General features: G+C 57.4%; 218 protein-coding genes, 2 tRNA genes and 1 pseudogene (2 of these 221 cut by a window edge). 141 read left to right on the forward strand and 80 right to left on the reverse strand.

Annotated elements, in window-relative coordinates; genetic code table 11:
* Positions 1-2,092 carry the 5' portion of a DNA topoisomerase (ATP-hydrolyzing) subunit B gene (gene gyrB, locus AZE99_RS02245; protein WP_067197731.1) on the reverse strand. Its footprint begins 425 nt before the window's first position, so 2,092 of the gene's 2,517 nt are visible here — the first part of the coding sequence; the start codon lies at positions 2,090-2,092; its stop codon lies off the left edge, out of view.
* Positions 2,093-2,240: 148 nt separating this feature from the next.
* On the opposite strand from gyrB, the gene AZE99_RS02250 reads away from it, so the two are divergent.
* The 3 genes from AZE99_RS02250 to AZE99_RS02260 all read left to right on the forward strand — a co-directional run bounded on the left by AZE99_RS02250 (position 2,241) and on the right by AZE99_RS02260 (position 3,857).
* Entirely contained in the window at positions 2,241-2,681 is a 441-nt protein-coding gene (locus AZE99_RS02250; RefSeq protein ID WP_231862672.1) for a GxxExxY protein, read from the forward strand.
* On the forward strand, positions 2,678-3,079 hold the full coding sequence (locus AZE99_RS02255) for a PaaI family thioesterase (RefSeq protein WP_067197736.1): 402 nt from the start codon (positions 2,678-2,680) through the stop codon (positions 3,077-3,079). Before AZE99_RS02250 ends, AZE99_RS02255 begins: the two co-directional genes overlap by 4 nt.
* 286 nt (positions 3,080-3,365) lie before the next feature.
* The gene (locus AZE99_RS02260) at positions 3,366-3,857 is read left to right on the forward strand and encodes a hypothetical protein (RefSeq protein WP_067197737.1); all 492 of its coding nucleotides are present in this window, start codon (positions 3,366-3,368) and stop codon (positions 3,855-3,857) included.
* A 127-nt stretch (positions 3,858-3,984) separates the two neighbouring features.
* On the opposite strand, the gene AZE99_RS02265 is transcribed toward AZE99_RS02260, so the two are convergent.
* Positions 3,985-4,365, reverse strand: coding sequence for a winged helix-turn-helix transcriptional regulator (locus tag AZE99_RS02265; RefSeq protein ID WP_067197741.1), 381 nt, complete (start codon positions 4,363-4,365; stop codon positions 3,985-3,987).
* A 102-nt stretch (positions 4,366-4,467) separates the two neighbouring features.
* Between AZE99_RS02265 and AZE99_RS02270 the strand changes: the two genes are divergently transcribed.
* From AZE99_RS02270 to AZE99_RS02290, 5 genes are all read left to right on the forward strand, one after another.
* On the forward strand, positions 4,468-5,529 hold the full coding sequence (locus AZE99_RS02270; RefSeq protein ID WP_067197743.1) for an SDR family oxidoreductase: 1,062 nt from the start codon (positions 4,468-4,470) through the stop codon (positions 5,527-5,529).
* Between the two features lie 432 nt (positions 5,530-5,961).
* Positions 5,962-7,527 (forward strand): class I adenylate-forming enzyme family protein, encoded by a 1,566-nt coding sequence (locus AZE99_RS02275; RefSeq protein WP_067197747.1) that lies wholly within the window; start codon positions 5,962-5,964, stop codon positions 7,525-7,527.
* 24 nt (positions 7,528-7,551) lie between these two features.
* Positions 7,552-8,256: a ZIP family metal transporter gene (locus tag AZE99_RS02280; RefSeq protein ID WP_067197749.1), complete on the forward strand. Its 705-nt coding sequence runs from the start codon at positions 7,552-7,554 to the stop codon at positions 8,254-8,256.
* A gap of 75 nt (positions 8,257-8,331) precedes the next feature.
* Entirely contained in the window at positions 8,332-9,903 is a 1,572-nt protein-coding gene (gene guaA / locus AZE99_RS02285) for a glutamine-hydrolyzing GMP synthase (protein WP_067197751.1), read from the forward strand.
* A 264-nt stretch (positions 9,904-10,167) separates the two neighbouring features.
* On the forward strand, positions 10,168-10,455 hold the full coding sequence (locus AZE99_RS02290; protein ID WP_067197753.1) for a GIY-YIG nuclease family protein: 288 nt from the start codon (positions 10,168-10,170) through the stop codon (positions 10,453-10,455).
* Between the two features lie 365 nt (positions 10,456-10,820).
* Here AZE99_RS02290 and AZE99_RS16045 read toward each other — a convergent pair whose 3' ends face one another.
* Positions 10,821-10,982 carry a hypothetical protein gene (locus tag AZE99_RS16045; protein ID WP_156472062.1) on the reverse strand — a complete coding sequence of 54 codons (162 nt, stop codon included), beginning with the start codon at positions 10,980-10,982 and terminating at the stop codon, positions 10,821-10,823.
* 143 nt (positions 10,983-11,125) lie between these two features.
* On the opposite strand from AZE99_RS16045, the gene AZE99_RS02295 reads away from it, so the two are divergent.
* The 8 genes from AZE99_RS02295 to AZE99_RS02330 all read left to right on the forward strand — a co-directional run bounded on the left by AZE99_RS02295 (position 11,126) and on the right by AZE99_RS02330 (position 16,367).
* Positions 11,126-12,133 (forward strand): zinc-dependent alcohol dehydrogenase family protein, encoded by a 1,008-nt coding sequence (locus tag AZE99_RS02295; protein WP_067197754.1) that lies wholly within the window; start codon positions 11,126-11,128, stop codon positions 12,131-12,133.
* Between the two features lie 29 nt (positions 12,134-12,162).
* Positions 12,163-12,564 (forward strand): GFA family protein, encoded by a 402-nt coding sequence (locus AZE99_RS02300; RefSeq protein ID WP_067197756.1) that lies wholly within the window; start codon positions 12,163-12,165, stop codon positions 12,562-12,564.
* Entirely contained in the window at positions 12,551-12,982 is a 432-nt protein-coding gene (locus tag AZE99_RS02305) for a GNAT family acetyltransferase (protein WP_067197758.1), read from the forward strand. The genes AZE99_RS02300 and AZE99_RS02305 overlap by 14 nt, the downstream gene beginning before the upstream one ends.
* Positions 12,983-13,072: 90 nt before the next feature.
* Complete coding sequence (locus tag AZE99_RS02310; protein WP_067197760.1) at positions 13,073-13,774, forward strand: endonuclease III domain-containing protein; 702 nt, start codon at positions 13,073-13,075, stop codon at positions 13,772-13,774.
* Complete coding sequence (locus tag AZE99_RS02315) at positions 13,771-14,439, forward strand: endonuclease III domain-containing protein (protein WP_067197761.1); 669 nt, start codon at positions 13,771-13,773, stop codon at positions 14,437-14,439. The genes AZE99_RS02310 and AZE99_RS02315 overlap by 4 nt, the downstream gene beginning before the upstream one ends.
* Positions 14,432-14,800: an ArsC family reductase gene (locus AZE99_RS02320; RefSeq protein ID WP_067197762.1), complete on the forward strand. Its 369-nt coding sequence runs from the start codon at positions 14,432-14,434 to the stop codon at positions 14,798-14,800. The genes AZE99_RS02315 and AZE99_RS02320 overlap by 8 nt, the downstream gene beginning before the upstream one ends.
* A 194-nt stretch (positions 14,801-14,994) precedes the next feature.
* A complete protein-coding gene (locus tag AZE99_RS02325) occupies positions 14,995-15,276 on the forward strand; it encodes a DUF427 domain-containing protein (RefSeq protein WP_067197763.1) in 282 nt (93 codons plus the stop codon).
* An 89-nt stretch (positions 15,277-15,365) separates the two neighbouring features.
* Complete coding sequence (locus AZE99_RS02330) at positions 15,366-16,367, forward strand: glycerophosphodiester phosphodiesterase (RefSeq protein WP_082788198.1); 1,002 nt, start codon at positions 15,366-15,368, stop codon at positions 16,365-16,367.
* Here AZE99_RS02330 and AZE99_RS02335 read toward each other — a convergent pair.
* Complete coding sequence (locus AZE99_RS02335; RefSeq protein ID WP_067197765.1) at positions 16,343-17,575, reverse strand: TCR/Tet family MFS transporter; 1,233 nt, start codon at positions 17,573-17,575, stop codon at positions 16,343-16,345. The two genes, AZE99_RS02330 and AZE99_RS02335, sit on opposite strands and share 25 nt — an antisense overlap.
* 140 nt (positions 17,576-17,715) lie before the next feature.
* Here AZE99_RS02335 and panB point away from each other — a divergent pair, with 140 nt between their 5' ends.
* The 5 genes from panB (at position 17,716) to AZE99_RS02360 (ending at position 22,817) form a co-directional block, all read left to right on the forward strand.
* Positions 17,716-18,588: a 3-methyl-2-oxobutanoate hydroxymethyltransferase gene (gene panB, locus AZE99_RS02340; RefSeq protein WP_067197767.1), complete on the forward strand. Its 873-nt coding sequence runs from the start codon at positions 17,716-17,718 to the stop codon at positions 18,586-18,588.
* A 156-nt stretch (positions 18,589-18,744) separates the two neighbouring features.
* Complete coding sequence (locus AZE99_RS02345; RefSeq protein WP_067203193.1) at positions 18,745-19,515, forward strand: tetratricopeptide repeat protein; 771 nt, start codon at positions 18,745-18,747, stop codon at positions 19,513-19,515.
* Positions 19,512-20,846 (forward strand): outer membrane protein assembly factor BamB family protein, encoded by a 1,335-nt coding sequence (locus AZE99_RS02350; protein WP_067197769.1) that lies wholly within the window; start codon positions 19,512-19,514, stop codon positions 20,844-20,846. Before AZE99_RS02345 ends, AZE99_RS02350 begins: the two co-directional genes overlap by 4 nt.
* Before the next feature lie 31 nt (positions 20,847-20,877).
* Positions 20,878-22,269 (forward strand): ribosome biogenesis GTPase Der, encoded by a 1,392-nt coding sequence (gene der / locus AZE99_RS02355; RefSeq protein WP_067197770.1) that lies wholly within the window; start codon positions 20,878-20,880, stop codon positions 22,267-22,269.
* Positions 22,270-22,403: 134 nt separating this feature from the next.
* Entirely contained in the window at positions 22,404-22,817 is a 414-nt protein-coding gene (locus AZE99_RS02360) for an Hpt domain-containing protein (protein WP_067197772.1), read from the forward strand.
* A gap of 16 nt (positions 22,818-22,833) precedes the next feature.
* Here the strand turns inward: AZE99_RS02360 and bfr are convergent, their stop codons facing one another.
* Both bfr and AZE99_RS15880 read right to left on the reverse strand, forming a co-directional pair.
* Positions 22,834-23,310, reverse strand: coding sequence for a bacterioferritin (gene bfr, locus AZE99_RS02365; RefSeq protein WP_067197774.1), 477 nt, complete (start codon positions 23,308-23,310; stop codon positions 22,834-22,836).
* A 122-nt stretch (positions 23,311-23,432) separates the two neighbouring features.
* The gene (locus AZE99_RS15880) at positions 23,433-23,603 is read right to left on the reverse strand and encodes a (2Fe-2S)-binding protein (protein ID WP_082788199.1); all 171 of its coding nucleotides are present in this window, start codon (positions 23,601-23,603) and stop codon (positions 23,433-23,435) included.
* Between the two features lie 130 nt (positions 23,604-23,733).
* Between AZE99_RS15880 and AZE99_RS02375 the strand changes: the two genes are divergently transcribed.
* The gene (locus AZE99_RS02375; RefSeq protein WP_156472066.1) at positions 23,734-24,633 is read left to right on the forward strand and encodes a hypothetical protein; all 900 of its coding nucleotides are present in this window, start codon (positions 23,734-23,736) and stop codon (positions 24,631-24,633) included.
* Here AZE99_RS02375 and AZE99_RS02380 read toward each other — a convergent pair.
* Both AZE99_RS02380 and AZE99_RS02385 read right to left on the reverse strand, forming a co-directional pair.
* Positions 24,628-25,863, reverse strand: coding sequence for a DUF418 domain-containing protein (locus tag AZE99_RS02380; RefSeq protein ID WP_067197779.1), 1,236 nt, complete (start codon positions 25,861-25,863; stop codon positions 24,628-24,630). The two genes, AZE99_RS02375 and AZE99_RS02380, sit on opposite strands and share 6 nt — an antisense overlap.
* 29 nt (positions 25,864-25,892) lie before the next feature.
* Positions 25,893-26,567, reverse strand: coding sequence for a nitroreductase family protein (locus AZE99_RS02385; protein WP_067203195.1), 675 nt, complete (start codon positions 26,565-26,567; stop codon positions 25,893-25,895).
* Between the two features lie 148 nt (positions 26,568-26,715).
* Between AZE99_RS02385 and AZE99_RS02390 the strand changes: the two genes are divergently transcribed.
* Positions 26,716-27,519 (forward strand): Coq4 family protein, encoded by an 804-nt coding sequence (locus AZE99_RS02390; RefSeq protein ID WP_067197781.1) that lies wholly within the window; start codon positions 26,716-26,718, stop codon positions 27,517-27,519.
* 132 nt (positions 27,520-27,651) lie between these two features.
* Here the strand turns inward: AZE99_RS02390 and AZE99_RS02395 are convergent, their stop codons facing one another.
* From AZE99_RS02395 to purL, 3 genes are all read right to left on the reverse strand, one after another.
* Entirely contained in the window at positions 27,652-28,062 is a 411-nt protein-coding gene (locus AZE99_RS02395; protein WP_067203197.1) for a DUF3052 family protein, read from the reverse strand.
* Between the two features lie 263 nt (positions 28,063-28,325).
* Positions 28,326-28,682, reverse strand: a complete 357-nt coding sequence (locus tag AZE99_RS02400) for an endonuclease domain-containing protein (RefSeq protein WP_067197784.1) — start codon at positions 28,680-28,682, stop codon at positions 28,326-28,328.
* Between the two features lie 173 nt (positions 28,683-28,855).
* Positions 28,856-31,063, reverse strand: coding sequence for a phosphoribosylformylglycinamidine synthase subunit PurL (purL, locus tag AZE99_RS02405; protein WP_082788200.1), 2,208 nt, complete (start codon positions 31,061-31,063; stop codon positions 28,856-28,858).
* Positions 31,064-31,153: 90 nt separating this feature from the next.
* Between purL and AZE99_RS02410 the strand changes: the two genes are divergently transcribed.
* Both AZE99_RS02410 and AZE99_RS15885 read left to right on the forward strand, forming a co-directional pair.
* Positions 31,154-31,753, forward strand: a complete 600-nt coding sequence (locus AZE99_RS02410) for a 2-hydroxychromene-2-carboxylate isomerase (RefSeq protein WP_067197787.1) — start codon at positions 31,154-31,156, stop codon at positions 31,751-31,753.
* Positions 31,750-31,929: a DUF1289 domain-containing protein gene (locus tag AZE99_RS15885; RefSeq protein WP_082788201.1), complete on the forward strand. Its 180-nt coding sequence runs from the start codon at positions 31,750-31,752 to the stop codon at positions 31,927-31,929. The genes AZE99_RS02410 and AZE99_RS15885 overlap by 4 nt, the downstream gene beginning before the upstream one ends.
* Positions 31,930-31,942: 13 nt before the next feature.
* Here the strand turns inward: AZE99_RS15885 and AZE99_RS02415 are convergent, their stop codons facing one another.
* Together AZE99_RS02415 and AZE99_RS02420 are read right to left on the reverse strand one after the other, a co-directional pair.
* Complete coding sequence (locus AZE99_RS02415; protein WP_067197789.1) at positions 31,943-32,350, reverse strand: DUF2177 family protein; 408 nt, start codon at positions 32,348-32,350, stop codon at positions 31,943-31,945.
* A 37-nt stretch (positions 32,351-32,387) separates the two neighbouring features.
* Complete coding sequence (locus tag AZE99_RS02420; protein ID WP_067197792.1) at positions 32,388-33,047, reverse strand: hypothetical protein; 660 nt, start codon at positions 33,045-33,047, stop codon at positions 32,388-32,390.
* A gap of 101 nt (positions 33,048-33,148) precedes the next feature.
* Between AZE99_RS02420 and AZE99_RS02425 the strand changes: the two genes are divergently transcribed.
* The 6 genes from AZE99_RS02425 (at position 33,149) to AZE99_RS02450 (ending at position 38,116) form a co-directional block, all read left to right on the forward strand.
* Positions 33,149-33,397: an exodeoxyribonuclease VII small subunit gene (locus AZE99_RS02425; protein WP_067197793.1), complete on the forward strand. Its 249-nt coding sequence runs from the start codon at positions 33,149-33,151 to the stop codon at positions 33,395-33,397.
* A 40-nt stretch (positions 33,398-33,437) separates the two neighbouring features.
* Complete coding sequence (locus tag AZE99_RS02430; protein ID WP_231862748.1) at positions 33,438-34,304, forward strand: polyprenyl synthetase family protein; 867 nt, start codon at positions 33,438-33,440, stop codon at positions 34,302-34,304.
* Between the two features lie 16 nt (positions 34,305-34,320).
* On the forward strand, positions 34,321-34,824 hold the full coding sequence (gene coaD / locus AZE99_RS02435; protein ID WP_067197794.1) for a pantetheine-phosphate adenylyltransferase: 504 nt from the start codon (positions 34,321-34,323) through the stop codon (positions 34,822-34,824).
* A gap of 87 nt (positions 34,825-34,911) precedes the next feature.
* Positions 34,912-35,562 carry a peptidylprolyl isomerase gene (locus tag AZE99_RS02440; protein WP_067197795.1) on the forward strand — a complete coding sequence of 217 codons (651 nt, stop codon included), beginning with the start codon at positions 34,912-34,914 and terminating at the stop codon, positions 35,560-35,562.
* An 8-nt stretch (positions 35,563-35,570) separates the two neighbouring features.
* Positions 35,571-36,602, forward strand: a complete 1,032-nt coding sequence (gene queA / locus AZE99_RS02445) for a tRNA preQ1(34) S-adenosylmethionine ribosyltransferase-isomerase QueA (RefSeq protein WP_067197797.1) — start codon at positions 35,571-35,573, stop codon at positions 36,600-36,602.
* Between the two features lie 89 nt (positions 36,603-36,691).
* The gene (locus tag AZE99_RS02450) at positions 36,692-38,116 is read left to right on the forward strand and encodes an aldehyde dehydrogenase family protein (protein ID WP_067197799.1); all 1,425 of its coding nucleotides are present in this window, start codon (positions 36,692-36,694) and stop codon (positions 38,114-38,116) included.
* A gap of 73 nt (positions 38,117-38,189) precedes the next feature.
* On the opposite strand, the gene AZE99_RS02455 is transcribed toward AZE99_RS02450, so the two are convergent.
* Entirely contained in the window at positions 38,190-38,549 is a 360-nt protein-coding gene (locus tag AZE99_RS02455) for a BufA1 family periplasmic bufferin-type metallophore (protein ID WP_067197801.1), read from the reverse strand.
* Between the two features lie 154 nt (positions 38,550-38,703).
* Between AZE99_RS02455 and tgt the strand changes: the two genes are divergently transcribed.
* From tgt to xth, 7 genes are all read left to right on the forward strand, one after another.
* A complete protein-coding gene (tgt, locus tag AZE99_RS02460) occupies positions 38,704-39,831 on the forward strand; it encodes a tRNA guanosine(34) transglycosylase Tgt (protein ID WP_067197803.1) in 1,128 nt (375 codons plus the stop codon).
* Positions 39,828-42,554 (forward strand): bifunctional [glutamine synthetase] adenylyltransferase/[glutamine synthetase]-adenylyl-L-tyrosine phosphorylase, encoded by a 2,727-nt coding sequence (locus AZE99_RS02465; RefSeq protein WP_067197805.1) that lies wholly within the window; start codon positions 39,828-39,830, stop codon positions 42,552-42,554. Before tgt ends, AZE99_RS02465 begins: the two co-directional genes overlap by 4 nt.
* Complete coding sequence (locus AZE99_RS02470; protein WP_067197807.1) at positions 42,551-43,012, forward strand: peroxiredoxin; 462 nt, start codon at positions 42,551-42,553, stop codon at positions 43,010-43,012. Before AZE99_RS02465 ends, AZE99_RS02470 begins: the two co-directional genes overlap by 4 nt.
* 10 nt (positions 43,013-43,022) lie before the next feature.
* Positions 43,023-43,820, forward strand: coding sequence for a ferritin-like domain-containing protein (locus tag AZE99_RS02475; protein WP_067197809.1), 798 nt, complete (start codon positions 43,023-43,025; stop codon positions 43,818-43,820).
* A 143-nt stretch (positions 43,821-43,963) separates the two neighbouring features.
* Entirely contained in the window at positions 43,964-44,623 is a 660-nt protein-coding gene (locus tag AZE99_RS02480; RefSeq protein ID WP_231862674.1) for a M23 family metallopeptidase, read from the forward strand.
* A 91-nt stretch (positions 44,624-44,714) separates the two neighbouring features.
* Positions 44,715-45,065: an iron-sulfur cluster insertion protein ErpA gene (gene erpA / locus AZE99_RS02485; RefSeq protein WP_067197810.1), complete on the forward strand. Its 351-nt coding sequence runs from the start codon at positions 44,715-44,717 to the stop codon at positions 45,063-45,065.
* Positions 45,066-45,854, forward strand: a complete 789-nt coding sequence (gene xth, locus AZE99_RS02490) for an exodeoxyribonuclease III (RefSeq protein ID WP_067197813.1) — start codon at positions 45,066-45,068, stop codon at positions 45,852-45,854.
* A gap of 31 nt (positions 45,855-45,885) precedes the next feature.
* On the opposite strand, the gene AZE99_RS02495 is transcribed toward xth, so the two are convergent.
* Positions 45,886-47,049 carry an N-acetyltransferase gene (locus tag AZE99_RS02495; RefSeq protein ID WP_443027791.1) on the reverse strand — a complete coding sequence of 388 codons (1,164 nt, stop codon included), beginning with the start codon at positions 47,047-47,049 and terminating at the stop codon, positions 45,886-45,888.
* 143 nt (positions 47,050-47,192) lie between these two features.
* On the opposite strand from AZE99_RS02495, the gene AZE99_RS02500 reads away from it, so the two are divergent.
* The gene (locus AZE99_RS02500) at positions 47,193-48,293 is read left to right on the forward strand and encodes a fatty acid desaturase family protein (RefSeq protein WP_067203205.1); all 1,101 of its coding nucleotides are present in this window, start codon (positions 47,193-47,195) and stop codon (positions 48,291-48,293) included.
* 5 nt (positions 48,294-48,298) lie between these two features.
* Here the strand turns inward: AZE99_RS02500 and lptG are convergent, their stop codons facing one another.
* Together lptG and lptF are read right to left on the reverse strand one after the other, a co-directional pair.
* On the reverse strand, positions 48,299-49,387 hold the full coding sequence (gene lptG, locus AZE99_RS02505; RefSeq protein ID WP_067197815.1) for an LPS export ABC transporter permease LptG: 1,089 nt from the start codon (positions 49,385-49,387) through the stop codon (positions 48,299-48,301).
* Between the two features lie 6 nt (positions 49,388-49,393).
* Positions 49,394-50,599, reverse strand: a complete 1,206-nt coding sequence (lptF, locus tag AZE99_RS02510) for an LPS export ABC transporter permease LptF (RefSeq protein ID WP_067203207.1) — start codon at positions 50,597-50,599, stop codon at positions 49,394-49,396.
* A 131-nt stretch (positions 50,600-50,730) separates the two neighbouring features.
* Here lptF and AZE99_RS02515 point away from each other — a divergent pair, with 131 nt between their 5' ends.
* Genes AZE99_RS02515 through AZE99_RS02525 form a run of 3 tightly spaced genes read left to right on the forward strand, consistent with a single transcriptional unit; the run spans position 50,731 to position 53,156 of the window.
* Entirely contained in the window at positions 50,731-51,213 is a 483-nt protein-coding gene (locus tag AZE99_RS02515; RefSeq protein ID WP_067197818.1) for a DUF2141 domain-containing protein, read from the forward strand.
* 35 nt (positions 51,214-51,248) lie between these two features.
* Positions 51,249-52,223, forward strand: a complete 975-nt coding sequence (locus tag AZE99_RS02520) for a diacylglycerol/lipid kinase family protein (protein WP_067197819.1) — start codon at positions 51,249-51,251, stop codon at positions 52,221-52,223.
* Between the two features lie 15 nt (positions 52,224-52,238).
* On the forward strand, positions 52,239-53,156 hold the full coding sequence (locus tag AZE99_RS02525) for a hypothetical protein (protein ID WP_067197821.1): 918 nt from the start codon (positions 52,239-52,241) through the stop codon (positions 53,154-53,156).
* A 24-nt stretch (positions 53,157-53,180) separates the two neighbouring features.
* On the opposite strand, the gene AZE99_RS02530 is transcribed toward AZE99_RS02525, so the two are convergent.
* From AZE99_RS02530 to AZE99_RS02545, 3 genes are all read right to left on the reverse strand, one after another.
* Positions 53,181-53,975: an enoyl-CoA hydratase/isomerase family protein gene (locus AZE99_RS02530; RefSeq protein WP_067197823.1), complete on the reverse strand. Its 795-nt coding sequence runs from the start codon at positions 53,973-53,975 to the stop codon at positions 53,181-53,183.
* Positions 53,976-54,254: 279 nt separating this feature from the next.
* The gene (gene spt, locus AZE99_RS02540) at positions 54,255-55,454 is read right to left on the reverse strand and encodes a serine palmitoyltransferase (protein WP_067197830.1); all 1,200 of its coding nucleotides are present in this window, start codon (positions 55,452-55,454) and stop codon (positions 54,255-54,257) included.
* Between the two features lie 91 nt (positions 55,455-55,545).
* On the reverse strand, positions 55,546-55,791 hold the full coding sequence (locus tag AZE99_RS02545; protein WP_067197832.1) for an acyl carrier protein: 246 nt from the start codon (positions 55,789-55,791) through the stop codon (positions 55,546-55,548).
* Positions 55,792-55,955: 164 nt separating this feature from the next.
* On the opposite strand from AZE99_RS02545, the gene AZE99_RS02550 reads away from it, so the two are divergent.
* Entirely contained in the window at positions 55,956-56,480 is a 525-nt protein-coding gene (locus tag AZE99_RS02550; protein ID WP_082788203.1) for a Pycsar system effector family protein, read from the forward strand.
* Here the strand turns inward: AZE99_RS02550 and AZE99_RS02555 are convergent, their stop codons facing one another.
* The 7 genes from AZE99_RS02555 to ppc all read right to left on the reverse strand — a co-directional run bounded on the left by AZE99_RS02555 (position 56,481) and on the right by ppc (position 66,749).
* Complete coding sequence (locus AZE99_RS02555; RefSeq protein ID WP_067197834.1) at positions 56,481-57,413, reverse strand: NAD-dependent epimerase/dehydratase family protein; 933 nt, start codon at positions 57,411-57,413, stop codon at positions 56,481-56,483.
* 5 nt (positions 57,414-57,418) lie between these two features.
* Positions 57,419-58,528, reverse strand: a complete 1,110-nt coding sequence (gene proB / locus AZE99_RS02560) for a glutamate 5-kinase (protein WP_197460229.1) — start codon at positions 58,526-58,528, stop codon at positions 57,419-57,421.
* A complete protein-coding gene (gene obgE / locus AZE99_RS02565) occupies positions 58,525-59,589 on the reverse strand; it encodes a GTPase ObgE (protein WP_067197837.1) in 1,065 nt (354 codons plus the stop codon). The genes proB (AZE99_RS02560) and obgE overlap by 4 nt, the downstream gene beginning before the upstream one ends.
* An 89-nt stretch (positions 59,590-59,678) precedes the next feature.
* Complete coding sequence (locus AZE99_RS02570; protein WP_067197839.1) at positions 59,679-60,434, reverse strand: glucose 1-dehydrogenase; 756 nt, start codon at positions 60,432-60,434, stop codon at positions 59,679-59,681.
* A 46-nt stretch (positions 60,435-60,480) separates the two neighbouring features.
* Positions 60,481-61,782: an aromatic ring-hydroxylating oxygenase subunit alpha gene (locus tag AZE99_RS02575; RefSeq protein ID WP_231862675.1), complete on the reverse strand. Its 1,302-nt coding sequence runs from the start codon at positions 61,780-61,782 to the stop codon at positions 60,481-60,483.
* Between the two features lie 11 nt (positions 61,783-61,793).
* On the reverse strand, positions 61,794-63,932 hold the full coding sequence (locus tag AZE99_RS02580; protein ID WP_082788204.1) for a molybdopterin-containing oxidoreductase family protein: 2,139 nt from the start codon (positions 63,930-63,932) through the stop codon (positions 61,794-61,796).
* Positions 63,933-64,061: 129 nt separating this feature from the next.
* A complete protein-coding gene (gene ppc, locus AZE99_RS02585) occupies positions 64,062-66,749 on the reverse strand; it encodes a phosphoenolpyruvate carboxylase (RefSeq protein WP_067203210.1) in 2,688 nt (895 codons plus the stop codon).
* 141 nt (positions 66,750-66,890) lie between these two features.
* Here ppc and AZE99_RS02590 point away from each other — a divergent pair, with 141 nt between their 5' ends.
* The 3 genes from AZE99_RS02590 (at position 66,891) to AZE99_RS02600 (ending at position 70,617) form a co-directional block, all read left to right on the forward strand.
* Entirely contained in the window at positions 66,891-67,577 is a 687-nt protein-coding gene (locus AZE99_RS02590; protein WP_197460231.1) for a CPBP family intramembrane glutamic endopeptidase, read from the forward strand.
* Between the two features lie 224 nt (positions 67,578-67,801).
* Positions 67,802-70,135, forward strand: coding sequence for an MASE1 domain-containing protein (locus AZE99_RS02595; RefSeq protein WP_443027826.1), 2,334 nt, complete (start codon positions 67,802-67,804; stop codon positions 70,133-70,135).
* 71 nt (positions 70,136-70,206) lie between these two features.
* Positions 70,207-70,617 (forward strand): response regulator, encoded by a 411-nt coding sequence (locus AZE99_RS02600; RefSeq protein WP_067197852.1) that lies wholly within the window; start codon positions 70,207-70,209, stop codon positions 70,615-70,617.
* A gap of 177 nt (positions 70,618-70,794) precedes the next feature.
* Here AZE99_RS02600 and AZE99_RS02605 read toward each other — a convergent pair whose 3' ends face one another.
* Entirely contained in the window at positions 70,795-71,361 is a 567-nt protein-coding gene (locus AZE99_RS02605; RefSeq protein WP_067197854.1) for an HNH endonuclease, read from the reverse strand.
* Positions 71,362-71,466: 105 nt separating this feature from the next.
* Between AZE99_RS02605 and gluQRS the strand changes: the two genes are divergently transcribed.
* From gluQRS to egtD, 5 genes are all read left to right on the forward strand, one after another.
* Complete coding sequence (gluQRS, locus tag AZE99_RS02610; RefSeq protein ID WP_082788205.1) at positions 71,467-72,333, forward strand: tRNA glutamyl-Q(34) synthetase GluQRS; 867 nt, start codon at positions 71,467-71,469, stop codon at positions 72,331-72,333.
* A gap of 15 nt (positions 72,334-72,348) precedes the next feature.
* On the forward strand, positions 72,349-72,579 hold the full coding sequence (locus AZE99_RS02615; protein ID WP_067197858.1) for an HIG1 domain-containing protein: 231 nt from the start codon (positions 72,349-72,351) through the stop codon (positions 72,577-72,579).
* Positions 72,580-72,590: 11 nt separating this feature from the next.
* Positions 72,591-73,169 carry a cob(I)yrinic acid a,c-diamide adenosyltransferase gene (locus AZE99_RS02620; RefSeq protein WP_067197859.1) on the forward strand — a complete coding sequence of 193 codons (579 nt, stop codon included), beginning with the start codon at positions 72,591-72,593 and terminating at the stop codon, positions 73,167-73,169.
* 187 nt (positions 73,170-73,356) lie between these two features.
* Positions 73,357-74,511 carry an ergothioneine biosynthesis protein EgtB gene (gene egtB / locus AZE99_RS02625; RefSeq protein WP_067203212.1) on the forward strand — a complete coding sequence of 385 codons (1,155 nt, stop codon included), beginning with the start codon at positions 73,357-73,359 and terminating at the stop codon, positions 74,509-74,511.
* 18 nt (positions 74,512-74,529) lie between these two features.
* On the forward strand, positions 74,530-75,489 hold the full coding sequence (egtD, locus tag AZE99_RS02630; protein WP_067197861.1) for an L-histidine N(alpha)-methyltransferase: 960 nt from the start codon (positions 74,530-74,532) through the stop codon (positions 75,487-75,489).
* A gap of 3 nt (positions 75,490-75,492) precedes the next feature.
* Here egtD and AZE99_RS02635 read toward each other — a convergent pair whose 3' ends face one another.
* Complete coding sequence (locus tag AZE99_RS02635; protein ID WP_067197862.1) at positions 75,493-76,584, reverse strand: DUF1176 domain-containing protein; 1,092 nt, start codon at positions 76,582-76,584, stop codon at positions 75,493-75,495.
* A gap of 109 nt (positions 76,585-76,693) precedes the next feature.
* Here AZE99_RS02635 and AZE99_RS16520 point away from each other — a divergent pair.
* The 6 genes and pseudogenes from AZE99_RS16520 to AZE99_RS02660 all read left to right on the forward strand — a co-directional run.
* Positions 76,694-77,142: pseudogene (locus tag AZE99_RS16520) on the forward strand (3-hydroxyacyl-CoA dehydrogenase family protein); the annotation flags it as partial.
* 6 nt (positions 77,143-77,148) lie between these two features.
* On the forward strand, positions 77,149-77,529 hold the full coding sequence (locus AZE99_RS16525; RefSeq protein ID WP_443027827.1) for a 3-hydroxyacyl-CoA dehydrogenase family protein: 381 nt from the start codon (positions 77,149-77,151) through the stop codon (positions 77,527-77,529).
* A 98-nt stretch (positions 77,530-77,627) separates the two neighbouring features.
* Positions 77,628-78,773: an epoxide hydrolase family protein gene (locus AZE99_RS02645; RefSeq protein ID WP_067197865.1), complete on the forward strand. Its 1,146-nt coding sequence runs from the start codon at positions 77,628-77,630 to the stop codon at positions 78,771-78,773.
* 6 nt (positions 78,774-78,779) lie between these two features.
* Positions 78,780-79,700: an ABC transporter permease gene (locus tag AZE99_RS02650; RefSeq protein ID WP_067197866.1), complete on the forward strand. Its 921-nt coding sequence runs from the start codon at positions 78,780-78,782 to the stop codon at positions 79,698-79,700.
* Positions 79,701-79,704: 4 nt separating this feature from the next.
* Positions 79,705-80,493 (forward strand): ABC transporter permease, encoded by a 789-nt coding sequence (locus tag AZE99_RS02655; protein WP_197460232.1) that lies wholly within the window; start codon positions 79,705-79,707, stop codon positions 80,491-80,493.
* Positions 80,490-82,037, forward strand: coding sequence for an ATP-binding cassette domain-containing protein (locus tag AZE99_RS02660; protein WP_067197868.1), 1,548 nt, complete (start codon positions 80,490-80,492; stop codon positions 82,035-82,037). The genes AZE99_RS02655 and AZE99_RS02660 overlap by 4 nt, the downstream gene beginning before the upstream one ends.
* 57 nt (positions 82,038-82,094) lie before the next feature.
* Here AZE99_RS02660 and AZE99_RS02665 read toward each other — a convergent pair whose 3' ends face one another.
* The 5 genes from AZE99_RS02665 to AZE99_RS02685 all read right to left on the reverse strand — a co-directional run bounded on the left by AZE99_RS02665 (position 82,095) and on the right by AZE99_RS02685 (position 88,040).
* Complete coding sequence (locus tag AZE99_RS02665; protein ID WP_067197870.1) at positions 82,095-82,874, reverse strand: TorF family putative porin; 780 nt, start codon at positions 82,872-82,874, stop codon at positions 82,095-82,097.
* 303 nt (positions 82,875-83,177) lie between these two features.
* On the reverse strand, positions 83,178-84,515 hold the full coding sequence (locus AZE99_RS02670) for a mechanosensitive ion channel family protein (protein WP_082788206.1): 1,338 nt from the start codon (positions 84,513-84,515) through the stop codon (positions 83,178-83,180).
* Entirely contained in the window at positions 84,512-85,711 is a 1,200-nt protein-coding gene (gene metC, locus AZE99_RS02675; protein ID WP_067197872.1) for a cystathionine beta-lyase, read from the reverse strand. Before metC ends, AZE99_RS02670 begins: the two co-directional genes overlap by 4 nt.
* A gap of 26 nt (positions 85,712-85,737) precedes the next feature.
* Positions 85,738-86,574 (reverse strand): 3-mercaptopyruvate sulfurtransferase, encoded by an 837-nt coding sequence (gene sseA / locus AZE99_RS02680; RefSeq protein ID WP_067197874.1) that lies wholly within the window; start codon positions 86,572-86,574, stop codon positions 85,738-85,740.
* 194 nt (positions 86,575-86,768) lie between these two features.
* On the reverse strand, positions 86,769-88,040 hold the full coding sequence (locus tag AZE99_RS02685) for an LPXTG cell wall anchor domain-containing protein (protein WP_067197875.1): 1,272 nt from the start codon (positions 88,038-88,040) through the stop codon (positions 86,769-86,771).
* Between the two features lie 28 nt (positions 88,041-88,068).
* Here AZE99_RS02685 and queF point away from each other — a divergent pair, with 28 nt between their 5' ends.
* From queF to AZE99_RS02700, 3 genes are all read left to right on the forward strand, one after another.
* A complete protein-coding gene (queF, locus tag AZE99_RS02690; RefSeq protein ID WP_067197877.1) occupies positions 88,069-88,539 on the forward strand; it encodes a preQ(1) synthase in 471 nt (156 codons plus the stop codon).
* Positions 88,539-89,627 (forward strand): glutathione S-transferase family protein, encoded by a 1,089-nt coding sequence (locus AZE99_RS02695; RefSeq protein WP_067197879.1) that lies wholly within the window; start codon positions 88,539-88,541, stop codon positions 89,625-89,627. The genes queF and AZE99_RS02695 overlap by 1 nt, the downstream gene beginning before the upstream one ends.
* A gap of 83 nt (positions 89,628-89,710) precedes the next feature.
* Positions 89,711-90,103 carry an acyl-CoA thioesterase gene (locus tag AZE99_RS02700; protein ID WP_067197881.1) on the forward strand — a complete coding sequence of 131 codons (393 nt, stop codon included), beginning with the start codon at positions 89,711-89,713 and terminating at the stop codon, positions 90,101-90,103.
* Positions 90,104-90,159: 56 nt separating this feature from the next.
* Here AZE99_RS02700 and AZE99_RS02705 read toward each other — a convergent pair whose 3' ends face one another.
* From AZE99_RS02705 to hflK, 4 genes are all read right to left on the reverse strand, one after another.
* The gene (locus tag AZE99_RS02705) at positions 90,160-91,740 is read right to left on the reverse strand and encodes a helicase HerA-like domain-containing protein (RefSeq protein ID WP_067197883.1); all 1,581 of its coding nucleotides are present in this window, start codon (positions 91,738-91,740) and stop codon (positions 90,160-90,162) included.
* Between the two features lie 105 nt (positions 91,741-91,845).
* On the reverse strand, positions 91,846-93,387 hold the full coding sequence (locus tag AZE99_RS02710; RefSeq protein WP_197460233.1) for a Do family serine endopeptidase: 1,542 nt from the start codon (positions 93,385-93,387) through the stop codon (positions 91,846-91,848).
* Between the two features lie 276 nt (positions 93,388-93,663).
* Complete coding sequence (gene hflC / locus AZE99_RS02715) at positions 93,664-94,515, reverse strand: protease modulator HflC (RefSeq protein ID WP_067197884.1); 852 nt, start codon at positions 94,513-94,515, stop codon at positions 93,664-93,666.
* Complete coding sequence (gene hflK / locus AZE99_RS02720) at positions 94,515-95,552, reverse strand: FtsH protease activity modulator HflK (protein ID WP_067203221.1); 1,038 nt, start codon at positions 95,550-95,552, stop codon at positions 94,515-94,517. Before hflK ends, hflC begins: the two co-directional genes overlap by 1 nt.
* A 131-nt stretch (positions 95,553-95,683) precedes the next feature.
* Here hflK and AZE99_RS02725 point away from each other — a divergent pair, with 131 nt between their 5' ends.
* The 12 genes from AZE99_RS02725 to AZE99_RS02780 all read left to right on the forward strand — a co-directional run bounded on the left by AZE99_RS02725 (position 95,684) and on the right by AZE99_RS02780 (position 106,112).
* Positions 95,684-96,646 (forward strand): Mrp/NBP35 family ATP-binding protein, encoded by a 963-nt coding sequence (locus AZE99_RS02725; RefSeq protein WP_067197886.1) that lies wholly within the window; start codon positions 95,684-95,686, stop codon positions 96,644-96,646.
* A 17-nt stretch (positions 96,647-96,663) separates the two neighbouring features.
* The gene (locus AZE99_RS02730; protein ID WP_067197888.1) at positions 96,664-97,086 is read left to right on the forward strand and encodes a CoA-binding protein; all 423 of its coding nucleotides are present in this window, start codon (positions 96,664-96,666) and stop codon (positions 97,084-97,086) included.
* Positions 97,087-97,090: 4 nt separating this feature from the next.
* A complete protein-coding gene (locus tag AZE99_RS02735) occupies positions 97,091-99,379 on the forward strand; it encodes a xanthine dehydrogenase family protein molybdopterin-binding subunit (protein ID WP_197460234.1) in 2,289 nt (762 codons plus the stop codon).
* A gap of 3 nt (positions 99,380-99,382) precedes the next feature.
* Positions 99,383-100,390 (forward strand): ferrochelatase, encoded by a 1,008-nt coding sequence (gene hemH / locus AZE99_RS02740; RefSeq protein WP_067197890.1) that lies wholly within the window; start codon positions 99,383-99,385, stop codon positions 100,388-100,390.
* On the forward strand, positions 100,381-100,644 hold the full coding sequence (locus tag AZE99_RS02745) for a ribbon-helix-helix domain-containing protein (protein ID WP_082788208.1): 264 nt from the start codon (positions 100,381-100,383) through the stop codon (positions 100,642-100,644). The genes hemH and AZE99_RS02745 overlap by 10 nt, the downstream gene beginning before the upstream one ends.
* 9 nt (positions 100,645-100,653) lie before the next feature.
* Positions 100,654-101,031, forward strand: coding sequence for a fluoride efflux transporter CrcB (gene crcB / locus AZE99_RS02750; protein WP_067197892.1), 378 nt, complete (start codon positions 100,654-100,656; stop codon positions 101,029-101,031).
* Positions 101,032-101,099: 68 nt separating this feature from the next.
* Entirely contained in the window at positions 101,100-102,317 is a 1,218-nt protein-coding gene (locus tag AZE99_RS02755; RefSeq protein ID WP_082788437.1) for an RluA family pseudouridine synthase, read from the forward strand.
* Positions 102,317-102,952: an FMN-binding negative transcriptional regulator gene (locus AZE99_RS02760; RefSeq protein WP_067197893.1), complete on the forward strand. Its 636-nt coding sequence runs from the start codon at positions 102,317-102,319 to the stop codon at positions 102,950-102,952. The genes AZE99_RS02755 and AZE99_RS02760 overlap by 1 nt, the downstream gene beginning before the upstream one ends.
* A complete protein-coding gene (locus AZE99_RS02765) occupies positions 102,949-103,605 on the forward strand; it encodes an HAD-IA family hydrolase (protein WP_067197895.1) in 657 nt (218 codons plus the stop codon). The genes AZE99_RS02760 and AZE99_RS02765 overlap by 4 nt, the downstream gene beginning before the upstream one ends.
* Positions 103,602-103,919 (forward strand): hypothetical protein, encoded by a 318-nt coding sequence (locus AZE99_RS02770; RefSeq protein ID WP_067197897.1) that lies wholly within the window; start codon positions 103,602-103,604, stop codon positions 103,917-103,919. Before AZE99_RS02765 ends, AZE99_RS02770 begins: the two co-directional genes overlap by 4 nt.
* Positions 103,916-104,614: an ATP12 family chaperone protein gene (locus tag AZE99_RS02775; RefSeq protein ID WP_067197899.1), complete on the forward strand. Its 699-nt coding sequence runs from the start codon at positions 103,916-103,918 to the stop codon at positions 104,612-104,614. Before AZE99_RS02770 ends, AZE99_RS02775 begins: the two co-directional genes overlap by 4 nt.
* A gap of 55 nt (positions 104,615-104,669) precedes the next feature.
* Positions 104,670-106,112, forward strand: coding sequence for an AMP nucleosidase (locus tag AZE99_RS02780; RefSeq protein ID WP_067197901.1), 1,443 nt, complete (start codon positions 104,670-104,672; stop codon positions 106,110-106,112).
* Positions 106,113-106,155: 43 nt separating this feature from the next.
* Here the strand turns inward: AZE99_RS02780 and AZE99_RS02785 are convergent, their stop codons facing one another.
* Positions 106,156-107,070, reverse strand: coding sequence for a LysR family transcriptional regulator (locus AZE99_RS02785; protein ID WP_067197903.1), 915 nt, complete (start codon positions 107,068-107,070; stop codon positions 106,156-106,158).
* A 120-nt stretch (positions 107,071-107,190) separates the two neighbouring features.
* On the opposite strand from AZE99_RS02785, the gene AZE99_RS02790 reads away from it, so the two are divergent.
* The gene (locus tag AZE99_RS02790; RefSeq protein ID WP_067197905.1) at positions 107,191-107,979 is read left to right on the forward strand and encodes an SDR family NAD(P)-dependent oxidoreductase; all 789 of its coding nucleotides are present in this window, start codon (positions 107,191-107,193) and stop codon (positions 107,977-107,979) included.
* 116 nt (positions 107,980-108,095) lie between these two features.
* On the opposite strand, the gene AZE99_RS02795 is transcribed toward AZE99_RS02790, so the two are convergent.
* On the reverse strand, positions 108,096-109,031 hold the full coding sequence (locus AZE99_RS02795) for a tetratricopeptide repeat protein (RefSeq protein ID WP_231862677.1): 936 nt from the start codon (positions 109,029-109,031) through the stop codon (positions 108,096-108,098).
* Positions 109,032-109,293: 262 nt separating this feature from the next.
* On the opposite strand from AZE99_RS02795, the gene AZE99_RS02800 reads away from it, so the two are divergent.
* The 5 genes from AZE99_RS02800 to AZE99_RS02820 all read left to right on the forward strand — a co-directional run bounded on the left by AZE99_RS02800 (position 109,294) and on the right by AZE99_RS02820 (position 117,827).
* Positions 109,294-111,744, forward strand: coding sequence for a cyclic nucleotide-binding domain-containing protein (locus tag AZE99_RS02800; RefSeq protein ID WP_082788209.1), 2,451 nt, complete (start codon positions 109,294-109,296; stop codon positions 111,742-111,744).
* 127 nt (positions 111,745-111,871) lie between these two features.
* The gene (locus AZE99_RS02805) at positions 111,872-112,744 is read left to right on the forward strand and encodes a hypothetical protein (protein WP_067197910.1); all 873 of its coding nucleotides are present in this window, start codon (positions 111,872-111,874) and stop codon (positions 112,742-112,744) included.
* Between the two features lie 15 nt (positions 112,745-112,759).
* Complete coding sequence (locus AZE99_RS02810) at positions 112,760-114,565, forward strand: cytochrome c3 family protein (RefSeq protein ID WP_067197912.1); 1,806 nt, start codon at positions 112,760-112,762, stop codon at positions 114,563-114,565.
* Between the two features lie 27 nt (positions 114,566-114,592).
* Positions 114,593-115,441: a phosphodiesterase gene (locus AZE99_RS02815; protein ID WP_067197914.1), complete on the forward strand. Its 849-nt coding sequence runs from the start codon at positions 114,593-114,595 to the stop codon at positions 115,439-115,441.
* 169 nt (positions 115,442-115,610) lie between these two features.
* The gene (locus AZE99_RS02820; RefSeq protein WP_067197916.1) at positions 115,611-117,827 is read left to right on the forward strand and encodes a M3 family metallopeptidase; all 2,217 of its coding nucleotides are present in this window, start codon (positions 115,611-115,613) and stop codon (positions 117,825-117,827) included.
* Between the two features lie 80 nt (positions 117,828-117,907).
* Here the strand turns inward: AZE99_RS02820 and AZE99_RS02825 are convergent, their stop codons facing one another.
* Entirely contained in the window at positions 117,908-119,362 is a 1,455-nt protein-coding gene (locus tag AZE99_RS02825; RefSeq protein WP_197460235.1) for an MFS transporter, read from the reverse strand.
* Positions 119,363-119,977: 615 nt separating this feature from the next.
* Between AZE99_RS02825 and AZE99_RS02835 the strand changes: the two genes are divergently transcribed.
* Positions 119,978-122,029, forward strand: a complete 2,052-nt coding sequence (locus tag AZE99_RS02835) for a S46 family peptidase (RefSeq protein WP_067197921.1) — start codon at positions 119,978-119,980, stop codon at positions 122,027-122,029.
* A gap of 629 nt (positions 122,030-122,658) precedes the next feature.
* On the opposite strand, the gene AZE99_RS16055 is transcribed toward AZE99_RS02835, so the two are convergent.
* The 3 genes from AZE99_RS16055 to AZE99_RS02850 form a co-directional block, all read right to left on the reverse strand.
* A complete protein-coding gene (locus AZE99_RS16055; RefSeq protein ID WP_156472072.1) occupies positions 122,659-123,315 on the reverse strand; it encodes a hypothetical protein in 657 nt (218 codons plus the stop codon).
* Between the two features lie 63 nt (positions 123,316-123,378).
* The gene (locus AZE99_RS16225; protein WP_197460236.1) at positions 123,379-123,636 is read right to left on the reverse strand and encodes a hypothetical protein; all 258 of its coding nucleotides are present in this window, start codon (positions 123,634-123,636) and stop codon (positions 123,379-123,381) included.
* A 38-nt stretch (positions 123,637-123,674) separates the two neighbouring features.
* Complete coding sequence (locus tag AZE99_RS02850) at positions 123,675-124,397, reverse strand: outer membrane protein (RefSeq protein WP_067197926.1); 723 nt, start codon at positions 124,395-124,397, stop codon at positions 123,675-123,677.
* 548 nt (positions 124,398-124,945) lie between these two features.
* Here AZE99_RS02850 and AZE99_RS02855 point away from each other — a divergent pair.
* Positions 124,946-125,854, forward strand: coding sequence for a haloalkane dehalogenase (locus AZE99_RS02855; RefSeq protein WP_067197927.1), 909 nt, complete (start codon positions 124,946-124,948; stop codon positions 125,852-125,854).
* 33 nt (positions 125,855-125,887) lie between these two features.
* Here the strand turns inward: AZE99_RS02855 and AZE99_RS02860 are convergent, their stop codons facing one another.
* The 3 genes from AZE99_RS02860 to AZE99_RS02865 form a co-directional block, all read right to left on the reverse strand.
* Positions 125,888-127,432 (reverse strand): M20/M25/M40 family metallo-hydrolase, encoded by a 1,545-nt coding sequence (locus AZE99_RS02860; RefSeq protein ID WP_067197929.1) that lies wholly within the window; start codon positions 127,430-127,432, stop codon positions 125,888-125,890.
* A gap of 75 nt (positions 127,433-127,507) precedes the next feature.
* A complete protein-coding gene (locus AZE99_RS15890; RefSeq protein WP_156472073.1) occupies positions 127,508-127,768 on the reverse strand; it encodes a hypothetical protein in 261 nt (86 codons plus the stop codon).
* 349 nt (positions 127,769-128,117) lie between these two features.
* Positions 128,118-129,641: an acyl-CoA carboxylase subunit beta gene (locus AZE99_RS02865; RefSeq protein ID WP_067197930.1), complete on the reverse strand. Its 1,524-nt coding sequence runs from the start codon at positions 129,639-129,641 to the stop codon at positions 128,118-128,120.
* Between the two features lie 1,309 nt (positions 129,642-130,950).
* On the opposite strand from AZE99_RS02865, the gene AZE99_RS02875 reads away from it, so the two are divergent.
* Complete coding sequence (locus tag AZE99_RS02875; RefSeq protein WP_156472075.1) at positions 130,951-132,039, forward strand: helix-turn-helix transcriptional regulator; 1,089 nt, start codon at positions 130,951-130,953, stop codon at positions 132,037-132,039.
* A gap of 325 nt (positions 132,040-132,364) precedes the next feature.
* Here the strand turns inward: AZE99_RS02875 and AZE99_RS02880 are convergent, their stop codons facing one another.
* Together AZE99_RS02880 and AZE99_RS02885 are read right to left on the reverse strand one after the other, a co-directional pair.
* Positions 132,365-133,462, reverse strand: a complete 1,098-nt coding sequence (locus AZE99_RS02880; protein WP_231862678.1) for an isoaspartyl peptidase/L-asparaginase family protein — start codon at positions 133,460-133,462, stop codon at positions 132,365-132,367.
* A gap of 59 nt (positions 133,463-133,521) precedes the next feature.
* Complete coding sequence (locus tag AZE99_RS02885; RefSeq protein WP_067197937.1) at positions 133,522-134,187, reverse strand: SDR family oxidoreductase; 666 nt, start codon at positions 134,185-134,187, stop codon at positions 133,522-133,524.
* 117 nt (positions 134,188-134,304) lie between these two features.
* Here AZE99_RS02885 and ispG point away from each other — a divergent pair, with 117 nt between their 5' ends.
* The 15 genes from ispG (at position 134,305) to AZE99_RS02960 (ending at position 150,106) form a co-directional block, all read left to right on the forward strand.
* Positions 134,305-135,432 carry a flavodoxin-dependent (E)-4-hydroxy-3-methylbut-2-enyl-diphosphate synthase gene (gene ispG, locus AZE99_RS02890; protein WP_067197938.1) on the forward strand — a complete coding sequence of 376 codons (1,128 nt, stop codon included), beginning with the start codon at positions 134,305-134,307 and terminating at the stop codon, positions 135,430-135,432.
* A 9-nt stretch (positions 135,433-135,441) separates the two neighbouring features.
* Positions 135,442-136,323 carry a trypsin-like peptidase domain-containing protein gene (locus AZE99_RS02895; RefSeq protein ID WP_082788210.1) on the forward strand — a complete coding sequence of 294 codons (882 nt, stop codon included), beginning with the start codon at positions 135,442-135,444 and terminating at the stop codon, positions 136,321-136,323.
* Between the two features lie 56 nt (positions 136,324-136,379).
* Positions 136,380-137,270, forward strand: a complete 891-nt coding sequence (gene yghX, locus AZE99_RS02900; protein WP_067197942.1) for a YghX family hydrolase — start codon at positions 136,380-136,382, stop codon at positions 137,268-137,270.
* The gene (locus AZE99_RS02905; protein ID WP_231862679.1) at positions 137,248-137,769 is read left to right on the forward strand and encodes a thioredoxin family protein; all 522 of its coding nucleotides are present in this window, start codon (positions 137,248-137,250) and stop codon (positions 137,767-137,769) included. The genes yghX and AZE99_RS02905 overlap by 23 nt, the downstream gene beginning before the upstream one ends.
* A 15-nt stretch (positions 137,770-137,784) precedes the next feature.
* Complete coding sequence (gene gspN, locus AZE99_RS02910) at positions 137,785-138,516, forward strand: type II secretion system protein N (protein ID WP_067197944.1); 732 nt, start codon at positions 137,785-137,787, stop codon at positions 138,514-138,516.
* A complete protein-coding gene (locus tag AZE99_RS02915) occupies positions 138,513-139,526 on the forward strand; it encodes an LLM class flavin-dependent oxidoreductase (RefSeq protein ID WP_067197946.1) in 1,014 nt (337 codons plus the stop codon). The genes gspN and AZE99_RS02915 overlap by 4 nt, the downstream gene beginning before the upstream one ends.
* Before the next feature lie 23 nt (positions 139,527-139,549).
* Entirely contained in the window at positions 139,550-140,905 is a 1,356-nt protein-coding gene (gene nhaA / locus AZE99_RS02920; RefSeq protein ID WP_443027792.1) for a Na+/H+ antiporter NhaA, read from the forward strand.
* Positions 140,902-142,242 (forward strand): hypothetical protein, encoded by a 1,341-nt coding sequence (locus tag AZE99_RS02925; protein WP_197460237.1) that lies wholly within the window; start codon positions 140,902-140,904, stop codon positions 142,240-142,242. Before nhaA ends, AZE99_RS02925 begins: the two co-directional genes overlap by 4 nt.
* The gene (locus AZE99_RS02930; protein ID WP_231862680.1) at positions 142,239-142,604 is read left to right on the forward strand and encodes a YkvA family protein; all 366 of its coding nucleotides are present in this window, start codon (positions 142,239-142,241) and stop codon (positions 142,602-142,604) included. Before AZE99_RS02925 ends, AZE99_RS02930 begins: the two co-directional genes overlap by 4 nt.
* Before the next feature lie 163 nt (positions 142,605-142,767).
* Positions 142,768-144,333, forward strand: a complete 1,566-nt coding sequence (locus AZE99_RS02935) for an amino acid permease (RefSeq protein WP_067197949.1) — start codon at positions 142,768-142,770, stop codon at positions 144,331-144,333.
* A 125-nt stretch (positions 144,334-144,458) separates the two neighbouring features.
* Positions 144,459-146,045, forward strand: a complete 1,587-nt coding sequence (locus AZE99_RS02940) for an NAD(P)/FAD-dependent oxidoreductase (RefSeq protein WP_067197951.1) — start codon at positions 144,459-144,461, stop codon at positions 146,043-146,045.
* Between the two features lie 5 nt (positions 146,046-146,050).
* The gene (locus AZE99_RS02945) at positions 146,051-146,503 is read left to right on the forward strand and encodes a GtrA family protein (RefSeq protein ID WP_082788212.1); all 453 of its coding nucleotides are present in this window, start codon (positions 146,051-146,053) and stop codon (positions 146,501-146,503) included.
* A 5-nt stretch (positions 146,504-146,508) separates the two neighbouring features.
* A complete protein-coding gene (locus tag AZE99_RS02950) occupies positions 146,509-147,879 on the forward strand; it encodes a sulfatase-like hydrolase/transferase (RefSeq protein ID WP_156472076.1) in 1,371 nt (456 codons plus the stop codon).
* A gap of 4 nt (positions 147,880-147,883) precedes the next feature.
* The gene (locus AZE99_RS02955) at positions 147,884-149,656 is read left to right on the forward strand and encodes a hypothetical protein (protein ID WP_067197955.1); all 1,773 of its coding nucleotides are present in this window, start codon (positions 147,884-147,886) and stop codon (positions 149,654-149,656) included.
* Between the two features lie 72 nt (positions 149,657-149,728).
* Positions 149,729-150,106 carry a VOC family protein gene (locus AZE99_RS02960; protein ID WP_067197957.1) on the forward strand — a complete coding sequence of 126 codons (378 nt, stop codon included), beginning with the start codon at positions 149,729-149,731 and terminating at the stop codon, positions 150,104-150,106.
* A 10-nt stretch (positions 150,107-150,116) separates the two neighbouring features.
* Here AZE99_RS02960 and msrB read toward each other — a convergent pair whose 3' ends face one another.
* The 4 genes from msrB to AZE99_RS02980 all read right to left on the reverse strand — a co-directional run bounded on the left by msrB (position 150,117) and on the right by AZE99_RS02980 (position 154,291).
* Positions 150,117-150,623, reverse strand: a complete 507-nt coding sequence (gene msrB, locus AZE99_RS02965) for a peptide-methionine (R)-S-oxide reductase MsrB (RefSeq protein ID WP_067197959.1) — start codon at positions 150,621-150,623, stop codon at positions 150,117-150,119.
* Between the two features lie 80 nt (positions 150,624-150,703).
* A complete protein-coding gene (locus tag AZE99_RS02970; protein ID WP_067197961.1) occupies positions 150,704-152,017 on the reverse strand; it encodes a cytochrome P450 in 1,314 nt (437 codons plus the stop codon).
* 115 nt (positions 152,018-152,132) lie between these two features.
* On the reverse strand, positions 152,133-153,332 hold the full coding sequence (locus tag AZE99_RS02975) for an ABC transporter permease (protein WP_067197962.1): 1,200 nt from the start codon (positions 153,330-153,332) through the stop codon (positions 152,133-152,135).
* Positions 153,329-154,291: an ABC transporter ATP-binding protein gene (locus AZE99_RS02980; protein ID WP_067197964.1), complete on the reverse strand. Its 963-nt coding sequence runs from the start codon at positions 154,289-154,291 to the stop codon at positions 153,329-153,331. Before AZE99_RS02980 ends, AZE99_RS02975 begins: the two co-directional genes overlap by 4 nt.
* A gap of 44 nt (positions 154,292-154,335) precedes the next feature.
* Here AZE99_RS02980 and queG point away from each other — a divergent pair, with 44 nt between their 5' ends.
* Complete coding sequence (gene queG, locus AZE99_RS02985; RefSeq protein WP_067197965.1) at positions 154,336-155,391, forward strand: tRNA epoxyqueuosine(34) reductase QueG; 1,056 nt, start codon at positions 154,336-154,338, stop codon at positions 155,389-155,391.
* Here the strand turns inward: queG and AZE99_RS02990 are convergent.
* Complete coding sequence (locus AZE99_RS02990; protein WP_082788439.1) at positions 155,377-155,745, reverse strand: hypothetical protein; 369 nt, start codon at positions 155,743-155,745, stop codon at positions 155,377-155,379. The genes queG and AZE99_RS02990 overlap by 15 nt on opposite strands.
* A 5-nt stretch (positions 155,746-155,750) precedes the next feature.
* On the reverse strand, positions 155,751-156,431 hold the full coding sequence (locus AZE99_RS02995) for an EI24 domain-containing protein (RefSeq protein WP_067197968.1): 681 nt from the start codon (positions 156,429-156,431) through the stop codon (positions 155,751-155,753).
* 107 nt (positions 156,432-156,538) lie between these two features.
* On the opposite strand from AZE99_RS02995, the gene AZE99_RS03000 reads away from it, so the two are divergent.
* On the forward strand, positions 156,539-157,537 hold the full coding sequence (locus tag AZE99_RS03000; protein WP_067197970.1) for an adenosine kinase: 999 nt from the start codon (positions 156,539-156,541) through the stop codon (positions 157,535-157,537).
* Here the strand turns inward: AZE99_RS03000 and AZE99_RS03005 are convergent, their stop codons facing one another.
* The 3 genes from AZE99_RS03005 to tsaD form a co-directional block, all read right to left on the reverse strand.
* Positions 157,538-159,061, reverse strand: a complete 1,524-nt coding sequence (locus AZE99_RS03005) for a lipopolysaccharide biosynthesis protein (RefSeq protein ID WP_443027795.1) — start codon at positions 159,059-159,061, stop codon at positions 157,538-157,540.
* A gap of 79 nt (positions 159,062-159,140) precedes the next feature.
* Entirely contained in the window at positions 159,141-160,136 is a 996-nt protein-coding gene (locus AZE99_RS03010) for an NAD(P)H-dependent glycerol-3-phosphate dehydrogenase (protein WP_067197972.1), read from the reverse strand.
* Positions 160,133-161,167 carry a tRNA (adenosine(37)-N6)-threonylcarbamoyltransferase complex transferase subunit TsaD gene (tsaD, locus tag AZE99_RS03015; protein WP_067197974.1) on the reverse strand — a complete coding sequence of 345 codons (1,035 nt, stop codon included), beginning with the start codon at positions 161,165-161,167 and terminating at the stop codon, positions 160,133-160,135. The genes AZE99_RS03010 and tsaD overlap by 4 nt, the downstream gene beginning before the upstream one ends.
* A gap of 44 nt (positions 161,168-161,211) precedes the next feature.
* Here tsaD and hemC point away from each other — a divergent pair, with 44 nt between their 5' ends.
* The 3 genes from hemC to AZE99_RS03030 are packed head-to-tail and all read left to right on the forward strand — an operon-like array spanning position 161,212 to position 163,862.
* Positions 161,212-162,165 (forward strand): hydroxymethylbilane synthase, encoded by a 954-nt coding sequence (hemC, locus tag AZE99_RS03020; protein WP_067197975.1) that lies wholly within the window; start codon positions 161,212-161,214, stop codon positions 162,163-162,165.
* Positions 162,162-162,848, forward strand: a complete 687-nt coding sequence (locus tag AZE99_RS03025; RefSeq protein ID WP_067197977.1) for a uroporphyrinogen-III synthase — start codon at positions 162,162-162,164, stop codon at positions 162,846-162,848. The genes hemC and AZE99_RS03025 overlap by 4 nt, the downstream gene beginning before the upstream one ends.
* Positions 162,849-162,893: 45 nt before the next feature.
* The gene (locus AZE99_RS03030) at positions 162,894-163,862 is read left to right on the forward strand and encodes a hypothetical protein (protein WP_067197979.1); all 969 of its coding nucleotides are present in this window, start codon (positions 162,894-162,896) and stop codon (positions 163,860-163,862) included.
* Here AZE99_RS03030 and AZE99_RS03035 read toward each other — a convergent pair.
* Together AZE99_RS03035 and AZE99_RS03040 are read right to left on the reverse strand one after the other, a co-directional pair.
* A complete protein-coding gene (locus AZE99_RS03035) occupies positions 163,859-164,266 on the reverse strand; it encodes an acyl-CoA thioesterase (protein WP_067197980.1) in 408 nt (135 codons plus the stop codon). The two genes, AZE99_RS03030 and AZE99_RS03035, sit on opposite strands and share 4 nt — an antisense overlap.
* Complete coding sequence (locus AZE99_RS03040) at positions 164,263-166,329, reverse strand: S9 family peptidase (RefSeq protein ID WP_067197982.1); 2,067 nt, start codon at positions 166,327-166,329, stop codon at positions 164,263-164,265. Before AZE99_RS03040 ends, AZE99_RS03035 begins: the two co-directional genes overlap by 4 nt.
* A 101-nt stretch (positions 166,330-166,430) precedes the next feature.
* Between AZE99_RS03040 and AZE99_RS03045 the strand changes: the two genes are divergently transcribed.
* Positions 166,431-168,212, forward strand: coding sequence for an aminopeptidase P family protein (locus tag AZE99_RS03045; protein WP_067203236.1), 1,782 nt, complete (start codon positions 166,431-166,433; stop codon positions 168,210-168,212).
* Positions 168,213-168,269: 57 nt separating this feature from the next.
* On the forward strand, positions 168,270-168,761 hold the full coding sequence (locus AZE99_RS03050; RefSeq protein ID WP_067197984.1) for an acyl-CoA thioesterase: 492 nt from the start codon (positions 168,270-168,272) through the stop codon (positions 168,759-168,761).
* A gap of 9 nt (positions 168,762-168,770) precedes the next feature.
* On the opposite strand, the gene AZE99_RS16230 is transcribed toward AZE99_RS03050, so the two are convergent.
* Complete coding sequence (locus AZE99_RS16230; RefSeq protein WP_197460238.1) at positions 168,771-168,923, reverse strand: hypothetical protein; 153 nt, start codon at positions 168,921-168,923, stop codon at positions 168,771-168,773.
* 131 nt (positions 168,924-169,054) lie between these two features.
* Between AZE99_RS16230 and AZE99_RS03055 the strand changes: the two genes are divergently transcribed.
* Together AZE99_RS03055 and AZE99_RS03065 are read left to right on the forward strand one after the other, a co-directional pair.
* Positions 169,055-169,129, forward strand: a tRNA-Thr gene (locus AZE99_RS03055).
* A 495-nt stretch (positions 169,130-169,624) separates the two neighbouring features.
* On the forward strand, positions 169,625-170,056 hold the full coding sequence (locus tag AZE99_RS03065) for a hypothetical protein (protein WP_067197987.1): 432 nt from the start codon (positions 169,625-169,627) through the stop codon (positions 170,054-170,056).
* A 3-nt stretch (positions 170,057-170,059) separates the two neighbouring features.
* On the opposite strand, the gene AZE99_RS03070 is transcribed toward AZE99_RS03065, so the two are convergent.
* The 4 genes from AZE99_RS03070 to AZE99_RS03085 all read right to left on the reverse strand — a co-directional run bounded on the left by AZE99_RS03070 (position 170,060) and on the right by AZE99_RS03085 (position 174,885).
* A complete protein-coding gene (locus tag AZE99_RS03070) occupies positions 170,060-170,941 on the reverse strand; it encodes a hypothetical protein (protein ID WP_156472078.1) in 882 nt (293 codons plus the stop codon).
* A 9-nt stretch (positions 170,942-170,950) separates the two neighbouring features.
* Positions 170,951-173,383, reverse strand: coding sequence for a fimbria/pilus outer membrane usher protein (locus AZE99_RS03075; RefSeq protein WP_067197990.1), 2,433 nt, complete (start codon positions 173,381-173,383; stop codon positions 170,951-170,953).
* A gap of 63 nt (positions 173,384-173,446) precedes the next feature.
* A complete protein-coding gene (locus AZE99_RS03080) occupies positions 173,447-174,181 on the reverse strand; it encodes a fimbrial biogenesis chaperone (RefSeq protein ID WP_067197991.1) in 735 nt (244 codons plus the stop codon).
* Between the two features lie 149 nt (positions 174,182-174,330).
* Complete coding sequence (locus AZE99_RS03085; protein WP_156472080.1) at positions 174,331-174,885, reverse strand: spore coat protein U domain-containing protein; 555 nt, start codon at positions 174,883-174,885, stop codon at positions 174,331-174,333.
* Between the two features lie 1,113 nt (positions 174,886-175,998).
* Between AZE99_RS03085 and AZE99_RS03090 the strand changes: the two genes are divergently transcribed.
* The 13 genes from AZE99_RS03090 (at position 175,999) to AZE99_RS03150 (ending at position 188,583) form a co-directional block, all read left to right on the forward strand.
* The gene (locus tag AZE99_RS03090) at positions 175,999-176,391 is read left to right on the forward strand and encodes a response regulator transcription factor (protein ID WP_067197994.1); all 393 of its coding nucleotides are present in this window, start codon (positions 175,999-176,001) and stop codon (positions 176,389-176,391) included.
* Complete coding sequence (locus tag AZE99_RS03095; protein ID WP_067197996.1) at positions 176,384-177,496, forward strand: YaiO family outer membrane beta-barrel protein; 1,113 nt, start codon at positions 176,384-176,386, stop codon at positions 177,494-177,496. The genes AZE99_RS03090 and AZE99_RS03095 overlap by 8 nt, the downstream gene beginning before the upstream one ends.
* A complete protein-coding gene (locus AZE99_RS03100; protein ID WP_067197998.1) occupies positions 177,493-178,482 on the forward strand; it encodes a HEAT repeat domain-containing protein in 990 nt (329 codons plus the stop codon). Before AZE99_RS03095 ends, AZE99_RS03100 begins: the two co-directional genes overlap by 4 nt.
* Positions 178,479-179,912, forward strand: a complete 1,434-nt coding sequence (locus tag AZE99_RS03105; protein WP_067198000.1) for a glycosyltransferase family 2 protein — start codon at positions 178,479-178,481, stop codon at positions 179,910-179,912. The genes AZE99_RS03100 and AZE99_RS03105 overlap by 4 nt, the downstream gene beginning before the upstream one ends.
* A 305-nt stretch (positions 179,913-180,217) precedes the next feature.
* The gene (exbB, locus tag AZE99_RS03110) at positions 180,218-180,991 is read left to right on the forward strand and encodes a tonB-system energizer ExbB (RefSeq protein WP_197460239.1); all 774 of its coding nucleotides are present in this window, start codon (positions 180,218-180,220) and stop codon (positions 180,989-180,991) included.
* A 4-nt stretch (positions 180,992-180,995) separates the two neighbouring features.
* A complete protein-coding gene (gene exbD / locus AZE99_RS03115; RefSeq protein WP_067198002.1) occupies positions 180,996-181,421 on the forward strand; it encodes a TonB system transport protein ExbD in 426 nt (141 codons plus the stop codon).
* A gap of 8 nt (positions 181,422-181,429) precedes the next feature.
* Entirely contained in the window at positions 181,430-182,164 is a 735-nt protein-coding gene (locus AZE99_RS03120) for an energy transducer TonB (RefSeq protein ID WP_197460240.1), read from the forward strand.
* Positions 182,165-182,183: 19 nt separating this feature from the next.
* On the forward strand, positions 182,184-184,547 hold the full coding sequence (locus tag AZE99_RS03125) for a TonB-dependent receptor (protein WP_067198006.1): 2,364 nt from the start codon (positions 182,184-182,186) through the stop codon (positions 184,545-184,547).
* A 62-nt stretch (positions 184,548-184,609) separates the two neighbouring features.
* Positions 184,610-185,293: a Fe2+-dependent dioxygenase gene (locus AZE99_RS03130; protein ID WP_067198008.1), complete on the forward strand. Its 684-nt coding sequence runs from the start codon at positions 184,610-184,612 to the stop codon at positions 185,291-185,293.
* Positions 185,290-185,880 (forward strand): sulfite oxidase heme-binding subunit YedZ, encoded by a 591-nt coding sequence (locus AZE99_RS03135; RefSeq protein ID WP_067198010.1) that lies wholly within the window; start codon positions 185,290-185,292, stop codon positions 185,878-185,880. Before AZE99_RS03130 ends, AZE99_RS03135 begins: the two co-directional genes overlap by 4 nt.
* Positions 185,877-186,206: a PepSY domain-containing protein gene (locus AZE99_RS03140; protein WP_067198011.1), complete on the forward strand. Its 330-nt coding sequence runs from the start codon at positions 185,877-185,879 to the stop codon at positions 186,204-186,206. The genes AZE99_RS03135 and AZE99_RS03140 overlap by 4 nt, the downstream gene beginning before the upstream one ends.
* 225 nt (positions 186,207-186,431) lie before the next feature.
* Entirely contained in the window at positions 186,432-187,604 is a 1,173-nt protein-coding gene (locus tag AZE99_RS03145; RefSeq protein WP_067198013.1) for a thiolase family protein, read from the forward strand.
* A gap of 49 nt (positions 187,605-187,653) precedes the next feature.
* Entirely contained in the window at positions 187,654-188,583 is a 930-nt protein-coding gene (locus AZE99_RS03150) for an acyl-CoA thioesterase (RefSeq protein WP_067198014.1), read from the forward strand.
* Here AZE99_RS03150 and AZE99_RS03155 read toward each other — a convergent pair whose 3' ends face one another.
* The 3 genes from AZE99_RS03155 to AZE99_RS03165 form a co-directional block, all read right to left on the reverse strand.
* Complete coding sequence (locus AZE99_RS03155) at positions 188,584-190,329, reverse strand: class I adenylate-forming enzyme family protein (RefSeq protein ID WP_443027798.1); 1,746 nt, start codon at positions 190,327-190,329, stop codon at positions 188,584-188,586.
* Positions 190,330-190,358: 29 nt separating this feature from the next.
* Positions 190,359-192,395: a 3-hydroxyacyl-CoA dehydrogenase NAD-binding domain-containing protein gene (locus tag AZE99_RS03160; RefSeq protein ID WP_067198018.1), complete on the reverse strand. Its 2,037-nt coding sequence runs from the start codon at positions 192,393-192,395 to the stop codon at positions 190,359-190,361.
* A gap of 229 nt (positions 192,396-192,624) precedes the next feature.
* Positions 192,625-193,407, reverse strand: coding sequence for a pyrroline-5-carboxylate reductase family protein (locus tag AZE99_RS03165; protein WP_231862681.1), 783 nt, complete (start codon positions 193,405-193,407; stop codon positions 192,625-192,627).
* Positions 193,408-193,591: 184 nt separating this feature from the next.
* Between AZE99_RS03165 and proB (AZE99_RS03170) the strand changes: the two genes are divergently transcribed.
* A complete protein-coding gene (gene proB / locus AZE99_RS03170) occupies positions 193,592-194,758 on the forward strand; it encodes a glutamate 5-kinase (protein ID WP_067198021.1) in 1,167 nt (388 codons plus the stop codon).
* Here proB (AZE99_RS03170) and AZE99_RS03175 read toward each other — a convergent pair.
* From AZE99_RS03175 to AZE99_RS03190, 4 genes are all read right to left on the reverse strand, one after another.
* Positions 194,755-195,219 carry a MarR family winged helix-turn-helix transcriptional regulator gene (locus tag AZE99_RS03175; RefSeq protein ID WP_067198023.1) on the reverse strand — a complete coding sequence of 155 codons (465 nt, stop codon included), beginning with the start codon at positions 195,217-195,219 and terminating at the stop codon, positions 194,755-194,757. The genes proB (AZE99_RS03170) and AZE99_RS03175 overlap by 4 nt on opposite strands.
* Positions 195,220-195,435: 216 nt before the next feature.
* On the reverse strand, positions 195,436-198,672 hold the full coding sequence (locus AZE99_RS03180; protein ID WP_067198025.1) for an efflux RND transporter permease subunit: 3,237 nt from the start codon (positions 198,670-198,672) through the stop codon (positions 195,436-195,438).
* Positions 198,669-200,048, reverse strand: a complete 1,380-nt coding sequence (locus AZE99_RS03185; protein ID WP_067198027.1) for an efflux RND transporter periplasmic adaptor subunit — start codon at positions 200,046-200,048, stop codon at positions 198,669-198,671. Before AZE99_RS03185 ends, AZE99_RS03180 begins: the two co-directional genes overlap by 4 nt.
* Complete coding sequence (locus AZE99_RS03190; protein ID WP_231862682.1) at positions 200,049-201,530, reverse strand: efflux transporter outer membrane subunit; 1,482 nt, start codon at positions 201,528-201,530, stop codon at positions 200,049-200,051.
* Positions 201,531-201,667: 137 nt separating this feature from the next.
* On the opposite strand from AZE99_RS03190, the gene AZE99_RS03195 reads away from it, so the two are divergent.
* Positions 201,668-202,303 (forward strand): TetR/AcrR family transcriptional regulator, encoded by a 636-nt coding sequence (locus AZE99_RS03195; RefSeq protein ID WP_067198030.1) that lies wholly within the window; start codon positions 201,668-201,670, stop codon positions 202,301-202,303.
* 21 nt (positions 202,304-202,324) lie between these two features.
* Here the strand turns inward: AZE99_RS03195 and AZE99_RS03200 are convergent, their stop codons facing one another.
* Positions 202,325-202,972 (reverse strand): heme exporter protein CcmB, encoded by a 648-nt coding sequence (locus tag AZE99_RS03200; protein WP_156472320.1) that lies wholly within the window; start codon positions 202,970-202,972, stop codon positions 202,325-202,327.
* Positions 202,972-203,598, reverse strand: coding sequence for a heme ABC exporter ATP-binding protein CcmA (ccmA, locus tag AZE99_RS03205; protein ID WP_067198034.1), 627 nt, complete (start codon positions 203,596-203,598; stop codon positions 202,972-202,974). The genes AZE99_RS03200 and ccmA overlap by 1 nt, the downstream gene beginning before the upstream one ends.
* A gap of 53 nt (positions 203,599-203,651) precedes the next feature.
* Here ccmA and AZE99_RS03210 point away from each other — a divergent pair, with 53 nt between their 5' ends.
* Positions 203,652-203,948 (forward strand): 4a-hydroxytetrahydrobiopterin dehydratase, encoded by a 297-nt coding sequence (locus AZE99_RS03210; protein ID WP_067198036.1) that lies wholly within the window; start codon positions 203,652-203,654, stop codon positions 203,946-203,948.
* Between the two features lie 3 nt (positions 203,949-203,951).
* Here the strand turns inward: AZE99_RS03210 and AZE99_RS03215 are convergent, their stop codons facing one another.
* Positions 203,952-204,785: an SDR family oxidoreductase gene (locus AZE99_RS03215; protein WP_067198037.1), complete on the reverse strand. Its 834-nt coding sequence runs from the start codon at positions 204,783-204,785 to the stop codon at positions 203,952-203,954.
* Between the two features lie 109 nt (positions 204,786-204,894).
* Here AZE99_RS03215 and AZE99_RS03220 point away from each other — a divergent pair, with 109 nt between their 5' ends.
* Genes AZE99_RS03220 through AZE99_RS03235 form a run of 4 tightly spaced genes read left to right on the forward strand, consistent with a single transcriptional unit; the run spans position 204,895 to position 208,518 of the window.
* The gene (locus AZE99_RS03220) at positions 204,895-205,668 is read left to right on the forward strand and encodes an ATP-binding cassette domain-containing protein (RefSeq protein WP_067198039.1); all 774 of its coding nucleotides are present in this window, start codon (positions 204,895-204,897) and stop codon (positions 205,666-205,668) included.
* A complete protein-coding gene (locus AZE99_RS03225; RefSeq protein WP_067198041.1) occupies positions 205,665-207,200 on the forward strand; it encodes an ABC transporter permease/substrate-binding protein in 1,536 nt (511 codons plus the stop codon). The genes AZE99_RS03220 and AZE99_RS03225 overlap by 4 nt, the downstream gene beginning before the upstream one ends.
* Before the next feature lie 2 nt (positions 207,201-207,202).
* Complete coding sequence (locus AZE99_RS03230; RefSeq protein WP_067198043.1) at positions 207,203-207,727, forward strand: hypothetical protein; 525 nt, start codon at positions 207,203-207,205, stop codon at positions 207,725-207,727.
* A gap of 14 nt (positions 207,728-207,741) precedes the next feature.
* On the forward strand, positions 207,742-208,518 hold the full coding sequence (locus tag AZE99_RS03235) for an SDR family NAD(P)-dependent oxidoreductase (RefSeq protein ID WP_067198044.1): 777 nt from the start codon (positions 207,742-207,744) through the stop codon (positions 208,516-208,518).
* 3 nt (positions 208,519-208,521) lie between these two features.
* Here AZE99_RS03235 and AZE99_RS03240 read toward each other — a convergent pair whose 3' ends face one another.
* Positions 208,522-209,139, reverse strand: a complete 618-nt coding sequence (locus tag AZE99_RS03240) for a DNA-3-methyladenine glycosylase family protein (protein WP_067198046.1) — start codon at positions 209,137-209,139, stop codon at positions 208,522-208,524.
* A 92-nt stretch (positions 209,140-209,231) separates the two neighbouring features.
* On the opposite strand from AZE99_RS03240, the gene AZE99_RS03245 reads away from it, so the two are divergent.
* Positions 209,232-209,549, forward strand: coding sequence for a 2Fe-2S iron-sulfur cluster-binding protein (locus AZE99_RS03245; RefSeq protein WP_067198048.1), 318 nt, complete (start codon positions 209,232-209,234; stop codon positions 209,547-209,549).
* A gap of 71 nt (positions 209,550-209,620) precedes the next feature.
* Here AZE99_RS03245 and AZE99_RS03250 read toward each other — a convergent pair whose 3' ends face one another.
* Positions 209,621-210,265, reverse strand: coding sequence for a hypothetical protein (locus AZE99_RS03250; RefSeq protein WP_156472082.1), 645 nt, complete (start codon positions 210,263-210,265; stop codon positions 209,621-209,623).
* A 101-nt stretch (positions 210,266-210,366) separates the two neighbouring features.
* Entirely contained in the window at positions 210,367-211,113 is a 747-nt protein-coding gene (gene rlmB / locus AZE99_RS03255; RefSeq protein WP_067198051.1) for a 23S rRNA (guanosine(2251)-2'-O)-methyltransferase RlmB, read from the reverse strand.
* 135 nt (positions 211,114-211,248) lie between these two features.
* Here rlmB and AZE99_RS03260 point away from each other — a divergent pair.
* The 8 genes from AZE99_RS03260 to AZE99_RS03295 all read left to right on the forward strand — a co-directional run bounded on the left by AZE99_RS03260 (position 211,249) and on the right by AZE99_RS03295 (position 219,826).
* Positions 211,249-211,334: transfer RNA gene (locus AZE99_RS03260), tRNA-Tyr, on the forward strand.
* Between the two features lie 605 nt (positions 211,335-211,939).
* Positions 211,940-212,773: a sterol desaturase family protein gene (locus AZE99_RS03265; protein WP_067198053.1), complete on the forward strand. Its 834-nt coding sequence runs from the start codon at positions 211,940-211,942 to the stop codon at positions 212,771-212,773.
* Positions 212,774-212,876: 103 nt separating this feature from the next.
* The gene (locus tag AZE99_RS03270) at positions 212,877-215,027 is read left to right on the forward strand and encodes an FAD-dependent oxidoreductase (protein WP_067198055.1); all 2,151 of its coding nucleotides are present in this window, start codon (positions 212,877-212,879) and stop codon (positions 215,025-215,027) included.
* Complete coding sequence (locus AZE99_RS03275) at positions 215,024-216,295, forward strand: NupC/NupG family nucleoside CNT transporter (RefSeq protein WP_156472083.1); 1,272 nt, start codon at positions 215,024-215,026, stop codon at positions 216,293-216,295. The genes AZE99_RS03270 and AZE99_RS03275 overlap by 4 nt, the downstream gene beginning before the upstream one ends.
* Before the next feature lie 9 nt (positions 216,296-216,304).
* Positions 216,305-216,907 (forward strand): CDP-alcohol phosphatidyltransferase family protein, encoded by a 603-nt coding sequence (locus tag AZE99_RS03280; protein WP_067198059.1) that lies wholly within the window; start codon positions 216,305-216,307, stop codon positions 216,905-216,907.
* 82 nt (positions 216,908-216,989) lie between these two features.
* Positions 216,990-217,730: a DUF1499 domain-containing protein gene (locus AZE99_RS03285; protein WP_082788440.1), complete on the forward strand. Its 741-nt coding sequence runs from the start codon at positions 216,990-216,992 to the stop codon at positions 217,728-217,730.
* Between the two features lie 159 nt (positions 217,731-217,889).
* Positions 217,890-218,891, forward strand: coding sequence for a threonine aldolase family protein (locus AZE99_RS03290; protein ID WP_067198062.1), 1,002 nt, complete (start codon positions 217,890-217,892; stop codon positions 218,889-218,891).
* Positions 218,888-219,826 carry a DMT family transporter gene (locus AZE99_RS03295; protein ID WP_067198064.1) on the forward strand — a complete coding sequence of 313 codons (939 nt, stop codon included), beginning with the start codon at positions 218,888-218,890 and terminating at the stop codon, positions 219,824-219,826. The genes AZE99_RS03290 and AZE99_RS03295 overlap by 4 nt, the downstream gene beginning before the upstream one ends.
* A 3-nt stretch (positions 219,827-219,829) precedes the next feature.
* Here the strand turns inward: AZE99_RS03295 and AZE99_RS03300 are convergent, their stop codons facing one another.
* A complete protein-coding gene (locus AZE99_RS03300; protein ID WP_067198066.1) occupies positions 219,830-220,630 on the reverse strand; it encodes an SDR family oxidoreductase in 801 nt (266 codons plus the stop codon).
* A 136-nt stretch (positions 220,631-220,766) separates the two neighbouring features.
* On the opposite strand from AZE99_RS03300, the gene pepN reads away from it, so the two are divergent.
* The 7 genes from pepN to AZE99_RS03335 all read left to right on the forward strand — a co-directional run bounded on the left by pepN (position 220,767) and on the right by AZE99_RS03335 (position 230,088).
* Positions 220,767-223,364, forward strand: a complete 2,598-nt coding sequence (pepN, locus tag AZE99_RS03305; protein WP_156472321.1) for an aminopeptidase N — start codon at positions 220,767-220,769, stop codon at positions 223,362-223,364.
* Complete coding sequence (pgeF, locus tag AZE99_RS03310) at positions 223,330-224,118, forward strand: peptidoglycan editing factor PgeF (protein ID WP_082788217.1); 789 nt, start codon at positions 223,330-223,332, stop codon at positions 224,116-224,118. Before pepN ends, pgeF begins: the two co-directional genes overlap by 35 nt.
* Before the next feature lie 117 nt (positions 224,119-224,235).
* Complete coding sequence (locus tag AZE99_RS03315) at positions 224,236-225,642, forward strand: SLC13 family permease (RefSeq protein ID WP_067198069.1); 1,407 nt, start codon at positions 224,236-224,238, stop codon at positions 225,640-225,642.
* A 48-nt stretch (positions 225,643-225,690) separates the two neighbouring features.
* Complete coding sequence (locus tag AZE99_RS03320; RefSeq protein ID WP_067198071.1) at positions 225,691-227,016, forward strand: cystathionine gamma-synthase family protein; 1,326 nt, start codon at positions 225,691-225,693, stop codon at positions 227,014-227,016.
* A 117-nt stretch (positions 227,017-227,133) separates the two neighbouring features.
* On the forward strand, positions 227,134-228,798 hold the full coding sequence (locus AZE99_RS03325; RefSeq protein ID WP_067198073.1) for a hypothetical protein: 1,665 nt from the start codon (positions 227,134-227,136) through the stop codon (positions 228,796-228,798).
* Between the two features lie 116 nt (positions 228,799-228,914).
* Positions 228,915-229,739 carry a hypothetical protein gene (locus AZE99_RS03330; RefSeq protein ID WP_067198077.1) on the forward strand — a complete coding sequence of 275 codons (825 nt, stop codon included), beginning with the start codon at positions 228,915-228,917 and terminating at the stop codon, positions 229,737-229,739.
* Positions 229,740-229,785: 46 nt separating this feature from the next.
* Positions 229,786-230,088: a hypothetical protein gene (locus AZE99_RS03335; RefSeq protein WP_067198079.1), complete on the forward strand. Its 303-nt coding sequence runs from the start codon at positions 229,786-229,788 to the stop codon at positions 230,086-230,088.
* Positions 230,089-230,436: 348 nt separating this feature from the next.
* Here the strand turns inward: AZE99_RS03335 and AZE99_RS03340 are convergent, their stop codons facing one another.
* Positions 230,437-230,686, reverse strand: the 3' portion of a protein-coding gene (locus tag AZE99_RS03340) for a GreA/GreB family elongation factor (protein WP_067198080.1). It continues 221 nt past the right edge of the window; the window shows 250 of its 471 coding nt (coding positions 222-471); its start codon lies off the right edge, out of view; it ends in the stop codon at positions 230,437-230,439.

Raw genomic sequence — 230,686 nt, forward strand, 5'->3', positions numbered from 1 at the left:
CGATGATATGGTGATCGGTGACGCCGCGCCAGAAACGCTGGAACAGATAGCCGCCTTCTTCGGAAACCTGACCGGACCAGCGGCCTTCCTCGTCGACCTTGTCCATCCAGGCCGCGGTTGCATCGACGGCGGCTTGCCGTTCCGCATTGCCGTGATCGGGATTGAGAGCGCCTGTGAGGGCCATTCCCTCGACAATGGTGCTGTCGTAGCGCCGCGGCACATAAGCCATCAGGCTGCGCATTCTCCGGGCATGTTCGATCAGGCCGCGCAGATCGTCGCCGCTGCGCGCGCCTTCGCCGGTTTGCAGGATCATGCCGTTCAGGCCGGCCTCGACCAGATATTGGTCGAGCGCATTGTCATCCTTGAGGTAGACTTCGCTCTTGCCCTTGCCGACCTTGTAGAGCGGTGGCTGGGCGATGTAGAGATGACCGTTGAGAATGATCTCCGGCATCTGGCGGTAGAAGAAGGTGAGAAGCAAGGTGCGGATATGTGCGCCGTCGACGTCAGCATCGGTCATGATGACGATCTTGTGATAGCGCAGTTTTTCCAGATTAAAATCGTCACGGCCAATGCCGGTGCCCATTGCCTGGATCAGCGTGCCGACTTCCTTGGACGAGAGCATCCGGTCGAAACGGGCTCGTTCGACATTGAGGATCTTGCCCTTGAGCGGCAGGATCGCCTGATACATGCTGTCGCGGCCCTGTTTGGCCGAGCCGCCAGCGGAGTCCCCTTCCACCAGGAAGAGTTCGCATTTGCTTGCGTCTTTTTCGCGGCAATCGGCGAGCTTGCCGGGCAGGGAAGCAATGTCCATCGCGCCCTTGCGGCGAGTCAGTTCGCGGGCTTTTTTCGCCGCTTCCCGGGCAGCAGCAGCGTCGATCACCTTCTGGATGACCATCGCGGCGTTTTGCGGGTTTTCCTCAAGCCATTCGGCGAGCTTGTCGGCCATCAGGCTTTCCAGCGGCTGACGCACTTCGGAGGAGACCAGCTTGTCCTTGGTCTGTGAACCGAATTTGGGATCGGGCAGCTTGACCGATACGATAGCGGACAGGCCTTCGCGCATGTCGTCGCCGGTCAGCTTGACCTTTTCTTTCTTCAGCGCGCCGGAACTTTCGGCATAATTGTTGAGCGTCCGGGTCAGCGCCGAGCGGAAGGCGGCCAGATGGGTGCCGCCGTCGCGCTGCGGGATATTGTTGGTGAAGCAGAGGACATTTTCATAATAGCTGTCGTTCCACTCGAGCGCGACGTCGATGATGACATCGTCGCGGTCGCCGTGGATGGCGATCGGCTCGGGCACCAGAGGCGTCTTGTTGCGGTCGAGATATTGCACGAAGGCGGCGATTCCGCCTTCGTAGAACAGATCGATTTCCTTCGCCTCTTCGTGCCGCGCGTCGCGCAGGATGATGTGCACGCCGCTGTTGAGGAAGGCGAGTTCGCGGTAGCGGTGCTCGAGCTTCTCGAAATCGAATTCGGTAATCTTGAAGGTTGCGGGAGACGGGAAGAAGGTGACTTTCGTGCCCTTCTTGAAGCCGGTCTTGTTGTCCGCTGGCGGAGCATCGCCGACGATCTTTAGCGGCCGTACGGCATCGCCGAATTCAAAGCGCATATTATGCTCTTTGCCGTCGCGCCAGATATCGAGTTCCAGCCATTCGGACAGCGCATTGACCACCGATACGCCGACGCCGTGGAGACCGCCGGAGACCTTGTAGGCATTGTCGTCGGAGGTATTCTCGAACTTGCCGCCGGCGTGGAGCTGGGTCATGATGACCTCGGCTGCCGAGACGCCTTCCTCGCTGTGCATGCCGGTCGGGATACCGCGGCCATTGTCCTCGACCGAAACGCTGCCATCGGCGTTGAGCGTGATCAGGATCAAGTCGCAATGGCCGGCGAGGGCCTCGTCGATCGCGTTGTCCGATACCTCGAACACCATGTGATGCAGGCCGCTGCCGTCATCGGTGTCGCCGATATACATGCCGGGGCGTTTGCGAACCGCATCGAGGCCCTTGAGAACCTTGATCGAATCCGCGCCATATTCGTTTTGATTGGAAGAATTGGAAGCATCTTCCGGCTTATCGTCATTGCTAATGTCACTCATGCTCCGACCATAGCCGCTGGAGCCGGTAAACCCAAGGAAAATGTCGGATTTTGCGATAATATTATATCAATATATCAACTGCTTAACATATTAGGACAAGCGAGAAAATTTTCTCGCGCGACGACGCGAAGAATGCGAAGAATATGGTGTGAAAATTCCGCTTGAAGAGTTGTCGGCAATGGCCGTGGGATGCGGCTACAAGCTGCATGTCGGTCTCGGTCCGGGACTGCTGGAGAGCGTGTATGAAGCGCTTCTAGCGAAGTCGCTTGCCGATCTGGGCTTGAAAGTTGATCGGCAGAAGCCGATCAGGATCAAATATCAGGATATCTCGCTGGAAGAAGGGTTTCGCGTTGATTTGCTTGTCGAAGACAGATTGCTGATTGAATTGAAATCGACCGAACGGCATATGCCGGTGCATGCCAAGCAGGTGCTTACCTATCTTCGTCTGATGGATTTGCCGCTCGGCCTGTTGATGAACTTCGGTGCACCGACGTTCAAGGCGGGATGCCGGCGCATCGTCAATAAACATACCGACTTCGCTGCTTCGCGCCTTCGCGTGAACCAGCCAAGAAAAGGACACGATTTATGACCAATCCAGCCGATATGGTCCCCTTTGCCAAGACCATGGGCATCACCATCACCGCGATGGACAAGGACAAGGTGCGCGGCGAAATGCTGGTGCGGCCGGAGATCTGCACCGCCGGCAACGGGCGCGGCAGCCCCAGCATCCACGGTGGTGCGGTGATGACCTTTGCCGATGTGCTCGGTGCGTTCGGCGGTTTCGCCAATTTGCCCGAAGGGTCGAACGGCACCACGACATCGGAGAGCAAGACCAATTTCCTGAACGCTGCCCCCGAAGGCTCTATCGTCTATGGCGAGGCCACGCCGTTCAAGGTTGGCCGGCGTCAGTCGGTCTGGCAGACGAAGATCACGCTGGAGGATGGCACGCTGGTGGCGGTGGTGACGCAGACCCAGATTGTGCTGTGAAGGATTGCTATACAATCCGTTCGTCCTGAGCTTGTCGAAGGACGCTGGGGACCGCGCAGGTGCTTCGACAGGCTCAGCACGAACGGCAAGTCGGGGGTTCCGATCGGGTTCAGGGCGAACGGCGGTGGGCCTTAAAGAAATCATTGCGAGCGGGGATGCAGGTCCTTCGACAAGCTCAGGACGAACGGTATGCAGATAAGCTGCGACCGGCGCGGCCTCGAGACTATCCTTGCCCCAATTTATTCGCAGCTTCCCAAAGGCCCCGCTTTTGCGCTAAACCATTGTCATGAACAGAACCCTGCTCGCCGTTTCCCTTCTATGCCTGGCAACCACCGCCTGCTCCGAATCCACCAAGGTCAGCGACGATCTGGCGGAAAGCAGTTCCTATATTGACAACCCGACCGGCCGGACCGAGCGGGTCGAGGGTGATCCGTCGGCCAAGCCGGTGCGCATTGGCGAGGGCGGTCCCCGTTTCGATGCCTGCCAGTCGGTCGGCCAGGTCGGCCGCCATGTCAGCGGCTCGCTACCGGTGCTGAGCGCGCCCTTTGACGCCGCCGAAAAAATCGACAGCCTCTCTGCCGGCCAGACCGTCCATATCTGCACCCGCAGCATCGACCAGCAATGGTTCGGCATCGTCTATGACAAGCCATCCGATCCAGAAGCGAGCACGCCCGTTGATTGTGGCGTATCCTCCCCGGTGCGCGCCAAGCGCAATTATGACGGTCCGTGCAAGAGTGGCTGGGTTGAGAGCATTTATGTGGTGCTGGTGGCTGGATAGCCGCTCGCCGGGATATTATAGCGGTCCATGGCGATATTTCCCGATCGCCCGATGGTCTTGGCCAGCTTTGGTAAATGGTTTGAAAAGGCCGCGAATTGTGACTCGCTTATTATAAATGCTGCGTGGGTCACACGCGCCTTGCTGTGGCTCGGCTGCCCAGCTGATCCAGCGCATCCTCGTTTTTGCGCGCCCAATCGTAGAGCAGCTCGACCGGCTCGACCAGGCGAAGTCCCAGCGGCGTCAACCGATATTCCACCGCTGGTGGAACGACATTCTGGACATGCCGCGTGATCAGGCCAATCGCCTCCATGTCTCGCAGCGTCTGCGTCAGCATTTTCTTGGAGATGCCAGGCAGGCTCCGCTGGAGGACGCCCGGTCTTGCTGCATCCTGGTGCCGCACGTGCAGGCAATGCAGCACCATGCTGGTCCATTTTGTTGCAAAGAGTGCCAGTACGCGCCTCGGCGCACAATCCTCGCGCCACTCTTCTTCCTGTGATCCTGGTTGCATTCGTGGTTACCTTTTGGTGCCTATGATCCTGTTTGGTACCGTCTAGAAGTTCAGGGCCACATTTCCTAGCTGGTAGATTGACAGTAATTTACGGAGAAGAACATGACCAAAACAGCTTTGATAGCGGGCGCCAGTGGAATCAACGGGAGCGCTGTAGCCGCGCTGTTGGTCAAACAGGGCTGGACCGTCCACGGCCTGTCGCGATCGCCGACCGGTCAAGCCGGCGTGCTGCCGGTATCGGCAGACCTTCAGGATGCCAAGGCTACCGCTGCCGCCTTGAAGGATATCCAGCCCGACGCGGTGTTCATCAGCACCTGGGCGCGGCAGGACAGCGAAGCGGAAAATATCCGGGTCAATGCGGCGATGGTGCGCAATCTGCTCGATGGGCTGCCAAAGCCGACGGGTCCCCGGCACGTGGCGCTGGTCACCGGGCTGAAACATTATCTTGGGCCGTTTGATGCCTATGGCAAGGGTGTGCTGCCGCAGACGCCGTTTCGCGAAGAGCAGGGCCGTCTGGATGTCGAGAATTTCTATTATGCACAGGAGGACGAACTGTTTGCCGCCGCTCAACGGGATGGTTTCAGCTGGAGCGTCCATCGTCCGCATACGGTGATTGGCAAAGCGGTCGGCAATGCGATGAACATGGGCACCACGCTGGCCGCCTATGCAACTTTGTGCCGCGAGACCGGCCGTGACTTTCTGTTTCCCGGATCGGCGGCGCAATGGACCAGCCTGACCGACATGACCGACGCCGGGCTGCTCGCCGAGCATCTGCTGTGGGCAACCGAAACCGAAGCGGCGCACAACGAGGATTTCAACGTCGTCAATGGCGATATTTTCCGCTGGCAGTGGATGTGGGATCGGATCGCCGACTGGTTCGGGATCGAGGCGGTGCCGTTCGACGGCACCGAGCGCCCGCTGGAGCAGCAGATGGCGGAGGATGCACCGCTCTGGCGCAAGCTGGCCGAACGCGAAGGTCTGGCCGAAAGCGACCTCGGCCGCCTGGCCTCGCCCTGGCACACAGATGCGGATCTGGGCCGGCCGATCGAAGTGGTGACCGATATGAGCAAAAGCCGGCGGCTTGGGTTCACGGGCTACAAGCCTACCGACGATGCCTTTTTCGAGCTGTTCGAACAATTGCGGGCGGACAGGCTGATTCCTTAGGACACGGCGGCTTTTCGGGGGCTGGGCTGAACAGCTAATATTCTGTTATGGACAAGCGGGAGTGATTTTCACGCGAAGACGCAAAGACGCGAAGGGTGATGGTTATCGACGACGCGGTGGAGGCCTATCGTGAATGCTGGCGCGCATAAATTCAACTGTGTGGACAGATCATCGTCATTGCGAAGATCGCAGCGACGCGGCAAATCCAGAGCGTCTCGCCGCGATCGTCAGCGCGTGCCGCCCGGTATTGCCACGCTGCGCTCGCAATGACGTTATTGGCGCTGGGGTGCAAAATCCTCGACTTCACTGCCCCGATCACCGACCCCTTCGCGCCTTTGCGTCTTCGCGTGAAAATTGTCTCCACCTGTTCAAAAGAACAAACCGCGCCGAAAGCGATTGCATCTCAAGCCGATATGCGGAATTAATCGCTTGATGAAACATATAGAACCCGCCCGCTATCTCGAGCAGCCGTTCGGCCATCTCGCTGATCTGATCAACGCCCATGCGGTCAACCAGCCCGACCGGATCGCGCTGGATGACAGTGTGGAAAAGCTGAGCTGGGCCGAGACCGCGGCGCAGGTCAACCGGATTGCGGCGCAGTTGCAGGCGGATGGATTGCAAAAGGGGCAGGCGGTTGCGATCCTCGGGACCACCACGGTTCGCTATGCGCTCGCCTATCTCGGGGCGATTGTTGCGGGCGGTTGCGCGGCGCCGCTGACGACTTCGGCGACGCCGAAGCAGCTGGCGAACATGATGCGCGACAGCGGCGCGATGCATCTGTTTATCGATAGCGCCAAGCGCGCGGAGCTGCTGGAGAGCGGAGAGAAATTGCCCGCGCTCAAACATGTCATGCTGGATCGGGCAGCGGACGACGCACCAATGATCCTGGACTGGATGGCGGCAAAAGGTGCGACGCCAGAGGATTTGGGCGTCGGTCCAAAAGACCCTTATAATATCATCTATTCCAGCGGCACCACCGGCACGCCCAAGGGCATTGTCCACAGCCGCCAGATGCGCTGGTATCATGCGGCGGTCGGAGAGGCGACCGGATACGGCAAGCCCGGTCAGGTCACATTGCTGTCGACGCCGCTCTATTCGAACACGACGCTGGCGCTGTTTACGCCGACCATTGCCTATGGCGGGACGATTGTTTTGATGGGCAAGTTTGATTGCCAGCGCTGGCTCGAACTGGCGCAGGAGCATCGCGCCAGCCATACGATGCTGGTGCCTGTCCAATATCAGCGGCTGATGGATTTTGAAGGCTTTGACGATTATGATCTGGGCAGCCTGACCCATAAATATTGCACCAGCGCGCCTTTCTCGGCGGAGCTGAAGGCGGAAGTGCTCAAACGCATGCCCGGTGGCCTGATCGAGATCTATTCGATGACCGAGGGCGGTGTGGTCTGCCTGTTGCTGTGCCACGAGCATCCTGACAAGCTGCACACGGTCGGCATCGCCTGGGGCGGCAGCGAGGTGATTACGATCGACGAGCAGCTTAACCGGCTTCCGGCGGGCGAAATGGGCGAGCTGGTCGGACGGTCGCAGACGATGATGTCAGGCTACAAGAACCAGCCTGAAAAAACCGAGGAAGCTAGCTGGTATGACGAAAAGGGCGACCGCTGGCAGCGGATGGGCGATATCGGCAAGGTCGACGAGGATGGTTTCATCACATTGATGGGCCGGACCAAGGACATGATCATTTCCGGCGGTTTCAATATCTATCCGCGCGATCTGGAAGAAGCGCTGATGGCGCAGCCCGGCGTGGCCGACGCTGCGGTCATCGGTGTGGCCTCACGGCTATGGGGTGAGACGCCGGTTGGTTTTGTTGTCGCTGATGCCGGTGTGACGCTGGACCTGGAGGCACTGAAGGCAGCGACCAATGCCAATCTCGGCAAGACGCAGCGGGTGTCGGAGCTGCGGCTGATCGACGAACTGCCGCGCAGCCATATCGGCAAGATATTGAAAACCGAGCTGCGGGATATGGTCGAGGCAACCTAGTTTGCGAAGAGGTGTTATCAATCCATGTTGATAACCTTTCTTGTCGTGGCGGTGGTTTCGGCGGCGCTTATAGCGGGCGCTCTCTGGGGGATTTACGGCAAATTATCGAGCCAGACCGAAGGTTTCGTCATTGCGCTGGCTGGCGGTGCGCTGATCGTCTCGCTGGTCAGCGAGATGATCGAACCTGCCATTGCGCAAAGCAATCTGTGGGTCGGGCTGGGCGCGGTCGCCGCCGGGGCGGCGGTATTCTCCGGGGTCGATTACTGGATCGACGAAAAATGGGGAGCGGATGGCGGTGGCGGTTTGCTGGCTGCGATCACGCTGGACGGCGTGCCGGAAAATCTGGCGCTCGGGGTGGCGCTGATCGGCGCGGCGCCGATCGAAGTAGCGGCGCTGGCTGGATCGATCCTGCTCTCCAACCTGCCGGAAGCGGCTGGCGGGGCCAAGCAGATGGTCGGTAACGGGCTGTCCAAGGGCAAGACGCTGGGGCTTTGGGCATTGACTGCATTGTTATTGTCCGCCGCAGCGATCATCGGATATTTTGCTCTGGAAGGTGTTTCTCCGCACGTGCTGGCGGCGACCCGCTGTTTCGCCGCCGGCGCGGTGGTCGCCTCGCTAGCGACCGAGGTTTTCCCCAAGGCCTATAAGGAGGATCATCATATGGCCGGTGTCGCGACCGCGATCGGGGTGATCCTGGCGGTCTTTCTGGGCGAGCTTGCCACGGCCTGAGATGGGCCGGATTTTGCGCCGACAGGCGACAAAGGCACTGGACTCGAATGGGGCGGCCCACTAAGCGCCTAAGCCATGTCCATAGCTCATGAAGAAACCATCCTGATCGTCGATTTCGGCTCTCAGGTCACGCAGCTTATCGCCCGCCGGGTGCGCGAGGCGGGAGTCTATTCGGAGATTGCTCCGTTCCATATGGCGGAAGAGGCCTTCCACCGGCTGAAACCCAAGGGGATCATCCTGTCTGGATCGCCCGCTGGGGTGCCCGACGAAGGCAGCCCGCGCGCGCCGGATGTGATTTTCGAAAGCGGCCTGCCGATCCTCGGCATCTGCTATGGCCAGCAGGTGATGACGCACCAGCTGGGCGGCACGGTGGAATCGGGTTCGGGCGGCGACTTTGGTGGAGAATTTGGCCGCGCCTTTATCGAAATCAGCGAAGAATGCGTGTTGTTCGACGGCCTGTGGCAGGTTGGCGAGAAACATCAGGTGTGGATGAGCCACGGCGACAAGGTCACCGAATTCGCGCCGGGCTTCCGGATCGTCGCGACCACCGAAGGCGCGCCCTTCGCGCTGATCGCTGACGACGAGCGGCGCTATTATGGCACGCAATTCCACCCCGAGGTCGTGCACACGCCAGACGGCGGCAAGATGATCGCCAATTTCGTCCGCCATGTCTGCGGCTGTGCCGGCGACTGGACGATGGCGGAATATAAAGACGCCAAGATCGCCGAAATCCGGGAGCAGGTCGGCGACAAGAAAGTCATTTGCGGCTTGTCCGGTGGCGTCGACAGTTCGGTCGCGGCGATCCTGATCCACGAAGCAATTGGCGACCAGCTGACCTGCGTCTTTGTCGACCATGGCCTGCTGCGGATGAACGAGCGCGAGCAGGTCGAGACCCTGTTCCGCGACCATTATAATATACCGCTGGTGGTGGTTGATGCCGAGGACCGTTTCATGGCCGGCCTTGCCGGTGTCACCGACCCGGAGAAGAAACGCAAATTCATTGGCGGCGAATTTATCGAAGTGTTTGACGAGGAATCGGCGCGGGTTGGTGGTGCCGATTTTCTGGCACAGGGAACGCTCTATCCCGATGTGATCGAGAGCGTCTCGTTCACCGGCGGGCCGAGCGTGACGATCAAGTCGCACCATAATGTCGGCGGACTTCCGGAACGCATGAACATGAAGCTGGTCGAGCCGTTGCGCGAATTGTTCAAGGACGAAGTCCGCGATCTCGGGCGCGAACTGGGCCTGAACGACCAGTTTGTCGGACGCCACCCGTTCCCCGGCCCGGGGCTGGCGATCCGCATTCCCGGCGAAGTGACCAAGGAACGCTGCGATATCCTGCGCAAGGCTGACGCGATCTATCTCGAGGAAATCCGCAATGCCGGCCTGTACGACGCGATCTGGCAGGCCTTCGCCGTATTGCTCCCGGTCAAAACCGTCGGCGTGATGGGCGACCAGCGCACCTACGATAACGTTTGCGGCCTGCGCGCCGTCACCAGCACCGACGGCATGACCGCCGACGTCTACCCCTTCGACGCCAGCTTCCTGACTCGCGTATCGACGCGGATCGTCAACGAGGTCAAGGGGATCAACCGGGTGGTCTATGATTATACCAGCAAGCCGCCTGGGACTATTGAGTGGGAGTGACGCGGTTAACAGCAAATGCGCGGGGCGCATTTGCCCGCGTCGCTCGGCATCGCAAGATGCCGCATGGTGGAGAGCGATAGTCCGAATTATTCGGCGACGTGAGGAGCTGCTGAGCCGGTCACCGACTTTGTGACTACCTCGGTCCTTCGACAAGCTCAGGACGAACGGGGTTTTTCGGCGCTGGTTTTTTAACACTTTAGGCCAATCACCCTCTTCCGTTCGTCCTGAGCTTGTCGAAGGACGGGTGCGTGCTATCGTGGGGCCATGGCATTCTGGACTTATATGCTGAAATGCGCGGACGGGCATTATTATGTCGGGCACAGCGATAATCTTGAGGCCCGCATCGCCGCCCATCAGTCCGGAGTCATTGGCGGCTATACCCACAGCCGGCGGCCGGTGGAACTGGTCTGGTGCGAAACATTCGGAACTCGCGAAGAAGCCATTGCGGCGGAGCGCCAGATCAAGGGCTGGTCGCGCGCGAAAAAGCGGGCGTTGATTGTCGGGGACTGGGATTTGATGTCGGTATTGGCCCGGTGTCGGGCGGGCGGGTAGATTGTGTGAATTCGTACTTCGACAAGCTCAGCACGAACGGAATATTGCACCGTTACGCCTTTGCTCTTGGGGCCGATCACCCCTCTACCGTTCGTCCTGAGCCTGTCGAAGGGCGGGTGCGCGCTATGCTAACTCTGTGAGATCGGGCCAGGCCTCTGAATCAAGTGTCAGGCGACAATGGTGAATGCCTCGGTCCTTCGACAGGCTCAGGACGAACGGGTCTTTTTGCGATTTTGCTTTTTTTGGCTCAGCTGTAACGGATAAAGCCGGTCGACCGCCACCCGTCGCAATCAATCGTCAAGACCGCTTTCCCACACAATCTTTTCGTTGTGCAGTCCCACGCCGAGCTCCTCTGCCTTGCGCCCTCAAAAGCGCTTGCGCTGTTCAGCCGTGCCGGATCGGGCGGCGTCAAACAGATGGTCGATAGAGGTTTCCTGTTCTCCGGCGCCTAGCGATCGAGTCGTCAGCTCGGCCTCTCGGTTGATGGATTTCACGCGTTCATCTTCAACCGTGACCATCTTTTTCATGGTATCAAAATGGTGTCAAGATTACCAATTTGCAAGATAGGCAGCAAGGTCTCCGGGTTTATGACACGGGCATATGTTGACCATCTGCTGCGCTCATACTAAGCCCAGTTTAATCAAACAATTAAATTCAGGAGAGACCCGTCATGAAAGCCATCCAACTGCACGCTCCCGCATCGCTCGACAATCTGAAGCTGGTCGATCTGACCGATCCGGCGGCGCCCGGACCCGGCGAGATCGCGGTGCGGCTGCGCGCTTCCAGCCTCAATTTTCATGATTATGCGGTGGTCAAGGGGATGATCCCGACCGCCGAAAACCGCATTCCGATGTCCGATGGGGCGGGCGAGGTCACCGCGGTGGGCGAGGGCGTCAGCGAATTTGCAGTGGGCGATATGGTGGTTTCGACTTTTTTCCCGGAATGGATCGATGGGGCGCCGCCCGAAGGCGGCTTTGTGCGGGTACCCGGCGACGGGATTGACGGCTATGCGGTCGAGCAGGCGGTTGGCGCGGCCACGTCCTGGACCAAGGCACCAAAGGGCTTCAGCGCTGCCGAGGCTGCGACCCTGACTTGTGCCGGGCTTACCGCCTGGCGCGCGCTGTTTGTCGATGGCTGCGTGAAGCCGGGCGACACGGTGCTGGTGCAGGGTACTGGCGGCGTCTCGATCTTCGCGCTGCAATTTGCCAAGGCGGCTGGCGCGACGGTGATCGCGACGTCTTCGTCCAACGACAAGCTGAAGCGGCTGAAGGAACTCGGCGCTGACCATCTGATCAATTACAAGGAAGTCGAAGCCTGGGGGCCGAAGGTGCTTGAACTGACCGGCGGCAAGGGCGTTGATTGCGTTGTGGAAATCGGCGGACCGGGCACGCTCGACCAGTCGATGATGGCAACGCGGATCGGCGGCCATATTGCCCTGATCGGCGTGCTCACCGGCTTTGCCGGACCCGTGCAGACCGGGCTGCTGATGGCGAAGAACCTGCGCGTGCAGGGGCTGACCGTGGGCAGCCGGGCCCAGCAGCTCGACATGATCGCGGCGATCGAGGCCAATGGTCTCAAGCCTGTGCTCGACAAGCATTTCCCGCTCGCGGATCTGGCCGATGCCTTCCGCCACCAGGAATCGGGCAAGCATTTCGGCAAGATTGTCGTCGATATCTGAAGCAGCCTGGCGTGCGAAAGGAAACATGAATGATCAAGGGAAGCTGTCTTTGCGGATCGGTCACATATGAAGCGGATTGCGACAATGGCCCGATCATCCATTGTCATTGTCAGACCTGCCGAAAAGCCCATAGCGCCGCCTTTTCCAGCGTCATGCCGATCGCGCATGACGCTTTCAGGTGGACCAGCGGAGAGGAGCTTCTGAACAGTTTCGAATCGTCGCCGGGGAAGATCCGCTATTTCTGCACACGCTGTGGATCGCAGCTGATTGCGGAACGGCGGGAAGCGAATATGGTGATGCTCAGAATGGGCTGTGTCGATACGGAGATAAGCCAAAGGCCCGACGCCCATATCTGGCGTTCGGATGGCGCGCCATGGTATGATCCGGACCATGACATCCGCCAATTGGCGGAAGGCTATGCTAGGGCTTAGCACCGCGATGCAGATTTCTACCGCCAAAGAGTCCGATAGGGATGGCGTTATCGCGCTCTGGGAAGCCTGTGAACTCACGCGTCCGTGGAATGATCCGGCGGCGGATTATCGTCTGGCCATGGCGAACGAGACATCGGCGATATTGCTTGCCCATATAGAAGGTGAGCTGGTTGCCAGCGTCATGACGGGATTTGATGGCCATCGCGGCTGGGTCTATTATCTTGCGGTCGCTCCGGCTTCCCGGAAACGGGGCCTTGGCAGGACGATGATGGAAGCCGCCGAGCAATGGTTGCGCGAACGCAAGGCACCGAAAATCCAGCTGATGGTGCGGGATGATAACGACACCGCTATCGGTTTCTACAAGGCGCTCGGATATGATGTGCAGCCGGTGGTGACCATTGGTCGCAGGCTGGACTGATCGATCAGAGCGGGCGGGGACCATCAACCGTCACCGGACAGCCGGGATCGGAGCCTTGCTCCCGGCAAGCGGCTCGGCCATATTTCAGTGATGCCACCAGACTCAGGTCCCGATCATCGCACGGCCATATTGCGCCGGATGCAGAATAAGCTGGTCGAGCAATTTGGCCGGGTGGTTGAGGCTGATGATACGCGTCGTGATCCCATGTGGACTCTGGTGCAAGGTGTTATCGGGGCGCGCGCAAAAACCGCCGTATCCAATGACAATACCGATCGATTGATCGCTGCCTACGGGTCGTGGGAGCGCGTCGCAGAGGCACCGATTGAGGAATTGAGGGACCAGCTGCAAACCGCCACATTTCCGGCGATGGCGGCAGAGCGGCTAAAGGCCTGCCTGAATGCAATTATCGCCCAGTGTGGCAAGGCCAGTCTGGATCATCTTGAATCCATGGACACGGCGGATGCCATGGACTGGCTGGAAACATTGCCGGGGATTGCGCGAAAGATCAGCGCCGGGATCATGAACACCAGCCATTTCAATCGCAAGGCGCTGGTGCTGGATTCCGGCCATCGCCGGGTGGTGCAGCGCATGGGGCTGGTCCGGCCGAAGGCTGATGCGAGGCGGGCCTATGATGAACTGATGCCGGTGATACCGCCAGAATGGACGGCGGAAGATCTGGATGAGCACCATATGTTGGGAAAACGCCTCGCCCAGACTTTTTGTCGGCCGAAACGGCCAAATTGCTCATCCTGTCCGGTGCGGGTCGATTGCGAGACGGGGTCGGCCTCATGATAAGTGATCATCAGGTCGAAACCGTATATCGGCGCCTGTCGGAGGCCATGCCGGGCCGCACGAAAGACGCCAAGGGACCCAAAGGCCAGCCCGACGCCTTCCGGTCCTGCATATCTTGTATGCTCTCGGCCCAGTCGCTGGACCGCAATACCGCCGAGGCCGCGCGCGCTTTGTTCGAACTCGCGCAAACCCCGGAAGACATGCTGGAGCTGGACGATCGCGATATTGCCGCAGCGATCAAACCGTGCGGGCTTTATAATATGAAAACCCGCAATATCCGGAATTTCTGCGAGCATTTGCTGGCCGAACATGGCGGTGTCGTCCCGAACAGCCGGGAAGGTCTATTGTCGATGCCGGGCATCGGCCGCAAATGCGCGGATATCGTTATGAGCTTTACCTTTGGTGCCGATGTGATCGCCGTGGACACGCATGTACACCGTGTTTGCAACCGCATTGGCCTGACCGATGCGAAGACCGCCGACAAGACTGCCCAGCAGCTGGAAGCGCGCAGCCCCGATTGGGCCTTGCGCGACGGTCATTTCTGGCTAATTCAGTTCGGGAAGCGAATCTGCACTTCCCGGAACCCGAAATGTGACCGATGTCCGGTAAATGACATCTGTCTCTGGCTCGAAGCGCAGCAGAAACAGGACCAGACGCATGAGTAACGAAACCAAAATGTACGGCATCTCCAATTGCGACACCGTCAAGAAGGCGCGCAACTGGATGGAGCGTAACGGCATCAACTATGTCTTTCACGACTATAAGAAGTCCGGAATCACCAGGGAAAAGCTTGAAATGTGGGTAATGATGGTTGGCTGGGAAGCGCTGGTCAACAAGCGCGGCACCACTTTTCGCAAGCTGCCCGACATGGTGAAGGAAAATATCGGCGATGATACAGCGGTTATGGTGATGGCAGAAAACCCCAGCATGATCAAACGGCCGGTACTGGAACATGGCGACGAACTGGTCGTCGGATTCAAGGCATCGGAATATGAAGCCGTGGGGCTGACTGCGCGCAATAGCTGATAATATCGGGTGGGTGGACTGGCGGTGATTGTCCCGCATATCCGCCTCTTCAGCCACCCCAATGGCCGTATCGCTTCTCGAACCCGCATATTCTATCTCGTCATATCAAATCCGGTTACGGGCGGTTGTAATGTAGGGATTTTGTCAGGGATTCCTGCTAGAATCGCTCGATTGAAATATGAGGTGATAAGATCATGGTTCAGGCGAAATGGAACGGCGCGGTAATCGCGGAAAGCGATGATACGGTGGTCGTGGAAGGCAATCATTATTTCCCGCGCGAAGCGGTCTGGTCGAAATATCTGATGCACAGCGATACCACCAGCCATTGTCCCTGGAAGGGCGATGCATCCTATCATTCGCTGATCGTCGAGGGTGAGATCAACGAAGACGCCGCCTGGTATTATCCGTCGCCAAAAACGGCGGCTGCTGAAATCGCAGGACGGATCGCGTTCTGGAACGGCGTCGAGGTCAGCTGATCATGAGCGTCCGGATGGCCCTACATTCGCTATTCATAATGATATTGGCTGGTTGCAGCGTACAGGCGGCACGGGGCGGAAATTCGGAGATGCGCGTGGCTACACTGAGCGGAGGTCCGCCGATCATCATCGCTCATCGCGGCGCCAGTGGTGAGCGGCCGGAACATACGCTGGCTGCCTATCAACTGGCGATCGAGCAGGGCGCGGATTTCATCGAACCCGATCTGGTGCTGACCAAGGACGGCATTTTGGTGGTGCGGCACGAAAATGAGATCAGCGAAACCACCGATGTCGCCGACAAGCCGGAATTTGCCGGTCGCAAGACGATCAAGATGATCGACGGCACCCGCCAGGAGGGCTGGTTCACCGAAGATTTTACGCTCGCTGAGATAAAGACACTCAGGGCAAAGGAGCGCCTGCCCGAACTGCGCGAAGCAAACAGCCGCTATGATGGTCAATTCGAAGTCCCGACTTTTGAAGAGGTCCTGCAATTGCTCGAAGCGCATGCTGCTGAAAGTGGCAAACGGGTCGGCGTCTATCCGGAGACCAAGCATCCGAGCTATTTCAAGGGCCTGGGGCTGGGCCATGACGAGCCTTTGCTCGGGCTGCTGAACCAATATGGCTACAGCGGCAAGGATGATCCGGTCTTCATCCAGTCGTTCGAGGTTGGCAATCTGAAGGCGCTGAACAAGGAAACGGACGTTCGGCTGGTGCAGCTGGTTGCCAGCGAAGGTGGGCCAGTGGATCAGCAGGCGCTGACCTACGCCATGATGGTTACAGCTGGGGGCTTGAAGGAAATTGCCGGCTATGCCGATGGGTTGGGGCCGTCAAAAGATCTGGTGATCAGCCGCAATGCCATCGGTCAGCTGAGCGCTCCTACCGGACTGGTTGCGGCGGCGCATCAGGTGGGTCTGGTCGTCCACCCATGGACATTCCGCCGCGAGAATTATTTCCAGCCGACCGATTTCAAGAGCGGCATCGATCCGCGCGACCCGGGCGATCTGCAAGGTGAAATCCGGGCGTTCATCGCTGCGGGCGTCGATGGTTTGTTCAGCGATAATCCGGCTCAGGCGGTATCCGCAGCTAAATAGTGGCGGCGGGTGGTGACGGCGTAAATCAATATTGAGACGACCATCAAGGCGGCACCCAGAATGAAGGGCGCGCCGGGGAAATAGAGGCCTTCTTTATCGGCATAAGCCCCGAATACGCCGGTCATCACCACCGGCCCGATGATCGAGGTCAGGCTGATCGTGCTGGCAATCGACCCCTGCAATTCACCCTGGGCATCCTCGCTGATCCGGCTGCTCATCATCTGTTGCATTGCCGGAAAGGCGAAGCCGCTGGCGGCACCGACGATGATCCCCAGAAACACGAACCAGTCATTCGGCGCGAATGCGAAGATCAGATAGGCGGGTATTCCGAACAGCAAGCCGAACTGGCCAGCGCGCCTTTCGCCCAGCTTCCTGATCAATGGCCCGGTCAATATGCCCTGGACCAGCGCCAGCAATATGCCGAACAGGGCGACGCTCAGCCCGATTTTCAAGATGGTCCAGTCGAACCGTTCGATCAGCCAATAGGCCCAAATCGCAATCTGCGCCTGTGCCGCCAGCTGGAGCACGAATATGGTCGACAGAAAGCCGAGGACGAGCGGCGTTTTGCTCATCTGGAAGATGCTGCCCATCGGATTTGCCCGGGTGATTGAAAAGGGCCGGCGCTTCTGCTTCGGCAGCGTTTCCTGCAAGATCACGAAGCCGACGGCCGTCCCGACCAGCGCAAGAATCGAGGCGGCGATAAACGGCAGCCGTTCGCCATATTCGCCGAGCACGCCGCCGATGCCGGGGCCGAGGACAAAGCCCATCGCGCCGGCGCCGCCCAATATACCGAAATATTTGCCGCGCTCGGCCGGTGATGTCACATCGGCAACGCAGCTATTGGCCGCAGCCCAGCTCGCACCCATGATCCCCGACAATATCCGGCCGATGAACAGCCAGACCAATGTCGGCGCCCAGGCCATGATTGCATAGTCGAGTCCGAGCAGAAACAGCGTGACCAGCAACACCGGCCGGCGCCCGAACCGGTCGCTCAGGCCGCCAATGACCGGGGCGAACAGGAATTGCATCATCGCATAGGCGAATAACAGCCAGCCGCCGATTTCGGCGGCGCGATCGATTGTCGTGCCGGTGATTCCCTCGATGAGGGCAGGCATGACGGGCAGGATCAGACCGATGCCCATCATGTCGATAAACACGATGAAGGCGACAAACAGCAAAATGGACTCTGGCTTGCGGGCCACAGGCATGAATATTTCCAATAGATGGAGATCAGATTTTGGTGAGTCGCGAGACGGAAGAAGTGTGCCGCAATGTTATTTGCAAGGCAATGGACAATCGCGGCAACAGGATACTGGTCTTATCCGCCAAGTGGGGCTAAACATCTTTCATGTCCACAACCTTCAAACTCGATACCTCCACCAGTCGCGCCAATCCCCGGCCACAGCCGATGCGGCGCCTGTCTGTTCCGAAAATCCAGACCCGCAAGGTCGACGGTGTGACGGCGGAGCCGGTGGTCATGCTGACCGCCTATACTGCGCGGACGGCGCAATTGCTCGACGCGCATTGCGATATGCTGCTGGTCGGCGATTCGCTGGCGCAGGTGATCTACGGTCTCGATTCGACGATTCCGGTCACACTCGACATGATGTGCAACCATGGTGCAGCGGTGGTCCGGGGCAGCTATCACAGCGTTGTCGTCGTCGACATGCCGTTCGGATCCTATGAAGCGTCGCCGGAAAAAGCTTATGAAAGCGCCGCCCATATCCTGAAGGAAACCGGAGCGGCTGCAGTCAAGCTCGAGGGCGGTGAAGTGATGGCGGAGACCGTCGCTTTTCTGGTCCAGCGGGGCATTCCTGTAGTCGGCCATGTCGGCCTGACCCCGCAAGCTATCAACGTGCTGGGAGGCTATGCCGCGCGCGGTCGCAGTGACGCGGAAGCAAAGAAGATTGTCGGCGATGCGGTTGCTCTGGACAAGGCTGGCGCCTTTGCGATTGTGCTGGAAGGTGTGCTCGAACCAATTGCGATCGAAGCGACCAAGGCGGTGGATGCCATCACCATCGGCATTGGCGCATCGGCGCAATGCGACGGTCAGGTGCTGGTCACCGAGGATATGCTTGGCATGTTTGACCGCACCGCTCGCTTCGTAAAACGCTATCACAATATTGCCGAGCAGATCGATCAGGCCGCGCAGCAATATGCCGGAGAGGTCAGAGAGCGCAGCTTTCCGGGACCGGACCAGCTCTATCAGCCGAAAAAATAGCGAGATTTCCACATTTGGCCGATCGGCCGTTCAGCCTGTGGAAATGGTCAATAGACTTTTACATTTGCTATTGTGGACGCTAAAGGACAGCCGATTGCAATGCGCCTTCGTCTGACCGGCGGATGCGGCACGCGAAACAGATTTGAGGAAGCCACATTGGCCAAAGACAAAGATAAAGCACCAGAAGAGCAGACGGATCGTTCGGAACAGGTGTTCCTGCGCGAAGTTGACGAAGCCGTGCGTGAAGATCAGCTGAAAAATTTCGCTGCCCGTTACGGGCTATGGATTTTTGCGGCGGTTGTCATTGGTCTGGGCTCGCTGGCTGGTTGGATATTTTATCAAAACAGCCAGAATGAAGATTCGGGCCTCCGCAGCGAGGAATATGTCGCTGCTATCGACAGCATCCGCCAGAATAATCTTGATGGTGCAGCGACAGCGCTCGAGCCCCTGATGGAAGCGAAGCAGGACGGGTATCGCGCCGCAGCACAATTGCTGCAGGCCAATATCGCGCTTGAGAAAAATGATCCGAAAAAAGCGATCGAAGGTTATGGCAAGGTTGCTGCCGACGACAGTCTGCCAAAGCCTTTTCGCGATCTGGCGCTGATCCGCCAGACCGCCGCGGAATTTGATGCGCTCAAGCCCCAGCAAGTGATCGACCGGCTGAAGCCGCTCGCAGTACCGGGCAACCCCTGGTTCGGCAGCGCTGGTGAAATGGTCGCAATTTCTTATCTGAATTTGAAAAAGTCCAATCTGGCTGGCCCGCTTTTTGCCCAGCTTGCGAAAGATGAAAGTGTCCCGGCCACAATCCGGTCGCGTGCCTTGCAGATGGCGGGTGTCGAAGGCATTGACGCTGTCGTTTTGGACAGTGATGATAAAAAAGTAACACCGCTTGATACGGATGTGGCTGAGGGAGAATCCAAGGAATGATTTCCGGTAAGAAACTGATCGCCAGCGTGCTGGCCCTTTCCTTGTTGTCTGGCTGCGGCATTTTGGGTGGCGGCGATGGCGAAGACAAGAAGAACACACCGACGCTCGGCAAGCGTACTCCGATTTTGAGCGGGGAAAGCGGTGCGGAAGTTGATCCGGCCCTTGCCTCGATTGCTGTGATTCTGCCCGCACCGGTTGCCAATAGCGAATGGGCGCAATCTGGCGGCAACGCGAGCAAATCAATCGGCAACGTTGCCCTTGAAGGCAATCTTGCAAGAGTCTGGACTGCAAATATCAGCGGTACCAACAAGCGTGAACGGCTGGCAGCAGCTCCTGTGGTATCCGGTGGACGGCTCTTTGTCACAGACACGCAAGCAATGGTCCATGCCTTTGACGCAGCGACCGGCGCAAAAATCTGGTCGACCCAGATCGAAGTCGAGGGCGATGGCGAATCGTCGCGTTTTGGCGGCGGAGCCAGCGTGTTTGATAAAATCGTCTATGCGACCAATGGCGTCGGCGATGTCGTCGCGCTCAACGTGGCGGACGGTAGCCAGATCTGGAAAGTTCGTCCGGCGGGTCCCCTGCGCGGCTCGCCAACGATTTCCAACGGCAATGTCTATGTGATGACGCAGGACAATCAAATCTACGCGCTCAACATGCTCGATGGATCGGTGCAGTGGAACGAAGCGGGCACAGTTGGTCTGGCGGGTATTTTCGGCGTAGCCGCTCCTGCGGCCGGGCAAGGCACGATTGTGGCCGGCTATTCCTCGGGCGAATTGACAGCCTATCGCTATGAAAATGGCCGCAATTTGTGGAATGATGCGCTTGCACGAACGAGCATTTCGACCTCGGTGGCGACGCTTTCCGATATCGATGCGGACCCGGTGATCGATCGCGGCCGCGTCTTCGCGCTGGGCCAAGGCGGCCGTATGGCAGCCTATGAACTGGTTACCGGCCAGCGGATCTGGGAATTGAATATTGCCGGGATCACGACGCCGGTTGTGGCGGGCGAATGGGTGTTCGTGCTGACCGATGATGCGAAGCTGCTGTGTATCGCCCGGCCGAATGGCAAGGTTCGCTGGATCAGCCAGCTTGCTTCCTTCAAGAATGAAGAGAAGAAGAAGAATCCGATCAACTGGACGGGGCCGATATTGGCTGGCAATCGTCTGATTGTGGCCAGCACCGAAGGCGATGTCGTTTCGATTTCTCCCGGTGAGGGATCGAGCCAGACGCTGTTCGAACTGGACGATGGCGTTTCGCTGCCGCCGATAGTTGCAGGCGGCATGTTATATATTCTCGACGACAGTGGCCGGATTTCCGCGTTCCGCTGAGACTCAGAAGCAAAGGACAGGGACCGGCTTTATGCTGCCCAATATCGCAATCATCGGTCGACCGAATGTCGGCAAATCAACGCTGTTCAACCGTCTGGTTGGCAAGAAGCTGGCGCTCGTCGACGACACGCCCGGGGTCACGCGTGACCGGCGCGAAGGGGCGGCCAATCTGCTTGGGCTCGAGTTCAACGTCGTCGACACCGCGGGCTATGAAAACGAGGATGCCAAGAGTCTGCCGGGACGGATGCGCAAGCAGACCGAACTGGCTGTCAGCGGCGCGGAACTGGCGATATTCGTGATCGATGGCCGTGCTGGCCTCACTCCGCTTGATGAAGAAATTGCCCGTTGGCTGAGAAGCTCGAAAACGCCGGTTGTCCTGCTGGTCAACAAGGCCGAGGGCAAAGCGGCGGAATCCGGAATATTGGAAAGCTATGCGCTTGGTTTTGGTGATCCCATTCCATTCAGCGCGGAACATGGCGACGGCATGGCTGACCTGTTTCAGGCGATCCAGCCTTATGTCGAGAATTTCAAGGCTGCCGCATCCGAAGACCCTACCGACGAATCCGCGCCGCTCAAGTTGGCTATCGTTGGCCGCCCCAATGCGGGCAAGTCGACCCTGATCAACAAGATGCTGGATGAAGACCGGCTGATTACCGGTCCGGAAGCGGGTATCACGCGCGACAGTATCACGGTGGACTGGGTCTGGCATGATGATGCGCTGACCGAGGACGAGAAGCTCGACGGTATAGAGCCTGATCGCCAGGTTCGTCTGATCGACACTGCCGGGATGCGCAAGCGGGCCAAGGTCAATGACAAGCTGGAAAAGCTGGCCGTTGCCGACGCCCGGCACGCGGTCGATTTTGCCGAAGTGGTGGTGCTGTTGCTCGATGCGACCAAGGGTCTTGAGGCGCAGGATCTGCGCATCGCCGACCATGTCATTCAGGAAGGCCGTTGCCTGGTCATCGCGATCAACAAATGGGATGTTGCAGAAGGCCCAAGCAAATTGTTCAACGGCATCCGTGCGGCGCTGAATGACGGACTGGCGCAGGTGCGTGACGTACCTCTGATCGCCGTGTCGGCTTTTACCGGCAAGGGCATTGATCAGATGATGAAAGCCGCGTTCGAGGTTCGCCGGATATGGTCGCAGCGGGTTTCTACCGGCAAGCTCAACCGCTGGTTCGAAGATGCGATTACCGAAAATCCTCCCCCAGCGCCAGGCGGCAAGCGGATCAAGTTGCGCTATATCACGCAGGCCAAGACGCGACCGCCCTCTTTCGTCATTTTCGGGACTCGAGTCGATGATCTGCCGGAAAGCTATCGCCGCTATCTGATCAACGGTATCCGCCGGGAACTTGGCTTTGGCGGTGTGCCGGTGCGTCTTATCATCCGGGCTCCCAAAAACCCTTATCACGAAAAAGAGTGATGTTTCCGTCGCTTGGTGACGCCTGCCGCGGATAGCGGCTATTGATGTCACGCATGGTAACTAAGTTTTTACGGATTTTACCCTAGGCTCTGCAAGAATAGCGGATTTTCGTTATTATTTTCCGGGAGCGTTCGATGGCGACATTGGATAGCGAATTGATTGATTGGACGGTTTGGGCCGAAACGCGATCCGCGCTTGGCCCGAATTATGTGCGCATACTCGGCTATTTCCGCGAAGATGGCACCCGATCGGTTAAGGAAATTGAAGAAGCCATGCGCGCGAGCGATCCGGCAGCGATGGTTCTCGCCGCGCACAGGCTCAAGGGAGAGGCGCTGCAACTCGGCGCTTTGCAGCTAAGCCTTACTGCTGAAACGATCGAAATGACCGCCCGCGCCTGCCTCGAACATCACGAGACACCGGAGGAAATACTCGAAATGGTGGTGGCTCTGCGGCCGATGTTCCGGGAAACTCTGGCAATATTGGAGCAGGACGCCAGCCCCTTGGTCCAGCAACGTCAGCCCTTAGGCTTTGGTCGCCGGTTCGGCTGATTCCGCTGTTACCGGCCTATTCGACCGATTTTGACTGCAACTGGATGTAATTCTCGATCCCCATCCGTTCGATCATGTCAAATTGCTGTTCGAGGGAATCGACATGATCTTCTTCGCTTTCCAGGATTTCGGCGAACAGATCGCGGCTGACATAGTCGCGCACGCTCTCGCAATGTTCGATGGCATCCTTGAGCATCGGTAGCGCCTCATATTCCAGTTCCAGATCGGCCTTGAGGATTTCCTCGACCGTTTCGCCGATTTTCAACCGGCCCAGCAACTGGAAATTGGGTAATCCGTCGAGGAAAAAAATCCGCTCGGCCAATTTGTCGGCGTGCTTCATCTCATCAATCGATTCGTGCCGTTCGAATTCGGCCAATTTGGTCACGCCCCAATTGTCGAGCATGCGATAGTGCAGCCAATATTGGTTGATTGCGGTGAGTTCGTTTTTCAGAGCTTCATTGAGAAACTCGATGACTTTTGTATCGCCCTTCATGGCAGCGTCCTTCCCGACGTTCAGTAAATCTGTTGGGAAAGTCTATACAGCAACGTCGCGTGAAGCGAAAGGGCGTCGTTTATAGAAAACGCAATTATTTCAATGATTTGCTAACGAGAATGCTAAGCGGTCGCAAGTTGGGATTTGATTATCGTCTGGGCAAAAGCAAGGCATTGTCCGCATTTCGGCTTGCGGCCGAGCTGGGCATAGACCTGAGACGGGCGATCCGCACCGCTGCGCACGGCGGCTCTCAGGTCTTTTTCCTTAATCGCATTGCAAACGCAAACAACCATTTCGGTTCCTCTCTGCGACTCGTATATCGCTAATGAGAATAGATCGCAATAGCAAAATAACAATATACAGACTGTCCCCATCTTTAAAATATTAGTTACACCGGCTCATGGTTTGAGCACGAGGTTGGTGATGCGTAGAATATTTGGTTCCCTTGTCCCAGTGGCGCTGATCCTGGCGTCGATGCCGGCCACTGCTGCGAATGTGCCTGAAGCCACGCAGCCAATGGTTGAAAGTGAAGAGACGGGAAAGGCGACTGCTCCGAAACTTTCGCCGATCGTGGAATTTTGGCAGTTTGTGCAATCGGAAATAGCGGAGGAACTGCAAGAGTTTCGAGAGCCTGTTGAAACCGAATTTCGCGCTGGATTGGTTCCGACGGGTGAAGCGGAAGCAGACTGGAAAACCAAGGGTGTGGACCTGCGCGGACATATCGAGTCCTTGCCTGGGGGCATCGCCAATAACGCTCTGTTGACCCTTGGAGAGGTGCCCTCGCTAGAGTTTTACGGCAAAATCCCTGCCGATATTCTTGCCGGTTGGGAGTTGATTCTAGCGGGACCGAAAGCTGTGAGCCCGTCCGAAGCTAAGGGCGGCATTTTTGTTGCCATCAGTCCGAACCATGTTGTTTTCCAGGCGGATGATGAAATACAGACGGGCAATGCCCGTTGCATGAAATCTGCTGTTGAAAGGGCATCGGATTATGTGACCGTATATCGATATTCCGCTACCCCGTTTGATCCGGACAGCGATGCCTCTCTGGAAGCAGAGGCGGAGGCGATCGTCATGTACAATATGGTTGGCGGTCTCAGCTCGCCGGTACTCTGTTCGATAATCCAGCGCGAGAAGGACGGCCATTTGCTGAGCTTGATATATACGCCCGACGGACGACCGCTAGGGCAGATGAACGATGAGAAGGATCAATTGCAGATTGTCTCGCGGTTCGATCTGTACGAGCAGTTAAACGCCAATTACATCAGCGTGCTCACCGATGATGAACCATCGAGTCCGGCAGAAGCGGCCAGCGATTCCTCATGACAGGCGCATCGGTTGCGGCTGACCCTTTGCCAGGCTTCTCCACAGCCACTCGAGCGGCCCATAGCGAAAGCGCGTCAGCCATGGTTTGGCCCAGAACAGCATAAGGGCCCACGCGCCGAGTACGAACAGTTGCAATTCGAACCGGCCAAACCGTTCGAAATATCCCAGACCCCAGCCATAGAAGATGAATGTCATGACGATGCTGGTGCCCAGATAATTGGAAAAGGCGGCACGGCCTGCCGCCGCGACGCGCTGCAACATCGGACTGTTTTGGAAGCGCTGGATGATCAGGATCAGCAGCGCGACATAGCCGATGATCATCAGCAGGCGAGGCAAGGTTGACCATGCCTGCGTGATGTTCATCATCCAGATCGTGTTGAAATCCTGTAGGTAGGCGATCCCGGCGAGGATGGTGAAACAAGGAATGGCAATCGCCATCATCTGCCATCCGATTTTCCAGTAGGTTTCGCGGTCTGCCTGTCCGAGAATGAAGCCGTTTTTGTATAGCCCCATACCGATCATCATCAGCGGAATCGTCTCGATTGGGCCAAGCATGAGATTCTGCAATGGCGTAGTCCATTGCTCGACTAGCTTGTAGTTCAGGATCTCTGAGAAGCCGCCCTGGAGCCGTGCTGTTTCCGCTGCGACATCGGCCGGCAATGTACCCATTTCTGCATATATTTTGGCAATCTCGTCCAGCACGTCTTGCGGCGGATTGGCTTGGCCTGCCTGCTGCAGGAGAAGCAGCATTGATGCGAGGCTTGTGATCAGCAAGATCGCGCCAATTGCATAAACGATGACACCCCATTTGATCAGCCGTTCTCCGCTCCAGTTGCGAAACAGAAACAATATGCAGCCGGAGCCTGCGTAGAGAAACAATATGTCGCCCATCCAGAGAAAGAAAAAATGGGAGAGACCGAACAAGGCAAGCCAGAACATCCGTGAGAAATGAACTTTTGCAGCCGATTGGCCGCTGGCGATGGCGCGTTCGATTACCAGCGCGGTGCTGGCACCGAACAGCAGCGAGAACAGCCCGCGCATCTTGCCGTCAAACAGGATGAAATTCGCAGCCCAGCTGCCGATATCGAGATCAGACACATGGCTCGAGACCAGCGGATTGACAAAGGCCATTTCCGGCTGGGCAAAAGCGGCAATATTGATCGCCAAAATGCCCATCACGGCGAAGCCGCGCAGCGCGTCCATTTCCAGATAGCGTTGTGACGCGCTCATTCTATTACTCCCACTGTATTAGTAAGGCACTACAGCCAAGAGGAAATGGCGTCCAGCGGTTTCTTGATCGTTGCGTGGACCGGAATTGTGGCGTTGGGGGCCGGTTTGCCGACGACCAATACCATCATCGGTTTTTCGTTGGCCGGACGATCGCAGACTTGGTTCAGGAACTTCATCGGATTGGGCGTGTGAGTGAGGGTAGCGAGCCCGGCGTCGTGAAGGGCGGTGATCAGCATGCCGGTGGCGATGCCGACGCTCTCGTTGACATAGTAATTCTGCTTCATCTCGCCGGGGTTCATGCCGCCCTTGCGCTGACCGAAAATGACGATCAGATAGGGCGCGGTTTCGAGAAACGGTTTGTCGGCATCGGTACCGAGCGGTGCCAGCGCCTCCAGCCATTCGTCGCTGCCCTTGTTATCGTAAAAGGCGCGCTCCTCTTCCTCGGCGGCTGCGCGCAGGGCTTTCTTCTTCTCCGCTGTTTCGATCACGGCGAAATGCCAGGGTTGGTGATTGGCGCCATTGGGGGCGGTGCCGGCGGCCAGGATCGCATTTTCGATCACCGCACGGGGAATTGCCTCATCGGTAAAATAGCGGCAGGTCCGGCGGGTTTTCAGCGCCCGATAAAAAGCCTCTGACCGGGCGATGCGCTCTGCATCGGAATAGTCGGGCAGTGTAGTATAGGGCAGGGTGTCGTGCGGTTTCAAATTCTGGTCTCCCGCGTCAAAGGTTGCAGCCTTGCAAAGCATTTTTACAGGCTGAGATGGCAGGGCAATCCGGATAGCGCAGCCAACCATCGCAGGAAAGCTTCTATCCTCTATTGACATAGATGTTAATAGTTGTCAGATATAGCCCATGAAAATTAGCCATGACTTCTCCGCGCCAAGTGATTCGGAAATGCCGTTTGTTCATCCCGATCGTCCGGCAGCCCGCTTTCGTCCCCTGAAAGCGCTTCATCATTTTCGCGAACTGATCAAGGACAAGGAAGACACCTCGCAGGTGTTTCATATCTTTGAATCCCTGCCGCGCCCCGGATTCCGCCAAGATGCCAAGGCGTTTGTCGAAAGCGACAAGGGCAAGGCGTTGCTGGAAAGCGAGCCGGAACTCGCGGCCTTGCTCGACGATCATGATCGTCTGCGGCAAATGCCGGCGGGCAGTCTGGCCCATGCCTATTGCGACTTCATGGAAAAGGAAGGCCTGAGCGCTGCAGGACTGATCGCCGAATATGATGAGTTCAGCCCGCGCAAATATGGCGATCTGGTCGAATGGTATGGTTTCCGTCAGCGCGACACCCATGATCTGCTCCACGTGCTGACCGGCTATGGCCGTGATGCGCTGGGCGAAGCCTGCGTGCTGGCCTTTACCTATGGTCAGAACCCGTCATTGGGTAATGTCTTTATCGCTTATGCGGCCGGTCTGAACATGAAGAAACAGGTCAAGAGCGACGCACCGATATTCAGCGCGATCCGCGAAGGCCAGAAAATGGGCAAGGCTTGTCCCAAGATCAATGAGGAATCGATCACCGATCTGCTCGCCCAGCCGCTGGACGAATTGCGCGAGCGCCTGCACATCAAGCCACCGCATTTCTATCATGAAGCGCATGCGAAATTCCGGGCCGGAAATGTCGACCCCTATGATATGCTGGTGCAGACGGCCTGAATAGATTTTCTCCCTGTACCGCAGCTATGGGGAGGTGGGCCGCGAAGCGGCTCGGAAGGGGCAAGGCGCGCCAGTAACCCTCCACCATCCTCCGGATGGTCCCCCTCCCCGAAGCTCCGCTTCAGGGAGGATTTAGCAGCGCAATTGCTTGCGGATCACCAGCTTCAGTCCCGACCAGATCTCGTCCACGGCACAGACCTTGATATCGACAAAGCCAATCGGCAGCGCGACTTCGCGGATCGTGTCTTCGGTGATGTCGGTTTCCACTTTCGAGACCTTTTTTGGCCAGCTCACCCAGACCTGTCCCGCGGGATCGATCATCTCGCGCAGGGTGGCGAGATGCCGTTTCATTTCTTCCCGATTCGTCACGAAAATATGGGCTGCGTGCAAGCCGGGGGTCGGGACTTTTTCTTCAGACAGAGTGACGCCGCTTTCGTCTATCTGGGTCTGAGCGCTGTCCGGCATATCCAGAAACCAGACGCGCATGCCGTCCTTGAGGGAAAGTTTTTTTGCCAGCGGGGTCCCGGAATATCCTGAGGTCATGATGCTCATCCTTTCGCGTTTTCATCAATAACGCGCGCCGGGATGATTGGTTACAAGGTCTGGGTGAGACAATCATCGCCTTCTGAAGGGCAAGAGTGAGGAACAGCGCGAGCCATCGCCCCTCCGTCATCTGCCTTCGCCAAGGCTTCGGCAGATGCCACCTCCCCATGCCTGCGGCACAGGGAGGATGATATTCCCGCACCATTTTCCTCCCTGTTGCGCAGCAATGGGGAGGTGTCAGCCTGAAAGGCTGACGGAGGGGCTTAGCGCAAGCTCTGAATATATCGCAATATGCGATCGGCGACATCTGCCGGATCATCCAGGACTTCCTGCGCTGATATCCTGATGGTTTCGACACCCTTTTGAGACAGGGCCCAGTCGCGCCGCTCGTCGCGCTCGGGGCGACATCCCATATCGTGGGTCATACCGTCGACTTCGATGCCCAGTTTTGCCGATGGACAGTAGAAATCCAGTATATAGCAGCCGATAGGGTGCTGACGACGGAATTTGATGCCGGTGGGCCTCTGCCGCAAGATTTGCCAAAGCATGACCTCGGGTTTGCTCATGGTCTTGCGCAATTGCCTCGCCTTCAGGATAGTTGCTCTGGTTGTTCGTGCCATAACCCCTCCGACCTGCTGCGCAGGCCACCTCCCCATTGCTTTGCAACAGGGAGGAAAGATGTATCACGAATGGCGCTATTTGGGGACGCTCAGGCCAGAACTGTCAAACTGAACTTTTCCTCCCTGTGCCCCAGGCACGGGGAGGGGGACCGCGCGGAGCGTGGTGGAGGGGCCTAGTCTTCCATCCAGTCGCGGAAGAAGCTTTCATGCGCTTCCCGCAGATCGCTCACCGCAACGGGCTTGCCGTTCAGCACCAGCTTGTCGCCCTTCACCTGACCGATTTTTTCAAACGGCACTTTCTCGCGATCCAGATCATCTTCGTTGCGATAGGTGATGACATAGCGGCCCTGCGCTTCGCTGAAGGCAAAGGCGCTGGTCATCTTGTCGATTTCGGCGCCGAGATTGCCGGCCAGGGCCATTTCGGCGAGGGTGACAGCAAGGCCGCCGTCGCTGATATCGTGAACGGCGGTGACCTTGCCTTCGGCAATCAGTTCGCGGATGATCTCGCCAGCCCAAAGTTCGTCCTTGAGGTCGACCTTGGGTGGCGGACCGACTTCAAGCCCGTGAATTTCGCGCAGCCAGACAGACTGGCCGAGCTCTTCATAGTGAAATCCGATGGTGGCGATATGGTCGCCTTCATTCTTGAACCCTATGGTCATCATCGTGTCGAGATCGTCGATCAGGCCGACTGCACCAATCGCCGGAGTCGGCAGGATCGCATGGCTGACGCCGTCGGCACCGGAGGTTTCATTGTAGAGGCTGACATTGCCCGAGACGATCGGCATGTCGAGCGCCTTGCAGGCTTCGCCCATGCCTTCGATACAGCCGACAAATTGCGCCATGATATGCGGCTTTTCGGGATTGCCGAAATTCATGCAGTCGGTGGTCGCCAGCGGCTTGGCACCGACGGCGCAAAGATTACGATAGGCTTCGGCAATCGCCTGCTTGCCGCCTTCATAGGGGTCGGCCTTGCAGTAGCGCGGGGTGCAATCGGTGGTGATCGCGAGGCCCTTGTTGGTACCATGGACGCGGACCACTGCGGCGTCGCCGCCGGAGCGTTGCGCGGTGTCCGCGCCGACTTGGCTGTCATATTGTTCCCAGATCCAGCGGCGCGAGGCAAGCGCGGGGCTGGCCATCATCTTCAAGAGATCCGCGCCGATATCCGTGCTCTCGGCTATGTCGCCCAGTGGCTGGACATTGATATGCGCGGCATATTCCTCGCGGGTCAGATGCGGGCGGTCATAAAGCGGCGCATCGTCGGCGAGCGGGCCGAGCGGAATATCGCAGACGGTTTCGCCCTTGTGGGTCAGAACCATGCGGCGGGTGTCGGTGACTTCGCCGATGACCGCGAAATCCAGTTCCCATTTGGTGAAGATCGCCTCGGCCATTTCTTCGCGGCCGGGTTTCAGCACCATCAGCATGCGTTCCTGCGACTCGCTGAGCATCATTTCATAAGCGGTCATTTCGGTTTCGCGGCAGGGCACCTTGTCCATGTCGAGAATGATACCGACTTCGCCATTGGTCGCCATTTCGACGCTGGAGCTGGTCAGTCCGGCGGCGCCCATATCCTGGATCGCCACAATCGCGTCGCTGGCCATCAGTTCGAGGCAGGCTTCGATCAGCAGTTTTTCGACAAAGGGATCGCCAACCTGCACGGTCGGGCGCTTTTCCTCGATATCGTCGCCGAAATCGGCACTCGCCATGGTCGCGCCATGAATGCCGTCGCGGCCGGTCTTGGAGCCGACATAGACGATCGGGTTGCCGACGCCGGAGGCGGCCGAATAGAAAATCTTGTCTGCGTCCGCCACGCCGACGGTCATTGCATTGACAATGATATTGCCGTCATAGGCCGGATCGAAATTGGTCTCGCCGCCAACGGTCGGCACGCCGACGCAATTGCCGTAGCCACCGATGCCCGCGACCACGCCCTTCACCAGATGCTTCATCTTCGGATGATCGGGCCGTCCGAAGCGCAGCGCGTTGAGATTGGCCACTGGCCGCGCGCCCATGGTGAAGACGTCGCGGAGGATGCCGCCGACGCCGGTTGCCGCGCCCTGATAGGGTTCGATGTAGCTCGGGTGGTTGTGACTCTCCATCTTGAAGATCGCCGCCTGACCGTCGCCAATGTCGATGACGCCGGCATTCTCGCCGGGACCGCAAATCACCTGCGGGCCGGTGGTCGGCAGTTTCTTCAGATGCAGGCGCGACGACTTGTAGGAACAATGTTCGGACCACATGACCGAGAAGATGCCGAGTTCTGTGATATTCGGCTCGCGGCCGAGCGCGTTCAATATGCGCTGATATTCCTCCGCGTTGAGGCCATGCTCGCGCACGGTTTCGGTGGAGATCCGGGGCTCTGCAATCATCGTGTCTGTGGTCATGAAGACCCTTTAACGGGGCGGGGCAATTTCGCCTAGAGGGAATTGATGTTTCGTGGCGCTGCTTTATGGTTCCGGCAAAAGGAGCAACCTATGTCCAAGACCATCGAGCTGATTTTCGATTTTGTCAGCCCCAATGCCTATCTGATCTGGCAGCCGCTCAAGGCGCTGGCCGAAAAACATGGCGCGACCATCGCAATCACGCCAGCCTTTCTTGGCGGCATGCACAAGCTGACCGGCAATGCGCCGCCATTCATTCGTGACGCGGAAGTGAAGGGCAAGAATGAATATGCGATGCTGGAACTGGGTCGCTTTGTCAAAAAACACGGCCTTTCCAAGTTCAAGATGAACCCCAAATTCCCGTTCAACACCATCGCGCTGCAACGGATGCTGGTCGCGCTCGAACCCGAAAAACGCGTGGAATTTATTGGACTGCTCCTGCCGCCAATCTGGGAAGACGGTTTGGACATCACCGATGCCGACGCGCTCGGCAAGATATTGCAGGATGGCGGCTTTGATGCGGCAGAGCTCCTGGCGCAGACTCAGGATCCGATGGTCAAGCAGACGTTGATCGACAATAGCGAAGCTGCGGTGGCACGCGGGGCCTTTGGTATCCCGACCATGTACGTCGATGGCGAGATGTATTTCGGCAAGGAACGCCTAGGCCAGATCGACGAGCAGCTTTCCGCTTGAAATCGCCCTGCACCGATATTTGCACCATAGATCGTTCGAGCCGGCTCTGTGTCGGCTGTGGGCGCAGCCTGTCGGAAATTGGCGAATGGGGATCTGCCTCGCCCAGTCGGCAGCGGGAGATATTGTCCTTGCTGCCGCAACGAATGAAGCAGCTGGCCGTGAAGGGAAAACCCTGACGGTCCGGTCGCGTCAGGCCTTCACGAATTTCAGCACCAGATAAGCGGTCAGCGCCGCGGTCACGCCGGTGGCAAAGGCACCCCAGGCGATGTCGTAAAGGCTGATTTTGGTCGACCAGACCTTGAGCACGGCCTGGCTGGTCAGGTCATAGGTCGCATAGGCGATCCCGCCAAACAGAGCGCCATTGAGCAGGGCGGTGCTCCACTGACCGCTGGCCAGCGCCGGCTTGATGCCGAACCAGACGATGCCGAACAGGTAGATTGCGTAGAATATCATCGCCGGTGCCTTGCGGAACTCGTCCGCCATGATTTCGCCGATCACCGGCCGGTACAAGGTCTGTGCCATATTGCTGAGCCAGAGAAAATCGAGAATGCCGAAGATGATGGCAGCGATGAAATAGGCGGCGATATATTGGGTCATATTGTGTTTCTGCTTTCTTGACGTTGCGCCTTGCCGTTCAGACCTGTTTCAGCATTCGTGTCTTGCCAACCAGAAATGCGGCAACGGACGCGACTGAAAAGGCGATCAGAGCGGTGATCATCATGCCCGTAGTCGCGGCTTCGGGTTCTGGTGCAAACCAGTTAACAGCCTGAAAAACGGCCAGCAATATGGCCAAAAGCACTAAGACAAATTTTGAGCTTGGTGCAATTGAACGCGTCCGAGACACAAAAAAGGCCAGCGCGCCAAAGGTGATCGCCAGTTCCAGCGGCATTTCGATCATCGGATGATTCCACAAAGCAAAGCCCATTTTCGGCGGCGAACCGGCCAATGTCAGGTCGGGCGCATGGACCAGCAGGTCGAGAAACCAGTGCGAGAGCACCACCCCGCCACCAATCAGCGCGCCGGTCCGGTTGCGGGTGAACAGCCAGATCAGCAGGGCAAAGGCCGCAGCCCAGATCGCGCTTCCGAGCAGGCTGTGGGTATAGGGCATGTCATAGAGGTCCAGCGGCACCATCTCGGTAATCCCCGGTGTAATGCGAAATTTCTCGATACCCGCCAGCGCGAGCCCGAAAAAGCCGAAATCCAGAAGCTGCCCTGCAACAAACAGCGTGCCGAGTCCCGGTGCCCTGGGATGGGTTGCCGCGACCATCGCGGGCGCAAAATGACCGATGAACATGTTTCTTCTCCCAGCTTTTCCTCTGAGAGCTACACCGGAAGTCGACGATAGTGAAGTCCAGCCCTTGACCGCGGCTCAAAGCGCCGTCATTGAATTTCGCCATGAGCGAAACCAAAGAAGATTTTTCTGCCCTGAATTTCGAGGACGCGCTGAAGCGTCTCGAAGATATTGTCCGCAAGCTTGAAAGCGGCGATGTGCCGCTCGACCAGTCGATTGCGCTCTACAGCGAAGGCGAGAAACTGCGTGGCCTGTGCCAGAAACGACTGGAAGATGCGCAGGCCAAGATCGAGAAAATCACACTCGATCGCGATGGCAAGCCGCAAGCTACTGCACCTTTTGACGCGGACTGAGCCGGTGGCGGCCAATAATAATTCTGATCTTTTGCGGGAAATGGGGCGGGTTGCCACTGCTGTCGATCAACAGTTCAATGCATTATTGCAAGTTCCGGACGATGCTCGCCGCAATTTATATGAGGCGATGCGCCATGCTGCGATTGGCGGCGGAAAACGGTTAAGGCCGGTGCTGGTGATGGCGACGGCCAGGCTCTTCAACGTCGACGAGTCCTGCGCTATCCGCGCAGCCACGGCGGTCGAGGCCCTGCATGTCTATTCGCTGATCCACGATGATCTGCCCTGCATGGATGATGATGACCTGCGCCGGGGCAAGCCGACCACCCATATCGTCTTTGGCGAAGCCACGGCCGTTCTCGCTGGCGATGCGCTGCATGCGCTGGCCTTTGGATTGCTGGCCGATGATCGTACCCATCATGATCCTTTCATCCGCGCCGAGATGACAGCATGTTTGGCCAAAGCTGCCGGACCCGCTGGCATGGCAGGTGGCCAGATGATGGATCTGGTTGCAGAGAAATCCACTTTCGACCTGCCGACCGTCACCAGATTGCAGCAATTGAAAACCGGGGCGCTGATCGGCGCCTGCGTTGAAATCGGTGCGATCCTCGGTCGGGTGACGGCTGAAGGGCGCACCAGCCTGCGCGGTTATGCGCATGATCTGGGTCTCGCGTTCCAGATTGCCGACGACATATTGGATGTCGAGGGCGACGAGGAAAAGGCTGGCAAGGCGCTCAACAAGGATGCAGCGGCCGGCAAGGAGACATTTTTGAGCCTGATGGGACTGGATCGGGCAAAAGAACAGTCCCAGATGCTGGTGGATCAGGCCAAATCGCACCTGAACGGCTATGGCGAAGAAGCGGATCTGCTTCGTGCGATCGCCGAATATACAATCACAAGAGACCGCTAGGCGGGAAGGACGGGATATGAGAATCGGCGTTTATCCGGGAACTTTTGATCCCATCACATTGGGGCATATGGACATCATCCGGCGCGGCATGCGTCTGGTCGACAAGCTGGTGATCGGGGTCACCACCAATCCATCGAAATCGCCGATGTTCACCGACGAAGAGCGGCTGGATATGGTGCGCCGGGAAACCGCCGAACTGGGCGATGGTGTCGAGGTTGTCGGATTCAACATGCTGCTGATGAAATTTGCAGAGAAGCAAGGCGCCGGCGTGATTGTTCGTGGCCTGCGGGCTGTCGCCGACTTTGAATATGAATATCAAATGGCGGGCATGAACCAGCAACTCAACGGCAATATCGAGACGGTGTTTCTGATGGCAGACGTCTCGCTGCAGCCTATCGCTTCGCGCCTGGTCAAGGAAATTGCCATGTTCGGCGGCGAGATCCACAAGTTCGTGACTCCGATGGTGGCTGATGAAATTACCGCACGGGTGCAACGGATTGGCCTGAAGGGCGATCAATAGCCCTCACCAGCAATTCATTGCAGTGAAAGGTATAATCGTTCAAAGGCTAGTTCCATATCCACCCTGCAATACTGAATTGAGTATGCCATGCTGCGCAAATATTTTCTGATCCTGTCGGCCCTGTTCCTGGTTTCGTTTCCTGCGCATGCGCAGGAAACCGAAGAGCAGGCACCGGCACCCTCCTCGGTCCCCGCCGAGGAGAATATCCTGCATCTTGATCTGTCCACCGGTGGCCGGGTGACGATACAGCTGTTCGCGACCCTTGCCCCCAATCATGTTGAGCGGATCAAGACTCTGGCGCGCCAGGGCTTTTACGATGGCGTTATTTTTCACCGGGTGATCGAGGGGTTCATGGCACAGACCGGCGATCCCACCGGAACCGGAACCGGCGGATCAAGCCTCCCCGATCTGAAAGCCGAATTTGGTCAGTTTCCGCATATGCGGGGAGTCGTTTCGATGGCGCGGGCTCAGGGCGAAGACAGTGCCAATAGCCAGTTTTTCATCGTCTTCTATCCCCGCTTTGCTCTCGATGGCAAATATACGGCTTTCGGCCGTGTTACCGCGGGAATGGAATATGTCGATGCGATCCAGCGCGGCGAACCGCCGTTGAATCCCAGCCGTATATTGCAGGCTTCAATAGCTGCGGACAATAAGCCGCCGGTCTTGCCGGGTGCGCAGGCGAGTGCTTTTGAGGCGCCGATTTCGGTGGATGACCTGAACGCGCCGATCAACCCCTAGTCCGTTCCGTGCGCGTTGATCTTTTCGACTTTGCGCTGCCGCAGGAGCTGATCGCGCTGCGTCCCGCGGTTCCGCGTGACAGCGCAAAAATGCTGAAGGTCGACGGCAACCGGATATCGGACCATATTGTCAGCGATCTGCCGCAACTGCTGGGTCCGAAGGATATATTGGTCTTCAACGATACCAAGGTGATACCCGCGCAGCTGCAAGGCACGCGGGGGGATGCCAAGATCGGTGCGACGCTGCACAAGCGGGTGGATCTTCGCCGCTGGCAGGCGTTCATTCGCAACGCCAAACGCCTGCGCGTCGGCGAGGTCGTCGATTTCGGCATGGACGTGTCGGCAGAAGCGGAAGCGAAGCTGGATGACGGCAGTTTCATATTGCGCTTTCTGGGCGAGGAGCCGGTTGAATTGCTGCTCGAGCGCGCTGGCACCATGCCTTTGCCGCCCTATATTGCCAGCAAGCGGGCAATCGACGAGCGCGATGCCGAAGATTATCAGACCATGTTCGCCCGGGAAAAGGGCGCCGTAGCGGCGCCGACGGCGGCGCTGCATTTCACCGACGGATTATTGGCCGCGCTGGCCGCAGCGGGTGTCGGCAGTGAAACACTGACCCTGCATGTCGGAGCGGGAACCTTCCTGCCGGTAAAGGTCGACGAAACCGACGACCACCGCATGCACAGTGAGTGGGGGCGGATTGACGCCGCAACCGCCGACCGCCTGAACGCCGCGCGCAAAGCGGGAGGCCGGGTGATCGCGGTTGGCACCACCAGCCTGCGTCTGCTCGAAAGCGCGACAGGCGATGATGGCATCATCCAGCCGTTCGAGGGCGATACCGACATTTTCATCACGCCAGGATACAAGTTCCGCGCGATCGATGGTCTGATGACCAATTTTCACCTGCCCAAATCCACCCTGTTCATGCTGGTCAGCGCGCTGATGGACATGGAGACGATGCAAGAGGTTTACGCGCATGCGGTCGCCGAGAAGTACCGGTTCTACAGCTATGGCGATTCCAGCCTGCTGCTGCCGCAGCGATAGACCTGGCTGGCCTTGTTGCTAGTGGATTCACGAGCCGAATCAGCGCATGATCGCGCAGAATATAAAAGTTTCGAAACGGAGAGATGACAATGGATAGCTACGAGCAAAATTACATCAACGGCCAATGGGTCGATTCGATCGGAGGCACGCCGCATCAGGTCATCAATCCTGCGACCGAAGAGCCGGGCACGAAAATCGTTCTGGGCACCAAGGCCGATGTCGATGCCGCCGTTGCCGCAGCGAAAGCGGCTTTCAAGACCTTTAGCCAGACTTCGCGGGAAGAGCGGCTGGCCCTGCTCGAGCGGATCATTGAAGAATATAAAAAGCGCATGCCGGATATCGCCGCCTCGCTGGCGGTCGAGATGGGGGCGCCGGTCAGCCTGGGTAATGCCGCGCAAGCGCCAGCCGGTCTCGGCGGGTTCATGGGCACGCTGGAAGCATTGAAGAATTTCGAATTTTCCGAAAAAGTCGGCGCCAACATGATCGTATATGAACCGATTGGTGTGGTTGGCATGATCACTCCGTGGAACTGGCCCTTGAACCAGATCACATTGAAAGTGGCTCCGGCTCTGGCGGGCGGCAATACGATGGTCTTGAAACCATCGGAAGAATGTCCGGGCAGCGCCGCTATACTCGCCGAGGTCATGGATGCGGCAGGCGTTCCCCCGGGCGTATTCAATCTGGTGCAGGGTGACGGCCCGACCGTAGGAGCGGCGATCTCTTCGCATCCCGATGTCGATATGGTTAGCTTCACCGGATCGACCCGTGCCGGCATCCTGGTCGCAAAAGCGGCAGCCGATACGGTCAAGCGCGTGCATCAGGAACTGGGTGGCAAGTCACCCAATCTGGTTTTGCCCGGCGCCAAGCTGGAAGAAGTCCTGCCGCCGACTATTGCCGGGGTGATGGTCAACAGCGGGCAAAGCTGCATCGCGCCCACTCGCGTATTGGTGCACAAGGATCAGAATAGCGACGCCATCGCGGTGGTAAAGAATATCGTCGAGAGTCAGGAAGTTGGCGACCCGACGGTCGAAGGTGGCCATATGGGGCCTGTTGTGAACAAGGCGCAATATGGCAAGATCCAGGACCTGATCCAGTCGGCAATTGACGAAGGTGCTACGCTGGAAACCGGTGGCACCGATCTGCCGTCCAATGTGAACCGCGGCTATTATATCAAGCCGACACTGTTCAGCGGCGTGACGCCCGATATGCGGATCGCCAAGGAAGAGATATTCGGACCGGTGGTGACGCTGATGAGTTATGACAATCTCGACGAGGCGATCGAGATTGCCAATGATACGGAATATGGTCTCTCTGCCGTCATTTCCGGCGATCCGGCGGCAGCCGCTGCCGTGGCTCCGCAATTGAAAGCGGGCATGGTTATCGTCAATAATTGGGGGCCGGCTCCCGGTCTGCCATTCGGCGGCTATAAACAGTCCGGCAACGGCCGCGAGGGCGGTGTCTATGGCCTGCGAGATTTCATGGAAGTGAAATCGATCAGCGGCCTGCCGAGCTAAGCGCGGATTTTTGCAGATATGAAAAAGGGCGGCTCAACCGAGCCGCCCTTTTTTGTTTCATTTTCGGCAAGGCTTAGCCTTCGGCAGGTGCCGCTGCCGGTGCAACCGGCGGATCGTTGTCAGCGACTTCGGTGAGCGAGCCGCCCATGGCTTCACATTCGCCAGCGTCGGTATTTTTCCAGGCATTGCCCTGATAATCGAGAACAGACGTGCCGGCACAGCTTGTGCCTTCGCCCGCCTTGCAATCATTCTCGCCAGCCAAAGCTATGCCGTAACATTTTTCTTTTTCCGCTGCTGCGACTTCGGTCACTTCGCTGCTTGTGGTCTCAGCGCCTTCGCTGGTCGCTTCGTTGGTGCCGCCCGAACAGGCCGACAGCGCTGCTGCTGCGATCAATGCGGTTGCTGCGGAACCAAGTTTCGTTGCTTTTGTCATAAATTACTCCCGATTTAGCTCTTTGAGAATCTGCGCCCATCCTGCACAGATGTTGAAATTTTCGAACAGGACGAACCATTGGTTACACCATCAACAGAAAAACACAAAATCGCGGCCGTAAAATCTGGTCTCGAAGCAGCAATTGGACATCAGCATGGCTGAGCGCTTTTCCTTTTCCATAGCCGCAACCGACGGCAAGGCCAGAACCGGCGTGATCAGCATGCAGCGGGGCGATATTCGTACGCCTGCCTTCATGCCAGTGGGCACGGCGGCTACGGTCAAGGCAATGAAGCCGGAGACGGTGCGCGCGACCGGTGCGGATATCATTCTCGGCAATACCTATCACCTGATGCTGCGCCCCGGCGCGGAACGGGTGGCGCGTCTCGGCGGATTGCACAAGTTCATGAACTGGGACCGGCCGATCCTGACCGACAGTGGCGGCTATCAGGTGATGAGCTTGTCAGAACTGACCAAGCTGAGCGAAAATGGGGTGGAGTTCCAGAGCCATCTGGATGGTTCGCGCCATATGCTGACCCCCGAACGGTCGATGGAAATCCAGCGGCTGCTGGGCAGCGATATTGTCATGGCGTTTGACGAATGTACGAAAAATGGCGCAACGCGCGACGAGGCGCTGGCCTCGATGGAGCGGTCGATGCGCTGGGCCAAGCGCTCGCGCGACGGGTTCGACAGTGGCGAGGAGCATGCAGCGAGAGCGGCTTTGTTCGGAATCCAGCAAGGTTCTCTGGACAAGGAAATGCGAGCTGCTTCGGCCGAGGCGCTGATTGACATCGGTTTTGACGGCTATGCCATCGGCGGTCTCGCCGTGGGCGAAGGGCAGGAGGCGATGTTCGATGTGCTCGACTATGCGCCGGGCCAATTGCCTGCCGACAAGCCGCGCTATCTGATGGGCGTCGGTAAGCCCGATGATCTGGTCGGAGCGGTCGAGCGCGGCGTCGACATGTTCGATTGCGTGCTGCCGAGCCGGTCCGGCCGCAACGGGCAGGCGTTTACCGCGCGGGGTGCGCTCAATATCCGTAACGCCAAATTTGCCGAGGATCTGGCACCGCTCGACGAGAATTGCGCATGTTCTGTCTGTGAAAATTATAGCCGCGCCTATCTGCACCACTTGATCCGGGCGAAGGAAATATTGGGCGCGATGCTGATGACCGAGCATAATATTGCTTATTATCAATCGCTGATGGCCGGCATGCGCGAGGCGATCGCCGCCGGGGCATTTGCAGATTTTGCCAAAAATTTCCGCAGCGCCTATTTGAACCCATGATCGCTGGATTGCCGGAAAAAACGACCCTGCAGGATGCGCTGCAACGCGCTCGTGAAAACGCGCCCTATCTTGGCATGGCGATGCAGGTGCTGCCCGAACTGACCGACTTGCTGGCGGCAGAAAATCTCGACGCCGCTCTGGAATATGTGGGCAGCGCGGGCGAAGGCGCTGCCAATGTCCGGCAAAAATTGCGGCGCGAAAAACGGGCGCTCGCCTTGACCCTGGCAATTGGCGATCTCGCCGGACAATTGTCGCTGACCGATGTCATCACGCGCCTGTCGGATTTTGCCGACCGGGCACTGGATGAGGCGCTCGCCGATATTTATGCGAGCCGCTATCCCGATGCGCCCCTGGAAGGCTTCTCGATCATCGGGCTCGGCAAGCATGGCAGCCGCGAACTCAACTATTCGTCGGATATCGATCCGATCTTCATTTATGAGCCGGACAAAATACCGGTGCGTGGCAAGGAAGAGCCGAGCGATGCGGCACGCCGGATCGGACAGCAACTGGTCGAGGCACTCAACAGCCGTGACGCCGACGGCTATGTGTTCCGGGTCGACATGCGATTGCGCCCTTCGCCGGAAGTGAGCCCGGTGGCGCTGCCGGTCGAAGCGGCGATCAGCTATTATGAATCGAGCGCGCTGGCGTGGGAGCAGGCGGCCTATATCCGCTCCCGGGCCGCTGCGGGTGATCCGCAATTGGGGCGCTATTTTCTCGAGACGATCAATCCGTTCATCTGGCGACGGTCGCTGGACTATGGCGCGATCAAGAATATCGGGTCGGTCACTGCGCAGATCCGCGACCATTATGCTGCGGGACAGAAATTCGGGCCGGGCTTCGACCTGAAACGCGGACGCGGCGGGATTCGCGAAACGGAATTCTACGCCCAGATGCACCAGCTGATCTTTGGTGGCCGGCAACCGGATCTGCGCGCACCCGCGACACGCGATGCACTGGCTGCGCTGGTCAAAGCCGGACGGATCGATGGCGACAAGGCGCGTGTCCTCAGCGAGTCCTACGAACTCTACCGGGTCATTGAGCACCGGCTGCAGATGGTCAACGACCAGCAAACCCACAGCCTTCCCGATACCACAGCAGACCTCGACCGGGTGGCGCGGCTGCACGGGCTGGAAAGCGGCCAGAGATTGCTCGACCTGCTGGCTCCCCATGTCGACGCGGTCGGCAATATTTACGATGATCTGATCGAGCCGGAAGATGACAGGCGTCTGCCGACTGATGAAGAGAAGCTGGCAGCGGTGATCGCCGGGAAAAATCTGATCGAAGGCGACAGTTTTCTGCAGGCGATCAAGCGCTGGCGGAGCGGAAAGGTGACGGCGCTGCGGTCTGCTGCGGCCCAGGAGTCCTTCGAGGCGATCCTCCCGGATCTGGTCGACGCGATTGCAACGGCGCCAAATTCCACAAAGGCGCTGGCGCGGCTGGACAGTCTGATCGACAAGTTGCCGACCGCGATCAATTTTTTCCGGATATTGGAAGCGCGGCCCGCTCTGCTCGACTTGCTCGGCAAGATTCTCAGCCATGCACCCGTGCTGGCCGATGCACTGGCGCAGCGGGCGGAATTATTCGATGGCCTGATCGATGCGACAGCGCTTGATCTGCCTCCGTCCGTTGAAGAACTGGCAGAACAATTTGCGCGTATCGAACCGGGCGATGATTATCAGATATTGCTCGACCGGGTCCGGGCCCGGGTCGGCGAGAAACGCTTTGCGCTCGGGGTCCAGCTGATCGAAGGTCACCATGATGCGCTGGATATTTCGGCGGGCTATGCCCGGGTTGCCGAAGCAGCGATCCAGGTGCTGACCGATGCGACGACCAAAGAGTTTGAGGAGACGCATGGAAAGATTCCCGGCGGCGCACTGCTGATATTGGCGCTGGGCCGGCTGGGCGGAGAGGCCCTGACCCATGCCTCGGATCTTGACTTGATCTTCCTGTTTAGCGGCGATCATAGCGCCGAGTCCGATGGGGCAAGATCCTTGGGTGCGACCCGATATTATAACCGTCTGACAGCGCGGATTGTGACGGCGCTTTCGGTGCCGACCGCTGCCGGGCCACTTTATGAAGTGGATACCAGATTGCGGCCATCCGGCACGCAGGGGCCGCTGGCGGTGACCCTCGAGAGTTTCTACAAATATCAGCGCGAGAGCGCCTGGACCTGGGAACATATGGCTCTTACACGGGCGCGACCCGTCTATGGCAACAAGGCAGGCTGCGCGGAACTGGAGCAGGAGATCCGCGAAATCTTGGGCAAGGATCGTGAGCCGGAAGAGCTGCGCAAGGCGGTTCGGAAGATGCGTCTGGATATTGTCGAGCACAAACCGCCCAAGGGGCCGCTCGATACCAAGTTGATGGAAGGCGGGCTGGTCGACTGGGAGTTTATCGTCCATTTTCTGCAGCTGAAAACAGGAGAAGCGCTGTATCCGCAGCTCGGCCATGCGGTGCGCGCGCTGGTTGCCGCCGGTCATCTCGGCGAAGATATGGTGACCGCGCACGAACTGATGACGCGTCTGCTGGTAGCCTTGCGGCTAATGTCCCCGGATTGCGACTATCCGCCGGAAACCAGCCGGGCGTTGATCGCCAAGGCGGCAGGGCAGGAGAGCTGGGATGCCCTGCTGGACGGCTATGATCGGGCGCGGCAATGCGTTATTGAAGAGTGGAACCGGCTCTTGCGGCCGGATCCCGATGAAATTTTAGGAGATATAATATGATCGATGTGGGCGACAAAATTCCGGACATGGACCTGGTCGCACCGGATGGCAGCCCGGTAAAGATTTCCGATTATGCCGGCAAGAAGCTGGTGCTGTTTTTCTATCCTAAAGCCAGCACACCCGGCTGTACAACGGAGTCGAAGGATTTTTCAGCGCTCTTGCCGGAATTCGAGAAAGCCGGCGCAGCGGTGCTCGGCATGTCTGCCGATACTCCGAAAAGACAGCAGAATTTCATCAACAAACAGGAGCTGACCGTCGATATCGCCTCCGATGAAAGCACGGCGTTTCTCGAGAAAATCGGCGTCTGGGCAGAAAAGAAAATGTACGGCAAGACCTATATGGGGATCATCCGCTCGACATTTCTGGTTGGGCCGGACGGGACGGTGCTGAAAGCCTGGCCGAAAGTGAAGGTCAAGGGGCATGCGGAAGAAGTACTTGCCGCGGTACAGGCGGCATAGACCAGTCCAAATGACCGAACAATCCACTGTCGGGGCGGAAGTTTTGCGCGTCCTGCAAACCGCCGATCCGGTCGCCAAGGTGATGGCTGCGCGTCTTGCTGCGCGTCAATGGCGGCTGGGACGACTGAAACATGACTTTGGCGAAACCATGCCGGATATACCTGCGCGACCCGACAATCCGGTCCTGATGCGCCCGCGGGACATGCCGCGCCGTGGCAAGGGCAGTTCGGTACCCCGGAGGATCGCCCTGATCCACGCGCTGGCTCATATCGAATTTGTCGCTATCGACCTTGCCTTCGACATGATCGGTCGTTTCGGATCGCAATTTCCGCGCGAATTTACCGATGACTGGATGCGTGTCGGTGCGGAGGAAGCGATGCATTTTGCCTTGCTCGATCGCCGGTTGCGGGATCAGGGCAGCTTTTACGGCGCTCTCCCCGCTCATGACGGTCTTTGGGACAGTGCAAGAAATACGGCTTATGATGTGTCGGCGCGCCTCGCCATCGTTCCGATGGTACTTGAAGCCCGGGGGCTGGATGTCACGTTGGAGACCGTTGAACGTTTCAAACGGCAGGGAGACCCTATCACGGCGAAAGTGTTGAACCGCATTTACAATGACGAAATTCGCCATGTTTTCTATGGAACAAAATGGTTCGAATTCGTCTGCAACCGAAGCGACAAGTTGCCTCATGACCACTGGAAGCGGCTCGTAAAAACCCACTTCAAAGGCGGGTTAAAGCCTCCATTCAACGACTCAGCGCGCCGAGCAGCCGGTCTGACCCAAGATTATTATTATGGTATTGAATAATTAACCAGAATGAATTTACACCCGTAAACGCACAACGGGGGCGAAGGTTCCGCCACAAAATTCAAGCCATGGATTTCATGGGTCGCAAATAAAGGTTCGATCATTATATGACCGAAAACATAGTAGTTTTGTTTAAGAAATCTGTGAGCAAGATCACAGCCATTGCTTTTCTCGGATCAGCAATGATTTTTTCCACCGCCGCATCAGCCGAAGCAGCCGCAGAATCCAGCATCCCTGTTGACGTTCTGAAAAGCCAGGCAGCAGAAAGCGCTCTCGGCGAGGCGGACCCGGCCTTCAAGATGATTTTCAAAAACTGGAGCGGCCAGGGCAAGATTGAAGCGGTGAAACTCACCATTCCTTCGAGAAAGCCGGTTAAAGATTTCACGCTGACCAGTTCTTATGGTTTTCGTTCCGATCCATTCAAGGGTCGCCGCGCCAATCACAAGGGCCTCGACATGGCCGGCCCGATCGGCACTCCCATTTATGCAACAGCGGACGGCATCATCGGTCGCGCGCAATGGGTGAACGGCTATGGCAAATATATCGAAATCAATCACGGTAACGGCATCCAGACCCGTTACGGCCACATGTCCCGTCTCAACGTCGAGGCGAATGCGCGCGTCAAGAGCGGTGACCTGATCGGCTTCATGGGTTCTACCGGTCGTTCGACGGGCAGCCATCTTCACTATGAAGTGCGCATTGCCGGCGAAGCGGTCAATCCAATCCCGTTCATGCAGTCCAATGATTTCCTGATTGCACAGAAGCTGAATTCCGGCGTTGCATTGGGCGGCCCAGCGGAATAAGACAGATTTTACACCTTTGGGAGAGGGTGCATCAAGGAGCGGTTCGAGCTTAAGGCTTGCCGCTCCTTTTGATTCTCCCTATCTAGAGATTATGAACCAAGCCCTCGCAACCGTCGCACAGGATATAATCCTGACCCCCAATGCCGCAAGGCGCGTGGCTGTCATTGCCGAAAAACAGGGCAAAGCCGCGATATTGCGGCTGGCGGTTGAAGGCGGAGGCTGTTCCGGCTTCCAATATCGTTTTGGCCTGGCGGACAGCATCGAAGCGGATGATATCGCGGTTGAAGAATCGGGTGTTACTCTGGTTGTCGACGAAATAAGCCTGGACCTGGTGCGCGGAAGCGCCGTGGATTTTGTCGAGTCGCTTGGCGGCAGTGCTTTTCAGGTGACCAATCCCAATGCGGCTTCGGGTTGCGGCTGCGGCTCCAGCTTCTCCGTCTAAGTGAAAATAGCCAGCTACAATATTAATGGCATCAAGGCGCGCTTGCCGCGCCTGCTGGAATGGCTTGAAGAAACCAAGCCGGATGTCGCCTGCCTGCAGGAAATCAAGACGCAGGACGAGGGCTTTCCCGCCGACAAGTTCGAGGAAATCGGCTATGGCGCGATCTGGCACGGCCAGAAGAGCTTCAATGGCGTTGCCATATTGGCGCGCGATCAGGTGCCGGAAGAGGTCAAGCGCGGGCTCGATGGAGAACCGGAAGACGAACACAGCCGCTATATCGAAGCCAATATCAGCACCAAAGACGGTTCGAAAGTCCGTGTCTCCAGCATCTATCTGCCGAACGGCAATCCCCATCCCGGACCCAAATTCGAATTCAAACTGCGCTGGATGAAACGGTTGCGCGAGCGCGCTGCTGAAATCTGGGCCGAAGAAGTGCCGGCCGTGCTGGCGGGCGACTATAATGTCATCCCGCGCGACAATGATGTCTATTCGGTCAAGGCGATGCAGAATGACGCGCTGATGCAGCCGGAAAGCCGCCAAGGGTATCGGCGCATGTTGAATGACGGCTGGACCGATGCGCTGGGCGTGACCTATCCTGCGGGCAATGTCTGGACTTACTGGGATTATCGCAGCGGCGGCTGGCAGCGGGATCAGGGTTTTCGCATAGATCATCTGCTGCTTAGTCCGCTAGCCGCAGACAGACTCCAAAATTGCGGTGTCGACAAGGAGCATCGCGGCCGGGAAAAGGCCAGCGATCACACGCCGGCCTGGGTGGATTTGGACATCTGAGCCGCCTGTCGGCGACTGATTGCGGTTTCGCTTAGGCGATCGGCTTCTCGTAAATCAGATATTCGCGGTTGATGGTCGCCTCGATCGCTTCGGCAATCGCCACCATTCCCTGATTATCTTCCAGTATCCAGCCGATTTCCGCGCGTTTGGTACCAAAATTGAGCTTGGCATCGCGGCGGATATATTCGATCAGCATGAACACCATCTGGCTAGCCAGCCGGCTGTTTTGCAGCTCCTTCTTGACCCCCATCAGCGGCACCCGCATCGAATTTGATTTCGGGAATTTCAGCCACCATAACAGTTTCGCCCAGCCGAAGGGCCACAGCGAACCGTTCATTGTCTTGAGCACCTCGTTCATGTCGGGCAGCGTCATCATGAAGGCTACCGGCTCGCCTTCCAGTTCGGCAATCCGGATCAGATCTTCATGTACAATGGGTTTCAGGCTTTTGCCGGCATGTTCAATCTCGTGATCGGTCATCGGGACAAATCCCCAATTGCTCGACCAGGCGTCGTTCAGCAGATTCATGATGATCGCGGCATCGCGGTCGAAATATTTCTTGTCGACTTTACGAATCTTGAGCCTTTTGTTGCGCTCGCCCGATGCCACGATCCGTTTGACCAAATCGGGGAAGCCATCTTCGACCGGAAGGTGATATGTCACCAGCCGCTTGGCGACAGTATATCCAAGACTCTCTATCCAGCCCTGATAATCCGCATTGTGATGGCCCATCATGATCATCGGACTATGGTCGTGTCCCTCGGTCAGGAGGCCGGGTTCTTCCCAGACCGACATGCTGATCGGGGCAAGCACGCGGGTCATGCCCTGTTCCTTGAGCCATGCCTCGGCTGCACGAATCAGCGCGTGCATCGCCGCTTCGTCGCTTGCTTCCATCAGGCCCCAATTGCCCGTTCCGGGACCCATGCCCTGTTCCGGGGGCTGTTCCAGCGCCAGTTCATCGATATGCGCGCTGATCCGTCCGACCACTCGGCCTCGCCGCAACGCGAGAAAAAACTGCACCCGTGCATGTTCGAAAAACGGGTTCTTCCCGGGCGTGATCAGCTTGGCGACTTCCGACCTCAGGGGCGGAACCCAATGCGGATCATGGGCGTTGAGCTCATAGGCAATTTCAATGAATTGCTTGGTCTGGGCCTTGGTAGTCACAGGCTGAATTACTATATCCTGACCGGCCACCATATTTTATCCTTCTACATTTGTGGCTGGCTGTGGCGTTAATCGCGGCGCAATGTCAAGGGCAGCCGCGCGATTGCGGTCTTGCCGTTGCCATGATGTCGCCACGATATGTTGCTCTAGGCCGTCTAACGATTATGCAGGTGTTTATGAGTTCGACAACCATCTCCCCCAAAAATGCGCCCAAGGCCGCCGCAGAGCTGCGCCTGAGCTCGGCGGCTGTGCCCGTTGCCGAGGATGCTGGCCTGATCCGGACCGCAGCCAAGGTCACGCGTGACCTCAATACGCCAAAGCCCTCGATTTATTGGGCTGACTTTCTGGCATCGGTTGCCGTTGGCTACGGATCGCTTGCCGGTGCGATCGTCGTTCAATCCACAGGGTTCGCCATTTTTTTCGCCCTGATCGCTGTTCTGGCTCTCTATCGGGCCGGCAGCTTCATTCATGAATTGACTCATGTGCGCCGCAACGCACTGCCGGGCTTTCATTTCGCCTGGAATGCCTTGTTCGGAGTTCCGATGCTGATTCCGTCCTTCATGTACGAGGGGATCCACAGCATTCATCACCGGACCAAGAAATATGGGACGGTGGAAGACCCGGAATATTTGCCGCTGGCGCTGATGAAGCCCTGGTCGGTTCCGTTATTCGTGATCGTCGCGGCGCTGGCGCCGGTAGCGCTGCTGTTCCGCTATGCTGTTCTATCGCCGCTTTCCGCGATCATTCCGCCACTGCGCAAAATAGTGGTGGAGCGCTATTCCGGTTTGATCATCAACCCGGATTTTCGGCGCAAGCCGCCGGAGGGCGATCTCAAACGCCGCTGGCTGGCCTGCGAAATCGGCGCCAGCATCTGGGCTATTGCTCTGTTGACGATGGTAGCGACGGACATAATTCCGATGCGCGCATTTCTGATATTCCTTGGTGTGATGTCGGGGAGCGTGGTGCTCAACCAGATTCGGACATTGGTCGCGCATCTTTGGGAAAATGACGGCCATGAGATGAGCGTGACGGCGCAATATCTCGATAGTGTCAACGTGCCACCGCCAGCAACTCTGCCAGCCTTATGGGCGCCGGTCGGGCTACGTTATCACGCTCTGCATCATCTATTGCCCGGTGTGCCTTATCATAGTCTGGGAGAGGCGCATCGACGTCTGGCGGCCGAATTGCCGAGCGATTCCAAATTCTATCGGGCGAATCATGACAGTCTCTGGACTCTGATCACTGGACTGGTACGCGGCAGCGCTGGCAGAAACTGAAGCGGCTATTCCTCGGTCCGGATCAGCACGGTTTCGCCGATCAGGAAGAACAGCATGAATGGTGCCCAGGCCGCCAATAAAGTCGGATAAGCGCCAATATTGCCCATAGCGAGAGCGAAATTATCGGCGACGAAATAGGCGAAGCCCAGCGCCATGCCGATTACGGCCCGGATGAACAATTGTCCCGACCGCGCCAGACCGAAGGCGGCAACAGCACCCAGCAAAGGCATCAATGTAGCCGACATCGGGCCTGAAATCTTGTGCCACCAACCGGCCTTGAGGCTCATTGTCGGACGACCTGCGCGCTCAAGCTCACCAATAGCAGTGTGCAGAGCTGTAATCGACAGGCTGTCCGCACTGACATTGGTCAAGGTGAACTGATCTGGCCGGATCGAATCGCCGATCAACATTTCGGGTTTCTTTTCCTCGGTGCCGGTACTGACGTCAAACTGGGTGACATCGGTGAGCAACCAGCCGGAAGGCGTGAACCGGCCCTCGTCGCCCTGCAGCAGACTTTTCAGTCCGTTTGCGGTGCGGTTGTAAATCGTGATGTCACGCAGCACGACCTTTTCGCCATGACCCGTCACTGTTCGTGCATTGATCAGATTATTGCCATCCTTGACCCAGACGTTGGTGCGTATGTTGCTCTCCGCCGGGATCGGACCGAAGTCGACTTTCTCCCACTGGGACAGACGGGCTGTTGACGGCGCGACAAGTGTTTCGTTGAACACGAAGGAAAACAGTGCAACGCCCATGCTGGTAACAATCAGCGGTGCCAGAATCTGGTGCGCGGACAGGCCTCCCGCTTTCATCGAAATGACTTCGCTATTCTGGTTCAGGGTAGCCAGTGTGATGATGGTTCCGAGCAATACCGAAAAGGGCAGGAAGCGGGCTATGAGTTGCGGAGCCCGCAACGAGACATAGGTCCAGAGTTCGGCTTCGCCGTTGCCCTGATAGGCGAGAATCTTGCCGCTCTCGCCGAGCAGATCGAGCGCCTGCAGGACCAGTACCAACAGCGCCAGTACCGCCAGGGTGCGGACAATGAACATTTTGGCCATATAGATGGCGAGTGTCCGGGAAGGGAAAAAGTCCATGTCCGGCTATTCCTTCATCAACGCGCGTTTGCGATTGAAATTGAGCAAGCCCTTGAATACGCCGCCGAATTTTGAGAATGCTTTTTCCAATGCGCCGATTGGCTGGCCACCGGGCACGTGGGCCGCGACATGATACATCCACATGATCAGCGCGGCGAACAGGCAGAAAGGCAGCCACAGGGCTATGATCGGATCAACGAGACCCAGTGATCCGATATCTTCGCCATATTCGTTGACCTTGTGATAGGTCACGATCATCACGATAGACAGAAATACGCCAAGCGCGGAACTGGAGCGCTTTGGCGGAACCGCCAGCGCAATGGCCAGTAGCGGCATCAGCAGCATCATCACCACCTCGACCATGCGAAAGTGGAAATTGGAGCGGCTTTCGTTGCGTTCGGTTTCCGGACGCTCCTTGTCCAGGCCGACTCGCACGAGTTCCGGTATCGTATATTCCAGATCCTTGCCGCCCCGCGAGCGGAAGGATTCGATAGTGGGCAAATCGATCGGCAAATCATGATTGCTGAAACTCAGGATCCTCGGCTTTTCATAATTGGGTGCGTCGTGCACCAGCACGCCGTCGGTCAGGCGCAGGATGATCGTGTCGGGATCATCGGTTGCGAGAAATTGGCCGTTTTCCGCAGTGACCGAGACGGTCTGGCCCTTTTTATTCTCTGCGCGGACAAAAATCCCGCTCAATTTGGTGCCATTGTCACGGCTTTCCTCGATCCGCAGGGTCATCCGGCTGCCCAGATTGGTAAATTCGCCAACCTTGATCGAGGCACCAAGCGCACCCGAACGCAGTTCGAAGCGCAGTTCTTCATAATAATAGCGGGACAGCGGCTGAATGAACCCGACCAAAGCAAGATTGACCAGCATCAGCGCCACCGCGAACATATAGGGCACCCGGAGCAGACGCCCGTAACCTTGGCCAACGGCTCGGAAAACATCGAGTTCGGAGCTAAGCGCAAGCTGCCGGAAGGCCAGCAAAATGCCGAGCAGCAATCCGATCGGTATGCCAAGAGAAAGATATTCGGGAATCAGGTTGGCCAGCATCCGCCAAACGACGCTGACGGGGCCGCCTTCTGCCGCGACAAAATCGAACAGACGCAGCATTTTTTCCAGCACCAGCAGCATGGCGGCAATCACCAGCGTGCTGAACAGAGGTACCGCTATCAATTTTGCCAGATAGCGATCAGTGGAAGTCAGCAGTTTCAACTTGTTGTCTCCCTCTCACCATGTTTTCGCCGCAAATCAAATCCATAACAATCGGTAGATCGGGGGCTGATTCTTGTCCGTGTCGGAGTAATGGCGCGGGTATAACGACTAGGAGTAACTTCGTCATGTTGAAATTTGCGGCATCTATCGCATTATCGACCACTATTTTGCTATCCTCTGCCCCGGCATTTGCTGGTGGCCAGGTAGTGCCCAATGATCTTCGCAAATGTCAGGCGGGCGTTGGCCCTGCCGTTCTTGTCAATGTCAGTGGCGTCAAGGAATCCAATGGCAAAATGCGGGTTCAGACCTATCGCGGAATCTCGTCGGAATGGTTGAAAACAGGGGCATGGCTGCACCGGGTAGAGGCTCCGGCCAAGTCCGGGAATATGCAATTCTGTCTGCCCGTCCCTTCGGCGGGTACTTACGCCATTGCGATCCGGCACGATATTAATGGCAATGGCAAGACCGATATATTTGGTGATGGCGGCGGCATGTCGAACAATCCGAGCATCAATCTCTTCAATCTCGGCAAGCCGAGCTACAAGAAAACCGCCTTCACCATCGGGAATGAAGTCAAATCGATCAATATCACAATGAAATACAGATGATGCATCCGGCACACGGGACAAACTAGGGCTAATTCATGGCAAATGTCGCACTTCTTTCCAATCCGAATTCAACCGGGAATCGGGCGATTTTGCCAGAAGTGCGGTCTTATTGCGTAAAGAATAGTGATGTTTTTCACTATGAAGTGGATCATGTCGATGAAATTGCCAAGGCATTGGAAACCATTGCCCGGGTGAAGCCGAAAGTGCTGGTCATCAACGGCGGTGACGGGACGGTACAGGCGGCACTGACCGAATTATATCAGGGCGGACATTTTGGTGACAACCCGCCCCCGGTCGCGGTGCTGCCCAATGGCAAGACGAATTTGATTGCTCTTGATCTCGGGTCCGAAGGCAATCCGCTAAAGGCGCTGGAACGCATTGTCGAACTGGCCAAACATGATTTGCACGAACATCTGGTCGACCGGGAACTGATCGCGCTTTCCGATGGTGGCAAGGACAGCAAGGTCGTGCTCGGCATGTTTCTGGGCGGTGCCGGCCTGTCGGAGTTCATTCTCTATTGCCGTCACAAGATCTATCCGCTGGGACTGCCCAATGCGGCCGCGCACGTGTTGACGGTTTTTGCTGCGCTCGCATCTGTGCTGTTCGGCATAAAGGGAAAATTTCTGCCCAACCGGTCACGACCAATCAAGATATCGCTGATCCGGGACGGCCAGTTTCAGGGCAATTTTGCGGTACTGATCGTTACCACGCTGGAGCGGTTGTTGTTGATGAAACGTTCGATGCGAAACCAGAATGCGATTGGCCGGATGCAGTTTCTGGCGATCGATCAGCGAGCCGGTGCCATTGTCCGCTTTCTGCTGTCGGTGATTTTTGGCCGGCTGGGCAAGAATGTCCAGAAGGGCATCCATCTGGAACGCGGCGACATGATCCGGATCGAGGGCGAGGGCAGCAACGTACTGATGGACGGCGAGCTATTCTCCGCCCAGCCGGGGCATCCGATTGTTCTGAAATCTACCAAGGCAGTGTCCTTCCTTCGGCTCGCTGCTTGAGCTAGGGCGTTTCGCGTGAGCGAACTCAAATCCCTAATTGCACAGGAACTGGCACATCCGGTTGATTCGCAGGTGGCTGCTTTCGCTGCGTCGATTGCCGCGCAATATGGTGACGCATCTCGCGCTGTGCTCTTTTATGGCTCTTGCCTGCGGACGACCGAACTAGACGGGCAGATGCTCGATTTCTACCTTATCGTTTCGGACTATGAGGCGGCTTACGGGAAAAGCTGGCTAGTGGGGGCGAACAAACGGCTGCCACCCAATGTATTTCCCGCAGAATATGGCGGCCTGATCGCCAAGGTGGCCGTGCTGAGCGAGAGCGATTTTTACAGACTGAACCGGATCAGCGCCAGCGCGGTCAGCCTTTGGGCGCGATTTGCGCAACCGTCCCGACTGGTCTGGCAGGCGGATGAAGCGGCGCGGATCCAAGCAGTTGAAGCGATTGAAGGGGCGGCGGTCACGTTATTCGACATGACCTTTCCGATGATGGATATTGATACGGAATATACGATTGCGGATCTATGGAAGCGCGGTTTCGAACTGACTTACGGGGCGGAGCTGCGCGCCGAAAGGAAGGATCGTTCCGATACGGTCGTCGATTCGGATCCCGAGCGTTATGCGCGATTTGGACCAGCCGTCGTGGCCGCGATTACGGAACGGGACAAAGCACGCGGGAAAAAGCTCAAAATAGTGGCTTCTCGCGATACAGTCGAAAAAAGATGGCGGCAATTGCGGCGCAACGGCAAGATTTTGACTCTCGCCAGACTGGCCAAGGCATCCGCCACCTACGCCGGTGGCATTGATTATCTGGCGTGGAAGATCAACCGCCATGCCGGAACCGATTATGTGATCAGGCCCTGGCAGCGCAAATGGCCGATCCTCGGCGCGCTGGTGATGCTGCCGCGGTTGATTCTAGGCGGGGCGATCAAGTAAACCCATCCTCCAAATGACGAGATGCTAGCGATCCTTGTAATCAGGTTTCCGCTTGGCAAAAAACGCCTTAGCCGCCTCGCGGCTGTCTTCGGTCATCGACAGCATCACCTGTTGCCGGTCTTCGATGGCGAGTGCCGCTTCGAAACTTTGCGCATCGATATTGCGGTTCAGGGCATCCTTGGAAAGGCGCAGGCCCATCGGGGCGGTGTCGAGCATCTCTTCGGCCAGTGACAGGCCAGTCGAGAGCAGCTTGCCCTCATCGACCATTTCGCTGATCAAACCATATTTTTCGGCGCGTTCGGCATGGATGAATCTGCCGGTCAGGATCAGTTCCGAGGCGATCGAAGCACCCACCATTCGCGGCAGAAAATAGCTGGAACCCATGTCGCAGCCGCCGAGCCCGATTTTTATATAGGCCGCATTCATCTTGAGCGACGGTGCGCCATAGCGGACGTCGCTAGCGAGCAATAGCGAGAAGCCGCCGCCGCAGGCTGCGCCCTGTGCCAGCGCGATAATCGGTTGCGGGCATTGCCGCATCAATTGCATCACGGTCGCGATCGAGCGCTGGGTGTTCCAGACATGCTGGACTTGTCCGCGCGAGCCGTCATTCTTCCAGCCGCTGATGTCGAGCCCAGCACAAAAGGCGCGGCCTTCGGCGCGAAACAGCACGACTCGAACATCGAGACGTTTCTGAAGGCCACGAAAATAATCCTGCAGCGCGAAGATCATGTCCTCGTTCATCGTGTTGAGCTTGTCGGGGCGGTTGAGCGTCAGGATTTCAATTGCGCCGCGCTGTTCGATATGGATGGAGTTGGTCATTTATATGCCTTTTATTGACTGACAGAGCCGTATGTTGCGATGGCTACCAAACCGGCCAGCAATAGGCCAACGACCATGAAAACCAAATAGAGCAAAACCGTGATGACAAAGAAAGCTCCCAAATCATTGTCGAACCGGAGCGCAAGCCACAATGGCCAGAAAAATATGACAATGGCGCCGGCCTGATCGCTGAAAACCAGCCAGCAAAGCGCGGCGACAAACGGGAGGACGAATAGCGAAGGGACCCAATGCCACCGCATCGGGTTTAAGGATATATTCCTAAATCGCCCCAACAGCCTTGCCAGCCGCTTCAAACATGCCGAGAATCTGGTCGACTTGCTCGCTCGTATGTTCGGCACAAAGCGAACAGCGCAGCAGTGTCATATTGGCTGGTGTCGCGGGTGGTCTCGCCAGATTGACATATAGGCCCTCCGCGAGCAGCGCCTGCCACATCATCGCGCCTTTTTCGAGATCCGGCATTATTACCGCGATAATCGCGCTTTGCGCTTCCGGCGTGCCGAGGGTGAAACCGAGGTTGCGCAGTCCCTTGTGCAGTTTCTTGCTATTCTCCCAGAGATGCGCGCGCTTGTTGCCGCTGTGCATCAGCTTGCGGATCGAGGTGCTCGCCGTCGCCATCACGCTGGGTGGCAGGCTGGCGGTGAACACATAGGGGCGGCAGACCAGCCGCATGATTTCGAATTTCGGATGGTTGGAGACGCAGAAGCCGCCGACCGTGCCGACGCTTTTGCTGAACGTACCGATGATGAAGTCGACATCGTCGATCACGCCCTGCGCTTCGCAGACGCCGCGTCCGTTTTCGCCGATGAAACCCATCGAGTGGGCTTCGTCGACCAGTACCATGGCGCCGTTTTCCTTGCAGACGCGAACCATTTCCTTGAGCGGTGCGACATCACCGAGCATCGAATAGACGCCTTCCAGGACCACCAGCTTGCCGGCTTCGGCGGGCAGGCGTTTGAGGCGCTTTTCCAGCGCTTCCACATCATTGTGGCGGAACGCGACAATTTCGGCATTGCCCATCGCGCAACCGTCATAGATCGATGCATGGCTGTCGATGTCGAGAATGACATAGTCGCCCTTGCCCGCCAGCGTCGAGATGATCCCCAAATTGGCCTGATAGCCGGTGGAAAAGACCATCGCATGGTCCATCGCGTAAAATTCCTTGAGCGCATCCTCGCAATCGCGGTGGAGGCTGTAGGTCCCGTTAAGCACGCGGCTGCCGGTGGTGCCGGATCCGAATTCTTCCAGCGCTTTCAGGCCAGCCTGACGAACATCATCGTCAAAGGTCATGCCCATATAATTATAGGTGCCGAGAAGAATGGTTTCCTTGCCATCACAAATGGCGACGGTCGGTGAAAGCACTTCCTCCATCACCAGTGAAAACGGGTCTTTGACACCCGTCGCGAGGAGGTTTTCACGCTCCTGGATGAGCGGGTCAAATTTACTGAGTAGATCGGTCATTCTTTACTTCCGTTGGTCCTGAGCCTGTCGAAGGACGAAACACCCGCTCGTGCGACCCTTCGTCAAGCTCAGGGCGAACGGGTGCTTTGGTTTAGCTGTCCATCAACTTCGTGACGGAATCGGCAAGTTGGCCGATGCTTTCGATTTCGGCCTGCATGTTCATGGTGATGATGATATCAAATTCGTCTTCGACGGCAGCGACAAAATCCATGACCGTCAAGCTGTCCCATTCGAGATCACCCTGAAAGGTCGTATCTGCGGTCAAATCGACGCCCTTATTGTTGAAAGGCCCGATCAGTTCGCTGATCTTGGTCATGATTTCGTCGCGATTTGCCATAATATGCTTTCAAAATTACTATTCCTGACCTTTGCCAAGACATGCGCACCATTGGCAAGTGAATAAGGCGTAAAAGCGGCATAATGCGTGCCTTGGCTTGCCCATGCATGCGCTTTCTGCCACTCTTTTGCCGTATCGCGGTCGACCTAAGGGGGAGAGTGTTTATGGACGAAGGCAGCAAATGGCCGGATGAAGTTGTGTACGCGCTTGGCACCACCCAGCGACATCATGTGCAATTGAGCGTTATGGCGGATAATAAGGCGAATATGCTGATTGGCGCGACCTTTGTCGTGTTCACGCTCGCCATTGGCCAAAGCCATGCCGGCGATATCTCCCTGCCGCTTCTCATTCTTGCTATTTCCGCCTTTGGATCCGCCGGCTTGGCGGCCTTGGCGGTGATGCCATCGGTAAGGCCGCAGAAAAACACGTCTCCCAACATGCTGTTCTTTGGCGGTTTTTCCAAAATCAGTGAAGATGAGTTCATCGACCAGCTGCTGGAAACGGAATTGCGCAGCCAGGAATCAACCTACCGGGCGATGCTGCGCGATATCTATCAAATGGGTCAGATTCTGGAGCACAAGAAATACCGTTTTCTCGGCTGGGCCTATCGGGTATTTCTGATCGGCCTGACGCTAACCTTCATCACCTATGTTTACGAACAGTTCGCCGGACCGGTTTTTCAGGCCTGATTACAGCCAGTCGTTATGGCGATACCATTTTGCGGTATCCTTCAGGCCTTGCCGTGTTTCAATCTGCGCTTGCCACAATTGTGACGGCAGGCGCTTTTGCGGGTCTATTGTCCAGTCGTCATGGCAAAAATAATTGACCCGGTCTGTGGTAAGCTTGGCCTTGTTGCCGCGCGCCAGACGGTCCGCCTTGGCAGCAAGACGCAATAGAGATTTTGGCATGCCGAATGTAGCAACGCGTTTGCCTATCGCTTGGCCTATCGCCTTGGCAAAATCGGCCTGAGTCCAGCCGCCCGGCTTGCCGTCATCGACCTCGAAAATCTGAGCAGTAAAATCTTCCTGTTCCGGCAAAAGGGCAAGCAGCGCCTGGCACAGGTCCTGGACGTGTATCACTGATAAAAGTCCGTCAGCATCAGGGGGCAGGGTAACAAATCCCAGTCTGGCCATTTTGAACAGGTCGAGAAATTCGCCGTCGCCAGGTCCATAGACTGCGGGTGGGCGGAGGATCGTCCAGTCGAGGCCGCTGGTCTTGACCAGCTTTTCCGCCTTGGCCTTGGTTTCGCCGTAGATCGACAACTGCGGCTGAGTAGCCGCGAGCGAAGAGACGTGGACGAACCGCTTGGTTCCGGCCTGTTTGGCAGCTTCGATGACCGCAAGCGTTCCTGCGACGTTACCAGTCTCAAAGCCGACTCTGTCTGGGGCATTGACGACCCCGGCAATGTGCAGAACCATGTCCGCGCCGTGGCATAAGGTCGAGAGGCTTGCTGTATCGTCTAGCGCACCGCGCACCCATGTGACGCTCGAACGGTCATCCTGTTTCCGCCGTGTCAAAGCGCGTGCGTCATATCCCTCGCTGATCACCAGATCGAGCATCCGGCTACCGACAAAACCGGTTGCGCCGGTTATCGCGATTGTTTTTCGGGAAGTGCCAGTCATGGTGGCTAGACCAGCACCATCTGATTGCGATGAACCACAGCGCTGCGCGGGGCGTAGCCCAGTAACGCCTCAAGCTCCGAACTGCGGCGGCCGATGATCTTGGCGCAATCCAGCGCATTATATTCGGCCAGACCGCGTGCGATCGTCAGGCCGTCCAGATCCTTGATCTCGACGACATCACTGCGTTCGAACTGGCCGTCGATGGAAATAATGCCGGCCGCGAGAAGGCTGCTGCCCGATTGCAAGGCGGCGATCGCACCCGCATCAATCGTGATCGCTCCGGCTGAGGTCAGCCGGCCACCTAGCCAGGCTTTGCGGGCATTGGCGCCATCTCCTGCCTTGAACAACGTGCCGACATTGGTGAGGGTATAGCGCTCGAGCGGATGCTCTTCGCGGCCCGAGATGATCGACAGTTCGATCCCGGCGAGATTGGCAATTTTTGCCGCTTCCAGCTTGGACGTCATGCCCCCCGAACCCAGTCCCGACGAGGAGCTGCCGTCCGCCATTGCCATGATCGACTCATCGACAGTTTCGACCATACCGATAAATTGCCCGTTGGTTTCGCTGCCCGGCCTGCGGTCATAAAGGCCGTCAATGTCGGAAAGGAGCAATATGCGATCAGCTCCACCGGCTTGGGCCACTCGTGCGGCCAGCCGGTCATTGTCGCCAAAGCGGATCTCGTCGGTGGCGACGCTGTCATTTTCGTTGATCACCGGAATGGCGCGATGTTCGAGCAGCTTTTCCAGTGTCGCGGTTGCGTTGAGATAGCGCTTGCGATCTTCCATATCGTCGAGCGTCAGCAGCATCTGGGCGGCGGTAAGCTGATGCTCTCCGAGCAATTCCGACCACAGGCTGCTCAAGGCGATCTGGCCGATTGATGCTGCTGCCTGTGCGTCGGCCAGGCTGGCTCGCCCGCCTTTTTCGAGACCAAGCTTGCGCGCGCCGAGGGCGATTGATCCCGATGAGACGATGATGACATTGTCACCCCCCTGATGCCGTTTGGCGATATCGGCAACCAGCGTTTTCAGCCATTCCCGGCGTGCCTGGCCATCTTCGCCGACGAGCAGGGAAGACCCGACCTTGACGACAATCGTGTCCGGCTTTGCGGCGCTCACAGTGGCGACCAATCCTTGGCTTTTTCCTCTTCACCTGAGGCGAGCGTTGACTGGCCCTTGCGTTCGATTGAGCTATTCTCGCCAACAGCCTCGAGTATCTTGTCGAGCGCGGCGTCGAGACCCTCGCCAGTGGCGCCCGATACCGGGAGAACATGTTCCGCACCAGCTGCGCGCAATTGGTCGGCGATGTCAGCCATCAGCTCGTCGTCCAGCAAATCCGCCTTGTTGAGCGCCAGTATCTGAGGCTTTTCAGCGAGTCCGCCGCCATATTTCTCCAGCTCCTTGCTAACCGTTTTCCAGGCTTTCACCGGATCATCACCGGTAGCATCAATGAGATGGAGCAATATCTTGCACCGCTCGATATGGCCGAGAAAGCGATCGCCAATGCCTGCTCCGTCTGCCGCGCCCTCGATCAGCCCGGGAATGTCGGCGAGCACGAATTCACGGCCCTTGTGCCGGACCACGCCAAGCTGGGGATGGATGGTGGTGAAGGGATAGGCGCCGACTTTGGCGCCGGCGTTAGTCACTTTGTTGATCAGCGTCGATTTGCCGGCATTGGGCAGGCCGACAAGCCCGGCATCGGCAATCAGCTTGAGGCGCAACCAGACGGCTGCTTCCTCGCCCGGTTCGCCCGGCTGGTGCTGGCGCGGCGCGCGGTTTGTCGAGCTTTTGTAGCTGGCGTTTCCGCGGCCGCCGATTCCACCTTCAAGGAATGTCGCGCGCTGCCCTTCCCGCGTGAAGTCGAGCAGCACATGTTCCTTGTCTTCCGACAATATCTGTGTGCCTACCGGTACCTTGATGACGAGATCGTCACCGCCAGCACCGGTCCGATTACGGCCCGCGCCGCCCTTGCCACGCGGGGCTCTGAAATGCTGGGCATAGCGAAAGTCGATCAGCGTGTTGAGGCCTTCAACGGCTTCGAACACGATATCGCCGCCTTTGCCGCCATTGCCGCCATCGGGGCCGCCATATTGGATATATTTTTCACGCCGGAAACTGACAGCGCCAGGGCCGCCCTGACCGGAGCTGACATAGATTTTGGCTTGATCGAGAAAATGCATGTTGGTGCATTTAGGGATTTGATGCGCGAAAGGCTAGGCTTTGCTGCAATATAACGACATTGCATATTTCGGTTCACCGGCCTGAGAAGCTAGATGCTCAGGCCTCCGTCGACTGCGAAGGCGGCTCCGGTGGCGAATTTGCTTTCGTCCGAGGCCAGATAGACAATCAGATGCGCGATGTCGTCGGGCTCGCCCATATGACCGACCGGCTGCGCCAGCTGGAACGATTCCTCGGTTTCAGCGGGATTCGGCGTTCCGTCGATGACGCTGCGCACATTGGGGGTCATGATCGTGCCGGGCAGCACGGCGTTGACCCGGACCCTGTTCTTCTCTCTGGCGCAGTAGAGCGCGATGGATTTGGTCAGCATCGGGATCGCGGCTTTCGCGCTGTTATAGGCGACCAGATCGGGGCTGGCGTTGATCGCGGCAGCCGATGAAAGATTGATGATCGAACCTCCCGTCTTGCTCATCAGCGGCAGGGCTGTCTTGCAACCGAGGAATATCGAGTCGACATCGACGGTGTAACAGCGCTTGAAATCCTCGTAGCTGACGTCTGCTATCGAACCGAAAACCGTAACCGCAGCATTGTTCACCAGCACGTCGAGCCGTCCATATTCTGCTTCGACATGGGCGATGACGTCGCCCCAGCGTTCGGGATCGGTCACGTCCTGCTCCAGAAAATCGACACTGCCGCCGAGCTCTGCCGCCGTTGCCGCTCCGGCCTGCCCATCATGATCGGTGATCAGTATGCGCGCGCCTTCTTCGGCCAGTCGCCGTGCAGCCGCCTTGCCCAGCCCCATTGCGCCGCCGGTCAGCAATATGATCTTGTCCTGCACGCGTCCCATTTGTCTCTCCCGGTTGCTGCCGTTCGTCGTTGGCGGTTTCGAACCGTTATTCGGCGGCTTCCATCTGTTCCATCTGCGCGATCCTGGGATCATTGGGAAAGACCCATTCTTCGCCGATCACCTGCTCGACGGCGAGATGTTCCGGCACCCGGTTGAGGCCGATCATCTTGTCGCAATTCTGGTGAAAGCTGTAGATGCGCGCTTCCTGATAGCTCAGCGGAACGCTCTTGAAGCCGTCGCTTTCCATCGATTTCTGGATCATTTCGCCGAACTGCGTATCCTCGAGGATGATTGGCGACATATCGCGGCCATTGGGCTTGCTGTCGTCCGGTACGGTCCAGAGATCCGGGGCCGGGCCATCGCCCCAGTCCATTGCCATGGTGATCAGTTCCAGCCGGGTTGTATTCAGCGAGGTCGGCCAGAAGATCAGCGGCGGGACGAAATAATTGCTCAGCGGCGACACCCAGTTGGGGAACATCGTGTAACTTTGCGTGCAGGTCCGGCCGAATTCACCGACACCCTCGATCTCCTGCCAGTTCGCCGGGCTATCGATGGCCCGGACATGCTCGCGGTCTGTCTGTTCGGGCGCGGGTGCGAGCATCCGGGCATGGCCGTTGGGATAGAGCGTGTTCACATTGCGCTTGCTGTCGACCAGAGGCGCGACGGTGTCTGGGTGGATGAAGGGGACATGATAGACCTCCATATTGGCCTCCATCGCCACCTTCCAGTTGCACTTCAGGTCGAAACTGTGGCGCGCGGCGAGCCGGATCTTGTCGAAGCGGAATTCCTGCCATTCGTCCCAGACCGGGCCGAGCCATTGCTTTAGCGGCATTGCGTCTTCGTCAAAATTGACGAAAATCAGATTGCCCAGCGTCTCGCATCGCACCGGGATCAGGCTGCGGCAGGACATGTCGAAATGCGGACCAAAATCCTGTTTTTCCGGTACGCCGACCAATGTGCCGTCGGTCTTGTAGGTCCAGTTGTGATAACCGCACATCAGCCGCGGCGCCTTGCCCTTTTCCTCGGTGACGACGGGCGCACCGCGATGGCGGCAGGTGTTGTAGAAAGCGCGTATTTCGCCATCCATGCCGTGCACGATGATGATCGGGTCGCCGATCTGTTCCCATTTCATGAAACAGCCAGGTTCGGGTACTTCATCGATATGGGCGGCGAACAGCCAGGTTTTCTTCCACAGATATTGTTGCTCGAGGTCATAATATTCCCGGGATGTATAACGACCCGCCGGCAGGTCCGGTAACCGCGGGAAATTCTCGGGTGGTGCCTTGCGGGCGGCTTCCCATTCCATGAGACGTTTCATCTGATCGATATAGTCTTGCGTCATGGGCATTGCCTGCTCTCCTAAGCCGCGCTCACCCGCACGGGGATCGCGCTTTGCATCGCCTGTCCGGTAATCGGATCGAGATGATCATTGTCGACAATCAGCCGGTTGGTCGAGCCGCCCTTGGTCATCACGTCGCCTTTGCCGGCCTCGCTATCGCCAAAGGCATGGCTCATCGAGATGACGCCTGGCCGGACCTTGTCGTCCGCCTTTGCGAGACCGAAAATCGAGGCGGTGGGAGAGCTGATTTCGATGATCGCGCCGTCTTCGATGCCTGCTGCAGCCAGATCACCGGGGTTGAAGAAGGCCGGATTGGTCGGCATTTTCTCGACCAGTTTCGGGAAGGTATGGCCATTGCTGTTATAGCGATGCTTGGAGCGGCGCGAAATCAGGCGGAAGTCGAAGCCGCTCTCGACCGGGTCATTAGCAGCATAGTCGAGAAGCTCGCTGGGCATGGCGCCGGCGTTGAGATCGAATTTCTCCTGCGCATCGGGTTCCGCCGGACCGACGACGGGGTGCAGTTCGTCATAGGTGATGGCAGCGCCCTTGCGCTCCAGCGCCGCCGCATCGGCCTTGGCCTTGCTGGGCTTGAGCAGCGAACCTTCGGAAATCAGGTCGAGCACGGTCGCCTTGTCAGGGCAGGTCTCCATCGACACGGAGCCACCGGGGAAATTCATCTCGATGCCCATATGTTTGGCGAGCCACCAGAGCATTTCATATTCGTCCATCGTGTCGCCGGGCGGCGGCACCATCGCTTCGGTATAATGGCCATAGGCTTCCTCGGTGAAGGCGTCGGAGACATTGTTTATGTCTTCGCGTTCGAGACACATGCTGGGCGCGAGGATCATGTCGGCGCGTTTGGCGCTGGCCGACATCCACGGGTCGACCTGGATGAACAATTCGCATTCGTCCAAGGCGCGGCGGACCTTCTGCTGGTCGGGAAAGGCGATCTCGGGATTGCCGCCGATCGAGATCAGCGCCTTGATCTGGCCCTCGCCGGGCGTCAGGATTTCATCGGCCAAGACATTGCAGGGCATTTCCTTGCCGAGATGGCCGAGACCGCGGATGCGTGATTTCGGGAAGCCTTCGCCGAACGTCGGCATTTTTGGCGCAACCTGAGCCTTTTTCGGGCCGCCCATCAATGGATTGAAGACCATCGGCGCGGAAACCTTCTCGCCTTGCTGGTTGAAGCGGGCGCAGAGGATGTTGAGCGAGGCCACCAGATATTCGGTGAGCGTGCCATTGCCGGCCATTTCCGGACCGGTGCCGGTGACGACGCGGCCCTTGTTGGCGCCAGCGAACATGCGGGCAGCGGCGATCAGCTGATCCTTGTCGACACCGGCGCGTTTCGCGGCGACACCGGGCGTCATCGGTTTGACGGCGGCTTCCAACTCTTCGACGCCATCAACATGAGCGGCGACGAAATTCTGGTCGAACAGCTTTTCTTCGAAGATCACGTTGAGCATGCCGGCGAGCAGGGCAGGGTCTTCACCCGGTTTCACCGGCAGATAGATATCTGCCAATTTGCCCATTTCGCTGACCCGCGGATCGGCAACGATGACCTTGAGGCCGCGCTCCTTGGCATCTCTCAGGCCGCGCGAGGGCGAGGATGTCGGCATGCCGCCGGAATAGTGGGACACAATCGGATTATTGCCGACAAACATCGCCACGTCGGATTCGGTGAAGGCGTTGCCGCCGCCCATCCACATGCCATAGCGGGCGGTGGTGAAAACCTTGGCTGGCTGGTCGACGGTGACGCTGGTATACCAGTTGCGCGAGCCGATGCCCTGGGCAAAGGCATAGGACGTGCCGAGCACGGCGCTGTTCTGGAAAGCATTGGTGCCGCAATAGACCGCGATGCTGTGCGGGCCGTGTTCCTCGACCATCTTCTTCATCTGCGCGCCGGCCAGCTTGAGCGCTTCGGCGGTCGGGATGTCCTTGAAACTGCCATCGGGCTGGCGGATCTTGCTGGTAATCATCCGGTCGGGAAGATTGTGCATGTCGGGCAGCTGGCGGCCCTTGATGCAGGTATAGCCGTGGAACAGATGATCCTGCTTGTCGCCGCGCACGGATTTGACTTTATTGTCTTCCACCTCGACAATCATTGCGCAACTTGCGTGGCAAAAACGGCAAAAACTACGCTTGGTCTCGACAGCCATGAATCTCTCCTGATTTCGGAGAAGTCTAGGCGTGGCAATTGGCGCAGGCGACTGACAAAAATGCTTGGAAACAACCCTGTGCAACATAGCATCAGGATTCAGGCTTTGCCCCTTTCAGGCGATGCCAAATCAGCCGCTGTTGCGCAGCGCGGTCGCTATGGCGTTGAGCGACAACTGAATACCTTCGCCGATGCGCGGGTCATCTTCGCCGCCGCGCAGGCGTTTCATAAGCTCGATCTGGAGATGGTTGAGCGGCTCGATATAGGGCAGGCGCAACTCGATGCTGTTGAACAGCGCCGGGCTTTTTGCCAGCAGATGCGGCTGGTCGGTGATTTCCAGCAATATGTCGCGGGTCTGGTACCAGCTCGAACGGATGCGACCGAAATAGGCCTGACCCATGTCCTGATCCTCCACCAGTCCGGCATAGCGGGCGGCGATGCCCATGTCGGACTTGGCCAGCACCATTTCCATATTGGAGAGCGAAGCCTGAAAAAACGGCCAGCTCTGCGCCATATCTTTCAGCTTCGCCTTGTCCTCAAAACCAGCAAGCGCCTGTCCGACGCCATACCAGCCCGGCAGCATCACCCGCGCCTGTGCCCAGCTGAACACCCAGGGAATGGCGCGCAAATCCTCGATCTTGTCGCTTTTCGTCCGGCTGGCGGGACGCGAGCCTATCTTCAGTTTGGCGATTTCGGTCAGCGGAGTCATCTGCCGGAAGAAGGTCCGGAAGCTGTCGTCGCCATAGACCAGATCGCGATATTCGGTGAATGCAACCTGCGAGATTTGGTCCATTGCATCGGCATGGTCGGCCAGCACCTTGCTGTCGGTCCGGTCGGGCTCCAGCGAGTTGATCAGCACCGCCGAGGTCATCGCTTCCAGATTGGCTTCCGCGACATCCTCCGTGCCATATTTCGCGGCGATCACCTCGCCCTGTTCGGTGATCCGGATGCGGCCGGCAACCGTGCCCTTGGGCTGCGCCTTGATTGCGCCGAAGGCCGAGCCGCCTCCGCGCCCCACGGCGCCGCCGCGTCCGTGGAAAAGCTGCATTTTTATGCCGGCTTCGGCAAATATCGGAGTCAGGGCATCGCTCGCCTTGAACAGGCTCCAGGTCGAGGTCAGATAGCCGCCGTCCTTGTTGCTGTCGGAATAGCCGATCATCACTTCCTGATGGCCGCGGCCCTTTGCCAGAGCGTGCATTTCGGGAAGGGCGAAAAAATCGGTCATCACTTCAGGCGCATTTTCGAGATCGGCGACCGTCTCGAACAAAGGCACGGCCATGACCGGGCAGGACGGCGATGCATTGTCCTCGGTCGGCGCGTGATAGAGGCCCGTTTCCATCAACAGGACATAGACTTCCAATATATCGGAGACGCTCTCTCCATTGCTGATATTATAATTGGTGATGACTTCGGGGCCATATTTGCGATGCGCTTCGGCAGCGGCGCGGATGATCGACAATTCTTTTGCGGTTTCTTCGCTATAGGCGATCCATGGGCTGGCCAGTGGGCGGTTGTTGGCCAGTTCCTTCCGCAGCCGCTTTACCCGGGCCGCTTCGTCCAATGCCAGATAGTCCGGTTCAACTCCTGCTTGTTTGAGCAGTTCGGCGACCACCCGTTCATGCACCCGGCTGTTCTGACGCATGTCGAGGGTCGCAAGGTGGAATCCAAACAATTCGACGGTGCGGATCAGCCGCCCCAAAGCGCCCGAGGTTGCGAAGACGCCCTTGCCGGCGGTCTTGAGGCCTTGCCCCAATATTGCCAGTTCCTCGCGCAACTGCTGCGGGTTGTCGTAAGCCTGGGCTGTAATGGTCGATGCGCGACCGGGTACATGACCACAAAGCTTGAGATGGGTTGCCGATAATCTGGCATAGATGCCGGACAAGGCGCGGCGATAGGGTTCGTCCTTGCGGCTCAGTGCATCATCACCGCTTGCTTCGGCGAGTTCCAGCACAGCATCGGGTACTTCGGCCAGTTCGGTTGAGATAGACAGTTCCGCGCCGAGGGTGTGAACGCACATCAGATAATAGCCGATGACGGTTTCCGCCGCGCGCGACAGGGCTTCCTCCATCGCGCCCGCGTCGACAAAGGGATTACCGTCGCGATCGCCGCCAATCCAGCTGTTGAGTTTGAGGAAGCTTGGCAGCCGCGCACCCAAGGTCCGTTCCCATTTGCCATATAGCCGCGGCAGGACGGGCAGGAATACGTCCTTCATATAGCTTTGCGAAATCTGGACTTCGTCGGTGACGAACAGGCGCTCGCGGCGCAGCGGACGAGTCTGCCACAGCAGGGCGATCTGGCGCATGATTGCGTCGTCGAGCATGTCGCCTTGCGGCGTTTCCTCCTCTCCGGCATCTTTCATCAGCAAAAGTTCGGCGATCCGGGATTTGTGATCGATGATGCTCTTGCGCCGGACCTCGGTGGGGTGAGCGGTCAGAACCGGCGCAATCAATGCGTCGTCGAGCAGTTCCAGAATCGCTTCACGATCAACTCCTTCGCTGGCGAGCAACTCGATAGCCTCGACCACCGTGGCGCCTTTTTCTGCTGCCACACCCTGGCGATCCTCGGCAAGATTGGCGAGCAGGGAAAACAGCATGAACCCGCGCACGAAGGCGAGTGTTTCGTCGAGCGATAGCGCATCCAGGCCGGGATCAATCGCATCCGCATCGGCCAGACCGCGATGGCGATCGACGCTGGTGGACCGGATATATTCGGTGCGCCTGTATAGATCCTCTCCGCCATAGGAACGAATGACATCGCCCAGCAATTTGCCGAGATATTTGATGTCTGGATTTTGGCTTACGGTGAGGGATTGGGTCATGCCGATATGCTGCACTGCAGCGTCGCAACGGTCAAGAAATTCTGCAAGCTTGCGACAATAACATCTGGTGTTATATACACATAATACACTCGCTATGCAGGTTCGGATTACATGTCAGGTATCGGAGGTTTGAGAGCCAAGTTGACGGAGCAGCCTAAGCGATTTGATATTGGTGCATTGGTTGACCTGTTGACCATTCTGACGGTGTTGGTCATAGTCAAGCAATCGGTTCTGCCATTCAGCTTTCTTTATGCGGGTCCGGCATCGACGTTTTCGGCAATGGTGGTTGCAACCATGATATTGCGGCGCCGGGGATTGGGGTGGAAAGATCTCGGCTTCCGTTGGCCCGAAAACTGGTGGAAAATCATAGGTCTGACGGTACTATCGATGGTCGCTTTCATCGCTGCGACTCAGATGATGCAGCTGTTCGCCGATACATTCTTTGTAGATATTGGCGTAAGTGGACGGTTTGACCATATTGAAGGCAATCTCCCAGCCTATATCGGGATCATGTTGCTGGTCTGGACCCATGGTTCCTTTTTCGAGGAACTGTTATTCCGTGCCTTTGTCATTGATCGGGCAAGCAATGCTTTCGGGGGCGGCCGGATAGCTGATATTGCCGCAGCACTGTTTTCATCAATATTTTTCGGCTATCGTCACTATTATTATCAAGGCATGCACGGTGCCTTGATCACTGGAGCCGGAGGCTTCGCCTTTGCCATGCTGTATCTCTGGTTTGGACGCAAAAACATCATGCCACTGATTTTTGCCCATGGTATATTCAATAGTCTGGGCCAGACTTTCCGTTTTCTCGGCATCCGCGACTGATAAATTTTACGTGACGGTCAATTCTTTCGCTTGATATCAACATAAGCAGCCTTGTTCCGCATCATGCCGGACATGCAGTACCCAGTCTGCATTTAATACTAGCGAGCGCTAGTTAATCGGAACGCAAGCATTCTCCGATAAAGCGCTTTTTGTTCATCGAAAGCTCCACAGCAATGCTGATTTTCTCGCGCCTTTTTGCCGGTCACGACACAAGCCGCATAGCGATGCTGGTTGCCGGGGCATTTTTTATTGCCGCACTATCGGGAATATTTGTGACCCAAGACAATGGCCGATTGCCCTCAATATGGGCAGCCAATGCCATCCTGTTATCTGGCTTGTTGCTAACCCGTCCACGTCAATGGCCGGTCCTGCTCGGCTCAGCGTTGCTGTCAAATGTCGGCGCCAATCTCGTGATCGGAGACGACATAGTGACGGCGTTCCTGTTGTCGGCATGCAATATGCTGGAATGTCTGATGGGGGCCAGCCTGCTCAACCATGTTCAGAAAAAGCAGGTGGCGCGGATCAATCGGACATGGCTGGCGCAACTGACCATTTTTGGAGCCCTGATACCCTGTGCGATATCCGCATCCTTTGCTTCGCTTCTGGTGTCGGCGACCCCTACCGAATATGCATTTATCTGGTCGATTTATTTTCCGGCCCATGTTCTGGGCATTCTAACGATCGTGCCACTGATCTATATTTTTGCCAAAGACGGCGGAAAATCCATCTACCGCCATTTGCACCGGGAGCTGCTGCTTGTGGCATTGATTGCTACTGTGGCTTCCGCGATTATTTTCCTGCAACTCCTGCCGGTCACTTTTCTCATCTTTCCGGTGCTGGCATGGTCGGCTTTCCGGAGTGGCATACCGGGCGCAGCTTTGGCCATTTTCATTTTCACCTTCGTTGCGACGATCCTTACCATTGAGGGATTCGGTCCGATTGCCCTGATCGACGCCAGCGAATATATGCGGATCTTGTTTCTGCAGGCGCTGATCGTCGTCGTCACCTTCTCGACACTGCCGATCGCAACCGTTCTGGAAGGTCGCAAAAATGACGCGCTGAATCTGGCCAAAGCAAAAGTGGCGGCAGAAGAGGCTACTGCAAGCAAGGCCCAGTTTCTTGCGAATATGAGCCACGAAATCCGTACACCGATGAATGGCATTATCGGATTTGCCGAACTGCTTGCGCGTAGCGAGCTGGATGACAGCCAAAGCCGTCAGGTGGAGATAATCCGGACGTCGTCGGACAGTCTGCTTTACCTGCTCAACGATATACTTGATATTTCCAAAATCGAAGCCGGCCAGCTCGACATTGCCCGATCACCAGTCCGCATCGCAGACTGTATCTCGGAATGTGTTTCGCTTGTCACAACTTTGGCAGAGGCCAAAAATCTGACAATCGACACGGACCTGGATGTCGACAGGCAGCTGTTCATCGAATCGGACAGAATTCGTATCCGTCAGATATTGCTGAATCTGCTGGGCAACGCCGTGAAGTTTACGGAGCGTGGAACTGTGCGAATTGCCGCGCAAATCGTCGTTCACAAAGACCAGCCCGTTTTGCAAATTGCGGTTAGCGACACCGGTATCGGTATTCCCGCCCATCGACTGGCGAAGGTATTCGATGAGTTCGAGCAGGCAGATGTTGAAACCTCGCACAAATATGGTGGAACCGGGCTTGGCCTGGCGATCAGTCGTCAACTGGCCGTCTTGCTGGGTGGGCGGCTATGGCTCGAAAGCAGACAAGAAGAAGGAACAACGGTGACGTTGGAGCTGCCCGGCACAGCGATGGCGGTTCCCGAGGTGGATCACGACGCGCAAAATTCCGGGGCTGCTGTGGAGAAATTTGGCCATTCCTACCATATTCTGGTGGCCGATGATGTGGACATCAATCGTCAAGTTATCGGGGAAATATTGGATGGCCTGGGCGCCCGCACCGATTTTGCAGAAAATGGCAAGCAAGCCGTGGCTATGGCACTTTCCTGTGATCTGACCGACGATCCTTATAATTTGATCCTCATGGACAACCGCATGCCCGTGCTTGGCGGGAATGAAGCAACGCGGAAAATCAGGGAGAACGGCATTGATCCCGGACAATTGCCGATCCTGGCGCTGACCGCCAATGTCTTTGCAGAAGACGTGCAGAAAAATCTTGATGCGGGGATGCAAGCGGTGCTGTCAAAACCTGTTCGCACCCGTGACCTTCATGCCGCGGTCATCAAATATGCCACTATTCCCAGCAACGATCACGAACCCCGTTCCTCCGGGTGGGGCAGCAATGCGGCACCGAAAGCGGATGCCAAAACGCTATATGCAGAACGAAAGCGGCTCGGCGTGCTGGAAATATCACAGTTGATGGCGCAGAATATACAGGATCGCGAGAATCTCGAAAAGCTGTCGGAAATCGCACATAAATTGGCCGGTTCCGCTGGGTTTTTTGGCGATAGTGAGTTTGGCCGAATGGCTGCCGACCTGGATCAAAGCGTGCGGTCATCCAAATCAAATATCGATAATACCAAGCTGAAGGAACTAGTGAGAGCGCTGTGCAAGGCCGCGTGATCGTCGTCTGAAGAACCGGGTAAAGTTGTTAACCAGTCTCTGCTAGACAGATAGTTTGAGGAGAATTTTTGATGGCGCGAATAATATATGCAGAAGATGATGAGTTGGTCGGCGAGGTCGTTCGTGACACGCTGATGGATGCCGGTCATGCTGTCGGTGTGATCGGTGATGGTGTTACCGCACTCCAAGTCGCCAAGATCAAAAATCCCGATTTGATCATTCTTGATTGCAGTATGCCGAGAATGGGCGGGGTAGAAGTTCTGCGCCGGATTCGCAATCATCAGGAACTTTTCTCCACGCCGGTATTGATGCTGACCGGGCGATCATCCGCAGCCGATGAACAAATTGCGTTCGATGCGGGCGCCACGGAATATTTGAAGAAACCCTTTGATCGCGACGAACTGGTGTTCATCATCGAAAATATGCTGGACGATGCTGAAAGGCGCAGGGGAACGAAAAAGCTGCCGATGCGATACGTCTGATCCTGCGATCACGGCATAACGCAAGCCAACGCAATTCCTGATCCGAAAACAACCGCTAATAAGCCTGGCGACGATCACCATCGACCTAGCCATATCAACTAGACCATCTTCGCCACCTTCGGCTTCCCCCTCCCTGTCCAGAAGGCCCTGCCGGTCGGTTTCAATATCGTCGCTTCGTCAGCTTTCCAGCTCGATATCCCAATATAACCAGTCATGCCACGTATCGTGCAGGAAATTGGGCGGGAAAGCCCGGCCATGTTCCTGCAGATGCCAGCTGGTCGGCTTGATCGGACGATTGGCGAGCTGCATATGCGCTTCCTTGGGCGTCCGGCCGCCTTTCTTGAGGTTGCAGGGAAGGCAGGCAGTGGCGACATTTTCCCAAGTCGTGCGGCCCTTCTGTCGGCGCGGAATGACATGGTCAAAGGTCAGATTGTCGGGTGACCCGCAATATTGGCATTCAAACTTGTCGCGCAGAAACAGGTTGAAACGGGTGAAGGCCGGATATTCGGAAGGTTTGATATATTTCTTCAGCGCAATCACTGACGGGATTTTCATGTCGAGATTGGGGCTGTGCACTTCGCGCTCATAGCTGGATATGATGTCGACCCGGTCGAGAAACACGGCCTTGATTGCGGTTTGCCAGGGCCACAGGCTGAGCGGATAATAAGACAGGGGCGTATAGTCTGCGTTGAGGACGAGCGAGGGGCAGCTTTCCGGATGCCTTTGCAGGTCGGGGTGATACATAAGCGCTTGTCTCCCTTGTCCTTTACTGTCTGCTCTTTATGCCTAAGAACATGACATGACTATTACACAGAGAACATTATCCGGCTTATGACGTCAAGTGGGCAAATGAATCGACATATTGTGGTGCGTTTTGCCCCGAGCCCCAACGGATTGTTGCATTTGGGTCACGCCTATGCCGCGATGGTGGCGCATGATTTTGCCCGGGCGCGGGGTGGCGAGTTTCTGCTCCGGATCGAGGATATCGACAGCGGCCGCAGCCGTCCCGAATTTGTCACCGCAATACTGGACGACCTGCGCTGGCTGGGTCTGGAATGGGACAGGGAGGTGATTTTCCAGTCCGAACGGCTGGACAGCTATGCCGCTGCCGCCGACCGGCTGAAGGCGATGGAGCTGCTATATCCCTGTTTCTGCACCCGATCGGACATGCGGCAATTGCAGGAAGATGGCCCGCAGCCGGAAGGGCCGGACGGTCCGATCTATGCCGGAACATGCCGGCATCTCGACCCGGATCTGGCCAGGAAACGGGCGGCAGCAGAGCCGCACAGCTGGCGGCTTGATGTGGCGAAGGCGGCGGCGATTGCCGGCCCGCTGCGATGGAGAGATGAACGGCACGGCGAGCAATTGAACCATCCCGAGCGGCTTGGCGATGTTATCCTTGTGCCAAAGGATATGCCGGTGGCCTATCATCTCGCCGTGACGGTCGACGATGCCCGCGACGGGATTACCCATGTCGTGCGCGGGGATGATCTGTTCGCTTCCACCGATATTCATCGGTTGCTGCAGGCGCTGCTGGTCCTGCCGACGCCGACCTATTTTCATCATCCGCTTCTGCTCGATGAGACCGGCGGAAAACTGTCCAAGAGCCGGGATTCTGCCTCTTTGTCCGTATTGCGCCTGGCCGGTCAAAGCGGGCAAAAGCTGCTGCAAGATTTCCGGCAGGGCATCTTCCCTGTTGGAATCTCCCTTTCCTAAGCTTAAGGTGACCATATGAGCTATATTTTGATATTGATGATCGTCGCAGCCGCAGGCGCTGTCATTTATGCACTCGTACGCGGGCTGATCGCCTTCGCCAATATGAAGCCGGGTGACGTCGATGCCGACGGCATCACCGCGTCGCACAAGAAGCAGAATGAAATGATGTTTGCCCGCGTCAAATATCAGGCGATCGCGATCATCCTGGTGGTGATATTACTGGCTGTGGCGGGTGGCCAGAGCTAGGCCGCTAACCGATGGTAAAGCTAAACAAGATATATACCAAAACCGGCGATGACGGTACGACCGGGCTCGTCGACGGATCGCGGATTGCCAAGAATGATCCGCGCATGGCGGCGATTGGTGATGTAGACGAACTGAACAGCGCGCTTGGTGTAGCGATTTGCGAAATTGGCGATGATGCGCTGGTTCAGCAATTGCGGATCATCCAGAACGATCTGTTCGATCTCGGCGCGGATCTCGCGACCCCGGCAGCCGACGGAGACGATTTCACCCCCTCGGACATGATCCTTCGGATCGTGCCTTCGCAGGTGGAGCGGCTGGAAAAAGCAATCGACGCAGCCACTGCTGAGCTTGATCCGCTGACCAGTTTCATTCTGCCTGGCGGCTCGAAAGCCGCTGCTGCCATCCATCTGGTTCGTGCCGTTGCCAGACGGACCGAGCGGACTTGTGTTGCCGCTGGCAGAGACATGTCGATCAACCCGCAGGCGCTGGCCTATGTCAATCGTCTCTCGGACTATCTGTTCGTACTCGGACGGGCGCTCAATAACGGCGGCGCGGACGATATTTTATGGGTGCCGGGGGCATCTCGCTAGGGCGCGAAAGCGCCGTGCATTGCAAATATTTGCAACCAACTGCCGCAAATATGCGTTGTTGACCTAATCATTGTTCGCTCTATGTTCTGAAAAAATCGTAGCCACCGGAGTAGGATTAATCGCTAGCCAACCGCAACGCCCGTGTCCGCCTTCGTTCGACGCAGAAAATCTTTCCCGATCAAGTGCCCTGCTGGATCGTTTTCGGGACGTCAGGCGCCATTCGGTTCGTCTCGCCGAAGGCTTGAGCGATGCCGATGCGACCGCGCAATCGATGGATGATGCTTCACCGACGAAATGGCATCTGGCGCACATCAGCTGGTTTTTTGAAACCTTCCTGCTGCGCGATCATGTCGCAGGTTATCAGCTGTTTGATGATGCTTTTCCCTATCTGTTCAACAGCTATTACGAAGCCGAAGGCGCACGGCATGCTCGCCCGGAGCGAGGTTTGCTGACCCGTCCGTCACTGGCAGAAGTGATCGATTATCGCACCCATGTCGACAGCGCGATGGTGGAGGCTATGGAGGGATTCTCCGAAGAATTGCTCGATCTGGTCGAACTCGGTTTGAATCATGAACAGCAGCATCAGGAATTGCTGCTTACGGATATTCTTCACCTCTTCTCCCGCAATCCCTTGAAGCCCGCCTATTCCAGCATGGCTCCTGTCTCTGCATCCGAGCCCGGACCATTGCAATGGATCGAGGGCAGGACCGGCATCCAGCAGATCGGACATGATGGTCAGGGCTTCGCCTTTGATTGCGAAGGTCCGCGCCACGACGTGCTGCTGCATCCGCATGCGATCGCCGATCGTCCGGTCACCAACGGCGAGTGGCTCGAGTTCATTGAGGATGGGGGTTATCGCGAAGCCCGCCACTGGCTGTCCGACGGCTGGGCCTGGGTGCAACAGGAAGGAATCGACGCGCCGCTTTACTGGAACCGGATATCTGATCCGGAATGGGCTGAGTTCGGACTGTGCGGCAATCAAAGTCTCGACCAGTTCGCACCCGTGAAGCATGTCAGCCATTATGAAGCGGATGCCTATGCCACTTGGGCGGGGGCACGCCTGCCGACCGAAGCCGAATGGGAGGTGGCAGCGAACAATGGCCTACCCAATAGCGGCGCCGTCTGGGAATGGACCGGCAGCGCCTATCTGCCCTATCCCGGTTTCAAGCCTGCCGATGGCGCGGTTGGTGAATATAATGGCAAGTTCATGTCGGGCCAGTCTGTCCTGAAGGGCGGCAGCACCGCCACAGCGCCGAACCATATCCGGCCCAGTTACCGGAATTTCTTCTATCCCCACCAGCGCTGGCAGTTCTGCGGACTGCGGCTTGCAAAAGACCTTTGACGTAAAGGATTATCCCCCATGGACATGACCACTTCGCTCGTCGATCATAGCTTTCGCAAGGACGTCAGGCGCTGCTTTGAACAGCAGACTTATGCGATTCCGGCACGCTGGCTTTATGATCGCCGCGGATCGGAATTGTTCGAGGAAATCACAGAGCTTCCGGAATATTACCCGACGCGCACGGAGACACAGTTGCTCAAGGCAAACGGGCCTGCCTTTGCAGCATCAGTGGGACCGAACCGGGCGGTGATTGAATTTGGTTCCGGCAGTTCGGTCAAGACCCCGCATCTGCTGAAAGCAATCGATCCCGCGGCTTACGTACCGATCGATATTTCCGGGGAGTTTCTCGAACATAGCGCATCGCTGCTGCAGGCCGAATTTCCAGACCTGCCGATATATCCGGTCGAGGCCGATTTCATGAAGCGGGTGGCGCTGCCCGAAGCCGTCGCGGACATGCCGAAACTGGGCTTCTTTCCCGGCTCGACCATTGGCAACATGATTGCCCGGACCTCGGTCGACCTGCTGCGCTTCATGCGGGAAACTTTGGGTGAAGGCGCTCAGCTTCTGATCGGTATTGACCGGATCAAGGATATTCAGACACTGATTGACGCCTATGATGATGCTGCCGGCGTGACGGCGCAATTCTCGCTGAATCTGCTCCACCGGATCAACCGCGAACTGGACGGCGATATACCCTGCGATAAATTCCGGCATGTGGCTGTCTGGAACGACCTTTATGCAAGGGTTGAAATCTATCTGGAAGCGCAGGCCGATGTACGCTTCTCGATCGACGGACATGTCCATGAAATGGTTCAGGGCCAGAAAATCCATATCGAGAACAGCCATAAATATGGCCTGCGCGATGCCCGGCTGATGCTGCGGGCTGGCGGCTGGACGCCGTTGCACGAATGGAGCGACGAGCAGGACCATTTCACGCTAATGCTGGTAGAAGCCCACCCGCTCAAATATGCACCCTAGCGCCTATTTTGCTGGCGATGCTGCATTTTCAAGCTTGCGATATTTTGCCCGCCAGACGGTGATCCATTCATAGGCTCCGCGGCACTCATCCATCGCACTGGCATCGGTCATGCGGAATCTCTCTCCGTCCCAGACATAGCTTTCGGCGCTACCGCAATCGCCAAGTCCTCGGCCCTTGCCATAGCTGCTGAGCGTTTGCTCCCGTTCGTCCCAGCCGGCGTTAACCAGCAGAGGCTGACTGCCTTCGCCGCCCCATTTCGGCTGGCGATCAAATTCGGCCGGTTTAAACGTCCACCCCTCAGGACCATCTTTACGATGTTCTCCGATATAGGGCGCGCTGGAGAAATTATAGGCGCCCGAGCCACAGGATATCAGCACCAGTGCCCGGTATAAATCACCGCGTCTGCCGAGCGGATAGGCTTGATCTTCGACCAGGCCATAGCGCTCATCCTTGCACTTTGAATCTTCAGCCAGAGCGACCAGGGCATCGGCTTCGGGGACCAGACTTGCGCTCTCCCATTGGTCTACAATGATCATTGGCACTTCGACATTTTCGGGTTTAAATGTTCGCGAACCACGGGAAACCAGCGCGGTGTCGGTACCGGCACGCCTTTGCTTCTCGTCAATATAGCGTAAAGCGGCTGACGAACCGGCGAGCGAAGCGCGGGTGAGGTTTTCACCTTTGGGACCCTTTATGACCACAAGCTTCCCTTTGATGATCGCCTGCGCAACCTTCCGGGCATCCTGGCCAACAATCTCGATCGGATAGTCGCCCTGAACTATCGGACCGGTATCGACCAAATCGCCATCGATCATCATCCGGTAGCGGTCCATGCCCTTGGCTTCGAACTGGACGCGAATCTTGAAAATATCATCGCTCCGTGCTGACCGAACGATCGAAATTGGGCCACCCCAGTCATCAAAACCGGCGCCACCCTCTTCCGACATCAGCGAAACGGCCTGGCAATTGCCGCCATTGTCGCAGCCTGCGGTCCAATCCTTGAAGGTTCGGATTTCTCCAAGCTGCGGAACCGGTAGAGCGGTGGCAGCGACGGCTGTCGCCAATATTGCGGCAATGAAACTGATAGGGGACATAATTGCAATCTAGCCAGTTTGACCGACAATCGCTAGTGACTTGTTCAACCATCAAGAATAGCTCGAAAGGCAGGAAATGAAAGCAATTGGCATAATCGGATCGGGGCAAATGGGTGCAGGTATTGCACAGGTCTCGGCTCAGGCAGGCTATCATGTCTATCTCTCGGATGTTAGTTTGGAGATTGCCGAAAGCAGCAAGGCCGGTATCGCCAGGCAGCTGGCGCGGCTTGTCGAAAAGGAAAAAATCGAGCAGCAGGCGGCTGAGACCGCTCTCGGCCGGATCGAACCCATTGTTCAGCTTGATCCCATGGCCAACGCCGATATCATCATCGAAGCCGCCACCGAGCGCGAAGAGGTCAAGCGCCAGATTTTCGCCGCCGCCTCCGAGGTTCTTGGCCACCAGGCAATACTCGCGAGCAACACGTCATCGATTTCGATCACCCGGCTGGCGCAGTCGGTCAAAGATCCGTCGCGCTTTGTCGGTGTGCATTTTTTCAATCCGGTGCCACTCATGGGCTGGTTGAAGTCATCCGCGGACTGGCGACCAGCGATCAGACCGCAGCCATGGCCAGCGACTTTGCCAAGGCCGTCGGCAAGACTCCGGTCATGGCCAAGGATTCTCCCTGTTTCGTCGTCAATCGCATTCTGCTGCCGATGCTCAACGAGGCCTTTTTTGCGCTCGGCGAAGGCACAGCGTCGATGGAGGATATTGACCGGGGGATTCAACTGGGCCTCGGCCATCCGATGGGGCCGATCACGTTGGCCGATCTGATCGGGCTCGATACGTTGCTGGAAATCCTGCGCGTGCTGCAAAATGACTTTGGCGACCCGAAATATCGCCCCGCTCCGATCCTGATGAAATATGTCGAGGCTGGCTGGCTGGGCCGCAAGACGGGCAAGGGCTTTTATGATTATTCAGGCGAAGTGCCGGTCCCGACGATGTAGGTGCAAAATCTTTCGAGATGACCAGTCGGGGATGAAGAGCAGAAAAGACCAATCGCCCGCTGAGAAAATCGGAGCGAACATATAGAGGATGACACGGCGTGAGCGACGAAATCAGAGACTTCAGAATTGACATCCCGAAAACGGCACTGGACGATCTGGACATAAGGCTCCGCCATGTGCGCTGGCCTGATCCGGAGCCGGTTGATGACTGGTCGCAGGGCATCCCGCTCGACTATGTCAAGACGGTCGTCGAACATTGGCGAACCAGCTATGATTGGCGGCGCTGTGAAGATGCGCTCAATCAATATAGTCATCATCTGACCGAGATTGACGGTGTCGATATCCACTTCATGCATATCCGCTCGCCGGAAGCGGATGCGCGGCCGCTGCTGATGACCCATGGCTGGCCGGGTTCGATTGTCGAGTTCATGGATGTGATCGGCCCGCTGACCGATCCGGTTGCCTATGGCGGCGAGGCGAAGGACGCCTATCATCTGGTGGTGCCCTCGCTGCCGGGATTTGGCTTTTCGGGTAAGCCGACCACCACTGGCTGGGGCATGGAAAAAATCGCAACCGCATGGGACACGCTCATGACCCGGCTCGGCTATGACCGCTATTTTGCCCAGGGCGGCGACTGGGGCGGGATGGTGACATCCGTCATCGGCGCGCAAGATCTGGGGCATTGTGCAGGCATCCATGTCAATCTGGTCATTGTCGGTCCCCCTTCCGAAGAGATCATGTCCAATCCGACGCCGGAAGAGCAGGCATCGCTGGTGCATTTTGCCACTTATCAGGAACAGGGTTCGGGCTATGCCGAAATCCAGCGGACCCGGCCCCAGACCCTCGGCTATGGTCTCGCCGATTCTCCGGTCGGTCAGATGGCCTGGATCATGGAGAAATTCCAGGGCTGGGCCGACGATGCCAAGGCCCCGGATGACAATTTCGACTGTGACCGGTTGCTCGACAATGTGATGATCTACTGGCTCAACAACGCCGGCGCATCCTCGGCACGCCTCTACCGAGAAAGTTTCGGCGCGCCCAATATCGATCCCGTCAGCATACCCTCCGGCTGCAGCATTTTTCCCAACGAGATTATCACCCCCTCGCGCCGCTGGGCGGAGCAACGGTTCAAGAATTTGCGCCACTGGGGCGAGCTGGAAAAGGGCGGTCATTTCGCGGCGATGGAAGTGCCGGAGCTGTTTGTGCAGGAAGTGCGCAGCTGTTTTGCCGGGATGGAGCTCTAGCGGCACGTGCTTTCCCTGATCACCCGGCGGCTGATGACGGCGATCCCGACGCTGCTGGTGATCATATTGGCGTCTTTCTTCCTCATGCGCCTCGCGCCCGGCGGGCCGTTTGACGGGGAACGTCCGCTCGACCCGGCAACGCAGGCGGCATTGCAACAGGCTTATGGTCTGGATCGGCCACTCTGGGAGCAGGCGTGGCTCTATATTTCTCGGCTGGTGCAGGGGGATTTCGGACCTTCGCTGGTCTATCGCGATTTCACCGTATCGGAACTGATCGCGCAGGGGCTGCCGATTTCCCTCACCCTAGGCGGTCTGGCGATCATGCTCGCGCTGATAATCGGCGTGACAGCCGGCCTGTTTGCTGCCGTGCGAGCGGGACAGGCGGCAGACAAGGCGATCATGATGCTGGCAACGGTCGCCACTGCGCTGCCGACCTTTGTCACCGGACCGGCCCTGGCCTTGTTCTTCGGGCTGTGGCTCGGATTGCTGCCGGTTTCTGGCATGGGAGACGGAGGCGCCTGGCTGATCATGCCGGTTGTCGCCCTGGCGCTGCCAGTATCGGGAGCCATTGCCAAGCTCACCCGCGCCGGACTGGCCAGCGTGCTCAAGCAGGACCATATCCGCACCGCGCGGGCGCGCGGTCTTTCCGAAACCAAAATCCTGTTCAAACATGGACTCCGGCCAGCGCTGGTTCCGGTGGCGAGCTATCTCGGTCCGGCAGCGGCGGGCCTTTTGACCGGGGCAGTCGTGGTCGAAACGGTTTTCGGCCTGCCGGGTCTCGGGCGCTATTTTGTCCAGGGCGCGCTCAATCGCGACTATCCGCTCGTACTCGGCGTGGTGACGCTCTACGCCGCGCTGATCATATTGTTCAATCTGTTTGCCGACCTGATATACGGCTGGCTCGACCCCAGAATACGGGAAGGGTGAGACGTTGCTGAAACATCATTTCCCGCTTGTTCTGGTGCTGGTGATTGTGACGCTGGCTCTATTGCTGCCGTTCTTGTTACCGTGGAGCTATGACCAGATCGACTGGGATGCCGTCCGCTCACCGGCATTTAGCGGCTCGCATCTTTTCGGGACGGATGAAATCGGCCGAGACCGCCTGGCGCGGCTGGCAGCGGGCACCCGGATCACGCTGATGGTCGCGATTGCAGCGGCGCTGGTTTCCCTGATTGTCGGCATCGCCTGGGGCGCCACCGCAGGCTGGATCGGCGGCAGAGTCGACGAAGCGATGATGCGCATAGTCGACGGCCTGTACGCTCTGCCCTTCATGTTCATCGTCATCCTGCTGATGGTGGTGTTCGGACGGTCAATATTGCTGGTCTTCGTCGGCATCGGACTGGTTGAGTGGCTGACCATGGCGCGGGTGGTCCGCGGGCAGGTGATGGCGCTGAAACAGCGGCCCTTCATTCTCGCCGCCGAAGCGGCGGGTACACCCTCAATCGCGATCATCCTGCGCCATATTTTGCCCAATATTGCCGGTGTCGCGCTTGCCTATCTGATGCTGACCGTGCCGCAGGTGGTGATGGTCGAGAGCTTCCTCTCCTTCCTCGGTCTGGGCGTGCAGGAACCGCTGACCTCGCTGGGTATATTGGTGAAAGAAGGTGCCGACGACATGGATATGGCACCGCTCGGCCTGCTGCTGCCCGGCGGCTTGCTGGTGCTGATCCTGGTCTGCCTGACGATAGAAGGCGAACGACTGAGAGACCGTTTCTCATGAGCCTTTATGAGATCCGAAACCTGGCCGTGGATATTGCCGGCAAGCGGCTGGTTGAAGAAGTCAGTCTGGCTGTTGAAGCGGGGAAATGCACAGCGATTATCGGTGCATCCGGTTCCGGGAAAAGCCTGACCTGCCTGACACCGTTCAGACTGACTCCCGGGATCGCTTCCGGAGCGATGATATTGGATGGTATCAGTATCGGTGATGCTGACGCCCAGCAGTTGCGCGATGCGCGCCGCCGGCTCACCGGATTCATATTCCAGCAGCCATTGACCGCGCTGACGCCGCATCTTTCTATCGGCGCGCAATTGCAGGAAGCGACGATGCAGGCCGGAGCAGCGCGGCCATCCCGCCAGGAGCTGGCGCAGAAGCTTGAGCGCGTAGGTCTGTCCCGGCCGGACGAGCGGCTGGACCAGTTCCCGCATCGCCTGTCCGGTGGCGAACGCCAGCGAGTGATGATTGCCGCTGCCATCGCCCACAGTCCCAAATTGCTGATCGCCGACGAACCGACCAGCGCGCTGGATGCGTCCCTGCGCGCGGAGATCATGGATCTGCTGGATGAATTGCGTGCCGAGCAAGGAATCGGAATGCTGCTGGTCAGCCATGATCTTGCTTCGGTCCGGGAGCATGCGGATCAACTGGTTGTGATGGAGAAGGGACGGTTGGTGGAATCCGGTCCGGCTGGCGCTTTGATGGCCAATCCTGCGGAAGATTATACCAAGCGTCTGATTGCCGCCACTCCCCGTCTTGATGAGCCACTCCCAAAGCTCAGCCATCCTCGTGAGCCGTTGCTCGAAACCGTGCGCATTGGCGTCGAGTTCCATCGCCCCGGCTGGCGACGCGGCAATATCCGCGCGGTGGTTGATGCCAGTATCATCGTACGACAGAGCGAATCTGTGGCCCTTGTCGGCGGCTCCGGTTCCGGAAAATCAACGCTCGGGCGCGCCATTGCCAGTATCGGCCCGGTGACCGACGGTGAAATCCTGTGGCAAGGAACCGCGCTTCCCGAGCGCGGCAAGCGCGATCTGGAAATGCGCCGGTTGATCCAGCCGGTTTTTCAAGACCCGGTCGCCAGTCTCGATCCGCAATGGCGGGTCAGCGACATCGTGACCGAACCGCTGCGTAACCTTCGGCTTGATCTGACAAGGACCGAATGGAATGATCTGGCGCGACAAGCGTTATCCAATGTCGATTTGACGGACGATTTTCTGAGCCGCCTGCCAGCCAGTCTCTCGGGTGGCCAGGCGCAGCGGGTGGCGATTGCGCGAGCGATTGTTGCATCTCCGCAGCTGCTGGTGCTGGACGAAGCGACATCGGCGCTTGATCCGCTGGTCGGAGCGGAAATTCTCGACCTGCTTCTCCGGCTGCAGGTCGAGAATGGTTTGAGCTTGCTGGTCATCACCCACGACATTGCCGCCGCGCGCCGGTTGTGCCACCGGATTGCGGTGATGGAAGAGGGGCGGATCGTTGAGACGGGTGATATGCAGGCGGTCATTGACGATCCCCGGCATCCGGCGACACAAAAGCTTATCACCGCCAGTTAAAAAAGGGGCCACCCGGTTATCCGAATGGCCCCCTTTTTCAGCGTGGCTTTTGTGAATTTAGAAGGATACGCCGAGAGTGAAAACGATCGCGCTGTCGGTAAAATTGTTGATCGAAGGCGCGTCGGTATCGGTATAGGCCAGTGTGGCGGTCAGATTGTCGGTGATCGCCCAGTCCACACCGAGCATCCAGTCAACATAATCATTCACGCCGAGAACACCCGCTGGATTGCCCAGTGATCCTTCATTGATGCCGATATTGGCGTTCAATGTGATCGGGGTCTCCGGAATTCCGGCCGAAACACCGGTGTAGATGTAGACATTATCCGAATTGCCCAAGCTGTCCTGACTCCAGGCATAAGCGATGCCGCTGGTGACTTCGACCGGACCGACTGTGCCGGACACTGAAGCATAAGGCTCGAAATAGTCGCTCGGTCCAGCTGCTCCGTCTTCACCATTGGGGTAGAAGTAATAGAGCAGTCCCACGTCAAGGGTCAGGCCGGATGTTACTTCACCGGACCAGCCGCCATAGATATCCAGTTCTGTATGACCATATGTAGGGCTGTCTTCGATCGAAGATCCCCATGTGCCGATATAGAAGCCGCTATCGTGTGCTACGTCAATACCGCCCTGGATGGCGATGTCGCCGTCGGAAAAGGACAGGCCACGGAAGCGATAATCTGATGTTACCGCAGCATTGCCCGACACTGTGATTCCGCTGGAAGATTCACCTTCCTGAGCAAAAGCTGGTGCGGCCGTGCTGGCCAGCAAGATGGCCGAGAGGCCGACGATTGTTGACTTGGCTTTTCCGCCAAGGTTGATTTTATTGGACGTGCGCATGGAAATCCCTTTCTCGTTAATGCGTATCGCCCCTCCTGATATTGCTTCGGCTGTTTTTTTATTGCGCCAGATGCCCCGAACGCGAACAGTCTCTAAACAACTGCAGGAAAGCTGCTCTATATTATTGCGCTGTACAAGAAAGAAAACGACAGGAACGATGACATAGTTCAAAAATGTTGCACTTGCGCCACATACGGGTTTTTGGTCGCTTAAAATTTAGGCGGATTTTGTCCGTGGTGACTAATAAAGCGCCATTTGGAGATTGGCAGCTTGATCACCACAACTTGATATTGCGCCTTTGCCTCACTCGGTTGGTGTCGATTCTGTCAGGGGCATAGTCGGTTCGGAGCCGGCTTCAAGCGTGAAGGTTCCACCCTTTGGCAGTGACCGGATATGAACGTCCCGTTGCGGGAAGGGGATCTCGACCCCATGTTCCTTGAACAAATCCCATACCCGTTTCAGGATCGCTGCCTTGAAATTGCCAACCCCGGATTGCGGATCCTTGATCCAGCAGCGGATTTCAAAATTGACACTATTATCGCCGAATTCCAGCATCCAGACGACCGGCTTGGGATGATTGAGCACCCGTGGTACGTCGACGCAAGCCTGTTTCATCAGATCAATCGCCTGATCCATGTCGGTATTATAGGATACACCTACCGGGATGCTGATCCGGACATTGGGACTGGAGTAAGACCAGTTTTCCACTTCCCGCGTCATGAGATCCTCGTTCGGGATCAGATGTTCCTTGCCTTCCCGAGTGAGAACCGAGACCGCGCGGACACCAATCTTGTTGACCCAGCCATAGGTGTTGCCGACCGCGATCACGTCACCGGGCTTGATCGAACGATCCATTAACAGGATGATTCCGGCGATCAGGTTACCAATTGTCTTCTGCATGCCGAAACCGATGGCGAGGCCGAAAGCGCCGGAGAAGACGGCCAAGGCAGTGAGGTCGATCCCGACCACGTCTAGGCCCAGAACAAAGGCGCCGGCCAATATCGCGACGGTGGCGAGTTTCTGGCCCAATACCTTCTGCGCGCCATCCAGTTCGCTGTTGCTGATGATATAAGCGACCAGCTTCATAAGCACGCGGGCAACCGCGAGCAGGATCACGGCAGTCATCGCCAGGGTCACGATCCAGAGCAGCGAAATCCTTCTCGAGCCGATACCGAAACCAACCTTGTCCAGAGCAAGGGTGATTGGTTCGATTCCGCCAACCAGGCCCGATCCGATACTCACGAACAGGGCCAGACCAATGAGTGTACCCAACCAGTCCGGCATTCGCACACCGCGGATCAGGTCATTGGCAAACAGGCCGACCGTTATGGCAATGGTGAGAGAAAAGACGACCTGGGCGATCAGATGCCAGGGATAGAAAGCCAGGAAAATGCCGCACAGGATGAATGTGGTTGCACGCCGGGTCATGTCACGGATACGCCGACCGGCGAGTTCGCTCTCATAGCCCGCGCGCGCTTCCCAGAGGTGGCGCAACTTGGGGCCGATATATTTGCTGAGATACCAGCCGGCGGTCAGGGCCAGCATGACCAGTCCCGCGGCCACGGCGCCTTCGATATATTGGACGTTGCGGGGTGTGTCAGGAGTCAGAGATTCCAGATATTTGAACGCATTGTCGATCATGGTTTTGCACTGTGGTAATGTTCAAAAGCTTTGGCAAGGTCCGCTATCAGATCATCCGGGTCTTCCAGTCCGATATTCAGCCGCACCAACGGGCCTTTCCCGGTCCATTCGGTTGCGGTGCGATGTTTTTCCGGATCAACCGGCAGCGCAAGGCTTTCGAAACCACCCCAGCTATAGCCGATGCCGAATAGAGTCAGCGCATCGATGAAAGCGGCGCGGGACCGGTCGTCACCATCCGATAGCTCGAAGGAAAACAGGCCTGACGCTCCGGTGAAATCACGTTTCCATATTTCGTGACCCGGACAATCCGGCAGGGCAGGGTGAAGGACCAGGCCGACTTCGAGCCGTTCTTTCAACCAATGGGCGATTTTAAGAGCGCTGGATTCATGCTGGCGCAGCCGGACGTCGAGCGTCCTCAATCCCCGCGCAGCGAGATAGGCGTCATCCGGTGAGACCACCTGGCCCAGTTGCTGGGCTGTGCGCCGGAGGCGGGTCCAATATTTGCTGTGGGTGGTGACCGCGCCCATCATTACATCGCTATGCCCGACAATATATTTGGTTGCGGCGGTTATCGCGATATCGACACCATGTTCCAGCGCCAGGAAGAAGCGCGAAGTCGCCCATGTGTTGTCGAGGAGGGTGATCACGCCCGCCGCACGCGCCGCCTCGCAGATCGCCGGCACGTCCTGAACCTCGAAGGTCAGGCTGCCGGGGCTTTCCAACAATATCGCCTTTGTGTCGGGACCGAAGAGATCGGCGATGTCGGCGCCGATCAACGGATCATAATAGCGCGCTGTTATCCCCATGCGTTTAAGAAAGGCATCGGCGAAGCTGCGGCTGGGGTCATAGCTGCTGTCGGTGAGTAATATCTCGTCGCCCGGCTTCAGAACCGCGAGGAGCGAACAGGAAATGGCGGCAACACCGGAAGGATAAAGCATGGTGCCGGCGGCGCCGGGCTCCATTTCGGTCAGCGCTTCCGCCAGTGACCATTGGGTCGGAGAACCGCGACGACCGTAGAAAAAACGGCCATCATCGTTCGACGTCAGGCCTTCCCGGAGATGAGCGACATCGTCATAGAGATGCGTGCTTCCGCGCCATACGGGCGGATTGACCACGGCTCCGGTCCATATTTTCCGGCGACCACCGGTAACGACCTGAGTCGCGGGCTTTTTTGAACCAGAGCCGGTATCGGCCAATTAAAGTTCCAGCAGTGCTGGCATATTCAGACGGTTTCTTTCGGGGTGTCCGCATCGGCGCCCCATTCGGACCAGCTGCCGTCGTAGAGCGCGGTTTTGTCAGCTCCCGCGAGCGCCGCAGCAAAGGATATAACCGCTGCCGTGATCCCCGAACCACATGTCGTTACAAGCGGCTTGGAGAGATCCACGCCGGCGTCGCTAAAGACGGCCTTGATTTCATCGACGCTTTTCCATGTCCCGTCGGCGTTGAAAAAGTTGCTGTGCGGGATATTGGTCGAGCCGGGGATATGGCCGGATGCGGTATTGCCGCGCGGGTCGGGCGTTTCGCCGCTGAACCGGTCGGCGGGACGCGCATCGACAACCTGTTCATTCTTGCTGTGCAAATTGGCGAGCATATCCGCCTTGGTGCGGATATCCTTGTCGTCTTTCCAGACGGTGAAATGACGGTGGCGCAACGCTTCCTTGCCGGTTTCAAGCGGCCGACCTTCGGCTTTCCATTTGGCAATGCCGCCATCGAGAATCGCAACTTCATGCGCGCCAAAAATGGTCAGCATCCACCAGGCGCGGGCTGCGGTATTGAACGGACTGTCATCGTAAAGCACCACACGGCTGCCATCGCCCAGACCGAGTGACTGCATCCGGCTGGCAAATTTCTCGGCTGGCGGGAGCATATTGTCGACCGGATTGTTGGTATCGGTCAAATCACTGAGATCCATGAAGACTGCGCCGGGGATATGGCCGGCTTCATATTCGGCTGCAGGATTACGTCCCGCATCCGGCATGAATTTTGTCGCGTCCACGATCCGCAGATCAGACGCGCCCAGTTCGTTGGCCAACCATTCGGTCGTTACCAGCAATTCCATATTAAACTCCTCATGCCCGCAATTATTTGCGCTACTCTAACCGCCGTTTAGCGACTCGATTTCAAGGCGTCGAGGCTATAACGCATTGCTCTGCGAATCCACCGCTTATGTGCTTTTTCTGCATGACATGATGTTACGGTAACATCTGAATCGCGACACGATCAATATCGACCACTTATATTCCCCCGGAAGGTTCAATTCATGGCGAGCGGGCGGTGACCGAGCGGAGCAAAGCTGCGTGGTCCCAGATCCAACCGAAACGGCGCCATTTTGGGGCGTAGCGGCTGGTGTTCCTGACCGACAAGATAGGCAGCGGTCTGAATATGCTGGGTGCCGGATACATCGGTAAATTCAATCGCAATCTGCACCAGCGGCACGAACAAGGCCTGTGACTGGAACTGAATCGGGCGGATACCCGTCAACGGGATGCGAAATTCTGCGACAATTTTCTCGGTTTCTCCAGTCGGGAGATTGGGAACCTCTGCCAATGGGGATAAATCGGCCAAAACGGGATCGCCAGCGCCATGGTTCTGCGCCTGTACCATGGCTCCACTGACCCTGATGCCCGTCAGATCGTCACCGCCATGGTTGGAGAGGGTCAGTTCGAAGCCCAGCACCGCATTGATCAAAGTCGCATTGGCCGAATGTGGCTGGAAGCCGATGCTGAGGGCAGCCACAGGCAGGATTGGATCGGGAAGGGTGGCGATGTCGCTAGGCAGGCCGGCTGTGGCGCGCTCAGGATCGGTGACAGTCGTTTGCTTCGGCGCAGCATGGCGGCGGGCCCGCCAAAGAAATAATGCGCCAAGCAGGACGAACAGCAGAAGCCCCAGCACCAGGAGTTGCCAATCACTGGTCTCAGTCTCCGGTAAGGGCTCTGTGAGGGTTGCCGTCGGGGATGAGAATATATCAGCCGGCGTGGTTGTGGATTCCGGACCATCGTCTGTATTGATTGCAGGTTCTGCCGGGGCAGAGCCGGTTTCGGATGCGGGTTTTTCCACTTGGGCATCTGGTCTGCGTCGAGTTGGCTCGATCGTCGATGGCGGTTGATCGGCTCTTCTGTCGATAGCGGCAGGCTTGATCGCCGGGCTGGCGGATGGGGAAGTGCTCAATGGCGTGGGCGGTTTCGCGGGACTTGTTCGCGGTGTGACGATGGTCGGCTCGGCAAGTGGAATGTCGGCGTCGACGGGACCTTGCAAGACTTTCTTCGCTGGCGTGCTGCTTGGTCCGGGCGGCAGCGAATAGCTGTCCACCGACGGTTGGCTTTGCAGAACAGGCAATGGTTCGTCGATCGCCGATTGTGCCATGGCGACAGAGCTCGGGGACAGACCCAAAGCTGCGCCGGTCAAAAGGGCGTGGAACCCGATATGTCTGATGGTCTGAAAAACGGCTATTTCCCTGCATTGTTTCAGATCGGAATGCCGCCCGACGCGCTGAACCGGCGATGAATGCAGCAGGGGTGATGACATGAAGCGCCCCGTGCACTAGATAATCTGCATGACCGACAAACCAACCTCTCCGCCAGCTCCGAAATTTCTCGGCAAGACCAGTCCGATGCCTGCTTCTCCCGAAGAGGCGATACTCGACTATGTCCCCAATCCGCGCGTTGGCGAGCTCTATCTCACGCGCTTTGCGGTACCGGAATTTACCTCGCTGTGCCCGGTAACCGGTCAGCCGGACTTTGCCCATCTGGTGATCGACTATGCACCGGATCAAACCATCGTCGAATCCAAGTCGCTCAAGCTGTTCCTTGGTTCGTTCCGCGACCATGCCGCCTTTCACGAGGATTGCACGGTCGGCATCGGCAAGCGGCTGTTTGACGAAATGAAACCTCAATGGCTGCGGATCGGTGGCTACTGGTATCCGCGTGGCGGTATACCGATCGACATATTCTGGCAATCGGGTGAGCCGCCCAAGGGCCTCTGGATACCGGATCAGGGCGTCGCGCCCTATCGTGGCCGTGGCTGATGAAGCATAAATTCTACGGCGGGCCGCTGTCGCTCTATTCCGGCAAGGCGCGGGCCTATCTCGATTGGAAAGGGGTGGATTACGAGGAAATCCTCAGCACCACCGAAGTCTATAAAACGATCATCGTTCCCAAAGTCGGCCGTCCTGTCATTCCGGTGATGGTAACCGGAGATGGGGAAACGCTTCAGGACACAACATTGATCATCGACCATTTTGAAGCGAAGATCGGCGGACCGTCCGTCTATCCCGATACGCCGAAACAGCGGCTGGTGGCTTTGCTGATGGAAGTGTTCGGTGATGAATGGCTGGTGATCCCGGCCATGCACTATCGCTGGAACTATAATGAGGAATGGGTCTACGGCGAATTTGGCGCCGTTGCAGCGCCTGATGCCAGCCAGGAAGAGCAGCTGGCAATCGGCCGCGAGCGCGGGCAGACGTTCAAGGGTTTTTGCCCGATATTGGGGATTAACGAACAAACCATCCCCGCGATCGAGGCCAGCTATGAAGCGCTTCTGGCCGACCTTGACCGGCATTTTTCCCAATATGATTATCTACTGGGGTCGCGGCCCTCGATTGGCGATTTTGGCCTGATCGGGCCGCTTTATGCCCATTTGTATCGCGATCCCGCATCGGGCGAGATCATGAAACGGCTGGCACCGAAAGTTGCCGAATGGGTCGAGCGGATGGTGGATGTGCAGCAGCCTTTATCCGGAGAATTTCTGCCCGATGACGAGGTTCCGGAGACATTGGTTCCGGTGCTGGAAAGAATGATGACGGAGCAAATGCCCTTCCTTCAGAAAACCGCCGACATTTTTGCCGCCTGGGCCAGAGCCAATCCGGATATGGAGATTCCGCGCGCTGTCGGAATGACGGATTTCACCATCGAGGGTGTGACCGGACAACGGATCGCACCACCGTTCAGCCTGTGGATGTTGCAGCGACCGCTGGACTATTATCGCCAGTTGGAAGAATCCGACAAATCAGCTGCGGAGGAATTTTTGTCGACAATCGACGGCGCCCTGGCGTTTCGGGATTTCACGATGGAGCGGCCGTTGGCGTTCGAAAACTTCAAGTTGATATTGCACTAATATTACGAACTGCCGCCATTTTTTGGAACAGAAAATCAGTTTGCCCTATCAATCGGCCGCCGCCAATCTTATATATTACTGATATGAGCAGCGTTTCACATCATCACAGCATTGCCATCGAGGCATCCGACATTGATTTCATGGGACATGTAAACAATGCCAACTACCTGACGTGGGTGCAGGACGCAGTGGTAGCACATTGGCAGAAATTTGCCCCTTCCGAAGCTGTTGCAGCCCATCTCTGGGTAGCAATCAAGCACGAGATTACCTATCGCAAGCCCGCTTTTCTGGATGATGACGTTATCGCCGAAGTGTTGCTCGAAAAAGTGCACGGGGCACGGGCATTTTACAGCACGATCATTCGTCGTGGCGAAGAGGTGCTTGCCGAAGTGCAATCGAGCTGGTGCTGTATCGATGCCGATACCTTGCGCCCGACCCGTCTGGCGAAAGATATCGTCGCCCGTTTTTTCGGGTAGAAGGTTGAAGCGTTTCAGTCCGCTGGCGCAGCAATAACGAGCTGGCTAGCAGACCATCAACGCATCAGCCCGCCGATCAGGTTGCGCACGAAGCGTCCGGCAACCGGCCCGGCAAGATCGGTAACCACCGACCCGACTGCAGAAGTCACGCCTGACCGCATCGGGTCCGCCCGGGATTTTTTACCGAGCATCGTCGAAGCCGCCATACCTGCTGCTGACCCCACGGCGACCTTCGCACCGCGGCTGAAGGCTTTTTCCCAGATGCTTTTGGTCTTGCGTGAGCGCTTGCCAACTTCTTCTTCGCCTTTTTCCTCAACTTCCCGCGCGGTTTCCGTGGCGTCGATGACTTTTTGCGCCAGGATCTCCTCGGCACTATTTCTGTCTATCTCTTCGTCATATTTGCCATCATAGGGCGAGATCGAATTGATGATCGCGCGTTCCTTGACCGAAACCGGTCCCAGTCGAGAGCGGGGCGGTTTTATCAGGGTCCGCTGGACAATCGATGGCGCACCGTCTTCCATCAAGGTTGACACCAGCGCTTCGCCAACGCGCAATTCGGTAATGGCTTGCTCGACATCCAGATCGGGGTTGATGCGGAAAGTATCGGCAGCCGCCTTGATCGCCTTTTTGTCGCGCGGGGTGAAGGCGCGCAGGGCATGTTGCACCCGGTTGCCGAGCTGGCCAGCAACCTCTTGAGGTATATCAACGGGGTTCTGGGTAACGAAATAGACGCCAACGCCCTTGGACCGGATCAGGCGCACGACCTGCTCAATCTTGTCCTCGAGTGCCTTGGGTGCGTCGTCGAACAGCAGATGGGCTTCGTCGAAGAAGAACACCAGCTTCGGCTTTGTCGGATCACCGATTTCCGGTAATGTTTCGAACAGTTCGGCGAGCAGCCAGAGCAGGAATGTCGCATATAGTTTCGGGCTGCGCATCAGCTGATCGGCGGCGAGTATGTTGATATAGCCGCGTCCCTGATCATCGCATTTGATGAAATCATCAATTTCCAGAGCGGGTTCGCCGAAAAACTGGCCTGCGCCCTGACTGTCCAGCTGCAGCAACTGACGCTGGATTGCGCCGACGCTGGCCTTGCTGACATTGCCATATTTGGCGGACAGTTGCTTCGCATTTTCTGCCGTATAAGCGAGCATCGACTGCAGATCATCGAGGTTCAGCAGCAGCAATCCCTCTTCATCGGCAAAGCGGAAGACAATATTCAGCACGCCTTCCTGCGTGTCGTTCAGGTCCATCAAGCGAGCGAGCAGCAGCGGCCCCATTTCCGAGATCGTGGTCCGGATGGGATGGCCCTGTTTGCCATATAGGTCCCAGAAAATTGCCGGATTGTCAGAATAGGCATAGTCGCTCATTCCAAGGTCCTTGGCACGTCCTTCCAGCTTGTCGGCATGTTTGAATTGCGAGGAGCCGGCCATCGAAACGCCGGAGAGGTCACCTTTGACGTCGGCAACAAAGACCGGCACGCCATTGGCGGAAAAGCTCTCGGCAAGCCCTTGCAAAGTGACGGTTTTACCAGTGCCGGTCGCTCCGGCAATCAGTCCGTGCCGGTTGGCTCGGGACAGATTGAGGCTTTGCCGTTCGTCACCGCCCAGTCCGAGAAAAATTTCTGTTGCATCGGCCATTGGCGGATCCCTTTACTCATATTGCAAGTTTGAGCTTCGACTTGACGCAAAAAAAAGGCCGGCGTCAAGCACCGGCCCTTTTCTGTTACATGTGTTTAAACGCGCTTAATCGTCCTGCAGGCGCACCGCGACAAATTGCGGATCGCGAGCGCCGCGACGGACCTGTAGCAGCACTGCTTCGCGATTTGACCGTTTCGCATTGCTGATGGCCTGATCCAGTTCGGCCGCGCTCGTCACAGGTTGGCGGTTGACGCTGGTGATCAGAAATCCGCGCCGAATTCCTTTTTGGCCGGCATCGCTGTTCGGATTAACCGTGGTTACGACAACACCTTTTTGCGTCGACGGCACACCGATCTGCCGTGCGATTGCCGGAGTCAGATCGATCACAGACAATCCCAGTGCATCGGCGGTTGCCTGCGCGCTGGTGCCATCGTCATCCTGACCCATTGCATTATCTTCGGCATCAGGATCGAATGTGCTTCCGGCCAGTTCCTCTTCGGATGGACGTTTACCAAGCTTTGCATTGACCTTGATGGTCTTGCCGTTGCGGATCAGCTCGATCGGAACTTCTGTGCCAATCGGCAGATTGGCAACCAGATAGGACAGGGTCTGGTCCGGTGTAATGGCCTTGCCGTGCACCTTGGTGATCACGTCACCTGCCTGAATACCGGCTTTCTGTGCCGCTTCACCGGGTTCGACCCGCTGGACGAATTCGCCGCGATTTTTTTCCAGACCGAGTGAGTCGGCCAAGTCTTCCGAAAGGGCGCTGATCTGCACACCAAGATAACCGCGCTCGATTGTCTGGCCGGCTTTCAGCGTTTCGACGATCGGAGCAGCGACTTCTGCGGGGATAGCAAAGCCGATGCCGACATTGCCGCCGGTTGGCGAGATAATCGCGTTGTTGATGCCGATGACATTGCCGTTGAGGTCGAACATTGGCCCGCCACTATTGCCGCGGTTGATCGATGCATCGGTTTGCAGGAAACGATCATAAGCGCCGCCCTGTCCAGTGTTCCTGTGGATCGCAGAAAGAATGCCTGTGGTCACAGTTCCGCCAAGACCGAAGGGATTGCCGATGGCAATGACCCAGTCGCCAACCCGGGCGCCAGTGCTGTCGCCAAATTTGACGAATGGCAGGGGCTTATTCGCCTTGATCTTGAGTACCGCGATATCGGATGCCGCATCGCGGCCAACCAGTTCGGCTTCATATTCGGTACGATCCGGCATGATCACGGTGATGGATTCGATAGTCGCGTTGCGGTTGCCCGGTGCCACCACATGGTTGTTGGTTACGACATAGCCATCGGCCGAGATGATGAATCCGGATCCCAGCGATTGTGCCTCGCGGGTTTGCCCCCCACCGTTGCCGCCCTGACGATTGCCGAACAGGCCGTCAAAAGGCGTGCCCGCAAAAGGATTGTTGTTGGTCACCCTAACGCGCTGGGTGGTCGAAATATTGACCACAGCAGGCTGCAATTGTTCTGTCAGATCCGCAAAGCTCATCGGCGCGCCTGCGCGCGGCACGACATTGCGCATCACCGAGCTGTCATTGGCGGCGGTTTGTGCTCCAGCCGGGACGACGCCGGTCAGGGTTGCTGCACTGCCGGCCAAAAGCAAAGCTGCTGAAATTCCGTAAGAGTAACGCACTATTATCTTCCTCTCAAATTTTTGGCTGAGCAAATGAATATCTGCCGCCAAATCCGTTCAAAATCGCGGAATTAATGGCGCAATTTTCATGAACGGAAATTGAATATTAGCATATTTGTCCGCCGATCTTAAGCGCAGAACTGCGAGACATTTCCCATCCAAGCCTATTTGGGTGCGCCACAGCCCTTTCGCAAGCTGCGAAATATCATTTGGTCGAAAAAAAACGACGTTGAGCAGAAAAGACGACAAATGTAGTCGGTGGGCTTTCACCGGCGACTATCGGCCCCGGAACTGACGCAGATATTCATTGTCAGGCGAAAGCACGAACGAACTTTGCGGATCATTCGGACCACCACCCTGGAATGTCGTTTCATAGCTCTTCATGGCGCGGTAGAAATCATAGAAATTCGCATCCTTGCCAAAGCTTTCTGCATAGGTCCGGGCGGCGCTGGCATCGGCTTCAGCACGAATGATCTGCGCCTGCTTTGCGCCTTGCGCACGGATGGTCCGCGCTTCCTGGTCACGCGCGGTCCGCATCCGTTGATAGGCGCTGTCGAGTGGCGTGCCGTCGGGCAGGTCGGCGCGCTTGATCCGCACGTCGACAATCTCCGCACCATATTGGCGCGCAACCCGGTTGAGACCGGCCTGGATATTGTCCATCACCTGGCCGCGTTCCGGACTCAGAAGAGCCGCAAACGGACGCTTGCCGAGTTCGTTTCTCAGGGCCGAGCCTAGAATTGGTCGGAGTTCCTCAGAGACGCGCTCTTCGCTGCCTGCAGCGATATACATGCGCAGCGGATCGGTGATCCGGAAGCGGGCAAAGGCATCAACCTGCAAGCGCAGCTGGTCGGTGGACAGCACTTGCTGCTGTTCCATCTCGACGTCGCGGATACGCTTGTCGATCCACACGATCTGTTCGAAAAACGGAATCTTGGCGATAAGACCCGCACCGGTTTCGCCAAAGGCTTCCCCGGACTGGTAACGATTGACGATTCGCTTGGGTTCACCAAGCTGGACTACGACGCCCTGCCGGGTTTCCGGCACGATGACGATAGTGTTGAGCAGGATGAACAGCGCGGCGATGATGATTACGCCAAGCGCAACGGGATTTTGCATTATCCGTTTCATTATTTGCCCTCCACGGTTGTAATCGCGGGTTGCTGCGCGCGTTTCTTCAGTTCCGGCAGGGCCAGATAAGGCGTCACGCCTTTCACTTCGACCACCGTCTTGTCGACCTTGGACAATACGCGCTCCATTGTTTCATAATACATCCGCTGTCTCGTCACCGTCGGAGCAAGTCGATATTCTTCGTAGACCTTGTCAAAGGCGGCCGATTCACCCTGCGCCTGGGCGGTCAGCTGTTGTGCATAGGCACGCGCTTCGTTGAGATAGGTTTGCGCTGTCTGCTGCGCGGCGGACACTTCCTTAAACGCATCGTTGACCGCAGCGGGGGGATCGGCTTTCTTGATGGCGATACCGCGAATGACCACGCCAGCGCCGTAGCCATCGAGCAGCTGTTGCATATTCTGTTCGACCTGCTGTTCGATTTCGGTCCGTTCGGAACCAATTGTGTCATCCAGCGTGAAATTGGCCACGGCTGCCCGCATTGCGGCTTCCGCGACTTCCTTGATCGTTTCTTCCGGTTCGGCGATCTGGAACAGGAACAGTTCCGGCGCCTTGATATTCCAACGTACCGAATAGGCCAGATCGACGATATTCTGATCGCCGGTCAGGATCAGCTTTTCGGATTCTCCTTCGGGAATATCGATCGTCCGGATGTCCTCGACGTCGAGTTTGACGACTTGCTCCAACGGAGTGGGAAGGGAAAAGTGCAGGCCAGGCTGCAGGGTTCGCGAATAGGAACCCAGAAATGTCACGACGCCGCGTTCCTGCGGGCTGACACGGTGAATACTTGTCAGCAATACCCAGAGGATGATGAAGCCGATTGCCATGAGAGGCCACCAGGACCGTCCGCCGGGACGCTTTGGAATGCCGCCCTTGAAACCACCGCCAGTGCCCTTTTTGAACAGTTCTTCGAGAGAACCGGCACCCTTGCGGCCGCCACCGGAAGATCCGCCAGGAGGGTTGCCCCACGGGTTGCGGGGACCGCCGCCGTTGCCACCATCATTGCCGCTGTCGCCGTTATTGCCCCAGGGGCCGGACATGTTCAATATTGAGCCCAAAATCGATTTGCGGCGCGCTTCACCGTTAATATTATCATTCATAGTTTCTTTATAGGTAGCACGCCGCCAGAAAAACAGTGTCAATCCGAGAAAAGTGTAACTATGTCGATCCGATGACCGATATTTCCACAATTGAGACAGCGCTCGACGGCGTTGCCAAGGGCCGTTTCAGCGCCGTAAAATACACCGAAGGCCGCGTCACTCTGGTGCTGAACGTCGGCGGATTGGACGTGCGTGAGCGTGGCCAGATCGAGATTGCCGTCAAGGGCAGCCTGCTGGCCTTGGACGGTGTCGAGAAAGTCGACATCGCGATGACAGCCGAGAAAGTCGAGCGCCGTCTGATCGCCGTGGCCAGCGGCAAAGGCGGGGTCGGCAAGTCGACGCTTTCCGCCAATCTGGCAATTGCCATGCAGCGCTTGGGCCGCAAGGTCGGGATGGTGGATGCCGATATATACGGGCCGTCGCAGCCGCGCCTGCTTCACTGCGAGGGGCAGCGTCCCGAAGCCGAAGGCAAGCAGCTGATTCCGGTGCCCAATGACTATGATGTGCCGGTGCTGTCGATGGGCCATCTGGCGAAACCCGGACAGGCAATCGCCTGGCGCGGACCGATGGCGGGCAAGGCGCTCGAGCAGCTGATCGACGCGCATTGGGGTGATGTCGAGGAACTGATCGTCGACATGCCGCCAGGCACCGGCGATGTACAATTGTCGATGATGCAGAATCACAAGCCGGTTGGCGCGGTGATCGTTTCGACGCCGCAGGACCTGGCACTGATGGATGCCACCCGTGCGGTCGATCTGTTCAATCAGGCAAAGATTCCGATCATCGGCATGGTCGAGAATATGGCCGGCTATCAATGCCCGCATTGCGGCGAAGTGAGCGATCCTTTCGGGGCAGGCGGTGCCGAAGCGGCTGCGAAGACAATGGGCATGCCCTTCCTTGGTCGTATTCCGCTGGATATCGAAATTCGCAAGTCGAGCGATGGCGGAACGCCACCGGCTTGCGGCGATGATGTGCACGGACAGGCTTTCCGTGATATTGCCAAAAAGCTCGCGACATGGCTGGATAACCAATAGAGCGGAGAGAGGGCGACATGCTGCTGGAAAAAGATCAGGACATAGCGGGATTGCTTACAGCGACGCGGCGCATCGCTCTGGTCGGAGCGTCGGCGAAGCCTGAACGAGCAAGCAATCGGATATTCAAATTCCTTCTCGAACAGGGTTATGACGTGGTGCCGGTCAATCCCGGCCTCGCTGGCCAGCAATTGCATGGAGAGACGGTGGTCGAATCGTTGTCCCTGGTCACGGGCGAGATTGATATGGTCGATATTTTTCGCAACTCAGCCGCTGCCGGTGATGTGGTCGACGAGGCTATCGCGGTGGGCGCGAAATCGGTCTGGATGCAGCTTGGCGTCATCAACCAAGCTGCGGCCAGACGTGCAATCGAAGCGGGCCTCAAGGTTGTCATGGACCGTTGCCCGAAAATCGATATTCCCCGGTTGGGCCTGCTGAAGTAACTCCATGGCGGTTGAAACAGACAAGGACCGGGTCGAAGAAACATCCACTGGATTGAACCGTCGCAAATTCCTGATCGGAGGCGGCGCGGCAGCCGGTCTGGTGGTAGCATGGGCAATATGGCCGCGCAGCTATGAGCCCAATATTGCCGCGACCGAGAATGAGCAGATCTTTGGCGCTTTTCTGAAAATATCCGAGAATGGGCAGGTTACGGTGGTCGTGCCGCAAAGCGAAATGGGGCAGGGTGTCTATACCGTTCTGCCGCAAATTCTCGCCGACGAACTGGGTGCGGACTGGCGAACAGTCGCGGTTGAACCCGCACCGATCAACCCGCTTTACAACAATAGTCTGCTGGCCGAGCAATGGGCGGATAGCCTGATGCCCGCAGGCACTGAAAAATTGTCCGAAAATGCCGCATTTCGATGGGTTGCGCAGAATGTAAAGATCCGCGAGAAATTCATGGTGACGGCAGATTCCACTTCAATCCCTGCTTTCGCGGCCAGTTTTCGCGAGGCCGGAGCAGCAGCGAGAATATTGCTGACCAAGGCGGCAGCGGCCCAATGGGATGTTGCCTGGGAAGCCTGCACGGTCGAAAATGGGATTATCTCCCACGGCGGCAAGACATTGCGGTTCGGGGAACTGATCCGCGATGCAGTCACCCAGACCTTGCCGGATCCCGTGCCGCTGCGACCAGCCGGCACCGGCAATTTGACCGGACAGGACGTTCCCCGCCTTGATTTGCCTAGCAAACTTGATGGATCTGCCAATTTTGCCGGTGACGTCCGGCTGCCGGACATGGTTTTCGCCGCAATCCGGCAGGGTCCAATTGGCGAAACCCGCCTGAAATCCTTCAACCGCGGCGGGGCCAGCAAGATCACCGGCTTTATCGACGTGGTCAAAGGCGAAAAATGGATCGCCGCTGTCGCCACCAACTGGTGGGCGGCCAACCGGGCATTGGACAAAATGAGCCCTGTGTTCGAAACCAGAGGCTTCATGGCCGATAGCGACAAGATCGACACGGCTTTGCGCAAGGCACTGGATGACGGGCCGGGGATTCGCTTCATATCTCGCGGTGAAACCAAGGGCATGTTTACCGAAGAGAATCTGTTACAGGCTCGCTATCACGCCGATGCTGCGCTGCATGCGCCGATCGAGACGCGGACGGCGACCGCGGAATATAAGGATGGTGGTCTGGAGCTGTGGATGGCCACCCAGGCACCAGCGGCAGCAGTTCAGGCGGCTGCCAAAATGCTGAATATCGGTCAGGACCGCGTCACCCTTTACCCGATGCTGAGCGGCGGCTCGTTCGACCGCAATCTCGACAATGAAATCGCCGGGCAGGTAGCGCTGATCGCCAGGAAAATGGGCCGGCCGGTGCAACTGGTCTGGTCCCGGGCCGAAGATTTGATGCACGATCATTATCGGGCGCCAAGCCAGGCACGGCTGGATGCTGCCATGGCCAAGGCTGGCCGCGTTGAAGCGATGCAGATCAAGATTGCCGCTCCGCCATCGGCGCGGGAACAGGCCAGACGCCTGTTCGACGGGATGGGCAATGTAGAAGCGATGCGGTCTTCCGTCGGCGAAGCGGATAAAAAGGCGGTGGCCGGTCTCGACGTGCCCTATGATATTCCCAATCTGACCGTCGATCACCATAGCGCCTTCGTCGGCGTGCCGACCGGCAACTGGCGCAGCAACGCCCATAGCAGCAACGTCTTCTATCTGGAATCGTTCATCGATGAGCTGGCTGCCAAGGCTGGTATCGAGCCCTTGTCCTTTCGCATGCAGATGATGAACAACCAGCCGCGGCTTGCCCGTTGCCTGACCAGTGTTGCTGCCATGTCCGGTTGGGATGGCGGTCTGGAGCAGAGCGGTCAGGGCATCGCCTGTCACAGTATGCGCGGTGGCTATATTGCCGTTATTGCAAGCGCCAGCAGGGGTGGCAGTGGTCTGGAGGTTCGCCGCATTTCGGCTACGGTCGACATCGGCCGGATCATCCATCCCGATATTGCGCGGCAACAAATTGAAGGCGGAATTGTCTTTGGACTGGCGATGGCGCTTGGGAGCGCGACCCGGTTTGAAAAGGGACTGCCGACGGCCAAGCGTCTGCGCGACCTGTCGCTGCCGCGACTGGCCGAAATACCGCCGATCCAGATTGAATTTATCAGAAGCGAAGAAGAGCCCGTCGGTTATGAAGAGCTCGGTGTTCCCGCTGTTGCACCTGCAGTGGCCAACGCCTTGTTCTCGGCAACCGGCGTCCGGCTTCGGCAATTACCACTTTTCGGGGAAGTATCCTAAATCATGCGTGAAACCGGACCATTGCCAAACGACCATCCGCTGGTCGCAGCTAAGAAAATCGGCCTTTTACTGGTCAATCTCGGTACGCCCGATGCGCCGGAGAAAAAGGCCGTCAAACGCTATCTCAAACAGTTTCTGTCGGACAAAAGGGTGGTCGAGATACCATCAATCATATGGCAGCCGATTTTGCGCGGGATCATTCTCAACACCCGACCGGCTAAATCTGCTGAAGCTTATGGTTTGGTGTGGACCGAAGACGGCTCGCCGCTGGCTTCCTACACCCGAAAGCAGTCAGACAAGCTCGATGGCAGAATGGACGGCGTGATGGTCCACTGGGCGATGCGCTACGGCAATCCGAGCATCGCTTCCCGGCTGGATGCAATGAAAGCCGAGGGCTGCGATCGCATTTTGATCGCGCCGCTCTACCCGCAATATAGTGGTGCCACCACGGCGAGCGTGCATGATGCGGTGTTCGACGCGGTTGCTGCCATGCGCTGGCAACCGGCGATCCGGCTGCTCCCCGCCTATCATGATGACCCGGCCTATATCGATGCGCTGGCGACCAGTCTGGAGCGCGATATCGCAACGCTGGATTTTGTGCCCGACGCAATTGTCGCCAGCTTCCACGGCATGCCGCAGCGCACGCTGGAACTCGGCGACCCCTATCATTGCCACTGCCAGAAGACCGCGCGTCTACTGTCCGAGAAAATGGGCCGGGAACTGGTTGTGGCTTTCCAGTCGCGCTTTGGCCGGGCGAAATGGCTCGAGCCCGCAACCGACACGACGCTGGAAGCCCTGCCGGGCCAGGGAAAGAAAAATATCGCGATATTCGCGCCCGGCTTCTCCAGCGATTGTCTGGAAACCTGCGAGGAACTGGCGATACGGGGCAAGGAGCAGTTTCAAGCCGCCGGCGGCGAGAAATTCGCCTATCTGCCGTGCCTCAACGATAGCGAGACGGGCATAGATATGCTGGAGACCCTGGTACGACGGGAATTGTCCGGGTGGATCTAGAAAAGCCCGAACTGTTCCATCCTCCGGTCAAGCGCAGCATCACCATTGCCGGGCATCAAACCTCCATTTCGCTGGAGCCGTTGTTCTGGGATATGCTGAAAGCGGCGTCGGATAGTCGCGGCCTGCCGGTCAATGCATTGGTGGCGCGAATCGACGTCGAACGCATTGCAGCGGCACAGCCGCCGGGCCTTGCGACAGCCATCCGCTTGTGGCTGACCAATGATATGCTTGGAAAAACGACTCAAGCCGACTAAGGGACGCCCATGAACGCTACCCTTCTTGTCATGGCAGGCGGTGCAATGGGTGCGGCGGGACGTTATCATCTCGGCCGACTTGTCTTTCACCTGGCTCCCGTTGGTTACCCCATTGGAACCCTGGTGGCCAATGTGACCGGCGGTCTTTTGATGGGTGTGCTGGCTGGTGTGCTGGCCCGCAGCAATTTTGTCGATGAGCCGTGGCGGCTATTGCTTGGCGTTGGCCTGCTTGGCGGTTTTACAACTTTTTCGGCCTTTAGTTTGGAAGTTCTCAATATGATCGAACGCAGTGAATGGGGCATCGCAATGATATATGCCTTGGTCTCCGTCGTCGGTTCCGTGCTGGCCCTGTTTGCTGGCCTGATGGCAGTGAGGGCACTGGCATGAGCGGATTTGATCCCACCGCCGAAAGCGGCTCCGAGGAAGAATCGCCCCAAGGTTCGCCCAAGGAGCAGATGCAGGCGCTGAAGACACTTGATGTCCGGCAATTCACGGTTTCTCCCGATGATGACGATATCCGCGTGGACCGCTGGTTCAAGCGGCATATGGAAGATGTGCCGTTCAACATCGTTTCGCGCTGGGCGCGGACCGGGCAGTTGCGGCTGGATGGCAAACGCGTATCGCCGGGCGATCGCGTGCAGGCCGGGCAGGTTTTGCGCGTGCCGCCGCAGGAAATCGAACGGCCGGGCCGCGTTGCCAAGGCCAAGACCGATTTGTCGCAGGACCAGATCGATTTTGCCAGGGAACTGGTGATCCACAAGGACAAGGCCGCGATCGTGGTCAACAAGCCTCCCGGTCTGGCGACGCAGGGTGGCAGCAAAACGACCACCCATCTCGACGGCCTGCTCGATGCGCTGACCTTTGATGCGAAATCGCGACCCAAGCTGGTCCACCGGCTCGACAAGGATACCAGCGGCGTGATTCTGCTGGCCCGTTCGGCGGGGGCGGCAGCCTTTTTCTCCAAACGCTTTTCCGGTCGCGACGTGCGCAAGGTCTATTGGGCGATTGTCATGGGCGTGCCCGAGATTGCTGATGGCGTGATCGATCTGCCGCTTTCCAAGCAGCCGGGTTCCGGCGGCGAGAAAATGCATGTCGACGAAGAAAATGGCCAGTCGGCCAAATCTCGCTACCGGATCATCGAACGCGCCGGCAACCGCGCTTGCTGGGTCGAGTTGCAGCCTTATACTGGCCGCACCCATCAGTTGCGCGTGCATATGGCAGCTATTGGTCATCCGATAGTCGGCGACGGCAAATATGGCGGCAAGGATGCCTTTCTGACCGGTACGATCAGCCGCAAGATGCATCTGCACGCGCGGCGCCTGCGGATCGAGCATCCCGACGGCCACAATCTCGACGTGACAGCGGAGTTGCCAACCCATTTCGCCGAAACGATTGATAATCTGGGTCTCGATCTGGAACTCGGCGATCTTCCGCTCGACGAGAAGAAACCGGGCGGAAAATTGGTGCGCAAGCAGCAGGCCAAGGCCCACGCCAAGATGATCCGCAAGGACAAGCGCGGCGAGCGTCGCGGTCGCGGGGAGACCACGGGCAAGCCGACAAAGGCGGGCAAACCGACCAAGCGCGAACGTCCCAATGCCGGCAAGGCGACGCACAAGAAAAACATGCCGCACAAGGCCAAGGTCAAGCAGGCGCTCCACAAGAAACCCAAATAATGCATCCCGACCCCGCCTTCCGATGGCCCAAATCTGCCAATGATCATCAGGATGCCGACGAACGGGCTGCGCTTGAGGCAATGATAGCCGATATCGGTTTCGGGATGGTCTTCGCCGAGACACCGGACGGACCGCGCGTCGCCCATGTGCCGGTTTTTTCAACCGGCGATGGCGCGCTGCAATTTCATCTGTCGCGGGGCAATGCGCTGACCAAATATATTGCGAAGAAAAAGGCCCTGTGCGTGATCAACGGTCTCGATGCCTATATCAGTCCCGACTGGTATCAGATGGACGATCAGGTCCCGACATGGAATTATCTGGCGCTGGAACTGGAAGGCAAGGTTCGCCAGATGGAACGCGAAGGTCTGATCAGTCTGCTTGACGATCTGGCCGCCGGGAATGAAGCGAAACTGGCTCCGAAAACGCCCTGGCATCGTAACAAGATGGATGCGGAAAAATTCGACAAGATGGTCGACGCGATTGTCGGCTTTGAAATGGAAATACTGGCCTGGCGCCCGACCGCCAAGCTGGGTCAGAACAAACCGGCTGCGGCTCGGAAAAATGCGGCTGCGGCGCTTGATGCGACCGGACGCCGCGCGATGGCACATTTGATGCAGGAATTTGGAGAGACATGACCAACAAGCTAGCCCTGTTCGATTGCGATGGCACCATGGTCGATAGCCAGGCCAATATCTGCGCCTCGATGGATCAGGCTTTTCAAAAGCACGGTCTGGTCCCGCCTGATCATCATCTGGTGCGGCGGATCGTGGGTCTCAGCCTGATGGAAGCAGTCGCGCAACTCTTTCCCGAAGGCGACAAAAAGATTGTTGCTGCGGTGACCCAATCCTACAAGGACGGCTTCTCCGAACTGCGCCGGGCAGGCGGTTTGCATGAACCACTCTATGACGGATTGATCCAGACATTGGAAGAATTGGACGCATCTGGCTGGGTATTGGGTGTGGCTACCGGCAAGTCGGACCGGGGTCTATCGCATGTGCTGGAAACCCACGGACTCTCCAATCGATTTGTGACTCTGCAGACGGCAGACCGGCATCCATCAAAGCCCCATCCGGCGATGGTCGAACTGGCAATGGCCGAAGCCGGCGCAGCGCCGGAAACCACGGCGATGATCGGCGATACCAGCTTTGACATGGCGATGGCGGTCAATGCCAGGGTGCGCGCAGTCGGGGTAGACTGGGGCTATCATGACGAGAATGAACTGATCGAGGCTGGCGCAGAAATAGTGGCGGCGAATATGGCTGACCTGAACGGAATATTGAACCAATGAGCGATCCGATTGAAGACCAGCCGATTGACGATGAACCCGAATATGTGCCCGACCCGGTAAAGGAAAAACAGGCCAAGGCAGTGCATTTCATGGTCAGCATGATGCGTTTGCTGGGCGTGATTCTGGTGATGCTGGGATTGGCGATCGCACTGGATCGGCTGCCGCCGATGCCGGTACCTGTCGGCTATATTCTGATCCTCCTTGGGCTGACGCAAATGTGGGTAGTGCCGGTCTTGATCATCCGCCAATATATACGCGCGCGGGTTGCCGAAGAAGAAATGGCGAAAGCGGCGGACGGCGCAGACTCTCTATGAAACGCTTCTACAAGGAGGTGTCGGTTTCACCGGTCGGGGAGGCATATGCTATCACGCTCGACGGGCGTCCGATGAAGACACCGCAGCGCAATCCGCTTGCCGTTCCGGCATCCGGTCTCGCCGATGCGATTTCCGCAGAATGGGCAGGGCAAGGCGAGGATATCATCCCCGCATCAATGCCCCTGACCGCACTGGCGCAAGGGGCGCTGGATCAGGTCGAGAGCGAGCGGGAGCGGATTGTCTCCCGCATCGCTGCTTTTGCCGACAGCGACATGCTCTATTATCGTGCCGATCAGGGGCAGCAGGCGCTGATCGCTCATCAGGCAGAACATTGGGATCCGCTGCTCGATTGGGCGCGGCAACGCTATGATGTCGGCTTCAATCTGATTCACGGCATCCGCTATGAAGCGCAGCCGGAAGCAACAATCGCGCGTCTGACCAATGTGGTTGAGGCGCAGGATGGCTTTACCATCGCGGCGATGCTGTCGCTTGTCGGACTGTCGGGTTCCTTGATCGCCACGCTGGGTCTGGTGGAACAGACGCACGATACCAAGACGCTCTGGCCGTTGGTCAATCTGGAAGAGCTTTGGCAGGAGCAGCAATGGGGCCGCGACGATGTTGCCGTTGCCATGCGCGATCTCAAACGGGCCGAATTCGAGGCGGCGGCGCGCTTCCTCGACCTGTCCCGTAGTTAGTTTTTCCCTTTGCCGGTTTTTTCCGTTAAAGGACTGAAACTGTAACGGAGACTACATGACAACCGATTCCACTTTATGCGCCACGCCCGCCGAAGCCGTGGCCCTGCTTGAAAAACTCTACAGCGAACAAATTGAAATCACGGCAGCCCGCTTTCGCCGCTATGCGACATCGAAATTGTCCAAGGATGACCGGCAACAGGGTCTCTACCCGCAGATCAGCGTCGAGATTCCCGCCGATCAGGCCACCGAGACCAGCCATCTGGCGTCCGGCCATCTCGCCGATATCAACACCTATCGGACAACGATTACCGAACCGAAGCTGTACCGCGAATATCTGCTCGATCAGCTGAAGCGAATCGCCGGGACCTTCACCGCAAAAATCTGGGTCGGGCTATCAGACACGCCGATTCCGCTGGCCTTTGCCCTGGAAGATGCCGGCGCCGGCCTCGACCGGGCGAAGAAGGAAAAGCTGCCCAATTATTTTCACACGCCCAACCTGGTCAAAACCAATGACGAGATTGTCGACGGTGGCCAGATTTTTCAGGGCGAGGAAGCCTCCGCTCTGGCCCTGTTCACCGCCGAACGGGTCGATTATTCGCTGCACCGCATCCGCCATTATTGCGCGACCGATCCCGAGCATTTCCAGCCGTTCATCCTGTTCACCAACTATCAGCGCTATGTCGACGAATTTGTCGAACATGGCCTCGAGGAAGTGAAATCCGGCACGGCGAAAATGCTGGTCGAGCCGGGCAACCGGACCACCGGCAAGGATGGCAAGCCGTCCGCCCCGCCAATCGCGAAGCCACCGCAGATGCCGGCCTATCATCTGGTCCGCAGCGACGGCCGGCCCGGTGTGACCCTGGTCAATATCGGCGTCGGCCCGAGCAATGCCAAGACGATCACCGACCATCTCGCGGTGCTGCGCCCGCATGTCTGGCTGATGATCGGCCATTGCGGCGCGCTCCGCCGGACCCAGCGGCTCGGCGACTATGTCCTCGCCCATGCCTATCTGCGCGATGACAATGTTCTCGACGATGTGCTGCCGCCCAGCATCCCGCTGCCGACGATTGCCGAAGTCCAGCTGGCGCTGACCCAGGCGGTGCAGGAAGAAACCGGCATCGACAAGTCCAAGCTCAAGCAGCAATTGCGCACCGGCACCGTGGTCACCACCGGTGATCGCAACTGGGAACTGCGCTTCGAGCAGATCGCCAAGCGCCTCAACCAGTCCCGCGCCATCGCGATCGATATGGAATCGGCGACGGTTGCGGCCAATGGCTATCGCTACCGCGTGCCCTACGGGACGCTGCTTTGCGCCTCCGACAAGCCGTTGCATGGCGAGATCAAGCTGCCGGGCATGGCCGATGCCTTTTATCAGGAGCGGGTCGGCCAGCATCTGGCGATCGGGTTGCGCGCCATCGATCTGCTGGCAAAAGAGGCGGATGAGGGGACGTTGCACAGCCGGAAGCTGCGGAGTTTCGGCGAGCCGCTGTTCAGGTGAAGGCGACGGGGACAAACTTTTCACCGCTGCAGTTTTGAACGCTTCAAGGCCGATGCAAAATCATGCCTCCTGATTGCCCTGCCATCTCCACCATGAAATCAATGAAGACCCGGATACGGGATGCCAGCTCGGTTTGTCGATAAAAGACCGCACTAACCTCTTGCCAATCCGGGATGGTCTGTTCGCCCAGAACCTGGACCAGTCGCCCCCGCCGCTGGTCCTCGTGCGTCATGAAGTCGGCCAGGCAGGCAATGCCTTGTCCCTGCAACGCCAGTTGCCTGATGGTTTCACCGCTCGACGCCCTTATCCGCGGACGAGCCTTCCATCGACTGCCGGTTGTCGACTTGAGCGGCCAGCCGTTCAGGCTCTCGGGCTGGGTGAAGCCGAGCAGATCATGCTGATCTAGGTCCTCCACCTTTTGCGGCATATTCTTGCGCGCCAGATATTCCGGGCTAGCCAGCAAGCGGAGTTGCGACACACCCAGTAATCTGGCGTGAAGCGCCGAATCTTCCAGGGTGCCGATGCGCAAGGCAACATCGGTGCGTTGCTCAATCAGATCGATATTGCCCTCGCTGTTGGTCAGCTCAAGCTCGATCTGTGGATAGCGTCCGCAAAAAACGGCCATATGGGGGACAATGCAATGCAACATGAATGGCGAGGCGGCATCCACGCGCAAACGCCCCGAGGGTGCACGGTCACGATCCGTCAGATGGTCTTCCGCCGCCTGCATCTCGGTGAGCACAGACCGCGCCTTGGCAAGAAAAAATACGCCCTCTTCGGTCAACTCCTGCCTTCTGGTTGTGCGAGCCAGCAGGGTTACGCCGAGTTTGTGCTCGAGCCGTGTCAGTATCCGGCTCACGCTTGATGGATTCTGACCAAGAACCTGAGCAGCAAGGCTGACCTGACCGCAATCGACAACCGTGACGAAGGTCAGAAATTCAATGGAGTTGGTTTTCATATTTGCGTTATACGCAAATATATATTGTTGATAAGCCTCTTTATGTGCAGCAATATAAATTCGATACCGGACGCATCACCAGCAGGAACCCGTTCCGCCAATCCAAAGAAGAGATGCAAAATGAATCTGGACCTTACTGAAAAAACTGCCCTGGTAACCGCCTCAACCGGAGGAATTGGGTTGGAGATCGCCCGCTCGCTGGCCGCTGAGGGGGCGACTGTCATTGTCAACGGTCGAACCGCTGCAAGCGTGGCAGCGGCGATCCAGTCAATCAGAAGCGATGTTCCCCAAGCCAGGCTGAAAGAACTCGTTGCCGACAACGGAACGAGTGAAGGATGTCAGTCGACAGTCGAGATGTTCCCCCACGTCGATATACTGATCAATAATCTTGGCATTTATGAAGCCGTGGGCTTCTTTGACGAGACTGACGAGGCATGGCAGCGACTGTTCGAGGTCAACATAATGAGCGGCGTGAGACTGGCTCGGCACTACCTGCGCGAGATGCTCGCCAGAAACGCGGGCAAGATGCTGTTTATGTCTAGTGAATCTGCCCTGAACCCGGCTCCGGAAATGGCCCATTACAGCGCGACCAAAACCATGCAAATTTCGCTCTCGAGAAGCTTGGCAGAGCTTACCAAGGGCACCGATGTAACGGTCAATTCAGTACTCCCGGGGTCGACCCGAACCGACGGGGTCATGAAGTTTGTCCAGGACGTTTTCCGGGACTTGCCATATGATCAGGCAGAGAAAAAATTCATGGCAGAAAATCGAGCAACATCTCTGATCCAGCGGTTGATTAATCCTCAGGAAATTGCGTCTTTTGTAGCCTTTCTTTGTAGCCCGAAGTCGTCGGCCATCAACGGCGCGGCCTTGCGCATCGACGGAGGGATTGTTCGCACCGTTTCATAGCCGGTCCGATTTAGCCATGTGCCAGTGGCGCTCCGACAGAAAGACGAAGGCGCTCGCCGGCGTTGGCCGTTCCATGACGGACGGTGGTGTGCCCGCTAAATGAGGGCGTCTCCGCGCTAGACCCCTAACGCCGCCGCAGCCTCCCTGATCCGCTTCGCTTCCGCCCCATCATTCTTGAACGCCTGCAGCCCGCGATCCAGCGCCTGCTTCGCCTGCACCGTCTGGCCCAGTTGCATGCGGCTGCGGATCAGCATGATCCAGCCGTTGGCGTCCTTGGGATTGGCCTGCAGGCGCTTGTCGAGGCCATCGACCATATTGGCGATCATCGCTTCCTGCTGGCCGGGGGGCAGGGCGGCGGCCTCTTTCATTTGCTCGCGGCTGGGGCCGGGGATCGCGGCGGTGGCGACCGTCGGGCCGTCAGTGGAGATGCCGCCGGTCGGTGCTGCGGGCGCCGCTTTCGCGAGCCGGGCGGCGACATCAATGCCTTCATTTTCCGCCACCTGACCGATCACCCGGCGGATATCGGCTGCATAAGGCGCGTCGGCGGGCGTGTCCTTGAGCAGGGCGAACCAGTCATCGATCGCGCCCTTGTGATCGCCGGCTATGTCTTTCTGAACCGCCAGAAAATAGCGCGCCCGGGCATCCTTTGCGTCATGTTTCAGGGCATTGCGGAACGCAGCGGCGGCGTCTGGCGGTACTTGCTTGCCATCGCTCGCCATCACCAGGGCCTCACCCAGCATCGACCAATATTCCGGATTGTCCGGGTCAAGCGTGGTGGCGCGTTTCATCGCGGTCGCCGATTCGGCAAATTTGCCGGTTTCGAAATAGCTCCACCCGAGCATTCGCCAGCTTTCCGCATCGTCCGAATTTTCCTGCAGCTTTTTTTCCAGGCCAGCGATCACTTCGTCGACGCTGGGTGCCGTTTCGCTTTCGGTCCCGGCAACAGGCGTGTTCGAACCTGTCTCGTCATTCATGCTGCGGTAGACCTGCACCGCTATTGCTCCGAGCGCCAGCAAGGCTGCCAAAATCAATGCAATGCGGTTGATATTCATCGATGATCCTGATTTCGCCATGATCTACCCTCAAGCTGTTTTATACGGAGATATTCCCGCGCAGAGATACGGAGACCATCGCTAGCTGACAAGCGCCGAGATGACTGTGATATTTTGCACTGGCAATGGAGGGGCTTTTTGGTAAGATACTGCCAAAGTTCAATCTTTTGGGTCGCGCTACAGCCGGACAGATAGCAGAACTGGATCGCTTTGACGTATGAGGGTGCGTTGGTCCGGGTAAGCGATAGGGGGAAGCAAGCGCGTGTCGGACAAGTTTCGAGTAGTCATAATCGGGTCCGGACCGGCGGGCATGAGCGCCGCTGGGCGCGCTGCACAGCTGAAATTGAAGCATGTGCTGCTGGAAAAAACCGATCATCTTTCCGATACGATCTTCAAATATCAGAAGGGCAAGCATGTCATGGCGACGCCGAGCCAGCTGGTGCTGCGCTCGGACATGGATTTTGACGCCGGCAAGCGCGAGGCCATTCTCGGCACCTGGGACGAGCAGACCGCCGCTCATGGCGTCAATGTCATGTACAAGGCCGAGCCGGTGAAAATCGAGGGTGAGGAAGGCAATTTTACCATCACCCTGAAAAACGGCGACACCGTGCAGGCCGAAACAATCGTTATGGCCATCGGGACGCAGGGCAATCCCAATCTGATGCGCTGCCCCGGCGGCGACAATCCGCTGGTCCAATATCAGCTCGACGATCCCGGTGAATATTATGACGAGCATATCACGGTGATCGGTTCGGGCGACGCGGGGATCGAAAATGCACTGGGTCTCGCGGCCGATGCGGCGCAGAATAATGTCGTTACCATTCTCAACCGGTCGACCGAATTTGCCCGGGCGAAGAAAGCCAATGTGAAGCTGCTTATGGAAGCGGGCGAGCAGGGCAAGGTGATGATCCGCAACGAGACCACGCCGGCCGAGGTCAAGGACGGCGAACTGGTGCTGGAAACCCGCGATGGTCAGGAAACGATCAAATGCGACCGGATCATCGCGCGCATGGGCAGCGCGCCACCGCGCAAATTTGTCGAGGAATGCGGGATCGAATTTACCAGCGAGGATCGCGAGGCCTATCCCAAGCTGTCCCCCGCGTTCGAAAGCACCAAGAAGGGCATTTATGTCATCGGTGCGCTGGCCGGCTATCCGCTGATCAAACACTGTATGAACCAGGGCTATGATGTTATCGAGTTCATCAACGGCAACAGCGATCTGAAACCCGCCGACGAGCCGATACTCGAAGCAAAATTCAGCAATCTGCCCAGAGGCCGGTCGGTTGATGAATGGCTGGAATTCTTCCGTTCCAATATAACGATCCTCAACGAGCTTTCGCCCTTGCAGATGCGTGAATTCATGCTCGACAGCGAGCCGCAAAGCTACAGCCGGGGCGAGACGATTTTCGAGAGGAATGACCCGGGAAGTTCTCTTTTTGCCATTGCCCAGGGATCGGTCGTGGTCGAAATCAATCCCGCAGATCCCTCGATCACCGTGCCGATCGAGCAGGGATCGATCTTTGGCGAGGTCGGCCTGATTTCAGGACGGAGGCGGGGCGCGACGATCAAGGCGGCGGATGATGTTATCGTAGTCGAAATTTCGCGCACGGCGGCGTTGAAATTGCAGGCATCGGTCCCTGCCGCGAAACGCGCCATCACCCGGATTTCGACCGAGCGGCAGTTGCTGCAAATGTTCGGTTCGGGCCTGACCAAGGAAGATATTGCCGAGGTCGTCGAGACCAGCGAGATCATCAATGTCCGGGCCGGTGAAGCGATTATCGAGGAAGGTGCCGAGGGCAACGATATTTACGTCATTCGCGTCGGGTCGATGGTTGTCGAGAAAGAGATTGGCGGAAAACCGGTGTTCCTTTCTTATTTGCCGGCCGGGTCCTATGTCGGCGAAATGACGCTGATCGCCGGTGGCTATCGCACCGCGACGGTCAAGGCTGCAATCAAGTCCGAAGTGATCAAGATCAGCGGCGATGCGTTCAAGAAAGTGCTCGACGCCCATCCGGACCTGATGCGCAAGGCGAAGAAGGACATGGCCGCGCGTCAGGATATCAACGCCTTTGTCGAGGCCAAGAAGGACAGCTTCTCGGGTATTGTCGACTATTATTCCGGGGTTGCCAATTTCCTTGTCGACAATGGCATTGGCGAAGCCACGGACGTGTTGCTGATCGATGAAAATCTCTGCGTCGGTTGCGACAATTGCGAGAAAGCCTGCGCCGACAGTCACGAAGGCCTGTCGCGCCTCGACCGGGAGGCCGGAAAAACCTATGCTCATCTTCATGTGCCGACCAGTTGCCGGCATTGCGAGCATCCGCATTGCATGTCCGACTGTCCGCCCGACGCGATCCACCGGGGTCCCGATGGCGAAGTATTCATCGATGACAGCTGCATCGGCTGCGGCAATTGCCAGCGCTATTGTCCTTATGGCGTGATCCGCATGGACAAGGTGCCGCCGAAAAAGCCGGGGCTTCTGAGCTGGCTGTTCTTCGGCGCCGGTCCTGGACCGGGCGAGCCGGATAAAAAATGGACTGCCGAGCATAGCGACCCGTCCATCGAAAAGCCCAAGAAGGCGATCAAATGTGACATGTGCTCCGGGATTGACGGTGGCCCGGCTTGCGTGCGCGCCTGTCCGACCGGGGCCGCAATCCGCGTGGCACCGGAAGAATTTCTCACCGTATCCAAGCTTGAAGGGGAAGAGGTGTGAAGCCGTCCCGTTCCGTTCGTCCTGAGCCTGTCGAAGGACCTGATTCGATCGCAAACCGTGCTTCGACAAGCTCAGCACGAATGGTAAGAACAGACGCTGAACCCTCTGAGAATGGGGGAATTGTCTAATGGCGAGTCAGGCAATATCCGGCCGCAAGAAAGTCGTGATGCACGACGGGTTTTTGCGGCATGCCGGTTTCCGCTGGCTGAAAATTTCTGCGGTGATCATGCTGGTCTGTATCGTCAGCTATTTGTTCATCGATGTGTCACCGCGCCACAATGGCGGTAGCTGGTATGGCTATACGCTGGGCACGATTGGCGCGTTGCTGATCCTCTGGCTGACCATGCTCGGGGTACGCAAACGGGCGATGACGCCCGGCCAATGGTCGCTCAAGGCGTGGACATCGGCGCATATCTATCTTGGCCTCAGCCTGATCGTGATCGGCACCCTGCATACCGGTTTCCAGCTTGGCTGGAATATCCATACCGCGGCCTATGTGTTCATGATGATAGTGATCATTTCCGGCATTGTCGGGATATATTTCTACGTGACGATTCCCAAGGCGCTGTCCGACAATCGCGACGAGATGACCGAGACAGAGATGCTCGAAAATCTGCGTTCACTCGACCGGCAGCTGCACGAGGCGGCACAGCCTTTGTCAGCAGAACATGCCAGTCTGGTGCTGCAGTCGCTTGAACAGGATCCTTTCGGCGGAGGATTTGTCCGCCGAATTTCCGGAAAATATCCGGATTGTGCGACCCGGCAAGCGCAGGCCGATCTGCGGCGCGAACGCGCCTATCAGCCGAAAATGGGTGGTGACGACCCGCTCGACAAGGTCGACTCGCTGCTCGAGAAAAAGGAATCCACTCTCGGCCGCGTTCGCCGTCATCTCAAGCTCAAGGCGATGTTGCAGGTCTGGTTGTTCGTCCATGTGCCGATGACATTCGCGCTGATCGCATCGCTCACCGCGCATATCATCAGCGTGTTTTTTTACTGGTAGGATGGAGAGCCCAATATGACCTTCATCGTTCGCCAGATTGCGACCACCGCCGATGGCCGGGAAATTATCCGGTCCAATCCGTTTTCCGAGAATGAAATCGGGATCGGCCGCAGCACGACCAATGCAATCCACTTGCCTGATCTTGCGGTCAATCCCGACCATGCCGTCATCCGGAAACGCGACGACGGGCAGATCATCATCGAAAGCATCTCGGGCCAGAATTTCACGCTCGACGGCAAACAGCGGATTTCTGTTACCATCGATCCGGCAGCCGGCGCGGAGCTCGGCTTTGGTGGCCATGTCATTATCGTCAGCGAAGATGGCGAAGATATTGTCCTGACCGTGAAGCGAGTCGAGGCCCTGTCCGATTCCGCCGAAACGCGCAGCGAAACGACGCTCTATACGCTCAAGGGACTGCTTCCTGGCAAACGGGTAAGCGCCTGGGGTTTCATTGCGCTGGTGCTGGCGGCGTTTCTTGTCTGGCCGATCTATACCTGGGCGACCTGGCGCGGGGTCGAGGAACGACCCGACCAGTTCCACGCCGACACCATGTGGTCGGCCGGGGCACTGAGCAGCGCGCATCACGGGCTCGAGAAAGACTGTCAGGCCTGCCATGTCGACGCTTTTGTCACCGTCCAGGACAAGACCTGTCTCACTTGCCACGAAGAGGATGCGCATGACCATGCCGCCAAACCGCGGCTGCTGACCGCGCGCGGTGCACCAGAGGGTTTCGGCAAAATAGGCGCTGCTTTTGCGTCCGCTTTCAACAAACCGCCGGGCAGGTGTGTCGAATGTCACAGCGAGCATGAAGGCGCTGGTGCTATGGAACCCACTGCGCAAAAATTCTGCGCGGATTGCCACGATGGAATGGATGCACGCTTGACCGACACAATATTGGAAAATGCGTCGGACTTCGGCATTGAACATCCGCAGTTCCGGCCTGCCGTGCTGGTGAGCCCGGGCGGCAACAAGCCGCTGCGCAAACGTGTCTCGCTCGATGACAAGCCGACCGACAATAATGGCCTGAAATTTCCGCATGACGTGCATCTGTCGAAGACCGGCGGCGTCGCGCAAATGGGGCGCAGACTGTCAAAGGAATATGGTTTCGGCGCGTCGCTCGCGTGCAAGGATTGCCACACACCGGACCCGAAAGGCGTGCGCTTTGAGCCAGTCGACATGAAGGAGGACTGCAGCATGTGCCACAGTCTTGCCTTTGACGAGATTGGCGGCACGGTGCGAACCCTGCGCCACGGCGAGCCGGCAATGGTCCAGGCCGATCTCAGAGCCTATTATCGCTCGACCGGGCCGACCCGACCGATCAATCTTGGCGGGATGGCGCGCCGCCGTCCGGGCAGCGGTAACGAGGCTCGCGTTGCCAGCGATTACGCCCGCGCCGTCCAGTTCCGCCCAAGCCGTGCCAATCTGGCGATCAGCCAGGTTTTCTCGCGCGGCGGTGCCTGTTTCGACTGTCACGGGATCACTCCGCCCACTGCGCGCGGACGGGTGGATTACGGCATCAAGCCGGTTACCCAGACCGATCGCTATATGCACAATGGCTGGTTCAGCCATGACGCCCATGTCGAAGAAACATGTGAGTCCTGCCACGATGCACCGACGTCCAAGGATGCCAGTGATCTGCTGCTACCGGGGATCAAGACCTGCCGCGAATGCCACGGCGGGGAATTTCAGAAAGCGTCTGACGTGCCTTCAACCTGCGCCATGTGCCATGATTATCACGCCGATGACGGCGCACCATGGCTGATCAAGGAACAGCAGAAAGACAAGCAGATCAAGCCGGAGAAACAGATTGCCCGGCAATAGGGCGAGCGGAAAAAGGGGAGGGCGTCCATGTTAATGGCGCAGATCACGGATATTCACCTGGGCTTTGACCCTGATAATCCGGCAGAATTCAACCGCAAGCGGCTCGATCAGGCGATCAAGATGATTTGCGCGATGAGCCCGCAGCCCGATATCTTGCTCGCCACCGGCGATCTTGTCGATCGCGGCGATCAGGAAAGCTATCGCCGGCTGGAAAATGCTTTGTCGGTTGTGCCTTTCCCGGTCCACATGTGTCTCGGCAACCACGATCTGCGGACGCCGTTCAACAAGCAATTCCCCGATGTCCCGACAGCGGATGGCTTTGTCCAATATGAGGTCGATACGCCGGAACTCCGGCTGCTGTTTCTCGATACGCTGGAAGAGGGCCGGCATGGCGGCGCCTTTTGCAAGGTCCGCGCTGCATGGCTGTCGGACCGCCTCGCTGAAAAGCAGGACAAGCCGACAATCCTGATCCTGCACCATCCGCCGGTGGAAAGTGGCATCGAGTGGATGACCACCCATCCGGACGAGCCCTGGGTGACGCGGCTGGCTGGCACGGTCGCTGGCCATGATCAGGTCAAGGGCATGATTACCGGTCATTTGCACCGCAATATCTCGACCTGGTGGGGAGACATCAGTCTGGCGATCTGCGCCTCGACCGCGCCGCAAGTGGCGCTCGATCTCAACCCGATCGATCCCGAGCATCCCGATGGCCGCAACATGATCGTCGCCGACCCACCGGCTATTGCCCTGCATTACTGGAACGGTCGTCAGCTGATCAGCCATTTCGAAAATGCCGAGGAGCATGTCATGCTGGCTCGTTACGACGAGAATCTGCAGCCGCTGGTCCGCGCTCTGCTGGCCGAGCGACCGGAATAGCCCTTTTCTCGAAGTCGTTCATCGCTGCTAAATAGTCGTTCGTCTAAAAAGTGATTTCCAACGCAACCTTTTTTGCGTTTCCGCTTCGCATTGGCTAGACCGTCCCCAAATACACATCAGGTGCTTTGGCGAGATCCGCGATAGCGGTCCCATATTTGGAGAAACATACATGCGATTCACGATATCCACCCGCAAATTCTTTCTGGGCGTGTCCAGCGCCGCGCTGATCGGCGCGACTGCGACACCCGCTCTGGCCGACCATCATGGAAAAAAAATGACAACAGCAGAATTGAACAAAATGTCTGCGATGCAGACAGCTCAAGCCGCAACCAGCGACAATGCCGCGAGCGACAATAGCGTTCTCCAGCCATGGACCGGACCCTATGATGGCGTGCCACCATGGGATGAAGTCAAGGTTTCCGATTTTCCTGCCGCTTTCCAGGCGACAATGGACAAGATCCAGGCCGACGTGAACGCGATCCGCGACAACCCGGCGCCCGCGACCTTCGAAAATTTCACCGTACCGATGGAACTGGTCGGCAATGAAGCCAATAATCTGTTCGCCATCTGGGGCGTGCACAGCAGCAATCTTTCCAATGACGAGGTCCGCGAAATCCAGGGCGAATGGATGCCCAAGGTCTCGGCTTTCTTCGACCAGCTGACTCTCGACCCGAAATTGCTGGCCAAGACCAAAGCGGTTTATGACAATCGTGAATCCGCTGGCCTCGATGCTATGCAGACCCGGTTGGTCGAGCGCAATTACGAGCAACTGGTCCGTGACGGCGCGCTGCTGGACGGCGCGAAAAAAGAAACGCTGATCGCTTACAATACCGAATTGTCGAAGGCGTTTAACGATTTCTCCAACAAGGTATTGGCCGATGAAGAAACCTTCATCTTCCTGACCGACGAAGCGGATCTGGCTGGTCTGCCGGACAGTTTTGTTGCCTCGCTCAAGGCAGCAGCCGAAGAGCAGGGCAAGACCGGCTGGGCGCTGAAAAACACCCGCTCGGTGATGCAGCCTTTCCTGCAGAATTCGACCCGTCGCGATCTGCGCGAAAAAGTCTACAATGCCTATATCAACCGCGGCGACAATGGCGATGCCAATGACACCAACGCGACCATCGCCAAGATCCTGAAGCTGCGCGCCGACCGCGCCAAGCTCCTGGGCTTCAAGACCCACGCCCATTACCGCATGGCCGACACGATGGCGAAAGAGCCGGAAGCGGCGATGGACCTGATGATGAAAGTCTGGCCAGCGGCGGTTGCCCGCGTCGGTGAAGAAGTCGCCGACATGCAGGCTGTTGCCGATGCCGAAGGCGCTGGTATCACGATCGCGCCCTGGGATTATCGCTATTATGCGGAGAAGGTCCGCAAGGCAAAATATGATCTCGATGCTGCGGAGATCAAACCCTATTTCCAGCTCGACAAGATGATGGACGCCCTGTTCGATGCAGCGGGCAAGCTCTATGGCATGACCTTCACCGAAACCACCGGCACCATTCCGGTTTTCGACCCCGAGGTGCGCACCTTTGAAGTCAAGCGCGATGGCAAGCTGATCGGTGTGCAATTTTTCGACAATTATGCGCGCAAGGGCAAAAGGTCCGGCGCGTGGATGACCACCTACAAGGACAAATACAAGCTGGGCGGCAATAACAAATATACGATTTCGTCGAACAATAATAATTTCGTCAAGGGCGGCGACGGCGAGCCGACTTTGATCAGCCTCGACGATGCCACGACCCTGTTCCACGAATTCGGTCACGCGCTGCACTATCTCAACTATGACATCACCTATCCCGGTCTCGCCAATACGCCGCGCGACTTTGTCGAATATCCGAGCCAGGTGAACGAGAATTGGCTGATGACGCCCTATATCCTGTCGACTTATGCCACCCACTACAAGACCGGCGAGCCGATCCCGAAGGAACTGGTCGAAAAGATCCAGGCGTCCAAGACCTTCAACGAGGGCTTTTCGACGGTGGAATATCTGTCCTCGGCGATCGTCGACATGAAGCTGCACAACCGCGAGACCCCGGTCACCGATCCGGACAAGTTCGAGCGCGAGACGCTGACCGAAATCGGCATGCCGAAAGAGATCGTGATGCGGCACCGCCTGCCGCAGTTCAACCATCTCTTCTCGTCCGACGCCTATTCGGCCGGCTATTACAGCTATCTCTGGTCGGAAACGATGGACGCCGACAGCTGGGCCGCGTTCGAGGAAGCCGGCAGCCCGTGGGACAAGACCACGGCCGAGCGTTTCCGTACGATCCTGCTGTCGACCGGCAACGAAACCGACCGCAAGGAAGCCTATCGCGAATTCCGCGGCCGCGATCCGGAGGTAAAATATATCCTCAAGAAGCGTGGTTTTCCTGTACCGGGTGAATGAGGCTGACGGCGACGCGGCGAAATAGGCCGCTGTTGTCAGGATGAAGTTTGAAAAGGGGAGTGCGATTGCGCTCCCCTTTTTCATTCGTTCCGTCGCCGCCGCGCGATCAGTTCCTGGATTTGCAGCAACCGTTCCTCGGTCATCGAGAAGCGGAAGGTGAAGACAAACGCCACCAGCATCAACGGCACGATGGCGGCGGCGCCGATCAAGACCAGCGCGTCGAGTGTTGACTGCTCGACCGATCCCGGCCGCATGCCTTCCTCCAGCCCGACCATGTCGAGCGCAAAGCCGCCGTAAAGTGGCCCGACCGCGCCACCAAGTTTGGTCGTGAACTGCAGCACGGCATAGAAACCGCCCTCTTGCCGCAGCCCGGTTTCGGCTTCGTGCTCGTCGGTCAGGTCGGCGGTCAACGACGCGATGGCCACGATCCGCAATATGAAGAAGCTCATGAAGACCGCATTCTGGACGACTAGGATCCCGAAGATCACCGGATCACCATTGTCCGGGATCAGGTCGAACCAACGCAGAAAATAGGGCCAGGACAGGTCGAGCAGCATCACCACGACCGCCCATTTGACAATGTCATGCTTCGGCATCCGTCGGCCGGCCGTCTTCAGAAAGACCATCGCAATTGGCACTGCGATCACTACGGACAGGCCGAGCAGCACTCCCATCTCGGTTGCCCCCAGTTCCCAGAAATAGGTCCAGAAAATGACGTTGAGCGCGATGGTGATGCCATAAGACGCGGTCGCGCCCAGATCATAGCCGAGCACATTGCGGAAATTGCGGTTCTGGAATGTGGAGAGAAAATCGCGCCACAGTCCGGCAAAACCGGGTGTCGACGGCGCGCGGGCGGGATCGACCCTGGTATGGCCGATAAATTTCCAGGTGCCGGCGATGCACGCCGTCGCGGTGATCCAGACGAACAGCGCTGACAGCCATCCATAGGTCACATAATTGCTGGCAATAAACCGGCCATCGCCGCCCGCACCCTCGTCGAACAGAAAATAGAGACAGGCCGACGGCAGCAGCAGCGTGGTGAGAAACAGGAACGCCGTACGCTGTCCCATCAGCGCGCTGCGGTCGTGATAATCCTGGGTGATTTCGGCGACCAGCGTATAATGCGGGATCGAGAAAAAGGTCAGCGCGGTGCGGATCCATAGCGAACAGCCCAGAAGCCACCCCGCCAGCGATAGCTCGCTGTCCAGAACGAAATCGGGCGGCGCAAACAGCGCGATAAAGCCGAGCCCCATTGGCACGGTGCTGAAAATCATAAACGGATGCCGCCTTCCCCAGCGGCTTTTAAACCGGTCGGACCAGCTGCCGACCATCGGATCGGACACCGCGTCCCAGACTAGGCTGAGCGCCAGAACAATCCCCGTCGCCGTCCCGCTCAGCCCGAGCACCTGCGTGTAGAACAGCAGCACGAACATGACATAGGCCGCTTCCTTCACCGCATAAACCGCCCCGCCAAGGCCATAGGACAGCCGGTTGGGAAGGGTCAGGTGCAGGGAGGTGGGTTCTTGCTTATTCACACTGATGTCAGCGTCGCACAACAGGGCGTCTGAAGCTATCGAAATTATGATATTATATGCGCGGCATTCAGGGTGCCGGTCGCAACCACCTTCTGCGGCGCGTTTGACCGCGCGACCGGTCATGAACCCTTTGATCTCGGGCCGAATTTGGTCAGGGACCGGGCGGGGAAATAGTTGCGGGCACCTGGGCGGCTTTCGAGGAAGCAGACAACCCGCGGGATGCGAAAACCGCAGAGCGCTTCCGCTCGATCTTGCTGGCAACCGGCAATGAAACCGACCGCAAATTCCGCGGTCGCGATCCGGAGGTTAAATATATCCTCGAGAAGGGTGGCTTCCCGGTACCGGGTGAATGAGGCGATAAGCATAGTGAGGATAGTGCGGCAAAATAGGCCGCCCTTGCCTGAATGAACTAAGAAAGGGGAGTGCGATCGCGCTCCCCTTTTTTGTTGGAGATTGTCGCAATTGATATGGTAATTCCGTTGTAGACTCGCCGCGTCATGCTAAACTCATCCTACCTTTTGGAATGAATTTCGAAGCGACGAAGGAATGCATATTGGCAGTTCGGACAGTTGGTCAAAGCCCCCGGTTCTGAACATAAAAAGGAGACAAGTCCTCATGACCCAACGTTCGGTTTATCTCGCTACCGGCATGATTTGCCTTTTCGGCGCCGCGGCATCGCCCGCTTATGCTGAAGAGGGCATGTGGACCTTCGGCGCCTTTCCGACGGAGCAAATGCGTGAGGCCTATGGCTGGGCACCTGACAAGGCCTGGCTGGACCGCGTGCAGGCCGCGTCGGTTCGCCTCACTGGAGGATGTTCCGCCAGCTTCGTGTCTAGCCAGGGCCTTATTCTGACCAATCATCATTGCGTCGCAAGCTGTCTCTATCAAAATTCAGACGATGATAACGACTTCCTGAAAAACGGCTTTACCGCCGGAAACCGGGCTGAAGAAAAGAAATGCGCCGGGCAGCAAGCCGAGGTGGTGACCATGATCTCCGATGTAACCGCCGATATCACAGCCGCCATTGGCAATCTTAGCGGCGAGGCGCTGACCAAGGCGCGGGACGCAAAGATCGCGGCTATCGAGAGCGCCGGTTGCCCCGATACGGATACTACAAGATGCCAGGTCGTAACCCTGTTCGGCGGCGGCCAGTATAAACTCTATAGCTACCGGAAATATTCCGATGTGCGGCTGGCCTGGTCGCCAGAGGACCGCGCGGCAACATTCGGCGGCGACCCGGACAATTTCAATTTTCCCCGCTATTCGCTCGATGCGTCATTTTTGCGGGCCTATGAAAATGGCAAGCCGGTCGCCACTCCTGCCCATCTGAAGTGGAATCCGCGAGCGCCGAAGGAAGGCGAACTGACCTTCGTGGTCGGCAATCCCGGTTCAACGTCGCGGCTCTACACGCAAAGCCAGCTCGCCTTTGAACGCGAAGTGCGTCTGCCGGTGACCGTGGCTACGATGTCGGAACTGCGCGGGCGACTGATCCGAGCGATGGAGGAAAGCCCGGAGAAAAACCGCGAGGGTCTCGACTTGCTGGGCGGAATCGAAAATTCGCTCAAAGTCTATATTGGTCGGACCAAGGCGCTGAACGATCCCGCCTTTACGGCAAAGCTTGCCAAGGCCGAAGCCGACCTGAAAGCGAAGAGCGCGGGTAATGACGCCATCGGCGATCCGTGGGCGGATGTGGACGCGGCGATGCAGGCTTATCGCTCTTATTATCTGCCTGCACGTTTCACCGATCCAACTGGCGATCTTTACAATTATGCACAAGTTCTGGTGCTGGCGGCGATAGAAAGCGCAAAACCCAACGCCGAGCGGCTGCCGGGTTTTACTGACAGTGCGCTTCCGCTGACCAAGAAACGCCTGCTCGATGAGCGGCCGATCTACCCATGGCTCGACGAACTGAAGTTCGGCTGGAGCCTGTCGAAAGCGCGGGAATATCTGGGGCCAGACGATTCTGATACCAAGCTGCTGCTCGGCAAGGAAAGTCCTGAACAGCTGGCCGAGCGACTGGTTGCCGGCACCGGACTGGCGGATCCCAAGATGCGTCAGAAATTGTGGGACGGAGGCCTCGCCGCGATCGAGGCGTCGGACGATCCGATGATCCTCTACGCGCGCAAGCTGGAAGCGCGCCAGCGCGAGCTCAAGCAGCAGATTGATGAAAATTATGCCGGTCCATTGACCAACGCCGGTGCGAAGCTCGCCGACGCGCGTTTCGCGGCCTATGGGGACAAGCTATACCCCGACGCGACATTCACGCTGCGGATCAGCTATGGTCAGGTCAAAGGCTGGATGGAGCGAGGCAACCAGGTGCCGATAGCGACGACCCTCGGCGGCACGTTCGACCGTGCCACCGGCAACGAACCTTTCGATCTCGCGCCCGCTTTCGTCGCCAACAAGGACAAGATCGATCCCTCGATCACCTATGACTTCGTCTCGACCAACGATATTATCGGCGGCAATTCCGGTTCGCCAGTGATCGACAAGGCTGGCACGGTGATCGGCGCGGCGTTTGACGGAAATATCCATTCGCTGGGCGGAAATTATGGATATGATCCTGCGCTCAATCGGACCGTCTCGGTATCCGTGGCGGCGGTGCAGGAGGCGCTGGAGACGATCTATCCGGCTCCGAATCTGGTGAAGGAACTGGCGGGGAAATAGGCGCCGGTATGGATGGTGGACAATCCCCGGCACGTCTATCCTATTGAAACTCAAAAAAGGCGCGCCGTTCATCGAACGGCGCGCCCCTCTGGTACTAGGCTGGCTCCGGCTTAAAAGCGGAAACCGACGCCCGCGACGACCTGGTGGCGGTCGAGGTCGACGCCGATTTCATTGTTATCGTTGAACAATGTGTCGTTATATTTGAGCGAGCTATAGTTCGAATAGCGGTACTCGAGTTTGACGAACGCGCCGGAACCGTTGCCGGATCCGCCGGTTCCGATCAGCTGCTCGACACCGGCACCGAGGCGATAGCCGTCGACCGACTGATCGAGCGTGTTATTTTCGAAAATGCCGTCCGGAGGTTAAATATATCCTCAAGAATCGCGGGTTTCCGGTACCCGGGGAATGAGGTGATACGTTTCGCGAGGATGACGCGGTGAATTGAGCCGCTACTATCTGGCTGAATTTAGGAGAGGGGAGTGCGATTGCGCTCCCCTTTTTTTACCCTCTCCCTTAGGGGTGAGGGGGGCGGAGGGCGATGACACAGCGGGAAACGCTCCGATTTCGCTGTTGCTGGGAGAAACTAGTAAATTGCCTCCGTAATTCCAGATTGGGAATTGTTGCAACTGTCACGGTAATTTCGATAAGTAATTTAATGCTTCCACGGTATCGAGCGAGTTAAAGTTCAGCATATATCGCACCGTCTCATCACCCCAAACGCAACGCGTTCTGCCGGGATTATAGGAACGGCAGTAAATGCCATGCTTATGATTTACATAGGATAATAATCGTCGATCTATGCCGGTTTTGATATTGTACCCTATTGGTTCTGAAACAACTGCCTTGTCGAATCCGTCTACATCCGGATATCTTTGCGCGACATCAGCATATTTCTTCTGCCCGTTCGCCATCACTTCAGGACTAAAACCCCAATGACTCGCTATACTTTCATAGGACCCATTAAGCGTTATGCCTCCGCTGATGACTCGCCCGCTCCGCTCAGACCCCATTCCGGTATCAACGATGAAACCCATTAAGCCTCTTGCCGCATTTTGTTCGGAAGATTCGGGATTTCGTGGGCTCCAGCTTGGTGGAGCTAGTCTCCGATAAAGCGCTGCGTCATATCGATCCCAGTCAACCGATGAGCTATTGTTTTTCTTGCCAATAACCTTGTTGGAAATTGTATCGTTTTGATCTTCTTTCAGTTCAGCACAAGACGAACATCCACCCAACGGCAATCCTATGACAAATATGGAGAAACTAGAACGACAATTAGCTATATACATGCTGCCCTCCTCTCAGGCTTTGGCTCACTCTTCCTCTTCGTAGCCTGCCTTCTAACCTTCATTTTACAATTCTTCGCCCCAATCAACCCAACCGGCCCCGGCCCTGAATTCACCGGAATAGTCCGCCCTTCCGTGCCATGCTAAATCGCGATCCACGCCTTTGCCATCTTCAAACTGTATCCCGAGTTCTGGCTGCGCCTGCTTGCTGCCCCGCTGTGTTTCACTCAAATTACGGTGCCAGCATACTAAATGCACTAATTTCCTGAAAAAAACTGTCATGTGTGCCCGACCCCAAACCAACAAAAAGGGAGCGCCGTTCATCGAACGGCGCGCCCTTCTGTTGCTAGACTAGCTCCGGCTTAAAAGCGGAAACCGACGCCCGCGACGACCTGGTGGCGGTCGAGGTCGACGCCGATTTCATTGTTATCGTTGAACAATGTGTCGTTATATTTGAGCGAGCTATAGTTCGAATAGCGGTACTCGAGTTTGACGAACGCGCCGGAACCGTTGCCGGATCCGCCGGTTCCGATCAGCTGTTCGACACCGGCACCGAGGCGATAGCCGTCAACCTGCTGGCTGTCGTCGAAGTTGAGATCGACGCCATCGGCTTCAGCACGGTCCTGGAAGCGGGATTCGACTGCGGTGTTGGTGTAGCCGCCCTTGGCATAAAGCAGGGTGGTCGGGGTGACCTTGGCACCGATACGCGCGCCGATATAGAGGTCGCGCTTCAGGTTGATGCGATAGCCAAACGGTGCGTTGACGCTTTCATCGCCTTCCTGACGGCCGGTCGAATCCATATATTCGCCTTCGATACCGAAGACCACTGGACCCGCATCGATGTCATAGCCGAGCGCGACGCCATAAGCGAAGCCGTCGACCGACTGGTCGAGCGTGTTATTTTCGAAAATGCCGTCATTGTCGGTGTCGACATCGACATCGCTGCCGGAACGGAGCGTGTCATAGCCGCCGATGATTTCAGCGCGCGGGCCGGTGAACGCCGAGTTTGACTGTGCGGCTGCCGGTGCGGCGAAAGCGCCAGCGATAGAACATAGGATGAGGGGGGTGATTACACGGGACTTCATTATTTTACTCCAACTAACAAAACAGGGAACATGATTGTTCCGGACTATGCCCGCTATCCTTGCGGGCTTCTCTTCGATCAGCCGCTAAATTGGGGGTGCGATTGATCGATGAACCAAGGGAACGGCCAGAGAGGCAGAGCGTTCCATCGGAAATCGAATTAGCGCTACTAATATTGCGCCCGATGCAAAAATATCACAGTTCGATCTGTGCCATTGATCGATAGCTGCTGTCCTACAGAGGCGCTTCGGGCATATGCTTCGCGTCGCTATGAGTCTTTCGTCTTTCTCTCCTTCTTGTTACCGGCGCTTTTCTGCCAGCGGCTTTAAAGGTTACACTCGGGACGATCCTGATACTGAAAATTTCTCTGTTTTCCGTGGGTTTGGGGCAAAAGTCGCAGAAAATAAAAGGTCCGGACACTGTAAAGTTTGCTGTGATATTTCATCATGTTCGTGGCGCGGCGCAGATCATTCAATGGAGCGCTGTTGGTCCTTGACCGGTTCGCTGCACCCTGCCAGCTTTGCCATCAAAAGCTGAGAGGAACCCGATCATGACTATCGCCGCCGTCCGCACGCCCGATGAACGTTTCGCCGACATCCCGGACTTTGATTTTCCGGTGCATTATGTCGATAACCTGCCCGGCTGTGAAGGCTTGCGCGCCGCTTATGTCGATACCGGGCCTGCGGACGCGGATCGCACGTTCCTGTGCCTTCATGGAGAGCCGAGCTGGTCGTTCCTCTATCGCAAGATGATCCCGCATTTCACAGCCACCGGTGCGCGGGTCGTCTGCCCGGATTTCTTCGGCTTTGGCCGGTCCGACAAACCGACAGAACTCGCAACCTATACGTTCGATTTTCACCGCAATCACATATTGGCTCTGGTCGAGCGACTGGATCTGACCAATATCACATTGGTGGTGCAGGACTGGGGCGGACTGATCGGGCTGACTCTGCCGGTGGACGGCGATTTCAAGGCGCGACTGTCACGGCTGATCATCATGAATACCGCCTTGGGGCTGGGCACCGGGGCGGGCGATGGTTTCAATTCATGGAAAGAATATGCGCTGACCGTTCCGGTGTTTGACGCCGGCCAGATTATCGCGCGTGGTACGCCGGAGATGTCCGAGGCGGAAACGGCTGCCTATAATGCACCCTATCCGGATGACAGCTATCAGGCCGGTGCGCGCAAATTTCCGGCTCTGGTGCCGGTCGAACCGGATATGGACGGAGTCGCGGTCAGCAAGCAGGCTGCCGCTTTCTGGAGCACTGAATGGTCCGGGCCCAGCTTCATGGCTATCGGCGGTTCAGATCCCGTGCTCGGTCCGCCGGTGATGAAGATGATGCACGGCCTGATCAAGGGCTGTCCCGAGCCGCTGCTGATCGAGGAAGCGGGGCATTTTGTGCAGGAATGGGGTGATATCGTCGCTCCGGCTGCGCTGCAGTCATTCGGTGATATCTGATGGTGGGTCACCACGGACGGCAACCACCGGCCCCTATTTGATCGCGGCCAGCTGATACAGGAAGTCAGCATAGCCCATGGTCGCATCGACCAGGCCGGCGACCTTCGGATTGGTCGACTCGATCACATAATATTCGTCGGGCGCGTGCGCGCCGGCGCCGTGGCCCATGCCAAAATGGCCAGCCGGAATCGACACGGGCGGGGCTGTGAAGGTTGCTCCGGGCCAGGACCCGGCAAGACGCGGATTGAGCGTCGCAGTGATGCCCGCGCGTTCATAGGTGGCCAGTTCGGTGCGGATCAGCAGGCTGTTTTCGTCGGTTTCGGTCGGATCATAGCCGCCGCCGACCCTGATCTCGATATCCGGGAAGCCGTTGGCATCAAGATGGGCGCGCAATTTGGTCTCGGCTTCAGCACGAGTCTGATTGGGGACGAGGCGCAGATCGATCTTGGCGGTGGCCATGCCCGGCAAGACGGTCTTGCCACCGGGTCCGGTATAGCCAGCGACCAGGCCTTCGATGTTGACCGTGGGTTCCTGCGCAAGCCGCTGGAGCGCCTGTTCGAACGGCAGGTCGTCGATCCAGGTCTCGACGCCCAAAATAGCCTTGCGCTGGGCTTCGTCGGAATTGCGGGCGGTCTCTGCGATCAGCGCCTTCTCGCGCGCGGTCAGCGGCCGCACATTTTCGAACCATCCGTCAATCGCCGGAGTGTTGCCGTCAGGGGTTACCAACGTCTGCAGCGCCTGCACCAGCCGCCAGCTGGGACTGTCGACCATTGCCTTGAGGCTGGAATGAATGTCGCCCTTGGGCCCGCGGCCCCATTTCTCGCCGCTCGCGACAAGTTCCAGTTCGACGATGCCCTTTGAGCCCAGATTGACGCTGACATTGCCATTCTTGTCCTGCCAGCTCGCCGGGATGAATATGCCTTCGCATTTCTTGAGCGCAGCCAGCACATTGGGTTTGGTCGCGACCTGCTTGAAATGGGGTGAGCCGATCTCTTCCTCGCCCTCGCAAATCAGCACGATATTGACCGGCAGCTTGCGACCCGCTGCGCGGATGGCGTGCAGCGCGGCCAGAAAGGTTGCTTCCGGGCCTTTCTGGTTCACAGCTCCGCGCCCCATGATCGCCTTGCCGAAACCGGGCCTGTCGACGATAGAGCCTGCCAGGGGCGGGGAGGACCATTCGGACGCGTCAAATTGTTTGACGTCATACATGAAGTAGATGCCCAGCGTCCGCTTTGCGCCAGCATCGAGGGTAGCGAAGACGCCGGGATGACCGTCTGTCGGCACGATCTCGACATGCTGGAAGCCGGCGTCTTTGGCCAGCGCTGCCATATAATCCGCGCCTTCGGCCATATTGCGGTCTTCCGCAGCGATCGAGGGGAGTTTTATCCAGTCCTGAATCCGCTTGATCGATGCGTCGCGCCCCGCTTCGGCTGCCTTGCGGATCGCGGTCATGTCGTTGTCGGCAGCGGCGGAGAGAGCCATGCCGGGCGATATCATTATCGCGCCGGCGCCAGCCATGGCGGCTCCGCGCAGCGCCTGGCGGCGGTCGATGGGTAGATATCGGTTATCTGTGGTCATGAACTTTCCCCTTTTTCAGGGATCAAGTCTGACCGCAAAATATGCTTATCGCAAGTGTGAACAAGCGTCCGCCTGTCAGGCCATCATCGCCGTCTTGCTGAGATGTTCGGTGAAGCGCGGCTGCATCGGTTGACTGGCGACCATAGCCAGCGGTAGAGCGGTCTCGCAATGGGCGCATTCGGCGCTGAAGCGACCGACGTGCCAGTGCGATTTACCGCAACCGGGGCAGCGGTTAACTATGTCGAGATGATAAAGCGGCTGATAGCCACGCTCTTGTTCCTGTTCGGCCAATGCTGGAGCAGGCTGATTGATGAATGATCTAGGAGATAAGTACATCGTTTCTTCCTTCTTGATTGAGCCAAACTTACTTCAATAACTTCGCATCAAATGGCAATTCGTTGCTGTACCATCGATGAACCGTTTGTTTTGGTAGATGAAATGATAATCAATCCATTGAAAATTTATAGGAATAATTCGCCATTTCCCCGTGATTAGCGTCACATCCACGGTTAACCATCTGAATTTGAGCGGGAATAATTTGAAGTCCGTTGGCGAATTTGAGCCGAATGGTTAACCGACAGGGTTTAGGGACAATGTTAACCCAGCGCCTTGCTCGGCCATTGAACCTTTTTGCCGCTTTCCCGCTCATTCTGTTCTCCGGCGCGCTCGCAAGCCAGCGAAGCGATCAAGTCGCTCCCAGCCTTCGCCAAGCCAGATCGGCAAATTCGCATAACAGCGGTCGTGTTTCGCGCGGGTCGATGATGTCCTCGACGCTGAACTGCTCGGCTGTGCGGAAGGGTGAGGTGACCTTGTCGAGTTTCGCCTTGATCTCTGCCAGCCGCGCCGCCGGATCTGCGGCGCTTTCGATATCGCTCTTGTAGGCGACTTCCAGACCTCCGGCGATTGGCAGCGATCCCCAGTCACCGCTTGGCCAGGCAAAGCGATATTGGAAATTTTCCGCGTTGCTCATTGCGCTGCCGGCGATCCCGTAGGCGCGACGAACGATGACGCTGGCCCAAGGCACAGTCGCTTTATAGACCGCGTTCATTGCCTGCACGCCATAGCGGATCGTACCGGTGCGCTCCGCCTCGCCGCCGATCATGAAGCCGGGATTGTCGACCAGATGGACGACGGGCAGATGAAATTGTTCGGCCAGCTTGGCGAAGCGTTCGACCTTTTCCGATGATTTGGCTTCCCATGATCCGCCGAGAAAGGACGGATCATTGGCGAGCACTGCGACGGGCCAGCCGTCGAGCCGGGCAAATGCGGTGATCGCGGCGCGGCCCCAGCGCTTGCCCATTTCGAATACCGAGCCTTCATCGAATACCGATGTCATGATCTTGCGCATCGAATAGACCTGCTTGTCGGCGCGGGGTACAGCGGAGAGCAGGCTCTCATCCTTGCGGTCGACGGGGTCCCAGCTTTTGGTGCGTGCGGACAGCTGGTTCACGTTGCTCGGCAGGTAGGACAGGAATTTGCGCGCGGTGAGAAAGGCCTCGGCTTCGCTGGCGACCTCTTCGTCGACCACGCCATTCGTGGTGTGAATGTCGGAGCCGCCTAATTGCTCCTTGCTGAGATCATCGCCAATCGCGGCGGCGACGGCAGGACCGGCGGCAAATATTTGCGAAAGACCCTTCACCATGATCGAATAATGGCTTGCGACGGTACGCGCTGCACCCATGCCCGCCGTTGGTCCGAGCGCCAGTGCGACCACGGGAACCGTGTCCTGATTCTTGATAATATCTTCCCAGCCCGGAACGGCAGGAACATAAGTGAAGCCCATATCCTCGAGGCTCTTGACCGATCCGCCACCGCCGGTGCCGTCGATCATCCGGATCATCGGAATGCCGAGCGTGTGCGCCATTTTCTCGCACTGAGTGAATTTCCGGTGCAGCGCGGCATCGGCCGCCCCGCCGCGCACGGTAAAGTCGTCGGCAGAAGCGACAACCGGTCGCCCTTCAATATTGGCGCGACCGAAAATCAGATTGCTCGGCGCAAAATCCTCGAATGTCCCGTCCTCGGCATAAGTCCCGCGCCCGGCGATCTTGCCGATCTCGCGAAAACTGTCCTCATCGACAATTCCGGCAATCCGGGCCCGCGCATCCAACTTGCCGCGACCATGCTGGCGAGAAACTTTTTCCTCCCCGCCCATTTTTTCGGCCAGCCGCTGGCGCTCGGCCAGTTCTTCGAGTTCGGGTTTCCATGTCATATTTGGGTCCGGTCATCTTTACAGTTATGGAGGGTATTATTTTCTGTGACTTTTGGCTGGAGGCGGCAGAAAAGTGAGGATCGCGCGCCGGCGCGGGGTCGCCTAGTGTAAACTTTCGGGAAGGCAGTCACGATAACACAATCTGATGTTATGTCGGTCATCCAGCTAACATAGCGCGGTCCAGCAATGTAGGACAGGATCATAAGATGGTAGCCGGTTGCGATATCATGGCAGGGGTTTAACCGAGTGATTAAGGCAGGGGAAGCGGCAAATTTTTCGACTCTGTACTCGAGCCTCAACGCAATTCAGCTTTTGCTTATCTGCGTCTGCAACAGCTCTAAAAGTAGACAATCCCTGCAGACTTGCTCGAACGTCAATTACTGGGTGGTTTTGCGACAATCCGCTATAAGCTGGCCAAGTAGAAATGGCGGACGTCAGGCAATTAGTCATTGCGACGGCATCAACCTTGGAAGCAAAAAGATTAGTCAAAACGATGGAGTTAGAAGGAAACTACGGCGCTCAATGTCTACTTCTGACTATTGTTTGTGAGTGCTTGAATTGTTTGATCAACATGAATTGCGGCGATTGCACAGACAGGCATTTTGTCGAGCACTTCGAGAACGCTTTGCAGTCGTTGTGCGATATTATGGAACTCTGAATCAAATAACTTCTGATCATAGCTTTGATCTTGAGCGGCTATCATCAACCCGAGGTTCAGAAGCATAAGGTGTTAAAATTTGGATGCAAATGCCTCTGCTCAACTGAACCGACATTCGGGCGGGGAACTAAGTTAACCGGACATTCAGCCGAGCAAATTGGGCGGCGACATGAGGGAACATGGAAATAATGAAGCCCCGCCCGGGTCGCAAACGGCGGGGCTTCTATTTGCTTAAAAACTAGTCACTTCTAAGCAAAACTTGTAATTTGGTGAACTGGTTATAGTAATGACTCTTTGGTTCGCACTGCGTCATTAATCGCTCCACAACTGGAAATCATAACCGACCATGTCGCAAGTTTGTTTGTTCCTTTGATTGCATTACTTAATCAATCCAGCTCCGATGTCTCGGGCTAAAGGATGTATCCCTTGGACGCACCACCCAATTGGGTGGGTTTTCGAGAATATTGTAAATAATATGCAGGACAACCTCGTGTTGTCTCAATCTGAGGCAATCTGAGGCAGGTTGACACAAGTTTTAAGCAAAATTTGCTTTGGTGAATACAATATGTTTTATTGCTCGCAATTTACCGACAATCCGGTTTTACTGGAAATCAAACAAGTATCGATTAGGGTAAATGCAAAGGGGCGTGTGTGGGTGATGACGAGCTAACATTGTTAGCGGCGAAGTGCCGTGAAGCGAGTATCGGAAATTACGATTGGGCAGAATTGCTATCCGATGTAACAGTTTGGGTTGGCGGCGACAAAGCGCTTTGGTTGACCGGGGATGCGGTGGGTCCATATCAATACGGCTTGCAGTGCGGCCATGATCCTGACATCCTGAAACTCTATAATGAAGGTTATAACGCGCTCGACCCTCGTCGGCATCAGTCACGCGATACCAAGCCAGGGCAGGCTGTGCCGGGGCAACGCTATTTGCGCAATCATGAAGTAGCGCATACCGATTATTTTGAAGCTATCAATATCGGCGGCGATGTAAAGGACAGCTGTTTTGGCGTGCTATGCGATGATCCGGCAATCGGACGCCATGGCATCAGTATCCAGCGCGGATTCAGGGAAGAATTTTTCGATAATGATGACGCCGCGCGACTGTCCGCCGTCATTCCCTATCTGACCGAGGCTTTACGCCATTCTATCTCGCTAACGCGCATTTTGGCGCACAAAAGAAATCAAGCAAGCGGGGGCTTCGGTTTCCTCGATGCCGATTGGAACCTGACTGAACTTGAGAACACAGCGAGCGCCTTGTTAAATGGCTCAGATGTGTTTGCATGTGCTCGGGGGAAAATAAGTTGCAGTTCAACCAAGATAAAAAGAGCATTTCATTATGCTGTCGGGAAGGCTTTGTCCGGGCAATACTTCTTTTTTCGAACACCTTGGCAGGATAACAGCAACTCTAAAGAACTCGTACTGGAGTTCGCTCCGATTCCTGATGCAGCACGCTGGGTAGCACAGGACAGGTCCAGAATTTTGCTAACTGTATCTTTAGAGCGTCACGAGTTTTCAGAAATCGCCGGTTTCTTTGCTGAGGTCAACGGCCTGAGCAAGAAAGAGGAAGCGCTGATATACGCGCTACTTGATCACGATGATCTTCGGGACGTCGCAAGGCAATCCCAGATCAGCTATGAAACAGCGCGCTGGCACCTCAAATCCATATTCGCAAAGACAGGATATAAGCGACGCGAGGATTTGCTGAATGCTGTTCGCCAACATGATCTGTCGTGACAGATGATTGCGCGGTTGAGCTCGGCAGTGCGGTGCAGATGCCACTGCATTTGATGAACGTAATCGGGTTGAAGGCACCGCCCAATGGTCAAATTTCTGTTACTTTTCCCAACTGAGTTAAAGCCGGCATTACGCCAACGGCCTATTATAGGGCCTTCATGCTCTTTTCGATTTAACGGCAGGTTTCAGGCAAGAAAAATATCCGGAGAAACGACAGCGAATGGGGCGCTTGCTAAAAGGTAGCTATTATAGCTGAAATGCCCACGTTTTATTTCACAGCGGATGCTCGTTCTAGTATTGCAAAGCTGTTGCTCGGCTGTCCGCCTCACTCATCCCCATAGATCGCCACGCTCTGCTCACCCTCGCTGGTTGCCCGTCCGCGATACATGCCGGCGGTGTTGAAGCTGTAGCCAGCCTGACCCCATGGCGTCGCGTAGATGATGCCGCCGTCGCCGCCAAGATCCCCGAGTTCGGCGATCACGTCATCAGCGATCTGCTGGATTTCCTCGTCTGACAGCTGGAATTCGCTGCCGTGGACGACATAGGTATCATTGCCGTCGGCATCTTTCGGCACCGCCCGTTGCGCTTCCTTGATCGCTTCGGGGAAGCGCATCCGGATGCGGGCGCAGATTTCGTGGGCGACGCCGAGACGGATGAAATATTCGCCCGATCCGGTCGCCGAAATCGCGCAGCTGCGGTCGTCGGCATAGGTGCCTGCACCGATGATCGGACTATCGCCGATCCGGCCCCAGCGCTTGCCGGTCATGCCGCCGGTCGAGGTGCCTGCAGCCATATGGCCATCCTTGTCCATGGCGACCGCACCGACCGTGCCGAACTTATAGTCGACATCGGCGGCGCTGACCTCTTTTGCGAGCAGCTTGTCGATCTGCTCCAGCCGGTAGGGCGTGGCGTAATAATCGGGGTTCACCTGTTCCAGCCCCTGTTCGCGGCTGAACTGGTTGGCGCCTTCGCCCGACAGCATCACGTGCGGGCTGTTGTCCTTGACCGCGCGGGCCAGCAAGATCGGGTTTTTGGTGCCGTTGATCCCGGCGACCGCGCCGGCCGACAGGTCGCTGCCATCCATGATACTGCTGTCGAGTTCGTTGGTCTTGTCCCAGGTGAAGACCGCGCCCTTGCCGGCATTGAAATTGGGGTCATTTTCGAGAATGATGATGGTCGCGGTAATCGCCTCGATCGCACTGCCGCCATCTTTCAATATTTTCGAGCCTGCCTCGAGTGCGGAGCCCAGAGCCGCGCGAATGGCGCTGTCCTGTTCGGCTGTGATCTTGTCGCGGTTGATGGTGCCGGCACCGCCGTGAATGGCGATCGACCAGCGGCTGTCGCCAAAATCTTCTTCGGGCTGCGCCATCGCCGTGCCTGTCCCGCAAAGCATGACTATTGCTGCAAGGGTGAATCTGAACATCGGCGGGCTCCTTTTATCATCGGTCTAGATGCCAAAAGAAGCCGCCGCAAGCCGCTTGTCTACCAGGGAATTTCCCGCCCGCTATAGTCATAAAATTTACCATTTTGATCTTGGGTCAGGCCGTCGATGACCGACCGCATGCCCCCGACACTCTCCTCAGGCGTCAAGTCGGCATTCTCGCCGCCCATATCGGTCTGGACCCAGCCGGGGTGCATCATCGCAAGAGTCAGGCCTTCATCCTTCCACTGCTGCGCCAGGCTGTTCCATGCCTGGTTTATCGCCGCCTTGCTGGTCCGGTAGTATATCATGTTGCCGCTGTCATTTTCGGCGATGCTGCCAACCTGGCTGGAGATGACCACCATTTTCCTGGCTTTGGATTGAGCGACATTGTCCTTAAGCGCGGTCGCCAGCGCGACTGGACCAATTACATTGATGTTGAGCAGATCGAGCCAGCCCTTGCGGTCAAATTCCGACGGGCCGTAGATGCCGGCATTGTTGATGAAGAGGTCAACCGGTTGATCGCCCAGCTGTTCGGCAAATTTCCTGATGCTTGCGTCCTCCGCCGCGTCGAGCTGCATGACCGTAACCTTGTCGATCGCCTGCAGTTCCTCTGCCTTGTCCGGTTCGCGTGCGGTACCAATCACGTTCCAGCCGTTCGCGGCATATTGTCTGGCCATTTCGAGACCAAGTCCCCGATTGGCGCCGGTGATGATGATGGTTGGCATATGAACTTCCTCTTGATTGGTGCAGTTTTTTCGCGACAAGGCCAATCGCCCCTCGCACCTGCGGGGTGAAGCCGCTATATATGATTACATGAGCAACAGTCCCGCAGGTTTCAACCGATGACAGCTGAAAATTCGTCCTTGCGTCCCTGGCGCGATATCGAGCGGCGCAAGTCCCGCCAGATCATGGTCGGTGACGTCCCGGTCGGCGGCGATGCGCCGATTACCGTGCAGACGATGACCAATACGCTGACGAGCGATGCCAAGGCGACGATTGACCAGATCCGCCGCTGCGAGGAAGCTGGCGTCGATATCATTCGCGTATCCTGCCCCGATGTCGAGAGCACGGCTGCGCTGAAGCAGATTGTCCGCGCCAGCAATGTGCCGATCGTCGCGGATATCCATTTCCACTATAAGCGCGGGATCGAAGCCGCGGAGGCGGGCGCGGCCTGCCTGCGGATCAATCCGGGCAATATCGGCTCTTCAGCGCGGGTGCGCGAGGTCATTGACGCGGCCAAGTCCAATGGCTGCGCGATCCGCATTGGGGTGAACGCAGGCAGTCTGGAAAAGGACCTGCTTGAAAAATATGGCGAGCCCTGTCCCGAGGCGCTGGTCGAGAGCGCGCTCGACCATATCAAGATACTGCAGGACCATGATTTTCACGAGTTCAAGGTCGCGGTGAAGGCCTCCGACGTATTTCTGGCCGTCGCAGCCTATTCGCAGCTTGCCGACGCGGTGGACTGCCCGCTGCATCTCGGCATTACCGAGGCCGGTGGCCTGATCGGCGGCACGGTGAAAAGCTCGATCGGCATGGGCAATCTGCTCTGGGCCGGGATTGGCGACACGATCCGCGTGAGCCTGTCGGCGGAACCCGAAGAAGAAGTGCGCGTCGGCTATGAAATGCTCAAGGCGCTAGGTCTGCGCACGCGTGGCGTCCGGGTGGTCAGCTGCCCGAGCTGCGCGCGGCAGGGCTTTGACGTGATCCGCACGGTGCAGAAGCTGGAAGAACGGCTGCAACATATCCGCACGCCCTTATCGCTTTCGGTGCTTGGCTGCGTTGTCAACGGTCCGGGCGAGGCCCGCGAAACCGATATCGGCATCACCGGCGGCGGCAAGGGCAAGCATATGGTCTATCTCTCCGGCGTTACCGACCATCATGTGGCGGATGCGGATATGGTTGATCATATTGTGAAGCTGGTCGAGGCCAAGGCGGCGGAGATCGAGGCGGGGCTTAGCGAGGCAGCTTGAGGTGCTGGAGTGATAACAGTTTCTCGGAAAGAAAGTAATGCGGCAGTACAGATTCATCTGAACCGGGAAGGTATAGAAAGCACGGCCGATGCAACTGGTTTCTTATGGGAGGAAAATAACAAGATTTATCTTGTTACCAATGTCCATTGTTTAACTGGCTGGAATTTTGACACTAATACACCAATTGGAGGTTTTGTTCCTGACCACGTCGCAATAAACTGGTCTCTGATATTCTCCGATGATGAAATAACAGGAGGTTCTATGTCAGGTCGCCGAGCGGCCAATGCCTCACTATTTGATAAAAATGGCGCACCGGAATGGCTTGTGCACCCTGAATACTTTGAAAGGGTGGACGTCGCAATTATTGAACTTAGTGATGATTCATTATCGACGTTTCTCGCTCACCACAGTGCCCTTCGCCTTGCAACGGATCCAATAAACAAACTTGATTGGTTTGATTTCGAGCCTGCCGTCGGAGATGAAGCTTTCGTTCTTGGCTTTCCATTGTCACTAAATCGTGGCCATGGTTTTCCGCTTTGGAAGCGAGCGACCATTGCGACGGAACCAAGCTTCAATATAAGCGACCTGCCACTAACACTTTTTGACACTGCTACGAGAAGGGGAATGTCAGGATCTCCGGTTTTTCTTCGTCGGAGCGGTTTGACATATCCACGAGGCGTAACACCACCTCAAAACTCTATCGGTGGTGACGCGGTGTTAGGCGAAGTTAATTGTTTCTATGGAATATATTCGGGTCGGATCATAGATGTGGACCTGAATGAAGAGGACAACGAATTCCAAGCTCAGTTGGGCCGTGTATGGAAGGCTTCCGTAATCCAAGAAATACTGGCGGGTGGAGCCAAAGGAATTCAAGGTGGTGAAATTAGATAGGAGAATAATCCAGCCATGTATAAGGCTAGCAAATTCCTAGGAATGGATCGCCGGATATGACCCGCAAACGCGCAAGCGACTTCCACCCCCATATTCTCGAGATTTTTGACGGCTATGTGCATGGTCTGATCTCGAAGCGGGACTTCATCCGGCAGGCCGGGAAATTTGCCGCCGCCGGGGTGACCGGAGCGATGATCCTTGACCAACTGCAACCCAATTACGCCTGGGCGGCGCAGGTCGAACCGGATGATCCGGCGATCATGGCCGAGCGGATCAGCTACGACAGTCCGGAAGGCCATGGCAAGATCAATGCGCTGATGGCCCGGCCGGCGGGAGCGACAGGCACGCTGCCGGCGGTGCTGGTGATCCACGAGAATCGCGGGCTCAATCCCTATATCGAGGATGTCGCGCGGCGGGTGGCCAAGGCGGGCTATCTGGCGCTGACGCCCGACGGTCTGTCACCCTTGGGCGGCTATCCCGGCAATGACGATGACGGGCGGACGATGCAGCGCACGCTGGACGGTGCCAAGCTGATGGAAGATTTTTTCGCCGCATTCGAATTTCTGCGCGATCATGACAGATCGACCGGCAAGGTGGGCGCGGTTGGTTTCTGCTATGGCGGCGGCGTGTGCAATGCGCTGGCGGTCGCCTATCCCGATCTTGCCGCGTCGGTGCCTTATTACGGACGCCAGCCCGAAGCCGCCGATGTTCCGGCGATCGAGGCACCGCTGATGATACATCATGCAGGCAATGACGAGCGGATCAACGCCGGCTGGCCAGCTTATGAGGCGGCTCTTTCCGAGCACCAGAAAGAATATAGCGTGCATTTCTATCCCGATGTGAACCACGGTTTCCACAATGATACGACACCGCGCTATGACGAGGAAGCGGCAAGCCTTTCATGGAAACGGACGCTGGCCTTTTTTGAAGCTCATTTGCGTGGTTGACCGGATGCTGTTGCGATTCATGCCGCTTCTGCTGGTGTCTGTGGCTGCCGCGGTCTCGCCGAACGTGGTGCATGCCGAAAAAACGGTGGCTGGACATCCCGAGGCGCGACCGTTTGAGGAAAGGGCAGATGCGGCAGCGGAGGTCGACGCGGCGCTCGCCCGGGCTGATCTCTCTGAAAAACGCGTCATTCTCGTGATGGGCGCCAACTGGTGCCATGACAGCCGCGGACTGGCAGGCTGGTTTTCGCAGCCTCGTTTTGCCGACATGCTCACAGCCAAATATGAGATTGTCTATGTTGATGTCGGGCACAGGGATCGCAATATAAATATCGCGCAGCGCTTTGGGATCAAGGCGATCAAGGGTACGCCGACCGTGCTTGTGCTTTCTCCGCAAGGGGCCTTGCTAAACCGCAGATCGGCACCGCAGTGGCGCGATGCGGCGAGCCGGGAGGAAGAGGATATCTTCGCCTATTTCGACCAATTTTCTATCGAACCCTGAAGCGAAGGAAAGCAGGTGCCGCGCGCATTGACCTATGTTCTGATCCTGTTGGCGGTGATCGCCGTGGCCTTGTTCTTCCTGCCGCTAAGGCTCGCGGTGGGCATGGCGGGGCTGGAAGGGTCGCGTTTCTCGGCCAAGGCGATCAGCGGAACGGTCTGGAACGGCCGGATCGAGGGCGCGCAGCTTGGGCCGTTTCCGCTCGGCGATCTCGGTGCCGGGGTGCGGGTGCTGCCGTTGCTGACCGGTCGGGTGCTGATGGATCTGGAACGGCCGCCGGTCGCGGGTGATTCCGGACTGGTCGCAACCGTCGGCAAGTCGGGCAACAGCCTGTTGCTGCAGGATGTGACGACAATGTTGAGCGTCGGCCGTCAACTGGCGCCGCTACCGGCCTCCGCGATCGACCTGCAGGGGGTCAGCATCAGCTTTGCCGGTGGCCGCTGCCAGTCGGCGAGCGGACAGGTGCGGGTGTCGCTCGACGCCAATATCCCCGGGCTGAACCTCAAGCAGGGTCTGCTCGGCAAGGCAGAATGTCAGGATGGAACGCTGGTGCTGCCGCTGCAAAGCGGGTCCGGCATGGAGAAGCTCACGGTAAAACTTGAAGGCAATGGCTTTTATACCGCCAGACTGTTCTTGTCCGGTAGCGACCGCGCCTGGACCCTGCTATTGCCGACCCTTGGCTTTCGCAAGGTTCCCAGCGGCTACGCGATCAAGGTTGCAGGACAGTTGGGACAGAGGAACGGACAATGAGTGAAATGGGCCCCAAGGCGGTAAAATTTTCGATCCTTGACCTCTCCCCGGTGCCGCTGGGGAGCGACGTGAAAACCGCGCTCGACCGGTCGCTGGCGCTTGCGCAGCATGGCGAGGCGCTTGGCTACGAGCGATTCTGGATGGCCGAACATCACGGCATGGAAGGTATTGCCAGCGCCGCGACTGCAGTCGCCCTGTCGCATATCGGGCAGGGGACCAAGACCATCCGGATCGGTGCCGGCGGGATCATGCTGCCCAATCATGCGCCGATGGTGATCGCCGAGCAATTCGGTACCCTGGAAGCGCTGTTTCCGGGCCGGATTGACCTTGGCCTCGGTCGCGCACCAGGATCGGACCAGCGGACAGCCCAGGCGCTGCGCCGCAATCTCAACAGCGATGCCAACGAGTTTCCGCGCGACGTGCTCGAATTGCAGGCATTTCTTGCCGGTGATGACCGGCTCGGTATCCAGGCGACACCGGGGCAGGGGACCAATATCCCGCTATATATTCTCGGCAGCAGCCTGTTCGGCGCGCAACTGGCGGCGGCTCTGGGTCTGCCCTACGCCTTTGCCTCGCATTTTGCGCCGCAGATGCTGGATGAAGCGCTCCGGATTTACCGCCGGGATTTCAAGCCGTCCGACCAGCTTGCAGAGCCCTATGTCCTGTGCGGCTTCAATATTTTTGCGGCCGACAGCGACGAGGAAGCGGAATATCTGTCCAGCTCGATGATGCAGAGCTTTGTCGCTCTGCGCACTGGCAATCCGGGCAAAATGCCGCCGCCGGTAGAAGGCTATCGCGCGAGTCTGCCGCCGCAGGCCCAGTCGATGCTCGAACAGATAATGCAGGGCAGCGCTATTGGTTCACCGGACAAGGTCAAGCAGGGTGTCGAGCGGTTCATTGACCGGACCGGTGCCGATGAACTGATCATTTCCGGATCAATCTTTGATCAGGCCGCGCGCGAGAAAAGCTATACTATCGCCGCCAATATTCGGGAATTGATCGCTGCCTAGGACGAAAATGGTTTGAACAAGCCTTGATTTTACGGTCCGGCCTGCGCATGACTCTGGCCGATCAAAATTCCGAAATATACGCCCCCAAGGGAGACGACATATTGCCACGTTCAGGTAGAAACTCAGCACTTCGGGACTTTCTAAAAAGCGAAGCGGCAGGCGGCATATTGTTGATGTTCGCTGCCGCGCTGGCGATGGTGGTGGCCAACAGTCCGCTTTATGAAATGTACCATCATTTTCTGCATGAAATGAAGGGGCCGGTCCTTTCCGCCAAATTGGGGCCGATGACCCCGCATTTGTGGATCAATGACGGGCTGATGGCGATTTTCTTCCTGCTGGTCGGGCTGGAAATCAAGCGTGAATTTGTCGACGGCCGGCTCAACAGCTGGGATCGCCGGCGTCTGCCGGTGGTCGCTGCCGCGGCCGGGATGGCGGTCCCGGCGCTGATCTACCTGGTCATCGTCAAGGATTTTCCCGCGCTCTACAATGGCTGGGCGATACCGGCGGCGACCGATATTGCCTTTGCGATTGGCGTACTTGCCCTGCTCGGGCCGCGCGCTCCAACCTCGCTCAAGCTGTTTCTGGTCACCGTCGCCATCGTCGACGACATGGGAGCAGTGGCTATTATCGCGCTGGTCTATACCGCCGAGATCAACGGTGCGGCGCTTCTGGCCAGCGCCGCGATATTGGCGATCATGTATACGATGAACCGCAATGGCGTGCTCAAGCTCTGGCCTTATCTGATTTTTGCCGGATTGCTGTGGTATGCCGTGCTGATGTCCGGCGTCCATGCGACAATAGCCGGGGTATTGGCGGCTATGGTTATCCCGATCGTGGTCACGCCAACCTCGCCGGATGCGGAAAATTCCCCGCTCCACCGGCTGGAACACGCGATTTCGCCGTGGAGCGCCTTCCTGATCGTACCGGTTTTCGGCTTTGCCAACGCCGGCGTGTCGCTTCAGGGTATTGGCATGGACCAGATTTTTGCGCCTTTGCCACTGGGCATCGCCGCCGGCCTGTTCTTCGGCAAGCAGATCGCGATTTTTGCCAGCGTCTGGATTTCGGTTAAGACCGGTTTCGCCGGACGGCTTGGTGGAGCCAGCTGGTTGCAAGTCTATGGTGTGGCGATGCTTTGCGGTATCGGTTTCACGATGAGTCTGTTCATCGGCGCGCTGGCATTCCCCGGCAATGAACTGCTGATCGAGGAAGCCAAGATCGGCGTACTTGGCGGATCGGTGCTTTCGGCGGTTGTCGGTTTCTGCATATTGCGCTTTGCGCCGCAGGGCCGCCATCTGGAATCGCTGGACGAGGAAGAGGCAGAGGAACTGCTTGACGTTTTGCCGGATGCGGAAGCGCAAAAGCTGAAAGACGCCCTTTGAAAACTGCCGGCCTTGTTGCCGTTGCCTGGCTGGCGATTTCCGCCGGGACATTGGCCGCTGCACCGGGAGCTGCGCCAGCGATCACCGACACGGCTGGCCTGAAAGCATCGAGCGAGCTTGGCGATATAGCCTCCGACTATGTGAAGCTTACGCTGGCGCTTGGCGAAAAAGAAGCCGGCTATGTCGATGCCTATTATGGTCCGGCGCAATGGGCAGAAGCGGCGAAGACAGACCCGCGCGATATGCGCGAACTTGGCAATGCGATTGTTGATCTGATGCTGCGGCTCGATGCGCTGACCGTCAGCGATGATCCGCTGGTCGAGGCGCGCAGGCACTTTCTGTCGGCACAGCTTGAGGCAGCCCACACTCGTCACGCGATGATGCAGGGCGAGAGCTTCTCCTTCGTCAGGGAAGCCAAGGGGCTGTTCGGGGTGACGCCCGAGCTGAGGCCGTTGGTGGAATTTGATCCGGTACTCGAGGAGATCGAAAATATAGCGCCGGGCGAAGGACCGCTCAGCGAGCGGGTGGCGGCGTTTGAAAAGAACTATATCATCCCTGCGGACCGGCTGCAGACGGTGTTCGATACCGCAATCGCCGAATGCAAGGCGCGGACGGCCGCATATTTCGATCTGCCCGAGGGCGAGAATTTCAAGCTGGAATTTGTCACCGGCAAAAGCTGGAGCGGTTATAATTATTACCAGGGCAATTATCAGAGCCTGATCCAGGTCAACACCGACCTGCCGATCTTCATCGGGCGCGCCGTCGATCTCGGCTGCCACGAAGGCTATCCCGGCCATCATGTCTATAATATGCTGCTCGAGAAAAATCTGACCAACGGTCATGGCTGGCAGGAATTTTCCGCCTATCCGCTCTATTCGCCGCAAAGCCTGATCGCCGAAGGGTCGGCCAATTACGGTATCGAGTTGGCGTTCAGCGGCCAGGAGCGGCTGGATTACGAGCGCGATGTTCTTTACCCGCTCGCCGGCCTCGATCCCGACACGGCGGCGGCTTACTGGGCGCTGCAGATCGCGAAACAGGCGCTCAGCGGCGCGCGGATGACGATTGCGCAGCAATATCTCGATGGAGAGATTACGCGCGAGCAAGCGATCGCGCTCAACCAGAAATATCAGCTGGTCTCGCGCGAGCGCGCCGAGCAGATGACCGATTTCAACGAGCAATATCGCAGCTATGTGATCAACTATGGTCTTGGCATGGAAATGGTCCGCGACTGGGTCGAAGCGCAAGGCGACGCGCCGCTGTGGCGCTGGAAGGCGATGGAGCGGTTGCTGAGCGAGCCGATGCTGCCGGGGGACCTTGCAGCTGAATCCGTGAAGTGAGCCTCAGAACCTGGGCACAGAATCTCAAACGGGACATATTGGCGCTGTGGGTCGCCGCACGGGACAAGCGGACCCCTTTGGCAGCAAAAATTCTGGCTGCTGCGGTTGCTGCTTACGCGTTCAGCCCGATCGACCTGATACCGGACTTCCTGCCTGTTATCGGTTATCTGGATGACTTGATAATCATCCCTATCGGGGTTGCGCTCATCTTGCGGATGATTCCCAAAACGCTGATGGCCGAATATCGGCAGAAAGCCCTGAAGATCGATTTCAGGCCAAACAGCCGCAGGGCCGCAATTTGCATATTGCTGATGTGGATTGGCGCTGCCTACTGGCTGATTCGGGCGCTGGATTTAGTGTAAACGAATATCGAAACCGTCGTGAAAAACGGCCCCGGTCGCGGCCTTATAAATCGCGCTTGCACAACTTCCAAAAGGGAGTAATGGCGATTCGCTACGGTCGAGATTGTCTTCCTAACGCCGCGAGCAACGTTGTTTGTGTGTTTATTCAGGGAAACAGGATAATATGCCCTTCAATCTCTTCGGACGTATCAAACCCCTCGACGCCATCCTCGCTACCGCAGAAAAAAAGGCCCTGACCCGCACGCTCGGGCCGGTCCAGCTGACCTTATTGGGCGTCGGGGCGATCATCGGCACCGGGATTTTCGTGCTGACATCGGAGGCGGCGCAGAAGGCGGGCCCCGGCATGATGTGGAGCTTCGTGATCGCCGGGCTGGTGTGCGCGGTTGCCGCGCTCTGCTATTCGGAACTGGCCTCGATGGTGCCGGTATCGGGCTCCGCCTATACCTATACATATGCGGTGATGGGCGAGCTGCTCGCGTGGATGGTCGGCTGGGCGCTGATCCTGGAATATGCGGTGGCGGCGAGCGCGGTTTCGGTCGGCTGGTCGGGCTATTTTGTCGGCCTGCTGGCCAATGCCGGGATCCATTTGCCGACCGCGCTGACCATTGGCAGCTATGCGCCGGGCGGGCTGATCAATCTGCCGGCGCTGGTGATTGCGCTGCTCGTCACCTTTCTGCTGATGATCGGCACCAGCGAGAGTGCCAAGGTCAATGCGGTGCTGGTCGCGATCAAGGTCACGGCGCTGACCATGTTCATCGTGCTCACCCTGCCGATGATGCAGGGACAGAATTTCGATCCGTTCCTGCCCAATGGCTGGTTCGGCGAGAGCCGCGGTTTTGGTGCAGTCGGTGCCGCAGCCTCGATATTTTTCGCTTATGTCGGTTTCGACGCGGTGTCGACCGCGGCCGAGGAGACCAAGAATCCGCAACGCAATGTGCCGATCGGCCTGATCGGCAGCCTGGCGATTTGCACGGTTTTCTATCTGCTGGTCGCCGCCGGCGCGATTGGTACGGTCGGTGCGCAGCCGATTGTCGATGCCGCCGGCAATGTGCTGGCGCCCGGCAGCACTGCCTTTGCCGCGCAATGCCAAGCCCTGCTGACGGCGGGCCACGAACCTCTGGTGTGCAGCCACGAGGCGCTGGCTTTCGTGCTGCGGAATATCGGTTATCCGGCCTTTGGCAATATCATAGGGATAGCCGCGTTCCTCGCCTTGCCATCGGTCATATTGATCATGCTGTTCGGCCAGACCCGGATTTTCTTCGTGATGGCGCGCGACGGGCTGTTGCCGGAAAAGCTCGCCACTATTCACCCGAAATGGAAAACACCACATATCGTGACCGCCATCACCGGGGTCGCGGTATCGATATTCGCGGCCTTCCTGCCTGTCGGCAAGCTGGCTGATATCTCCAATTCGGGGACCTTGTTCGCCTTTCTGATGGTCGCAGTGGCGGTGTTGATCCTGCGCCGCACCGATCCCGGCCGGCATCGCCCGTTCCGCACGCCTCTAGTGTGGATCGTCGCACCACTGGCGATCGTCGGCTGTCTGGGGCTTTTCTATAATCTGCCGATGGAAGCGAAGCTGGTATTGCCGATATGGGGCGGCATCGGGCTGCTGCTCTATTATGCTTATGGTTACAGAAAGAGCCATGTCGGGCGCGGCCATATCGAGGTGCACGAGGCGGATGCCGATGCACCACCCCAGCCAGTTCCGCCAATCAGCGACCAATAAGCTGCCTTTGCAGCCCGTAAATTACAGCGCGGAATTAACTATCTGCTAACCAATTTCGTTCACTCCTGTTTGTGAAACATGCACCGCACCCGCAATGGGCGCACCATGGACAGGGAACGGACTTTATGACCAGACAGAGCACGCCCGCGAATTCACCGGTAGATGTAGCCATTATTGGCGCGGGGCCGGCGGGGCTGACCGCGGCCTATCTGCTTTCGAAGAAGGGCTTTTCGGTCAAGGTGATCGAAAAAGACCCGAAATATGTCGGCGGGATCAGCCGGACGGTGGAGCATGAAGGTTTCCGCTTTGATATTGGCGGGCATCGCTTCTTTTCGAAAAGCCAGGAAGTGGTTGATCTGTGGAATGAGATCCTGCCTGACGACTTTATCCAGCGCCCCCGGATGAGCCGGATCTATTATGAGGGCAAATTCTACAGCTATCCCCTGCGTGCCTTTGAAGCGCTCTGGAATCTCGGCATCTGGCGTTCTACGCTTTGCATGCTCAGCTATGGCAAGGCGAAGATCTTCCCGAACAAGAATGTGAAGAGCTTTGAAGACTGGACGGTCAATCAGTTCGGCTACAAGCTCTATTCGATTTTCTTCAAGACCTATACCGAGAAGGTCTGGGGCATGCCGTGCGACGAGATGTCGGCTGACTGGGCGGCGCAGCGGATCAAGGGCCTGAGCCTGTGGAACGCGGTCACCGATGGCCTGAAGCGCTCGCTCGGCCTCAACAAGACGCCCAATGACGGACAGGAAGTCAAAACCCTGCTCGAAACCTTCCGCTATCCCCGCCTCGGCCCAGGCATGATGTGGGATGCGGCGAAAGCGCATGTCGAAGCCAGGGGCAATGAAGTGTTGATGGGGCATAGCCTCAAGCAGCTTGCCCAGGATGCTGACGGCAACTGGCGGATGAGCACGACCAGCGCCGATGGCGAAACCATCATCAATGCCAAACATGTCATTTCGAGCGCGCCGATGCGCGAGCTCGCGACCCGGATCCACCCGCTGCCGCAGTCGTTGCCGGAAGCGCAGGATCTCAACTATCGCGACTTTCTGACGGTGGCGATCAAGGTCAAATCGGACGATCTGTTTCCCGATAACTGGATCTATATCCATGATGATCGCGTGCAGGTTGGCCGCGTGCAGAATTTCCGCAGCTGGTCCCCCGAAATGGTGCCGGACGAGAATATCGCCTGTGTCGGCCTGGAATATTTTTGTTTTGAAAACGACCGCCTCTGGTCCTCTTCCGACGAAGACCTGATCGAGCTGGCCAAGAGTGAAATGGCGATCCTGGGCCTGTGCAAACCCGAAGATGTCGTTGGCGGCTCGGTTGTCCGTCAGGAAAAGGCCTATCCGGTCTATGACGATGCCTATGAACAAAATGTCGCCACCATGCGCGATGATCTGGAAAATCGCTTCCCGACGCTGCACATGGTTGGTCGCAACGGCATGCACCGCTATAATAATCAGGATCATGCAATGATGACGGCGATGCTGACGGTGGAAAATATCGAGGCCGGCACCCGCAAATGGAATGTCTGGAACGTCAACGAAGACGCCGAATATCACGAATCGGGTGATGAAGGTGCACAGCAGGTCATCGCCGAAGAAATCAGCGAAGACCGTCTCGCGGCGCTCGAAAGCATGCGCGATGTGCCGAAGCGGATCGAGGAAGCCGTGCCCGCAGCCAAGCCATCCAAAGCGGCGTAAACCTGATGGAACGCAGCGGCGCAGACAGACGGTCGGTCATCGGTGGCTGGATAGGCAATTTGCCTGCTCCGCTGGCGCTGCTCAACCGGTTCTCGATCACTCGCTATTTACTGGCGAGTGTCGTCAGTCTGGCATTTGATGTCGCCCTGTTCATGGTGTTGGTCGCTTTTCTGGTCGATCCGGGATGGGCTTCGGCAGCGGGCTATAGCGTCGGCATCATCGTCCACTGGCTGATTTCATCCAGCTTTGTCTTTCCCGGCAAGGCGCGCAATGGCGCGGCGCTGCAATTGCAGCGGCTTGGATTCATCGGCACGGCTGTGCTCGGGCTCGGCATAACGGTCAGCATCGTCAGCGGGCTTACCAGTGCTGGCGTCCTGCCGGTCATGGCCAAGGCAGCGGCCGTCGCAGTCAGTTTCTTTGCCGTCTATTTTACGCGCAAATATGGTGTGTTCCGGTGAGCTATATGGATGCCACCATCGATGTGCCTGTGACCGGGCACCGCTTCCGTCCTGACTTTACGAAATTTATGAACTGGGCGCTGGTCTGGATATTGCTGGCCAATATTCCCTTCATGGCGATGTGGATGGTCGGTGCGCCACCGCGCACGATTCCGATTGTGCTGGCGGGACTGGTCGGCCTGATTGTCAAACGCATGCCGAGAATGGTGCAGTGGATCGCCTTTGTCGGGGTGATGGTTTATTCCTTGCTCTCTTTCGTCTCCGGGCTGTTCAGCCTGACGCTGGATTCCCTGCTCTATTCGCTGCAGTTTTTCGCTGAAATCAAGCCGGGCGATTCCATCGAATATATTGCTGCAGCGGTGGTCATTTTCGGCATATTGATCGGTAGCTGGTTCCTGCTCAAGCGCGATACGAACTTCTCCAGACCGCTCTATATTCTATTGGGCGGAGCCTTGATATTTGGACTTGTCGGCGCGGATTCAGCTGTCGGCGAAGGGATGCGTGGTCATTATTTCCGCCCCGCCCCGGTCGGCGCGACATTTGAATCGGCGGTCAACAAGTCGGGCTTTGCCGACCGCGCCGATGGCCAGCGCCATCTGGTGCTGATCATGGTTGAATCTCTGGGCGTTCCGAAAAACAACAAAGCGATGTCAGACAAGCTGTTCGCTTATTATAACAGTAGCGCCGTCAAGGAGCGCTACGAAGTCAGTCAGGGTACGAGCCTCTATTATAACAGCACCACCTCGGGCGAGATGCGCGAGCTCTGCGGTCGCTGGGGTGATTATTATGAATTGCTCAAGACCGATGATCCCAAGACACTGGATTGCCTGCCCGCGCAGCTTGCCGAAAAAGGCTATGCGACACAGGCGATGCACAGTTTCAAGGGTCCTTTCTTCAAACGCGAAGACTGGTATCCCAGGATCGGTTTCCAGAAACGCGAATTTGCGGTCGATCTGGAAAAGCGCGGCGCAGAATGGTGCGGCGGGGTTTTTGCCGGCGCCTGCGACCGCCAGGTGCCGAAAATGTTGGCCGAAAATCTGAAGCGGGCGACACAGCCGACCTTCCAGTACTGGCTGACGCTGAACACCCATTTGCCGGTTCCGACAGAGCAGAATCTCAATGCCGGTAATTGCGAAAAAGTGTCGGTCGAACTGGCCCGCGATTATCCGATGATCTGCCGTCAGTTCGCGATATTTGACGATATCGACAAGGCGCTGATCAGGGAAATTACCGCGAGCGATTTTCCGGAAGCGGATATATTGCTGGTAGGCGATCATATGCCGCCCTTTTTTGACCGCCATCACCGTTCGCAATTTGACCCGGAGCGGGTTCCATGGCTTTATCTGAAAGCCAAGGGCTCAACACCCAAGGGGTAAGAATTTGGAACGCTTGCGCGGCAACCTGACATTATTGCTAATCTGGCTCGCGGTCTCAGCGGTGCTGATTGTGGTGACACGCGGCCAGATCATGAGCGGCATTGGCTGGGATCCGGATGACCAGTTGCGCATCGTGCAATTGCGCGACTGGCTCGGTGGACAAAGCTGGTTTGACACCACACAATATCGGATCGGCGAACCGGACAGCCAGCCGATGCACTGGCCGCGCTGGATCGAATTGCCGCTGGCTTTGAAATTCCTGCTGTTCAAGCCATTGTTTGGTGCTCCGACCGCAGAAATCGCGGCAATGGTCATCATGCCGCTGATCACGCTGGGTATCGCCATGTGGCTGGTCATGAAAATTACCGAACAGGTTTTCGATCACAGGATCGCGCTTCTAGCGGCTGCGCTGACGGCAACTGCGGTTCCGATCGTAGCGCAAATCCGGCCGATGCGTGTCGATCATCATGGGTGGCAGATTGTGCTCGCGCTGGCCGCGCTGTGGACGATGCTATGGCCAGCAAGGCGCAAGGGCGGAATCGCCCTGGGGGCAGCGCTCGCGCTATGGCTTTCGATATCGCTGGAAGGATTGCCGCTATCGGCCGCTTTTGTCGTGCTTCTGGTCTGGCGCTGGGTCTGTCAGACCGAAGAAGGGGTAAGACTATTCTGGACATTATTGTCCTTTCTGATTGCCAGTTTCATTCTCTACGGCGCCGCTCAGGGCGGTTTTGACGTCGCCATCAACTATTGTGATGCCCTGTCGCCAGCGCATTTGCTGGCCTGTACGGCGGGCGCCGTCGTCATATTGCCGGCGATCAAATGGTTGCCTGCGAACATTCCGCTGCGCATCGGGAGTCTGGCTATCGCTGGCGTTGCGGCCTTGGCTGTTCTCTATGGCTTTGCACCGCAATGCATGGGCGGGGCGTTTAACACAATGGATCCGATCGTCCGCGAATATTGGCTGGTCAATGTCCTCGAAGGCTTGCCAATCTGGTATCAGAATGGGAAAGCCATGGTCACCCTGCTCGGCGGATCTATCATCGTCGGGCTGGGCAGCCTGATATATATCATCCGGGTCCGGCCAGGCGAGATTGATCGCAGCACATTGTTCATCCTCTGCTATGCCTTTCTCTGGGCGTTGCTACTGTCGCTGTTTGTCCAGCGCGCCACGGCGGTTGCGGCAGCCTTTGCCCTTCCATTCATGGCATGGGCTGTGCATCAGGCTTTTGTCCGGGCACGCGAGATCCAGCGCCCGTTATCGCGTATACTTGCCACCGCTGCGGTCGTGTTCTTGATCATGCCGGGGCCGCTGGCCATCGCATTGTTCAACCGCGTCGGCGGAGATGAAACGCTATCTGACACCAGCCCCGATAACCTAGCGTGCAGAGATGACGATTCGCTCGCCCGGCTCAATGCCTTGCCCCGGTCCAACATCCTGGCACCATTTGATTTCGGACCGCGCATCTTGCTGCTGACCCCACATAGCGTGCTCGCCACCAGCCACCATCGTAACGATCAGGCAATGGCAGATCAGATCCGGGTTTTCATATCTGCCCCAGATGTGGCCCGTGGCATGCTGGAGGCCCACAATATTCGCTATATCGTTACCTGCGATGGCGAGGCCGAACTGGCCTCTTATGCAAAGAAGCATCCCGACGGCCTTTGGGCCCTACTGGTCAGAGAGCAAAAGCCGGATTGGCTGCAATCTGTCCATATTCGGGACAATAGCTTGAGAATCTGGCGAGTGACGGCAAAGGGCTTGCCTAACGATCGGTAAACTCTGATAGGTTTTCCATCGATGGTCGCACATTGAGATGGTCAAAAAATAATAAGAACCACGGAGTTTATAATGGCAAGGGTCACCGGTCTCGGTGGGGTTTTTCACAAAGTGAAAGACCCGGCAGCAACACGTAAATGGTACAAGGATTATCTGGAGCTGGACGGGGAATATGGTCCGATGCTCAACTGGTCGGACGAGAAAGGTGCCAAACCGTACAGCCTGATCAGTCATTTCCCTGAAAACACCGAATATCTGAAACCCAGCGAAGCGCAGTTCATGATCAACCTGCGGGTTGACGATCTGGACGCTTATGTCGAGCAGCTTAAAGAAAAAGGTCTGGAAATTTTGGGCCAGATTGATGAAGGCTATGGCAAATTTGCCTGGATCCTTGATTGCGACGGGATCAAGCTGGAATTCTGGCAGCAGGTAGACGCGCCAGAAAGCTGATCCCGGCGGTTCAGGCGGGGATGAATTTCAGAGCGAGCCCGTTAATGCAATGCCGCTTGCCGGTTGGTTTCGGACCATCATTGAAAATATGCCCGAGATGCCCGCCGCAACGCGCGCAATGAACTTCGGTGCGTGGATAGCCGATCTTGTAATCTCTGGTCGTGCCAATCCGGTCCTTGGCGATCGGTGCCCAAAAGCTAGGCCAGCCGGTGCCGCTGTCATATTTCTTGTCCGATTTGTAAAGGCCGAGATTACAGCCGGCACAAGCGTAGACGCCGTTGCGCTTTTCGCCATTCAGCGGGCTTGAATAAGCGCGCTCCGTGCCTTCCAAGCGCAATATCCGATAGCGGGCTGCACCCAGCCGCTTCTGCCATTCCGCCGGTGACCGGTTGATCGCGAACTTTTCGCTGGACCGCGCCTTTGCCTTGTCGAACCGGCCGGACAGTCCGACCACCGCAAAGGCTCCGGCGGCGGCCAGGGTACCGGATATGATAGTCCGCCGATCAGGTGATTTCATCTGCAATCCCTTTCCATATTCCCTATCCATTCGAGACAGGAAGCAGATTGGTTACAGACTGACGCCTGAACGGGAACTGATCAATATTTCGAGAGCTCGACTTCCAGTTCGCGGAACCCGTGGACGAAACTGGCATGGACGCGGCGATGTTTGCCGGTCGGATTGACCTGCATCCGCCGCTTGTGCATTTCTTCCAGCAATATCCGGATCTGCAATTCGGCGAGACGGGCGCCGACGCAGCGGTGGATGCCATAGCCGAATGCCAAGTGACGCCGGGCATTTTCCCGGTCGACGATGATCTTGTCGGCTTCCGGAAAGACCTCTTCGTCGCGGTTGGCAGATATATACCACATCACGACTTTGTCGCCCTTCTTGATCTGGTGACCGAACAGGTCGTGATCTTCCAGGGCAGTGCGTCGCATATGGGCAAGCGGGGTTTGCCAGCGGATGATTTCCTGCACCGCATTGGGAATCAGGTCGGGATTCTGCTGCAGCTTGGCACGTTCCTCGGGAAACTGGCTCAGGCCAAAGGCCAGGCCTGACATGGTGTTGCGGGTGGTATCATTGCCGCCGACGATCAGCAGCACCAGATTACCCATGAATTCCATTGGATCCATATCGCGCATATGTTCCGAATGGATCATCATCGAGATCAGGTCGGGTGTCGGCTCTGCATTCACCCGTTCATTCCAGAGCTTGGTGAAATAGGCCCCCATTTCCATCAGAATCTGCCGCCGCTGATCGTTCAGCTCTTCGGCAACCGATAATTCTACATCGCCGGCCCAGTCGGACCAATAGGTCAGCAGCCGGCGGTCTTCCCAGGGGAATCCGAAAAGAATTGCGAGCATGCCAGTGGTCAGTTCGATTGACACCTTGTCGACCCAGTCAAATTTCTCGCCCCATGGCAGGCTGTCGAGCACTTCCTCCGTGCGCTGACGTATTTCGACTTCCATGCGCTTCATCTCAGTCGGCGTGAAAGCCGGCGCCACGGTACGGCGCTGGCCCGTGTGCTTGGGCCGGTCCATGGCAATGAACATCGGCAGTTGAAAGTCGTCGTCGAATGTCGGATCGGCAATGGTGATGCCGCCATGCGCGACATCGGAAGAATAAATTTCGGGCAGCGCCTCGACATGCTGAATTGGCTTATAGGTGGTGATGTTCCAGAAATCTCCGTGGACGCCGCCTTCGACCTTGTTTATCGGTGCCGTTGCACGCATTTCTGCAAAAGGCTTGCGCCAGAGATCCTTGCTGTACAGCTCTGCGCGGCTGACATCCCAGGGATTGGCATCTTTCTCGGCGATGGGAGGATTGCGCTTATACCATGCTTCCAGCGCCTCATCGGCGGTGGGAGAGGTGGTCAGATTATCAAGGTCGATTTGCGGAACGGATGCCATAATTCTCTCCTGCCGTTGCTGCTTTCAGCAATCGGTTGCGTTTCAAAACTTGTTCAATCTGCCGCTATTGACAGTAATGTCAATGTCTTTTCGGCAAATGGCGTGAATCCCAAGGTTATTTTCCGGTGACTCTCGCGAACAGGCTTTTTTTGCGCGCCGCTTGTCCCGATTTCATCACATTGCGACGGAACAGCATCACCGAAAAGCGGATGATGATCATGGTGAAAACAGCCTGCCAGATCAGGGCCAGACCATGCTGCCAGATATTGTCCATCTGCGCCGCCCGCGCGATCATCGCGAAAGGCGAGCTGAACGGGAACAGCACCGCAAACCATTCCATCGGTTCACCCAATTTGGTGATCGAGGAATAAGCGAGAAAGAAGACCAGCAGTTGCCCCATGGTGACCGGCATCGAGAGGGTTTGTACCTCGCGCACGGTAGTTGCCATCGCGCCGATCCCGAGAAACAGCGAGCCGAGAAGCAGATAAGCCATCGAAAAATAGAGAACCAGCAACAGGCCGAATAAGGGCCAGCCGACGGCGGGCGGGGGCAAGGCATTCCAATTCCCGCCAATCAGAACAATGATCGAAAATCCTATCGTGCCCCACACGGCGATTCCGACGAGGGCCATTCCCAGCATCGCGAAAAGCTTGCCGAGAAATATCGCATCCATCGGGATGGCCGCGGCCAGGATTTCGATGATCTTGTTGGTTTTTTCCTCGACCAGATTGGACAGAACCATGCCCGCCAATATCATTGTCAGCAATATCAATATTGCCTGACCCGCCTGCGCTGTCAGCAGTTGATTGCGTTCGCTGGAACTGCTGGTCTGGGTCACAAATCTTGCGGCGACATTCACCGTAGCGGGTTGTGACAGGGCGGTTTCCGCAAGCAGCGCTATTTTCCCCTGCCACCGTTTGACGTCGCCGCTGGAACCGGTCAGCACGGGCGCAGCCAGCGTTCCTGACAGGATTGCGGCATAGGATTGCTTGCTGCGCAATTCCGCAACAATATCTGCTTCTTGTCCTGAAAAATCTTTCAGCAGGACCAGCTCGGGCAGCGCATCTGCACCGAGGCTCTGGGATAGGCGCGATCGTGCTGCGAGCAATATGTCCGCTTCGTCAGAGCTGATTGCGACACCGATGACGGGGTTGTCAATGTCCCGGGACACTTGCGATCCCAGTCCTCCAGCAGCGATCCCGATTCCGAGCGGAAACAGCGGGCCCAGCAGGAAGAAAAAGAAGGATTTGGAGAATATGATCGCGGTGAAATCACGGCGAGCGATAACAAAGGCAGCGCGGATGGTTTCGATCATGCGGCTTCGTCCATATTGTTGGTTTTGGCATCTTCATCCATCTTCCGGGCAGCCGCTTCGCCAGCGATCTGGACAAAGGCATCGTGCAGACCGGGGCGCTCGATCGACAGGGATTCGATGCCGGCACCACCTTCTACAAGGGCGTGAAGCAAGGGTTCAACGCCGCTTTCCGGCAAAGTGAAATGCCAGTTGTGACCGAGCGGTTTGCAGTCTGCAGGGATAGCCGTGCGCCAGGGGCCATCAAGATTGCGCGTCTCGAGATGCACTTGCGGACGGAGCCGGTCGCGCGCCGTCGAAACCTTTCCTTTGAACGGAATTTTTCCATCGGCGATAATGGCGATTTCTTCGCACAGGCGCTCGGCATGAGCGATCACATGGGTCGAGAAAATTATCGTGACGCCCTTGTCGGCCTGATCGCGGATCAACCGCTCCAGCTTGCCCTGGTTGAGCGCGTCCAGACCGGAAAATGGCTCGTCAAGAATGATCAGATCGGGAGCGTGCACCAGAGTGCCAAGCAATTGCACCGTTTGCGCCATGCCCTTTGATAATTGGCGAATCTGCTTGTCGGCCGCATCGCCCAGGCCGTGATCTTCCATCATCCGGCGCCCGCGCTTGCGGCCTTCGGCCAGCGGCAGTCCGCGCAGAGCGCCCATGAAGGCAATCGCATCATAGGCTCTCATCGATTGGTAGAGGCCGCGCTCCTCGGGAAGATAGCCGACCTGGTGCGCTTTCGATATCGGTTCCGGTGATCCGAGCAGAAAGCGTTCGCCTTCATCGGGATCGATGATACCGAGCAGCATTCGCAAGGTCGTGGTCTTGCCCGCGCCATTCGGTCCCAATATCCCGAATATACTGCCTTTCCTGATCGTCAGGTCAATGCCATCAACGGCGGTCTCGCCATCAAATCTTTTGACAATATTGCGAGCCTCGACGGCAAATTCGGAATGGGGCGCGTGCATTTACAGCTTTCATATGTGACGGGAGTGTTTGATAGGGAAAGCCTATGCCGGATGACAAGTTAAGATTGACCAAAGCGCTGGAAAATAAGGCGTTGGAAGAGGGCTTTTCTGCGGTCGGCATCGCCCCGGCTCGGCTGGGGCCGGAAACAGGACAGCGTCTGCGGCAATGGCTCGGTGAAGGCCGTCAGGGGGACATGCTCTGGATGGCCAGCCGGGCGGACGAGCGGTCCGATCCGGCAACATTGTGGCCCGATGTGCAGACAATTGTCATGCTGGGCATGAGCTATGCGCCGGCTACCGATCCTTTTGCACTCGAAGGAGTCTCCGATCACGGTCGCATTTCGGTCTATGCGCAGGGCAGGGATTATCATGATGTCGTGAAAGGCGCGCTCAAGCGGACCGCCCGCTGGCTGGTTGAACAGGCCGACTGTGAAGTGAAGGTTTTTGTCGACACTGCGCCGGTGATGGAAAAGCCCCTCGCCGAAGCCGCTGGACTGGGTTGGCAGGGCAAGCATACCAATGTCGTCAGCCGGGATCATGGCAGCTGGCTGTTTCTCGGCGCGATTTACACGACCCTTGATCTGGAACCGTCAAAGCCCGGAAAGGACAGTTGCGGTAGTTGTTCTGCCTGTCAGGATATCTGTCCGACGGGCGCCTTTCCCGCGCCTTATCAGCTCGATGCCCGGGCCTGCATTTCCTATCTGACGATCGAACATAAAGGGCCGATCCCGCACCAATATCGCAAGGCGATCGGCAACCATATATATGGTTGTGACGATTGTCTGGCGGTATGTCCGTGGAACAAATTTGCCCAAGCGGGGTCGGCGAACAAGGCCTTCCTGCCGCGCGCCGAACTGGCTGCCCCGGCTTTGGTGGATATATTGTCGCTCGACGATGCCGGTTTCCGGCAGGTGTTTTCAGGATCGCCGATCAAGCGCACCGGCCGCAACCGAATGGTGCGCAATGCGCTTATCGCCGCTGGCAATAGCGGGGATGCCGCATTGGTTGCGCCGGTGCAGGCGCTGCTGGGCGATGATGATGAAGTGGTCCGGGAAGCGGCTGGCTGGGCGCTCGATCAACTGGCGTCAGCGCAACCTTAGCGCATTGACACAGCTGACCCGGTCGACCGCTGCGCCGTCGCTGCGGCGGGTGTCGATATGCGTCACCCGCTGGCTTCCGCCAGATTCCTGCGGGTAGAGATAGGCGTCGAGGATACAGGCGCCGCTGGCAAATTGCAGTTTCCGCGCCGGCGGCTCGGATATGTCGAGTTGGGGATTGCCGAATAGGCGGGTCAGCTGGTCGGCGGTCTTGCCCATGACGATATCCAGTCCTGCCACGGAACTGAGCGGCGATCCCGAAACGGCAGGCAGGCCGGTGCTTCCGGTCGTCGTGGCGGTCGAGGCGCAGGCGGCCAGCGCCGGCAGGCCGAGCAAAACAAGAAATTTGGCTTTCATGCGGATCATACTCTCTTTTTCCCATGCACCAGATGAGTCGCCATAGCGGCTGCCAAAACCGGCGCAAGAAAATTGACCAGGGGGATGGCGAGCAACAGGGCGGCGATCAGGCCGAGAAAGAAACGCTGGACCTTGGGCAGACTCCATTCCGCCGCGAGATTGCGGTAATCAGTGACATGTCGGGCTGCGACCATGTCCTGCAGATCGCGGCCCAGCAAGATAGCGTTGACCGCAAAAAAGGCGATCGGAACGCCGACGCCGGTCACGAGAAGCAATATATAGACCGGCGCTGCAAGAATATTATAGCCCAGCGCGCGACCAGCCGAAGCGAGGCCCATTTTGATACCGATACCATAGCCCGGCGGTTTGGCCATTTCCGCCCGCTGCGGATAATAACGCCGCTCGACCGCATCGACGATATCGTCCGAAAAGATGTTGAGCACGAAAATGGCGACGATCCGGAATAACAGAAGCCCGGTTAAAATCGCGATGATCGCCGCTGCGGCTGCGGCGGCAAATCCGCCATTGGACCAGTCCAGCCAGGCGAACAGCCACAGCAGTCCGAAATAGGCCGCCACACCGAATAGAGCGAACAGCAGGATAGTGAGCAGGATGACCTTCAACAGGATCGCCAATATCGACCGGTCGGTGAGCTGCGCCAGAGCGCGTGTGAATGCCTGTATCATTTCTGCTTCATGTCACGATTGCCAAGCCAGCGTCAATTCTGCTTGATGGTGCACAGCCTAACCCCTAACGCACCCCGAACCATGCAAACTGCCGCAAGAGGATTTTTATGACCACCGAAGCCCGCTATGATATCGTCGCCATTGGCAATGCGATTGTCGATGTAATCTCCCAGTCCAGCGACGATTTCCTCGACGAGGAGCAGCTGGTTAAGGGCAGCATGGCGCTGATCGATGCTACGCGGGCGCAGGAATTATATCGCGACATGGGACCCGCACGGGAAATTAGTGGCGGTTCGGGTGCCAATACTCTGGCCGGTGCCTCCACATTGGGCCGTCAGTGTGCGCTGATCGCGCAAGTCGCTGACGATCAGCTCGGCGAAGTTTTCGCCCATGATATTCGCGCGACCGGGATTGATTTTGACGTGCCGCCGCTGGGCAAAGAGCCACCGACTGCGCGCTGCCTGATTTTTGTCACGCCGGATGCACAGCGGACGATGAACACCTTTCTCGGCGCATCGCAATTTCTGCCACCGGCTGCGGTCGATGCCGATCTGATCGCCAGCGGCGCAATCCTCTATCTTGAAGGCTATTTGTGGGATGCAGACGAACCCAAGGCCGCCATGGCTCTGGGAATCGATATTGCCAAGCAACATGGCCGCAAGGTCGCCTTCACCCTGTCCGATACTTTTTGTGTCGATCGGCACCGGGCAGAATTTGTCGGCCTGATTGACAATGGCAAGATTGACATCCTGTTTGCCAATGAGGCAGAAATCCTGATGCTGAACGAAACCGAAGATTTCGATTCTGCGGTTGCGCAAACGGCTGCCAAAGTGGAAACGCTGGTGGTGACGCGAAGCGAAAAAGGGGCGATCGCGGTTCGTGATGACAAGACGACTGCCGTTGCTGCGGAACCCGTCGACCATATCGTAGACACGACCGGCGCCGGGGACCTTTTCGCAGCCGGCTTCCTGAGCGGCTATATCGAGCAGCGCCCGATGGAAGAATGTCTGACCATTGGCGCGGTCGCCGCAGCGGAAGTCATTTCCCATTATGGCGCCCGTCCGGAAGGGGATTTGAAGGAACTGGTCAAGACCCGGTTAGGCTGATCAGCCTTTCATCTTGAAAAGCTTCCGGTCCTCCGGGCCGAAGCCCCATTTCCAAATGACCCAGGCATAGCTGCCGAGGATCAGCGGAATGCCGACGATCAATTCCGCCCATTCGGGCAGATAAGTTGCGAGATAGCCGATCGCGCTGGCGACGAAAACGGCGATCATCAGGGTCCAGCGCCAGCCGTTGACCGGGGCGTCGAGCAGCTTTGACAGGAAGATGGCTTTCACCACCGAAGCATAAGCAAGCGCAACCATCAGGGCAGCCGCCACCGCAGCAGCCTGAAACAATGGTCCCAGGTCGAGATAGATACAGATCTGGATGAAGGCGACACTGAGCGCGGCTTGCAGTAGCAGCATCGACAGCGAGATCAGCAGATTGCGGTGGCGGGCGATATAGACCAGCGCTGATTCGCTGACCACGGCGGTTGCAGCCACGGCTTCGGCCGCCAGCAGGAAGGCCAGGGCGCCGGTTCCGCCGACAAAACCTGGCCCGACCAGTCCCATGACCGCTTCGCCCGGGATTGCCAGAGCCAGCGCAATGCCTATTTGCGCGGCAATGATCCAGTAACCAACCTGGCTCACCTGGCTGGCAATGGCTTTCATATTGCCCGCCTCAAGATTGCGGGTGATGACGGGGCCGAGAATTGGATCGAAGCTGGTCTTGAGTTTCTGCGGCAGGCTCGCCACTTGCTGGGCGATATAATAAATACCGACGATCGCGGGTGAAGCAAACAGGCCGAGAATGGCCAGGTCGAGACGGCGCGATCCCCATTCGGCAGCGTCGGCAGCGGCGAGCGGCATGTTCCGCCGGGCGATTTTCGCAATTTTCAGCGGTTCCGGTCGCCAGCCATGGGGCAGGCCATAGCTTTTGAACAGGGGCCAAAGCGAAGCGAGCAGCGCCGCGATCATCGACACGACATAGGCAAGGATCAGTCCGTCGCGCAGCGAATAATAGGAAAAGAGAAATGCGGCGATGCTGATTGTCCAGGGCTCGACAATCGACCGGGCGCGTACCGTCGAGGCAATGTCGTAACGATAGGCGAGAGCAGCCAGAGCAATATCCGCTCCGACGACAGTGAAAATGACCAATGGCAAAAACCGGTCGAGTCCGTTGATTTCGCTATTGGGGAACATGATGAACGGAAAGGCGATCAATATGCCAGCCGCTAGTGCAGAGGCGAGAAAGCTGACCAGCAGACCGTCCCACACCACATGAACATGGGGCCTCTGGGTCTTGCTTAATTGTGCCGCCAGCCCGCGTTTGAGACCGAGGGTTGCTAGCTGGGCGGCAAATTCTACCACCAATATTGCATAGGCAAAACGTCCCAGCGCTTCCGCACCATAAATTCGACCGGCGATAAACAGGAAGGGCAGGCGCGCGGCAAGGCGCAGCAGAAAGCCGAATATATTGGTCCGTCCGCCTTTGGCCAGCGCGGCAATATCGTCCTTGCTTTTTTCAGCTTGCGTGTCGCCATCAAGTGGCTTCGCACCAGCCGTGCCTGATGGTTCAGGACTGTTCAAATCGCTCTCCGGCTGGCCCGTTTCAGGGATGGCTGTCTATAGCAGTTTGGAGATTTTGTCATCATCATGGCTTGCCGGTCTATCTGCTTTCGGAAACCAGCGGCCTTTTCATAAGCCGGGTGACTACAGACTGAACATCAGCCTTGCCGCCCAGCAGGGCGCAGACGGCATCGACAATCGGCATGTCGATCTGGCGCGCTCTTGCATCCTGCTGCAGGACCGGTGCCGTGGATGCGCCTTCGGCAACCGTTGTCCGGTCCGACATTAACGACTCGGCCGACCGGCCTTCTCCCAACCCCTTGCCGAGCGAGAAATTGCGCGAGCTGGTCGAGGAACAGGTGAGCACCAGATCCCCGAGGCCGCACAGCCCGGCAAGCGTGTCCGCCCGGGCGCCGCGCGCTGCGCCATAGCGCAGCATTTCAGCAAAGCCGCGACTGATCAGCGATGCGCGGGCATTCTGCCCCAGCCCCGCTCCGTCGACCACACCGCAGCCGATCGCCAGCACATTCTTCACCGCACCACCGATTTCCGCGCCGACGATGTCGTCGGAATAATAAGGCCGGAAACTTGGCTTGGCGATCAGCGGTTTGAGCCGCTCCCAAAGCGCTTCGCTTTCGCACGCCAGCGTCAATGCGGTTGGCAGGCCTTGCGCCACTTCATGGGCGAACGTCGGACCGGACAAGACCGCGAGGTCATTATCCGGTCGCACGACCTTGGCAACCTCGCTTAACAGCAAGCGGCTGCGCGCTTCGATTCCCTTGCAGCACAAGATCAGCGCGGCGCCGGAATCGGGCAGCGCCTGCAGGGTGGCGCGTAGATGTTGTGCCGGCGTGACCAGCAGCAGCACATCGCAGGCCGCCATTGCGCCTAAATCCTGCGTCGCGCGGATATTGTCACGAAGACGGTGCCCGGGAAGAAAGGATTTATTTTCATGGGTGCGATTGATCTGGTCGATAACCTCCGCTTCGCGGGCCCACAGTAACAACTCGTCCTGACCCTCGGAAAGGACCTGTGCCAGAGCCGTGCCCCAGGCACCCGCGCCGATGACGCCAATTTTAGCTGTCGCAACAGTCATGCCTTCACCCCGGCGCCGCGCGCTTTTTCTGCCGTCGGATCGAGCGGCCAGCGTGGTTTGGCGACAAAATCCAGTGGATCGCTGAGACCGGCTGCAAAGCGTTCGACGCCCGCCCAGGCAATCATCGCGGCATTATCGGTGCACAGCCATTGCGGTGGCGCGGTAAAGGCCATGTCATTCTCTTGTGCAACCTCTTCGAGCATCGTGCGGATCGGTGTATTGGCAGCCACCCCTCCTGCGACGACCAAATGTGCGCAGCGTTCCTGTTCTGCTATCGCTTTTTCCAGACGGTCGCGCAGGCAATCGACCGCCGCCTGTTGAAAAGACGCGGCAATATCTTCGGGCCTGTGCGCGCCGCTCTGATGCGCGCGCACGACGGCGCTTTTCAACCCGGCAAAGGAGAAATGCGGTTCGGCCGATTTTATCAGTGGGCGGGGCAGGGGGACAGCCTTCGGATCGCCTTTTTTCGCCAAGGCCTCGACCCTGGGGCCGCCGGGATAGCCGAGGCCCAATATTTTCGCGGTCTTGTCGAACGCTTCGCCTGCAGCATCGTCGATTGTGGTTGCCAGCCGCCGATATTGACCAACGCCTTCGACGCGCAATATCTGGCAATGGCCACCGGACACCAGCATCAGCAGATAGGGAAAGGCCAGATCCGCGTTGACCAGTCGCGGCGACAGCGCGTGGCCTTCGAGATGATTGACGGCGATCAGGGGCTTGCCCGACGCCATCGCCAGCGCCTTGCCAGTGACCAGCCCGACCATCACCCCGCCAATCAGGCCGGGGCCGGCGGTGGCGGCGATCGCGTCCACATCATCGAGCGATTTTCCAGCCTCTTCGAGTGCCTCTGCGATCAGCGGTGTCAAAATCTCGGCATGGGCGCGAGCGGCGATTTCGGGGACCACTCCGCCATAAGGCGCATGTTCCGCTTCCTGCCCAGCCAATTTGTGCGCCAAAATCTCCCGATCAGACGTGACTAGCGCGGCTGCCGTTTCATCGCAGCTGGATTCAATTCCCAAGATCAGGCTCATGACGCTTTTACTTAGGCGCTCAAGCCATTAGGACAAGCGCTATCATGAATGAAAACGCCAAAAAAGAGATTCTTGCCGGGCTGGACCGGCCCTTGCGTATCGGTACGCGCCAGTCCCCGCTTGCAATGGCACAGGCGCAAATGACCGCCAATGCGTTGCTGGCCACCCATGGCTGGCGACCCGATCAGGTCGAACTGGTGCCGATGATTGCTAGCGGCGACAGGATTCTCGATCGAGCGCTGGCAGAAATTGGCGGCAAGGCGCTGTGGACCAAGGAACTTGATCGCGCCCTCGGCGATGGCGAGATTGACTGCGCAGTGCATAGTATGAAGGATGTAGAAACCATCCGGCCTGGGGAGTTCATTCTCGCGGCGATGCTGGAACGGGCTGATATCCACGATCGGCTGATCGGAGCGGATTCGATTGACGCTCTGGCCGAGCGCGCGATCGTCGGCACCGCATCTCCGCGCCGCAAGGCACAGCTTCTGCGGCTGAGAAGCGACCTCGATATCAGGCTGATACGCGGCAATGTGCAGTCCCGGTTGCAGAAGATTGATGACGGCGAATATGATGCAACCCTGCTCGCTGCTGCTGGCCTGAACCGGCTGGACATGGAGGATGTGGGAAGCGATATTTCCGAGGATGTCATGCTTCCCGCGCCGGCGCAGGGCGCGATCGGGATAGAAGCGCGGTCCGATGACCCTCATGTCCGCAGGCTTATGCACGCCATATCGTCGACGAATACATTTCGTGCGGTTATTGCCGAACGGCTGTTTCTGGAACAATTGACCGCAGATTGTCATAGTCCGGTTGCTGCGCTGGGCACGATTGATGGCGCGACCATCCATTTGCGGGCCGAGATTTTATTGCCGGATGGTTCGGAATGTGTCGCGGGTAGTTCCAGCTTTGATACCGGGGATGTTGCTGCTCCCGGCAATCTGGCGGACAAGCTTCTGGGTCAGGCGAGCGCAGAGTTGAAGGCCGTATTTGGCCGATGACGCTGCCGCTGCTGATCCTGCGGCCGCTCGACGGCGCGCTGCAGACCGAGCGGCGGGCGAAGGATCTGGGATTGAATCCGGTTGTAGATCCCCTGTTCACCGTCGAGCCGATTGTCTGGTCTGGACCGGCTGCGCAGGATTTTGATGCATTGCTGCTGACGAGTGCAAATGCAGTGACATATGCCGGTGCTCAGCTGGACGCATATAAATCACTACCGGTTCTGGCAGTCGGCCAGGCAACCGCCCAGGCCGCAGGAGATGCTGGGTTTACCATTGCGCAAACAGGTGAATCCGGCGGGCAGCAATTGTTGAACCAGCTGACAGGGGACCGCTACCGCAGCATATTGTGGCTGGCTGGCGAGCAGCATAGCGTGCTCGATTCAGTGGACCGACAATTGCACATTGTTCCAGTATACCGCTCGCGCGCAATCGCTTTGGGCGAGAAGGCCGCTGCTTGTCTGGAGGGGGAAACGGTTGTCCTGATCCACTCGGCGCGTGCGGCGAAACATCTTGTGGCGGAACTGGATCGGCTGCAAATTAAGAAGAGCCGCCATCATGCTGTGGTATTTTCCGCTAAAGTAGCGGCAGCGGTGGGGCAGGGATGGAGAAGCATTCAAATCGCGGCTCGTCCGGATGACGAGTCTTTACTGTCTCTGGCGAGCCGCCTATGCCGGAATGAATGAGAGAATTTGGTTCGCCACAGGGCCGGGCCGGGAAGGAAAACCCGAATGAGCCGGGATTATGAAAGGCTTGCGCCAATCAATGGCAAGAGCAATTTGACTCGCAACGTACTGATTTTGATGGTGGTGGCGTTCATCGGAGGTGTGATCCTGACCGGATGGCTATTGTCCCGCTACAATCCCTTTGACAGCGCTTCGGAGACGGAAGCCGCAGCGGTTGCCAATCGCGACGGCACAGCGGCAAATCCTGACCCGGCGACGGCCCTTGCCAGCCGAATCGACGCTGACGGCAGCGTCTTGCCAGCGCCCGCACAGTCAGCCGACGATTCCCCCGTTGCGACACTTACACCTGATCTGGAGCGCGCGCTTGCGGTCCGCGTCGCCGATCTGGAAGACCGGTTGTCACGGATCAATGTGCAGGCGCAGGCCGCCTCGGGCAATGCTGCCAGAGCAGAGGGGCTGTTGATCGCCTTTGCCGCGCGTCGTGCGCTGGATCGCGGATCGCCGCTTGGCTATATCGATCCCCAGTTGCGGCTGCGTTTTGGCGACGCTCAGCCCAAGGCGGTGACGACGATTGTCAACGCCTCTCGCGAACCGGTGACGCTGGAAGAACTGTCCGCGGGACTGGACGAACTGGGACCGGCGCTAATGACCGGTTCAAGCGGTGCAGGCTTCTGGACCGATTTTCAGCGGGAGCTGTCCGAACTGTTCGTAATCCGCCGTCAAGGTACTCCGTCACCGGCGCCGCAACAGCGCCTGATCCGTGCGAAACGCTATGTCGAAACCGGTAATGTCGACGCGGCAATCGCGGAAATCGAGAAGCTGGCCGGCGCCGACAAGGATGATGAATTTCTCAAATGGATGGAAAAGGCCCGGCGCTATAACGAAGCGCGGCGCGCGCTGGACGTCATTGAAACGGCAGCGATCCTGGAACCACAACAATTGCGGACTGCCGAAGGGGAACGGGTAGACCAACCCTCTCCGCTGGCGCCCTCCAGCCCGATACCAGCGCCTTAATCCTTCAGAAATAGCTCCGCCAGATCAGCGGGCACACGAACCGGCCGTCCGCTGGCTCGCTCTATAATCGCCCAGTTGGTTTTCGCTCCGACCTTGACCTTGCCATCAGGCCCGGTGAAACTGACATTGCGCCAGAAACGCGCGCCGCGGGGCGGTTCTGAAATCCACGTTTTCCCGGTCACGGTTTCGCCGACCCCGACATTGCCGCGATAGTCGATCTCGTGCCGGGTCACGACCCAGATATAGCGATCAATGGCGTCCTGCGGCGCGACCGCATTCCAGTGCGCCGTCGCCATGTCCTGAATCCAGCGTACCCAGACCGCGTTATTGACATGACCAAGTTCGTCTATGTCTTCCGCTTGAGCGATAATCGAGAGGGAGAAGGCTGTTTCCGGCGGGTTCACTCGGCCAAGCCCATCTGCCAGAGAATGAAGGCGAACTCCTCCGCCGTTTCTTCCAGTGAATTCCAGCGGCCCGATTTACCACCATGACCTGCGCCCATATTGGTCTTCAGCAGCAGGATATTGTCATCGGTCTTGGTTGCGCGCAGCCTGGCGGTCCATTTGGCCGGTTCCCAATAAGTGACGCGCGGATCGTTGAGCCCTCCGGTGATCAGCATCGGCGGGTAATCCTGCGCGCTCACATTGTCATAGGGCGAATAGCTGCGGATATATTCGAACGCCGTCTTGTCGGTGATCGGATTGCCCCATTCGGGCCATTCGCCGGGGGTCAGCGGCAGACTTTCGTCCTGCATCGTGTTGAGCACGTCGACAAAGGGCACATGGGCGACGATGGCGCCCCAGAGACCGGGATCGCTGTTGACAATTGCGCCCATCAACTCGCCGCCAGCGGAGCCGCCCGAGGCGGTGATCCTGCCTTCGCTGGTATAGTTCCTGGCAATCAGGCCCCTGGCGACATCGACGAAATCGTTGAACGTATTGGTCCGCTTGGTCAGCTTGCCGTCGAGATACCAGTTGCGGCCGAGATCATCACCACCGCGGATATGCGCAATCGCATAGACAAACCCACGGTCGACCAGACTGAGCCGCGTTGTCGAGAAACTCGGGGGCACGGCATAGCCATAGGCGCCGTAGGAATAGAGATGCAGCGGGGCGCTGCCGTCGATCTTGGTGTCCTTGCGATAGACCAGCGATACCGGCACCATCGTGCCGTCGCGTACCTCGATCGTCAGCCGCTCAGTGACATATTGGCTGGCATCATAGCCCGAGGGAATTTCCTGCACCTTGAGCGTTTCGAGCGATCTGTCGGCGAGATGGTAATCGTAGACCGTGTCCGGCGTGACCATGGAATCATAGCTGAGCCGGAGCTTGTCGACATCATATTCGGGGTTGCTATCCAGGCCCGCACTATAACTGTCTTCCGGAAAGGCAATGCGCTCGATCTGGGCCGGATCATCATAGCTCCGGATTTCTATCTGATCGAGCCCGTTCTCCCGGCCTTCGGTCACGTAGAAATCCTTGAAGGTGCAGACGTCCGTCAGGTAAAATTCGTCCGATCCGGCGATGAGTGTCGTCCAGTTGTCCGGGTCAGCAAGCGGTGCCGTGGCCAGCCGGAAATTCACATGGTCGTCGTTGGTCAGGATGTAGAGCGTGCCGTCATGTTCCTCGACGTCATATTCGCGGCCGGCCTGACGCGCCGATACCAATATCGGTTTGGCCAGCGGATCGGCGGTTGGCACCAGCCGCACTTCACTGGTTTCGTGATCGCCGGTTGCTATGGCGATATATTTTTCCGAATGGGTGAGGCCAATGCCGACGCGAAAACCTTCATCCTCCTCGTGATATAGTTCTACATCGTCGGCAATATCGCTGCCCAGAACGTGGAGCCGGGCATTGTCGGTGCGCCATTGTTCATTGGCGAGCCCGTAGAGCAGCATTTTGGAGTCGGCCGACCAGACCAGACTCGACAAGGTGCCGGGGATGACGTCGGGCAACAGCTCTCCGCTGGTCAGATCCTTGATCCGGGCCTCGAACCGTTCCGAGCCGTTATCGTCATAGGAATAAGCCAGCAAGCGGCCATCGGGCGACACTGACGCCGCGCCCAGCCGGAAATATTCCTTGCCCTCGGCCAGGACATTTTCGTCCAGCATCAGCTGGTCCTCGCCGCCCGAAACCGCTTTGCGCCAGTGCTGGCGATATTGCATGCCTTCCTCGAACTTGCTCCAGTAGAGCCAGTCGCCGTCCTTTTGCGGGACCGTGCTGTCCTCTTCCTTGATCCGCGCCTTCATCTCCTGAAACAGCGACTGGGTCAGCTTCTTGCGGTCCGCCATATTCTGCTCGAACCATTGATTCTCTGCGTTCAGATAGGCGAGCACATCCTGGTCCTCGACCACCGGATATCGCCCATCTTTCAGCCAGTGCCACGGGTCATCGACGACATATCCGTGCCGCTCGTAACTATGGGGACGCTGTTCTGCAAATGGCGGACGAGTCAGCTTTTTGGTCATATTCTCTCTATATCTCCGGCCGGATTTAGGTGGCGAATGGGTCTCGGAACCCCTATGTGTTCCCCTATAAGCTTATTCAAGGAGTTTGCTCGCCGATGTTGATGTCTACATATGAAGCCCGCCTCAAGGCGTTGCGGGAACAAATGCAAAAAGACGGTCTCGACGGATTTGTCGTGCCGATCTGTGACGAGCATATGAGCGAATATGTCGGCGAATATGCGCAAAGGCTGGGCTGGCTGACCGGTTTTGGCGGTTCGGCCGGTTCGGCTATCGTGCTGAAAGACAAGGCGGCGATGTTTATCGACGGCCGCTATGTCGTGCAGGTCCGGGATCAGGTCGACGGAAAGCTCTACGAATATGTCAATGTAGCGGATCAGAAACCGCATGAATGGCTGGCTGCCAATGCCCCAAAGGGCGCCAGGATCGGCTATGATAGCTGGCTGCACACCCGCGAATGGGCGGAGACTGCAAGCAAGGCGCTGACCAAGACCGGCGCCGAACTGATCGCCGTGCAAGACAATCCGATCGATGCGGTCTGGGAAGACCAGCCGCAGCGTTCGCCGGAGAAGCTCGCCGTCCATAGCGATCAATATGCTGGCAAATCGGCGCGCGACAAGCGGGCGGATGTCGCGGCATGGCTCCAGGACAAGGGCTATGATGCCACCGTGATCGCGGCGCTGGATTCGGTCGCCTGGTTTTTCAATGTCCGCGGCAAGGATATCGCCAACACGCCGGTGCCTTTGGCATATGCAATCGTCCGGGCCGACGAAACAGCAACCCTGTTTGTCGCGCCCGAGAAGCTGACCGACGCGGTGCGCGAACATCTCGGCAATCATGTCGAAATCCGCGACTATGACGAGTTGGCTGATGCCTTGTCCGAAATGACCGGCAAAACCGTTGCGGTCGATCCGGAACGCTCTGTTGCCGCCATTTTCGAGGCGCTCGACAATGCCGGAGCCACGATCGTCAAGGATCGCGACCCGACCATCCTTGCCAAGGCGATCAAGAATGAAGCCGAAATTGCCGGTCACAAGGCCGCGCAGAAGCGCGACGGCGCAGCGCTGACCAAATTCCTGCACTGGATGGCGAACGAAGCGCCCAAGGGCGAACTGGACGAATTATCGGCGGCGGCGCGACTGCGCCAGTTCCGCGAGGAGAATCCGGAACTCAAGGATCTTTCCTTCAACACGATTTCTGCCGCCGGTGATCACGGTGCCTTGCCGCATTATAGCGTGAACGACGAGACCAATCAGCCGATCGAAATAAACTCCCTCTATCTCGTCGACAGCGGCGGGCAATATCTCGACGGTACCACCGATGTCACGCGCGTGGTTGCAGTCGGCGAACCGACCGCCGAAATGCGCAAGCGTTACACCCAGGTGCTGCAGGGCCATATCGCTCTCGATCAGGCGGTGTTTACCAAGGGCACGACCGGTGGGCAGCTCGACATTTTGGCGCGGCAATATCTCTGGGCCGATGGCGTGGACTATGGCCACGGCACCGGACATGGCGTCGGCAGCTATCTGTCCGTCCACGAAGGACCGCAGCGGATTGCCAGCTCCGGCGGCCTGAGCGAGGCTTTGCAGCCGGGCATGATCCTGTCCAACGAACCGGGCTATTATAAAGCGGGCGAATTCGGAATCCGCATCGAGAATCTGTTCCTCGTCGAGGAGCGGGAGATCGAGGGCGGCGAACAGACCATGCTTGGATTCGAGACGCTGACCTTCGCGCCGCTCGAGCGCAAGCTGATTGAGGTTGCCATGTTGTCGCAGAACCAGCGCCAGTGGGTCGACGACTATCATGCCAAGGTGCGCGCGCTGATTGCGCCACAGCTGCAAGGCGAAGCGCTGAATTGGCTGGAGGCGCAAACCGGGCCGCTCTGAACCGGTTGCGGCAAAGCCGGTTGACAGGCCAGCGGTGGTGGGGAAAGAGCCAGCGCCATGAAAGAACAGAAAAACCCTCGCGAAGGCTTTCGCCTGATCACACCGATGCGTGTACGCTATGCCGAATGCGATTTACAGGGCATTGTCTTCAATGCCCATTATCTCGCCTTTGCCGATGTCGGCATGACCGAATATATGCGCGCCCTGGTAGCGGCGGACAGGCCGCGGGACGAACGCGATATGCTCGGCAGTTTCACGCGGCATTTTGGCGGCGACAATTGGGTGCGCCACGCCGATGTCGATTATCGTGCACCGGCAAAGGCCGATGATCTGCTCGACATCGCGGTGCGTATCACCCGCTTTGGCCGGACCAGCTATTCCCTGCTGGTGCATCTGCTGCGCGGGGAAGAACTGCTCAATGTGGTCAATCTGACCTATGTCTGGTTTGACCCGGCGACAGAGCAGGTATCTCCGGTATCTGCGAAATTCATCGAGGCGGTCAGCGATTTCGAGATTATCAAGCCGGAGCGGGCAGTCGTCAACGCCTAGGGTCGAACCTCAGGGTTGCGGCTTTGCGTCGGTATCGCCAGGCACCATTTCCTTTGCCTGTGCCTTGCGGAGACGCAGATTGCCCCGCAGCTGCGCGGCGAGGCGCTCGGCTTTCTCCGCTTCCTTGCGTAATTTTTCTGATTTGGGCTGGGGTTTTGGCATGGCGTCTGATTGCATTATCTCATGAAAAACGCAACTCCGCTTGACAAGATCGCAAGCATTTGGTCTTAGCGCCTCGGTTCGGTCGAAACCGCCCGATGTGGCGGCTATCGCCAGCGCATCAAAATGGTCCGGCTGCTGTAGCTCAGTGGTAGAGCGCGTCATTGGTAATGACGAGGTCGAGAGTTCAATTCTCTCTAGCAGCACCATTTGTTTAGCTTAGTGAAAATCTTTTCCCTACGGGGAGTGCCCAAGCGTGGGTACGCGATGGGTGGTTTGATCAGTCGCTTTGTCGCGCTATGGTCCTGCGTGAAACGCGCTCATATCCGCTTCGAAATCGAGAAACGTTTCTCAGAATGATTCACCTTCTTTAGAATTCGTGAGATATTCCGAACTGCTTATTCGTTTCAAAACAAGGATATCAATCTCTTGGTTCGCCCGCATTTGTTGAATCAAATCAGGCTGAAACTTCAGTGAATAATGTTCCGCAAGAGAATTCAGCAACGCCAGATAAAGCCTGAGCAAATGGACGGCGCTTAGCCAGTGCATGCCACATGTCAGGTGACGGTTCAGGCCAGCGAAACGCCTTCACGACGGTCCCGACCCACTTTGACCGCACTATTCCTTAAGGGCCCATTAACTATCTTCACAAAGGAACGGTTGAAACCTGCCGTGCTAGTGGCAGTGATATCAGGAGAATTTAAATGCTGAAATCGCCGTTATTTAGACCAATTGCCATCGCGGTAACAATTATAAGCGGCTCTTTATTCGCGCTCCCCGCCCATGCAGCGCCTAACGATTCGGGAGGCTTCTCGGTGGGCGTCACTGTACCGGTGATTTGTGATCTAGAAGCCTCGGATTTTATTATCGATCAGACGACCAACATGATTACAGGTCAGGTGCAGGAATATTGCAATAGCTCTCGTGGGTTTCATGTTCTGGCCAATCATCGGCCTTTGCTCAGCGGTGAGCAAGTTGATTTGACCTATGGCGGCGTGCCTTCAGAGCTTGCAGCGAGTGGATTCTCCTCGGTTGCATTCCGGTCGGGTGCACGTTTCGGTTACGTGCCGATAACCATTCGTGCAAATAATGTTGAGGGTCCGATCGCGCTCAGTTTTGCAGTTACAGCCCTCTAAACATCAGACAGCAGTGACGGTGACGGTAACCCGGTCATCATAGTGCCCCGCGCGCACGCCGGCCACTGGGCCAGCCTGCGCCCGCATCGCGTGCATCTGCCCTAGCGATGAAGTGTGCTCGCTGAAGGTAAACTGATTGCTGCCCCCCAAATTGACGATATGTTGGTCCATTCGTAACTGGTAAGGTATTCTGTCACGCCCGTTGGCATGCAGCAAATCTCCGCCATTCTCGGACCTGAAGGTGACCAGATAGGCCGAGGTGCTCCAGACTCTGACCCCGAACGGATCTGATCTGCTAACTTCCGTAGCATTCAGGTCACCAAGGTTAATGCGCGCAACCTCGCCAGATCCGGTAGCTCCCACAACCCGGATGCTCACAGCCGACGGAATGTTGACATTTATCGTCAAAAGCATCGTGTCGGTCACAGCACCGGAAGGATCAATCATGTTCAACTGTATCTGTTCGCTGTGAAACCCCGCTTTGATTCCCCACTCGCTTGGAACGGTTAGAATGAAGGGGACATTGCGGCCGTTATCCGATTTTGGCAGGTTCGGAATGAACAGATCGCTCGCCGAGGTTCCGGTAGCGCTTTCTGACGGCAGGATGGACAGGCTGGTCGACCCCGATCTCAACATATATTGGAGATTTTCGGAAATCGCCGAACCATTCAGCCTGGCGAATCTCACCGAAGCCGAACAGGGGCTCGAGCCATCATTGCGGACCCGGATAGAAAAATTCTCCCGAGAGGCTTCGCCGGGCCCTATTTTGATGCCCGAAACCACTACAGTTTGCGATTTATCAACAAACTCCGGCTGACATTCTGCGGCTAGCGCGGGAAACGCGAACAGCGTCAAACTCATCGTCAATATTGAGAGAATTCGCACATTAAACTCCTATTCGCCTGCAGCGTTCAAATCTAGTTCACCAATGCGAAATAGACCATCATTTTCTGCCGGTACAGTGATTGTAAACATTCTACCTACGCTGTCGATTGTAACCTGATAGGATTTTCCTGGTGCCAGCCCCACGATTCCGAAACGTCCGGTTGAGTTGGTAAAGAAGGACATGGGCTCAAAACCCTCGTCATCCTCGGAAGTGATTTTGCCGGAAACCAGCATTACCGGAAGACCATCGGCTACGAGCGTACCCAAGGCGCTCACATACCGGTCATCCCCGACAATTATCTTATATCCACTGTGAAACGCCGGGTCGACGTAGACAACACCGTCGCCGATATCATAGCCCGGTTCGAGGCTGTCGACGTCAAATTGCACGCTTTGCCCGGAATAGGAGGACAGGTCGGACTGAACCGCTGCTCCTAGAGCGCCACTGCGCGCAGAATATTCATTGTCGCTCAGACTGCGTCCGGAGATTACGTTGCGTCCCTTCAATGAAGGGTGCGGTTTCACGATCGCAAATGAATCTGAGATCGGACGCCCTATGCCGAATGCGCCGTCCGCAAATGCGATCGAAGTTCCGAACTGCAATCGTGCGCGTGGTTCATCGGTGATATTGCCTAAGTTACTACCATCGGTAAACACGGAGGCCCGCGCCTGAAAACGATTGCCGACATAGTCAAGGCTGGCATCAGCGCTTGTCTGACCCTCCGAGTCGCTGAAACTCACGTCATAGCCAACTGATCCCACTCCATTATCCGATCCACGCGAAACAGTGGCACGGGTAGTTGCGGTACGGCTGCGGTAGTCCACATTTGCGCGATGATCACCCCCGAACACATAGGAAATTCCGATGCGCACGCCAAAATTATCGTTGGCAAAATCGTCATCGCCATATTCAGCACCGGCAGTCAGCCGAAGACGGTCATTCAGTCGGTGAATAATATCAAAATATGCTGAAGTGCGATTGGCAAGTCCTCCGCCACGTCGGGAATGGTTAAGCCCGGTGCTTACATATGTTCGTTCAGAGACACTTTGTGTGTAGCTGGCGCTTAGGCTGAGCAGGTCGAAGCTGCTCGGTATTATGTCTCCAACCGTCTGATAGTTGGCCGATTCATAATCGACTGTCAGGCTAAATTGCTTGCGATTGGAAAAGCTGTTTCCGGCTCGTATTCGATAGCCTGCGCGCGCAGCAAACCCGGTACTGTCACCTCTACTTACCGCTGCCTGAACATCAAAAACTCCAGGAACAACCTGAGGGACTATTGTCATTTCTCCTGCAACAAGCTGGAGAGCTTCTGAAATCTGGGTGGCCCCGCCGAGCACGAGATTTTCCGATATTCCGCGACGATAAGAACCCGTAAAAACCGGATCATCGCTATAGACTGGCTCAAAACTCAAGTTTCTCGCAATAACGCCCAAGCCTAAAGTATATTCTTCTTCCCCAACCTCAAGATCAAGGGGTTCAAAGAAATAATCAAGATCAATGGTCTGTTCTCGTCCTGCGGAATCCCGGATACGCAATTGTACATCATTGGATCCGACTTGCAGCGGCAAATTGGCAAGATCGTAACGTCCTGCGTCCAGCTCGAATGTCTGATACTGGCCGCCGTTGATCACCACATCTACTGTAGAGCGGCTGTCGAGGAAAACCTCACGCCCACCCAGCCGCGTAATCGGCTGGAATGGATTGAAAATCTGCCGCCTCTTTTCAACCGCGATGCCGCCGATGAATGGCGTTCTTAACAATGTAATGTTTGACAGGCGCAAATCACCGGCGCTGAACCGTCGATAATGTTCCGGCTGATCGTAAACCGCCCTAACACTGCGGCGGTAGAATTTATATTTGTCCTCGAACTGGTCGCTCAGCGCACCGTCAACTTCGACCACGATATTTTGGTAGCGAGCCGCGCCAAAAACAAAAACCTCCGGTTTCTGGGCACCGTCGCGTTCACTATATTCGAGATTCGTGTTGAAATTCATATAGCCGCTGAAATCGGCCGGTTCAGTTGTGGGCAAGGTCAGCTGAGAGCGGTTGGGGAGTGACTGTCCCAGAGTTCCCGTGGGTCGATATTCCCCGTTAATACTATCAACCACAATTTCGAGCCGCGTTTTGTCAAACCGGATTTCAATCTGCGTCGCTGAAAGGTCGCTTGACGTTACAAATGTTCGATCAGCGAAAGCTTCCGCCAGACGTTGTTTCCCGGCCTCATTGAGCAATGGTGCCATCTGCTCCAGCAGCGATGCCGTTTCAAATAGCGCCTCCCCGTTGGGCTCCAGTTCCAACATGACGTCGCCCAAGACCCGGCGATCGTATATCAGCGGGACGGAAAATGAGATCCGGCGTGGTTGTGGAATGGGATCAACTTGCGCTGTCTGTACTGGCAATAATTGCCAGGCCATCGCTGGCTGTCCAAACGGCATAAACATTGCGCTCGCCAATGCGAGTTTGCTGCAACGTCCCGCTAATAATTTTTTGCCCCCCCGAGTCATCTATGGTTCGACTTTAATTTTTATGGAATCAGGCACAAGTTCTTCATCCAGAGAGATGAAGAAGCTTCGAATTCGGCCAGGCCCAATAACGCCTACGCCAATCTTGCGGGTCATCTCGTCACCCTTGTAACTTTCGCTGAACGACTGCCCATTTTGAGTGGTTCCAGTAATCGTCCAATCAGAAAGGCCTGCCATGAAATATCCGGTTCCATCGTTGGCCAACCGGACCTGGATGCCTGATTCTTCTTCTACTACTTTCGGTTCAATTGATCGAATGGCCGCCACAGGAGACACGCCATCCGGTACGACATTCACCAATACGTTATAATTGATAACCACCTGGACTTGCGAAGCTTCGGCCTCGATTTCGACAGGTATCTGTTGAATCGACATATAGTAGATTTCAGATCTGGCCAGTTCTGGCTCACCGACATACTGGACCCTGAAAACTTGCTGCGATTTTGATTCAACCATCGCCTGCGCAGGGAAAATCAGAAAATTTTCTTCGGCCGGAGTTAGTGTGAGTTCCCCCTCTTCACTAATTTCCCCCAGCATCATTCGGACTTCAAACGGTATGTTGCGTTCACTGTCGTTGGTCAACTCGACGCGAGCGACAGAGCCACGCCCGGTTGGCTCCAGCTCTACAATCATGGGAGATACTCGAGCCGCTTGCGCTGCAGCGGGTCCGAATACCATCGCAAGAACTACCGCTATTTGAAATAATATACGAGCCATCTACTAATCCTATACTGTTAGTATATCGCTATCGCGCCACATTTCGCCGTCATGCAAACGCTTTAACTAATTATTAACGCCGCAACGCTAATTAAAAAGGGAGAGGCTCCACACCTCTCCCCCTTGTTGCTTTGTAGATGTTGATAGACCTAGATCGGGCCCACTGAAACCACAGCCGTATCCGTATAACGACCAGCAAGTGGGCGGAGCGGATTGAATGCCTGTGTGATCGTGGTCCGAAGTACCGCGTCATCGTGGAATGCATCAGTTTGATCTCTGAAACGCGTAAATACGCCTTGGCCCGTGGTCAAGAACACTGGCGAGAACGCGTTGCCATCTGATGGACGCAGGGACAGGTTGTAGTGGATCGTATCGGTGAAATCCGCTGCATCTGGACCGTCGTTGACTTCTGTGGTGGTCATGCCGCCGTTTGTAGAAGTGAGCGTGATTTTCGCAGCATAGTTGCAGCTCGTCCAGATGTTCTGGAAATCATTGTCAAACGCGGTTGTGAGAAGCAAGGCTCCGGAGCCTGGCGCACGCTCGATTGCAAGATTGCCAAAATTGACATTCTGCGGATCGGCAACGCTGCACTCAGGTTGTACATTTGCACGAATACGGAAGTTTTTCGAATCGCTGTCCGCTGCCATTGCTGGAGTTGCGGTCATTGCAGCGGTAGCGATTGCTACCATAAGTAGTTTTTTCATTTTAAATCCCTCTATTCGGATTGGCGGAATTGCCCATCCAAAGGTTATGGCACAGCTAAGCGCCGGTTCTGTTCGAGATTCTGGTATCTCGAACTATCCAAATCTTCCTTTTGGAAGACCAGAATATCAATTACCGCGCCAACTCGACGCAGCTGAAATCTGTCTCTGGAATTTGAGTGAGTTCGAATGGGCTGAAGAATACAGCTCAATGAGCATATTGAGACGTCGCTCATTATTTTTACTAGTCAGGTTATCCACAACCACAGGCTCCCTACAAACAAAACCCAATTACCTTCAATCAAGTTGTCAGTTGCCAAGTGGAATCAAATCCAGAATTCGAAACTTGGCAAGCGACTCGGTTTGCGACCTTGTTGAGATCCCTAGACAATTTTTATTCAAGTTAAAAGCTCGTTAACCACGTGACCATAATTTTCGTTGCAGATGGTTAGCTCGCGTGCACCCTTCAGTCTCAACCGGTAAATGCTAGCCATCCATATCCGGTAGTTATAATTTCAGTGCCTCTTCGTAGGAAAAGCTGAGTTGGATCAACAATGATTACAAAAATTCACGACTTCCAGCAGTCGGCAATAATCCACGACTAGCCGGTTGTTTGCTAGTCAGCAGTTGCTCGCCTGATAATGCGGCCCGTTTGTTGGCGACCTTGATCTGTACTCCTTGATCTCTGCGGGTATTGCTCAGTTCAATTTTTGCTTGGTTACTTGGCCAAAGTTTTTTCAATAGGAAATGCTCGCGTTCGCAGCTGGCGCAGCTTGGCTGTCGCGTGCGTCATGGGCAAATCACCGCCCGGCTAGATGCTCTGCCCGTTGATGTTCTTGGCCATTTTGGAAAGCCATCTCTTATTAGGCAAGGACTGTTCGCCCGATATCGGCCATCTTCCAAATAATCCGGCATTGCGCTCCCCTAATTCTGTGTTTGATGACGCGCTTCTTCAACAACATTTTACATTCATTGCTGCGCCTAATTGCTCCCCGCTCTTTCGAAATTCTTCAACGACGGTATAGTCCCAGCGTTATTGCCGGTTCCAGCTGGTTGAAACGGTTTGTTAATCATAATCTGATATTCGATACTCAGTAGTTGTGTAAGGTTTGGAATATGGCAGAAATTTTAATTGCAGATGATGACGAGATCATTATCGATCTCATTCGCTTTCGCCTGGAAAGCGAGGGGCACACCGTCGTCGCTGCGTCGGACGGCGAAGCCGTGCTGGCAATTCTGGGAGAACGGACGCCCGACCTTATCGTGCTCGACAAGATGATGCCGATCATCTCCGGGATGGAAGTGCTGCGGATCGTCAAGAATACGCCGGGGATCCAAGATATTCCTGTCATCATGCTGACCGCACGAAAGGGCGAGGAGGACGTTGTTGCCGCGTTGAATGCTGGCGCAAACGATTATCTCACCAAGCCTTTCATGCCGCAGGAATTGTTGACGAGAATTGCCATGCAGTTGCAGAAGAGGGAACGCGAGGCTTCGGCCGTTGGTTAAGCATCTGATAGCGAGCCTTGGCTTTGCGATAGCGATACATGCTCCCGGACAGGCGCAGGCGATACAGGCCTTGGATGAAAATCCCGCATCGAAAGAGCAGGCCCAAAAGGCCGATATGCTGCGCCAGCGGCTTGCGATAGAGCCGGATAATGCCGATCTGTGGCGACAGCTTGCGGCAGCAGAAGCCGCAGCTGGCGATCTCGACAAGGCCTATGCAGCGATTGACCGGGCGACATCACTTGCTCCGGCTGACCGTGACATTCAGCTGGCCCGCGCCAATATTCTGCTTTGGCAGGACCGGTTGGCACCCGCCGCCGAACAAGCCGGTGAAGTGCGCGCGGCGGATCCTGATTATCCCGGTTTGGCTGGATTCGATAGCGCATTTGCCCGCCGCCAGGCCGCAATATCAAAATTTGAACCGCTTTCGTTCAGCGCTGTGCTCGGTACATCCGATATTGTGTTCGAAAATGGCCGAAAGCAGAATTGGCAAAACGCCGTTGTCGCGGTGGCCTTTGGAAATGTGGAGCGCACGATTTTCGAGCTGGATGCAGATGTGGAGCGTCGGGCTGCCACGGATGTAAGGCTGTCCGGCCGGGCCACGACCCGCATCAGCAATGGCAGTTTTTATCTGGGAGCGGGCATCACTCCGGAGGCGGATTTCAGAGACCAATGGCGGCTGGTTGCCGGCGGCCAGATTCTCGTCGCGTCCGGCTTGCGGGGAACAGCCGATCTGCGTTTGGCGCGCTACAGCAGCGGGGTTTCCGCCAGTATCGAGCCGGGGATCTCCTATGTGGCCGCGCCAGGCTTGGCGCTGTCCGCGCGCATGATCAATTTGCTCGACGGGGATGGGGACCACCGGATTGGTGCTGCGGCGCGGATTGATTATGAACTGGCCAATGGCAATATTCTTTTCGGTAGCGCAGCCCGCTATCCGGACCGCGAGGCCGACATCACCAAGCAATTGAGATCATTCGCGATTGGCGGTACAGTCAATCTCTCCCCACATTTGCGTTTGCGTCTGGCCGCATCGGACGAAAAACGCGAGGAATCCTATCACCGGCAAGCGATCAACGTGGGGCTGACCTATAGATTTTCTCAGCCATGAATATTTATGACGGACTGATACAATTTTGCATCTGGACGACCTGCATTTTAACTGCGGCATTTGCCCTGCTTGTGTTGCGCCGTTGGTTCACCGAACGCCGGGAACCGATATATAACGCACGCCAAAAAGCAATTACCCGCAGCTATTTACAGAGGGTTGGAGGATTTGACGTCGAACCGACCAATGTCAATTGGTCGATCGCGGAACGTTTGCAGTCATTGAGCCATTTGCTGATGCTGGTACGCGGCGAGGAACGCAGCAAGCTGATCCAGCTGGCGGAGATCGACGGGCTGCTTAAGGCACCGCTCCGCCAGTGCAGTGCCTGGCGCGCTGCGCGGCGTATTGATGCGGTGCGGACTTTGCAGCAATATGGTGGAGAAGCGGCAATTGCCAAATTGCGGGAAGTGCTGCGATATGATCGCCATCGCATCGTGCGGCTGAACGCAGCCTTTGCCCTCGCGAATTTTCACCAGCTTCCGCCGCCGCGTGAAACGATCGCGCTGATCGGGATGCCATCGCGCGCGCCGACCAGATTGGACGTTGCCATGCTCCGCGCACTCGCTCCGGAATATCCCGCTCAGCTGGTTCATATTCTCGGAGACGTGATGTCGCATGCACGGCGCGCTGCCATTATCGATGCTTTGGGCTGGTCAGGAGATCCAGCGGTTTTGCCGGCCCTGGAGCGGGCCGGATCGTTTGACAATATTGAAATCCGTTGTTCTGCACTGCGCGCAGCCGGCAAGCTCGGGCATCCTTCGGTCGCCCCATGGGTATTGAAGGCGCTCGAGGATGCTAACCCCATGGTCCGTGTCCAGGCCGTTAACAGTTGTGACGCCTTGCGCTTGACGCGGGCTTTGCCAAAGCTGCGGACACTGGTTCATGATTCCGAACTATGGGTCCGTCTGAGGGCAGAGGAGGCGATTCCCCGGCTCGAATCACTCGTCACCAAACGTGAGGTTAAAATCGCCAGGAAAGATGCCGCATGACCACGGAATCCATCTTGAATCTGGCAACGCAGATTGTGATGTATCTGGCTTATATATGCCTGATCGTTGTGGTGTTTCGCAATTTTATCAGTGTTGTGCAGCTCGTAATGGCTGCAATTATTTTCGCTACACGGGTAAAGCCTTCATCGGCCTCGCTTGACCTGTGGCATCGCTATGGTGATCTCGCGTTACCGGTCTCGGTGATCGTGCCGGCCTTTAATGAGGAATTGTCGATCGTACAGAGTGTAGGGGCCATACTCGCGCTTGAATATCCCGAACATGAAGTGATCGTAGTCAACGACGGATCCAGCGACCGTACAATTCAGGAACTGATCGACGGCTTTGATTGTGTGCCGAGCGACCGAAAGCAAATAGAGGTTTTGCAGCACACAAAGATACTCGGCGTCTATCAGTCGCGCAAACATGCCAATCTGATCATCGTCGACAAAGAGAATGGCCGTAAAGCCGACGCATCCAATGCCGGTATCGGCTTTGCCCGAACACCCTTGGTCTGTGTGATCGATGCGGATTCCATCATCGAAACCGACGGGCTGTTGCGAGCCACCGAACCGTTCATGTATGATACCGGGAAAATGGTTGCTGTCGGCGGCGCCATCCGGATTGCCAACGGCTGCGAGATCAGAGCCGGCTCTCTCCGCAAGATTGGTGTGTCCAAGGCATGGTTGCCCCGTTTCCAGATTGTCGAATATCTGCGTGCTTTTCTTACCGCGAGGGTCGCCAACGCCGAAGGCGATTCGCTGATGCTCATTTCAGGAGCTTTTGGCATTTTCCGGCGATCCGCCCTGATCGAAGTGGGTGGCTACGAGCATGAGACAGTCGCAGAAGATCTCGAGCTGATCGTCCGTATTCATCGCTATATGCGCGAGCATAAACGGGAATATAAGATCGGCTTCGTTCCGGAAATCGTGTGCTGGACCGAGGCGCCGACGACCTGGGCCGGTCTGCGCAATCAGCGGGCGCGCTGGCAACAGGGTGCATTGGAGACGCTGATCCGGCATCGCCGGATGATCCTCAATCCGCGTTATGGACGGATTGGCATGCTTTCAATGCCTCAAATCGTGATCGAAGATGTCATCGGACCTCCGACAGAATTGATCGGCTATTTGGTAATTCCGGCTGCGATCCTGCTCGGGGTGATGGATCCGACTACGGTGGTTCTTTTTCTGTGTCTGACGGTTCTGTTCGGTTCTGGCTTGAGCGTCGGCACGCTTGCGATCGAAGAATTGCAGCTCAAGCGGACACCATCTGCCCGCGATCTGGTTCGTGTCGGCGCGGCGGCCTTTGCTGAGAATTTCGGATATCGGCAAGCCAATCTTGCTTTCCGTTTCGCGGGTATAGGCCGACATTTGCGCAAGGACACCAGTTGGGCCGCCGTCCCGCGGGAAGGTTTTGATTCGAAGCTGGAATAAGCTTTCAGGCGGCTATGGGCGGTCCCGAACTGGCGGCCACCAACATCCGAAAATTCAGAGTTGCAACGATCCGAGGCAGTGCTCTCATATAGTGTAGCTCTTCCTTTGATCAGTCAGCTGCCACTGCACATGCGGTCGTCCCGGCGGGCTGGCCGTGTCCCGTTTGCCACAGAAGCACGGGCGGAATAAAGATTATCTGCTCACGGTCGGTAAATTAATGAGAATCACTTGCAATAGCAATAAGAAGCTGTAATTGGCCTGCCTTTGATGCGAATGATTCGCATAACCAATAGCAGGGGGCGAGAGTGGCCAAAAAACCTATGGGGCGTATTTCGAAATCCGTGGCGGTTGCAGCATTGCTGGCGACGGCAGCTTCCGCCTCCGCATCAGCCTTGTCGACCATCCCTGTCGAGCTAAGTGTCGGTGGCATGTTCGCCCAGGCGGACTGGATCGTAAAGATTGTCATCATCGGGCTGATCATTGCCTCGCTGGTCAGCTGGACCATATTCATTGCCAAATTATCGGAGCTGCGCAAAGCAATGGCAGCAGAGCGGATCGTACATGACGAAGTCGCCAAGCTGCGGTCTCTCGATGATGCTGGCCGAGATCCGGTTCTGTCGAAGACGGCGCTGGTGCAAGAAGCGTCGGCCGAGCTCGCGCTTTCCGCCGATGCCCTGCAAGATGGCGACGGCATCAAGGAGCGCATTATTTCCCGCTTCGAACGATATGAAGCCGCTCTGTCCCGTAGAATGACGCGCGGCGTCAATATCCTCGCGACCATTGGTGCCACGGCGCCATTTGTTGGACTGTTCGGCACGGTCTGGGGCATTATGAACAGCTTCATCGGCATCGCCGAGAAGCAGACCACCAATCTCGCCGTTGTCGCTCCCGGTATCGCAGAGGCTCTGCTTGCCACTGCACTGGGACTTGTGGCCGCCATTCCTGCCGTTGTCATGTATAACCATTTCTCGCGCCAGATTTCTGCCTATCGCGCGCTTGTATCGGACACTGCTGCCGCCATTTTGCGGCTGGTATCCCGCGATCTCAGCCGCGGCACCGTGAAGATCAAGAAGGATTGAAACGATGTCGATCCGGCTCAACGACAATAGCGATGACCTTCCGGTAAATCATGACATCAATGTCACGCCTTTCATCGACGTGATGCTGGTGTTGCTGATCATCTTCATGGTCGCGGCTCCGCTGGCGACGGTCGACGTGAAAGTCGATCTGCCGGTTTCCACGGCCAACGCTGCGCCGAAACCCGACAAGCCGGTCTTTCTGTCGATCCAGGCCGACGGCAATATCCTTGTGAACGAAACGCCGGTCTCCGAAGCCGGCCTGGGAGCCGCGATCGAGACCGCGACGCGATCCGACAGGGAGCAGCGCATCTTTTTGCGGGCCGACAAGACCATCACTTATGACGCGATCATGGGTGCGATGAATTCATTGCGCTCTGCCGGCTACCTGCACGTCGCCCTGGTGGGCGCGGAATCGGGTTCGGCAAAATGATCGAGGCGATGCTCAGCTCCGACGAAAAACGTCGCTGGGTTTTCGCTGCAGCCATTGCTGTAGCAGCACATGCCTTTCTGGGGCTGGCTGCCATGGCATGGAAAGCTCCACATGATCGCCCCATCCCTGAACCGGTGGTCCTTGTGGAGCTTCCCCCTGCGAGTGCGAGCGAGGCCATGTCTGAGCCTGCGCCCGCATCGCAGCCGGAATATATCCCGCCGCAACAGGCTCTGCCCTTCAAGGTGCCGCCCGTGCGCGCGCCTTTGCCGGATGATGCGGTGATTTTGCCGCCAGAGCAGAAACGACCGCTAGTTTCATCCGCGCCAACGCCTCAGATCAACACGGCCCCTGTTGCAGCCTCCGCGCCAGCGAGGGTAGAGGCACCGCCAACCGCTTCGGCGAGCACAGCCCCGAGCAACAGCTCCGGTAACAGCCCGAAGGCGAAGCAGGAAAAGGCCAACTATTATGCGATGGTCAGCGCACATCTGAACCAGCGCAAAAAATACCCCACCGAAGCGCGCAAGGCCCGTGAACAGGGCGTCGTCAAGGTTCGGTTCACGGTGGATCGCAGCGGAAATATTTCCAATGTGTCGATCACCGGTTCGAGCGGACATGCCATTCTCGACGAGGCGACCTTGGCGCTGATGCAACGCGTCGCCCCTTTGCCTGCCATGCCCGCATCCATGGAGCGAGACAAAGTCACGATCTCGCTACCCATTGACTATTCCCTCAGAACTCGTTGAAAAATAAGGAAACGATACGATGAATAAAAATACGCCCCATATGCAGAGACCAGCCAGCCTCCGCTTCGCCAGCCTGGGTAAACGCAGCGCGGTAGTCGCATTGGGTCTGACCACTGCGCTCTCCACCGCCCCGGCATTTGCACAGGATGCGGAGCCCGAAGAGGTCGAGCTGGAAACATTGCAGATCGAAGATAATGCCGCTGATGTGAACCCTTATACCCAGAAGGGCGCTCCCTATAAGGCGCGTATTTCCGGCGACCTTCGCCGCGTTAAGCCCTTGTCGGAAACGCCGGCAACGATCACCGTGCTGACGGAAAGCCAGCTCGACGAGCAGGGCGCTACCAACCTGCGCGATATTCTCGACAACCAGCCCGGCGTGACCGTCGGTACCGGTGAAAACGGCAACGCCTTTGGCGACCGCTATATCATCCGTGGCCATGAAGCGCGTAGCGATGTGTTTGTCGACGGTCTGCGTGATCCGGGCATGACGACGCGCGAAACCTTTGCGGTCGAACAGATTGAAATCACCAAGGGCCCAAGCTCTTCCTTCGCAGGTCGCGGCTCAACCGGCGGCGCGGTGAACTCGATCACCAAGCAGGCCAGCACCGACTATAATTTCAACCGCATCGACCTGGGTATCGGCACCGACGATTTCTACCGCGTTACCCTGGACAGCAACTGGGCGCTGAGCGACGATATCGCGCTCCGTGCCAATCTTCTGTACGGCTATGACGAAGCGCCGAACCGCAATTTCTCGGATCGCGAGCGCATTGGTGCGGCGATTTCCGGCAGCTTCAAGCTGAATGACACGGTTCGTGTGCTGCTCGACTATTATCATCTCGAAGCTGATGACACGCCTGATCTGGGCGGATATGTTCCGCGGCCCACCGGTAACGGACCCAGCGATGTGACCGTCTACGGTCCGTGGGACGATGTGCCAAATTATGCCCAGACCGGAGACTTTCTCAACACCAACGTCGATACGTTTACCGGACGTATCTTCATTACACCGTTCGAAGGGTTCACGATCGTGAACTCCACGCGCTACGGCGAAACGTCCAACGGCTATGTCCTGACCGGCCTTCGTGGCGGTGCCTATGATGCCGACACGGATACATTCGGACCCGTCACGCTAAGCACCCATCAGGGCAATCAGGAAGTCGAATATTTCGTCAACCAGCTGAACATTCTCGGCGAGTTTGATACCGGCTCGATCGCGCATAATCTGGTCGCCGGTGTCGAATATTCCGATCTCAAAGTGGCCAACGGCACTTATGACCTGACCACCAACGGAGCCACCAACTGTGTGACACAGGGACGCGGCGGATTGAGTCCGTCTTTCTGCATCACCGATGAAAACCGGAATGTGAACGTAACCGATATCCACAATATCCTGCAGCGGGATATTGCCTTCGGAGCTATCGACAGCAACTGGCAAGTAGAAACAATGTCGGTCTATCTGATGGACACCGTTGACATCAATCCATGGCTTTCCGTCCATGGCGGTGTTCGCGTTGATGCGTTTGATTACAGCAATGATGTTGTCAGCCGCGGAGCAGAAACCGGCTATCGTTACAAAGACACGTTGTGGAACGGTCATGCCGGTGTTGGCGTGAAGCCGATGGAAGAAGTCTATGTCTATTTCAACTGGGGCACGGCCAAGAATATCAATGGCGGTGAATCCGATCTGGGCGGCAACTGCGGTTATGGCGGCATCTGCGTCGATGACGGAACAGGCATTGGTGACGGACGTCCGGAAAGCTCGACCAGCTATGAACTGGGCGTGAAAGCGGATCTGTTCGACGATCATCTGATGCTTACTGCTGCGGCTTTTCAGATCACCAAGAGCGACGTGTTTGAATCGGCTGGCGATGACTATGCCGCGGGCGGAAGCCTGAACACCGGTGAAAACCGTGTTCGCGGTATCGAACTGGGCCTCGTCGGCAATATCACGCCCAAACTCTCCGGTCAGGCGTCGGTTACGTTCATGGATTCGGAGGTCACCGGTTCCAACGACGCCGACAAGATCGGTCGTCGTTTGAGCAACTTCTCCAATACGCAGGCATCGGCGCAGCTTCGCTATCAGGCGACAGAGGCATTCGCCTTTGGCGGCACCGCTACCTACAAGGGAGAAATGTTCACCGGACAGCCTGACGATGCCGCAAGCTATGACAGCGCGCTGGAAGTCTATACCTACCGCGTCCCGGATTACTGGACCTTTGACGCTTTCGCGAGCTACAAGGTGAACGAGAATCTCTCGGCCCGGGTGAATATGACCAACGTGGGCAACAAGGATTATTATCTTGCCGGTTACCGCAGCGGTCACTTCCTGTACAAAGGCGATGAGCGTCGGGCGACGCTAACGCTTACCGGACGTTTCTGATACGAGAAGGGGGAGCGGCGAGTCGTCGCTCCCCCTTTCCAATCTAACAAACGGCTGGTCCCATGCTTACAATCATCGAAAATATTCTGGACGAAGAACAGGTCCGGGATTTCAGACAGAAGCTGGAAGTCGCCGAATGGACCGATGGTGCAGAATCCGCAGGCACCCGCTCGGTGAAGGTGAAGCAGAATTTGCAGCTCGGGCGGCAGAACGCGCTTTCGGTCGAACTGGGCAATATTATCCTTCGCAAATTGGGCAATGATCCGCTGTTTATCTCGGCCTCCCTGGCCGAGAAAATCTGGCCCCCCATATTCAATCTCTATCAGAACGGCGGCCATTATGGCACGCACAGCGACGCCGCCCTGATGCGCCTTCCTGAAGCCAACATGACCATCCGCAGCGATCTGTCGGCCACGATATTTCTATCCGATCCGGATGAATATGATGGCGGAGAACTGGTGATCGAGCAGCAATATGGCGCGCAGCCGGTGAAACTGGCTGCCGGTGATATGGTGCTTTATCCCTCATCCAGCCTGCACCAGGTTACGCCCGTCACGCGCGGCCAGCGGATTTGTGCGATCACTTGGATGCAAAGCGCCGTTGCCGATCCGTCTGCGCGGGAATTGCTGTTTGATCTGGACCAGTCGATACAATCGCTAACGCCGGACCGGCCGCATGATGATCCGGATATTGATCGGTTGATTCACGTTTATCATAATATGTTGCGGCGCTGGGCAACAGTATGAACGGTTTTCCGTCGAAGGCGCTGCTGTGGCTCCTCCTTTCAGTCCCCGGAATCCTGATGATCTGGTCCTTCTCGCAAGGGGAAGCACTGGCGATGGATATGCTGCATCCCAGCGGGGAAATGTCGGTCCGGCTGATGATCCTCGCCATGCTTCCCGGGCCGTTATCCGAATTTTTTGGTCTCAATCGCTTTTTCAGGGGCTGGATCGCAATCCGCCGCAATCTGGGCGTCGCGGCTTTCGGTTACGCCATGCTCCATCTGGTTTTTTACATATTCGATATGAACAGCCTTGCTGCGATGGTCGAAGAATTTGGCATTCCGGGAATCTGGACCGGCTGGCTCTCGCTCGTCCTGATGCTCCTCCCCGCAGTGATAAGCTTCAACTATGCGATGCGTAAGCTTGGACGGAACTGGAAAAGGGTTCAGCGGCTCGTCTATCCGGCCCTGATCATAGGGCTGGCGCACTGGATTTTGCTTGATTGGGCGTGGCAGCCAGCAATAGTTCATCTGGCCCCGCTCATAATCGCATGGATTTTACGCTATACCGGCCGCAGACGGCGGCGCCACATGCAACGGAGTATGACATGAGAAAAATTTCCCGGAAATATGCAGCAGCAGCTGCTGCCGCGTTGGTCGCGCTGACGCTGGCGCAACCGGCTTATGCAGATGGCGATATCACATGTAACGCGGGGCCGGCCAAAAACTGGAAGTCGATCACCAAGCTGAAGAAAAAGGCATGGATGGAGGGCTGGGAACTGCTCAAGACCCAGGTCGAGGGAGATTGCTACGAAGTCTATGCCCGGACCGAAAGCGGGCAAGCGATCGAGGCGTTTTTTCACCCCGTCACTCTCAAGAAACTGGTGGTCTACCGGCGCGGCACCGAGATTTACCGGGCCCCGGGATTTACCGGCTAGGGCCATATCGTTCCCGGCTTGACGGACCCTGACCGGCAGCGTCCAACACAGTCTGCTGCTACCGAATGAAAAGCCGGTTGGGCGGATGAGGGTTTTTCCGGCAGCTGATGTTTGAAACCGCCGCGCAAATGTGGACATCTTGACACGCTGTCGTATAAATCTAGACCGCAATAATCCACTGCGCTCGACAAGAGTGGGCTTGGCCAACACAAAAGGGAATTCAACATGCGTGAAGCAGTCATCGTATCCTATGCTCGTACCGGACTGGCCAAAGCGGGTCGCGGCGGCTTCAATATCACGCCTCCGATGACAATGGCGGCCCATGCCATCAAGCATGCCGTCGCGAAATCGGGCGTTGAAGGTGACTTTGTCGATGATTGCATAATCGGCAATGTCGCGCACGGCGCTCCCAATATCGGGCGTAACGCCGCGCTTCTAGCCGGGCTTCCCAAGACAACGGCCGGAGCAACGGTCAATCGTTTCTGTTCGTCGGGTATGCAGTCCATTGCGATCGCGGCAAACCATATCCGCGGCGATGGCGCGGATTGCGTTGTCGCGGGCGGTGTCGAAAGCATCTCGATGCAAGGGCCTCGCGCTCCCGAAGGCAGCATCGACAATGAAATCCTGAAAATTGCGCCAGCAATCTTCATGCCGATGATCGAAACCGCCGATATTGTGGCCGAGCGTTATAATGTCAGCCGCGAATATCAGGATGAATATTCCCTGCAATCGCAGCAGCGCATGGCGAAGGCTCAGGAAGCAGGGCTTTTTGCCGACGAAATCGTGCCGATGCAGACCAGAATGAAGCTGGTCGACAGGGAGACCAAGGAAGAGAGCATCGTCGATTATACGGTTGATCGGGACGAGTGCAATCGCCCGACAACGACGTTGGAAGGCCTGGCCAGTCTGAAGCCGATCATGGGCGAAGACAAATATATCACCGCCGGCAATGCCAGCCAATTGTCGGACGGAGCCGCGGCGGTCCTGTTAATGGAAGCCAAGGAGGCCGAGCGCCGTGGCCTGAAACCATTGGGGCGTTTTGTATCCTGGGCCGTTGCCGGATGCGAGCCGGACGAAATGGGTATTGGCCCGGTATTCGCGGTACCCAAGCTGCTTGAACGGCAGGGACTGACCGTCGACGATATCGATATCTGGGAACTCAATGAAGCCTTTGCCAGCCAGTGCCTGTACAGCCGCGATCGTCTCGGGATTGACCCGGCGAAATATAATGTCAATGGCGGCTCGATCGCAATTGGTCATCCCTTTGGCATGACTGGCACGCGCTGTGCAGGGCACTTGTTGCAGGAAGGGCGTCGTCGCGGAGCAAAATGGGGCGTCGTCACCATGTGCATCGGCGGCGGTCAGGGCGGTGCCGGGCTGTTCGAGATTTATCCCTGACCGCTGACAACAACCGCAGCTCAGTATATTGTAAGGATTAGAAGCAGTTTTGGACCAACTTACAGACGAACAAGTCGAACGCCGGTTATCGGATGCTTTGGCCAACCGCTCCTCCGTGTCTTCGGAGAAGCTGATCGCCGGATTGCTCCGTACCTTCAATCTGAAGGACGATGCTGCTGACGAATTTATATATCCGGCGCTCAATTCAACCGCCCGCGAACGGATTTTTGGCGGTCAGGTGATTGCCCAGGCGATTGTCGCTGCCGATCGCACGGTCGATGGCGAGAAGAATATCCATTCGCTCCATTCCTATTTCCTGCGGGCAGGGGATGAAACCAAGCCGCTGCATTTCCGGGTGCATCGCGATTTTGATGGCCGCAGCATTTCCAACCGCAGGGTCGTTGTCCGGCAGGATGACAAGGTCATTTTCAACCTGACGGCTTCCTTCCAGAAGCCCGCCGAAGGGCTAGCGCATCAAATCAAGATGCCGGATGTCCTGCCGCCCGAACAATGTATGAGCGCGATGGAGCAGATCGCCCGCAACCCACAGGTTTCGGACGAGCATGTCGAGCGGATGAGTATGCCGCGGCCCTTTGATGTCCGCAGCATGCGACCGGAAGGCAAAAGCCGGGACGCGCATCAATATCAGTGGTTCAAGACGGTTGCACCGCTGCCCGATGATCCGCTCATCCACCGCGCGACCCTCGCTTTCGCATCCGATATGGGGTTATTGTCGACGTCGATGATCCCGCACGGATTGCACTGGACGACGCCCGGATTATTCTCGACCAGCCTCGACCATGCGATGTGGTTCCATGATGATTTCAGGATCGATCAGTGGATATGCTATGTCATGGACAGCGACTGGACCGGCCATGAGCGCGGTCTCAATCGGGGTTCACTCTATACCCAGGATGGCATTTTGGTCGCATCAGCAGTGCAGGAAGGCATGATGCGTCTGGTGCCGTCAAAAGACTGATTACGAGAAAAGCGACTTCAGATCCTTCTTCAAAATTTTGCCATTGGCGTTGCGCGGCAGGCTGTCTGAGCGAAACAGGATTTTCACCGGCACTTTGAAATTTGCCAGCCGTTCGCGCACCCATTGCTGCAATTCCGCTTCGCTGGCTGTTTTTCCGGGAGCCAGCTGGACAATGGCGGCCGGTTCCTCGCCCAGCATCTTGTGATCGATACCGATCAAGGCGGCATCCATCACGGCGGGATGATCGTAAAGAACATTCTCGACCTCGGACGAGTAGATATTCTCCCCGCCACGGATGATCATGTCTTTCGCACGGTCAACAATATAACAGAAGCCCTCCTCGTCCAGTCGCGCGAGATCGCCGGTACGGACCCAGCCGTCGACAAACGTGTCGGCGGTCGCTTGCGGGCGCTTCCAATAGCCTTTTACGATCATCGGACCACGGGCCCAAAGCTCACCGACTTCGCCGATCGGCATTTCGGTAGTGCCATCCTCGTCCATCACCTTAAGATCGGCAGCGGCCACTGGCGGTCCGCAACTGGTCGGGCGGTTGAGATAATCCTCGGCGCTGTGCGATGTCACCGTGGCCATGGTTTCGGTCATGCCCCAGCCATTGCCGGGCAGCGCGCCAAAAACTTCAAAAATCTTCCGGGCCAGCTCCGGCGCTGAAGGGGCGCCGCCATAGCTGATCGCATCAAGGGAAGTCAGATCATATTGCGCGCGGTCCGGATGTTCGATCAATTGCCACGCAATGAAGGGCACGCCGCCGGTTGCATTGACCTTTTCCCGTTCGATGATCTTCATCGCCTGGACCGTGTCCCACTTGTGCAGGAAGATCATCTTGTGGCCGCCGTGCACGGTCGGCATCATGGTGGCGGAACAGGCGGTGCAATGGAACATCGGCACCACGGTCAAGCCAACCCGGGTCGTTGCTTCGGGCAGTATATCCCCCCGGCGCAAAGCCTGAGCGGCTCCGGAATAGCCGACGGTGACAGCATTGCTGGTCAGATTGCGATGCGTGCCGAGTGCGCCTTTCGGTTGCCCGGTCGTGCCGCTGGTATAGAAAATCGTCGACGGATCATCCGGTGCAATATCCACTGCAGGCAGATTCTGGTCCGGCAGATCGCCATAGCCATTGGGGAGGCCGATGATATCTTCGAGAGGACGGGCTGGCGTTGCCAATGGGCTCTGGCTGCGCGCGACGATGACATGTTGCAAATCCGGTAGATCCGCCAGATGCGGAGAAATGCGGTCCCATCTCTCGGCATCGCACAGCAATACACTGGTCTCAGAATTCTCCAGACCGAACACCAGTTCCTGATCGGTCCACCATGCATTGAGCGGGACGACAATGGCGCCGATCGCCGTGGCGGCAAAGAAAATCACCGGCCATTCCGGCAAATTGCGCATCGCCAGTGAAATCCGGTCACCCTTGGTCACACCGATTTTCTGAAGTTCCACTGCCAGAGCAGCCACGGCGCGATACCAGTTTTCATAGGTAACGCGTTCGTCTTCAAAAATCAGAAATTCGCTGTCGCCATGGCCGCGCGCATGTTCGGCAAGAGCTGCGAGACTGGGATGGGCATTTTTCCAGACACGGGTCGCGATCCCGTCGATGTCGACCGTCTCCATCTCAAACGGCTGGCCTGGCGCGCAAAGCAATGCTTCGACATCCTTGCGCGAACGTACCGGCCATCCAGCGGGCGATGTCCACTTTTCCAGTGGATCTATTGCTCGAACTGACAAATTCTCTCTCCTAATCGATGAACATGCGGCTATCCGTTAAACTTGCCTCCTGCATCAGCTTTTTCCTGCAGCAGCTTTGCCACCGGCAGATCATGTTTCTTCAAACCGGCAACGACCTTGTCCAATCCAACCGTATCGGCCCAGAACATCGGACCGCCGGTATAGAGCGGCCAGCCATAGCCGTTGATCCAGACGACATCGATATCGCTTGCACGCTGGGCCATGCCTTCTTCGAGGATTTTGGCGCCTTCGTTGACCATCGGATATAGCAGCCGCTCGCGGATCTCGTCCTTGGAAATGTCACGTTGCTGCTTGCCGGCTTTGGCGGCGAATTCGGCGATGATCTGCTTGACCTCATCGGACGGCGTTCGCTGACGCGCCTGATCATAATCATAAAATCCCTTGCCGACTTTCTGGCCCCAGCGGCCCACGGCACATAGAGCGTCGCGCAATGTCTCGACGCGCTCCGGATCCCGATGCCATCCGATATCGAGACCGGCGAGATCGGACATCTGGAACGGACCCATCGGAAAGCCGAACTCGAGCAATACATCGTCGACTTCCCAGTAATTGGCGCCTTCCATGATCATCTGATTGGCCTGTTCCTGACGCGGGCTGAGCATCCGGTTGCCGATAAAGCCGGGGCAAACACCGGATACCGCTGCAACCTTGCCGATTGTCTTCGACAGTTTCATCGCCGTCATCAGAACGTCATCAGCGGTTTTCTCGCCGCGCACGATTTCGAGCAATTTCATCACATTGGCTGGCGAGAAAAAGTGCAAGCCGAGCACATATTCGGGGCGCTTGGTCACCGCCGCGATCTCGTCGATATTCAGATAGCTGGTGTTGCTGGCAAGGATCGCGCCCTGTTTCACAATGCTATCAAGCTTGGTGAACACTTCCTTTTTGACATCCATATTCTCGAACACCGCTTCGATCACCAGATCGCAATCGGCGAGATCGTCATAGGACAGGCTGGGGGTCAAAATGCTCATTGCATCCTCGACCTGCTGCTCGGTCATGCGGCCGCGCTTGGCCGTATTCTCGTAATTTTTACGGATCACGCCAACGCCCCGGTCGAGCGCTTCCTCTTTCAGCTCGACAATGGTGACTGGAATACCAGCGGAGAGAAAGTTCATGCCGATACCGCCGCCCATGGTGCCGGCGCCCAATATGCCAACCTTCTTGATCGGGATAAGATCGATCTTGGGATCGATGCCGTCAATCTTGTTTGCCGCCCGTTCGGCGAAGAAATAATGCTGCATGGCGGCTGCCTGAGTGCCGGTCATCAGCTTGGTGAACAATTCACGTTCTTTTGCGACGCCATCGGCATAGGACATTTCGCCCGCCGCCTTGACTGCTTGAATGCCTGCCTCCGGAGCGTCGAAGCCGCGAATCTTGCGGTTGTTCTGCTGCCGGAATTCGTCGAATATCGCCGGATTTTTCACGCCATCTTCATTGACTGTGCCCTCGGAAGAACGCGGCGGTGCCTTGCCAACCTGTTCACGGGCAAAGGCAATGGCATCGTCGGCCAGACTGTTCTCTCCAACGATCTTGTCGATCAACCCAATGGCATGCGCTTTTTTGGCCGAAATCGGGTTGCCGATCACCACCATCGGCAATGCTGCTTCTGCGCCGACCACGCGCGGCAGGCGCTGGGTTCCGGCGGCGCCCGGGATCAGGCCCAATTTCACTTCCGGCAGGCCGATTTTCGCCGACGGCACGGCAATCCGATAGTGGCAGGCCAGAGCGACCTCGCAGCCACCACCGAGAGCAGTGCCGTGGATAGCCGCAACAACCGGCTTGCTGCTGGCCTCGAGCCGATCAAGCGCCGCACCGAGATCCGGCCCCTTCATAGGCTTGCCAAATTCGGTAATATCGGCACCGGCAAAAAACGTCCGGCCATCACAGCGGATGACCACAGCCTCGACCTCATCGTCTGACAGGGCCTCGTCAATACCGTCGACCAGTCCCTGGCGAACGGCCGCGCCCAGCGCATTGACCGGAGGATTATTGGACAGGATGACCAGAATATTATCATGCTTTTCGGTGGTAACGACAGACATTTTTCTCTCCTACAAGACATGTTTCGGCAGCAAATAGACGTGTTTCTACACGTCAGTTAAGCGCAGCAATTGGACCAGATGTCCGGATATCACAAAGAATGGCGATTGGATATCGGGCTTCTATCATCATCAAATTCAATTGAAAAAACGGGACGTTTCTGTTGTCGTTTTGGCATCGTTATGAGACGCTGGCAGGACTTGAGCTTTGGCCATGATATCAGGCAGCCGGTTATCGAAGCTCAACCGCCCGCTTATAAGCGGCCTCAAGCGTATCGCGGATCTGGGCGGAAAATTCACCCTTTCCGTTCAGCGCGTCGAGACCGGCCGCCGTGGTGCCACCTTTGCTGGTGACATTTTTGCGCAAATCCTCGAGCGACAGGTCGGATTGTAGCGCCAACTCCAATGTTCCGCGAACAGTCCCCAGAACCAGGTTTTTGGCATCTTTCTCACTGAAGCCCAGATTTTCAGCGGCCTCGACATAGGCGCGCAGCATTTCGAAAACATAGCCGGGACCGCTTCCGGCCACCGCAGTCAGGCGATCGAGCATGTCCTCGCTGTCCACCCAGACGATTTCGCCCGAACATAAGGCCAGTCGTTCGATTTCGCCGGAAGCATTTTCGGATACCGCGCCATGGGCATAAAGGCCGCTGACACCCTTGCCGATGACGGCGGGCAGGTTCGGCATGATCCGGATCACCGAGCGTCCCGGCGCATGGGCTGCGAGCTTTGCCGCGGAATATCCGGCCGCTATCGAACTTATCACGCCGGAAGGACTTAATCGCGGTAGATAGGCGGGAAGCACATCATCAATCAGCTGCGGTTTCAGCGCGACGATAAGATAGTCAAAAACCTGCTCGCCCAGTTCCTCGACCGAGCCGACCTGGGATACGCCCTCGGGGAGATCCGGATTGGCAGGATCCGCCACCGTAAATTCATGATCGGTGTTCGCGGCCCAGGCCTTCAGCAGCGCACCGCCCATGTTTCCGCATCCAAGGAGCAATATTTTTGTCAAATTAATCTCTTGCTGTTAGTGATAATATGGTTGTGCAATATGCTTAGTATTCAAAACAGACATGTCAACAAATGCTTATTTTATATAGCTTTCGTGCAAAATTATATGTTTTGATCACTAAATTATTGCACTGGATAGGTTCAATCCCTACCTCCTTCAAAGAGTAATAAGGGCATCAGGTCAAATGGTACAAGGTAAAACAATCGTTGTGAAAGTCGGCTCCAGCCTGCTTGCTAACGAAGAACGGCTCACGCCGCGCTGGGCTTTCATGCATAAATTGCTGGAAGACCTCGCCCGGTTGCGGGAAGGCGGAGCGAAAGTCATCTTATGCTCGTCCGGCTCTGTCGCATTGGGCATGAATATGATTGGCCAGCGACCCGAGACAGCCGGGCTGCGCGACAAGCAGGCCGCCGCGGCCTGCGGCATGCCGCTTCTGCTCAATGCCTATAAGCAGGTTGCCCACGAATATAGTTTTGAAATAGCACAGGTGCTGGTGACCTTGCGCGACCTGGAAGACCGCAAAAGGTTTCTGAATACCAAGAACACGGTCGACCGCCTGCTCGATGCGAATATCATGCCGATCATCAACGAGAATGACACGATCACGACCGAAGAAATCCGGGTTGGCGACAATGACCGGCTGTCAGCGAAAATCGCGCAGATGCTGCAGGCCGACGAGCTGATCATATTGACGCAGGTCGATGGCCTGTTCGACAAGGACCCTTCGGAACCCGGTGCCCAGTTGGTCGAGGAAGTAACCGATGTCTCACCCTATCTCGCGGTGACGGAGGGCGTGAGCAGCCTCGGCAGCGGCGGCATGCTGACGAAAATCCAGGCAGCCCATATGGCGCAAAATGCAGGCTGCGACACGCGGATCGCGCATGGAGAACATGACAATCCGGTAACGTCCGTTTTGAACAATGAAAGACGACACACGAGAATTCTTGCCAATGAGCGTCCCGAATCTGCCTGGGCAAACTGGTTGTCAGACCGTCTGCAAATGGCGGGAAGCATTGTGGTGACCGAGGCGACCGCCGAAGCATTCAAATCCGGCCGGCGGAATATTGGCCGGGAAGATGTGCTCTCCATCCAGGGGCCTTATGTCAAAGGCGATGTGATCCACATTTATGGCGAATCCGGCGACGAACTGGCCAGAGGCCTGACCAATTTCTCGTCCGACGAAACCATGGCTCTGGCCCGAAACCCGACATTGTCGGCCATGCAGCTACTGGGCTATAAAACTCTCGGCACGCTGATTACCGACAAAAATATGGTCGTATTGGATGACCGGCACCTGACCTGGGATTTGCCGGCAAATGAAGTGATGACCGAGGTCATACCCCAAAGCTAGATTTCGCCGACCTCGAGGATCGGAGCGGATTCGAGCTGGCTCGCATCCATCATCACGGCAATGCGCTGGACCGAGGAGATCAGCAGATTCTGTTCCCAGGGTTCCAGTTTCGACAGGGACACCAGAAAGTCTTCCTGCAGCATTTCCGGTGCATTTTCGATACACTCCCGTCCTTTCTCGGTCAGAACGATTTCCACAGAGCGCCGGTCATCTGCGCTTTTTTCACGGGTGACCATCGCGGATTTTTCCAGACGGTCGACAATCGATGTCACTGTGGCATGCGACAGGTGCACCGATTTGGCGATCACCGACGGTTTCGCCCGCCCGTCCTTTTCCAACGCCTTCAGAAGCAGAAGTTGCGGCGTTGTCTGGCCGGTCTCCCGCTCCAGTTTTTTGGACTGCAAATCGATCGCCCGGTTAATCTGGCGCAAGGCGACCAAAAGTGCGTTTGAATTTGACATGGCCAGCCTGATACAGATTTTTCCGTCAATGGCCCAGAATATTGCATATCTCACGACCATTGCGTCAGATTGACCCGCCAGATGAAGGGGCAGGGGGAGTTTTACCGGAAACACTCCTTGTCAGGAAATAATCGCGCGAAGGGATGGCTGGGCTGTTGCAGCGCCGTTCATGCCTGGGCGAAGTTGCGGCTGACCGGTTCCATCGGGTGTAGGCCTTCAGGCCTCGGAGGGGCTCGCAAACAGACTGCCCCAATATTGTTTCGCCCGCCGCTTCCCGCGATATTCCAGCACCGTCAGCGCCGGGATCAGCAATTGCAGGATGATCGCGCCGAATAGCACGCCAAAGCCAAGGCTAGCTGACATCGGAATCAGAAACTGTGCCTGAACACTGGTTTCGAAGGTGATCGGGGCAACGCCCAGAAATGTCGTCAGCGACGTCAGCATGATCGGTCGAAACCGCGATTTGGCACCGTTAATAATCGCTTCCTCAATTTCCATGCCATCGCGCAGATTCTCGTTGATGAAATCGATCAGGATGAGCGAGCCGTTCACGATCACTCCCGACAATGCGATCATCCCGAACATGCTAAGCACGCCGAGCGGCAGGCCAAGGATAAGATGACCGATGAGCGCGCCGATGATGCCAAAGGGGATCACCGCCATGATGATCAGCGGTTGCATATAGGACCGAAAGGGTATCGCGAGCAGCGCATAGATCATCAGCAAAGCGGCAATAAAGGCGAGCCCCAGATCACCGAAAGAATCCTGTTGTTCCTGCTGCTCGCCGCCGAAACTGTAGAGCAATTGCGGATAGTCCGCTTGCAGCTCCGGCATGATTTCATCGGTCAGCGCCTTGGCGATTTCCTGACCGGTCACTATATTCGTGTCGATATCGGCGGTGACCGTCGTGATACGCCTGCCATCGGTCCGGCGGATGATCGCGGGTGCCTGACCAAAGGATACATCGGCCAAAGTGGCAAGCGGGACTTCGCCACCCGGCACGCGGACGCGGAACCGTTCGACATCGACGATCGAGTTGCGTTCCTCTTCGGGCAAGCGGATATAGACGCGCATATCTTCCTGCCCCCGTTGTACGCGCAGCGCTTCGCTACCGAAGAAAGCAGCGCGCACCTGAAGCGCGACATCCTGCAAGGTAACGCCCAGGGATCGGGCCTCGGGCTTCAGCCGGAGCTGAATTTCCTTCAACCCCTGGTCCTGATCGCTCTCGATGTCGAACACGCCGGAAAAGCGGTTCAGCCTGGCCATCAATTTCGTCGAAGCGGCTTCCACCACTGCCGGATCGGGATCTGAAATTTGCACATCGACCGGTGCACCAATGGATATCAGGTCGGAGGCAAAGACCAGCGAGCGCGCCTCGACGATCGGGCCGACGGTTTCGCGCCATGCATTTTCGAAATCCCGCGATGCAAGTTCACGCTGATCGCCGGGAATGAAACTGAACTGGACGCTGGCAATATTGGCTGCAAAACCGCTGCTTTGGGCATTTGGTCCAGTGGCGCGGGGTGCCTGCCCGACAAGAGTGAATATACCGCGCAACGCTGATGGCTCGTCGTCCTCTTGCTCGTCTTCAAATTTGGCATAGGTTTCGCGGCCTTTCTGCTCAATCAGCCGGGCAATTTTTTCGGTTTCCGCGATCGTTGTGCCGGCCGGCATTTCAAGGCTCGCGGTGACAACATCGGCCTCGATGGCAGGAAAGAAGGAACTCTTTATGATACCTGCCGGGATCAAGGATCCTATCACGATGAGCAACGCGACGCTGCCTGCCAATATGACATAAGGCATGCGAACGGCAAATTTCAGAGCCCGGTCAAGCGGGCCGTTGACGAACGCCTGATAAAATTCATCGACCTTGGCCTGAACCCGCTCGAAAAAGCGCGTGACGGGATTGCGGGTCGGCGCGCCGGGGGCTGGCAGGTGGCTCAGGTGATTGGGCAGGATCAACAGGCTTTCGACCAGCGACAGGAAGAGAACGGAAACCACAACCAGCGGAATATCCGCCAATATCTTGCCCATGACCCCGCCGATCGCGAACAGGGGAGAAAAGGCGGCAACGGTGGTCAGCACCGCAAAGATGACCGGCATGGTGACCCGCCGCGCGCCGCTGACTGCTGCGCCCATCCCGGTACGGCCGGCTTCGCGGCGGGCGTAAACGCTCTCGCCGACGACAATGGCGTCATCAACCACCAGTCCCAGCGCAAGAATGAAGCCGAACAGGGAGAACATGTTGATGCTGGACCCGGCAAGGTCTAGCAGGAAGATCGCGCCAATAAAGGTTACGCCAATGCCCAGCGCTGTCCAGGCCGCGAGACGGATGTCGAGGAACAGGGTCAGTGCAATCAACACAAGAAACAGGCCAATGGCTGCATTCTTCAGCAACAGGCTCAGACGGTCATTAAGAAGTTCGCTGTCATCGCTCCAGATCGCATAGGAAATGCCTTCCGGCAGCGAATGGGCAAACGGTCCCTCCAGATATTCCGTGGTCGCACGGGATACATCGAGCACGCGTTCATCGCTGGTCCGGAAAACTTCCACAAAGGCGACGGGCTTGCCATTGTACAGCGACACGAGCTCTGAATCCTCAAATTCGTCCCGAATGTTGGCGATCTGCCCGAGCCGAACCATGGCGCCATTTTCAGTGCTGACCAGCACGATATCTTCGAAATTCTGCTGGTTATAATTCTGCCCGATCGTCCGCACCCGGACTTCTTCGCTGTCGGTATCGATGGAGCCGGCTGGGCTGTCCAGGCTGCTGGCGGCGATAGTCCGCGATATGTCATTGAGCGAGAGTCCGAAGGCTTGCAACGTGTCCTGCGGAACTTCGATCGAAACCTCATAATCGCGAATTGAACTGGTATCGACGAAGGAAATTTCCGGCAGTGCCGCCAGTGAATCCTCCAGCCGGTAGGCTGTCTCCTTCAGGGCATTTTCCGACACATCGCCGAAAATCGCAACCCGGACCACGCTCTGCCGCGTGGTAAGCTCGCGGACATCGGGTTCTTCGGCTTCATCCGGGAAAGATTGAATCTGGTCTATTTCGGCTTTGATATCATCCAGCGCCCGATCGATATCTGTTCCCAGCTCCAGCTCGACAGAAACCGTGCCGATATTCTCGGCGGCATTGGATTTGATCTCTTTGACATTCTCCACCGCCTCGACCGCTTCTTCGATCTTCTGTACGATCGATTCCTCGATCTCGTCCGGCGTAGCCCCGGGATAGGCCACGCTGATCTGGATCGTATCGAGGCTGTTCTCCGCGAACACCTCCTGCACGATGGTCCTGTAGGACATGATGCCGGCAACGATCAGGAAGATCATCAGCAGATTGGCCGCGACACCGTTGCGCGCCATGAACGCGACCACTCCGCGCTGCTCCATTATTTCCTTGCTCGGTCGTTCCGGCGGGGAAGCATCAAGATCGGTTGCGTCCGTCATTTCGCCGGTGTGGCCTTCGATTCCGTTTTTGCCTTGGCCTTGCTGGCGTTCGAGCTCTTTGCTGTTGCACGGGGTTCAACAATTCTGACCTGCAGGCCTTCGGTCGCAACTTTCAGGGTACCGGTAATGGCCACCGGTTTCGGTCCCAGTCCCTTGGTGCTGATCAGCGCCATTTTGTCGGTTCGCTGATATATATCCACGGTGACAATGTGCAATTTCCCGTCTTTCACCAGCCACACCTGGTTGCCCGCCCGCAAAGCCGCCAGCGGCAATATGGCATATTCATCGAGAGCCTGACCGGTGATTTCTGCATCGACAAAGCTGCCGACGAACAGGGGAGGGGCGGAGGACGCAGTCGCTGATTTTCCGCTATTGTCCGCGACAGCGGCTGGCGTGCCACCGCCTATCGGGTTGGGTATGCGCAAAAACACGTCGATCGTCCGGGTCTGCGGATTGAGCAAGCCATTGACGCGATCAACATAGGCGGCCCAGCGATAGCGGATGCCGCCATAATCGGAATATACCGACGCTTCGATCCGGTTGCCGGAACCGGCACGGAACAATTGCGGGATCAGAGCAGCCTCTTTTTCGGACAGGGGAATGACCGCTTCATAATCAGCGGTAGCCACCATCGATCCCAGTGCCTGGCCGGGCTGGACATAGCTGCCCAGGGCGATGTCCTCGGTACGGACAATGCCTGAAAATGGGGCACGAACCACAGTGCGCTGCAGCGAAGTTTGGGCATTGGACAGATTGGCTTGCGCCCTTCTCAGTCCGGCGCGAGCGGATTCCAGTTGCGGCTCCCTTGTCGCCAAGCCGTTGGTAGCGATATTCTGCTTGCCCTGCGGCGCGTTCATACCCGCTTTTCTTGCCAATGCATCGGGTGGTAGAATCTGTGCGGCATAGTCATTGCTGTCCACGCTGGCATAGGCATTGCCGCCGCTGACACCGCGTTGCTGGAAACGGTCCAGCTCGGCTTTCGCCAAAGCCACTTCTTCTTTTGCCTGCAGCACCGAGATGCTCTGGGATGCAACATCGGCCTGCGCCGTTTGCACCGCGTTGCGATAATCCGAAGTATCGATGCGAAAGAGCGTTGCACCGCGCGCGATGCGCTGGCCTTCGCGCAGGTCCGGATTGACATAGACCAGCTTGCCGGCGACCTCTGCCGCCAGGGTCAATTCTTCACGCGCACGGACGGTACCCGCGCCTGTGACCATCAGATTTCCCGAGCGGATTTCCAGCTTCTCGGCCTGGACCAGAGGTACGAGTTCCTCCTGGGGCTTTTCTTCCGGTTCGGAGCGCAGCAAGATCAGGACGGCGGCAATCAATATTGCTCCGAGCAGGATCAGACCGCCGAGTACGCGTTGCCTTTGCACTTAATTATCTCCCTGAAGGGCTGACGGATCGGCCATAATATCCGGCGCGCGAGGAACATTGTCCCAGCTGCCGCCCAAAGCACGGTGAACGCCAAGCCGCGCCAATGCGACGTCGCGCGCGGCAGACGATAATGATGACTGCACCTGATATTGCGCCCGCAATGCATCGAGATAATCGACATAGCTGCCGACCCCATTGGCAAAGCGACGGGATTGCAATTGCGCCGCAGCCTTTGCCTCGTCCAGTTGGGAGAACAGGAAGCGGTAGCGCTGCCGTTCCTCCTCATAGCGTTCGATCGCGGTTGTAACCTCCTGATAGGCGGTAAGGACCGTTCGCGCATAGATGGCAGTCTGCTGCGCATATGCGGCATCCGCGACCTCGATATTGGCCCTGATCCGGCCGCCCTGGAACAGCGGAGCAGTCAAGCCGGCGCCGAGGTTCAGCACCCAATTGTCAAATATGTCGAAAACACCCGATGGCTCACCGGCCTGACTGCCGGTGCCAGCAGAAAGACTGAGCGACGGGAAGCGCTCCGCCTTCCTTGCGCCGAGATTATATCGCGCCGATTCCAGCCGCTGGCCCTCCGCGAACACATCCGGCCGCTGGGCCAAAAGATCAATTGGCAAGCCGGAGGGGACTGGCTCGAAGATCAGCTTCGGGGTCAGATTTTTGCCGATCAGTTCATCCATATCATTGGAATATCTACCGACCAGCACGGCCAACTGTCCTTCCGTCGCCGCCAACTGGGCTTCCCGCTGCGGCAAGCTCGCTTGCGCATTACGGAAATCCTGGCGGACCTGATATAGTTCGAAGGACGTGATCAGGCCGCGGCTATAGCGGTTCTCGCTCTGCTCGACGCGATCACCGAGGATATCGATAATCCGGGTGGTCAGCGCGATCTGGTGACGCGCATCGACAATGTCAAAATAGCTGGTGATGCTCTCGGCCAGCACTGCCAGTCGCACCGCCTGCAGATCGGCGGCAGCGGCAATGGCATCGGCCCGGCCGGCACGCGCATCATTGCGCAACTTGCCCCAGATATCCAGTTCATAGGAAAAGGCGAGGCTGGAAGAATAGGTCTCGTTCTGGAGCCTGCCCCCTCCGGCTATAGCACCAAAGCTGGTACCTGCCGTCGGGGAATCCGAATAGTTGCTATCCAGCCCGGCATTGATCTGCGGGAACAGACCACTTTTGGAAATACGCGCCCGCGCTTCTGCAGCACGCAATCTTGCCGACGCTTCTGCCAGATCAAGATTCTTGGTCAGCGCTTCGTCGAGCAGATTATTGAGCACCGGATCCTCGAATGCGGTCCACCAGCCGGCTGATTGATAGGCGCCATCGGCTTCGGACTGATTAAATGCCCCAGGGATGCCCGCAGCGATGCCGGGCCCAGCGGACTCGGGGGCAAGGCTCGCACAACCGCTGGTCGCGAACGCCACCGCAAATAGCAAGTATCGAGGGCGAGTGAGTTGTTTTTGCAAAAGTTCATCCGCGGTTGAATCCGCTTGGCCTTTACCAAGCGTCAATAATATGTCATCAATAAAATTGAACGTCAACGTTTAAATTGAACGCTATCGTTCAATTTAATGGATTGCATAGACTGTGAAGGGAAGGGACCGTGACAAGCACGGAAATCGTAAAAGAACGGACAGACCGGCCCTCCAGCCAGCGCAAAATTGCCAAAATTCTTGCCGCTGCCCGCACGGAATTTTTCGCCAATGGCTTTGCCGGGTCAAGCATCGAAGCGATTGCGGCGCTTGCCGAAGTATCGAAAGTCACCGTTTACAGCTGGTTCAACAGCAAGGAAAATCTGTTTGTTGAAGTGGTCAAGGCGGAATGCCGCCATATGAGCGAGAGTCTGGTTGGCGACAATCTGAAGACCAAAACGCTTCGCGAAACCCTGATATTTGCAGCCGAAAATATGCTGACCGCCCTGATGGATGATGAGAGAATCCGGTTCGACCGCATATTGGCTGCGGAAGTGAACCGTGATCCCAAGATCGGCGAATATTTTCTCGAAAATGGTCCCCGCGTATTGCTGCAAAATCTTGGTGATCTTTTGAAAATCTCGCAAGAAAAAGGTGAAATCCAGATTGCGGATCTGACCGCGTCAGCGGAGATGTTCGTGAGCCTGGTCATGGGCAGAATTGATCTGTTCCTCCGCTATGGCGAGAAAATAAAGCTGACCACGCCGCAAAAACGCGAACGCGCCAAGCGCGCGGTCGACGCCTGGATGCTGATCCACCAGAAATAGCAAGCTGCGCCGCGCGCGCGGCTATTCCCGGACCGCGCTCAGCGCTGCCCCGGCTGCAAAGGGCGTGATTGCGACCAGCAGCAGGGAAATGGCCGACAGAAACAGCAGGGCACTGCTGCCCTGCGCCGACAGGCTGCCCGCACCAAAGATCAACAGCGGGATGGCCAGCGGAACCAGCAGCAACCCGCCAAGCGCGCCCGCGCCTTTCAGGCCGGCGGTCAGCGCCGCGATCATTACCGCCAGACCGGCCAGAGCCGGTGTTGCAATCGCCAGACTTGCCAGCAAAGTCCCGAGAGCGGCGCCTTCCAGTCCCATCAGTCCGCTGGCCAGAAAGGCCGCGAGCAGCAGCGGCGGACCGAAGGCCAGCCAGTGCGACACCAGCCGTGCGGCAGCAATCATCTCGTCGGACAGGCCGCGCACGATCATCTGGTCATAGACGCCATTTTCAAGATCGGGCTGGATCAGCCGGTCGAGCGGCAACAAGGTCGCCAGCAAGGCCGCGATCCACAATATCCCGCCGCCGGTCTGCAGCAGCAGCGCACGGTCAGGCCCGACGGCAAAGGGAAACAGCGTCGCTGCCGAAAGATAGAATATCACCGGCAGCCAGGTCCCGCCGCTGGCATAGCTTTGCCGCACATCGCGCCAGATGATCGTGGCGATGCTGTTGATCACAGACATGCCTCCAATTCTAGCAATGGCTCAAGCGTCAGGTTGAAATCAACACCGATCGGCAGCGGGATATGACTGGCCGCTAGAATGATCCCGCCATCGTCCAGATGGCTTTGCAGCACCCGCCCCAGTTGACCGACCGAATCCGTGTCGAGTCCATTGGCTGGCTCGTCGAGCAGCCATAGCCGGGCCGCCGCCAGATAGGTTCGCGCCAGCCGCGCTCTCTGTCTCTGTCCGGTCGAAAAATAGCGCACCGGCACTTCCGCCAGATGGCCCAGGCCCGCACGCTTCATGGCCGCGGCAACATCGGTCGGTCCCTTGCCATCCAGCTTCGCCCAGAAGTTCAAAGCCTGTTCCAGTGGCAGATGCTCGTCAAGCGCCAGCCTGTCATCGCACAGGGCTTTTGTCTTGGGCGCTATAAAGGATCCCGTCGACGGCTGGAGCAGGCCGGCCATTAGCCGCAACAGGCTCGATTTGCCGACGCCATTGGGGCCGGTGAGCAATCCGGCCTGTCCCGGTTCCAGAGAAAAAGTCAGGTGACGGAACAATAGCCGCCCGCCGCGCACGCAGCTTATCGCCTCGGCCAATAGCCGATCGCCGCTTCCGGTTGATTGTCCCTTGTTCATCGCACAGACTTAAGACATGGATTGGCGCGAAAGCCAAGCAAGGAGCAATAAATATGGTGGCGCAACTGAATGACGACGAACGCAAAGCGGCTCTGGCTTCGCTGTCGGACTGGCAATATGACGCGAAGCGTGACGCAATCAGCCGCTCTTTCAAATTTTCCGACTTCACCGAAGCCTTTGCCTTCATGACCCGCGTTGCCCTGCATGCGGAGAAGGCCGATCATCATCCCGAATGGTTCAATGTCTACAATCGTGTCGACATATTGCTCACCACCCATGACGCAGGCGAAAATGGCGGCCTGTCGCAGCGCGACCTGGATCTGGCAAATATAATCGAGACTTGCCTCTAGGCGCTATTTTTCTTCCGATCCGGCCAGAACATCACCGAGATTGCTGGCGAGGCTGACCGACTGCTTGCGCACCCGACCGGGCATCCAGCGCGCGGCAAAGGCCAGCTGTTTTGCCATTTTGTTGACCGGCGTGTGAAGCTTGTCGCCATGGACAGCGCTCCAGGCAGCGGGCCCGATGATCGCAACCGGGCTGACCATGACGCCTGCTTCTTCCAGCCGTTCCTTGCCGCTCTGGTTGGTGCCCTCGACGACTTCGGAAATGATATTGGTGTCGATGAAACCCGGCATCAGCGAGCGCGACTTGATGCCATATTTGCGGAGCTCGATATCATGCGATTCGGCGAGGCCGCGCACGGCAAATTTGGTTGCGCTGTAGACGCTGAGGTCGGCGACGCCATAGATGCCGGCTGCCGATGCGGTATAGAGGATACAGCTGTCGGGCGTGCTCTTGAGCATATCAAAACAGGCGCGGGTGCCGCTGATCACGCCGGTCAGGTTGATCGCGATCATCCGGTCGATAGCGGCGTCCTCCATTTCCTGGATCGCTCCGCCTTCGCCAATGCCGGCATTGTTGAACAGGACATTCATTTTGCCGCCGGTGATCGCGCCAAATTCGGAGACCGCCTGTTTCCATTGCGCCCGGTCGGTCACGTCCAGCTTGTGGATCGAACTCTGGCCTTCGGGTATCAGCGCTGCCGTTTCGGCCATGCCCTTGTCATTGATATCGGCAATCCCGACGAACCAGCCCTTTTCGGCAAAATAGCGACCGACTTCACGGCCAAGACCGGACGCGCCGCCGGTGATGAAAATCGATTTCTGTCCGTTTTGATAGCCCATGGTCCCGCTCCATTATCCTTATTAACATTGATGTTCATTCGAGCGGTTTTTGACGCGAACGTCAAGCGAAGTTGGACATGCAGTGCAAAGCGCGCCACTATATATTCCGATGCCTGTCTCTGGTCCTTCCATTCGTCTGCAACAGGTGACCCGCCATTACGGTACGGTTCGCGCGGTTGATTCGGTTTCGCTGGAAATCGCGGCGGGCAGTCTGGTTGCTCTGGTCGGTCTGTCCGGCTCGGGAAAATCGACCCTGCTGAAAATGATCAACCGGCTGGTCGAACCGGACAGTGGAGAGATTTTCCTGGGTGACGAACCTGTCGACTCGATTGATCCCCATATCCTGCGTCGCCGCATCGGCTATGTTTTTCAGAATATCGGCCTGTTTCCGCACATGACGATCGCGCGCAATATTGCCATCGGGCTGGAACTGGCGGGCGAGACAGAGGGCAGGGCCGCGCGCGTCGCCGAATTGCTCGATCTCGTCGAATTGCCGCAGGACATCACCCGCCGCATGCCGGATCAGCTGAGCGGTGGCCAGCAACAGCGAGTGGGTGTGGCCCGCGCGCTGGCGACGCGGCCCGGCCTGATGCTGATGGACGAACCCTTCGGTGCGCTTGACCCGGTGACGCGCGATAGCCTGACCGAGCAATATAAGGCGCTGCACGAGCGGCTCGGCCTGACGACCATAATCGTCACCCATGATATGGCCGAAGCGCTCTATCTGGCGGACCGTATCCTCGTAATGGAAGATGGCCAGATCAGGGCGGATGCCACGCCCGCCGAACTATTGGCGGGCAATGTCGGCGAAGAAGCCGAAGCTCTGGTCGCCATTCCCCGCGCGCAGGCCGCGCATCTCATCGCGTTGAGCAAATTGTCATGACCGAGGCGTGGCAACAGGCCCTGGCCCGCGTGCCGCAATTGCTCGCTGCCCATATCCAGATCAGCGTTTCCGCACTGGCCCTGGCGATGATCATCTGCCTGCCGCTGGCGATCTGGGCCGCGCGATCACCCCGCGTGGCTGCGGTAGCACTGACCATCGCCAGCCTGATCCAGACGATCCCCGGACTGGCCTTGCTGGCGCTTTTTTATCCATTGCTGCTCGGCGTATCGGCGCTGGTCGGCGGCGGGATTTCCGCTTTTGGTTTCCTGCCGGCGCTACTGGCACTGACCCTCTACGCGTTGCTGCCAATCCTGCGCAATGCAGTGACCGGATTGGACGGTGTCGATCCGGCGGCCAAGGAAGCGGCGGATGGTCTCGGCATGACCAGCAGCCAGAAATTATATTATGTCGAAGCACCGCTCGCCGCGCCCACAATCATGGCCGGAATCCGCACCGCTGCGGTATGGACTATCGGTGCGGCAACGCTTTCCACCACGGTTGGCCAGCCCAGTCTCGGCGATCTGATCTTTGCCGGACTGCAGACGCAGAACTGGACGCTGGTGCTGGCGGGTTGCCTGTTTTCTGCGGTACTCGCCATTTCGGTCGATCTGCTGCTCGGGCTGATCGAGCGCGGCATCCGCGAGCGCCGCCGGATATTGGCGTGGGTGGGTATGGCGATTATCGCGGCGGGATTATTGGTCGCAACATTGCCGCTGATGATCGCGCGCGACAATATTGTGGTGATCGGCGCCAAGGGATTTTCCGAACAATATATACTTGCGCGGCTTATCGGGTCGCGGCTGGAAGAAGCTGGCTATGCTGTCCGCTACCGCGACGGCCTCGGCTCTGCTGTGGTCTATCAGGCGCTGTCGGAAGGCGATGTCGATGTCTATGTCGACTATTCTGGCACGATCTGGACCAACCAGATGCAGCGCACCGACAGCCAGCCGAAATCAGCGATGCTCGACAAGATCGCAAAATGGTCCAGCGCAAGCCATGGCGTCAAAATGCTTGGCGCGCTGGGTTTCGAAAATAGCTATGCCTTTGCCGTGCGGCCGGAAGACGCCAGCACAAAATCGCTTCGCACATTGGATGATCTCGCACGGGTGTCGAGCGATTTCAATTTCGGTACCGATGTCGAATTTCTCGAACGGCCAGAGTGGCGGATGGTCCAGGACGCCTATCCGGTTCGCTTCAAAAATGCCCGGTCGTTCAGTCCGACCTTCATGTATCCGGCCCTTGCCAGTGGCGAAGTGGACGTGATTTCTGCCTTTTCATCGGATGGACGAATCGCGGCGAATAATTTTGTCATACTCAAGGACACGAAGGGTGCCGTGCCATCCTATGAAGCGATCATGTTGCTCGCCCCGAAACGGGCCAGCGACGATCAATTTATCGCGGCACTAAATCCATTGATCGGTGCAATCACGGTGGAAAACATGCGCGAAGCCAATTATACGGTTGACCGCGAGGACGACAAGAAAACACCAAGGCAGGCAGCACGCTGGCTGAATGACAAATTGAAGGAATGAACGTGAAATCTGCTTTTGCTTATCTATTGAGAATGGCCGGCCTGGTCGCATTGCTCTTCATGGCATCTTTCTCGGTTGCCGCGCGCGCGGAAGTCACCGTAACCTTCTATTCGCACGATTTCGGCAAGAATTTCCCGCACGCCTTTTTCATGGCCAAGGGCGAACTGGCCGACGGCAAGAAGGTGGACTCCGGTTTTGGCTTTACCGCGATCAACGTGTCGCCAGGCATATTGTTCGGCTCGGTCAACGGCCATGTGAAGGCGCCATCGGCCGACTATATCGCCAGCAGCAACCCGCATTTTACCGTGAAAATCAGCGACAAGAAATATCGCGATCTGATGGCCGTCGTGCAAAAATGGCAGACCATTCCCCAGAAAAGCTACAGTCTCAACAAGCGCAACTGCGTCCACTTCATCAATGATGTGATCAAGACGCTCGATCTCAAGACCAATTTGAAAACAGCCAACTGGAAGAAACCGCGGTCCTTCATGGAAGAAGTCATGAAGCTCAATCCATTTCTCAAATAAGCAAGGCGCGCGATATGACGGACGTTTGCATGATAATCGGGGCAGGCGCCGGCATAGGGGGGCATGTCGGGAAACGCTTTGCGCAAGATGGCTATCATGTCGCCCTGTGCCGCCGCAGTGATCAGGATGGTCTCGACCAGATGGTCGCCGAAATCGAGGCATCCGGCGGCAAGGCTTCCGGTCATCTGCTCAACGCGGTGGATGAGGGAGCGATCGAGAAACTGATCGACGATGTGGAAGCGGAAATCGGGCCAATCAATGTAGTGGTTTACAATCTCGGCGCTCAGATCGGCAACCGGGCGCTGGCCGACACGCCGCTCAGGACATTCGAACTGGGCTGGCGGATGGGCACGCTCGGCCTGTTCCGGGTGGCGCAAAAACTGTTGCCGAAGATGGTAGAGCGGGGCGGCGGGGCGCTACTGGTCACATCCGCCACCTCCGCAGTGCGCGGCAATGCCGGACAGCATAGTCACGCTGCTGCGATGGGCGGACGGCGGATGCTATGCCAGACCTTGAACGCAGAATTTGCGTCGCAGAACATCCATATCGCGCATATATTGATCGACAGCGCGGTGAATGCGCCGGACACGCTGGGCAAACTGCTCGGACCGGAGCGCTTTGCCCAATTGCGGGAAGCCAAGGCGCAGGGAAAGGATGAAATCATGGAGCCGGCGGCAATCGCCGACACCTATTTCCACATCGCGCACCAGCACCGCTCGGCCTGGACCTTCGAGCTCGACATGCGCGCCTTTACCGATACCGCATGGTGGAACCACCCGCTCGATATCTGAAGACTACATCACCATCACATGATAATGGTGCCAGGTGAATATCGCCACGGCACCGCGATGCGGGGACCAGGCTTCGGCCAGCTGCCGCACGTCCTTTTCCGATGGTCGCTCCGCTTGACCGAGAAAATTCCCGACCCCGACCTGGATCGCAAGATCACCGGCGGGCCAGATATCGGGGCGGCCCTGCGCAAACAGCAGATAGATTTCCGCTGACCAGCGCCCGATGCCCTTGACCTGGGTCAGCAGCGCAATCGCTTCTTCATCGTCTTGCGGCAGATTGCCGAGATCGAGTCCGCCAGAGAGGATCAGTTCTGCGAGGCTTCGGGCATAGCCCTGTTTCTGGCGCGACAGACCGCAGGCGCGCAGCTCGTCAAATTCGGTGGCGATCAGCGCCTCTGCAGGACAACCGTCGCCCAACCGCGCTTCCAGCTTGCCCCAGACCGCCGCCGCAGACGCCACGCTGACCTGCTGACCTACGATGGTGCGGAGCAATGTCTCATAGCCTTCCGGACGGATCCGTGGTTCGGGATAACCGGATTGCGCAATAGCCGCCGCCAGCCTTGGCTCGACCGCGCTGGCGTGGTCCAGCCCGGCTTTGATCATTTCTTTTGATAGGCCCATCGAATAAGCGTCCCCGTTTCGGCCCTTGATTCTTTTTGAAGGTCCAGACATAGCGTGCGGGATTTTCAATGAACAGTCACTAAGGGGTAGCTATGCCAACGATTCACGTAACCGGCCGCGATGGCGAAGAAAAAGCGGTTTCCGTCGACAGCGGAATCAGCGTCATGGAAGCGATTCGCGACAATGGCTTTGATGAATTGCTGGCTTTATGCGGCGGCTGCTGTTCCTGCGCCACGTGCCACGTTCATATCGATGCTGACTGGAAAGCCAAATTGCCGCCAATGAGCGAAGATGAAGATGATCTTCTGGAAAGCAGCGACCATCGCGACGAATTTTCTCGCCTCAGCTGTCAGATCGAACTGTCTGACGATCTTGAAGGTCTGAAAGTCCGGATTGCCGAAGAGGACTGAAACTCTCCGACAACTTGTGAAGAAAAAAGGGAGCGCTATCCAGCGGCTCCCTTTTTTCTTGCCATAATCCGCTATTTCTTCAGCTTTATGATCGCGCGCGGGCTACCGTCTGGACCACTGGTGCCGTCGACTTTCCAGCGCATGTTCTTCGTTGCACCGCTGATGGTCAGGCCATCTTCGGTGTTGTTGGTCAGAACGTCGCCGTCTGTCGCGATCGTGAAAATGCCGTCAATCGGTTGCGTCTTCGATCCACCCGCTGAGCCGCCCATTGTCGAGGGTCCCATCGCTCCGGCCAGACCGCCTGCTCCTGCCATAGCCGGCGTCAGCACTTCGAATTCTCCGCCGCTGCGCCGGATGATCTGGACAAAGGGAAATTGCATCGTCGCGCCCGGTATGGTTGGAAATGCGAACATCTGATCAAATTTGCCGCTGACCGCATATTCGACCTCGAACAGATTATCGCCCATATATTCGACCTTGTTCCAGCCGTCATATTTGGCGAGCTTCTCTGCGAATTTTTTCAGACCTTCGTCATCGCCCGGCACCGCTCCGCCGAACACCGAGCGCATCGCGGCATTTTTCTGATCTTCGTCCGTTTGATCGCTTTCGGCAGGTTCATCAACCATGGTCCCGGATTGCGAAGACATCGGATTGTCATTGCCTTCAGCGAGCTGCATCTGCCCGACATAGGTGAAATCATAGGTTCCGTCGTTCATCAACCGCAATTGCGAATCAAATTTTCCGGGGATAAGCAAGCACCCTGCTAACAGAAGCGGCGCGACCAGGGCCAGGGCCCACTTGCTATATTTCCCCACGACTAATCCCCTTTTTTCCTCGTATATTCGGCATATAGAGCAATGGCGGCGGCATTGGAGACATTCAGGCTTTCCATCTTGCTGCTCATCGGCAAGCGGGCCAATGTGTCGCAATGGGCGGCAACATTCTGCCGCAAGCCTTCGCCTTCCGCGCCCATCACCAGCGCAATCTTGCCGGTGCCCATCGCAGCTTCAAGTTCATCACCGGCATCGCCGTCGAGCCCGATTCGCCAGTAACCGGCTTCGGCAATGTCATCGAGCGCGCGGGACAGGTTGACGACCCGGATCCACGGAACAATTTCCAGTGCCCCCGAGGCAGATTTTGCCACAACACCCGATTCGGGTGGGGCATGACGGTCCTGGGTGATGATCGCAGCGGCATCAAAGGCTGCGGCAGACCGCAGAATAGCGCCAACATTATGCGGATCGGTCACCTGATCCAGCAATAATAAGGGACGATCGGTCTGTTCATCCAGTACATCGCCGAGCCAGATATCGGGCAGGGGGTCGACGTCGGCGACCATCCCTTGATGCGGCGCATCGCGCGGGATTACCCGCCCGAGATCGGCAACATCGCAGATCACGACCGCGATATCATCAGGGATCTCTAGCGTTGCCAGGGCCTCGCGCGTGATCGAGATTTTCTTGATCACCCGTCTGGGATTGTCGAGCGCTGCCTCGACCGCATGGCGTCCCCAGAATTTGAGACCACCACCGGTTTTCTTTATAGATTTGTTCTTGCGTGCCATAATTGCTCTCTAGACGCTATGGCTCCTGCCGACAGCCTTTTTTTCTGCAAATTTCATTGGGCAGGCATTGACAGTTTGTCATCCCTTCGTCATTGAGCCGCTCTTGTCGCCGATGGCGGCCTTGGATACCCGGATGGACAGGTGGCCGAGTGGTTAAAGGCAGCAGACTGTAAATCTGCCCGTGTAAGCGTACATAGGTTCGAATCCTATCCTGTCCACCACTACTCCGGGAAAGCCCCGCTCCCCGATATGGACGGAATGGGCGGCAGAATTATCCGCAGTGTCGCCATATATATGTCGCGACGCCAGAGCTGCTCCTGCGATATTCAACAATCCGATACTGCACCTTCACCCAATGGCAGCCAACCGACCATGATTGTCGTTACATCCAGAATATTGGGGTGTCGGTAGCTCTGGCAGGCCATATATGTGCGGAATAGATGAACCGCACCACGCTGCTCACCTGGATTGAGTTTCTATACCCTTTGCGAGCGCGAGGTGAAAAGCAAGGTTGGGAAGAAAGCGGGTCGCATCCAGTACCCAACCTTGCCAAGGTCCCGATTAAGGCAAAATGGCAAAAGAATAGTTAAGGCATTATACCTATCTTAAATATTCCGAGCACGTGCGCGCGCAAATCGAAGAGGGTCCGGTCTCTCGATAGTTTTGCCATATATGTTGCACCCTCCGATCGCGCCTTCAGACGTTCAATAATCGGATGATGCACTCTCGACGGGGTTGGACTAGATACAGCCTGTCTATACGATAATTTGATCAAACGACCCCCGGGAACCAGAAAAGCGGACATGGCGAAACAGAAATATCATTCATGACCGATAGTCTCGCGCAATATGGCCTAGGGCTTTCCGTGCTTTTATTCGTCCTTCTGGCGACTCTCGAAGCTATGTTCCCGCGGAAAAAGCGATCGATGCCGCGCGGCAAGCGCTGGCGCACGAATATAATCATCATCATCGTCGACAGCTTGGCGCTCAGGCTGATGGGGCCGGTTGCCGCGATCTCAGCCGCAATTTTTGCCGAGCAGAATAACTTCGGCCTGTTCAACTGGATCACTCTGCCCGGCTGGCTGGAATTCATGCTGGCGCTCATCCTGCTGGACCTGGCGATCTATGCGCAGCATGTGATCAGCCACAAGGTCCCGCTGCTGTGGGCGCTCCACAAAGTCCATCATGCCGATCGCGATATCGATGTTACGACTGCGGTACGGTTTCACCCGCTCGAGATCATATTGTCGATGCTGTATAAATGCGCCGTGGTCTTGCTGCTTGGCCCCAGTGCAGTGGCAGTGTTCGTTTTCGCACTTTTGCTCAACCTTTGCGCGATGTTCAATCATGCCAATCTGAGATTGCCGGAATCGATCGACAAAATTCTGCGTCTGTTTGTCGTGACACCCGATATGCACCGCGTCCATCATTCGACCGTTCGTGAGGAAACCGACAGCAATTTCGGTTTCAGCATTTCGCTCTGGGACAGGCTATTGGGGACCTACACAGCGCAGCCAGCCGCCGGCCATGATGATGTCGTGATCGGTCTGGACGAATATCAATCCGAACATCCGGCGGAGCTGTGGTGGAGCCTCGTGCTGCCGTTTCATGATGGCTATCGTTCGAAAATAGGCTCCGGTTACAATAGAAATTCTTCATGACCCGCTAATTACGCTGGGTTCCAAAGCGGTTAGAAGCCACATATGGGAATATATATAAATAGCTGGCCATCATAGCTGCGCCCCGTCAGGCAGAAAGTCATCCATGAAAAAATTACTTATCCTTGTTCTTTTTGCCATCGCCGTAGCGAGTTTCTTCTATTTTGATCTCGGTTCGCAGCTTACACTCGCCAATCTGAAGGAACAGCAAGCCGCTTTTGATGAGCAATATCGAGCGGCACCCTATCTGGTTATCGCGATATTCTTTCTGGTCTATGTGGTGACAACAGCCACCTCGTTACCCGGAGCGCTGATCCTGACCTTGGCAGCTGGCGCGCTGTTCGGGGTGGTAACCGGCACGATCATTGTTTCCTTCGCATCCTCGATCGGAGCGACAATCGCTTTTCTCTCGTCACGCTACCTGTTTCGCGATGCGGTAAAATCCCGCTTTGGCGACCGGTTGAAGGCGATTGACAAAGGGGTTGAAAAAGACGGTCCCTTTTACCTGCTGACGCTCCGTCTGGTGCCGGTATTTCCCTTCTTCCTGATCAACCTGCTGATGGGGCTTACCGCGATCAAGGCGCGCACCTTCTATATCGTCAGCCAGATCGGCATGTTGCTCGGCACACTGGTCTATGTGAATGCCGGAACCCAGCTCGCCAATATCGACGAAGTCAGCGATATCGGCTCGCCGGGTCTGCTATTGTCTTTCGCCGCGCTCGGTGTAACCCCCTGGATCGGCAAGTGGATCGTCGGACTGATCAAGCGCCGGAAAGTCTATGCACGCTGGACCAGGCCGAAAAAATATGACCGCAATATGGTGGTCATCGGAGCCGGTGCCGCCGGTCTGGTGTCATCCTATATCGCAGCAACGGTGAAGGCCAAGGTGACTCTGGTCGAGACATCGAAAATGGGCGGCGACTGCCTCAACTATGGCTGCGTCCCCAGCAAGGCGCTGATCAAGAGCGCCAAGGTCGCCGAACAGATGCGCAATGGTAGTGATTACGGACTGAACAAGGTCGAACCGACCTATAGTTTCAAGGCTGTAATGCAGCGCATTCACGGCATTATCGCCACCATCGAGCCGCATGACAGCGTCGAGCGCTACACCGGCCTCGGCGTCGATGTGGTGAAGGGCTATGCGACGATTGTCGATCCCTGGACGGTCGAGATCAGGCGAGAGGATGGCGAGACACAGAGATTGACCACGCGCTCCATCATCATTGCCACCGGCGGCCGGCCCTTTGTGCCCGATCTGCCGGGTCTCGATGAGGTCGGCTATGTTACCAGTGACACGCTGTGGGACGAATTCGCGCAGATGGACGATATCCCCAGACGGATGATCATACTCGGCGGCGGACCGATTGGCTGCGAGCTGAGCCAGGCCTTTGCCCGGCTGGGAGCGGAAGTGGTTCAGGTGGAGCGTGCCGACCGCCTGCTGGCGCGGGAAGATGACGACGTAGCGGCACTGGCGCTGAGCGCGCAGCAAGGCTCGGGCGTTGAAGTTTTGACCGGCCATGATGCGGTCCGCTGCGAGATGGTGGACGGCGAAAAACGCCTGATCCTCGCGGCCGCTGGCGAAGAGAAGAGCATCGCTTTCGATGCGCTGGTGGTTGCGGTTGGACGCAGCGCGCGCCTGAGCGGCTTTGGACTGGAAGAGCTGGGCATTGAAACCGACAAAACGGTGGTCACCGATGATTATCTGGCGACGCTCTATCCGAATATCTTCGCAGCCGGCGATGTCGCCGGACCCTATCAGTTCACTCATGTCGCCTCGCATCAGGCCTGGTATGCCTCGGTAAACGCCCTGTTCGGCCAGTTCCGCAAGTTCAAGGCCGACTATCGGGTCATACCTTGGACGACGTTCATTGATCCCGAAATCGCCCGCGTTGGCCTGAATGAGCAGGACGCCAAGGCGCAAGGCATTGCCTATGAAGTGGCCACATATCAGATGCACGAACTGGACCGGGCGATCGCGGACAGCGCCACGCAGGGCTTTGTCAAAGTGCTGACCCCGCCGGGCAAGGACAAGATACTGGGCGTCACCATCGTCGGTGATCATGCCGGAGAATTGCTCGCCGAATATGTGCTGGCGATGAAATATAATCTTGGCCTGAACAAGATAATGGGAACCATCCACACCTATCCGACCATGGCGGAAGCCAATAAATATGCCGCCGGTGAATGGAAACGGGCCCATGCACCGGAAGGCCTGCTGCGCTGGGTCGAACGCTATCACAACTGGATGCGCGGATGATGGGCGTCCTGCAGCAAGGGCAAGGGCTGATCGGGCTGACGCTGATCCTCCTGTTTGTCTGGCTAATGTCCGAAAACCGGCAGGCCCGACCGAGTTGGAAATGGATCGGCGGCGCGCTTCTGCTGCAATTTGCCGTCGCGCTGGTGATCGTCCGGGTGCCCTTTGTCTGGGATATTATCGGCCTCGCCAATCAGGGCGTGATGGCGATAGAAAAGGCCACGCTGGTCGGATCATCCTATATGTTCGGCTATGCCGGCGGGGCGGAACTGCCCTTTGTCTTGAAAGAGGGCGCGCAGCCGCCGCTGATCATAGCCTTCCAGATATTGCCACTGGTCATCGTATTCTCGGCATTGTCGGCCCTGCTGTGGCATTGGGGCCTGCTCGCCTTGATCGTCCGCAGCCTGTCCTGGGCGCTGCGCAAGACCATGGGGGTCAGCGGCGTCGTCGGGCTGAGCGGCGGGGCGAATATCTTCCTCGGCGTGGTCGAATCGCCGCTGGTTTTGCGCGCCTATTTCGAGAAGATGAGCCGGGCGGAACTGTTCATGGTGATGGTACTGGCGATGTCGACCATCTCCGGCGCGATCCTGGTCCTCTACGCTTCTACCCTGTCCGCCACGGTGCCCAATGCCGTCGGCCATATGATCTCCGCATCGCTGATCTCGCTGCCAGCCGCCATATTGTTGGCCCGGCTGATGGTGCCGGGCGATGGCAGGACCGAGACCAGCGACGAGGAGGAGCCGGGACTGAAATATGATGGCAGTATCGACGCCATCGTGCGCGGCACCATGGAAGGCGTGCAGGTATTTCTGGCGGTTATCGGGATCATCCTCGTGGTCTTCGCGCTGGTCGCTCTGGTCGACCAGATATTGACGATATTGCCCTATGTCGACGGTCAGGCCGTAACGATCAAACGGGCCTTCGGCTGGCTGTTCGCACCGGTGATGTGGACCCTCGGCGTGCCCTGGGATCAGGCACCGGCGGCGGGTGCGCTAATGGGTACCAAAACGATCCTCAACGAATATGTTGCCTATCTCGATCTTTCCGCGCTGCCGGAAGGCACCTTCGACCCGCGCAGCCAGCTGATTGTCGTCTACGCATTGTGCGGTTTCGCCAATCTCGCCAGCGTCGGGCTGCTGGTGTCGACCATCGGCACACTGTCTCCATCACGCCGCGTGGAAGTCGCCGGGCTCGGCATGAAAAGCTGGATCGCCGGCAATTGCGCCACCGCGATGACCGGCGCGGTGATCGGTCTGATAAGCTTTGCGTGAGGAGGCCAGATGCTTGATTCCCGGATAAGGCCGCTGATCGATCCGCCGCTCAACGCCATCGGCAGGAGGCTGGCGCAGGCAGGTGTTACGGCCAATCAGGTCACCATCGCGGGTGCCGTGATCGGCATCGGCGCAGGTGTTGCCATCGGCTATCGCTATTATCTCTTTGGTCTCGCACTGGTGCTGCTCAGCCGGCTCCTCGACGGCCTCGACGGCGCTGTTGCGCGAGCGACGAGGCAATCCGATTTCGGCGGCTATCTCGATATCGTCAGTGATTTTGCCTTCTATGTCGCGATCCCGCTCGGCTTTGGTTTCGCCGCTTCCGCCAATCTCCCCTTCGCGATGGTCCTGATCGCCAGCTTCACCCTGACCGGTATCAGCTTTCTCGCCTATGCCGTGATGGCGGCCAAAGCGGGCCGTGAAACCGACGCGCACGGCAAGAAGAGCTTCTTCTACAATACAGGGCTGGCGGAAGGCACAGAAACGATCGTCGCGTTCGTGCTGATGTGTCTGCTACCGCAATATTTCGCCGTCATCGCCGCCGTCTTTTCGGCGATGTGCTTGATCACCGTGATCCAGCGGACCATCGCTGCGAAAGTTGACTTTTCCTAAACCGCCTGTGAGACCATCCATCCGGACTGCGGTCTGGCAAAGGAGCGGGCGCAGATCGGGCCGTGAACAGGGGATGAGTTTTATGGCAGACGGTAAATGGACAGAGCGGCTGAGCAAATCGGCGTTGATATTCGGCATTGCAGCGCCGCTTGTCGCAATGGCCGGCGTCACCCTTGCGCGCTATGACATGATCGGCAAGCTTGCCGGATTTTCCGGCATATTGGCCGGGGCGTTGATCGCAATCGTTGCAATTATAACCGGTGCAATCGCGCTTGCATTGGCTTTCAGAAATGGCGGCAGCAAGAAAGCCGCCTTATTCGGATTGCTCGTTGCGCTGATTTATATCAGCTTCCTCGGCTCCCGCGCAGCGGCTGGCGGAGACGTTCCCGCTATCCACGATATATCCACCGACCTCGCAAGTCCGCCGCAATTTGTTTCCCTGCCGTTGAGAGCCGACAATCTGGCCGGTGTCGATACGGTTGAAAACTGGCGCGCGATACACGCCAAAGGCTATCCCGACCTGCAATCGATCACCATCGCGAAGCCGGTGGCAGCAGTGATTGCCGATGCAGAAAGGATCGCCCAGGAATTGGGCTGGAATGTCGCTGTCGCTGATCCTGCGACTGGCCATTTTGAAGCCACCGCCAGCGTCTCCTATATCCGCTTCAAGGATGATGTCGTCCTGCGCGTTGTGCCAACCGAAGACGGCGCGTCCAGCATCGTCGATATGCGTTCGGTCAGCCGGGTTGGCGTCAGTGATCTCGGGGTCAACGCCAAGAGGGTCCGGTCCTTCCTCGATAGACTGGCGAAGGTTTCCGACTAGGACAGGATCCAGGCCGATCTGGTGTTGATATGACGGGTGACATGGGCGCTACCCATCGCGCATCAAGCCCGGTTCGAATGGAGAGCGGAAAGCCGGAACAACTTCGGTCGCTGATCATCCTGTCTTGACGGGCCATAAGCTCTGAGCCATGCGCTGGCAATGCGATTTTTCTCTGACAATGCTGCGTCGGTGCACCCCAGACTGCTGGAATCGCTCGCCGCAGCGAATGCGCCCGATACCGCCTATGACGGCGATGCGCTGAGCGCCCAGCTGAACACGGCTTTTTCCGATCTATTCGAGACCGAGGTCGAGGCCTTGTGGGTAGCAACCGGAACGGCGGCCAATTCGCTGGCGCTCGCCGCCATGTGCCAGCCGCATCAGGGTGTGATTTGCCACAAGGAAGCGCATATCGAGCAGGACGAGGCCGGTGCGCCCGGTTTCTTCACCGGCGGCGCGAAGCTGATGCTGCTCGACGGGGCCGGGGCAAAGCTCTCGCCGGAAAGCCTCGAGGCCCATTGCGCGGCGATCCGCGACGACGTCCATCAGGTTCAGCCCGCCGCAGTGTCGATCACCAATGCCAGCGAATATGGGATGGTCTACCGGCCCGACGAAGTCGCTGGCCTCGCCGAAATCTGCAAGGCACGCGGGCTCGGGCTGCACATGGACGGCGCGCGCGTTGCCAATGCGGTTGCCACGCTTGGCTGCTCGCCCGCCGACCTGACCTGGAAGGCCGGTGTCGATGCGCTCAGCTTCGGCTTTGTCAAAAATGGCGGAATGAGCGCTGAAGCCCTGATATTTTTCGATCGTGAAATGGCCGCCGACACTCATTATCGCCGCAAGCGCGCCGGCCATTTGCAGTCCAAGGGCCGTTTTCTTGCTGCGCAGATACTGGCGATGCTGGAGGATGACTTGTGGCTCGACAATGCACGCGCTGCCAACGCCGGCGCGCAGATCATTGCCAAGGCCGCTGGCGATCGATTGGTATATCCGGTTGAAGCAAACGAGATTTTCATCAAATTGTCGGCAGACGAAGCGGCGCAGTTGCGCGGCATCGGATTTGATTTCTATGACTGGGGTGAAGGACAGGCGCGGCTGGTAACTAGCTGGAACCAGAGCGCCGAGGATATCCGCCCGCTAGCCGAAGCGATCGCCGCGCTGTGAGCGGCGACGAGAGCGCTGAACCCAGCCTGCTCACTCCCCGCATCCTGATCCCCTTCCTGCTGGTCTCGCTGATCTGGGGGTCGACCTGGCTGGTGATCAAGGACCAGATTTCCGAAGTCCCGCCCAGCTGGTCGGTCAGCTACCGCTTCATCATTGCCGCTGCCGCGATGTTCGTGCTGGTGGCCTACAAGCGGCTGTCCTTCCGGCTTGACCGCACCGGCTATCTGTTCGCGCTCATCCTCGGGCTTTTTCAATTCTCCTTCAATTTCAACTTTGTCTACAATGCAGAGTTGTTCATCACCTCTGGCCTGGTCGCGGTCCTGTTCGCGCTGTTGATGGTCCCCAACGCAATATTGGGCCGCATCTTTCTCGGCCACAAGATATCTGGCGCTTTTCTCGGCGGCTCGGCCATTGCCGCGACCGGCATCGCGCTATTGTTCTGGCACGAATATCGCGCTTCCCCGGCCAGCCTCGAACAGGTGCTGATCGGTGCCTCGCTGGCCTTCTGCGGCATATTGTCGGCGTCGATCGCCAATGTGATGCAGGCTGGCGAGCGGCTGAAATCCTATCCGATCATCACGGTCCTCGCCTGGGCAATGCTGTTCGGGGCCCTGATCAATGTCGCGCTGTCGTGGATCACCGTCGGCCCGCCAGTCTATGAAATGCGCGCCGCCTATTGGGGCGGGATTGTCTATCTCGGTGTCATCGGCTCGGTCGTCACCTTTCCGCTCTATTTTTCGATGATCCGCGAAATAGGGCCGGGCAAGGCGGCCTATTCCAGCGTATTGGTGCCGGTGGTGGCGATGATCCTGTCGACGATTTTCGAAGCCTATGTCTGGACCTGGCTGCCGGCCGGTGGAGCGGTACTGGCAATGCTGGGATTGCTGGTGGCGCTGCGCGCGCGCAAGCCGAAGACACCGCGGATCGCGGCCTGACGATCAGTCGAGCAGCGACTGCAGCCCTGCTTTATAGTCCGGATATTGCGGCTGCCAGTTGAGCAGCCGTTTGGCCTTGCCATTGGCCACGCGGCGATTCTCTTCATAGAAACCCAGCGCTGCCTGCGACAGATTGGCGTCCTCCAGCGACAGCAACGGCGGGACCTCCATGCCCAACAGGCGCGCTGCATGGGCTATTACTTCATGCTGCGGCGCAGGCAGGTCATCGGAAATATTATAGACGCCCGCCGGTCCTTCGAACGAGCCGATCACGGCGCTGACAATATCATCGACATGGATACGGCTGAACACCTGTCCGGGCATATTGACCCGTCTGGCCTTGCCGCTGCGGACGCGGGTCAGCGGGCTGCGTCCCGGACCATATATGCCGGGCAGGCGGAAGATGTGCATGTCATCGCGCAGCTCCTGCCAGCGCTGGTCCGCCTCGCTGCGGGCCTTCCGGCGGCCCGAACCGATCGGCGCGCTTTCGTCCACCCAGGCACCGTCAACATCGCCGTAAACGCCGGTGGCGGAGAGATAGCCGCACCATCCCAGCGACGCTTCCCTGATCGCTTCGCCATATTGCTCGAGCACCGGTTCGCTGTCATCGCTCGCCGGCGGAACCGAGGAGAGGACATGGCTCGCCGATTCCAGCGCCGCCAGCACGGACGGCCTATCGTCAAAAGCCAGTGCCCCATCACTCGCTTCCCGGCGGGTGCCGTTCACCTCATAGCCTTCTGCCCGTAACCGTTGTGCCAGCCGCGAGGCCGTATAGCCCATTCCGAAGATCAATATGCGCGGCATCAGCAGTTACTCTTTCTCCAGCGGGTCAAGCCTTGCCCACTCCCTTTGACCCAAGCCATAAACGCAATTGCGCGGGGTGCAAATGGCTCTTATGGCAAGGCCCATGTTAGATATTCAAAAAACACCGAATGACGAAATGGCCGATGCCGCGCCAGCCCCCAGGGATCCAGCGACGATCCGGCGAGAGGATTATCGTCCGCCTGCCTGGTTCATTCCGGAAGTGGAACTCGACTTCGATCTCGATCTGACGCGGACCGTGGTCCGTTCGAAACTGGATGTCCGGCGCTCGAAAAGCGCGAAAGCGGACGAACCACTGATCCTGCAGGGCGACGATATCACCCCGGTTTCGGTCAAGGTAGACGGCGAGGCCCGCACCGACTGGACACTGGTTGAGGGCGATCTTGTGCTGCCCTTGAGCGGCGCAGCCCATAGCGTCGAAATCGAAGTTGAACTCGATCCGTCGACCAACACCCAGTTGATGGGCCTCTATGGCTCGAACGACATGCTGTGCACACAGTGTGAAGCGGAAGGATTCCGCCGGATCACCTTCGCGCCCGACCGGCCCGATGTGCTGAGCCGCTATCAGGTGCGGATGGAAGCCGACAAGGCGAAATTCCCCGTATTGCTCTGTAACGGCGACAAGGTTGCCGAAGGCGATGGCGAAAATGGTCGCCACTGGGTGCAGTGGAATGATCCCTGGCCGAAGCCGAGCTATCTGTTCGCGTTGGTCGCCGGTGATTTGGTCGCCAATAATGATAGCTTCACCACCCGTTCTGGCAAGCCGGTCGAGCTCAATATCTGGGTCCGCGACGGCGATCTCGATCGCACCGGCCATGCCATGCAGGCGCTCAAGGATTCGATGCGCTGGGACGAGGAAACCTATGGCCGCGAATATGATCTCGGCCTGTTCAACATCGTCGCGGTCAGCGATTTCAACATGGGCGCGATGGAGAATAAGGGGCTGAATATTTTCAACTCCCGCTATATTCTCGCCGATCCGGAAGTCGCGACCGACGCCGATTTTGACGGTATCGAGGGCGTGGTCGCACATGAATATTTCCACAACTGGTCCGGGAACCGTGTCACTTGCCGCGACTGGTTCCAGCTCAGCCTGAAGGAAGGTTTCACCGTCTACCGCGACCAGAGCTTCTCCGCCGACATGGGTTCGGCCGCGCTAAAGCGGATCGAGGATGTGCGGATATTGCGCGCAGCCCAGTTCCCCGAGGATGCCGGCCCGCTGGCCCATCCGATCCGCCCGGAAAGCTATCAGGAAATCTCCAATTTCTACACCGCAACCATCTACAACAAGGGCGCGGAAGTCATCCGGATGATGAACACGCTGATGGGGCCGGAAAATTTCCGCAAGGGCACCGATCTCTATTTCGACCGCCACGACGGCGAGGCCGCGACCTGCGAGGATTTTGTCACCGCGATGGAAGACGGCGGCGAAATCGATCTCAGGCAGTTCCGCAAATGGTATGAAACCCCGGGCACGCCGCGGGTCAGTGCGACATTGTCCCACGATCCGCAGGCCGGCACCGCAACGATATACCTGACCCAGAAAATCGCCCAAAATGGTGAGAAACCAAAGGCGTCAGAACTTCTGATTCCGCTGCGGACGGCGCTGCTCGATCCGGAAACCGGCGCGCATCAGGGCGAACAGCTGCTGTTGCTCGACCAGGCAGAAAAAAGCTTCACCCTCGACGGCTATAAGGATCAGCCGATCCTGTCGATCAACCGCGGTTTTTCCGCACCGATCATATTGGACAGCAACCAGACCGCCGAGGAACTGGCTTTTCTGTCGGCCCATGATGACGATCCGTTCGCGCGGTTCGAGGCGGTGCAAAGGCTGATGACCGGCTATCTGACGGCAAAGGTGCTGGGCACGCCGGTCGACCGCGATATCATCCTGCTGGCTGTAGCGAAAATACTGGCCGACACATCAATCGATCCCGCCTTTCTGGCCGAACTGATCCTGCTGCCGAGCGAAGCCTTTCTCGGCGACCAGATGGTCGAGGTCGATCCACAGGCGATCCACGAGGAACGCGAGAAATTGCGCGGCAAGATCGCGGTGCAGTTCGAAAAACAGTTCCGCAAATTATACAAGAGTTGCTGGCCGGGTGAATTCTCGCTCGATGCCGAGGCGCGCGGAAAGCGCAAATTGCGCAACGTAACGCTGGGCTATCTGGCCGCGTCATTCACCGAAGATGCCGCCGAAATCGCTTTCGAACAATATCGCGAAGCGGATAATATGACCGCGATGCAGGGCGCGCTGGCGGTATTGTCGCATCTCGAGGCCGACGAACGCGCGATTGCCTTTGATGATTTCTACAAGCGGTTCAAAGGCAATGCGCTGGTCCTCGACAAATGGTTCAGCCTGCAGGCGATGTCGCAGCGCGCCGATACGCTGAAACGAGTCGACGGCCTGTCGCGTCATCCCGATTTCACCATGTCCAATCCCAACCGCGTGCGCTCCCTCTATGGCGCGTTCACCGGCAATGTGGTCCGCTTCCACGATCCGTCGGGCAAGGGTTACCAGATGATCGCCGATATGGTGATCGCGCTGGACAAGCAGAATCCGCAAACCGCAGCCCGCTTCATCCCGACGCTCGGGCGCTGGCGGCGCTACGAACGGGGACGGTCGGAACTGATGCGGCTGGCGCTGGAGAAGATCGCGGCGCAGCCGGAATTGTCGAAAGATGTCGCCGAACAGGTCCACAAAAGCCTTGCTTGATATCACCACGTCTCCCCTGCTTGATGGTGCGAAACACGGTTTTCTCGGCCGGGCAGGGGGTGTTTCGGAGGGTATCTATGCCGGACTGAATATCGGTCTGGGCAGCGATGATGATCGCGACACGATCATGGAAAACCGCCGCCGCGCGACAGAAGGCCTGTTGCCTGGCAGCGAACTGGTGACGGTGCACCAGATCCACAGCGCGGAAGTCGTGACCGTCACCGGCCCTATCCCACTCGACCAGCGTCCCAAGGCCGATGCGATGGTCACCGACCGGCCGAACCTGTTGCTCGGCATATTGACCGCCGATTGCGTACCGGTGCTGTTTCATGATCCCGAAGCCAATGTGATCGGCGCGGCGCACGCCGGCTGGAAGGGGGCGCTGGCCGGGGTCACCGACAATGTGCTCACAGCAATGGAAGCGCTCGGCTCGGATCGAGCGAATATCGCCTGCGCCATCGGCCCTTGCATCGCGCAGGCCAGCTATGAAGTGGACGCGGCCTTCCGTACGCGGTTTCTCGACGCTGACGCAGGCAATGATCGCTTCTTCGCCGCCGGAAAGCCGGATCATTATCAATTTGATATCGAGGATTATGTCGCTGCCCGCCTGCAAGCGGCAGGCATCAGCAGGATCGATAAACTCGGCCTCGACACCTATGCCAACGAAGACCGCTATTTCAGCTATCGCCGATCCTGTCATCGCGATGAAGCGGGCTATGGCCGACAAATATCGCTGATCGGTCTTGCGGTTTAATATTGATTTCCACCGTCACCCCAGCGAAGGCTGGGGCCCAAAGCAATCTGGCTGTTAGGAACGGCCAATCGGGGTGCACGCCAGCCCGAGCTGGCAAGACGGGGGACAGGAGAGAGCATGAACGCACAACGCATCGGTCTATGGGCGGGGCTCGCCGGATTTGTCGCCATGCTGCTCGTTCCGGCTCCGGAAGCCATGTCGACACCCGCTTGGCATGTCGCCGCGCTGACCCTCTTGATGGCGACCTGGTGGATGACCCAGGCGGTGCCGCTGACGGCGACGGCCTTGCTGCCCTTTCTGGCGCTGCCGACGATGGATGTGATGAGCGCGGGTGAAACCGCCAGCCAATATTATTCGCCGATCCTCTTCCTCATTCTCGGAGGTGCCTTTCTCGCCTTGGCGATCGAGCGGGTCGGCTTGCACAAGCGTCTCGCGCTGGCGATTATCGGCCTGTCCGGCAAGACCGCCTGGGGCATATTATTCGCCTTCATGATCGCCACCGCCTTGCTCAGCATGCTGATTTCCAACACCTCCTCGACCCTGATCATGATTCCGATTGCGCTGGCAGTGCTGGTCGCCGGCGGGGTCAGGGACGGCGAGACCGAGGGCTTTGCCGGAGCCCTGATCATGGGCGTTGCCTTTGCCGCCTCGATCGGCGGCCTTGGCACTCTGGTTGGCAGCCCGACCAATGCGATTGCCGCCGGCCTGATCAACAAGACATTGGGCATGAACCTCAATTTCCTCAGTTGGCTGAAATTCGGTATCCCGATCGTGATCATCGGTATCCCGGTATTGGCCTTCATTCTCATTACAGTTCAGAAGGTCGGCCGGAACAGTTTCGACGGCGTCAAGGCAAAGCTGGCCATCGGCTCGCCGGGTCCGTGGAGCGTACCGGAAAAACGCCTCGTTCCCGTAGTCGCCATCGTCGTGCTCGGCTGGCTGTTCCTGCCACAGCTCAAGACGATCTTCCCGGAAGGGGCCCTGCACGACGGCAGTATCGCAATATTCGGCGGCCTGCTGCTATTCTCTCTGCCCGATGGCACCGGGAGGCGGCTGCTCAACTGGGACGAAGCGGACAGGGCGCCATGGGGCGTGATCATGCTGTTCGGCGGCGGCCTCGCGCTGGCCGCGGGAATCATCGAGTCCGGTCTGGCAGAATGGCTGGGCGGAGCGCTGGAACCGCTGCAGTCGGTACCGGTCCTTATCATCGCCATCGCGCTGGTTGCGCTGGTCATCCTGGTCACCGAATTTGCCTCCAATGTCGCCACGGCCAGCGGCATCATGCCGGTGGTCGCCAGCCTGATCCTCGCCACTGGTGTCGATCCGGTGCTGCTCGCGGTACCCGCTGCCATGGCGGCAAGCTGGGGCTTCATGCTGCCAAGCGGTACCGGTCCCAATGCCATTGCCTGGTCGACCGGCCATATCGAATTGCCGAAAATGCTGAAATCCGGCCTGCTGCTCGATCTCGCCGGCATCCCGATCATAATCGGCTGCATCTGGATGGTTTCCGTTGTAACCAGTTAGATTTTGAGGCATGACTTCATTCAAATATTTGATGTGGAGAGACAGAATATGGCCAAGCAGGATGATCCCAACGCAGCCGTCCCGGTGACCCGCCGCATGCCCAAGGCACCGATCGAGAAAATTGGCGGGCGCAAGCTGAAACCGGCGACGCTGATGATGGGCCACGGCTATGATCCGGAGCTTTCCGAAGGATCGCTCAAGCCACCGATCTTCCTGACCTCCACCTTCGCCTTTGAAAATGCCGCTGCCGGCAAACGTTTCTTCGAAGGCATCACCGGCAAACGCCCCGGCGGTTCCGATGGTCTGGTCTATTCGCGCTTCAACGGTCCCAATCAGGAAATTCTCGAAGACCGGCTGAGCATCTGGGACGAGGCCGAGGATGCGCTGGTTTTCTCCAGCGGCATGTCGGCGATCACCACAGTGCTGCTGGCCAACGTCAATCAGGGCGATGCCGTCGTCCACAGCGGCCCGCTCTATGCCGCTACCGAAACGCTGATCAACAAGATCCTCGGCCGCTTCGGTGTCACCTTTCTCGACTTCCCCGCCGGTGCCACACCGGCAGAAGTCGCCGCGATGCTCGAACAGGCCAAGGCGCAAGCCGAGGCCAATGGCGGCAAGGTCGCGATCATCTATCTCGAAAGCCCGGCCAACCCGACCAACGCGCTGGTCGATATCGAAGGCGTTGCCGATGCCCGCGAGCAAGTCTTTGGCAAAGACGGCGCACCGCCCATCGCCATCGACAACACTTTCCTCGGACCGCTCTGGCAGCAGCCGCTGAAACATGGCGCCGATATCGTCATCTACAGCCTGACCAAATATGTCGGCGGGCATAGTGATCTGGTCGCGGGCGGCGTGCTCGGCAGCAAGGCGCATATGGACCCGATCCGCGCGATCCGGAACACGATTGGCACGATCTGCGATCCGAATACCGCCTGGATGCTGATGCGCAGCCTCGAGACGCTCGAACTGCGCATGACCCGGGCCGGTGAAAATGCGGAAAAGGTCTGCGCCTTCCTGCGCGACCATCCCAAGGTCGACGGCCTCGGCTATCTCGGCTTCATTGAGAACAAGAGCCAGCAGGATATTTACGACCGCCATTGCAGCGGGGCCGGTTCGACTTTCTCCCTGTTCATCAAGGGCGGCGAAGCAGAAGCCTTCCGTTTCCTCGACGCGATGAAGATCGCCAAGCTGGCAGTGAGCCTCGGCGGCACCGAAACGCTGGCCAGCCTGCCAGCCGCGATGACCCACATATCCGTCCCGGACGAACGCCGCGCCGCCCTCGGCATTACCGACAATCTGGTGCGCATTTCCATTGGCGTCGAAGACCCGGATGATCTGATCGCTGACTTTGATCAGGCGCTGGCGGCGGTTTGAAGGACGGGCTGTGCCAAAACGTGCGGGTGATCGCACGGGGGCTATGACCAGCCCGGTAATAGGTTGAAATCTCCGGAGTTACTTTGCGTTGTTGGCAAGCTTCTATAGTCAGGCAATATGAAGGATGATTCTCTCGATCCGATGATCCGCGACGCATATGCAATCGCTGCCCAGCCGGAACGGCTGATGAAATTATTGACGGTTCTGCAAAAGCCGGCGGCTGATAATGAAAGCGATCTTCAGCCCCATTTTGCCAATGTGACCGAGTTGCTGACTGAAATCGACCCGAGTGTCGGCGACGACTTTTCTACCTATGCGCGCGATCTGGAAGGAAATGGCGATCACCTGATTCCACCCGATCTGTCGCTCAACAGAACCATGACTGTGTTGAGCGTCGACGATCAGATCTTCAAGAGCGCGCATCTCGTCCTCGGACAATCGATCCCCGACTGGTTGTTTGGCGTGGATGGGGAGTCCCATGCGCAGGTCGAAAAACTCCTGGAAGAACCGGGCAAGGCCGGGCCTGCCATTGTTCGCCTATATGTTGACCGGGATGACGATAGAGGCGTGTTGTTTGCCGCGCAGAGCTCTGGTGAGGATGACATATCACTGGATTTCCGCGTCATGCGCCTGCGCTGGCATGCCGTCATTGGCAGCGCATTTGCGCAGTCGCTGGAGCTTACCGCAACCGAGGAACAACTGGCAGAACATCTGGTCAATGGCCTGTCTGTCACGGAATTTGCAGCGCAGCGCGAGCGCGCTTTGGGGACCGCAAGAAACCAGCTGAAAGCCCTGCTGCGCAAGCTGGGCATCGGCTCGCAGACCGAATTGATCTCGCTTTATGCCGGCTTCAGCAACGCTTTCGCGATGGCGGAGACAAATGACCCCAATCTGCTTCCTCCGCGTTCCAGTCATCAATTGACTTTGGCCGACGGGTCCCATCTCCCCTTTGAAATATATGGCGATCCGAAAGCCAGGCCGGTCCTCTATCTCCATGCGACAATCGATGGTGCCTATCTGACCACTAGGCAACAGGACGCTGCCACGGGGCAAAATTTGCGCATCATCGCGCCCTGGCTGCCATTTTATGCCGGCAGCAAAATGGCGAATACCGGGCTCGCTGTGGTCGACGAATTTGTTGAACGGCTGGTCCATTTGCTGGATCAGCTGAAGATCAAGCGCTGTTCCGTGGTTTCGGCGAGAGTCGCCGCTCCTTACGGGATGGCCGCCATTCGCAGTCATCCCAACCGGTTTTGCGGTCTCGTCATGGCGGGCGCGATATTACCAGCGGGCGAAGACAATGATTTTTCGCATCTCGCCATGGGCTATCGGGCGCCGCTGCGGCTGGCACGGATCGCACCATCTTTTGTCCGGCTATATTTTGCGGCCGTCTCGACCATGGTCCGTCGCGGCAAGAGCATGGCCTATTTCAAAAGCATCTACGGCGAAAGCACTGCCGATATGCAAACGCTCAACCGGCCCGATGTCGCGGAACTGATGCAGCGGTCGATGAAACGCACGTTCGAAGACGGCTATGAATCAACCGCGCAACAGGCGATCCTCACAGCAAGCGACTGGTCGAAATGGTGTCGCAAACTGGAGGTGCCGGTCACGGTTATATGCGGAGCCGAAGACCGGCTTGCACCGCCTGACATGGTCGAGAAATTTTGCGATCGCTATGGTTTCAATCTGATCGGCCCTTTGCCGGATGTTGGCAGTCTGGCCATTCAGCAGGTTCCGCACAGGATATTCAGCGAAGCGGCAAAAATCCACATGGATTGAGCCGACTTTTGGCCGACCCTCTCTGATCAGATAAACCGTAGATATGTACCATATGGTATATTCTAAAGCCTGCACGACTCCATTACCTGCTGCGGTAAATCCAATGGAGATCGACAATGAAATTTTCGAAACCGGCTATCGCGGCATTATTCGCCGTTTCCATGCTCAGCAGCGGAGCGGCGCATGCTCAATTTGGTGGCTTGGGCAATGCCATCAAAAAAGAGGCAAAGAAAACCAAACGGGATGCGGAGAGACAGGCCGTAGACGAAGCCGAGAAAGCCATTGATAACGCGATACGCGGGAAAAAGGGCAAACGGGTAAAAATCGGAAAAATCAGTGGCGGCGGTTCGGTGGCTCTCGGCACACCATCTGCAAATCTCACATCGCAAACGCAATGTGCTGGCCTTGCTCTTTCCAATGTGACTGTCGGCAATCTGGGTGACTACACATTCCAGCAGGGCTTCAGCAAGGAAAAGCGCACCGGCTTTATCAACCGCAAGCCTGGCAAAGTGAGCGGGTCATGCATCGCACCATCTTTGCAACCACAGGAAATTCTCTATTTCGAAGTCGACGAGAAAAAATACAAGGCGATGGACAAGGGCAATGACTTTACCTGGCAGTGCGTGAAGTCGGATGACCCCGGCGCCGGTACTGTCGATTACTGGACATGGCACAGCGATCAATATCTTGGCGATTCCCACATGAAATTGCATTGCGGCAATGATCAGGGCGTCAGCGATTGCGCAACCGGCAGCAACTCTTCGCGGGCTTCTGCTTATACAGCCGACCGGAAAAATCGCGGCAAATATGGCATCAGCTTTCTGGCACGGCTCAACGAGCACAGCGATGCGAGAACGGAAAAACTATACTGCCAATATTATAACAAAAGAACCGGAAAAAGCCTTGTCGGCTTTGAATATCTGAGTGCCCCGGCTCGATAGTTTCGAGTTCGAATGACTTTTTCCCGTTCCCGGAAGGAACCATAATATGCGTTATGCCATTGCCTTATCTTCGCTGGTCATTTCCAGCTTCGTCATTCCGACAGCCTTTGCGCAATCGAGTGACACGACCGTCGCCAAGAATGGCAGTTGCCCGTCCGGATTCAAATCCTCGGGCAGTTCCTGTAAATCCAGCTCCGGCAAAGTGGCCATTGTAAAAATCGGCTCCTGTCCCACCGGTTTCAAATCCTCCGCCAATTATTGTGTGGGCGAAAAAGGCGATTATGCCGAGGTCAAGGGCGGCAGCTGTTCCAGTGGCTTGAAAAGCTCCGGGAATTATTGCGTAAAATAGGCGGATCGAAGCGATTGCGCGCCCTTGCCGAAACGCAGTCGCTTCGGACGTTCTTGGCTTTTGACCTTTCCTACAGCAGCCCAGATTGCTTAGTCTCTTGCCGGAATTTCGACAGGCTCTTTGACAATCTGGATAGAATCGCAACACCGCTCGATCATCTGCAATAACCGGTCCGGATTGCGCGCTTGGTCCAAAGGTTACACTAGACGGCAGGTTGTTAGTCACAAATGACTGGAAATTCAGTTCTTTAGGGCAAAAGTGACAGAAAATAAAAGCGGGTGATTGTGTCAGGTTTGTTTTGACTCACCGCCGCGATATATTTGCGCGGAATAGATCAACTCTACTGTCTTACGACTGCGACATGACCGCGATGGACAGGATTTCAATTGCATCTTCCCGACCGGCAAAATCACCATAGTCTCCGGGCTCCAGTCCCATCAATGCCCGGCTGATCGGCGCGGAAAAGGAAACCAGAGCGCCGGCAGGATCCGCTTCATCATCGCCGACGATAGAGAGAGTTTTCTCTTTGCCGTTGAGCAGGAAGGTAACCCGAGTGCCAAATTCGACCTTTTCGCCGCTCGGCACCGGTGGCAACTCG

Source organism: Sphingorhabdus sp. M41 (genome assembly GCF_001586275.1).
Classification (GTDB): domain Bacteria; phylum Pseudomonadota; class Alphaproteobacteria; order Sphingomonadales; family Sphingomonadaceae; genus Parasphingorhabdus.

What these genes read in the sequence shown, in the direction of transcription:
- AZE99_RS02820 (WP_067197916.1), top strand. Translation starts at nt 115,611, where the DNA reads ATGCGATTCACGATATCCACCCGCAAATTCTTTCTGGGCGTGTCCAGC.
- AZE99_RS02940 (WP_067197951.1), top strand. Translation starts at nt 144,459, where the DNA reads ATGACCAGACAGAGCACGCCCGCGAATTCACCGGTAGATGTAGCCATT.
- AZE99_RS02990 (WP_082788439.1), bottom strand. Translation starts at nt 155,745, where the DNA reads ATGAAAGCCAAATTTCTTGTTTTGCTCGGCCTGCCGGCGCTGGCCGCC.
- AZE99_RS02665 (WP_067197870.1), bottom strand. Translation starts at nt 82,874, where the DNA reads ATGCGCACGTCCAATAAAATCAACCTTGGCGGAAAAGCCAAGTCAACA.
- AZE99_RS02815 (WP_067197914.1), top strand. Translation starts at nt 114,593, where the DNA reads ATGTTAATGGCGCAGATCACGGATATTCACCTGGGCTTTGACCCTGAT.
- AZE99_RS02320 (WP_067197762.1), top strand. Translation starts at nt 14,432, where the DNA reads ATGAGTAACGAAACCAAAATGTACGGCATCTCCAATTGCGACACCGTC.
- AZE99_RS03045 (WP_067203236.1), top strand. Translation starts at nt 166,431, where the DNA reads ATGTCTACATATGAAGCCCGCCTCAAGGCGTTGCGGGAACAAATGCAA.
- AZE99_RS03335 (WP_067198079.1), top strand. Translation starts at nt 229,786, where the DNA reads ATGCGTTATGCCATTGCCTTATCTTCGCTGGTCATTTCCAGCTTCGTC.
- AZE99_RS02635 (WP_067197862.1), bottom strand. Translation starts at nt 76,584, where the DNA reads ATGTCCCCTATCAGTTTCATTGCCGCAATATTGGCGACAGCCGTCGCT.
- purL (WP_082788200.1), bottom strand. Translation starts at nt 31,063, where the DNA reads ATGACCACAGACACGATGATTGCAGAGCCCCGGATCTCCACCGAAACC.
- AZE99_RS16525 (WP_443027827.1), top strand. Translation starts at nt 77,149, where the DNA reads ATGGCCAGCGACTTTGCCAAGGCCGTCGGCAAGACTCCGGTCATGGCC.
- AZE99_RS03125 (WP_067198006.1), top strand. Translation starts at nt 182,184, where the DNA reads ATGAATAAAAATACGCCCCATATGCAGAGACCAGCCAGCCTCCGCTTC.
- AZE99_RS02450 (WP_067197799.1), top strand. Translation starts at nt 36,692, where the DNA reads ATGGATAGCTACGAGCAAAATTACATCAACGGCCAATGGGTCGATTCG.
- der (WP_067197770.1), top strand. Translation starts at nt 20,878, where the DNA reads ATGCTGCCCAATATCGCAATCATCGGTCGACCGAATGTCGGCAAATCA.
- AZE99_RS02275 (WP_067197747.1), top strand. Translation starts at nt 5,962, where the DNA reads ATGAAACATATAGAACCCGCCCGCTATCTCGAGCAGCCGTTCGGCCAT.
- hemH (WP_067197890.1), top strand. Translation starts at nt 99,383, where the DNA reads ATGCGTGAAACCGGACCATTGCCAAACGACCATCCGCTGGTCGCAGCT.
- AZE99_RS02390 (WP_067197781.1), top strand. Translation starts at nt 26,716, where the DNA reads ATGAAAATTAGCCATGACTTCTCCGCGCCAAGTGATTCGGAAATGCCG.
- erpA (WP_067197810.1), top strand. Translation starts at nt 44,715, where the DNA reads ATGAACCAAGCCCTCGCAACCGTCGCACAGGATATAATCCTGACCCCC.
- AZE99_RS02695 (WP_067197879.1), top strand. Translation starts at nt 88,539, where the DNA reads ATGAAGCATAAATTCTACGGCGGGCCGCTGTCGCTCTATTCCGGCAAG.
- proB (WP_067198021.1), top strand. Translation starts at nt 193,592, where the DNA reads ATGGTACAAGGTAAAACAATCGTTGTGAAAGTCGGCTCCAGCCTGCTT.
- AZE99_RS03120 (WP_197460240.1), top strand. Translation starts at nt 181,430, where the DNA reads ATGCTCAGCTCCGACGAAAAACGTCGCTGGGTTTTCGCTGCAGCCATT.
- AZE99_RS02555 (WP_067197834.1), bottom strand. Translation starts at nt 57,413, where the DNA reads ATGACTGGCACTTCCCGAAAAACAATCGCGATAACCGGCGCAACCGGT.
- AZE99_RS02550 (WP_082788203.1), top strand. Translation starts at nt 55,956, where the DNA reads ATGGACGAAGGCAGCAAATGGCCGGATGAAGTTGTGTACGCGCTTGGC.
- AZE99_RS03030 (WP_067197979.1), top strand. Translation starts at nt 162,894, where the DNA reads ATGAGCCGGGATTATGAAAGGCTTGCGCCAATCAATGGCAAGAGCAAT.
- AZE99_RS02775 (WP_067197899.1), top strand. Translation starts at nt 103,916, where the DNA reads ATGAAACGCTTCTACAAGGAGGTGTCGGTTTCACCGGTCGGGGAGGCA.
- AZE99_RS02885 (WP_067197937.1), bottom strand. Translation starts at nt 134,187, where the DNA reads ATGCCAACCATCATCATCACCGGCGCCAATCGGGGACTTGGTCTCGAA.
- panB (WP_067197767.1), top strand. Translation starts at nt 17,716, where the DNA reads ATGTCCACAACCTTCAAACTCGATACCTCCACCAGTCGCGCCAATCCC.
- AZE99_RS03235 (WP_067198044.1), top strand. Translation starts at nt 207,742, where the DNA reads ATGACGGACGTTTGCATGATAATCGGGGCAGGCGCCGGCATAGGGGGG.
- yghX (WP_067197942.1), top strand. Translation starts at nt 136,380, where the DNA reads ATGACCCGCAAACGCGCAAGCGACTTCCACCCCCATATTCTCGAGATT.
- AZE99_RS02580 (WP_082788204.1), bottom strand. Translation starts at nt 63,932, where the DNA reads ATGGCTGTCGAGACCAAGCGTAGTTTTTGCCGTTTTTGCCACGCAAGT.
- AZE99_RS03315 (WP_067198069.1), top strand. Translation starts at nt 224,236, where the DNA reads ATGAACGCACAACGCATCGGTCTATGGGCGGGGCTCGCCGGATTTGTC.
- AZE99_RS02860 (WP_067197929.1), bottom strand. Translation starts at nt 127,432, where the DNA reads ATGACCACAGATAACCGATATCTACCCATCGACCGCCGCCAGGCGCTG.
- AZE99_RS02765 (WP_067197895.1), top strand. Translation starts at nt 102,949, where the DNA reads ATGACCAACAAGCTAGCCCTGTTCGATTGCGATGGCACCATGGTCGAT.
- AZE99_RS16230 (WP_197460238.1), bottom strand. Translation starts at nt 168,923, where the DNA reads ATGCCAAAACCCCAGCCCAAATCAGAAAAATTACGCAAGGAAGCGGAG.
- msrB (WP_067197959.1), bottom strand. Translation starts at nt 150,623, where the DNA reads ATGAAATCACCTGATCGGCGGACTATCATATCCGGTACCCTGGCCGCC.
- AZE99_RS16045 (WP_156472062.1), bottom strand. Translation starts at nt 10,982, where the DNA reads ATGAAAAAGATGGTCACGGTTGAAGATGAACGCGTGAAATCCATCAAC.
- AZE99_RS03075 (WP_067197990.1), bottom strand. Translation starts at nt 173,383, where the DNA reads ATGTTTATGCCGTTTGGACAGCCAGCGATGGCCTGGCAATTATTGCCA.
- AZE99_RS03040 (WP_067197982.1), bottom strand. Translation starts at nt 166,329, where the DNA reads ATGACCAAAAAGCTGACTCGTCCGCCATTTGCAGAACAGCGTCCCCAT.
- AZE99_RS03225 (WP_067198041.1), top strand. Translation starts at nt 205,665, where the DNA reads ATGACCGAGGCGTGGCAACAGGCCCTGGCCCGCGTGCCGCAATTGCTC.
- AZE99_RS03290 (WP_067198062.1), top strand. Translation starts at nt 217,890, where the DNA reads ATGCGATTTTTCTCTGACAATGCTGCGTCGGTGCACCCCAGACTGCTG.
- egtD (WP_067197861.1), top strand. Translation starts at nt 74,530, where the DNA reads ATGGACATGACCACTTCGCTCGTCGATCATAGCTTTCGCAAGGACGTC.
- AZE99_RS02730 (WP_067197888.1), top strand. Translation starts at nt 96,664, where the DNA reads ATGCTGCTGGAAAAAGATCAGGACATAGCGGGATTGCTTACAGCGACG.
- AZE99_RS03085 (WP_156472080.1), bottom strand. Translation starts at nt 174,885, where the DNA reads ATGAAAAAACTACTTATGGTAGCAATCGCTACCGCTGCAATGACCGCA.
- AZE99_RS02725 (WP_067197886.1), top strand. Translation starts at nt 95,684, where the DNA reads ATGACCGATATTTCCACAATTGAGACAGCGCTCGACGGCGTTGCCAAG.
- AZE99_RS02335 (WP_067197765.1), bottom strand. Translation starts at nt 17,575, where the DNA reads ATGCCTGTGGCCCGCAAGCCAGAGTCCATTTTGCTGTTTGTCGCCTTC.
- crcB (WP_067197892.1), top strand. Translation starts at nt 100,654, where the DNA reads ATGAACGCTACCCTTCTTGTCATGGCAGGCGGTGCAATGGGTGCGGCG.
- AZE99_RS02760 (WP_067197893.1), top strand. Translation starts at nt 102,317, where the DNA reads ATGCATCCCGACCCCGCCTTCCGATGGCCCAAATCTGCCAATGATCAT.
- AZE99_RS02705 (WP_067197883.1), bottom strand. Translation starts at nt 91,740, where the DNA reads ATGGCCGATGCAACAGAAATTTTTCTCGGACTGGGCGGTGACGAACGG.
- AZE99_RS03130 (WP_067198008.1), top strand. Translation starts at nt 184,610, where the DNA reads ATGCTTACAATCATCGAAAATATTCTGGACGAAGAACAGGTCCGGGAT.
- AZE99_RS02300 (WP_067197756.1), top strand. Translation starts at nt 12,163, where the DNA reads ATGATCAAGGGAAGCTGTCTTTGCGGATCGGTCACATATGAAGCGGAT.
- AZE99_RS02265 (WP_067197741.1), bottom strand. Translation starts at nt 4,365, where the DNA reads ATGCAACCAGGATCACAGGAAGAAGAGTGGCGCGAGGATTGTGCGCCG.
- AZE99_RS02420 (WP_067197792.1), bottom strand. Translation starts at nt 33,047, where the DNA reads ATGTTCATCGGTCATTTTGCGCCCGCGATGGTCGCGGCAACCCATCCC.
- AZE99_RS02670 (WP_082788206.1), bottom strand. Translation starts at nt 84,515, where the DNA reads ATGATCGACAATGCGTTCAAATATCTGGAATCTCTGACTCCTGACACA.
- AZE99_RS03250 (WP_156472082.1), bottom strand. Translation starts at nt 210,265, where the DNA reads ATGAACGACGGAACCTATGATTTCACCTATGTCGGGCAGATGCAGCTC.
- gluQRS (WP_082788205.1), top strand. Translation starts at nt 71,467, where the DNA reads ATGAATCGACATATTGTGGTGCGTTTTGCCCCGAGCCCCAACGGATTG.
- AZE99_RS02700 (WP_067197881.1), top strand. Translation starts at nt 89,711, where the DNA reads ATGAGCAGCGTTTCACATCATCACAGCATTGCCATCGAGGCATCCGAC.
- AZE99_RS02975 (WP_067197962.1), bottom strand. Translation starts at nt 153,332, where the DNA reads ATGATCGAAACCATCCGCGCTGCCTTTGTTATCGCTCGCCGTGATTTC.
- AZE99_RS02795 (WP_231862677.1), bottom strand. Translation starts at nt 109,031, where the DNA reads ATGAATATCAACCGCATTGCATTGATTTTGGCAGCCTTGCTGGCGCTC.
- AZE99_RS02400 (WP_067197784.1), bottom strand. Translation starts at nt 28,682, where the DNA reads ATGGCACGAACAACCAGAGCAACTATCCTGAAGGCGAGGCAATTGCGC.
- queG (WP_067197965.1), top strand. Translation starts at nt 154,336, where the DNA reads ATGCCGGATGACAAGTTAAGATTGACCAAAGCGCTGGAAAATAAGGCG.
- AZE99_RS02255 (WP_067197736.1), top strand. Translation starts at nt 2,678, where the DNA reads ATGACCAATCCAGCCGATATGGTCCCCTTTGCCAAGACCATGGGCATC.
- AZE99_RS02380 (WP_067197779.1), bottom strand. Translation starts at nt 25,863, where the DNA reads ATGAGCGCGTCACAACGCTATCTGGAAATGGACGCGCTGCGCGGCTTC.
- AZE99_RS03210 (WP_067198036.1), top strand. Translation starts at nt 203,652, where the DNA reads ATGGTGGCGCAACTGAATGACGACGAACGCAAAGCGGCTCTGGCTTCG.
- AZE99_RS02295 (WP_067197754.1), top strand. Translation starts at nt 11,126, where the DNA reads ATGAAAGCCATCCAACTGCACGCTCCCGCATCGCTCGACAATCTGAAG.
- AZE99_RS02515 (WP_067197818.1), top strand. Translation starts at nt 50,731, where the DNA reads ATGTTGAAATTTGCGGCATCTATCGCATTATCGACCACTATTTTGCTA.
- AZE99_RS02545 (WP_067197832.1), bottom strand. Translation starts at nt 55,791, where the DNA reads ATGGCAAATCGCGACGAAATCATGACCAAGATCAGCGAACTGATCGGG.
- AZE99_RS03145 (WP_067198013.1), top strand. Translation starts at nt 186,432, where the DNA reads ATGCGTGAAGCAGTCATCGTATCCTATGCTCGTACCGGACTGGCCAAA.
- coaD (WP_067197794.1), top strand. Translation starts at nt 34,321, where the DNA reads ATGAGAATCGGCGTTTATCCGGGAACTTTTGATCCCATCACATTGGGG.
- hflC (WP_067197884.1), bottom strand. Translation starts at nt 94,515, where the DNA reads ATGAAACGGATAATGCAAAATCCCGTTGCGCTTGGCGTAATCATCATC.
- tgt (WP_067197803.1), top strand. Translation starts at nt 38,704, where the DNA reads ATGGCTGAGCGCTTTTCCTTTTCCATAGCCGCAACCGACGGCAAGGCC.
- AZE99_RS02950 (WP_156472076.1), top strand. Translation starts at nt 146,509, where the DNA reads ATGGATGCCACCATCGATGTGCCTGTGACCGGGCACCGCTTCCGTCCT.
- AZE99_RS02310 (WP_067197760.1), top strand. Translation starts at nt 13,073, where the DNA reads ATGCCACCAGACTCAGGTCCCGATCATCGCACGGCCATATTGCGCCGG.
- AZE99_RS02980 (WP_067197964.1), bottom strand. Translation starts at nt 154,291, where the DNA reads ATGCACGCGCCCCATTCCGAATTTGCCGTCGAGGCTCGCAATATTGTC.
- AZE99_RS02945 (WP_082788212.1), top strand. Translation starts at nt 146,051, where the DNA reads ATGGAACGCAGCGGCGCAGACAGACGGTCGGTCATCGGTGGCTGGATA.
- AZE99_RS02315 (WP_067197761.1), top strand. Translation starts at nt 13,771, where the DNA reads ATGATAAGTGATCATCAGGTCGAAACCGTATATCGGCGCCTGTCGGAG.
- AZE99_RS02290 (WP_067197753.1), top strand. Translation starts at nt 10,168, where the DNA reads ATGGCATTCTGGACTTATATGCTGAAATGCGCGGACGGGCATTATTAT.
- AZE99_RS02970 (WP_067197961.1), bottom strand. Translation starts at nt 152,017, where the DNA reads ATGGCATCCGTTCCGCAAATCGACCTTGATAATCTGACCACCTCTCCC.
- AZE99_RS03240 (WP_067198046.1), bottom strand. Translation starts at nt 209,139, where the DNA reads ATGGGCCTATCAAAAGAAATGATCAAAGCCGGGCTGGACCACGCCAGC.
- AZE99_RS03050 (WP_067197984.1), top strand. Translation starts at nt 168,270, where the DNA reads ATGAAAGAACAGAAAAACCCTCGCGAAGGCTTTCGCCTGATCACACCG.
- AZE99_RS02915 (WP_067197946.1), top strand. Translation starts at nt 138,513, where the DNA reads ATGAGTGAAATGGGCCCCAAGGCGGTAAAATTTTCGATCCTTGACCTC.
- ispG (WP_067197938.1), top strand. Translation starts at nt 134,305, where the DNA reads ATGACAGCTGAAAATTCGTCCTTGCGTCCCTGGCGCGATATCGAGCGG.
- AZE99_RS03080 (WP_067197991.1), bottom strand. Translation starts at nt 174,181, where the DNA reads ATGGCTCGTATATTATTTCAAATAGCGGTAGTTCTTGCGATGGTATTC.
- AZE99_RS02805 (WP_067197910.1), top strand. Translation starts at nt 111,872, where the DNA reads ATGGCGAGTCAGGCAATATCCGGCCGCAAGAAAGTCGTGATGCACGAC.
- ccmA (WP_067198034.1), bottom strand. Translation starts at nt 203,598, where the DNA reads ATGAACAAGGGACAATCAACCGGAAGCGGCGATCGGCTATTGGCCGAG.
- AZE99_RS03180 (WP_067198025.1), bottom strand. Translation starts at nt 198,672, where the DNA reads ATGACGGACGCAACCGATCTTGATGCTTCCCCGCCGGAACGACCGAGC.
- AZE99_RS03090 (WP_067197994.1), top strand. Translation starts at nt 175,999, where the DNA reads ATGGCAGAAATTTTAATTGCAGATGATGACGAGATCATTATCGATCTC.
- hemC (WP_067197975.1), top strand. Translation starts at nt 161,212, where the DNA reads ATGAATGAAAACGCCAAAAAAGAGATTCTTGCCGGGCTGGACCGGCCC.
- AZE99_RS02595 (WP_443027826.1), top strand. Translation starts at nt 67,802, where the DNA reads ATGCTGGTTGCCGGGGCATTTTTTATTGCCGCACTATCGGGAATATTT.
- AZE99_RS02850 (WP_067197926.1), bottom strand. Translation starts at nt 124,397, where the DNA reads ATGAAGTCCCGTGTAATCACCCCCCTCATCCTATGTTCTATCGCTGGC.
- AZE99_RS02475 (WP_067197809.1), top strand. Translation starts at nt 43,023, where the DNA reads ATGACCGAACAATCCACTGTCGGGGCGGAAGTTTTGCGCGTCCTGCAA.
- AZE99_RS02270 (WP_067197743.1), top strand. Translation starts at nt 4,468, where the DNA reads ATGACCAAAACAGCTTTGATAGCGGGCGCCAGTGGAATCAACGGGAGC.
- AZE99_RS03215 (WP_067198037.1), bottom strand. Translation starts at nt 204,785, where the DNA reads ATGGGCTATCAAAACGGACAGAAATCGATTTTCATCACCGGCGGCGCG.
- AZE99_RS02260 (WP_067197737.1), top strand. Translation starts at nt 3,366, where the DNA reads ATGAACAGAACCCTGCTCGCCGTTTCCCTTCTATGCCTGGCAACCACC.
- tsaD (WP_067197974.1), bottom strand. Translation starts at nt 161,167, where the DNA reads ATGAGCCTGATCTTGGGAATTGAATCCAGCTGCGATGAAACGGCAGCC.
- AZE99_RS02685 (WP_067197875.1), bottom strand. Translation starts at nt 88,040, where the DNA reads ATGTCATCACCCCTGCTGCATTCATCGCCGGTTCAGCGCGTCGGGCGG.
- AZE99_RS02960 (WP_067197957.1), top strand. Translation starts at nt 149,729, where the DNA reads ATGGCAAGGGTCACCGGTCTCGGTGGGGTTTTTCACAAAGTGAAAGAC.
- hflK (WP_067203221.1), bottom strand. Translation starts at nt 95,552, where the DNA reads ATGTCCGGCCCCTGGGGCAATAACGGCGACAGCGGCAATGATGGTGGC.
- AZE99_RS15890 (WP_156472073.1), bottom strand. Translation starts at nt 127,768, where the DNA reads ATGTACTTATCTCCTAGATCATTCATCAATCAGCCTGCTCCAGCATTG.
- AZE99_RS03320 (WP_067198071.1), top strand. Translation starts at nt 225,691, where the DNA reads ATGGCCAAGCAGGATGATCCCAACGCAGCCGTCCCGGTGACCCGCCGC.
- AZE99_RS02865 (WP_067197930.1), bottom strand. Translation starts at nt 129,641, where the DNA reads ATGACATGGAAACCCGAACTCGAAGAACTGGCCGAGCGCCAGCGGCTG.
- AZE99_RS02495 (WP_443027791.1), bottom strand. Translation starts at nt 47,049, where the DNA reads ATGGTGGCCGGTCAGGATATAGTAATTCAGCCTGTGACTACCAAGGCC.
- AZE99_RS02305 (WP_067197758.1), top strand. Translation starts at nt 12,551, where the DNA reads ATGCTAGGGCTTAGCACCGCGATGCAGATTTCTACCGCCAAAGAGTCC.
- AZE99_RS02835 (WP_067197921.1), top strand. Translation starts at nt 119,978, where the DNA reads ATGACCCAACGTTCGGTTTATCTCGCTACCGGCATGATTTGCCTTTTC.
- AZE99_RS02620 (WP_067197859.1), top strand. Translation starts at nt 72,591, where the DNA reads ATGGTAAAGCTAAACAAGATATATACCAAAACCGGCGATGACGGTACG.
- AZE99_RS03270 (WP_067198055.1), top strand. Translation starts at nt 212,877, where the DNA reads ATGAAAAAATTACTTATCCTTGTTCTTTTTGCCATCGCCGTAGCGAGT.
- AZE99_RS02855 (WP_067197927.1), top strand. Translation starts at nt 124,946, where the DNA reads ATGACTATCGCCGCCGTCCGCACGCCCGATGAACGTTTCGCCGACATC.
- pepN (WP_156472321.1), top strand. Translation starts at nt 220,767, where the DNA reads ATGGCCGATGCCGCGCCAGCCCCCAGGGATCCAGCGACGATCCGGCGA.
- spt (WP_067197830.1), bottom strand. Translation starts at nt 55,454, where the DNA reads ATGACCGATCTACTCAGTAAATTTGACCCGCTCATCCAGGAGCGTGAA.
- pgeF (WP_082788217.1), top strand. Translation starts at nt 223,330, where the DNA reads ATGTCGCCGAACAGGTCCACAAAAGCCTTGCTTGATATCACCACGTCT.
- AZE99_RS02605 (WP_067197854.1), bottom strand. Translation starts at nt 71,361, where the DNA reads ATGTATCACCCCGACCTGCAAAGGCATCCGGAAAGCTGCCCCTCGCTC.
- AZE99_RS16055 (WP_156472072.1), bottom strand. Translation starts at nt 123,315, where the DNA reads ATGTATATAGCTAATTGTCGTTCTAGTTTCTCCATATTTGTCATAGGA.
- AZE99_RS02325 (WP_067197763.1), top strand. Translation starts at nt 14,995, where the DNA reads ATGGTTCAGGCGAAATGGAACGGCGCGGTAATCGCGGAAAGCGATGAT.
- AZE99_RS02395 (WP_067203197.1), bottom strand. Translation starts at nt 28,062, where the DNA reads ATGACCTCAGGATATTCCGGGACCCCGCTGGCAAAAAAACTTTCCCTC.
- AZE99_RS03065 (WP_067197987.1), top strand. Translation starts at nt 169,625, where the DNA reads ATGCTGAAATCGCCGTTATTTAGACCAATTGCCATCGCGGTAACAATT.
- ppc (WP_067203210.1), bottom strand. Translation starts at nt 66,749, where the DNA reads ATGACCCAATCCCTCACCGTAAGCCAAAATCCAGACATCAAATATCTC.
- sseA (WP_067197874.1), bottom strand. Translation starts at nt 86,574, where the DNA reads ATGGAATTGCTGGTAACGACCGAATGGTTGGCCAACGAACTGGGCGCG.
- lptG (WP_067197815.1), bottom strand. Translation starts at nt 49,387, where the DNA reads ATGGACTTTTTCCCTTCCCGGACACTCGCCATCTATATGGCCAAAATG.
- AZE99_RS02880 (WP_231862678.1), bottom strand. Translation starts at nt 133,462, where the DNA reads ATGTTCAGATTCACCCTTGCAGCAATAGTCATGCTTTGCGGGACAGGC.
- AZE99_RS03275 (WP_156472083.1), top strand. Translation starts at nt 215,024, where the DNA reads ATGATGGGCGTCCTGCAGCAAGGGCAAGGGCTGATCGGGCTGACGCTG.
- AZE99_RS02785 (WP_067197903.1), bottom strand. Translation starts at nt 107,070, where the DNA reads ATGAAAACCAACTCCATTGAATTTCTGACCTTCGTCACGGTTGTCGAT.
- AZE99_RS03105 (WP_067198000.1), top strand. Translation starts at nt 178,479, where the DNA reads ATGACCACGGAATCCATCTTGAATCTGGCAACGCAGATTGTGATGTAT.
- AZE99_RS03135 (WP_067198010.1), top strand. Translation starts at nt 185,290, where the DNA reads ATGAACGGTTTTCCGTCGAAGGCGCTGCTGTGGCTCCTCCTTTCAGTC.
- AZE99_RS02780 (WP_067197901.1), top strand. Translation starts at nt 104,670, where the DNA reads ATGACAACCGATTCCACTTTATGCGCCACGCCCGCCGAAGCCGTGGCC.
- AZE99_RS03265 (WP_067198053.1), top strand. Translation starts at nt 211,940, where the DNA reads ATGACCGATAGTCTCGCGCAATATGGCCTAGGGCTTTCCGTGCTTTTA.
- queF (WP_067197877.1), top strand. Translation starts at nt 88,069, where the DNA reads ATGACCGACAAACCAACCTCTCCGCCAGCTCCGAAATTTCTCGGCAAG.
- AZE99_RS02455 (WP_067197801.1), bottom strand. Translation starts at nt 38,549, where the DNA reads ATGACAAAAGCAACGAAACTTGGTTCCGCAGCAACCGCATTGATCGCA.
- AZE99_RS02430 (WP_231862748.1), top strand. Translation starts at nt 33,438, where the DNA reads ATGGGGCGGGTTGCCACTGCTGTCGATCAACAGTTCAATGCATTATTG.
- AZE99_RS03175 (WP_067198023.1), bottom strand. Translation starts at nt 195,219, where the DNA reads ATGTCAAATTCAAACGCACTTTTGGTCGCCTTGCGCCAGATTAACCGG.
- AZE99_RS02350 (WP_067197769.1), top strand. Translation starts at nt 19,512, where the DNA reads ATGATTTCCGGTAAGAAACTGATCGCCAGCGTGCTGGCCCTTTCCTTG.
- AZE99_RS02615 (WP_067197858.1), top strand. Translation starts at nt 72,349, where the DNA reads ATGAGCTATATTTTGATATTGATGATCGTCGCAGCCGCAGGCGCTGTC.
- AZE99_RS02755 (WP_082788437.1), top strand. Translation starts at nt 101,100, where the DNA reads ATGCAGGCGCTGAAGACACTTGATGTCCGGCAATTCACGGTTTCTCCC.
- AZE99_RS03330 (WP_067198077.1), top strand. Translation starts at nt 228,915, where the DNA reads ATGAAATTTTCGAAACCGGCTATCGCGGCATTATTCGCCGTTTCCATG.
- exbD (WP_067198002.1), top strand. Translation starts at nt 180,996, where the DNA reads ATGTCGATCCGGCTCAACGACAATAGCGATGACCTTCCGGTAAATCAT.
- AZE99_RS16225 (WP_197460236.1), bottom strand. Translation starts at nt 123,636, where the DNA reads ATGAACGGCGCTCCCTTTTTGTTGGTTTGGGGTCGGGCACACATGACA.
- AZE99_RS02810 (WP_067197912.1), top strand. Translation starts at nt 112,760, where the DNA reads ATGACCTTCATCGTTCGCCAGATTGCGACCACCGCCGATGGCCGGGAA.
- AZE99_RS02360 (WP_067197772.1), top strand. Translation starts at nt 22,404, where the DNA reads ATGGCGACATTGGATAGCGAATTGATTGATTGGACGGTTTGGGCCGAA.
- AZE99_RS03140 (WP_067198011.1), top strand. Translation starts at nt 185,877, where the DNA reads ATGAGAAAAATTTCCCGGAAATATGCAGCAGCAGCTGCTGCCGCGTTG.
- AZE99_RS03280 (WP_067198059.1), top strand. Translation starts at nt 216,305, where the DNA reads ATGCTTGATTCCCGGATAAGGCCGCTGATCGATCCGCCGCTCAACGCC.
- AZE99_RS03245 (WP_067198048.1), top strand. Translation starts at nt 209,232, where the DNA reads ATGCCAACGATTCACGTAACCGGCCGCGATGGCGAAGAAAAAGCGGTT.
- AZE99_RS02280 (WP_067197749.1), top strand. Translation starts at nt 7,552, where the DNA reads ATGTTGATAACCTTTCTTGTCGTGGCGGTGGTTTCGGCGGCGCTTATA.
- AZE99_RS03300 (WP_067198066.1), bottom strand. Translation starts at nt 220,630, where the DNA reads ATGCCGCGCATATTGATCTTCGGAATGGGCTATACGGCCTCGCGGCTG.
- AZE99_RS02375 (WP_156472066.1), top strand. Translation starts at nt 23,734, where the DNA reads ATGCGTAGAATATTTGGTTCCCTTGTCCCAGTGGCGCTGATCCTGGCG.
- AZE99_RS02995 (WP_067197968.1), bottom strand. Translation starts at nt 156,431, where the DNA reads ATGATACAGGCATTCACACGCGCTCTGGCGCAGCTCACCGACCGGTCG.
- AZE99_RS03160 (WP_067198018.1), bottom strand. Translation starts at nt 192,395, where the DNA reads ATGTCTGTCGTTACCACCGAAAAGCATGATAATATTCTGGTCATCCTG.
- AZE99_RS03325 (WP_067198073.1), top strand. Translation starts at nt 227,134, where the DNA reads ATGAAGGATGATTCTCTCGATCCGATGATCCGCGACGCATATGCAATC.
- AZE99_RS03285 (WP_082788440.1), top strand. Translation starts at nt 216,990, where the DNA reads ATGGCAGACGGTAAATGGACAGAGCGGCTGAGCAAATCGGCGTTGATA.
- AZE99_RS03220 (WP_067198039.1), top strand. Translation starts at nt 204,895, where the DNA reads ATGCCTGTCTCTGGTCCTTCCATTCGTCTGCAACAGGTGACCCGCCAT.
- AZE99_RS03025 (WP_067197977.1), top strand. Translation starts at nt 162,162, where the DNA reads ATGACGCTGCCGCTGCTGATCCTGCGGCCGCTCGACGGCGCGCTGCAG.
- bfr (WP_067197774.1), bottom strand. Translation starts at nt 23,310, where the DNA reads ATGAAGGGCGATACAAAAGTCATCGAGTTTCTCAATGAAGCTCTGAAA.
- AZE99_RS03000 (WP_067197970.1), top strand. Translation starts at nt 156,539, where the DNA reads ATGACCACCGAAGCCCGCTATGATATCGTCGCCATTGGCAATGCGATT.
- obgE (WP_067197837.1), bottom strand. Translation starts at nt 59,589, where the DNA reads ATGCATTTTCTCGATCAAGCCAAAATCTATGTCAGCTCCGGTCAGGGC.
- AZE99_RS02330 (WP_082788198.1), top strand. Translation starts at nt 15,366, where the DNA reads ATGCGCGTGGCTACACTGAGCGGAGGTCCGCCGATCATCATCGCTCAT.
- AZE99_RS02425 (WP_067197793.1), top strand. Translation starts at nt 33,149, where the DNA reads ATGAGCGAAACCAAAGAAGATTTTTCTGCCCTGAATTTCGAGGACGCG.
- AZE99_RS02470 (WP_067197807.1), top strand. Translation starts at nt 42,551, where the DNA reads ATGATCGATGTGGGCGACAAAATTCCGGACATGGACCTGGTCGCACCG.
- AZE99_RS02660 (WP_067197868.1), top strand. Translation starts at nt 80,490, where the DNA reads ATGAGCCTTTATGAGATCCGAAACCTGGCCGTGGATATTGCCGGCAAG.
- AZE99_RS03010 (WP_067197972.1), bottom strand. Translation starts at nt 160,136, where the DNA reads ATGACTGTTGCGACAGCTAAAATTGGCGTCATCGGCGCGGGTGCCTGG.
- AZE99_RS02500 (WP_067203205.1), top strand. Translation starts at nt 47,193, where the DNA reads ATGAGTTCGACAACCATCTCCCCCAAAAATGCGCCCAAGGCCGCCGCA.
- AZE99_RS02465 (WP_067197805.1), top strand. Translation starts at nt 39,828, where the DNA reads ATGATCGCTGGATTGCCGGAAAAAACGACCCTGCAGGATGCGCTGCAA.
- AZE99_RS02790 (WP_067197905.1), top strand. Translation starts at nt 107,191, where the DNA reads ATGAATCTGGACCTTACTGAAAAAACTGCCCTGGTAACCGCCTCAACC.
- AZE99_RS02530 (WP_067197823.1), bottom strand. Translation starts at nt 53,975, where the DNA reads ATGACCAACTCCATCCATATCGAACAGCGCGGCGCAATTGAAATCCTG.
- AZE99_RS02520 (WP_067197819.1), top strand. Translation starts at nt 51,249, where the DNA reads ATGGCAAATGTCGCACTTCTTTCCAATCCGAATTCAACCGGGAATCGG.
- AZE99_RS02735 (WP_197460234.1), top strand. Translation starts at nt 97,091, where the DNA reads ATGGCGGTTGAAACAGACAAGGACCGGGTCGAAGAAACATCCACTGGA.
- AZE99_RS02600 (WP_067197852.1), top strand. Translation starts at nt 70,207, where the DNA reads ATGGCGCGAATAATATATGCAGAAGATGATGAGTTGGTCGGCGAGGTC.
- AZE99_RS15880 (WP_082788199.1), bottom strand. Translation starts at nt 23,603, where the DNA reads ATGGTTGTTTGCGTTTGCAATGCGATTAAGGAAAAAGACCTGAGAGCC.
- AZE99_RS02440 (WP_067197795.1), top strand. Translation starts at nt 34,912, where the DNA reads ATGCTGCGCAAATATTTTCTGATCCTGTCGGCCCTGTTCCTGGTTTCG.
- AZE99_RS02770 (WP_067197897.1), top strand. Translation starts at nt 103,602, where the DNA reads ATGAGCGATCCGATTGAAGACCAGCCGATTGACGATGAACCCGAATAT.
- AZE99_RS03100 (WP_067197998.1), top strand. Translation starts at nt 177,493, where the DNA reads ATGAATATTTATGACGGACTGATACAATTTTGCATCTGGACGACCTGC.
- AZE99_RS02410 (WP_067197787.1), top strand. Translation starts at nt 31,154, where the DNA reads ATGTCCAAGACCATCGAGCTGATTTTCGATTTTGTCAGCCCCAATGCC.
- AZE99_RS02935 (WP_067197949.1), top strand. Translation starts at nt 142,768, where the DNA reads ATGCCCTTCAATCTCTTCGGACGTATCAAACCCCTCGACGCCATCCTC.
- rlmB (WP_067198051.1), bottom strand. Translation starts at nt 211,113, where the DNA reads ATGGCACGCAAGAACAAATCTATAAAGAAAACCGGTGGTGGTCTCAAA.
- AZE99_RS02575 (WP_231862675.1), bottom strand. Translation starts at nt 61,782, where the DNA reads ATGCCCATGACGCAAGACTATATCGATCAGATGAAACGTCTCATGGAA.
- AZE99_RS02415 (WP_067197789.1), bottom strand. Translation starts at nt 32,350, where the DNA reads ATGACCCAATATATCGCCGCCTATTTCATCGCTGCCATCATCTTCGGC.
- AZE99_RS02570 (WP_067197839.1), bottom strand. Translation starts at nt 60,434, where the DNA reads ATGGGACGCGTGCAGGACAAGATCATATTGCTGACCGGCGGCGCAATG.
- guaA (WP_067197751.1), top strand. Translation starts at nt 8,332, where the DNA reads ATGTCCATAGCTCATGAAGAAACCATCCTGATCGTCGATTTCGGCTCT.